Raw genomic sequence first — 223,385 nt, forward strand, 5'->3', positions numbered from 1 at the left:
GCCGTAGCAGGAGATGCCACCCGCGGTGTTGAGCGAACCCGACCACACCGAGAACTTCTCCGGCTTGGACTGGACGATCTTGCCCTTGCCCGCGTCCCAGGTGATGTAGTTGCCCATGCCGCCGTGGCTGCCCGGGGCCGGGAACATCGACAGGGTGGCGCCGACGTACGGCTGGCCAGCGACGTACTCAACCTTGAACGGCTCGTAGTCCATGCAGACGTGGTTGGTCGGCACGTAGAACAGCTTGGTGTTCGGGTCGAACGAAGCGGGCTGCTGGTCCTTCGAGCCAAGCGCCGCCGGGCAGATGCCCTTGGTATTGACGTCCGGGCCGTTCTGGGCGGTCGAGTACTTCGACACGACCTGCGGGCGGCCGGTCTTCATGTCGACGTGGGTGGCCCAGTTGACCTTCGGGTCATACTTCTCGGCGACGAGCAGGGCGCCGGTCACGCGGTCCAGCGTGTAGGCGAAGCCGTTGCGGTCGAAGTGCACCAGGGCCTTGGTGGGCTTGCCCTTGACATCGATGTCCGCAAGGATCATCTCGTTGATGCCGTCAAAGTCCCACTCGTCGAACGGGGTCATCTGGTAGACCCAGTTGACCTTGCCGGTGTCCACGTCACGCGACCAGATCGACATCGACCACTTGTTGTCGCCCGGGCGCTGCGCCGGGTTCCAAGTCGAGGGGTTGCCGGTGCCGTAGTAGACCGAGTTCGTGGCCTTGTCGTAGCTGTACCAGCCCCAGGTGGTGCCGCCGCCGATCTTCCACTGGTCGCCTTGCCAGGTCTTCAGCGAAGAGTCCTTGCCAACCGGCTGAACCTTGCCATCGATCCAGGTGGTGGTCTTGTTCGGGTCGATCAGCATCTCGGCGTCGGGGCCAACGCTGTAGCCCTTCCACACTTGCTTGCCGGTGTTGATGTCGTAGGCGGCGATGTAGCCGCGGACACCCCACTCGCCACCGGAGATGCCGGTGATGACCTTGTCCTTGAAGACGTGCGGGGCGTTGGAGTTCACCGCGCCCAGCTTCGGGTCACCATTCTTGGTGGACCACAGGACCTTGCCGGTCTTGGCGTCCATGGCGACCAGCATCGAGTCGGCTTGCTGCAGGAAGATCTTGCCTTCCGCGTAGGCCAGGCCACGGTTCACGGTGTCGCAGCACATTTGCGGGATCACGGCCGGGTCTTGCTTCGGCTCGTGCTTCCACACGATCTTCTGGGTGTCCAGATTGATCGCGAACACCTTGTTGGGGAAGGGCGAGTGCAGGTACATCATCCCGTCGACGACGAGCGGCGAGCCTTCATGGCCACGCAGCACGCCGGTCGAGAAGGTCCAGGCCACTTGCAGCTTGCCAACGTTGCTGGCGTTGATCTGGTTCAGCTTGCTGTAACGCTGGTTGAACATGTCACCAGCTTGGGCCGCCCAGTTCTTGGGGTTGGCCATCTTGCTTTCGAGGTCGGCGTTCGCGGACGCGACCATCGGCAGCGCGAGCACGGCAGCGCTAAGCGAGCGCAGCATGAACTTTTCGGTCTTCATCAATGTCTCCGTAGTTGATCGGAAGAACTGTTGCCAAGCACTCTCTCCGGCCCGCACGTTGCAGCACACGTTCCCTCATGACTCCACGTGCCGACCGGAACCGCTGAGTGCATCGCCCCGAGGGGTGTGCTTCAGCGCCTGGGATTTGTACCTCCGAGGGTGAGGGTGGCAAATCGGGTAAACGCCATGCCGCAAAACGCAAGGCGCGCTGTTTGTCAAGCCCCTGTCGGCGGTTTTTGCTTCGGTTCCGGCGCATCTTTCGAACACACTGACCCAAGCCTGTGTCACTTCGCCCGGAGAACGCCGGTTTGCGTGCGTCTGCACCGGGAATCCGGCCCGGATGAGCCCTCGGGAGGAGGATGGTGGCTCGACAACAGGTCCGCGGCTGTCGACAGCTTGTCGGCCTCGAGACCTCGCCCGGCCACCCCCGGATCTACCCGTAGTCGAGGGGGATCGTGCCCCCGAGCGGTCCGGCGGAGGCATCAAGCGACCGGACGCGCCGGGGTACAGCTCTTGCAAACCCCGGGGCACCTCTCCTGCGACCGCCCCGAAGCCGCCGTGTCCGAAGACCTGCCCGCACCGACCGACCCCAGCCGCCCCGCGGCGGCAGGCCTGCGCGTGCTCTTGGTCGATGACGGAGCACACCGCGTTGGCCTCATTCAGGCGGAGCTGGCCCGCCAGGGTTGCGAAGTGGTCGGCGTGCTCGATGCCGCAACGCTGGTGCACGACTGCGTGTCACGGCTCAAGCCCGATGTGGTGATCGTCGACAGCGAGTCCCCGACCCGCGACACGCTCGAGCACCTGGCCACGCTTTCGGCGCGCAACCCGCGCCCGGTGGTCGTGTTCTCCGAAGACGCGGCCACCGACACCATGCGTGCCGCGATCAAGGCCGGCGTCAGCGCCTACGTGGTGGCCGGCCTGCAAGCCGAGCGCCTTGCGCCCGTGCTGCACGTGGCCATCGCCCGCTACGAGCAGGATGCCGCGCTGCGCGCCCAGCTTGACGAGGCCCAAAGCCAGCTTGCCCACCGCAAGACCATCGAGCAGGCCAAGACCGTGCTGATGGACAGCCAGGGCCTGGACGAGGACGGCGCCCACAAGCGCCTGCGCCGCCTGGCCATGGACCGCGGCATGAAGCTGCACGAAGCGGCCGAACGCGTGATCGACGCGCAGAGCTGGCTGCGGCCGGCCTGAGCGCCGCCTGCCGGTGCGCGGGCACCAGGGCGAGGCCCTGCGTGCACCGTTGCCGCGCCGCGCCGCGGCTTGCCGGCCCGGTCCAGCGGCCTGGACCCCATCCGGAGGCTGGCACGGTCTTCGCAAGAGTCCTTGCGCAGCGCCCGCAACGGCGTGGGTGCTGCACCCCAAATGGTTCGGACAAAGGCGTCCGGTCGTCGTCGAAGCCCCAGAGGCTTCGGCACGCCCGCGACGCCTTTTTCGTTTTCTTGGTCTCTTACAGGTGCAGTGATGACGTCCACCCAGCGCGAGGGTCTCATGAGTGAACAACGACGCGACTTCATCAAGGGCTCGGCTGCCGTCGCGGCCCTGGGCGCTGCGGGCGTGAGCCCGGGGGCCTGGGCCGCCGGCTCGGACAAGCCCGAGAAGGAGGAGGTCCGCATCGGCTTCATCCCGCTGACCGATTGCGCCAGCGTGGTGATGGCCTCGGTGCTCGGCTTCGACAAGAAGTACGGCATCAAGATCGTCCCGAGCAAGGAAGCCTCCTGGGCCGGCGTGCGCGACAAGCTCGTCAACGGCGAGCTTGACATGGCCCATGTGCTCTACGGCCTGGTCTATGGCGTGCACCTGGGCATCGGCGGCCCCAAGAAGGACATGGCCGTGCTGATGACCCTCAACCACAACGGCCAGGCCCTTTCGCTGTCCAAGGCCCTGGCCGACAAGGGCGCGGTCGATGTCGCCTCGCTGGCCAAGGTGATGGCAACCGACAAGCGCGAGTACACCTTCGCGCAGACCTTCCCGACCGGCACCCACGCCATGTGGCTGTACTACTGGCTGGCCTCGGGCGGCATCGACCCGATGAAGGACGCCAAGGTCATCACCGTGCCGCCGCCGCAGATGGTGGCCAACATGCGCGTGGGCAACATGGACGGCTTCAGCGTCGGCGAGCCCTGGAACCACCGCGCCATCATCGACGGCATCGGCGTCACCGCCGCCACCTCGCAGGACGTGTGGAAGGACCATCCGGAGAAGGTGCTGGGCACCACCGGCGACTTCGTGGCGAAGTACCCGAACACCGCACGCGCCGTGATCATGGCCGTGCTGGAAGCCAGCCGCTGGATCGACGCCGGCCTGCAGAACAAGGTCAAGATGGCCGAGACCATTGCCGCCAAGTCCTATGTGAACACCAGCGTCGATGCGATCAACCAGCGCATCCTGGGGCGCTACCAGAACGGCCTGGGCAAGACCTGGGACGACCCCAACCACATGAAGTTCTTCAGCGACGGCTCGGTGAACTTCCCCTACCTGTCCGACGGCATGTGGTTCCTCACCCAGCACAAGCGCTGGGGCCTGCTCAAGGAGCATCCGGATTACCTGGGCGTGGCGCGCAAGATCAACCAGATCGAGCTCTACAAGCAGGCCGCAGCGCAGCTCAAGGTCAGCGTGCCCAAGGACGCGATGCGCAGCAGCAAGCTGATCGACGGCGTGAGCTGGGACGGCAAGGACCCGGCCAAGTACGCCGACAGCTTCAAGATCCGCGCGGCCTGATCCCGCCCCACCGCGCGCCGCGGCCCAGGCCGCGCGCGCCGCACCCCGACCTCTGTTCGACCCGCAGGAGACCGTCATGGTCAGTGCCGTCTTCCACGCCCCGCTGGAAGCGGCGGCCGCCTCGGCTGCCGCCGCTTCCGCCGCTCCCCCGGCCGCCCCCGCGGCGGCGGCTTCTCCACTTGCCGCCAGCGCGCCCGTGCCCGCCCGCAGCCGGGCCGGCATCGACTGGCGAGCGCGCCTGATCGCGATCGGCGCGCCGCTCGCCGGCATGGCGCTGCTGGTCGGCCTGTGGGGCCTGCTCACCCTCAAGCCGGGCAGCATCCCCAGCCCGGGCGCCACCTTCGACGCGGCGGTCGCGCTCTTCGCCGACCCCTTTTACGACAAGGGCCCCAACGACCAGGGCATCGGCTGGAACATCCTGTTCTCGCTGGAGCGCGTGGCGGTGGGCTTCGGCATGGCCGCGGCGGTGGGCATCCCGCTGGGCTTCCTGATCGGCCGCTTCAGCCTGCTCAACCAGATGGTCGCGCCGCTGGTCAGCCTGCTGCGCCCGGTCTCGCCGCTGGCCTGGCTGCCCATCGGCCTGCTGGTCTTCAAGAGCGCCGACCCGGCCGCGATCTGGACCATCTTCATCTGCTCCATCTGGCCCATGATCCTCAACACCGCCCAGGGCGTGCAGCGCGTGCCGCAGGACTACCTGAACGTGGCCCGCGTGCTGAACCTGAGCGAGTGGAAGATCGTCACCAAGATCCTCTTCCCCGCCGTGCTGCCCTACATGCTGACCGGCGTGCGGCTCTCGGTCGGCACCGCCTGGCTGGTGATCGTGGCGGCCGAGATGCTGACCGGCGGCGTCGGCATCGGCTTCTGGGTCTGGGACGAGTGGAACAACCTGAACGTGCAGCACATCCTGATCGCCATCTTCGTGATCGGCATCGTCGGCCTGCTTCTGGAACAGGCGCTGATGTTCGTCGCCAGGCGCTTCAGCTACGACGATTGATCCGGCCCCCGGCACGAAGGAGTACCCCATGCATCCCCACCTTCAGATCGAGAACGTCGAGATGGTCTTCTCGACCCGCAAGGGCCGCTTCCATGCCCTGCGCGACATCAATCTCACCGTGCAGCGCGGCGAGTTCATCACCCTGATCGGCCACTCCGGCTGCGGCAAGAGCACCCTGCTCAACCTCATCGCCGGCCTGCTGCGGCCCAGCGAGGGCGTGCTGCTCTGCGACAACCGCGAGATCACCGCCCCCGGCCCCGAGCGGGCGGTGGTGTTCCAGAACCACTCGCTGCTGCCCTGGCTGAGCTGCCTGGACAACGTGCTGCTGGCCGTGGACAGCGTCTTCGCCGCCAGCGAGCCTAAGGCCCGCCGCCGGGAGCGCGCCCGCGCCGCCCTGGCATTGGTCGGCCTGACGCAGGCCGAGGCCAAGCGGCCGCACGAGATCTCCGGCGGCATGAAGCAGCGCGTCGGCATCGCCCGCGCCCTGGCCATGGAGCCCAAGCTGCTGCTGATGGACGAGCCCTTCGGCGCGCTCGACGCCCTGACCCGCGCCCGGCTGCAGGACGAGCTGATGAAGATCGTTGCCGCCACCGGCGCGAGCGTGGTCATGGTCACCCACGATGTCGACGAGGCCGTGCTGCTTTCGGACCGCATCGTGATGATGACCAACGGCCCGGCCGCCACCATCGGCGAGGTGCTGAAGGTGCCGCTGCCGCCGCTGCGCGAGGCCCTGCGCCCGCGCCTGGCGATGGCCCACGACGCCGGCTACCTGGCCAGCCGCGAGCAGGTGCTGGAGTTCCTCTACCGCAAGCAGGCCCACGTCGAGAAAGACGCCGCCTAGGCCCGCCCGCGGCCGGCCCCGCCGGCCGCCGATCCCGACCGACCCCGCCCCGCCGCAGCCCATCCGGCCCGGCCCCGGCGGAGCCCTGCCCCGAACGCCGTCGCCAAACCTTCCGGAGGTAACCGCATGAAGAACGACCTTCCCCCGCAAGCGCGCCCCAGGCTGGTCCTGGTCGGCAATGGCATGGCCGGCGTGCGCGCGCTTGAAGAGCTGCTCAAGCTCGCGCCCGAGGCCTACGACATCACCGTCTTCGGCAGCGAGCCGCATCCCAACTACAACCGCATCTTGCTCAGCCCGGTGCTGGCCGGCGAGCAGACGGTCGACGAGATCATCCTGAATCCGCTGGGCTGGTATGCCGAGCACGGCATCACCCTGCACCTGGGCAGCACGGTGACTGCCATCGACCGCGTGCAGCGCGTGGTGCGCGCCACCGGCCCCGACGGCCAGGTGATCGAGGCCGGCTACGAGCGCCTGCTGCTGGCCACCGGCTCCCTGCCCTTCATCCTGCCGGTGCCGGGCAAGGAGCTGGCGGGCGTGATCGCCTACCGCGACATCGCCGACACCCAGGCCATGATCGACGCGGCCAGCCGCTACCGCCATGCGGTGGTCATCGGCGGCGGCCTGCTGGGCCTGGAAGCCGCCAACGGCCTGATGCTGCGCGGCATGCAGACCACGGTCGTGCACATCGCGCCCTGGCTGATGGAGCGCCAGCTCGACGAGACGGCCGGGCAGATGCTGCAAGCCTCGCTGGCGCAGCGTGGGCTGAAGTTCATGATCGGCGCGCAGACTGCGGCACTGATCGGCGACAAGACGGGCCGGGTGATGGCCGTGCAGTTCAAGGACGGCCGCGAGATCCCCGCCGACCTGGTCGTGATGGCCGCCGGCATCCGCCCCAGCACCGCGCTGGCCGAATCGGCCGGCCTGCTGTGCCAGCGCGGCATCGTGGTGAGCGACACGCTCCAGACCGTGACCGACCCGCGCATCTACGCCCTGGGCGAATGCGCCGCGCACCGTGGCGTGGCCTATGGCCTGGTCGCGCCGCTGTTCGAGCAGGCCAAGGTCTGCGCCAACCACCTGGCCGGCTTCGGCATCGGCCGCTACACCGGCAGCCAGGTCAGCACCAAGCTCAAGGTGACCGGCATCGACCTGTTCAGCGCCGGCGACTTCATCGGCGGCGAGGGCAGCGAAGCCATCGTGATGAGCGACCCCTACGGGGGCGTCTACAAGAAGCTGGTCGTGCGCGGCGACAAGCTGATCGGCGCCTGCCTCTACGGCGACACGGTGGACGGAAGCTGGTACTTCAAGCTGATCCGCGAAGGCAAGCCCGTCCACGAGATCCGCGACCGCCTGATGTTCGGCGAATCCAGCCTGGGCGACACCGGCCACCAGGGCCAGAGCAAGGCCGCCGCCATGGCCGACAGCGACGAGGTCTGCGGCTGCAACGGCGTCACCAAGGGCGCCATCTGCAAGGCCATCCAGGACAAGGGCCTGTTCACGCTGGAGGACGTGCGCAAGCACACCAAGGCCAGCGCGAGCTGCGGCTCCTGCACCGGCCTGGTCGAGCAGATCCTGATGAGCACGGCGGGCGGCGACTACTCTGCCACCCCCACCACCAAGGCCATGTGCGGCTGCACCGAGCACGGCCACCAGGCCGTGCGCGACGCGATCCGCGTGCAGCACCTCACCACGCACGACGCCGTCTTCGCGCAGATGAACTGGCGCACGCCCAATGGCTGCGCGAGCTGCCGGCCGGCGATCAACTACTACATGCTCTCCACCTGGCCCAAGGAGGCGGTGGACGATCCGCAGAGCCGCTTCATCAACGAGCGCAGCCACGCCAACATTCAGAAGGACGGGACCTACAGCGTCATCCCGCGCATGTGGGGCGGCGAGACCAGCGCGGCCGAGCTGCGCCGCATCGCCGACGTGGCCGACAAGTACCAGATCCCCACCGTCAAGGTGACCGGCGGCCAGCGCATCGACCTGCTCGGCGTGAAGAAGGAAGACCTGCCCGCCGTCTGGCAGGAGATCGGCATGCCCAGCGGCCATGCCTATGCCAAGGCCCTGCGCACGGTGAAGACCTGCGTGGGCAGCGAGTGGTGCCGCTTCGGCACCCAGGACAGCACGCAGATGGGCAAGGACCTGGAGCGCGCGCTCTGGCGCATGTACGCGCCGCACAAGGTCAAGCTGGCGGTGAGCGGCTGCCCGCGCAACTGCGCCGAGAGCGGCATCAAGGACGTCGGCGTGATCGGCGTCGATTCCGGCTGGGAGCTCTACATCGGCGGCAACGGCGGCATCAAGACCGAGGTCGCGGTCTTCTTCTGCAAGGTCCGGACGCCCGAGGAGGTGCTGGAGTACGCCGGCGCCTTCCTGCAGCTCTACCGCGAGGAGGGCTGGTACCTGGAGCGCACCTGCCACTACCTGGCGCGCGTCGGTCTGGACCACATCAAGGCTCGCGTGCTCGACGACGCCGCGAACCGCAAGGCCCTGTGGGAGCGCCTGCAGTTCGCGCTGGATGGCGAGCCCGACCCCTGGTTCGAGCACGCCAAGGCCCAGGTCGACGTGCGGCAGTTCGAGCCGCTGTCGCTGGAATGATCGCTGCATCGGCCCTCCGCTGCCCCCTTCTCTTTCCAGGATCACCCCATGAGCCCCCAAGACTGGAAGCCGCTCTGCCGCGTCGAGGACATTCCCAAGCTCGGCGCCCGCCGCGTGCGGCGTGCCGCGGGCGCGGAGCTGGCCGTGTTCCGCACCGCCGACGACCGCGTCTTTGCCCTGCTCGATCGCTGCCCGCACAAGGGCGGGCCGCTGTCGCAGGGCATCGTCTTCGGCGAGCGCGTCGCCTGCCCGCTGCACAACTGGACGATCGGCCTGGCCGACGGCTGCGCCCAGGCGCCCGACGAGGGCCGCACGCCGACCTTCGCGGTCAAGGTGGAGGCCGGTCAGGTCTTCCTCGATGCCGCCGAGCTGCGCAGCCTGGCGCTTGAGCCCGGCCTGGCCCCTTGCCGCGGAAGCTGCGGCCCGACCCCGGCCGGCGAGGCCGCCCCGGCGCCCGCCGACGCCCGCGCCTGAGCCGGCCCGCCCCCTGCCCGAGCCCGCCATGCGCGAAACGAAGTCCACCTGCCCCTACTGCGGCGTCGGCTGCGGCGTGATCATCACGAGCGAGGGCGAGGAGATCACCGGCGTGCGCGGCGATCCCGCCCACCCGGCCAACTTCGGCCGCCTGTGCAGCAAGGGCAGCACCCTGCACCTGACCGCCACCGCGCCCATCAAGCGGCATGAGCGCCTGCGCCAGCCGATGCAGCGCCTGCAACGCGGCGGCGCGCTGACGCCGCTGGCCTGGGACGCCGCCCTGGACCAGGTGGCCGAGCGCTTCGCCGCGATCGCCGCCGAGCACGGCCCCGATGCCCTGGGCTTCTACCTCTCCGGCCAGTTGCTGACCGAGGACTACTACGTCTTCAACAAGCTGGCCAAGGGCCTGCTGGGCACCAACAACGTCGACACCAATTCGCGGCTGTGCATGTCCAGCGCGGTGGCGGGCTACAAGCAGAGCCTGGGCGCCGATGCGCCGCCCTGCAACTACGAGGACTTCGACCACGCCGGCTGCCTCTTCATCGCCGGCGCCAACCCGGCCTGGGCCCATCCCATCCTGTTCCGCCGCATCGAGGACGCGCGCCGCGCGAATCCGGCGATGAAGATCATCGTGGTGGACCCGCGCCGCACCGACACGGCCGAGGACGCCGACCTCTTCCTGCAAATCCAGCCCGGCAGCGATGTGGCGCTCTTCCACGCCATGCTGCATGTGATGGTCTGGGAGGAATGGGTGGACGCCGCCTGGATCGCCCGCCACACCACCGGCTGGGACGCGATCAAGCGCCAGGTGCATGCCATGGGCCCGCGCGAGGCCGCGCGCATCTGCGGCGTGCCGGCCGAAGCCATCGTGCAGGCCGCACGCTGGTTTGCCTGGGGCGGGGCCGATGCGGCGCCGGCCGAGGCCCGCCAGCGCGCCGCCACCCTCTCGCTCTACTGCCAGGGCCTGAACCAGAGCAGCAGCGGCACGGCCAAGAACAGCGCGCTGATCAATCTGCACCTGGCCTGCGCGCAGATCGGCCGGCCCGGCGCCGGGCCCTTCTCGCTGACCGGTCAGCCCAATGCCATGGGCGGGCGCGAGGTGGGCGGCATGGCCACCCTGATGTCCGGCCACCGCGACCTGGCCAACCCGCAGCACCGTGCCGAGGTGGCCGCGCTCTGGGGCGTGGACGCCGTGCCAGACAAGCCCGGCCAGGCCGCGATGGCGATGTTCGAGGCCGCGGCCCGCGGCGAGATCAAGGCCCTGTGGATCGCCTGCACCAACCCCGCCCAGTCCCTGCCCGACCAGGCCCTGGTGCGCGTGGCCCTGGCCCGCTGCGAATTCGTCGTGCTGCAGGAAGCCTTCGGCGGCACCGAGACCGCCGCCCTGGCCGACCTGCTGCTGCCCGCCGCCACCTGGGGCGAGAAGGACGGCAGCGTCACCAACAGCGAGCGCCGCATCAGCCGCGTGCGCGCCGCCGTGCCGCCCCCCGGTGAGGCGCGTGCAGACTGGCAGATCGCGGTCGACGTGGCCCAGCGCCTGGAAGCGCGGCTGCGCCCCGGCCGGGCCACGCTCTTTCCCTACCCCACGCCCGAAGCGGTCTGGAACGAGCACCGCGAAAGCACCCGGGGCCGCGACCTCGACATCACCGGCCTGAGCTGGGCCCGGCTGGAGGCCGAAGGCCCGCAGCACTGGCCCTGCGCCGATGCCGATGCGCCGGCCACGGCCCGGCTCTACACCGACTTCCGCTTCGCGACCGCCGATGGCCGCGCCCGCTTCATCGACACGCCCTGGAAGCCAGTGGCCGAGCCCTGCGATGCGCGCCACCCCTTCGCCCTGAGCACCGGCCGCCTGCGCGACCAGTGGCATGGCCTGAGCCGCAGCGGCACGGTGGCCCGGCTGTGGGCGCATGCGCCGCAGCCGGTCGTGCAGATGCATCCGCAGGACCTGGCCCGCCGCGGCCTGCGCGAAGGCGAGCTGGCCGAGCTGAAGAGCCGCCGCGGCAGCCTGGTGCTGCCGGTGCAGGCCGATGCGCGGGTCGCGCCGCTGCAAGCCTTCGTCGCCATGCACTGGGGCGAAGCGGTGCTGGCCGGCCGCGATGCCCAGGGCCGGCTGCGGGCCGGCGTGAACCAGCTCATGCACCGCCGGGTCGATCCGCAGTCGCAGCAGCCGGAGCTGAAGCACGCCGCCATCGCCATCCGGCCGGCCACCCTGCCCTGGCGCCTGTTCGCCGCCTGCTGGCTGCCGGCCGAGGAGCTGCCGGCCCTGCGCGGCGCGCTGCGCGCCTGGGCCGATGCGCAAGCCGGCCTGCGCCACCGCAGCCTGGTGCCGGTGGCCGCCCCGCCGGTCGCGGCCGACGACCCGCTGGGCGACCGACCGGGCCTGCGCCTGCACCTGGCCGCCGAGACCGCACTGGCCCCCGAGGCCCTGGCCGCGCTGGAAGCTCTGCTCGGCTTGGACCGCGGCCTGCTGCTGCGCTATGCCGACCCGCGCGGCGGCCAGCGCCGCCTGCTGCGCCTGGCCGGCCCGGGCGCGGCGGCCCGGCTGGAGACCCTGCTGATCGCCGGCCCGCTGGTCGGTGCCGACGGCATGACCGAGGCCCTGCCCGCCGCCGCCCCGACTGCCACCGGCCCGGCCACCGAACCCGCCCGCCGCCGCGGCCCCAGCAGCGTCAGCGCGCCCGTGGCGGCCGGCTCACGCGGTGAGCCGGCCGCCGCCTGGCTGCAAGGCTGGTGGGCCGATCGCCTGCCGATCGGCGCGCACACCCGCAGCCTGCTCGCGCCCCATCCGGCCGCGCCGGCCGAGGATGCGGCCCGGCCCGCCCGCGGCCGCCAGGTCTGCAACTGCCTGGACGTATCCGAGCCGGCCATCCGCAGCACGCTGGCCGGCCTGCCCGGCAGCGCGGCCGAACGGCTGGGCGGCCTGCAAGCCGCGCTGGGCTGCGGCACGTCCTGCGGCTCCTGCCTGCCCGAGCTGCGCCGCATGGTGCAAGACGTGGCCTGCCCGCGCACCGCCGCCACGGCCTGAGCCGCGGTTCGGCCCCGCCCCCGCCTGCCCCCTTCCAAGGAGTCCGCCATGACCGTTACCGCCCCGGCCGCCCTGCCCACCGTCTGGCTGGTCGGCGCCGGCCCCGGCGACCCGGAGCTGCTGACCCTGCGCGCCGCCCGCCTGCTCGGCGCGGCCGATGTGGTGCTCTGCGACGACCTGGTCGACCGCCGCGTGCTCGCCCTGCTCAAGCCCGAGGCGCGGGTGCTCGCGGTCGGCAAGCGCGGCGGCTGCGTGTCGACCGAGCAGGCCTTCATCCATCAGCTCATGGTGCGCGAGGCGCGCGCCGGCCGGCGCGTGGTCCGGCTCAAGGGCGGCGACCCCTTCGTCTTCGGCCGGGGCGGCGAGGAAGTCGATGCCCTGCGCGAGGCGGGGCTGGACGTGCAGGTCGTCCCCGGCCTCAGCGCCGGCGTGGCCGGCCCAGCGGCCTTCGGCATCCCGGTGACCGACCGCCGCCATGCGCGCGGCCTGGTGCTGGTGACCGGCCATGCGCAGGACGGCGGCGCCGGCCCCGACTGGCCCAGCCTGGCCGCCGCCGCGCGGGCCAGCGCCCTGACCCTGGTCGTCTACATGGGCGTGGCGCGCAGCGCGGCCATCGCCCGGGCCCTGATCGACGGCGGCCTGCCAGCCGACACGCCCGCCGCCGTCGTGCAGGCCGCGCACACCGAGGCGCAACGCCTGGGCGTCAGCACCCTGGCCGGGCTGCCCGCGCTGATCGCCCGCGAGGGCTTTGCCAGCCCGGCCGTGCTGGTCATCGGCGAAGTGCTGCACGCCGCCGCGCTGGCGCGCGAGGCGCTGGCGGGCGCAGCGGCTGAGCCTGGGCTGCGCCGCCTGGGCTGAGGCCTTCCCGAGCGCCGCCGGCTTCGCCCCGAGCCGCTGGCCGCGATGCGGAAGGCCGCCCAGCGCGGTGGCATCATGCGCCCGCCATGAGCCTGCTTGCGATCGATGTCGGCAACACCCGCCTGAAATGGGCCCTGCATGCGGCTGCCGATCCCGGCAGCGGGCCGCTGGCGCAGGGCGTGGTCTTCCTGGAGCACATCGAGCAACTGGCCGAGCGCGACTGGGCGGCTCTGCCGCCACCCGAGGCCATGATCGGCTGCTGCGTGGCCGGCGACACGGTGCGCCGCCGCGTGCAGGAGCAACTGGAGCTGTGGGACAGCCTGCCGCCGCGCTGGGTGGTGCCGGCGCTGCGCGAGGCCGGGGTGAGCAATGGCTACGACCATCCGGCCCGGCTGGGCAGCGACCGCTGGGTGGCGCTGATCGGCGCGCACTGGCGGCAGCGCCAGGCCGGCGACCGGCGGCCGGTGCTGGTGGTGATGGTCGGCACGGCCGTCACGGTCGATGCTCTGGACAGCGAGGGCCGCTTCCTGGGCGGCCTGATCCTGCCGGGCCACGGCATCATGCTGCGGGCCCTGGAATCGGGCACCGCCGGCCTGCGCGTGCCGACCGGCGAAGTCGTGCCCTTCCCGACCAACACCAGCGATGCGCTGACCAGCGGCGGCACCTATGCGATTGCCGGCGCGATCGAGCGCATGCACCACCATCTGGCTGCCCGCTGCGGCCTGGCGCCGCGGGTGGTGATGAGCGGCGGCGCCGGCTGGAAGATGGCACCGCACCTGAGCGTGCCGCACGAGCTGGTCGACGGCCTGATCTTCGACGGCCTGCTGGCCGTGGCCGAGGCGCGCGAGCGCGACCGGGCCGCCGCGGGCTGAGGCCCCGCGCCGCGGGGCTCAGAGGATGAAGCGCGACAGGTCCTCGTTGCGCGCCAGCGAGGCCAGGCGCTGGTCCACATAGGCCGCATCGATCACCACGGTCTGGCCGGCGCGGGCCGGTGCATCGAAGCTGATCTCGTCGAGCAGCCGCTCCATCACCGTGGCCAGGCGGCGGGCGCCGATGTTCTCGGTGCGCTCATTGACCTCGCAGGCGATGGCGGCCAGGCGCTGCACGCCCTCGGGCATGAACTGCAGGCTGACGCCCTCGGTGGCCAGCAGGGCGATGACCTGGCGGGTCAGGCTGGCTTCGGTGCCGGTGAGGATGGCCTCGAACTCGGCAACGCCGAGGGCGCCCAGCTCGACACGGATCGGGAAGCGGCCCTGCAGCTCGGGGATCAGGTCGCTGGGCCGGCTGAGGTGAAAGGCGCCGGAGGCGATGAAGAGCATGTGGTCGGTGCGCACCATGCCGTACTTGGTGCTGACCGTCGTGCCCTCCACCAGGGGCAGCAGGTCGCGCTGCACGCCCTGGCGGCTGACCTCGGCCTGGCCACTGCTGCCGCCACGGCTGGCGACCTTGTCGATCTCGTCGATGAAGACGATGCCGTGCTGCTCGGCCCGCTGCAGGGCCAGGGCGCGGGTCTCGTCCTCGTTGACGCGCTTGGTGGCTTCCTCGTCGATGAGCAGCTTGCGCGCCTCGGCGATCGGCAGCTTGCGCATCGCGCGCTTGCCGGCCCCCAGGCCGGCGAACAGGCCCTTGAGCTGCTCGGCCATCTCGTCCATGCCCGGCATGCCGGGCATCGCGGCAATCTCCACGCCGGGCCGAGCCTCGGCCAGCTCGATCTCGATCACGGTGGCGTCCAGCCTGCCTTCGCGCAAGCGCTTGCGCATGACCTGGCGGGCGGTGTTCTCGGGCGCCGGCACCGGCGCGGCGGGCGCCTCGGCCGCGCCGCCGAAGCCGAAGGGATCGGGCCGCGCCGCGGCGCTGCGCGGCGGCGGCACCAGCACATCGAGCAGGCGCTCCTCGGCCGCGTCCTCGGCCTGGGCGCGCTGGGCCGCCACGGCGGCCTCGCGGGCCTGCTTGACGGCCACCTCGACCAGGTCGCGGATGATGGTGTCCACATCCTTGCCGACATAGCCGACCTCGGTGAACTTGGTGGCCTCGACCTTGATGAAGGGCGCATCGGCCAGCCGGGCCAGGCGGCGCGCGATCTCGGTCTTGCCCACCCCGGTCGGGCCGATCATCAGGATGTTCTTGGGCGTGATCTCGGCCCGCAGGCCGGGCTCGACGCGGGCCCGCCGCCAGCGGTTGCGCAGGGCGATGGCCACGGCGCGCTTGGCCTCGTGCTGGCCGACGATGTGGCGGTCCAGCTCGGCGACGATCTGGGCCGGGCTCAGGTCGCGCAGGCCTTCGGTGGATGTCGGGGCAAGCGGCTCGCTCATTCGAGCACCTCGATGGTGTGGTTCAGGTTGGTGTAGATGCAGAGCTCGCCCGCGATGGTGAGCGCCTGCTTCACCACCTGCTCGGCGCCCAGCGTGGTGTGGTCGACCAGGGCCTTGGCCGCCGCCTGGGCATAGGCGCCGCCGGAGCCGATGGCCACGATGCCGTGCTCGGGCTCCAGCACATCGCCGTTGCCGGTGATGATGAGGCTGTGCTCGCGGTCGGCCACGGCCAGCATGGCTTCGAGCTTGCGCAGCACGCGGTCGCTGCGCCAGTCCTGGGTCAGGGCCACGGCGGCGCGCATCAGGTGGCCCTGGTGCTTTTCGAGCTGGGCCTCGAAGCGGTCGAAGAGGGTGAAGGCATCGGCCGTCGCGCCGGCAAAGCCGGCCAGCACCTGGCCGCGGTGCAGCTTGCGCACCTTGCGGGCGGTCGACTTGGCGACGATCACGCCCAGCGTGACCTGGCCGTCGCCGCCCAGGGCAACCTGCCAGCCGGTTTCGGTGCGGCGACGCACGCCGAGGATGGTGGTGCCGTGGTAGCTGTCCATGAGGAAGGGTGCGGGAAGGGGGAACGGTTCCGCGCGACGCCCGGCGGGCGCGGCGGACGGGGCCGGCTCAATCCTCGCGCAGTTGCAGCGCGGCGTGGGCCGGCAGGCCGATGGCCTGCAGCAGGGGCACGATGAGCCGGTGCGGCTGCTCGATGCGCAACTGGCAGCCGGCCGCGCGGCGCTGCAAGACCCAGTGCAGCAGCTCGGCGGCGGCCGCGGGCTCGATGCGTTGCAGCTCGCGGCAATCGAGCAGCAGGGTGCCGCGGCGCAGGGCGAGCAGCTCGGGCTGGGCCAGCCGCTCGGCCAGCGGCGCCTGCTGCACGCCGTCCAGCCGCAGCCAGCCTTCAGCCGGGATCAAGGGCTGCGGCCGCTGCCAGCGCGGCGGCGGCCCGGCAAAGCGGGCCTGGAACTCCAGCACCAGCGCGTCGAAGGCCGGCCCGCGGCCCAGGGCGCGCAGCAGGTCGGCCAGGGCGCGCCAGGCCTCGGGCTCTTCGGCCTGGGCGGCGCCGGGGGCGATGCGGGCGCGCAGGGCCTGCTCGGCGGCCTCGACCGCACCGCGTGCGAAAGCGAAGGCGGCCGCTTCCAGGCCGGGCTCGCGGCCGGTCGCGCCTTCCGCGGCGGCCCGCTCGGGCAGGGCCGGCCAGGGATCGGGCACGAGGGTGGTGCTCTCGAAGCGGCGCCGGCCGGCCGGTCGGCCCGCAGGCCGGCGCGGGGGCAGGGGCGGGGGTTCGGTCTGACGGCCCTCCCAGTCCCCGGGCCGGGGCGCGCCGGGCAGGGCCTCGGCGCTCATCTGGCGCTCGATGGCGTCGATCTTGGCGCGCACTTCCTGCTCGGCGCGGCGCCGCGCCTCGGAAAGCCAGGGCAGCACGCTGTCGTCGAGCATGGAGCTGGGCTCCAGGGTGGCCGGGCCCACGGCGGTCGGGCCTTCGCGGCGCAGGCGGCGCAGCGCGTCGAATTCGCGCTTGCGCACGAAATCATTGCGGCGCTTGCGCTCGATCATGGCCTTCAACTCGCCCCGGGCGATCAGGGTGTCGGGCCCGGTCAGGCCGAAGCTGCTGACCTCGCCCGCCAGGGGCGCCTGGGCCGTGCCGCGCAGGCGGCGGGCCATGTTCAGCAGCAGACCGCCACCGCCCTTGCGCGGCCCGGCGGAGGGGTCGTCGCTCATGCGCGCAGGCCGGGTGCGGGGGGCAGCAGGCGCAGGCGCATCCGCTTCAGTCGCCGAACATCTTCTGCTTCATCTCGCGGCGCTGCTGCGCTTCCAGCGAGAGGGTGGCCGTCGGGCGGGCCAGCAGGCGGCCGAGGCCGATGGGCTCGCCGGTCTCGTCGCAGTAGCCGTATTCGCCGGTCTCGATGCGCGAGATCGACTGCGAGATCTTCTTCAGCAGCTTGCGCTCGCGGTCGCGGGTGCGCAGCTCCAGGGCATGCTCTTCCTCGATCGTGGCGCGGTCGGCCGGGTCGGGGACGATGGAGGTGTCCTCGCGCAGGTGCTCGGTGGTCTCGCCGGCGTTGTCGAGCAGGTCGTTCTTCTGCTGCATCAGCTTGGCGCGGAAGAAGTCGAGCTGCTGCTCGTTCATGTACGCGTCCTCCGGCATGGCGAGCAGTTCCGCCTCGCTCAGCTCGCGGCCCGGCTTGGTCTTCCAGGCATTGGCCAGCTTGGGATCGGGCTTCTTCTTGGCGGGGGAGGAGAGATCACTCACGGCAGGCATCGGAGGCGGTTGAACGGGATGGGGCACGGGGCCTGCCACAGGGACAGGGGCCGGCGCGGGGGCCGCCGCGGCCGCCTTGGAGGCGGTGCGTTTCGCGGGGGATGCCGGCTTCGGCGAGGCAGGGGACTGGCTCACGGACGCGGTCTCCTCGGGGCTGGACCCTCGACCCGGCCGCTCGTCGGATGACGGGGCCCGGGTTCAAAAGCGCGCGGATTGTAGCGATGGCTCCTTGGGCCAGGACGCCCCCCTCGCACGGGGGCTGTCGCGACTTGTGAACGGCTGCATGCAGGTCTCAGACCAGACAGCCTTCCAGCCCCTGTTCAAGCAGCTCGCGCGGCAGGTCGACGCCGATGAAGACCAGCCGGCTCTGCTTGGCCTCGCCCTCGGCCCACTTCGGCCCGACATCGCTGCCCATCAACTGGTGCACGCCCTGGAAGATGACCTTGCGGTCCATGCCCTTGACCCGCAGCACGCCCTTGTAGCGCAGCATCTTGGGGCCGTAGACATTGACGATGGCGCCGAGGAAGTCCTCGAGCTTCTCCGGGTCGAAGGGCTTGGTGCTGCGGAAGACGAAGCTCTTCACATCGTCGTCGTGATGGTGGTGATGCGGGTGGTCGCAGGCCTCGCCGGGGGCATGGTCGTGGCCGCAGTCTTCGCCGTGGGCATGACCGTGCCCGGGGTGGCCGTGGTCGTCGGCATTGAGGAAGTCCGGGTCGATGTCGAGCTTGGCATTCAGATTGAAGCCCTTGAGGTCGAAGACCTGGGCGATCGGCACCTCGCCGAAGTGCACCTTCTGGATCGGCGCACGCGGGTTCATGTGCTTGATCCGGTGCACCAGGGCCTCGACCTCGGCTGGCTCGACCAGGTCGGTCTTGCTGAGGAAGAGCCGGTCGGCGAAGCCGATCTGGCGGCGCACCTCCTGGCGGCTGTCGAGCTGCTGCTGCGCATGCTTGGCATCGACCAGGGTCAGGATGGCATCGAGCAGGAAGCTCTCGGCGATCTCGTCGTCGATGAAGAAGGTCTGCGCGACCGGGCCCGGATCGGCCAGGCCGGTGGTCTCGATGACGACGCGCTCGAAGTCCAGCTCGCCCTTGCGGCGCTTCTCGGCCAGGGTGGCCAGGGTCACGCGCAGGTCCTCGCGGATGGTGCAGCAGATGCAGCCATTGCTCATCTGGATGATCTGCTCGTTGGTGTCGGCCACGAGGATCTCGTTGTCGATGTTCTCCTCGCCGAACTCGTTCTCGATGACGGCGATCTTCTGGCCGTGGGCCTCGGTCAGCACGCGGCGCAGCAGGGTGGTCTTGCCGCTGCCCAGGAAGCCGGTGAGGATGGTGGCGGGGATGAGACCTTGGGACATGGCAGGACCTGTGGGAATGTCGAGGGAGGAGCGCAGATGCGGCCTGCGGCCCCCCGCTTCAAGGGGCGGGCCGGGGGCCTTCATGGGCCTCGGGTATTCTCGCGCCGTCCCGACTACCGACACCTGCCGTGTCAGACGCTCACCCGAGTCGGCCGCCGCGAGGCGCCGAAACCGGCGGCGACAAGCGCTCCCTGTTCGAGCGCGTCGTCGAATTCCTTTCGCCCGGTCCCGATTCGACCGACGAACTCATCGAGACCCTGGCCGAGGCCGAGCAGCGCGAGCTGATCGAGCCGGAATCGCGCCAGATGCTCGAAGGCGTGCTGCGCATGGCCGAGATGAGCGCGGGCGACGTGATGGTCGCCGCGCCGCGCATGGACCTGCTCGACTTCGATGCGCCCTACGACGAGCTGCTCGATGAGGTCATCAAGACGGCGCACTCGCGCTTCCCCGTCTACGAGGGCGAGCGCGACAACATCATCGGCATCCTGATGGCCAAGGACCTGCTGAAGCTGCAACGCTCGCCGGACCTCAGCTTGCGCACCCTGCTGCGGCCGGCCGTCTTCGTGCCCGAAAGCAAGGGCCTGAATGAACTGCTGCGCGACTTCCGCAGCAACCGCAACCACCTGGCCATCGTCATCGACGAATTCGGCAAGACCGCGGGCCTGATCACCATCGAGGATGTGCTCGAAGAGATCGTCGGCGAGATCGAGGACGAGTTCGACGACAAGGACGGCGAGTCCGGCGTCTTCACCCTGGCCGATGGCAGCTACCGCGTGGCCGGCGATGCGCCGATCGACGAAGTGAATGCCCGGCTCGGCAGCAGCCTGTCCGCCGAGGAACATGACACCGTGGCCGGCCTCGTCGCCACCGAGCACGGCCGCGTGCCGCGGCGCGGTGAGACGGTGCGGGTCGGCGGCCTGGTCTTCGCGGTGATGCTCGCGCGCGGCGGGTCCGTGCGCTGGTTCAAGGTGCAGCGCAGCGTCGAAGAGGCCCCGAGCGCCGAGCGCGAGGCCCCGTGAGCCCCGGCCGCGCCGCCGCCCTGGCGCTGGGCCTGGGGGCGCTGCAGGCTTTTGCCTTTGCGCCCTGGTCGCTGCCGGCCCTGCAGATTGCCTGCGTCGCGGGCCTGGCCCTGCTGCTGGGCCGCGCCGCCACGCCGCGCCAGGGCGCGGCCCTGGGCCTGGCCTTCGGTTTCGGCTGGCTGGCCCATGGCGTGTGGTGGCTCTACATCAGCATGCACACCCACGGCGGCATGCCGGGTGCGCTGGCCGCGGCGGCGGTGGCGGCGCTCAGCGCCGCGCTCTCGCTCTACCTGGCCGGCGCGATGGCGCTGGCGGTGCGGCTGCGCAGCGGCCGGGCGTGGCGCGACGTGCCGGTCTTCGCCGCGCTCTGGCTGCTGGCCGAGCTGGCGCGGGCGCTGATCTTCACCGGCTTCCCCTGGGCCGCGAGCGGCTACGCCCACCTGGAGGGGCCGGGCGCCGCGCTGGCGCCCTGGGTCGGCGTCTACGGCATCGGCGCCTGGGCGGCCGCGCTTGGCGCGCTGCTGGCCGCCGTGCTGCGCGGCGGCGCGCGCTTGCGCCATGGTGTGGCCGCCGCCCTGCTCGGCCTGGCCCCGCTGGCCCTGCCGCAGGATTTCACCCGCCCGGCCGGCACGCTGCGCGTGGCGCTGTTGCAGACCGCCGTGCCGCAGGGCGAGAAGTTCAGCCCCGCCCTGCAGCCCGCCGTGCTGGAGTGGCTGATGGCGCGGCTGGCCGACAGCCCGGTCGATCTGGTGGTGGCGCCGGAAACCGCGCTGCCCCTGCTGCCCGAGGACCTGCCGCCCGGCCTGTGGGCCGCGCTCAGCGGGGCCTTCGCGCCCGGCGGCCCGGCCGGCGACAAGGTCGCGCTCATCGGCCTGCCGCTGACCCGGCTGGAAGCCGACGGCCGCCTGGCCTACACCAACTCGGTGGCCGGCTTCTCGGCCGCCTTGCCGCCGGCCACCGGCCCGCTGCCGCCGGGCGCGGCCGAGCCGGCGGCGCCCTACCGCTACGACAAGCACCACTTGGTGCCCTTCGGCGAGTTCATCCCGCCGGGCTTCCGCTGGTTCGTCGACCTGATGCGCATGCCCCTGGGCGATTTCGGCCGCGGCCCGGTCGTCGCGCCCTCGCTGCCGGTGGCCGGCCAGCGCATCGGGCCGAACATCTGCTACGAGGACTTGTTCGGCGAGGAGCTGGCGGCCCGCTATGTCGGCACCGGCGACGCGCCGACCGTGCTGGTCAACCTCAGCAACCTGGCCTGGTTCGACGGCAGCCGCGCGCTGGACCAGCACCGCGAGATCTCCCGCATGCGCAGCCTGGAACTTCAGCGCCCCATGCTGCGCGCCACCAACACCGGCGCCACCGTGGCCCTGGACCACCGCGGCCGGCTGCTGGACGCGCTGCCACACGGCGAACGCGGCGTGCTGCAAGTGCAGGTGGAAGGCCGCGAGGGCCTGACGCCCTACACCCGCTGGGCCGGCCGCTGGGGCCTGGCCCCGCTGGCCGGCCTGGCCGGGCTGACCGTGCTGGCCCTCGGCGCCTGGCGCCGCCCGCGGCGGGGCTGATGCGGCGCTGAAGCGGGCCCGGCGCGGGTGGGGCGCGGGTGAGGCGCCGGCACGGTTCGCGCTAGCCTCTGGACACCTCGTCCCCGGAGCCCTCCGATGAAGCTGCTCGCCCCCGGCCTGCGTCGCCTTGCGACCGCCGCCCTGCTGATCGCCGCCAGCGCGCTGGCCCAGGCGCAGACCGCGGCGCTGCCGCGTATCGTCATCCTCGCCACCGGCGGCACCATCGCCGGGGCCGGGGCCAGTGCCGCGAACAGCGCCACCTATGCGGCGGCCAAGGTGCCGGTCGACAAGCTGATCGCCGGCCTGCCCGAGCTGGAGAAGGTCGCCCAGGTGCGTGGCGAACAGGTCTTCCAGATCGCCTCCGAGAGCTTCACCAACACCCACCTGCTGACCCTGGCGCGGCGGGTGGCCGCGCTGGCGCGCGACCCGGCGGTCGACGGCATCGTCGTCACCCACGGCACCGACACGCTGGAGGAAAGCGCCTACTTCCTGCACCTGACGGTGCGCAGCGCCAAGCCCATCGTCGTCGTCGGCTCGATGCGGCCGGGCACGGCGCTGTCGGCCGACGGCGCGCTCAACCTGCTGGGCGCGGTGCAGGTGGCCGCGCAGCGCGAGTCCGCCGGCCAGGGCGTGCTGGTGGTGATGAACGACGAGATCCACACCGCCCGCGACGTGAGCAAGGCCGTCAACATCAGCACCGCCGCCTTCAAAAGCCCCTGGGGTCCGCTGGGCCTGGTCGTCGAGGGCAAGAGCTACTGGTTCCGCGCGCCGGTCAAGCGCCACACCACGGCGTCGGAATTCGACCTCGACGCGATCCAGACCCTGCCGACCGTCGAGATCGTCTACGGCTACGGCAATGTGCCGGCCAGCGCCTACGAAACCGCCGGGCGCGGCGCGGTGGCCCTGATCCATGCCGGCACCGGCAACGGCTCGGTGGCCGACCGCATCGTGCCGGTGCTCAAGCGCCTGCGCGGCGAGGGCCTGCACATCATCCGCAGCAGCCGGGTGGACGGCGGCGGCTTCGTGCTGCGCAATGCCGAGCAGCCCGACGACGCGAACGACTGGGTCGTCGCCCACGACCTGAACCCGCAGAAGGCCCGCATCCTGGCCATGCTGGCCCTGAGCCGGCCGCGCGAGGCGCGCGAGCTGCAGCGCATCTTCTGGAGCTACTGAGGGCCGCCGGGGCCGGCTCCTAGAATCGTCGGCTCTGGCCGCCGGCACCCCGCATGGCGCGCCGACCCGACGCCATGCTGAGCTTCCAACAGATCATCCTCCGCCTCCAGCAGTACTGGAGCGACCGCGGCTGCGCCCTGCTGCAACCCTATGACATGGAAGTGGGCGCCGGCACCAGCCACACCGCCACCTTCCTGCGCGCGCTCGGCCCCGAGCCCTGGAATGCCGCCTATGTGCAGCCCAGCCGCCGTCCCAAGGACGGCCGCTACGGCGAGAACCCCAACCGCCTGCAGCACTACTACCAGTTCCAGGTCGTGCTCAAGCCGGCGCCGGCCGACATCCTGGAGCTGTACCTCGGCAGCCTCGAAGCCCTGGGCTTCGACCTGAAGCAGAACGACATCCGCTTCGTCGAGGACGATTGGGAGAACCCCACCCTGGGCGCCTGGGGCCTGGGCTGGGAGGTCTGGCTCAACGGCATGGAGGTGACGCAGTTCACCTACTTCCAGCAGGTCGGCGGGATCGACTGCAAGCCCATCACCGGCGAGATCACCTACGGCCTGGAGCGCCTGGCGATGTATCTGCAGGGCGTGGAGAAGGTCTACGACCTGGTCTGGACCACCGATGCCCAGGGTCGCAGCCTGAGCTATGGCGACGTCTACTTGCAGAACGAGCAGGAGCAGAGCGCCTACAACTTCGAGCACAGCAACGTCGACTTCCTCTTGCAGGCCTTCGGCGCGCACGAAGGCACGGCCGAGCAGCTCATGGGCCAGCAGCTCGCCCTGCCGGCCTACGAGCAGGTGCTCAAGGCCGCCCACACCTTCAACCTGCTGGACGCGCGCGGCGCGATCAGCGTGACCGAGCGGGCGGCCTACATCGGCCGCATCCGCAAGCTGGCGCGCAGCGTCGCGCAGAGCTACCTCGACAGCCGCGCCCGCCTGGGCTTCCCCATGGCCCCGCGCGCCTGGGCCGAGGACGTGCTGGCGCAACTTGCCGCCCGCCAAGAGAAGAACGACAAGAAGGCGGCCTGAGCATGAGCGACGTGAAGAACCTGCTGGTTGAGCTCTTCGTCGAAGAGCTGCCGCCCAAGGCGCTGAAGAAGCTGGGCGAGGCCTTCGCCGGCACGCTGCAAGCCGGCCTGCGCCAGCGCAGCCTGCTGGACGAGGCCAGCGCGCTGACCGTCTACGCCAGCCCGCGCCGCCTCGGCGCCCACCTGACGGCGGTGCGCGCCGTGGCGCCGGACCGGGCCGTCTCCGTCAAGCTGATGCCCGCCAGCGTGGCCCTGGACGCCACCGGCCAGCCCAGCCCCGCGCTGCTCAAGAAGCTGGCCGCGCTGGGCGCCGGGCCCGAGGCCGTGGCCGGCCTGCGCCGCGCGCCCGACGGCAAGGCCGAGGCCCTGTTCCTCGACCGCGTCGAGCCCGGCCTGGCCCTGGCCGCCGGCCTGCAGGCCGCGCTGGACGAGGCCCTGGCGGGCCTGCCCATCCCCAAGGTGATGACCTACCAGCTCGCCGACGGCTGGAGCGATGTGAAGTTCGTCCGCCCGGCCCATGGCCTGGTCGCGCTGCATGACGAGGCGGTGGTGCCGGTGCAGGCCCTGGGCCTGGTGGCCGGCCGCAGCACCCACGGCCACCGCTTCGAGGCCGCGGTCGATCCGGTGGTGATCCGTGACGCGGACGGCTACGCCACGCAGATCGAGGCCGAGGGCGCGGTGATCCCCGGCTTCGCCGCGCGCCGCGCCGAGATCGTCCGCCAGCTCGCCGCCGCCGCGCAGGCCGCCGGCCCGGCGCTCAAGCCCATCGAGGACGAGGCCCTGCTCGACGAGGTCACCGCCCTGGTCGAGCGGCCGAATGTGCTGACCGGCCGCTTCGATCCGGCCTTCCTAGACGTGCCGCAGGAATGCCTCATCCTCACGATGAAGGCCAACCAGAAGTACTTCCCGCTGCTCGACGCCGCCGGCAAGCTGACCCATCAGTTCCTGATCGTCAGCAACATCCGCCCGGCCGACCCGAGCGCGGTGGTGGGTGGCAACGAACGCGTGGTGCGCCCGCGCCTGGCCGATGCCAAGTTCTTCTACGACCAGGACCGCAAGAAGACCCTGGCCGAGCGGGCCGAAGGCCTGGGCAAGGTGGTCTACCACGGCAAGCTGGGCAGCCAGGCCGAGCGCAGCGAGCGCGTGCGGCGCATCGCCCACGCCGTGGTCGAGCAGCTTGGCGCGGCCGTGCAGCCCTGGACGGTGGATGCCAAGGACCACTTCGACCTGCTGGCCGTCAAGGCCGACCAGGCTGCCCGCCTGGCCAAGGCCGACCTGCTGACCGACATGGTCGGCGAGTTCCCCGAGCTGCAAGGCGTGATGGGCGGCTACTACGCCCGCCACGAAGGCCTGCGCGACGGCGTGGCCCTCGCCCTCGAGGACCACTACAAGCCGCGCTTCGCCGGCGACGCCCTGCCGCGCAACACCACCGGCACCGTGCTGGCCCTGGCCGACAAGCTGGAGACCCTGGTCGGCCTCTTCGGCATCGGCGAGCTGCCGACCGGCGACAAAGACCCCTACGCCCTGCGCCGCCATGCCCTGGGCGTCATCCGCCTCATCACCGAGAAGCAGCTCGCGCTGGACCTGGACGCCCTGCTGGCCGCCGCGCTGCCCGCCTTCGGCGGCCTGATCGCCGACCCGCGCGAGGCCCTGCGCAGCTTCTTCGACGACCGCTTCGCCGGTAGCCTGCGCGAGCAGGGCTACAGCGCCCAGGAAGTCGAGGCCGTGCTGGCCCTGCGCCCCGGCCGCCTGGCCGAAGTGCCCAAGCGCCTGGCCGCCGTGCGCGCCTTCGCCGCCCTGCCCGAGGCCGCGGCGCTGGCCGCCGCCAACAAGCGGGTGGGCAACATCCTGAAGAAGGTCGAGGGCGGCGTCGAAGCGCGCATCGACCCGGCCCTGTTGAAGGAGCCCGCCGAGGCCGCGCTCGCCCAGGCCCTGGCCCAGGTGCAGCCGGCGGCCGATGCAGCCTTCGAGGCCGGCGACCTGACCGCCTCGCTGCAGGCCCTGGCCGCGCTGCGTGCGCCGGTCGATGCCTTCTTCGACGGCGTGATGGTCAACGCCGAGGACCCGGCGCTGCGCGCCAACCGCCTCGGCCTGCTGGCCACCCTGCATGCCGCGATGAACCGCGTGGCCGACCTGGCCCGCCTGGCCGCCTGATCTTCCCTCCGGAGCCCGCCATGCCCAGCCCGCGCGACGCCGCGACCAAGCTTGTGATCCTCGACCGCGACGGCACCATCAATGCCGACCGCGACGACTATGTGAAGTCGCCCGAGGAATGGATCCCCCTGCCCGGTGCGCTCGAAGGCGTGGCGCGGCTGAACGAATCGGGCTTCCATGTCGCGGTCGTCACCAACCAGAGCGGCATCGGCCGCGGCCTCTTCGACATGGCCACCCTCAACGCCATGCACCTGAAGATGCACGGCCTGATGGCCGAGGTGGGCGCGCGGGTCGACGCGGTCTTCTTCTGCCCGCACGGCCCCAGCGAGGACTGCAACTGCCGCAAGCCCAAGCCCGGCCTGTTCGAGCAGGTCGGCCAGCGCTTCGGCGTGAACCTGAAGGGCGTGCCGGCCATCGGCGATTCCCTGCGCGACCTGCAGGCCGCCGCCGCCGTCGGCTGCGAAACCCACCTGGTGCGCACCGGCAAGGCCGAGGGGCTCAGCGACGAAGCCGTGGCCGAACTGGCCGCCCAGGTTCCGGGCACCGTGGTGCATGCCGACCTGCGTGCCGCAGCCGACTGGCTGATCCGGCGCGAGCGCAGCCGCAAGGCCGCCGCCCAGGCCGCCAAGGCCCAGGCCGCCGCCGGCGGCGCCAGCGCCGGATGAGCGCCGCCGCCACGACGCTGGCCGCGCTGCGCTCCACCGTCTTCCTGCTGTGGATGGCCGGCACGCTGATCGTCTACGCCAGCGTGGCGGTGCTGCTTTCGCTGGTGCTGCGCGGCAAGCCCTTCTACTGGTTCTGCAGCGGCTGGATGCGGCTGGCGGTTCATGGCGCGCGCTGGATCTGCGGCGTGCGCTGGCGCCTGCACGGCTACGAGCGGGTCGAGGCCCTGGACCGCGCCGGCACGCCGGTGATCCTGACGCCCAAGCACCAGTCGGCCTGGGAGACGCTGGCCTTCCCGGCGCTGATGCCGCGGCCGCTGGCCTTCGTGTTCAAGCGCGAGCTGCTCTTCATCCCCTTCTTCGGCTGGGCGATCGCGCGGCTGGACATGATCCACATCGACCGCAGCAAGCGCGCCCAGGCCTGGGCCAAGGTGGCGCGGCAGGGGGCGGAGTTCCTGCAGCGCGGGCTGTGGGTGATCATGTTCCCCGAGGGCACGCGCACGCCGCGCGGCGCCCAGGGCGACTACAAGACGGGCGGCGCGCGCCTGGCGCTGGCGACCGATGCGGTGCTGCTGCCGATCGCGCTGACCTCGGCGCGCTGCTGGCCCAAGGGCGGCTTCATCAAGCGGCCGGGCGTGATCGACGTGTCCTTCGGCCCGCCCATCCCCAGCGCAGGCCGCTCGCCCGAGGCCCTGATGGCCGAAGCCGAGGCCTGGATCGAGGCGGAGATGCGGCGGCTGGATCCCGCGGCTTATCGAGGCTAAGCCCAGGGGCTGGGCGCTTCATGAGTGCTTGATCCTGCGTGTCGAAGCGCGGTGGGCTGGCGTGGTGAGGCGCAGGGCCGTGGTGTGGTGAGGCGCGGGGCTCTGGCGTGGTTAGGCGCGGGGCTCTGGCGCGGTGAAAGCCGGCGAGCCCCCACCCCCGGCGGGGCTTCGGGGCTGGCCCCCGCCGAAGGCGGGGGTGCCCTGCGCTTCTCGCGTCGAGAACCCTCCGGCCCCAACTCGCGCTGCGCGCTCAGACAAGGGGCCTCCCGGGCCCTCGCCGCTGCGATGCTCGGCGGCGCCCAGGCGCCCCGCCGGGGGTGGGGGCTCGCCTTGCGGCATCGCGGGCGCACGCAAGAACAGATGCGGCGGTCGCGCCGCCAGACCGCAGCGAGCGCAGCGATGCGGCTCTTGTCGCCCGGTACGTGCGGCGCGATGTGCTGGCGCGCAGCAACCCATCAGCGAGCGCCAGCGATGCGGCCCCCCGCGGTGCGGGCGGGGGTTGCGGGGCGATCAGAAGCCTCGCCGAGCCGCGCAGTGGGGGCGGGTTGCCGGGGCAGGGCCCCGGCTCGGCCCCCCTTGTCTGAGCCCGCAGGGCGAGTTGGGGGGACGACCCGCCGCCGCGAGCAGCGAGGGAAGCCGGGGCCCCGAACGGGGCCCCGGCCGAGGCTTCGCCCCGCAGCCCCAGCCCGCACCGCGGGGGGCACGCGCCACCCGCCGCACCCCACCCTCACCTCGCCCCAACAAACCCGGCGCCAAGCGCGGGCCCCAAGCACAAGGCCCCGCGCCCGAAGCCCGAAGCGCTCAGGACACCTCCAGCGGATCCCGCTTCGCCGGTGACCCCACCCCCGCCACCTGCAGCGCCGGCCCGCCGCGCAATCGCCGCTCGATGGCCTCGGCCAGGTAGAGCGCATCACGCGCCACGCCGGAGAAACGGCCCGAGCCCCAGGTGTGGAGCCAGGGCAGGCCCAGGAAGTACAGGCCCGGCTGCGGGCTGATGCCGCGCTGATGCACCGGATGGCCCCGGCCGTTGAAGACCGGTGCATCGACCCAGGCGAAATCCGGCTCGAAGCCGATGCACCAGACGATGGCTGCCAGCCCCGCCTCCGCCAGCGGCAATGCGGTGCGCTCGGCGGGCGGCGCCCAGACCGGCGTGTAGACCGAGGCCGGCGGCGCCGCCAGCCCCTGCGCGGCGATGTGCTTGTCGATCGCCGCATTGATGCCGTTGTAGACCCGGTCGGCCTGGTCCAGCGCGGCGGCCAGGCCCGGCTCGAAGAGCAGGCGCTCGCCGTCGAAGCCGCGCAGCAGGCCGTAGAGCTGCATGCCCTCGGCGGCGAACTGGCGCAGGTCGATGTCGCGCCCGCCGTCGCGGCCGGTCACGTAGTGGTTGGTGTTGTCGCGCACGCCCTCGCGCAGCGGATGCTGCTCGACCGGCATGTCGTAGTAGCCCATGTCGGCCAGCCAGTCGACCACGTCGCGGCCGCGGTAGAAGCGCGCGCAGCGCGGCGCGTCACCCACCGCCAGCAGCACCTGGCGGCCGGCCAGATGCAGGTCCTCGGCGATCTGCGAACCGCTCTGGCCCGAGCCGACCACCAGCACCGCGCCGGGCGGGAACTGCGCCGGATTGCGGTACTGCTCGGAATGGACCTGCACGATGCCCGGCGGCAGGCGCTCGGCCAGCCGCGGCACGATGGGCCGGTGGTAGCCGCCGGAGGCCACCACCACTTCATCGGCCGTGCAGGTGCCGGCCGAGGTCTGCACGCGGAAGCCGCCCTCGGGCCGCGGCGACACGCGCTGCACGGCCACGCCCTCGACCAGCGGCGGATCGACCTTGGCGCGGAAGGCGGCCAGGTAGTCGAGGATCTGCGGCTTGGTCATGAAGCCATGCGGCTCGGGGCCGTCGTAGTCATGGCCCGGCAGCTTGCACTGCCAGTTGGGCGTGACCAGGCTGAAGGCATCCCAGCGCGCATCGGCCCAGGCATGCAGGGCCTGCTGCTTCTCCAGCACCAGGTGGACGAGACCGCGCTGCTGCAGGTAGTGCGAGACCGACAGGCCGGCCTGCCCGCCCCCGACGACCAGCACCGGATGGTGGGGCGGCGGGGCATCGGCAGCACCGAGGGCCTGGGCGGGGTCGAGGTTCGGCATGGCGATCTCCTGGGAAGGGGTGGCGGACGGGCCGCGGCTCAGGCGGGGTCGAAGGGCAGCAGCTCGATCCGCGCCTCGAGGCCGAAGCGGGTGGCGGTGGCCTCGATCTGCGCAAGCTGGTCGGCCGCAGCCGAGCAGGCGAAGCCGTACTTGGCCCGCACCCGCTCGGAGGCAATCTGCATGCAGTCGCGGATCTCGACCAGGAAGGCGTCCAGCCGCATCGGGCCGGGCCGCAGGCGCTCGCGCACGATCAGCGAGGGCGAGTAGCAGGCCATCACCGTCTGATCGGGCCAGCGCAGGTGGTAGGTCATCGCGGGCATGGTGGTCTCGGGCGGAGGGCTTCAGGCCGGCAGGTGCAGGGGCAGCGGCGCGGCATGCCGCGCCAGGTGGGCGCGGTAGACGGCCAGGTGGCGTTCGGCGCTGCGCGCCCAGGCGTAGCGGGCGCAGACGGCCGGTGGCGCCGGACGCGGCCGGTCCAGCGCCTGGACGAGGGCGGCCTGCAGCGTCTCGGGGGCCAGGGGGTCGCACCAGCTGACCGCAGCGGCCAGCTCGGGCTCGGCCCGCGGGTCGAGGTATTCGGTGAAGGGCGGGTTCTGCGGCACGACCACCGGGCAGCCGCTGGCCAGGGCCTCCAGCACGACCAGGCCGAAGCCCTCGTTCAGCGAAGGCAGGGCCATCACGTCGGCGCGACGGTAGAGCGAGGGCATCAGCTCGTCGGGCAGCGGGCCGGTGACGATGACCGGGCTGCCCGGCCCGCCCCAGGGGCCGCGGGCCTCGGCGGCGGCGCAGGCCTCCAGCCGGGCACGGAAGGCGGCCACCTCACGGCCGTGGTCGAGCAGGCTGGCGCCACCGGCGATCAGCAGCTGCGCGCCGGGCCGGGCCTGGCGCAGGCCCAGGAAGGCTTCGAGCAGGCGGGCGGTGTTCTTGCGCGCCTCGATGCCGCCGACCGCGAGCACCACCGGGCCGCCGCCCAGGCCCCAGCGGCGCGCGAGCAGCGCATCGAGCGGCCCCGCGGCCGGCTGGAAGCGCTGCAGGTCGACGCCGTTGGGCACGGCCTCGGCCGGCCGGCCCCAGTCGCGGGCGAGCTGTCCGGCCCAGTGCGCGCTGACGCACAGCAGGGTGTCGGCCTCGCGCACGCCGCGTTGCTGGAAGGCGTCGATCACCGGATCGCTGTAGCGGTCCAGGTGGTGCACGGTGCGCAGCCAGGGGCCAATGCGGCCTTGGGCACGCAGTTCGGCCAGGGCATTGGCGCCGATGCCGTCATGCGCATGCAGCAGGTCCCAGCGGGCCCCGGCGGCCAGGCGGGCGCGCAGATGGGCGATGTAGCCGGCGATGCGGGCCTCGACCATGGCGCGGGTCGCGCCCGGCGGGGTGGCGGGCACCGGCACCTCCTCGACGGTGCAGGCCGGCGTGCGGAACAGCTTCTCGCCCGGCGCGGCCGGCGCGAACAGGGTGACGGCATGGCCGGCCGCGGTCAGGGCCTCGGCCAGCTCCAGACTGTGCACCACGCCGCCGCGCGGAAGCACCGAATGGGTCAGCAGGCCGATGCGCAGCACCTCGCCCGGGGCGGCCGAGGGGGCGCCGGCCTCGATCACGGTGCCGCGGCTGGCCGGCCAGTGCCAGCGTTCGCCGGGGCTGCGGCTGATGCGGCGCGGACGGTTCGGCCCGGCGGGGCGTTCGGAGGCGGGCTCAGCCATGGACGGACTCGCGATCGGCCGCAGCCGCGACGGGAAGGATGAAGGACTGCATGCCGGCATCCCACAGCAGGATTGGCGCCAGCCCCGGCACGCTGCCGGCGGCCAGGCACAGCGCGCGGCCGGGCTCGACGCGGCCGACGGCTGCGCAGGCCAGGCCGGCGGCGGCGAAGTGGTCCTGCACAGCCTGCACCCGGTCCGGCGCCACGCTCAGCACGAAGCCGTAGCTCGGGAAGGCCTGCAACCAGCGCAGGCGCTCGGCCGGCGCCAGGCCGGGCGGGGCCGGCAGGGCGTCCAGGTCGACGGTGGCGCCCACCCCGGAAGCCTCCAGCAGCATCAGGGTGCTGCCGAGCACGCCGGCCATGCTGATGTCCTTGGCGGCGCGGCACAGGCCAGCCTCGGCCAGGGCGGGCAGCAGGGCCAGGTCGGCGCGCAAGCGCTCGGGCGGGGCCTGGGTGCTGGCATTCCAGTAGGGCGCCTCGCCGCGCCAGGCGCCGCGCAGGTCGACGACGACCATCAGCATGTCGCCCGGCCGCGCCTCGAAGCTGCTGAGCAGGGCGCGCGCGTGGCCGAGCACCGCCACCGCAAGCTGGCCATGCGCCGCACGCAGATTGCTGTGGCCGCCCAGCACCGGCACGCCGTAGCGGGCGGATGCGGCGGCCAGGCCGGCCAGCACGGGGGCGGCGGCTTCGGCATCGGTCGCCCAGATCGCATCGACCACACCGATGGCGCGGCCGCCCATGGCGGCGATGTCGCTGAGGTTGACCATCAGCGCGCTGTAGCCGGCGAACCAGGGGTCGCGGGCGACGAAGTCCTCGACCAGGCCCTCGATCGCGAAAAGCAGGTGGCCGCCCCCGCCCGCCGAGGCCGGCAGGGGAATGGCGGCGGTGTCGTCGCCATTGGGCACGGCCGCCGCCGGGCCGGTGGCGGCCCAGGCCGGGTCCAGCGCCAGGGCCCAGGCCGGCGGGCGGGCGGATGCGTCGGTGGCGGCCGGGTCGAGCGCGGCGCGCACCGGCGCGATGTCGGTCTTGTGCGCGAAGCCGCGGCTGGCGCGCAGCGCCTCGGCCAGGGCGGCCAGGGCCCGGGCAGGCTCGATTTCGGCCGCGATCGGCGGCAGGGTCGGCACCGGCACGGCAGGCATGCGCGGCCTCAGGCGCGGCGCGCGAAGGCCGCGCTGACGAAGCCGGCCTCGGCCCGCGGGCAGGGCGGATAGGCCTTCAGCTCGGCCTGCATGAAGCGGTGCGGCCGGCCGTGCAGCGTGCGCGGCCCCAGGCTCTTCCAGTGCAGCTTCTCGAACAGCGGCACATTGGCTTCCTGCACATGCGCGAAGAAGCCGTGCGCGCCCTGGGCATGCGCGCTGCACACGGCCAGGCGGATCAGGGTGGCGCCGATGCGGCCGACGCTGCGGAAGGCCGGATGCACGGCCAGGCGCGAGCCCCACCACACGCCGGGCTCCTGCTGCGGGTCTGCATCGGCCGCCTGGTGCAGGCGCACGGTGCCGACGACCTGCTCGGGCTGGCCGCCCCAGCAGGCCACGGCGACCAGGGTCTGGGCGATCGAGTCGAGGGCATCGCGGTCGTCGCCAACGAAGACGCCCTGCTCGGCACAGAAGACGGCGCGACGCAGGCGGGCGGCGCCGTCCAGCTCCCAGGGCAGCACCGCGCGCTTGATGCGGAACTCGGCCGGCACGAAGGCCTGCGGCAGCTCGCACCAGGGCGGCAGCGCGGCGGGCGCGGGCCGGGGCAGGAGGGCGGGGGACGCGTTCATGCCGGCACCCCGTCGAGCGCGCTTTCGTGCACGGCCAGGGTCGAGCAGGCACCGCACTTGCCGCAGCCGGCACGGATGTCGGCCGCGCGCAGGCCGCCGGCCTGGAGCATCGCGGCCAGCGGCTGAAGCAGGGCCTGCATGAAGTCGGCCGAGGGGGCGGGATGGTCTTCCAGCGGCGTGCCGCGGATGGGCACGAAGGGCACGACGAAGGGGTAGACGCCGATCGCGATCAGCTTCTCGCACATCGCCAGGATGGCTTCGGGCGGATCGCCCAGGCCGGCCAGCAGGTAGCTGCTGACCTGGCCACGGCCGAAGACGGCCACCGCCGCCTCGAAGGCGCTGAAGTAGCGCGACAGCGGCACGCTGGCCTTGCCGGGCATCAGCTTGTCGCGCAGCGCGGGGCTGACCAGCTCCAGGTGCATGCCGACGGTGGCCACGCCGGCGGCTTGCAGGCGCGCGAACCAGCGGTCGTCGTCGGGCGGTTCGAGCTGGGCCTGGAGGGGCAGGCTGCGGGCGGGGGTGAGCGCGGCGATGGCCGCAGTGATGGCTTCCGCGCTGTCGCACAGGACTTGCGCGCCCCGGTCCGGCGTGGGCGGCGTGCCGGTGGTCAGCACCATGTGCTTGACGTCGTCGAGCAGCACGGCGGCGCAGGCCACCTCGGCAAGCTGGGCCGGCGTCTTGTGCGCGAGGGTGCGGCCGGCCGCGAGCGACTGGCCGATCGCGCAGAACTGGCAGGCCTTGCGCCGGCTCTCGTAGCGGATGCAGGTCTGGAGCACGGTGGTGGCCAGCACGTCGCGGCCGTGCAGGGTGGCGATCTGGCGGTAGGGGATGCCGTCGGCGGTCTGCCGCGCATAGAAGCGCGGTTCGGCGGTGAAGCGGATCTCGGCAATCGGGATGCCGCCGCGCTTGAGCACGCTGCGGCCATCGGCCCCCGGCGCCTCGGCCGCATAGGCGGAAGCGAAGGCCTGGGCGGTGTGCACCGGCACCATCACGGTGTGGCCGTCGACGGTGACGGCCTGGTGGTCGCTGGGCCCGGCGCCGCCGCGGCGGCTGGCGGCCCCGGCCTGCGGGTCGAGCAGGCGCAGGCCCTGGGCCTGCAACTCGCTCATCAGCACGCGGGCAGCGGGGGTGGGGACGGAGGCGGTGGCCATGGCGGGGCGTCCTTCCAGGGGGCAGCGGGCAGGGGCGATCAGGGCCGGGCCGGCTGGGCAGCCGGCACCTGGGCGGGGCGGGCCGCGGCGGCGGGCGGGGGCGCGGTCGGGTCGAGGGGACGCACCGGCGCAAGCTCGGCGGGCACAGCCGGCGCGGCGGGGACTGGGCAGGGTGACAGCGTCGATGCCAGGGCCGCAGCCGGCGCCGCAGCCCCCGGCGGCCCGCCCGCCATGCCCACCACCGCCTGCGCCGGCCGGGTGTTGATCGCCAGGCTCAGCAGCTCGGGCCGGGCATAGTGGCCGACCGAATCCATCATCCGCTTGCGCTTGTCGATCAGCGCGAAGTCGAGGTCGGCGACGACCATGCCCTCGCCCTCCTTGAGCGGCGGCGCCAGGTGCACGCCCTCGGGCGAGACGATGGCGCTGCAGCAACCACCGCGCAGGGCCTTCTGCAGGGCGGGGTCGGGCGTGATGCTGGCGATCTGCACCTCATGCAGCCAGCCGGTGGCATTGACGACGAAGCAGCCCGATTCCAGCGCGTGATGGCGGATGGCGACTTCCATCTGGTCGGCAAAGATCGGCCCGACCATCGAGCCGGGGAATTGCGCGACGTGGATCTCCTCGCCCTGGGCCATCAGCGCATAGCGGGCCAGGGGGTTGTAGTGCTCCCAGCAGGCCAGGGCGCCGACGCGGCCGACCGCCGTGTCGACCACCCGCAGCCCGGCGGCATCGCCCTGGCCCCAGACCATGCGCTCGTGGTAGGTCGGCGTGATCTTGCGGCGGTGCAGCAGCAGCCGGCCATCGGCATCGAAGACGAGCTGGGCGTTGTAGAGGCTGCCGCCGTCGCGCTCGTTGATGCCGAGCACGACGACCAGGCCGTGGCGGCGCGCGGCGGCGGCCACGGCCTCCACCTCGGGGCCCGGCACGCGCGGGGCGTGGGCCATCAGGCGCAGGTGGTCGGCGCCCATCGCCACCGGCGGCTTGATGAAGCTGAAGTAGGGGTAGTAGGGGACGAAGGTCTCGGGAAAGACGACGAGCTGCGCCCCCCTGGCCGCGGCCTGGGCCAGGGCCTCGACCACGCGCTCGGTGGTGCCGGCGGGGCGGTCCAGGTCCGGCGCGAGCTGCACGGCGGCGGCGCGGACGATGCGGTGGGGCAGCATGGGCGGAGGCAGTTGGTGGGCAGCGCGTGGCGCGGCGGCCCCGCCACGACCCGTGGGCCGCGGCGGGGCGCGGCATCACAGGGTCCAGCTGTGCAGCATGAAGGCGTTGTCGCGGCGGTGGATCAGGGTCAGGTCCAGCACGTCCAGCGGGTTGATGGGGATCACGCCCTCGATCAGGTTCTTCTCGCTGTGGCCGTAGAGCGCTTGCAGCGCGAAGCGGCAGGCGTAGACCTTGCCGCCTTCGGCGATGAACTTCTCGATCTGCTTGTTGAAGTTCAGGTGGCCGGGGAAGGCCTCGTCGCCGATCGTCGGGAAGCCGCGCTGCACGCCCAGGGTGACGCCGGGGCCGTAGAGCAGCACCGAGGTCTCGAAGCCCTTGCGCAGCAGGCGCAGGGCCTGCAGCAGGTTGACCAGGCCGATCGAGCCTTCGAAGGCCACCGTGTGGAAGGTGACCAGGGCCTTCTCGCCCGGCTGGGCTTTCACGTCCTCGAAGACCTTCTCTTCGTAATCGACAAGGACATCGCCTTTCTGGCGCATCGGCAGGGTGACTTTGGGCATGGCGGCTCCAGGGGATGGGCGGTGCGGGACAGCAGGAAGGAAGGCCGGCCCCGCGGCTCGGCACCGTCCTGCATTGCATCGGCCGTGCCATGCCCGGGCCGCGGCGCAGGCCCGGGCCTGCAATCAAGTGCCGATCAAGCCGCCGCCATGGGCCTGGCCTGTCGACGAGGCCGGTGCCGCCGCGCCGCGGCCCGCACGTTGGCGGGCGGATGCACTACGGGATTACCCGTGACCGGCCGGTCACCGGCATGGAGGCTCGCGATCGGGCGCACCGGCAGGTGGCGCGCGGCCGCACCGGCGCAGGGGCGGATCTGCAATCAAGCCGCGCGATCAAGCCGTGCTGGTGCGGCCGGCCGGCGGGCCGGGGCCGGCACGTCTCATGCAATCAAGTCGGCATGCGCCTGCAATCAAGAGCCCGCCCCGCATGAGCCCCCTGCCGGCCCACTGGCGCCGCCGCCTTCAGCAGCCCGACCGGCCGGCCTACCTGCTGCTGGCCGAGCTGATCGCCGAGGACGTGCGCAGCGGCCGCCTGGTCGCGCGCGACCGCCTGCCGACGCTGCGCGAGCTGGCCCAGGCGACCGGGCTGAACTACACGACGGTCGCGCGGGGTTATGCCGAGGCGCAGCGCCGCGGCCTGATCGATGCACAGAGCGGCCGCGGCAGCTATGTGCGCGGCAGCGCGCCGGCCCTGCCGCTGCGCGGCGGCGCAGCGATGACGATGAACCTGCCGCCCGAGCCCGACGACCCGGCCCTGCTGGCGCGCATCCGCGAGGGCGCGCAAGCCGTGTTCGGCGAGGCCGACCTGCATGCGCTGCTGCGCTACCAGGCCTTCGGCGGCAGCGCCGAGGACCGCGCCGCCGGGGCCGACTGGCTGGCTGCGCAAGTGCCGGGCGTGACGGCCGAACGCACCCTGGTCGCGCCGGGCATCCACAGCGTGCTGGTGGCGCTGATCTCGCAGTTCGCGCGGCCGGGGCAGTTGATCTGCGTGGAATGCCTGGGCTACCCGGGGCTCAAGGCGATCGCCGCGCAACTGGGCGTGCAACTGCATGCCCTGCCCTGCGACGAGGAAGGTCCGAGCGCCCTGGCCTTCGAACATGCCTGCAAGCACTTGCAGCCCCGCGCGCTCTACCTGAACCCGACGCTGCAGAACCCCTCGACGCTGACCATCAGCCGCGCCCGCCGCGAGCTGCTGGCCGACCTGGCCCTGCATCACAGCGTGCCGATCATCGAGGACGAGGCCTACGCCATGCTGCCCGCGCGGCTGGATGCGCCGGCCCTGTCCACCCTGGCGCCGGGCCTGGGCTGGTATGTGAGCGGCCTGTCGAAGTGCTTCGGCGCCGGCCTGCGCACCGCCTATGTGGCCGCGCCGAGCGCGCGCGAGGCCGAGCGCCTGGCCGGCACGCTGCGCGGCCTGTCGGTGATGGCCTCGCCGCTCAGCAATGCGCTGGCGACCCGCTGGCTGCGCGACGGCACCGCCGCGCGCATGCTGGACGCCGTGCGCCAGATCGGCCGCGAGCGCCAGGCCCTGGCCCGCGAGCTGCTCGGCGCGGTGATGCCGGCCCGCACCCAGGGCGCGCCCGGCGGGCCGCCGGGCTTGATCGCGCCGGAGGATGGCTTCCATGCCTGGCTGCGCCTGGGCCCGCCCTGGCAGCCGGTCGAGCTGGCCGCCTGGCTGCGCGACCAGGGCGTGGGCGCGGTCGCGAGCGTCGCCTTCTCGACCGACGGCGACCCGCCCGATGCGCTGCGCCTGTGCCTGGGCGGGCCGCAGTCGCATGCCGACTGCCGGGCCATGCTCGGCCGCCTGGCCGAGGCGCTGGACCATCCGCGCGCCGCCCAGGGCGCGGCGATGTAGGCCGGGCCGGGCGCGCGCCGCAGGCGGCGTTCGGGGCCATGGAGGCCCCCACCTACAATCCCGCGCTTCATGCGCCCGGCGCGCCACGGTGAGCCGTGCGCCGCCCCGGTCGCCCGCGCGGGCCGGCCCGCGACCCAACCGACCCCTCCACGAAGGATCCGATCGTGTTCATTGCCCAAGCCTTTGCCCAGACCGCCCCCGCCGCCGCGCCTGCCGGCGGCCCGGAGTCCAGCCTGCTGTCAATGCTGCCGCTGCTGCTGATGTTCGTGGTGCTGTACTTCGTGATGATCCGGCCGCAGATGAAGAAGCAGAAGGAGCACAAGGCCATGATCGACGCCCTGGCCAAGGGCGACGAGGTCGTCACCGGCGGCGGCCTGCTGGGCCGGGTGAGCAAGCTGGGCGAGGCGATCCTGCATGTGGAACTGGCCGACGGTGTCGAGGTCCAGATCCAGCGCCAAGCCGTGGTGCAGGTGCTGCCCAAGGGCACGCTGAAGTGATCCGGGCGGCCCGCCGGCCGCCCCCGAGCCCCACCGCAAGGCCGCGGACGCCCGCCGGGCGCCGCGGCCTTGCCCCCAAGAAGAAGCCCCCTGCACGGGGCCTGCGAGGATGAGGCAATGAATCGTTATCCCTGGTGGAAGTACGCGATCCTGGTGGTCGCGCTGGTCGTCGGCCTGCTCTACGCGCTGCCCAACCTCTATGGCGAGGCGCCGGCGGTGCAGGTCTCCAGCGGCAAGGCCACCGTCAAGGTGACGGCCGAGCTGCTGCCGCGCGTGGAAGGCGCGCTGCGCGAAGCCGGGGTGAATGCCGACTTCGTGCAGCTCGAAGGCAGCTCGATCCGCGCCCGCTTCGAGAACACCGACACCCAGATCAAGGCCAAGGACGCGATCGCCAAGGCCCTGAACCCCGACCCGGCCGACCCCGGCTACATCGTCGCGCTCAACCTGGTCAGCCGCTCGCCGGCCTGGCTGGGCAGCCTGCATGCCCTGCCCATGTACCTGGGCCTGGACCTGCGCGGCGGCGTGCACTTCCTGATGCAGGTCGACATGCCCGCGGCCCTGGACCGCCGCATCGAGGCCCTGGGCGCCGACATGCGCACCGTGCTGCGTGACAAGGGCATCCGCCATGCCGGCGTGAACCGCGAAGGCCGCCGCATCGACCTGCGCTTCCGCGATGCCGAAACCCGCATCAAGGCACGCGAGGCCCTGCTGGAGGCCCTGCCCGACCTGAACTTCGCCGACGCCGCCGACGGCAGCGACCTGCTGCTGCGCGCCACGCTCAAGCCCGAGGCCGCGCTGCGCCTGCAAGACCAGGCGCTCAAGCAGAACATCAACACCCTGCACAACCGGATCAATGAACTCGGCGTGGCCGAGCCGGTGATCCAGCAGCAGGGCGCCGACCGCGTCGTGGTGCAACTGCCCGGCGTGCAGGACACCGCCAAGGCCAAGGACATCATCGGCCGCACCGCCACGCTGGAAGTGCGCATGGTCGACGACAGCCCCGAGGCCCTGGGCGGCCTGAACGGCGGCGTGCTGCCGCTGGGCACCGAGCGCTTCCAGGACCGCAACGGCCAGGCCATCGTCGTCAAGAAGGCCGTGGTGCTGACCGGCGAGAACCTGACCGACGCCCAGCCCGGCTTCGACGGCCAGACCCAGGAGCCGACCGTCAACCTGACGCTCGACGGCAAGGGCGCGCGCATCTTCCGCGACGTGACGCGCGAGAACGTCGGCAAGCGCATGGCCATCCTGCTGTTCGAGAAGGGCCGTGGCGAGGTGGTGACCGCGCCGGTGATCCGCAGCGAGATCGGCGGCGGCCGGGTGCAGATCAGCGGCCGCATGACGACGCAGGAAGCCAATGACACCGCGCTGCTGCTGCGCGCCGGCTCGCTGGCCGCACCGATGGAGATCATCGAGGAGCGCACCATCGGCCCGAGCCTGGGCGCCGAGAACATCGCCAAGGGCTTCAACAGCGTGATGTGGGGCTTCGCGGCCATCGCGGTCTTCATGTGCGCCTACTACATGCTGTTCGGCGTGTTCTCCTCGCTGGCGCTGGCGCTGAACCTGCTGCTGCTGACGGCCGTGCTGTCGATGCTGCAAGCCACGCTGACGCTGCCGGGCATCGCCGCCATCGCCCTGACCCTGGGCATGGCGATCGACGCGAACGTGCTGATCAACGAGCGGGTTCGTGAGGAACTGCGCAATGGCGCGGCGCCGCAGACGGCCATCCACCTCGGCTACGAGCGGGCTTTTGCGACCATCCTCGACTCGAACATCACCACGCTGATCGCGGGCGTGGCCCTGCTGGCCTTCGGTTCCGGCCCGGTGCGCGGCTTTGCCGTCGTGCACTGCCTGGGCATCCTGACCTCGATGTTCTCGGCGGTGCTGTTCTCGCGCGGCCTGGTCAACCTCTGGTACGGCCGCCAGAAGAAGCTGAAGACGGTGTCCATCGGCCAGGTCTGGAAGCCCCAGACGACGACTCCCGGCTCGACCCCGGCCCCGCGCGGCTGAGGCCGTCCCGAAGCGCGATTCCCCAAGGACCTCCCATGGAGCTTTTCCGCATCCGCAGCGACATCCCCTTCATGCGCCATGCCCTGGTGCTGAACGCGATCTCCCTGCTCACCTTCGTCGCCGCGGTCTTCTTCATCGCCACCCGCGGCCTGCACCTTTCGATCGAGTTCACCGGCGGCACCGTGCTGGAGGTGGCCTACACCCAGGCCGCCGACATCGACAAGGTGCGCAGCGCCGTCGAGGCCCAGAAGCTCGGCGAGGTGCAGGTGCAGAACTTCGGCAGCTCGCGCGACGTGCTGATCCGCCTGCCCCTGCGCGGCGAGAACAGCGCCGCCGCCCAGCAGACCCTGGTCGATTCGGTCTTCAGTACCCTGTGCACGGCCGAGTCGGGCACGGTCAGCCGCATCGAATCGGTCTCGGCCGAAGGCGAGCAGCTCAGCCGCCAGGCCTGCATGGCCGGCGAAGCCGAGCCGGTGACGCTCAAGCGCAGCGAGTTCGTCGGCCCCTCGGTGGGCGCCGAACTGGCCCGCGACGGCGCCATCGCCCTGGCCGTGACCATCGTCGGGATCATGATCTACCTGGCGATCCGCTTCGAATGGAAGTTCGCGGTGGCCGGCATCGTCGCCAACCTGCACGACGTGATCATCATCCTGGGCTTCTTCGCCTTCTTCCAGTGGGAGTTCTCGCTCTCGGTGCTGGCGGCGGTGCTGGCGGTGCTGGGCTACTCGGTCAACGAGTCGGTGGTGATCTTCGACCGCGTGCGCGAGGCCTTCCGCAAGTTCCGCAAGCTCGACACGCCGCAGGTCATCGACCACGCCATCACCAGCACGATCAGCCGCACCGTCATCACCCACGGCTCGACGCAGATCATGGTGCTGTCGATGCTGATCTTCGGCGGCGCGACCCTGCACTACTTCGCGCTGGCGCTGACCATCGGCATCCTGTTCGGCATCTATTCCTCGGTCTTCGTGGCCGCGGCGATCGCGATGTGGCTGGGCGTCAAGCGCGAGGACCTGATCAAGGCGCCGGTGCGCCGCGAGGGCGATCCGGACGATCCCAACGCGGGCGCGGTGGTCTGACCCCTGGCGTGGACGGGACGCGCCAGCCCCCTCCCCCGCCCGACCCGGCTGCCGCGCAGGCCCGGGCGGCCCTGGCCCGAGGCTGGGCGGAGGGGCTCGCGCCCGGCCTGAAGCTGCTGGCCGAAGCCGCCGCGCAACTGGCCGCCAGCGCCCAGCCGGCGCCCGAGCTGCGCCTGCGCCGCCAGCGCGCGGCCCGCGAACTGGCCAGCGCCCGCGAGACCCTGGGCTGCCTGCTGGCGCGGGTCTTCGCGCCGGATGCCGGCGATTCCGAGGCCCTGCCGCTGCTGCAGTTCGTCGAGGATGAAAGCGGCGACCGCGAGATCCTCGCCTCGCGCCTGGCCCTGGCCCTGGGCGAGGCCGCCGGCGCCGAGGGCCTGCGACTGCAACAGCACCTGCGGGCGCTGGCGGACCCGCTGCATGCCGAAGCGCCGGCCGCGCTGGCCCGGCAGATCGTCGAACGCTGGCAGCGTGCCGACCTGGCCCTGGCCCACTGGCGCACCCTGCAAGCCTTGCTGCACAACCACTTCGGCCGGCTGTATGCGCAGGCGGTGCGGGACGGGCTCGCGGTGTTGGACGGGCAGGCGGCGCCGGGCGGCAGCCCGGTCGCCGACCGGCCCGGCCCGCTGCTCGACGCCGCCACCGGCCTGCCTCCGGCGCCGCCCGATGCCGGGCCGCGCCTGCTCGATCGCCTGCATGCCCTGGCGGCCGGCGAGGCCGGGCCGCCCTCCCTGCTGCCGGCCAGCCCGGCCCTGGCCGCAGCCATTGCCGAGGCCCAGCGCGAGCCGCTGCTGCCCGTCGGCGAAGCCTGGACGGTGCCGGGCGAGGCCCTCTTCGACCGCCTGCACGACCGCACCCTGGCGCTGAAGGCCGTCACCGACCGGCCCAGCCAGCGCGCGACCATCGAGATCGTCGCGCTCATGTTCCAGAGCCTGCTCGGCGAGGAGCGCCTGCCCGCCGCGCTGCGCCTGGGCCTGGCCCGGCTGCAACTGCCGGTGCTGCGGGTGGCGCTGGACGAGCCCGAGGTCTTCGGCCAGGCCAGCCATCCCGCGCGCCGGCTGATCGACCGCCTGGGCGCCTGCGCCCTGGGCTTCGAGCCCGGCCCGCCGGCCGCCGATGCGGCCCTGGGCAACGAGCTGGAGCGCCTGGTGCATCTGGTCGAGGCCTATCCGGACAGCGGCCGGCGCGTCTTCGAAACCGCGCTGGCCGAGTTCGAGGCCTTCGTCGCCGGTCCGCTTCAGCAGGCGAGCGGCGGCCCGGGCCCGCAGGCCCTGCCGCTGGTCCAGCGCATGGAGGAACGCGAGGCGCGCGTCGTGCAGGCCACCGTGGTGCTGCGCGAGCTGCTGGCCGGCGAGCTGCCGCCGCCGCGGCTGCGCGACTTCCTCTTCCATGTCTGGGCCGAGGTGCTGGCCACCACCGCCTTGCAGACCGGCGACCTGGATAGCCCCGCCTGCCTGCGGCTGCGCGCCGCGGCGGGCGAGCTGCTGTGGCTGAGCCAGGCCAAGCACGACCGTGCCGAGCGCGCCGAAGCCCTGCGCCGCCTGCCGCCGCTGATGCTGGACCTGCGCGAGGGCATGCGCCAGGCCGGCCTGGCGCCACACCAGCAGGACGAGCATCTGCGCAGCTTGCAGGCCCTGCTGCACGAGGCCTTCTCGGCCCGCGGCACGGACGAAGACCTGGCCGCCCGCCTGGCCGGCCTGGGCCGGCGCCTGGACGCGCTGGAGGGCCTCAGCCCCGACGCCGGCCGGATGGCCGAGGACGCCGTGCTCGCCATCGAACAGGCCGAGGGCGCAGGCCCGCCCCTGCATCTGGTGCGCAGCGGCGGCCTGCCGCCCAGCACGCCGACGCTGGCGCGTGCGGCCGAGCTGGCCGTGGGATCGTGGTTCCGCTGGCAGCCCGGCGCGGGCCGCAGCGAGCTGCTGCAACTCGCCTGGATGGGGCGGCGCAAGCGCCTGGCCCTGCTGCTGGGCCGGGACGGCCGGGCCTGGCTGTTTCCGCTGACGCGGCTGGCCGCGCATCTGCAGGCCGGCAGCCTGGAGCCGGCGGAAACCGAGGCCTGGAGCGCCCGCGCGCTGCGCGAAACCCTGGCCCGCCTGGACGCCGAGCCGCAGCGCCTGCGCTGAGCGCTTCAGAGCCGGTCCCGGCCGGCCTTCAGTGGATAAGCCGGTCTTCGTCGGCGACGAAAAGCTCGTCGAGGATGAGCGCATCGGGCTCTTCGCCCAGGCTCCAGAAGACCATCAACACGATGATCTTCAAGTCTTCCAGCGGCAGCGGGCCGCCGGGGATGGCCATCGCGCGGTCGATCACCATCTCGCGCATCGGCGGGCGCAGCACGCCGGCCGAGGCGAGGAAGCTGATGAAGCCGATCGAGGCTTCGCCGAGGTGCTCGGATTCGGCGTCGGTGTAGACGCGCAGGCCCGAGCCGGGCGCGGCATGCTCGGCCGAGTCGGCAGCGCCGGCCAGGCCTTCCAGCCAATCCAGGGCCTCCTGGATCTCCTCGCGCTCGAAACCCACCGCGGAGAGCTTGCGCGAAAGCTGCCGGGGCTCGGGACAAGCGTCCGGCCGCCAGTAGTTTTCGTACAGGTAAACGAGCACATCGAACATGTTTTCCACCTTACCACAGGCGCTTTGATCGGCCGTGCGGCGTCGATGCCGGCCCTGCGACCGGCGTCTCAGGCCCGGCCGCGGCGCTGCACGCGGCCGCCGCCCAGGCGGGCCAGACGGCCGTCCAGCTCCAGCGCCAGCAACTGCACATTGAGGCTCGCGGCGTCCAGGCCGGTGCGGGCGACCAGGGTGTCGAGGTCGACCGGATCGTGGCCGAGGGCGCGCAGGAGCGGGTCGGTCTCGTCCCCTTCAGCGGTGGGTTGGGCGGTGGGCTCGGCGCCGGATGCGCCCGTGGCCTCGCCCGGTTCTGCGACCGGGCCTTCCACCGCCACCACCCGCGGCGCCGCATCGGCCAGCCGCCCGGCCAGCACGCCCCCCAGGGCATCGAGCACGTCGTCAACCGTCTCCACAAGCTGCGCGCCCTGCTTGATCAGGCTGTGGCAGCCGCGTGACTGCGGGCTGTCGATGGAGCCGGGGATGGCCAGCACCTCGCGGCCGGCCTCAGCGGCCAGCCGGGCGGTGATCAGCGAGCCCGAGGCCAGCGCCGCCTCGATCACCAGCGTGCCCTGGCCCAGGCCGGCGATCAGCCGGTTGCGGCGCGGGAAGTTTGCCGCCAGCGGCGGCGTGCCCAGCGGGTACTCGCTGAGCAACAGGCCGTCGGCGACGATGCGCCGCGCCAGGGCGGCATGCGAAGCCGGGTAGAGGCGGTCGATGCCGGTGCCGATCACGGCCAGCGTGCCGGCGCCGCCCGCCGCGGCCAGGGCGCCCTCATGCGCCGCCGCGTCGATGCCGCGCGCCAGGCCGGAGACGATCAGCAGGCCGCGCGCCGCCAGGTCCCGGGCGAAGGCGCGGGCATGGTCCGCCCCGGCCGGGGTGGGGTTGCGGCTGCCGACCACCGCCAGGGCGGGTGCCGCCAGCCGGTCCAGCAGGCCCTCGGCATAGAGCCAGAGCGGCGGATCGGGCAGGCTGAGCAAGGCCTCGGGGTAATCGGCATCGCCCAGGGCCAGCAGATGGCGCTGCGGCGCGCCGGCCTGCCAGGCCTCGACAGCGGCCAGGCGCCGGGCCCAGGCCTCGGGCGCCTCAGCCGGCCGGGCCGGGGCGCCGACGAAGGCATGGCGCTGCGCCTCGGGCAGGGCCTGCACCTGCTCGGGCCCGCCGAAGCGGCGCAGCAGGGCGCGTTGCGCGGCCGGGCGGTGGCCGCTGGATTCGACCAGCCAGAGCCAGGCCCGGCGCTCGGGCGGCAGCGGCTGCGGGGCGGGGGCCTGCATGGGGGCCGTCGCTCAGGGTGCGGTGAAGCGGTCGCCCGCGCCCAGCGGACCCTCGGCCTCCAGCACCAGGGCATAGGCGCTGCGCTCGAAGCTGCGCAGCACGAAGAGCAGGCCGCGGCGCTGGTCGGGCAGGCGCAGCGGCGCGGCCGGCTCGACGGTGACATCGCGGGCCAGCGCGCCCGCCCGCCAAACGGCCAGCACATGGCCGTGCGCCAGGCCATCGCGGCGCCCGCGGTTGAGGATGACGATCTGCTGCGCGCCGGCCATCAGCGCATCGCCATGCACGCGCACCAGGCGACCGCTGAGGGCCGGATCGGGCGCATGCGGCAGGTAGCTGGGCGATTCGGCGGGCGGCCGCGGCAGCAGGCGGTCGCCGACCTGGGCCTCCTCGCGGCTGGCGCCCAGGCGCAGCCGGGCCGGCATGGTCAGGCCGTCGGGCGCCAGGCCGGCGGGCTGTTCGAGCCGGGCATCGGCGACGAAACGGGCCTCGTGGCCCAGCAGCTCGCCGGTCTCCGGGTCGAACAGGGGCTGCGCGCGGCGGAAGATGCGCCAATCCGCCGTGCCCTCCAAGGGGCCCAGGGCATAGGCCGGGTCGCCACGGCCGAGCAGCATGCGGCCCTCGGGCGTGGCCACCAGGCGGGGGGCTTGCAGCAGGGCCTCGTCGTCGACGATCAGGGCCTCGTTCAGGAAGGCGGCGATCGAGCGCCAGGGCACGGCGCTCAGCGCCGGCTCGGCCGGGCCGGCATCGCGCACGCGGGCGAGCACGCGCTCGACCGGCAAGCCGTCTGCCGTCGGCTCGCCCGCGCCCAGCAGGCGCAGGCGGGCGCGGCCGTCGCGGCGCTCCAGCCGCAGGCGCTGGCCGGGATAGATCAGGTGCGGGTTGCGCACCGCCTCCAGGTTCATGCCCCACAGCTCGGGCCAGCGCCAGGGCGAGCGCAGGAAGAGCCGGGACAGGCCCCACAACGTGTCGCCCGGCACGACCAGGTGCTCGTCGGGCGCATCGGGCGCCAGCTCGGCCAGCGGCACGCCGGCGGCGGCCACCTGCTCGGCCGTGCCGCGCTGCGCGGGCGTCACCGGCCAGGGCGGTACGGCCCCGGCCGGCAGGCCAGCCGCGCCCAGGCCGAGCAGCAGAACCATGCCGCACAAGGCGGGCCGGAAGGGGGGGCGGCTCAAGGGCATCACGGGGCTCCGGCAGCGAGCCCGCCCGGCCGCCACGCAGGCGACAGGGCTTGGGCGAAAATGGGGATCTGGCCGACGATTCTGTCGGGCCCCGCCTCGCGCCAAACCCGAAAAAGGGGGGTGGCCGGGGCCCGGCCGAGCCGACCCCGAACCGCCCGTCCCGCCATGGCCCTGCTCCCCATCCTGCGCTATCCCGATCCTCGCCTGCACACCGTGGCCCGCCCGGTGGCAGCCGTCGATGCGCGCATCCGCCAACTGGCCGCCGACATGTTCGAGACCATGTTCGCCGCCAAGGGCATCGGCCTGGCCGCGACTCAGGTCAATGTGCATGAGCAATTGATCGTGATGGACGTGTCTGAAGCCCGGAACGAGCCGCTGGTGCTGATCAACCCCGAATTGGTCGCGACCAGTTCCGAGCGCGCCCTGGGCGACGAGGGCTGCCTCTCGGTGCCGCAGATCTTCGACAAGGTCGAGCGTTTCGAGCGCGTGACCGTGCGCTTCCTCGACCTCGACGGCCAGGCGCGCACCCTGGACGCCGAGGGCCTGCTGGCCGTCTGCATCCAGCACGAGATGGATCACCTCAAGGGCAAGGTCTTCGTCGAATACCTCTCCCCGCTCAAGCGCAACCGCATCAAGAGCAAGCTGGCCAAGCGCAGCCGCGACGAGGCCGAGGCCTGATGCGGATTGCCTTTGCCGGCACCCCGGTCTTTGCCGCCCGGGCGCTGGAGGCCCTGCATGCCGCGGGGCACACGGTCGCCCTGGTGCTGACCCAGCCCGACCGCCCGGCCGGCCGCGGCATGAAGTTGCAGCCCTCGCCGGTCAAGCAGTTCGCCCTGGCCCAGGGCCTGCCGCTGGCCCAGCCGCAGGGCTTGAAGCTCGACGGCCGCTTTGCCGCCGAAGCCCAGGCGGCCCAGGCCGCGCTGCAAGCCGCCGAAATCGAGCTGATGGTGGTGGCCGCCTACGGCCTGATCCTGCCGGACTGGACGCTGAAGCTGCCGCCGCGCGGCTGCCTGAACATCCATGCCTCGCTGCTGCCGCGCTGGCGCGGCGCGGCGCCCATCCACCGCGCCATCGAGGCCGGGGATGCCGAAACCGGCACGACGATCATGCAGATGGACGCCGGCCTGGACACCGGCGACATGCTGTCGGTCGAGCGCCTGCCCATCGCGCCCGACGAGAACACCGCCCACCTGCACGACCGCCTGGCCGCGCAGGGCGCACGGCTGATCGTCGACACCCTGGCCCGGCTGGACCGCGGCGAGCCGCTGCCCGCCACGCCCCAGCCGGCCGAGGGCGCCTGCTATGCCGCCAAGATCGACAAGGCCGAGGCGACGATCGACTGGTCGCTGCCCGCCAGCACGCTGGCGCGCCGCGTGCTGGCCTTCGACCCGGCCCCGGGCGCGCACTTCACGCGAACGGCTGCCGACGGCCGGGCCGAGACGATCAAGCTCTGGCGCGCCCGGCCCGTGCCCGGTCAAGGCCAGCCCGGCGAGGTGCTGGCGCTCGATGCCCGGGCCGGCGTGCTGCACGTGGCCTGCGGCGAAGGCGCCCTGCAAATCGACGAGCTGCAACGCCCCGGCGGCAAGCGCCTGCCGGCCCGCGAGCTGCTGCCTGCCCTGGCCCTTCAAGTTGGCGAGCGCCTGGGCGGCTGAAGGCCGCGCCGGTCGGCGCCGGCTCAGCCGCCTGCGCGCAGCGCCGGCAGCAGCAGGGCCAGCAGGCCGACCCCCAGCAGCAGGCCCAGCCCCAGCAGGCGGCGCCTCAGGGTCTCGACCCGGGCGATGAGCTGGGCGTTCTGCTCTGCCAGGGCCTGGATCAGTTCGGAAGAAGCCAGCATCTGCGCCTGAAGCGCGTCCACCGAGGCTTCGAGCGCGGCCAGGCGCTGGCCGGGCGGGTCGGCGGCATGGGCCACCGGCGCCGGCCCGGCCGGGGCCTCGCCCGCTGCCGGCTTGCGGGCCACGGCGCGCCACAGCTTGCGGGCGCCGTCGGCCACCTGGGGCGCGCGGGTGATCACCTCGCCCCAGGGCACGGCTTGCAGGACGGTGAGCCAGGGAATCGGCATGGCAGCAGGGCCGCAAGGGCGGCGTCAAGGATGGAAACAGGCGGCAGGACGACGATGCATGCCGGCGCCGGCTTGAACTCCCGGCGCCCACCCGCATCTACTGCCGCACGGGCACGCCCTTTGACGGGCCCGCCGAAAGGACGTTCACGATGTTCAACCTGATGAAGACCGCCATGCTGATGGCGGCCATCACCGCGCTGTTCATGGCCCTGGGCCAGATGATCGGCGGCAGCCAGGGCATGGTGCTCGCGCTGCTGGTCGCGATCGGGATGAATTTCTTCAGCTACTGGTTCTCCGACAAGATGGTCCTGCGCATGTACAACGCGCAGGAAGTCGACGAGGCCACGGCGCCACAGTTCTACCGCATGGTCGCCGAGCTGGCCCAGCGGGCCGAGCTGCCCATGCCCAAGGTCTACCTGATCCAGGAAGACGCGCCGAACGCCTTTGCCACCGGCCGCAACCCCGAGCATGCCGCCGTGGCCGCCACCACCGGACTGCTGCGTGTGCTGAGCGAGCGCGAGGTGCGCGGCGTGATGGCCCACGAGCTGGCGCACGTGAAGCACCGCGACATCCTGATCAGCACCATCAGCGCCACCATGGCCGGCGCGATCTCGATGCTGGCGAACTTCGCCATGCTCTTCGGCGGGCGCGACAGCGAAGGCCGGCCGGCCAACCCGATCGCCAGCATCGCGGTGATGATCCTCGCGCCGCTGGCCGCCAGTCTGATCCAGATGGCGATCAGCCGCGCCCGCGAGTTCGAGGCCGACCGCGGCGGCGCCGAAATCTCCGGCGACCCGCTGGCCCTGGCCAGCGCGCTCAACAAGATCGCCGGCCGCGCCGCGCAGATCCCGCTGGAGACGACCGAGCGCCACCCCGAAACCGCGCAGATGATGATCATGAACCCGCTGTCCGGCGGCGGGCTGCGCGGCCTGTTCTCCACCCACCCGGCCACCGAGGAGCGGGTCGCCCGGCTCGTCGCGCTGGCGCGCGGCTGAGGCCGAGCCCGGGGCGGGGGCGCGCTTAGCGATCCTCGCCCCAGCCGGGCTGACGGGCGCGCGCGTCAGCAGTACGCCTCGGCCGGCACCGCGCAATCCACGCAATCGTCATCAAGCAGCCCCTGCCATGCCGGCACCGCCGGCCAGCGCGCCAGCATGTCGCGCACCTGCGCGCCGTGGGCCGCCAGGGCGGATGCATCGAGCGCATGAGCATCGTGCAGGGCCAGCGGCGGCAGGTAGCGCAGGCCGCAAAGCCGGGCCGTCTGCTCCCAGGGGGTCAGGAACACCTCGATCCCATGGCGGTTGTGCCCGGCCGGCTGGTAACTGGCCGCGCTGCCGCCCGTCGTCGGCAGCAGCCACAGCGCCTTGCCGCGCAGCGCCTGCCCCCCGGGCCCATAAGCCCAGCCAAAAGCCAGCACCTCGTCGATCCACAGCTTCAGCAGCGCCGGCACGCTGTACCACTGCACGGGGAAGGCCCAGACGATCAGCTCCGCCTCGGCCAGCCGCGCCTGCTCGGCCGGCACGTCGATCAGGTAGTCGGGGCAGCGGGCATACAAGTCGAGCAGCTCGACCGGCCCGCCCGGGCCGGCCAGCGGCGCCAGCGCAGCCTGCACCGCGCGGTTGGCCCGCGAGGCCTGCAAGTCGGGATGGGCAAGGACGACGAGGATCCGGGCCATGGTGGGTGCGGGGTGGGTGCAGGCGGGGCGGAGCGGCTTGGGGCAAGTGGGCATGAGCATAGCGAGCCAAAAGCGACAAGTCGCAGCCCGCACACCCCGACCGCTCCGCCGGCCAGTTCCGCAGCGCCGTCGCCGCGCAAGCCCGGGTGCGCCGGCCAGCTCGAAGGCTGAAGGCAGGTCGGCGGGATTCGGTTGCGACGGGGATAGGCAACGCCCCGTCGAGAAGGGTTCGCGGTGAGTCGCTGAGAAGCAATACGCAAGGCAGGCTGGCTTGCGAAAGGTGCGCACCTGTTAGGCACAACTACAAACCGAACAATCGCGCAGGCGCTCGACTCAAGCCAGGATCAGCATCGGCACATCGCTGCATGCACTCGGCGCAAGGACAACACACGATGGGAGCCGACGCCATAAGGGTTAGGCCAGAAAAAGCCTGTGCGCCACCCACTCAAGGCGGTGTACGCGCTCTCTGGGCACAAGCGGACGGCTCCGCTATCCTGCGCATGTGCGTTATCCGAAGCGCGCGCTGGGCGCCAAGCGCGGTACGCTGAAGTGGCGCCCATCAAATATTAGGCTTTCACGCATAGTTCGCAAAGCATGATTCACGAATCCAGACACTGGAAAGAACCCTTGCTGCGCGCGGCCACTTGGTTGTCGAAGCTATGCGTTGAGGAAGGTGACGCGGGCGAAAGGTCGCTCGTCCGTGTGGAGCGCGAATTGTTCATCGGTTTCTACGCCATCCGCAAGCTGCTTGAGACCTTCAAAGTTTCGCCATCAACTAAAGAACTAAAGCTTGCACTTCAGGCTTATACGGCCCTGCCCGATCGTAAGGTTGATTACTTCAATAGAGCAGATATTGACAAGTTTTTTAATTTGAGCCACCCAATGAATGAGCACCGAAACATTGGGTTCATATGCAACCAAATTGTTCATAGCTACATATTCATCATAGACTTGCGTGAAGATGGTGCGCTTAACGGATTTTTTGTAACTCCGGACTCCATGCGATTCAAAAAGCTCTACTTCATCGAGTTAGGTCAAGTTGTACACGCATTAAGGCTCGTAGGAAAGGACTATCCACGCAACATGCAATACCAGCGCAACCCAAAAACAGGACAATGGGAAGTCCATGAACAGCTCGTCTAACCTGCGCCAGCTGCTATTTTAACTAGTTGCTCAGCTCGGACGCCCGTGCTTCGCTTGGCCGTTGGTTAATTTTATTATTGTGCCTGAAGGCAGCGTGTCGCATGAAGCTGATATTTTTTGATGAAGCCAAGAATGACGACGACTATGCTTACTACCACATTGGTGGTGTTGGCATCGATGATGAGCATCTAGGCATAGTCGAGAAACAAATAAATAAGGTAGTCGAGGAAGCTTTTGGTCACTCACGACTGGTGCGCGGCAATGAACTTCATGCTGCAGAAATTTATCACCGCAAAAAACACTTTAAAGGTTGGGCGGACTTCAGTGCACGCATCGCGCTAATGAAAAAGCTGATGCAAATCCTCTCGATGCCGCAACTAAGTTTGATTGACATACAGGTCAATGCAGCAAAGCTTCGGCAAAATCAAGCCCCAGATGAGGTGGCCTTTATGTTCCTCTGCGAAAGGGCAAATGATCTCTGCAAAGCGTGTGGGTGCTTGGGCATACTAATCGGAGATCGGGAAAGCGATCGTGTTGCGGAACGATACGCTGGCAGCCTATCATGCTACAGAGCCGGCGGCACTGACTTCGCTCTCGGGCGGGAAATAAACAACCTCGTGGATTCGGTCCATTTCACGCACTCTCACCTCAGCCGCTTTTGCAGTTAGCCGATATCTACACTTGGCTTCTTCAGTTCCGGAATAGGAACCGCAGTTCTGATAACATCCGCCACAAAGCCATTTTTGATATTTGGGCCGGTGATGAAATAACTATCCATCCGTCAAAGTATAAAGCATGGCCATTATGATGCTAAGGCGCAATCAATCGTCGTGGACGATTTTTTACACATCACCCATTTTGATGCCCCAACCTGCACCTTACTAATCGCATCTAAAATCAAGCATCAAAACGAGTCGCCAGCAAGATCTTACCGCGACAAACATACTGAACACACCGAGCCACCAAAATATGTTCAATCTGGGCAACCGTACCTCTATTACCCCACCTATAGATGCACCCCTCCTATTAGTTTGTCAGACCTCATGAATATGCAACAGCTTTACGATTACCGTCCAATTTATCGCAACCACTCATCAGCAGGCACAATTATCATGCTACGTCGAAAAGTGAGCAAAATAAACATTGCATCCTTCGTGTTAATGCTTCTATTGTCATGCGCCGCACACTCTCAACAAGCGTGGCTCGAAGTGGCGAAAAATGATGACGGCATTTGGGAGGTTCAGAATGGCAGCTTTGAGGAAACCAAGACTAAGGGAGGTGAAGCAATAGCGATTGTTGTTAGTCGTGTTACAAATAGGTCGACGAATAGAATTGACCTACGGAAATCTTATGTCACTCTATCCGCATGCGAGAGAAGAATGGGCAAGATCGTGACGCTAGATCTTGACGGAAAATTCAGATTCGAGAACGATTTTGTGGTTGGCGGCGAAACAATTGCAAGCGCTGTGGCTGAATTCATTTGCGAGGTTTATTCAATCCGAGCAAAAGAAGCTGAGAAAAAATGGGTATAGCAGGTTGGTGCAGCCTCACGCAGATACAGACCCATTCGGCCACTGCGATTAGTGAACGCACAGGGCAGCTCTCTCCAGCCAATGCGACATGCAGCGACAACGTTATCGAAGAACACCGTCAAATCTTCAGCTGGGCTTTTCAAGGTTTTTCAAGGTGCAGACACGAACTCCTCGGCAGCCTCCCGCTTACCCGTTTGGGTATGCAGTCTTGATGGTTACCGATTTTGGCCGGCGCTGACCAGCCTAGTCGGTACAGGGCTCCTTCAGCAGTTCCAGACGCTCCGCCCACAATCCCCGCCATGGACGACCTCCGCACCCTGATCTCCCGCCACCCCACCCCGGGCCGGCTTGAGCAGCTTCTGCTGCGGCCCGCCCGCGGGCAGCCGGGCCTGGCGGTGGATGCGGCGGAGGCGCTGGCGGGCCGGGGTTTGCGGGGGGACCGCAGTGCGGCCCGGGCGCCAAGCCGGCCGGAGGGGGGCAAGCGGCAGGTGACGCTGATCCAGGCGGAGCATCTGGCGCTGATTGCCGGTTGGACGGGCCGGCCGCTGGCCGAGCTGGGCAGCTTGCGGCGCAATCTGGTGGTGTCGGGCCTGAACCTGCTGGGCTCGCGCTCGCCGTTTGCCGACCGGCCTTTGCGGCTGCGGATCGGGGCGGAGGTGCTGCTGGAGATCACCGGCCCCTGCGACCCTTGCTCGAAGATGGAGGCGCTGCTGGGCCCGGGGGGCTACAACGCGGTGCGCGGACATGGCGGGGTGTGCGCGCGGGTGCTGCAGGGCGGCTGGCTGCGGGCGGGAGACGCGTTGCAGGTGGAAGCGGGCTGAGGCGCTTCAGGCCGCCACCCCGGCCACCGGGGGTGCCGGCCCGGCGGTGCAGCGGGTGGCCGGGCTTCAGCCGGCCGCAGCGGGCGGTGTGCTGGGCCGGAACTCGCCGCCCAGGGTGCACACGGCCTGGTGGTGGGTGAGGAAGACCTGGCCGCCCATTTGTTGCAGGAAGTCGCTGCGCTGCAAGCGGTCCATCACCGGGCCTTTGACCTCGGAGAGGTGCAGGGCGATGCCGGCCTCGTGCAGGCGGTGGGCGATGGCTTCCAGGCTTTCCAGCGCGCTGGCGTCGATGGCGTTGATGGCGGAGCACTGCAGCACGACGTGGCGCAGCTCGGGGTGCTGGGCGACGGCGGCGTTGATGTGGTCTTCCACGGCGCGGGCGTTGGCGAAGTAGAGGCTTTCGTCGATGCGCAGACCGAGCAGGCCTTCACGCGTCAGCACGGCATGGCGCTGCACGTTGCGATAGGACTCGGTGCCCGGCACCTGGCCGACTTCGGCGATGTGCGGCCGGCTGCTGCGGTAGAGGTGCAGGGCCAGGGAGATGCCGACGCCGACGATGAGCCCGGGCTCCACGCCCAGGCCCAGGGTGGCCAGCAGGGTGCCGGCCACGGCGAGGAAGTCGGCCTTGGCATAGCCCCAGGTGCGGCGCAGCACGCTGAAATCGACCAGCGAAAGCACGGCCACGATGATGGTGGCGGCCAGGGTGGCTTGCGGCAGGTGATAGAGCGCAGGCGTCAGCAGCAGGCCGGCCAGCAGGATGCCGCCGGCGGTGTAGACCCCGGCCGCGGGGGTGCGCGCGCCGGCATCGAAGTTGACGACCGAGCGGGCGAAGCCGCCCGTGACCGGGTAGCCGCCGCTGAAGGCGGCGCCGACGTTGCCGGCGCCGAGGGCGATCAGCTCGCGGTCGGGCAGGATGCGCTCGCGGCGCTTGGCGGCCAGGGTCTGGGCGACGGAGACCGATTCGACGAAGCCGACGATGCTGATGAGCAGGGCGGGCAGGGCAAGCTCGCGCCACAGGGTCGGGTCCAGGCTGGGCAGGCTCAGCGGCGGCAGGCCGGCGGGGATGCTGCCGACGACCTTGACGCCCTGGCCGGCCCAATCGAGGGCCTGGCTGAGGGCGGTGCTGGCGATCAGGGCCACCACGGGCGCGGCGCGGCTGAGGATGTCGGCCAGCCGCGGGCCCAGGCCCAGGCGCAGCAGCAGGGGCTTGAGGTGGCGGCGGCTGAGCACCAGCCATGCCAGCACGGCCAGGCCGATGGCCAGGGTGAGGCCGTGCGTCTGCGGCAGTTGCTGGATGAGGGCGGGCAGCAGGGTGGGCAGGTCCTGCCCCTCGGCGCGCACATTGAGCAGGGTCTTGAGCTGGCCGGTGGCGATCAGCAGGCCCGAGGCGGTGATGAAGCCGGCGATCACCGGATGGCTGAGGAAGCTGGCCAGGAAGCCCAGGCGCAGCAGGCCCATCAGCAGCAGCATGAGGCCGGAGATGAGGGCCAGGGCCATGGCGGCCTGCATGCGGGCGGCGTCGTCGAGCAGCAGGGCGGGGTCGAGGCCGCCGAGGGCTGCGGCCGTCATCAGCGAGATGACGGCCACCGGCCCCACGGCCAGCGCGCTGCTGCTGCCGAACATGGCATAGAGCAGCAGCGGCGCGATGCTGGCGTAAAGCCCCGCCTGCGGCGGCAGGCCGGCGAGCTGGGCATAGGCCAGGCTCTGCGGGATGAGCATCAGGGTGACGATGAGCGCGGCGATGCCGTCGCGGGCCCCGGTGTCGCGCGAGTAGGCGCGCAGCCAGCTCGGCAGCAGGCGCGAGCCGCGATCGTGGCTTGCCTTGGGTTTGGGGGTCAGGGGGCTCGGTTGCATGGGGGAAGGTTGTGGCGCAAGCGCTGCCACGACATCCTGCCACCGCTGCCAGGCGGCCCCCGGGGCAATGCGAGGCCGGATGGGCCGGCGAGAGGCGCAAACTTGGGGCGCCGGCCCGATGCGCCGCATCGGACGACGCAGGCACGAAACTTGGACTGATCCCTCCATGAGCCCCGCCGATCACCGTCTCCTGCGCCATCTGCTGATCGCCGTTGCGATCAAGATCGTGGTGCTGACGTTGCTGTGGTGGGTCTTCATCCGCGAAGCCCGCGTGCCAGTGGACAGTGAGCGCGCGGCCGCCCATCTCGGAGGCGCCGCCTCCGGACCTTCAGGAGCCTCGAAGTGATCTCCGAACAACTCGTCGACTTGTCGCGGCTGCAGTTCGCCGCGACGGCGATGTACCACTTCCTCTTCGTGCCGCTGACGCTGGGCATGGTCTGGCTACTGGTCATCATGGAATCGGTCTATGTGATGACCGGCAAGGTGATCTGGAAGGACATGACCCGCTTCTGGGGCAAGCTCTTCGGCATCAACTTCGCGCTGGGCGTGACCACCGGCATCACGCTGGAATTCCAGTTCGGCACCAACTGGGCCTATTACTCGCACTACGTGGGCGACATCTTCGGCGCGCCGCTGGCCATCGAAGGGCTGATGGCCTTCTTCCTCGAATCGACCTTCATCGGCCTGTTCTTCTTCGGCTGGGACCGGCTTAGCCGGCCGCAGCACCTGCTGGTGACCACGCTGATGGCGGTGGGCACCAACCTGTCGGCGCTGTGGATCCTGATCGCCAACGGCTGGATGCAGAACCCGGTGGGCGCGGAGTTCAACTGGCAGACCATGCGCATGGAAATGGTCGACTTCTGGGCCATCGTCTTCAACCCGGATGCGCAGGCCAAGTTCGTGCACACGGTGTCGGCCGGCTACGTGACCGGGGCGATGTTCGTGCTGTCGATCTCAAGCTGGTACCTGCTGAAGGGCCGCGATGTGGAGTTCGCCAAGCGCAGCTTCCGCGTGGCCTCGGCCTTCGGCCTGGCCTCGGTGCTGAGCGTGATCGTGCTGGGCGACGAGTCGGGCTACACGGTGGGCGAGGCCCAGCAGACCAAGATGGCCGCCATCGAGGCGATGTGGGAGACCGAGCCCGCGCCGGCCAGCTTCAATGTGATCGCGGGCATCAACGAGGCGGAGCAGAAGAACGACTGGTCCGTGCACATCCCCTATGTGATGGGCCTGATCGGCACGCGCTCGCTCACCAAGGAGATCCCGGGCATCCACGAGATCAAGGCCAAGAACCGCGAGCGCATCCTGCGCGGCATCGTCGCCGTGCAGGCGCTGGAAACACTGCGCGCCGCCCGCGCCCGCCAGACCAGCGCGCCCGAGGCCGAGGCCGTGCTCAAGGCCCATGTGGACGACCTGGGCTTCGGCCTGCTACTGAAGAAGTATGTGCAGGATGTCTCCCAGGCCACGCCCGAGATGATCCAGAAGGCGGTGGACGACACGGTGCCGCGCGTCACGCCGATGTTCTGGGCCTTCCGCGCGATGGTGGGCCTGGGCTTCCTGATGCTGGCCCTGTTCGCGATGAGTTTCTGGGTCACGCTCAAGGGCCAGTTCACCCAGCGGCCCTGGCTGCTGAAGGCGGCGCTGTGGATGCTGCCGGCGCCGTGGATTGCCTGCGAGCTGGGCTGGTTCGTTGCCGAATACGGCCGCCAGCCCTGGACGATCTACGGCGTGCTGCCGACGCACATGAGCGTGTCCACGCTCAGCGTGGAGAGCCTGTACGGCTCGCTGGCCGGCTTCCTGGTCTTCTACACGGTGCTGCTGGTCGTCGAGGTCTACCTGATGCTGAAGTTCGCGCGCCAGGGCCCCGGCAGCCTGGGCACCGGCCGCTACCAGGACGAGGCCATCCATCACGGCCCGGCCCACGCCTGAGCCCGGAGGACCCCCATGCTTGAATTCTTCGACTACCCGACGCTGAAGCTGATCTGGTGGGGCCTGGTCGGCGTGCTGCTGATCGGCTTTGCGGTGATGGACGGGCATGACATGGGCGTCGGCACCCTGCTGCCCTTCGTGGGCCGCAACGATGTCGAGCGCCGCGTCGTCATCAACACCGTCGGCCCGCACTGGGACGGCAACCAGGTCTGGTTCATCACCGGCGGCGGGGCCATCTTCGCGGCCTGGCCGCTGGTCTATGCCACCGCCTTCAGCGGCTTCTACTGGGCCATGCTGGCGGTGCTGTGGGCGCTGTTCTTCCGGCCGGTGGGCTTCGACTACCGCAGCAAGATCCAAGATCCGCGCTGGCGCAGCTTCTGGGACTGGGGCCTGTTCGTCGGCGGGGCCGTGCCGCCGCTGATCTTCGGCGTGGCCTTCGGCAACCTCTTCCAGGGCGTGCCCTTCCAGTTCGACGAGCTGCTGATCTCCACCTACACCGGCAGCTTCTGGGGCCTGCTGAACCCCTTCGCGCTGCTGGTGGGCCTGGTGTCGAGCGCGATGATCACCATGCACGGCGGCGCCTACCTGGCGCACCGCACCGAAGGGGCCCTCCAGGCCCGCGCGGTGCGCGGCGCCACGGGTGCGGCGGTGCTGACGGTGCTGGGCTTCGTCGCGGCCGGCCTGTGGCTGCGCTACGGCGGCATCGAGGGCTATGCGATCAGCTCGGTCGTCGACCCGGCCGCCCTGCCCGACCCGCTGGCCAAGACGGTGGTGCGCAGCGCCGACGCCTGGTGGGCCAACTACGCGGCCCTGCCGGCGCTGTGGGCCCTGCCGGCCCTGGGCCTGCTCGGCGCGCTGGGTTGCGTGCTGCTGCTGAAGCGGGGCCACACGCTGGCGGCCTTCGTCAGCTCGGCGCTGTCGATGGCCGGGATCATCGTCACGGCTGCTGCCGCGCTCTTCCCCTTCATCATGCCCTCGTCCAGCCAGCCGCAGGCCAGCCTGACCGTCTGGGACAGCACCTCCAGCCACCTGACCCTGGGCCTGATGCTGGGCGCGACGGTGATCTTCATGCCCCTGGTGGTCTTCTATACCGGCTGGGCCTACCGGGTGATGCGCGGCAAGGTGACGGTGGAGCACATCCAGCGCAACGAGCACAGCGCTTATTGAGACAGGAGCCAACCATGTGGTACTTCGCTTGGGTGCTGGGTGTCGGCTTTGCCGTGCTGCTGGCCGTGATGAATGCGATGTGGGGCGAGAACGAGGAAGCGCGCGCCGCCTCCAACGCGGCCGACCCCGGCCCGGACGGCGCATGAAGCCCGCCCCGCCGCCGACCGCTCCCGCGCCGGCCGAGGCGACGCGCGCGGCAACCGCCCCCCCACCGCCCCGCGCGTCGGACGCCGAGGCGGCCGCCGCGCCCTCCAGCCGACTGCACCTGCCCTGCCTGCTGCTGGGCCTGGGGCTGATGCTGGCCGGCACGCTCTACCCGCCGCTCTTCGCCGACGCACAGGGCAAGGCCGACCATGGCCTGGCCATGCTCTTCTTCTGGTCGATGAGCGCGGGCTTCATCCGCGGCGTCGGCTTTGTGCCGCGCGCCTGGCTGTGGCGGCTGCTGTTCTCGCCAGCCGCCTGCCTGGTCGCGCTGCTTGCAGCGCTGGGGCTGAAGCTCAGCGGCTGAGCTTCAGGTCGCGGCTTCCCGCAAGGCCCGCGGGGCGGAGCCTGCGACGAGGTGTCGACAGTCTTCAGTCGTCCGCCAGCCGCCAGCCGTCACGACCCCCTTGCTTGGCCGCATAGAGGGCAGCATCGGCCCGGGCCAGCGCGGCATCGAAGTCGGCCTCGGGCTGCCAGGCCGCCAGGCCGATCGAGACGGTGAGCTTCAGCGGCCTGACGCCCTCGGGCTGGACCGGCCGGTCGCGGAAGGCCTGGCACACCTTCTCGGCGATCCGCCGGGCGTCGTCCGGCCGGGCGCCACGCAGGAGCAGCAGAAACTCTTCACCGCCCCAGCGGGCCACCAGGTCGCTGCCCCGCACGCAGGCACGCAGCCGTGCGGCGGCCTCGCGCAGCACGGCGTCGCCGGCGGGATGTCCGTGCGTGTCGTTGATGCGCTTGAAGTGGTCCAGATCCGCCAGCAGCACGATGCCGAGCGGCGCAGATGCCGCGGCCGTGTCGGAACGGCGCACCGCCAGGTCCACGGCCCTGCGGTTGCCCAGGCCGGTCAGGGCGTCGACCAGGGCCTCGCGCTCCAGGCCCTCGATGCGCGCGGCCTTGGACAAGGTCATGCTGAAGAGCTGGGCCAGGGCCTCGAAAAGCCGGATGCCGGTCTGCGAGAAGTAGTTCTCGGTGTCGGCATAGAAGACGGCCAGCCCGCACTTGCCCGGCTCGGTCGAGCCCAGCGGCAGGGCCAGCACGCTGCGCGTTGCATGCTGGCGCGCCATCTCGCGCCAGGGGCCGAAGCTGGAGCGGGCCGAGACCTCGTACTCCTGCGGGCCGATGCCATTCAGGCTGCGGAAGGCCGGGCCGAGCCGGGTCAGGAAGCTGCGCTCGATGACCAGCGATTCGGCATAGGCGCGTGCTGCACCGGCCATGTACTGGGGTCGGATCGCCTGCGTGTCGCGATCGCCGAACCAGACCCAGGCCAGCTTGATGCGCGGCGCGAAGCGGGTCAGGCTCTCGCAGTAGGCGGTGACGATCGCGGCGGTGTCGGTGCTGTCCTGGGCCATCAGGCGCACCGCGGTCTGCAGCACCGATTCGGACAGGGCCAGTTGCTCGGCCGGCACGTCCAGGCACTGGGCCGCGGTCTCGTCGGACCCCCGGGCAAGGGGCGCGGACGACGGCCTTTGCAAAAGGTTGAGGAAGTTCTTCCAGGACATGGAGCGATCGGGCAAGGCGGGGCCGAAAGGACGTGCGCGGTACGAGTCCAGACGCAAGCCTTGCGCGGATCGCACGATGTCCGATGCAGTTCGCCTGCGTGCCTGACCGCAGGATACGACCGGCAAGCCTCGGGTCGTCCTTGTGTTGCCAGCGGATGCAAGGCCCGCGTGCACCAGTGCGCAAGAGCACCGATCCATGAGGAGCGCCGGTGAACCGGAGCCCCAAAACAAGAAGGGCCTGCACTGCTGCAGGCCCTTCTTGCAAGCAAGGCGCCCGGAGCGCCTCACGATTCCTTGGTTGCGGGGGCAGGATTTGAACCTGCGACCTTTGGGTTATGAGCCCAACGAGCTACCAGACTGCTCCACCCCGCGACTGAAGCTGGCACTATAGCACGCCCTGCGGCGGTCTTCGGGCCCCGGCCCGCCCGGCGGCAAGATGCGGGCTCGCGACCTGTGCGCGAACGCGGCTCGGGTCGTGCACGGCAGCCCGGGCTGCCGTGTCCGGGCCTGGCGGATACTCCATCGGAGCATGGGGCCTTGCGCTAAGGGCCTTGCTCGTTTCCACCCGCGGTCAACCGAGGCCATGCATGCGCGCGACCCTTCTTGATCCTGTCCTGCAGGCGGAGCTCGCCGTCGAGGGCACGGTGGCGTCCCCCGTCCTCGATGCCGCCGCAGTGGCCGCGCTGCTGGCCGAGCTGCAAGGCCTGCGTCCAGCCGACGGCTTCGCACCGACCGCCCGGGACGGGCTGCTCAATCATCACGTCACGCTGCTGGACCGCGATGTCGCCTACCGCCGCGCGACGCATGCGCTGCTGGTGCGGCACTTTCAGCCGGCGATCGATCGGCTGCTCGACCGGCACCGCGTCGTTGCGGCCAACTTTCACGTCAAGCAGCCCGGCGACGGGGCTTTCCCCTCGCATCAGAACTGGCCGGTGCTGCCGCTGGACCAGACCTCGGTGACGGTCTGGTGTGCGCTGGTCGACACGGAGGTCGAGAACGGCACGCTGCATGCGATCCCGCGCAGTCACAAGCTGCTGCCGCATGTCGAAGGCCCGGCGGTGCGCCCCTACTTCGACAGCTTCCGCCCGCAATTGACCCGCTACATGAAGGCCTATCCGGCGCGCGCCGGCCATGGTCACATCTTCGACGACAGCCTGATCCACGGCTCGCCGGTGAACCGCGGCCAGGGGCCGCGCATCGCGGTGCAGTTGATCTGTGTGCCGGAGGAGTCGCAGCCGGTCTTCTTCTATCCCTGTGGCGAGCGCTTCGAGGTCATTGCGGCGGAGAGCGACTTCTATGTCGAGCAGTCGGCTCGCGAGCTGGTCGAGCGTCAGCCCGGCTGGCGCAGCCTGGGCTTCGTCGAGAACCGCAACCGCCTGATCGACGAAGCCGAGTTCCGCCGGCTGCTGGGCCTGGCCCCGGATCCGGCTCCGGATCCGGCCCAGCAGCCAGCCGGAACACAGACCCGCCCGCCGCCGACGCTGGGCAGCCGCCTGCGGGCCAAGGCAGCCGGCTGGGCCCAGGCCCTGCGCGGCTGAAGGGGCGCGCGCAGCGCCCGGCGGCCGCTCAGTCGTCGTCGCGATCCTTGTCGCGGCGGCCGTCGCGGCCGCGGGACCCGGAACGCTTGCGGTCGTCGCGGCCTTCGTCGGCCTTCTCGGTGCTCTTGTTGCCGATGACACCGCCGATCACCGCACCGCCCAGCGTGCCCGTGGTGCTGCCGCCGGTCAGGACGGAGCCGGCGGCCGCCCCGACCGCCGCCCCGATGGCGGTGTTGCGGTCCCGGTCGGACATCGAGGCGCAGGCGCCGAGCCCGGCGAGCGCCATCAGGCTCGCCAGGGCCCGGCCCGCGAGGGCAAGGCGGGGGGAATGAATGGTCATGGAACTCTCCAGCTCGACGCCGGCGGCTGCGCCGGCAGGACGGGACGGCGCAGCCGTCAATCGTTGCGCTCGATGCGAACGGCCAGGAAGCGGCTTGCGCTCCCGCTGCCACTGTTGATCACGGCATCCACTTCGATGTTGGCATTCGCAAAGGTGGCAGCACTCAGGCCGTCGCGGAAGACCGTGCGGCTGTTGTAGGCGATGGACTGCCCGCGGACCGTGAAGGTTCCTTCACCCCCCTGGCCGGTGACGGCCGTGGCCACGCCCTTGAACTCGAAGGGCGCGTCGTCGCGGTCGTCGCCGTCGCGGTCGTCGCCTTCGTCACCGTCGTCGAAGCGGTCCAGCTCCACCTTGCGGGCTTGCAGCACGCCGTTGACGACCGAGCCCTCGACCTCGACCCGCGCGCCGAGCACCACGCCCGTCTGACCATCCTCGAAGTTGGTGCTGCTGCTGGTGCTGACCGGGTAGCCGTTCACCTCGAAACTTTCCCGCGAGGTGAAGGCAGTGATCAGGCCCTCGATCTCCGCGCGGTTGAAGGCATCGTCCCGGCCGAAGCCGCGCGCCTTGAGCTGCACCCGCGTGGCCGTGTAGACGCCCGCGACCGGCGTCTTGTTCAGGCGCACGCTGACACGCGCGTTGTCGCTGAGGCTGCCGTTGATGCGGGTGGCGCTGTCCGTGCTGACGCGCACGGCGCCGACGTTGAAGGACTGCGCCGGCACCGTGCCGCTCAGGCCCGTGACGCTGCCGCGGACGCGGTAGTCGCCACCGAAGGCCGAGACCGTGGCCGATTCCAGCTCGATGCGGGTGGCCACCAGGGTGCCGCTGGCATCGGGCAGGCCATGCACCTCCACCACATTGCCGTTGCCGCCGGCCACCAGCGCGCTGAAGCCCGCCACGCCCTCATAGACCGTGGTGGCCGTCACCCGCACCGGGGTGCCGAGCACGGTCAGGGTGTCGCTCAGGCTGTTCTTGGCTTCGACCGGGCCCTTGAGCTCGGTGCGGATCTCGAAGCGGCTGGCCGTGCCGTTCAGGCCGTCGTCATTGATGCGGCCGACCACATCGACCACGACGCCGAGCTTGAGCGGGTCGTCGCTGCTGCGGCTGACGGAGCTGCCGTCGTCGTCGATCACGGTGGCGCTGCCGTCCTCGTAGCGCACGCCGTTGACGATGATCGATCCGAGGCCGCTGATCGGCCCGCTGCTGAAGCCGCTGGCCGTGGACGAGGACCCGCCCCCGCCGCCGCCGCATGCGGCCAGCAAGGTGGCCAGGCTGAGGGCCGCCAGCGGCAGGGCCGGGCGCCGGGGCGCCGTGCGGCGGGAAGTCGTGTTCGAGAACGTCATGAGAGCTCCTCTCGTGGCCCCTCGGGGCCGGGTTGAACCGCCCCGAGCACAGCGGCTCCGAGGTCGATGGACTGATATTAATGTGCAAGTTGCACATTTACAAGCACGAGAAGGCAAGACCCCAGCCCGGAAAGCCCGCTGGACAAGACAGCCAAAGATGTGCACGAAGCCCATTTAGACTCCAGCCATGGACGCAGGCGACACCCCAGACGCGCCCGCCCGGCCCGACCTGGCGGCGCTGCTGGCCGCCGTCCAGGCCTTGCTGCAGCCGCTGGCGCAGCTCGCCGTGACGCGTGGCCTGCCTTGCGGCGTCGTCGAGGAAAGCCTGCGCGCCGCCTTCGTCGACGCCGCCCTGCGCGCGCATGCCGACAGCACGCCCGGCCGCGCGGTCAGCCGCGTCAGCGCGGCCACCGGCCTGAACCGCCGCGAGGTGGGCCGCCTGATCCAGGCCCGCAGCGCCCAGGGCGCAGGCCGGCCGGCGCGCTCGCCGGTGTCCGAGCTGGTGACGCGCTGGCTGGCCGACCCCGCGCTGCGCGATGCCGATGGCCTGCCCGTGCCGCTGCCGCGCCAGGGCCCGGCGCCCAGCTTCGAGGCGCTCGCGCAGACGGTCACCCGCGACGTCCATCCACGCAGCCTGCTGCAGGAGCTGCTGCGCCTGGGCGTCGCACGGCTCGATGCACACGACGCCGTCCACCTGGCCCAGCAGGCTTTCGTGCCGCGCGAGGACCAGGTGCGCATGCTCGGCTTCCTGGCGGAGAACGTGGGCGATCACCTGCATGCCGCCGTCGAGAACGTCGGCGGCCGGGACCCTGCCCATGTCGAGCAGGCGATCTACCAGGACGCGATGTCGGCAACCGCCGTCGAGGCCATGCGCCCGCTGATCCGCGAGCACTGGCGCCGCCTGCTCGCCGAAGCCATTCCCCGCCTCGAAGCCCTGGAAGCCGAGGACCGCGCCCAAGGGCGCCCCATGGACCAGCGCCTGCGCCTGGGCCTGTTCAGCTACAGCACGGCCGTGCCCCCCACCGAAACGGGCACGGCCGACGCGGACACCGATCCGCCCACCCACCGATCTTCCGGTGCACGACGAAAGCGCCCCCCGGCGCAGGAGTAAGCAGATGCCTTTCCACGACACGACCGCCTGGCATGCCTTCCGGCCGTCCACCTGGCGCCGCGGGCTGCTGGCTGCGGCCGCCAGCGCGCTGCTGATCGCAGCCTGCGGTGGCGGCGGGGGCTCGGCCGGCCTGCCGGGCAGCGGCGGCACCGGCTTTGCCAGCGGCCCGATCAGCGGCTTCGGCTCGGTCATCGTCAACGGCGTGCGCTACGACGACCGCGCCGCCGAACTGCGCGACGAGGACGGCCAGCGGCTCAGCCGCAGCGGCAGCATGGGCGACCCGCTGCAGCTCGGCGTGCTCGTCGATCTTGAAGGCCGCGTGGCCGCCGACGGCCTGAGCGGCACGGCCGACCGGGTGGTGCTGCGCCCCGAGGTCATCGGCCTCGTCGATGCGGTCGATGCCGCGGCGGCCAGCCTGCGGGTGCTGGGCCAGGCGGTGAAGGTCAAGCGCACCACCGTCTTCACCGGCCTGGGCGGTCTGGCCGACCTGGCCGCAGGCGAGGTGGTGGCGGTTCACGGGCTGCTGGACGACACCGGCGCGGTCGTGGCCACCCGGGTCGAGCGGCTCGCCCCCAGCGTGGCGGCCTACACCGGGGATTTCCGGATCCGCGGCCCGCTCGACAGCCTCAGTGGCAGCGCCCCGACGCAGAGCTTCCGCGTGTCCGGCCTGCGCCTGCGGACCGATGCCGGCACCGTGGTCAGCGGCAACCTGGCCAACGGCGCGCTGCTCAGCGTGCGACTGGCCAAGTCGCCGAGCGAGGGCGTCTACCGCGCCCTGCGCGTGACGGTGCGGTCGCCGGGCTTCGCCGCGGCTTCGCTGCCGCGGGCCGAGATCGAGGGCTTCATCACCCGCTTCGACAGCCTGATGGCCTTCGAGGTCAATGGCTTCCCGGTGCGCACCGATGGCAGCACGCTCTTCGAGGACGGCACGGACGGCGTGCGCCTGGGCGCGCGCATCGAAGTGGAAGGCCCGGTGGTGCAGGGCGTGTTGCAGGCGCGCCGGCTGGAAATCGAGAAGCTCGACGACAACGACGAGGGCAATGACGACCAGGAGGACGATGCCTCCTTCGAGTTCGTCGGCACCGCCAGCGAGGTGCAGGGCGATGCCGTGAGCGGGCGCTTCACCGTCCAGGGCCAGCGCCTGAGCTACGACAGCCGCACCCGCTTCGACGATGGCCTGGTCCCGTCGCAGCTCAACGGCCAGCGGGTCGAGGTGGATGCCGAGGCCGACGGCGTGGAGAACGGCGTGACGCGCTACCGCGCCACGCGGGTGGAGCGCGAGGACTGAAGCCCGGCCCGCGACCGCCTCAGCCGCCGCCCTGGCCGCGCAGGCCCAGCCGCTCCAGGCGGTAGCGCAGGGTGTCGCGGCTGATGCCGAGCAGCCGGGCGGCATGGGTGATGTTGTCGCCGCTGCGGGCCAGGGCCGTCTCGATGTGGCGGCGCTCCATGCGCTCAAGGTGCAGATCGGCCTCGGGCGGCAGCAGCGGGCCGCCTTCGGCTGCCGGCAGCGGCTGCGGGCCGGCGGCAGTCGGCTCGGGCGTGCGCATCGGGCCGAGGAAGCCGAGCCCATCCACATCGAGCTGCGTGCCGCCGGCCAGCAGCACGGCCTGCTCCATGCCATTGCGCAGCTCGCGCACATTGCCCGGCCAGCGGTGGCGGCGCAGTGCGGCCTCGGCCGCCACGCTCAGGCGCGGCGGCGGGCGGCGGTAGCGCTTGGCATGCAGGGCGATGAAGTGCTCGGCCAGGGCCAGGATGTCGTCGCCGCGCTCGCGCAGCGGCGGCACCACCAGCTCGACGATGCGCAGGCGGTAGTAGAGATCGGCCCGGAAGCGCTGCTGCTGCACCATCGTATCCAGCGGCTGGTGGGTGGCGCTGAGGATGCGCAGGTCGACACGCTGGTCGCGCAGGCCGCCAAGCCGGCGGAAGCGCCGGTCCTCCAGCAGCTTGAGCAGCTTGACCTGCACGCCGGGGTCGGCCTCGCCGATCTCGTCGAGGAAGAGGCTGCCGCCTTCGGCCGTCTCGACCAGGCCGACCTTGCGCTCGCGCGCATCGGTGAAGGCGCCGCGCTCGTGGCCGAACAGCTCGGATTCGACGAGCTGCGGCGGCAGCGCACCGCAGTTCAGCTCGACGAAGGGCTGGCCGGCGCGCGGGCCGCCGTAATGCAGGGCGCGGGCGACCAGCTCCTTGCCGGTGCCCGTCTCGCCCTGGATCAGCACGGCCGGCGCCTCGGCATCGCCAAGCTGGCGCTCGGAGGCCAGCAGGCGCTCGATGCGGTCGCGCAGAGCGCGCATCGGCGGGGATTCGCCGCGCAACTGGTCCAGGCCGCTGGATTGCGCCTCGCGCTGCGCGTAGTAGCCCACCGCCGTCTCCAGCCGCTGCTGGCTGGACAGGCGTTCCAGCAGCAGCTTGAGCTCGCCCAGCACCAGGGGCTTGCTGAGGTAATCGACCGCGCCGGCCTTCATGGCCTGCACGGCCAGTTCCAGGCTGCCGTGGCCGGTCATCAGCACGATGCGCGCGGCGGGCTCTTGCTCGCGCAGGCGCGGCAGCAGGCTCAGGCCGCTCTGGCCCGGCAGGTTGTGGTCGAGCAGCACGATGTCGGGCCGCAGCTCGGCCGCGCGGGCCAGGCCCTCCTCGGCCGAGCCGGCCGTCTCGGCCACGTAGCCGAGCCGATCGAGGTAGACGCAGAGGTTGCGGGCCAGCGCGACTTCGTCGTCGATGACGAGAACGGCCAGGCCGCTGGCCGCAAGGCGTGAAGTCGGTGCAATCGTCATGGCAGGCTTGCGGCGGGCGGCTCGGCAGGAAACGGCGCAAGCCTAGCCGGCGCTGCGCGGCAGGCGCAGCTCCATGCGCAAGCCGCGGCCGGCGCGCGGGCCGGCCCGCAGGGCGCCACCCAAGCGCTCGGCCGCCCGGCGCGCCAGCGCCAGCCCCATGCCCAGCCCGCGCGGCTTGGTGGTGAAGAAGGGCTCGAAGATCCGGTCGAGCTGATCGGGCGGCACGCCGGGGCCCTCGTCCTCGACCTCGACGACGAAGTCGCCCGCATCGGCATGCAGCCGCAAGCGGATGGCCTGGCCGGCGGTCGTGGCCTCCAGCGCATTGCTGAGCAGGCTGTCGAGCAACTGGGCGAGCAGCTCGGGATCGGCCTCGACCGGATGCGGCCCCGGCGCCAGGGTCAGCTCGAAGGGCTTGCCCTGGGCGCGGGCCGCGGCCTCGATGCGCGGCGTCACCTCGCGCAGCACGCGGCCCAGATCGGCCCCGGTCAGCCGCGCGCCGCGTTGCTGGGCATAGCCCAGCAGGGTGCGCACCAGCGTCTCGATGCGGTCGACATGCTGGATCAGCTCGCCGGTCAGCGCCTCTGGCGCATCGCCCAGCTCGCGGTGCAGCTCGGCGCTGCTGCGGATCGAGCCGAGCGGATTGCGGATGCTGTGCGCGACCGCGCCCGACAGCTCGCCGATGCGGACCAGGGTCTCGGCTTCGACCAGCTTGCGCTGCTGCAAGCGCAGCGCGGCATCGGCCCGCCGCATGAACCAGACCAGACACAGGAAGATGAAGAGCCCGCCCCCCAACGCCGAAAGCGCCACCAGGCGCCGGCCGCTGTCCAGCGCAGCCACCAGGGCCAGCGGACGCCGGTAGAGCTCGATCACGCCGATCACCGCCTGCCCCCCGGCCGCGCGCACCGGCAGGTAGTTCTCGATGAACTCGTCGGCCCGGGCATCCATCAGCATGTGCTCGCTCTTGAGCTGCGGATCGGGCCCGTCGGTGTCGCGATGCACCACCACCGCGCCGGCCAGGGCCGCATCCAGCTCCTCGTTCGGCCCGAAGCGGCGGCCGATCATCTCCGGCCGGCTCGACCACAGCACCTGCTTGTCGAGCCGGTAGACGTTGATGCGCAGCACCTCGGGCAAGGCGCTGAGGTGGGCAAGGAACTCGACCACCTCGGCCGCCGGCACCTGCCCCTCACCCTGGAACCAGGGCGCCACGCCCTGGGTATCGATCACGCTTTGCAGCAGGTCGGCACTGGTCAGGCCATCGCGCTGCAGCAACTGCCGCTCCAGGAAGCCCGACAGCAGCCAGGCCAGCGCCAGGGTCACCACCAGGGTGGCGGCGGCACCGGCGAGGATGAAGCTGTGAAGCAGGCCGAGGGTGGGCAGGCGGGGCAGGGGCATGGGGGCAGCGGGAAGGGGCACACCGCGCATCATCCCGAGATCGCGAGCCAGCCGAGCGCGCGCAGGGCCGGCGCCAGGGGCTTTCTCATTTCAACCCGGCCGAAGGCCTTGCGCGGCCGGCATGAGGCGGAAACGGCCCGGGCTCAGGGTGCAATGTCCACCTTGAAGCGCGCGGCGCCATAGCGCCCGCAAGCCGGCCCCTGGCAGCCGGGCTCGGGCCGGCCGAGCAGGGGGGACAGGCCGTCGCTGCGGGCTTGCAGCATGCGGTCGGCGGCCTCGCCGCTTGGCAGCTTCAGGAAGAAGTAGGCGCGGTCCTGGCCCAGTTCGGACAGGTCGCGCGGGGTCTCGGTGACCACGACGAGGAAATGCTCGGCGCCGGCCGGCTCGGAGGTCTCCAGCGCCCAACTGGTCTGGGGCAGCTTGAGCGTTTCGCCGGCCTGGATGCGGTTGTCGGGCGCCTGGCTGTTCGGGAAGAGCAGCAGCAGCTCGCCGTCCGGGCCCTGCACATAGACGTGGACATGGCCGGCACGGGCCGAGCGCACGGTGAAGCCGAGCAGGTCCTGCCCGATGCGCAGCACCGGCTTGACGGGACGGGCCTCGACCTGGAAATCGGGGCTCTGGCCCGCGACCACGCGGTCGAACTGCTCCAGCACATTGAAGCGGGCGGCGGTGGCCGGCCCGGCCGCGGGACCGGCCGACGGGACGGGCGAGGCGGAAGCTGGCGCCGGGGGGGCTTCGGCCGCCGTGGGCGCGGCGGGCTCGCCGCGCAGGAAGAGCGCTGCCGCGCCCGCGGCCAGCAGCACGGCGCCGCCCGCGGCCAGGGCCAGGCCGCGGCTGCGGCCGGGTGCGTCCGGAGCACGGGCGCCCGCCGGCGCCGCGGCCGGCACCCGCGCCGGCGCGGCTGCGCGGGCCGGCGCGGGTGCCGGGGCGGCCGTGACATCGCCCAGGCCCAGGTCGCCGCGGAAGGCGGCGATGCTGGGGGTGCGGTCCTCGGGCCGCACCCCCAGGGCGCGGTCGATGGCCTGGAGAAAGCGCTCGCTGTAGCGGCCGGCGGCAAGGTCCTGCAGCGGCTGGTAGCTGTCGCCGATCAGGCGGCCAACGGCCGGCGGCGGGGTGCGGCCGACGATGGCGAAATGCATGGTGGCGGCCAGGGCGTAGACATCGGTCCACGGCCCCTGCTTCATGCCGGGGGTTTCGGCGTACTGCTCGACCGGCGCATAGCCGGGCTTGAGGATGACAGTCAGGGCCTGCGTCATGTCGCCGATCACCCGGCGCGCTGCGCCGAAGTCCAGCAGCAGCGGCCGCTCGCTGCCTTGCAGCAGGATGACGTTGTCGGGCGCGATGTCGCGGTGGTAGCAGTTCTCGGCATGGACGACGGCCAGCGCTTCGGTCAGCGGCGCAAGCAGTTCCATCAGCCAGGCCTCGTCGGGCGGCTGACCCAGGCCCTTGAGATGGTCCTTGAGCGTGGTGCCCTCGTAGAAGGGCATGACCATGTAGGCCGTGCCATTGGCCTCCCAGAAACGGTAGACCTTGACCAGCGAGGGATGGTCGAACTGGGCCAGCAGCTTGGCCTCGTTCACGAAGCTGCGCAGGCCGACCTCGAAGGTCTCCTGGTGGCGGGCCGAGCGCACCTGCACCTGGGTGGCGCCGCTGCGCGCGGCGAGGGCCGAGGGCATGTATTCCTTGAGCGCCACCCGCCGCTCCAGCGAATGGTCCCAGGCCAGGTAGACGATGCCGAAACCGCCCTCGCCCAGCACGCTGGTCAGCTCGAACTCCCCGAGAAAGCTGCCGATGGGCAGGGCATTGCCGTGCTCGGCTGCGGCCTCCTTGCCGGAGCCCGGCGGCGCGGGCGGGGCCTCAGGGGCCGGCGCGGCGGGCGGCTGCACGGGCTCGGGCTGCGGCGCTGCATCCGCGGGCGCCGCTTGCGGCGGCAGGGACCGCGGACGGATCACCGTTCGGTCGTCATCGGGATCGGGTGTACTCATCGTGCGGCAAGTCGGTTGAAATCCCATCACGCCCGGGGCGCTGCATCGCACAGGATTGTGGCGTGCATCCCGGCCCGGCCGGAACGTGGTTTGCATGCGGCTCCCCCGGGTTGGCCGCCGCAACGCCCTTGTCCATGACCCTGCAGAGAGGATTTCATGCCCCGACGATTTGCATCCTGGGGGATTCGCCTGTTCCACATGGTTCTTCTGGCCCTGGCGGGGGCGCTGGCGGCTGGCCCGGCCCTCGCCGCGCCTTCGGAAGTCGTGATCGGCGCTTATGTCAACAAGATTCAGGACCTGAATTTCCGCGAGAACAAGTACGCGCTGGATTTCTATCTGTGGTTCCGCTGGAAGGCCGAAGGCCGGCTGGCGAACTACAAGCCGCTGGACAGCTTCGAGATCATCAACGGCAAGATCGAGAACAAGTCCAGCATCGTCGAGAAAACCATCGGCGACATGAACTACGCCTCCGTCCGGGTGAGCGCAACCATCTCCGAAAGCTGGGACCTCACTCACTTTCCCTTCGACCGACACACCCTAGGCGTCTTCATCGAGGACAGCGTGTTCACGCTCGAGGACATGGTCTTCGTGCACGACACCAAGAACTCGGCCCTGGGCGATGAACTGGACCTGCCCGGCTGGCGCGCCTCCAATTTCTCCAGCGATGTGCGCACCAAGATCTACCGCACCAACTACGGCGACGTCAGCCTGCCCAGCGATGCCAAGTCCGAGTACTCGCGCTTCGCCTTTCTCACCGACATCGACCGGCTCAGCCAGGGCTCGGCCATCAAGCTGCTGAGCACCGTGCTGCTGGCCACCGCGGTGGCCTTCGTGGCCTTCATGGTCAAGCCCTCGGACCTTGATGCGCGTTTCGGCATGGGCGTGGGCTCGCTGTTCGCGGTGGCCGCCAGCGCCTTCATCGCCGCCTCGGCGGTGCCCGATTCGGGCGAGATGACGATCGCCGACAAGCTGCACATGGTCGCGCTGGGCTTCATCTTCGTGACCTTGCTGATCTCCTCGCTCTGCCTCAAGTTCGAGGTGCGTGGCCGCGAGGAACTGGCCTTCGCCATCGACCGGGTCTGCCTGGTGCTGCTGCCGCTGGCCTTCTACGGCTGGGCCGGCTGGCTGATCCTGACGCGGCCCCAGTGAGGCCCTGCCCCGGCCGGGCCGCCCAGCGGCCGGCCGGGGCTTGAGGATCAGCCCAGCGAGGCGAGCAGCGCGGCCAGCTCCGGATCCATCTCGTCCTCGGCCGGCGCATCGGCCGCGGCTGCATCGGCCTCGCCAGATGCGGCAGCATCGTCGCCGCCCAGGCTGGCGAGCAGGGCATCAAGCTCGTCCATGCCGCCGTCGGCCGGTGCATCTTCTGGCGCGGCCTCGGCCGGGGCCTCGGCGGCTTCGTCCGTGCTCGCCGGGGGGGCGTCGGCGGACGTGTCGGTCTGGAAGCCCGCCTCCATCGCCACGCCCTGGCGCATGGCCGGCTGCCAATCGACGGCGACCGGTGCATCGGTCTCGGGCTTGCTGCCCAGGCCGACGCGACCGCCCGAGGCCGGTGGCTTGCGCAGCGCGCCCAGGGCCACCGCCAGGCCGTCGCCGTTGAGCGCCTCCAGCCCGGCGATGCGGACCAGGGCCTCGCCCTTGTGCGCCATCAGGCCGTTGATGCCAAAGCCGCGCAGCAGGGCGGCCGCCTGGGTGTTGATCAGGCGGTCGGTGCAGGGCAGGGCCACGCTGTCGCCATCGCCGTCCACATAGTGATGGAAGGGCAGGTCGTTGACCGCGAGCTGCCCGCCGCGCACCGCCAGCACGCACAGGGCCAGCAGGGCCGGATGGCCCCAGAGCATGCCGCGCAGGCCAGCCTCGGGGCTGAATTCCTCGAAGCTGAAGCTGCTGATCGGGTCGCTGCGCTTGCCATAGGGATGGCGCAGCAGGAAGCGCGGCCCGAACAGGCCCAGGAAGCTGGCCTCGGGCAGGGCCCGCAGCGCGGCAAAGGCCTCGGCCACCAGGCGGTGCGGCGGCTCCTTGCGGTTGGTGAAGGGATCGGTCGCGATGCCGGTCAGCAGCGCGGCGCCGGCATGGGACGCGACCTTGGCCGCGCGGCCCAGCAGCTCGGCCTGCGGCGGCGTGGCCTCGAAGTGATAGCAGGCGCAGACATAGGCATAGCCGCCGTCGGCATGCTCGGCCGGCTGGGCGACCAGCAGCTTGTAAAGGCCGGTCTCGGCCAGGTCGCTGGCCTGGCTCAGGTCGGCAGCGAACTCCTCGGCGCTGAGGTCGATCAGGTGGACCTGAAGCTGCGGCCCGGTCTCCAGCCGGCGCAGCAGGAAATCGACCCCGCGCCACAGCGATTCGAGATGCTGGAAGTCGCCCTGGTGCAGCACCGCGCGCATGGCATCGGTCAAGGCGGCATCGACGGCGCCGACCAGCACGTCCTTTTTCGGATCGGCCGCGGGCTGCACGAAGGGGCCGACGATCTGCCGCATCAGCGCATCAACCGAATCGTCGGCCGCAGCGGCAAGGCCGGGCCGGCCGGTCAGGCGGGCGAAGTCATCAAGCCGGGCCCCGGCCGACAGGGCGCCGCCCCGGGCGCTCTGCCGGCGCGCGACGCTGGAGGCGCGGCGCAGCTTGTCCTCGCCCCAGGCCTGCACCTCGGCAGCCGCCTTGGCGAAGCTGGCCGGCGTGTTCAGACGCTTGCGCAGGCTGGCCAGGGCGCCGAAGACCTCCAGCTCGCGGTAGAGCTCGTCGGGATGGAAGGATTCCAGCTCGCCCAGCGGCACGGCGACCGTGGCGCCCTCGGCACCCAGTGGGAGCTGCGGTTCGAGCTTGAGGCGGGCCAGCGCATCCTCCAGCGTGTCGAACTCCACCGGCAGCGGCTTGCGCCGCCCCAGCGCCGCGCCGATTTCGAGCCGGCCGGCCAGCGCGCCGCCGCCGAAATCGCCGAGCACGGCAATGCGCAGCGGCCGCTTGGCCGACCAGCTCGGCGGGGCCGCGCCCACCTGGCCGAAGTTGGGGGTCCAGTCACTGTCGTGCATCGTGGTCTCCGCAAACAAGAGGCGCTGCGGGCGCTCAAGCGTCCGCAGCCGGGGGCTGAAAGAGCCGGGGGAAATCGGGCGCCGGCGGCAGGCCGCGGCACAGGCGCAGCGGCGAGGGGCCTTCGGCCGTCTGGCACCACCAGGCGCTCATGCCGCGCAGGGTGGCCGGCAGCAGCGGCCGGGCCAGCTCGGCCAGGGCCTCGTCCAGCCGGCCCAGGGGGCCGCTTGCGGTCTGCCAGGGCAGGGCCGGGGCGGTCGGATCCTCGGGCCGGGGCAGGCCCTGGCGCGCCAGCGCCGCTTCGAGCTGCTCGACCGGCCAGTCCTCATGCAGCGCATCGACGGCCAGGTCGTCGAGCGCCAGCAGGCCGCGCTGCAGGGCCTGCCAGGCCTGCGCACCGCTCGGCCAGCCGGGCAGGGCCTGGGCCAGGGTCAGCGGGAAGTAGCGGCCGACCCGGTCGACCGAGGGCATCAGCACGCCGGCCCAGCCGGCCGCGCCGGGCTGCAAGGCGTCGGGAAAGAGCAGGAACATCCAGCTCGGGCTGGCCAGGTAGGCGGGCAGCCAGTCCTCGGGCTGGGCCTGGCGCCACTGGCCCAGGCCCTCGGACAGCCAGGCATCCCAGGGCTCGATGAAGTCCGGCGGCAGCCGGCGCGAGGCAAAGTCGCCCAGGCTCGGCAGCTTGCCGAACCAGCCGGGACAGGCGTCTGGGGCATCCATGCGCGCACCGGCCGGGCTCAGAGGCTGTCGGGGCAGCGGAAGGTTTGCAGCTCGCGCATGCGCAGCGGGTTGATGGCGCTGGCCGAGATCACCTCCAGCCGGGCCTTGCGGCCGTCGAGGTTGAGCACCACGACGAAGCGCTCGGGTTGGGTCGAGGGCTGGTTCTCGAACTTGGCGAAGAGCCGGAACAGCGCCCACGGCCCCTCGAAGACCTGCGCCGTGCCCCCCGCGGCCTGCAAGCGGATCTGCGAGGCCACGCGGCTGCTCGGCCAGCCCAGGGTCTGGGCCGTGGTGTTGCCGGCCGCGAAGCGCAGCACCTGGCCGTCGACATCGAGGCTGATCTCCTTGAGGCCCTCGTCCATCTCGATCACGCGCAGGTCGACCTTGAAGCCCGGCGCCTTGCCGCCGCTGCGGAAGAAAGCCTCCTTGATGCGCGCCGCCCGCTGGAACTCGGCCAGGCCGCTGCCGCCCGGCGGCTTGCGGCCGTCGGGCAGGGGCTTGTAGGCCCAGGGCGTGACGCCAACATCGACCAGGGTCGCCAGGCGGCGCTGGTAGAAGTCGTCGAGCGCGCCCCCGGCGCCGAACATCTGGCCGAAGTCGTCGGGCAGCACATCGATGGCCGAACCCTGGGCGAAGGGGAAGCGGCCGGCGATGGTCTTGCTGCACAGCTCGGTCAGCGGCTTCAGCTCGGCCGACAGGCCCTGGCGCTCGGCCGTGCGGCCCTGGCTGGCACCGGCGCTGGCCAGGCCTTCCAGCATGGACTTGATCGGCTCGGGCTGCAGGCCGGCGGCGGCCATCGCAGCCGCCCCGGCGGTGGCCGGCGGCGGCGCGGTGCGGCTCTTCTGGGCGGCATCGATGGCGGTGAGCTGGACCTGGATATCGTTGAAGAGCTTGAGCACCTCGTCGATCGGCGCCGGCTGGCCGCTGACCATGCGGTGGATGGCGGCGAAGTGGCGGTCGACCATGGCCTCCAGCGGCCCGCCCTCGGCCGAGGGCGGCGGCGTGCCCGCGCTGCCGGCCAGGGCGGCCAGCTCGGACTTGGCCTTGTCGGCCCGCTCGCCGATCCGGCTGGCCAGGGTGCCGGGGCTGGCCTGGGCGGCCTCGACGGCGGCGCCGAGCTGCGTCTCGCGGCTGACGGCGCGCAGGTAGGCGGCCAGCGGCGAATCCGGCGCGGCCAGGATGCGCGCCACCGACAGGCTGCGCTCCAGGCCGTCGAGCCGCAGCAGCTTGACGTCGGCCAGGTAGGCATCCCAGACCTTGATGTACTCCTGCAAGTAGAGCCGGCGCACGCGCAGCGACAGCTCGTCCTCGCCGGTAAGCGAGCGGGCGGCATCGGCCGCGCCGGCCGGCGTCTTCACGCCCAGCACCCAGCGCTGCTCGTTGGCAAGCTGGGCGCCGACCTTGAGCAACGCGCCCTTGAAGGCCTTGAAGTAGCCGTCGCGCGTGAACAGGCCCGGGATGCCCTGGGTCAGCGGCTTGCCGCTTTGGCGCTGGAAGACCTGCACGGCCTGCGGCCCGCCGGCTGCGGCGGCCGAGAACTCGGGCAGGTCGGCGCCGACCTGGGCCCGCTTCAGGCGGCTGAAGATGCGGTATTCGAGCGGGAAGGCCACCAGCATCTCGCGCACATTGGCCACGAGCTGCGCATCCATCGGCGCGATGGCCTGCGGCGCGCCGCGCGCCAGCGCGGCATCGAGATGGCCGGCCAGGGCCTGCCGCTGGGTCTCGCTCAGCACCCGGGCCAGGTTCTGGTCCCAGTCCAGCGTGACCCAGGCGCGCAGCGCCTCGGGGTCGAACTGGTCCGGCGTGTAGAGCATCAGGTAGGCCTTGAGCGCCTCGTAGGCCAGCTCCAGGTTGTCGCGGCTGACGGCGCGCAGGCGCTCCTCCAGGCGGCGGGTGACGCGCGGCAGCAGGGCGCGGTCGAGCAGGCGCGAATAGCCGATCTCGGTGCCGGCCGCGAGGTAGGGGCCCTGATAGAGGCCCAGGCTCCAGGCCAGGGGCGGCTCGGCAAGCGGGAAGCCCTCGGGCTGCGGCACGGCGCGAAGCTGGTCCAGCACGGGCAGGAGCGCAGCCAGGTCGCTGGATTCGGCCGGCGGCAGGGCCTCGACCGCCGTCTTCACCGGCGGCACGCGTTGGGCGACCTGGTCGATGTAGGCCTGGTTGCGCAGGAAGCTGATCGCCCAGCCGGCCAGCAGCAATGCGCTGCATGCGGCCAGGCCGCCCAGGGCGATCAGGCGCATGCGGCGGCGACGGCCCTCGGCAAGGCGGTTCTCGCCGACCAGGCCCTGCTCGGCAAAGATGACCTCGCGCAGCAGGCGGGCGAGGAAGAAGCTTTTGCCGCCGCGGCCGGCGGCGGTGGTCGCCGGGCCCTTGCCTTCGACACCGAAGGTGCGGGCCAGGGTGCCGAGCACGCGGTCGATCGGCGTGCCCTCCTGCGTGCCGCTGGTGAAGTAGACACCGCGCAGCAGGCTGCGCTCCTCCAGCGTGCCGTCGCCGTCGAAGACCTGTTCGAGGAAGCCGCCGAGCAGGCCCTTGAGGCCCGCGAACTGCTGCGGGAAGGAGAAGATGGCGGCCCGCTTCATCAGGTCGGTCTCGGCCTGCAGGCGGTCGATCAGGCGGGTGCGCAGCCGTGCCTCGAGCGCGGCGAACTCGTTGGGGAAGTCGCGCAGCGGCGACTCGCGGCCCGCGGGATCGTGCGGGAAGGTGAAGCCCCAGACCTGCTCGCGCTCCTCCTTGCCCAGCTCGCCGAAGGTCTCGTTGAAGCCGGCGATCAGGTCGGTCTTGGTCAGCAGCACATAGACCGGCGGCCGCACGCCGAGGTGGGTGTTCAGCTCGCGCAAGCGGGTGCGCAGGCGGGCGGCGTGGTCCTTGCGGTCGGCCGGGGTCTGTTGCAGCAGGTCCTGCACATTGACCGTCAGCAGCACGCCATTGAGCGGCCGGCGCGGCCGGGTGCGGCGCAGCAGGTCGAGGAAGCGGCCCCAGGCCGCGGCATCGGCCTGCTCGTCGGACTGCTGCAGGGTGTAGCGGCCGGCGGTGTCGATCAGCACCGCCTCCTCGGTGAACCACCAATCGCAATGCCGGGTGCCGCCGACGCCCTTGACCGGCGACTGGCCGAGCTTGCCGGCCAGCGGGAAATTCAGGCCGGCATTCAGCAGGGCCGTCGTCTTGCCCGAGCCGGGCGCGCCGATGAAGACATACCAGGGCAGGTCGTAGAGGTAGGCGCGGCGGCGCAGCAGCGAGCGGCGGCCGGTCTGGCGCGCGCTTTCGTCGAGCACCTTGAGCGCCTGGTCGAAGCGCTCGCCGAGCACCTGGGCCTCGCGGTCGCTGGCCGAGGGCCCGCCGCGCAGGCCGGCCACCATCTGCGCATTCGCGCGCTTGCGCCGCCAGGCGCGCAGGCCGGCGATCACGGCCCAGATCAGCAGCGGCAGGGCGATGAGCAGCAGGCGCTCGACCACGCCGTCGAGTGGCCGGCGATCACCGATCGCGATCAGCGGCCCGACCCACCAGATCAGCGCAGCCAGGGCCAGCAGGCCCAAGACCACCAGCAGCAGCGGATGGATGAGAAATCTCAGCAGCTTCTTCATGCGGAAACCCGGACAGGCAAGGGGCTGGGACGGGTGGGCGGCTCAGGCGCCGGCCGCCGGCGTGAACAGGGTGATCTCGACCCGGCGGTTGCGCGCCCGGCCCTGGGGCGTGCTGTTGTCGGCACGCGGCTCGGCATCGGCCCGGCCCTCGGCGCGCACGCGATCGGCCGTCACCGCGCGCAACAGCTCATTGCGCACGGCATCGGCCCGCTCCTGCGAGAGATGCCAGTTGGACGGGAAGCGCGCGCTGCGGATCGGCTGGCTGTCGGTGTGGCCGTGCACCAGCACCCGGCCCGGCGTCTCGTGCAGGGCCTGGCCGATGCGGCCGATCAGGGGCAGCAGATTGCGCGCGACCACGGCGCTGCCCGGCTCGAAGAAGCCGTCGCCCTTGATGGTGACGATGGACCGGTCGGCCAGGTCCTGCACCTCGACCAGGCCGGCTTTGATCTCGGCCTGGAGGAAGCCGGCCAGGCGCGGCGGCACGGGCTCGGCCGGCGGCGGCGCGGCGACGACCTTGACCGCCTTGGCATCGAGCGCGGCCAGGGCCGCGAAGCTGGCCTCGGCCCGCGCGCCCAGCGTCAGCTTGAGGGCGATGAACACGCCGCCGAGCAGCAGGGCCATCAGCGAGGCCAGCACCCACAGCGGCAAGCCTTCGTGCAGGCGGGTCTCGCGGGCGGTCTCGCCCTTCCAGCGCGGCGACAGCGTCTTGTCGCTGCCGGCGCGCTGCGCGCGCAGCATCTGGGAGAGGCGCTCGCGCACGCTGTCGAGCTGGCCGCGGCCGCCCTCGATCACCCGGTAGCGGCCTTCGAAGCCCAGGGCCAGCACCAGGTAGAGCAGCTCCAGCAGGTTGCGGTTGCCCTCGACGTTCTCGGCCAGCTTGGACATGAGCTGGTAGACCTTCTCGCCCCCCCAGGTCTCGTTGTGGAACTGCACGAGCAGGCTGTGCGCGGACCAGACCCCCGCGCCGCCCCAGGGCGTGCTGGCCGCGCACTCGTCGAGGAAGGTGCAGAGGATGTAGCGGCCGGCGATGACCTGCTCATTGGGCAGGCCCTTCTCGCGCGCCTGGGCCTCGAACTTGCGCACGCCCTCGGCCAGCGCATCGCGCAGGCCGGCGGGGTTGGCATGCTGCGGCGTGCTGCGCAGCCGCGGCCCGGTGGCCAGCAGGGCGGCGGCGGCGCCCACCAGCGGATTCAGGCTGCTGCCCATCAGCGCATCGAGGGCCAGCGGCGCGGTGCCGCCGGAGCCTGCGGCGGCTGCGCCGGCCGGGCGCCCGCCTGCCGCCGCCGGCCCGGCCGGCGCAGCGCCCGCGTCGGCGGGGGCCGCCGGCCGGCCGGCACGGCCGGCGCTGGGCTTGATGACGGTGCGGTCCGAGCCGAAGGCGGCAAAGGGATCGTTGGGATCGCTCATGGGACGGTTCGGTCAGGCGGGCGTTGCGGACTCAGGTCCGCACCGCCCAGAACTCGAGCTCAAGGCCCGGGAAGTCGCCGGCAATGTGCATGGCGAGGCCGCCGGAGCTTTCGAGCTGCTTCCACATCTCGTTGCCCCGGGTCTCCAGCTCGAAGTAGTTGAAGCCGGCGTGATAGGGAATCTGGCGCGGCGCCACCGGCAGCGGCCGCAGCGTGACGCCGGGCAGTTGCAGGTTGACGAGGTCGCGGATGCGCTCGACCGTGCCGATCTTGACCTGGGTCGGGAAGCGCGCACGCAGCGCATCGCCCGACATCTGCGCGCCGACGGCCAGCACGAACTGCGCGCTGCGTTGCAGCTCGACGTCGGGGATGAGCGCGACGCGGATGCCGTACTTGCGGTCCTGCAGCTCGATGGGGATGGCGGTCTGCTCCATCACCATCGACAGCGACTGGCGCAGGTCGTCCATCAGCGGCCGGAAGCAGCGCGCCGGGTCGTCGTGCACATAGGCCGGCAGGGCGGCGGGGCGGCGGCGGTCGCGGAAGGTGGCCAGGTCCCCGGCCAGCGCGACGCCGACGAAATAGAACTCGCGCGGATGCAGCAGCGTGGTCTGGCGCAGTTGGGCGAACAGGGGTTCGCTGCGGTTGACGGCTTCGAGCAGCAGGAAGTCGGCGATCTCGCCGATGCCCGCGCGGCCGGGCTGGGCCAGGCGGGCGGCCAGGGCCTCGCCACGCTGGTGCAGCAGGCCGTGCAGCTCGCGCAGGTAGCCGGCCAGCAGCTCGTTGCCGCCGGCATGGAGGGTGGGCGGGATGAACTGGGTGTCGAGCAGCACGCGGTTGTCGGCCCGGCGCTCGACCACCCGGCACAGGCCCAGGGTGGCGTAGCCCTCGCCGGCGTCGCGGGCCAGCATCACGCGCAAGTGGATGCGGCCGACCTGGATGGGCGCGCTGCGCTCGCCGACGGCATTGCTGTCGCCCACCTCGACCTCGGCAGCCAGGAAGCGCGGCGGCATCGAGCCGGTGCCGCCCTCGGCATCGGTCTCGGTCACGCCCGGGCGCTGCAGCACGGCGGCCAGCACAACCAGCTCGTCGCGGGCATCGGCCGGCACGTCGAAAGCGGCCGGCGCGATGTCCTGGCCCGGGATGTCGAAGAGCAGGCCGTCGGGCAGCACGCCGTGGGCCGATTGCACGGCGATCTTGCCCAGGGTCAGCGCCGCCGTGTCCAGGCTCAGGCTCATGAAGCCCCAGCCATGGCCCTCGGTGGCCCCGAAGCGCAGATGGGCCTGGCGCGCCAGGAAGCGGTCGTGCTGCTGGAAGTGCTGGGGCTGGAGGAACATGCCCTCCGTCCAGATCACCTTGTTGTGCCAGGTCATGGTCGGCGTTCAGGGAATCTCGTGGGTGACTTGCCCGGGGAAGGTGATCGAGATCACCCCGCCCCAGGCGCACATGAGCTTGCAGTTGTTGTCGAGAGCCGGCGTGTTGGCGATGAGCACCGTCGGCACGCCGGGTGTCCAGGGCGCGGGCAGCACCGGCACGCAGGGCATGGGCGTGAGCACGCCCAGGGCGGCCGCGGTGGCAGCCGCCACCGAGGGGTTGGACGGCGAGCTGCACATGCCGAAGGGCGGCACATTGGTGAGCGGGATGTTGTCGGTGATCACGCCGGCCATCATCTGGCTGGTGAGGACCGGCCGCGGTGTGGCGTTGAACACCGAGGGGGCGACCCCGAAGGTGCATTGCAGGGTGGCGGTGGTGCAGACCTGCTGGGGCATGGCGCGTCCTCTCAGGCCTGGGCGGGGGCCGTCACCCAGAGGGCGATGCCGCTGAAGTTGTCGTGCCGGGTCTTGCCGCCGGCCTCGGCTTCGGCCAGCACGCAGGCTTCGAGCGCGGCCAGCCAGGCGGCCGGATCGGGCGCCGCAGCCAGCTCGTGCAGCATCACCGCATCGTCGACGAACTCCCAGAGCCCGTCGGTGCAGAGCAGGAAGACATCACCGGGCCGCAGGGCCAGCGGCGCCTCGCAGGTGCCGATGCGCAGATCCTCGGGCGCGGTGCCCAGGGCCGAATGGAGCTGGCTGCGCTGCGGATGGTTGCGGGTGTCCTCGGGCCGCAGCAGGCCGGCCTCGACCATGGACTGCACGAGGCTGTGGTCGCGGGTGCGCCGGGCCACGGCGCCATCGCGGAAGAGGTAGAGCCGCGAATCGCCGGCGTGGCCCCAGAGCGCCTGGCCGCGCACGCGGTCGATGAAGAGCGCGACGACGGTGGTGTGCATCTCGCGCTGGCCGGGCGCATCGGCGCGGTGGCGGATGACCTTGGCATTGGTGTCGAGCAGCAGCTCGCGCAGGTCCTCGGGGGATTGCAGCGGCGCATCTGCGCACTGGTCGATCAGGTAGCTCACCGCGAGGCGCGAGGCCACATCCCCGCCGCCATGGCCGCCGGCGCCGTCGGCCACGACGCAGCAGAGCTGGGTGTCGGAATGCCAGTGGCCGCAGGCGTCCTCGTTGTAGTCGCGGCCCCCGGCGCGCGAGAGGATGGCCAGCTCCAGCTCTAGCGCCTGCCCGTCCTCGGGCAGCGGCTCGGCGACGAGCGGCTCGGGGGGAAGGCTGGCCGGCTGGCTCACGGTGCGGGCCGCTGCAGGCGGTCGATGTGCTCTTCGTAGGCCTGGAGGAAGGCCTTGCCGAAGAGGCTATGGAAGTCCTCGGCCGCGTCCTGGCTGATCTGGGTGTAGTGCTCGATGAACAGCTCCCAGAGCTGGGCCTTGCGGCTGCCCGGCAGCAGGCTGGCCAGGCGAGAGCGCTGTACCAGCCGGCCTTCGAGCTGGGCCGGGTCGAAGCGCTCCAGCACGCCCTCCAGCGCGGCGCGCATGCCGGCGATCACGCCGAACTGGTGGGCGCGCAGGTCGTCGTAGGCATCGCGCATCGCCGGCCCGGCGGCCATGAAGCCGCGCACCGGCGGGGCCAGCAGGTGCTGGAGCGCGGCCTCGGCGCTGGGCGAGAACTTCAGGGGATTGTTCTCGCGGGCGACGATCATCGTCGCTTCGGCCTTGACCTCGCGCTTGAGCGCAGCCCGCGCGACCAGCAAGTCGACGGTGCCGGCAGCCGCCTCGCGCAGCAGCTCGCCCAGCAGGCGCATCAGGGCCGGGCTCAGGGCCTCGATCGCCACCCCGGGCGTGGCCAGGCCCTCGCGGAAGGCCTGGAGCAGTTCGCCAGCCTCGGCCGGGCTCGCCGGGGCGGTGGCCGGGCTGAAGGGCTGCGCGGCGGCGGGCGGCTCGGCCCAGGCGGCAAGCGGGGCCTCGGGCCGCGCGGCGGGCGCGGGCCGCGCGGCGGGCGCGGCGCGCGGCGGCGCGGGCGGGATCGCCGCGGCGGCCGGGGCGGGGGCGGCCCGCGGCGAAGCCGGCCGGATCAGCGTGCGGCCGTCGCCGCCCTCCTCCCCCCAGGACAGCACGGCGCCGCCGGCACGGGGCGGCGGGGGCATGCGGGATGCGGCCGTGGGCGGGGCGAGGAAGGGCTGGTTCAGGGCCGACACGGTGTCGGGTGCGGCCGTGGCACTGGCCTGCGGCAGGGCCGAGAGCGCTTGCAGCGCATCGGCTGCCGCGCCGGTGTTGGGCTGCATCAGCGGCGCATCGAGCTTGCCCTGGGCCAGGGGATCGCCGCCCAGGCTGGGACCGAGGCCGAAGAGGCTGTCGAGCGAGGCGGCGCTGCCGCTGGACCCCAGGTCGGGGATGAGTGGCGCCGGCGCGGCCGCGCCCCCCTCGAGGCCGAACGCCCCGGGGGCCGGCCCGGCCAGGGGCGAGGCACCGGCCGGCGCGGGCTCGGCGAAGGGGTCCCAGTCGTCGGGGATGCCACCGACCGCGGCGGGCGCGGCGGCCGGCGCGCTGCTGCGGCGGGTTGGCGGTGCGGCCTCGCTGCCGAAGGCGACCAGGGGATCGACCCAGCCGCCGCCCGCCGCGGCCGGCGAGGCGGCGGGCCCGAGCAGGTCGGCAAAGGGATCGGCGGCAGCCGCCGAGGCGGCGGTCGCGGCCGAGACCTTGAGTTGGTAGCCGCCGATCTGCAGGGTGTCGCCGGCCTGGATGCGGGCCTCGCGCCCGCTGCCGACCTCGCGGCCGTTGACCAGCACCGGGTTGCTGCCCCGGTCGATCAGGGCGTACTGGCCGGCGCGGAAGACGATCTGCGCATGCACGCGGGAGACGGTGCGGTCCGGGTCGTCGAGCACGAGCTGGTTGCTGTCGGCCCGGCCGATGGCACCGCCGAGTTCGTCGAAGGACGCGCTCAGCATCCGGGCCGGGGGCTGGCCGTTGAAGTTCACGACAGTCAGCGTGATCGCGGTCAAGGCTGGCTTCCTCCGAGGGTCAGCAGGTAGGGGATGCGCGAAGCGGGCGCTCCGGCGGGCGGCGTTTCAAGGCCGGCCCGGCCCGGACGGGGCGCCGCAAGTCCGGGGGCAGCATAGCGGCGGCCTGTGCCGGCAGCGGGTCTGGTTTGCAGGGGGGATCCCGCGGGATCCGGGGGGTGACCCGCAAGGGCGCGCCGGCAGGCGCCGCTACCATGAAGCCTCACCGTCCGACGCACGATGGCCCGAGCATGTCCTGTCTTTGCCCGTCCAAGCTTCTCGACCTGCTGGAACGGCTGGCTGCCGTGCCGCCCCTGAGCCTGGGGCTGCCGGAAGGGCTGGGCGAGCAGGCGCGGTCCATCCAGGCCGGGCTGGGCCCGCCCCTGGCCCTGCAGGCGCAGGCCCAGGTCGGCGCCCAGGCGCAGGCCCAGGCCGCGCTGATGGCCCGGGTGTCGGCCATGGCCGCCCTGCATGCGGCCGTGCAGGCTGCTTTCGGCCTGAAGCTGGCGGCCGGGCTTTCGGCCCAGGCCCGGGCCGATCTGCAAGCCGGGCTGGCCGCGCAGATCGGTTCGCTCAATGCCGGCGGCCCGGCGCTCAACACGCACCTGCCGGCCCTGGCCCGCCTGATGAGCCCGCTGGCCGCGCTGATGGCACTGCTGGGCCTGCTGCAAAGCCTGCTGGCCAGCGGCCTGGACCTGCGCCAGCCCGGCGCCCTGGCGGTGCTGCAAGCGCGGCTGCAGGCCCGCGCCCAGGCGAGCGCGCAGGCTCAGGCCCAAGCCAGCGCCCAGGCCTCGGCCCTGGCCGCGCTGATGGCCTCGATGGGCCTGAAGGCCGACGCCCAGGGCGCTGCGCAACTGACGAGCGCGATGCAAGCCACCGCCTCGATGAGCCAGAGCCTGCCGGCGATCACCGCGCCGGCGCAGGGCCTGTCCCTGCTGGCGGCGCTGATGTCGGTGCTGGCCGCGCTGCGCTCGCTGCTTCAGGTGGATCTGCTCGAACCCGCCGGGCCGAGCCGCTTGCGCCTGGCCCTGTCCGGCCTGCCGCTGGCCGGTCTGGCCGACCTTCAAGTTCCTGTGCAGGCCAGCGCCCGGGCGACGGCTGCGGCCGAGGCCGCGGCGCAGGCCGCCGCCCGCGCCCAGGCCGGCCTGCCGCTGGAGGCGGCTGCACGCATCGACATGCGGGCGGCCGCCCAGCTCGCCACCGCGGTTCAGCTTCGCGCCCAGGCGCCGCGCCTGATGCGGGCGCCCGGAAGCTGCGGCCAGCCCTGCCCGGTGGCGCCCCTCCAGGGCCCGGGTGGGCTGGGCTTCCAGGCGAGCGCGGCTCACAGCATCCCCTGAGGCTGGCCGTCGACCACAGCCAGGCGCAGCGGCAGGCTGAAGACCTGGCCGTCGGCGTCGGGCTCGGTGCGCAGGGCAGGGCCGCCGCCGCTCAGCAGGCAATCGAGCAGGCGGCCGTCGGCCACCGGACGGAGCAGAAGCTCGGCCGGCGGAATGTCGGCCCAGGCCGGACCGCCCTGGGCATGTCGCGCGGCGAGCTGCTGGTGCAGGGCCTGGAGCAGGTCCCGGGGGTCGCGGCCGTAGGCAGTGCCGAGGTCCTGGGCCCGCGGGCGCAGGGCCTGCAGCAGGGCGTCGAAACGGCCGGCGCGCAGGTCCTCGACCCTTTCCTGCAGCCAGGCCTGGACCCGGGCCTGCAGCGCGGCATCAAGCCGCAGCACCGGCGCATCCAGCCAGCGCCAGCGCGGAAAGTTGACCGGCAGCACCACCGCCTCGGCCAGCCGGATCGGCGGGGCGAGCGAGACGCCGGCCTCCGGCGCCCACAGAAGCTGGGCCAGGCTGCGCGACTGGGCCGGATCGATGGCGTGGTCCATGCGGGGCAGCAGCACGTTCAGGCTGGCCGAGCGTTCGCCGTCGGACGGGAAGGCAGGCAGCGGGGCCGGCGCCTCGCCCACGAGCAGGGCAGGCGGCCAGATCAGCAGCTCAAGCCGGTTCTCGCCGCTGACGGTGCATTCATGCACGGGCACGGTGGCGCAGGGCTGGGCGGCGTCCACCCGGGCCAGCGGGATGCCGTTGAGCAGCGCCTCGGCCGTGCAGCCCTGCGCTTCAAGGCGGATGACGAGCAGGCGGTCCATCAGCCCAGGCTCCAGTCCAGCAGCTTCATGGCCGGCAGCAGGCCCAGGATGCGGCGGGTGTGCAGGCCGCCGGGCCCACCCTGCGCGACCGGAAGCCGCAGGGCCTCCAGTTCGAGCCGGGCAAACCATTGCAGGCCGGGGCCCTCCGTATGCGGCCGCAGGCCGCAGGCGCCGACGAGGCTGCCCTCGACCGGGCCGATCGCCTGAAGGCACTCGGCTTCGGGCCGGGCCACGGGGCTCAGCTCGGCCACCCAGGGCAGGCGGAAGCTGATCTGCGCCGCAGCCAGCGCGGCGGGCACCTGCTCGTCCGCGCGCTCGCGGGCCCAGGTGCAGCGCATCGGCACGCTGCCCGCGCAGTCGACGCGCAGCAAGCTGAGCGCCGAACCGCCCTGCAGCCGGGCGGACAGCCGTAACTTGAGCGCGCAGGCCACGCCCTCCATCTGGCCCACGATGCGGTGGACGGGCGGGTGCAAGGGGCCTTGCGGCGCAGCCATCCAGCCCCAGCTCAGGCCCGCATGCCCGCTGAGCAAGCTGGGTTCGGCCTCGACCCGGGCGTCCTCCAGGCCGGCAACGGTGGTCCAGGCCTCGGCGAGGCGGTCCAGGCCGGCGGCGAGCTGGGTATCCAGGGCTTGCAGGCCCTCCAGCCAGAGGCGGGCGGCCTGGGCCTTGCCGTCGCGCTCCAGGTGCAGGCGGGCCGGCGGCGGCGCGGGCAAGGCCTCGCGGCGCGGCCAGTGCAGGGGCGGGCTGGGCTCGCGCCGCCAGGCCATCATCCAATGCGCCGCCGGCAGCAGGCCCAGGTCGATCGCGAGGTCACCCAGCGGGGCTTCGGTGCCGCGCAGGCCGCAGCTTTCGACCGTGATGCGGGACCAGCTCGGGCTGTCTTCGGCGGCAAGGCCCTTGCCGGGAAGCAGGGCTTCGACGGAAGCCAGCGGCGGGAACTCCAGGCTCACAGCCTGAGCCGGACGGCCGCGCCAGTCGCGCACGCTGGACCCCAGCGCCGCCGTCAGGCAGGGATGCACAGCAGGATCGCAGCAGGCTGCCAGCTCGCTGCGCCACTGCATGCGCAGCGGCCCCTCGCCGACGGGCGCGAGGCTGTAGACCCGCAGCGGCTCGCGGGGCGTGGGGCCGGTGGCAGCCACTGCGGCATCCGGCGGCGGCAGGCGCAGCGGCGCGGGCTGCACGGCCTGCGGCTGGCGGCGCCACTGGCCGGCCTCATGGCGGTAGTGCTGCCAGGCCACCGGGGCCAGGGGCAGCAGATCGACATGCGCCAGGTCGCAGGGCTCGCCGAGCTGGAGCCCCTCGGGCGGCAGCAGGCGTCCGATGCGACCGAGCGGCATCAGGGCCCGGTCGAGCCGCGGCAGGGCCTGCTCGAAGCTGGTGACGACGGCGGCTGCGACGCGGCCCTCGGCGGCCATGCGCCGCAAGGCTTCGGTGGCGCGCCGACCGAGCTGGAAGATCCGCAGCGCCGGCGCCGACTCGACCGCAGCCAGCACGGCCTGGGACCAGGCCTGCTCGGGCCGGGTGTCGAAATCCACCCCGAAGGCACAGCAGCAGGCGAGGTAGCGGCCGACGCCGACCGCATGCTCCAGGCCGTGGGCACGGGCTCGCTGCACGCCATGCTCGATCAGGCGGGGGAATCGATCGCCCAGGCGGCCGGGGACTTCGGGAAAGACTTCGGCCAGCACCTCGCCCAGGCGCTGCTGGTCGCGCCGGAGCTTCAGGGCCTCCAGGGCCCCCACTTGCGCTGCGTTCAGGCTCAGCATGGCGGGATCCTGCTCAAGGCATGCGCGTCTGCCGCGTGACGCGCAGGCTGCCCAGGGGCGCCTCGTAGCGCCGCCACTCGCCGGGCGCCGGCACCACGAAAGCCTGGACCGGGCCGAAGACCGCCTGGCAGGCGCCCGGGTCGGCGGCGGTCAGCAGGCAGTCCAGCACCGCCGGGTCCATCCCGTCGAGGTCGACCCGCAGCCCCTGCGGCAGGACGACCTTGAGCAGCGAGCGCAGATGCTGGCGCACCGTCAGGCGCGGCTGCGCGCTCAGCACGAGCACGCCCCAGTCGCCCATGCCCTTCGCGGCCTCGAAGAGCAGCCAGTCGCTGAACGGGGAATCGGGCGCCAGCGTCAGGAGATGGGGCGCCTGGCGGCGAAGCGCGGGGTCCAGGGCGCCGGGCAGCAGGCATTCATGCAGCAGGCCTTCGGCCGCGGCCAGGCGGGCCGGAAGATCGGGCACCCGGCTGCCCATGACGACGGCATGGACGCGCAGGCGCTCGTCGGCCCACAAGGAGGCCTTGAGCTGGGCCGGACTGAGCGCGCCGGGCGCGTCCTGAAGGCTGGGCGTGACCATGATGGGGCTCAGGACTGCTGCTGCAGGGGATCGTCGTTGGACTTGTGCTCGCCAGGCTCCTGCGGCTGGGCGGGCTGGGCGGCCTGGGGCTGGTTGGCGTTGCCGGGCCCGCCGCCGCTGTTGATCTTGACCAGCGGGCCCTGGATGGTCACGCCCTCCGGGCCGATCTTGATGAAGGCGCCGCCGGCCTTGAGGGTGATCTCGGTGCCGCCGTCGATCACGATGCCCGAGTTGGCCTTGAGGTGCAGGGTGGCCGAGGCCCCGACGGTGAGTGCCTGGCCGACCTTGATGTCCATGGCCTGGCCGGAACTCAGGCTGATGGCATCCGCGCCCTTGAGCTGCACGGCCCCGGTGATCTCCCCATCGAACAGGCCACCGGTCTTGAGGATCTGGTCTCCGGTGATGCTGGTGTGGCTGTCGGTGCCGATCTTGAGCGTGCTGATCTTGCCGACGGTCACGGTCTGGTTCTCGCCCACCTGATGCTGGGCGTTCTTGACCACCTCGGTCCAGTGGTCGTTGCCGATCGTCAGGTGGGCATCGTTCTTGACGTTCTGGTGCAGGTCCTTCTGGGCCTGGAAGTAGACGTGCTCGGCATCCTTCTTGTCGTCGAAGCGCAGTTCGTTGAAGGTGTCCGCCGTGCCGCCCTTGCTGGAGCGGCTGCGGATGCCGGTGACGGTGGCATGGTCGGGCAGGGTGTAGGCCGGCAGGTTCTCGGGGCTGTAGACGCTGCCGGTGATCAGCGGCCGATCGGGATTGCCTTCGAGGAACTCGATCACCACCTCGTCGCCCACGCGCGGCAGCGCGAACATGCCGAAGCCCTTGCTGGCCCAGGGCTGGGCCACCCGCACCCAGCAGGAGCTCTTCTCGTCGCCCTTGCCCTTGCGGTCCCAGGGGAACTTGACCTTGACCCGGCCCGTCTTGTCGGTGTGGATCTCGTCCCCGCTGGCCCCCACCACGACGGCCGTCTGCACGCCGTGGATGCGCGGGTTGTGCGTCCTGCGGTCGGGCACATAGCGCTGGGCCTTGGGCATGGCTTCCAGCTTGGCCGAGAAGCCGGTGGCCGGCTCGTCGTCGGTCGATTCATACCGGCCGAAATCCATCTCCAGCTCGGCATAGGTGATCAGGTACTCGCCACGGTCGCGGTGGTCGACGAACTTGAAGCTGCGGCCGGCACCCACCGAGCGGCAAGGGGTCTCCAACACCGCCTTGACCTGGCCGGACTCGAAGCCCTGGACCCGCAGCTTGGACACCGCCGTCGCGCGGCTGGCCGCCTGGGACTTGTCCTCCAGCTCCGAATACTCGCTCGGCCACTCGTAGACCTCCTGCCGCCCCGGGTTCGCAAAGCTGGCGGTGCTCTGGGCGGTGTTGATCGGCTTGGGCGTGATCGAGTCCTGGTCGTGGTCGACGTGGCTGTACTTCAGGCTGTGCACGCTGCGGCTGAGCTGCCAGTGGTCGACGACGGCGTCCCCGCGCTCGTTGCTGGTCCGCGCGGCCGCATAGCCCAGCGTGTCGTCGGGCTGGATCAGCTCGTGGCAGGAGGGGTCATCGCAGAGCACCAGGGTGTGCTGGCCGTCCTGATGGGTGAAGAAGTAGTAGATGCCCTCGTCCTCCATCAGGCGGTGGACGAAGTCGAGGTCGGTCTCGCGGTACTGCACGCAATAGGGCCGCTTGCGGTAGCTGCCCTTGAGCTTCTTGCTGACCTGCTGCGAGCTGTAGTCCGCAAACACCTCGTCGAGGATCTCGACCGCAGTCTTGTCCTGGAAGATGCGGTTGTCGACGCTCAGCCCGAGATGCCAGGTCCAGGTGTGCAGGGTCAAGATGAAGGTGTCGAAGCGACCGACCACCTCGCCCTGAGCCACGGTGACGATCCAGGCATTGAAGTAGCGCTTGCTGCCATTGCGCAGCAGCAGCGTCACGGTGGCCTGGGTGCCCAGCAGCTTCTTCGGGTCGATCCAGACCTTGCTGCTGAGCCGCATCACCTCAAGTTGGAAGTCCGTCGGGGCGTTCAACGACTCCACCACGCTCATGCGACGGAAGAGCAGGGCTTCCTTGCCCAGCACGCAGTTGAAGCTGGCCTCGACGACGTCCTCGCTCATGGCGGCCTCGCTCAGTCGAAGTGGTAGCTGAAGTCGCCGTCCGCCGCACCGAGCCGGATGCCCTGAAGCTCATTGCCCTGGGCCAGACGGCTGAGGTACTCGATCGAGACCTTGGGCAGCACGGTGTTGGTGAGGATCGAGTCGATGATGCGCCCGCCCGCCTCGGCGTTGTTGCAGCGCTTGACGATCAGCTCGACCGCGTCCTCGCCGTAGACGAAGGGGATGCGATGGTTGGCCTCGACCCGCTTCTTGATGCGCGCGAGTTGCAGGCGCACGATCTGCGCGAGCATCTCGGGCGAGAGCGGGTAGTAAGGGATGGTGACGATGCGCCCCAGCAGGGCCGGCGGGAAGACCTTCATCAGCGGCGCCTGCAGCGACTCGGCCATCGAGTCGGGATCCGGCAACAGCTCCGGGTCCTTGCACATGTTCATGATCAGCTCGGAGCCGACGTTGCTGGTGAGCAGGATGATCGTGTTCTTGAAGTCGATCATGCGGCCTTCGCCGTCCTCCATGCGGCCCTTGTCGAAGACCTGGAAGAACAGCTCGTGCACGTCGGGGTGGGCCTTCTCGACCTCGTCGAGCAGCACCACGCTGTAGGGCCGGCGGCGCACCGCCTCGGTCAGGATGCCGCCCTCGCCGTAGCCGATGTAGCCGGGCGGCGAGCCCTTGAGCGTGGAGACGGTGTGGGCCTCCTGGAACTCGCTCATGTTGATCGTGATGACGTTCTGCTCGCCCCCGTAGAGCGCCTCGGCCAGGGCCAGGGCCGTCTCGGTCTTGCCGACGCCGGAGGTGCCGCAGAGCATGAACACGCCGATCGGCTTGTTCGGGTTGTCCAGCCGCGCGCGGGCGGTTTGGATGCGCTTGGCGATCATGTCCAGGCCGTGCTGCTGGCCGATCACGCGCTGGCCCAGCGCGGCGCCCAGGCGCAGCACGGTCTCCAGCTCGTTCTTCACCATGCGGCCGACGGGAATGCCGGTCCAGTCGGCGACCACGCTGGCCACGGCCTGCGCATCGACCGAGGGCATGATCAGCGGTGATTCGCCTTGCAGCGTGGCCAGCCGGTCCTGCAGGGCATGCAGTTGGGCCAGCAGGGCTTCGCGATCGGCCTCGCCGCCTGCGGGTGCATCGACCGGCTGCTGGTCGCCGCGCAGGGTGGTGCGCAGGGCCAGCAGTTCGTCGACCAGGGCCTTCTCGTCCTTCCAGCGGGCTTCGAGCTGCTGCTGGCGTACGCGCTCGGAGGCCAGCTTCTCGGCGACCTCGCTGCCGCGGCTGCCGACGCGCACGCCGACCGCAGACTCGCGCTCGATGATGCCGGCCTCGACCTCCAGCGCCTCGATGCGGCGCAGGCAGTCCTCCAACTCGGCCGGCGTCGCATGCTGGCTGACGGCCACGCGGGCGCAGGCGGTGTCGAGCAGGCTCACGGCCTTGTCGGGCAACTGGCGCGCCGGGATGTAGCGGTGGCTGAGCTTGACGGCGGCCTCGATGGCTTCATCGAGCAGTTGCACGCGGTGGTGCTTTTCCAGCACGCTGGCCACGCCACGCAGCATCAGGATGGCCTTGTGCTCGTCGGGCTCGGGCACTTGCACGACCTGGAAGCGGCGGGTCAGCGCCGGGTCCTTCTCGATGTACTTCTTGTACTCGGCCCAGGTGGTCGCGCCGATGGTGCGCAGGTTGCCGCGCGCCAGCGCGGGCTTCAGCAGATTGGCCGCATCGCCGGTGCCGGCCGCACCGCCCGCGCCCACCAGGGTGTGCACCTCGTCGATGAACAGGATGATGGGCTTGGGGCTGGCCTGCACTTCGTCGATGACCTGGCGCAGCCGCTGCTCGAACTCGCCCTTCATGCTGGCGCCGGCCTGCAGCAGGCCCAGGTCCAGGCTGAGCAGCGAGACCTCCTTGAGCTGCGGCGGCACATCGCCCTTGGCCAGGCGCTGGGCGAAGCCCTCGACCACCGCGGTCTTGCCGACGCCGGCCTCGCCGGTGAGGATGGGGTTGTTCTGGCGCCGCCGCATCAGGATGTCGACGATCTGGCGGATCTCTTCATCGCGGCCGGTGACCGGATCCATCTTGCCCTCGCGGGCGCGCTCGGTCAGGTCGACGCAGAACTTCTTCAGCGCCTCGCCCTTGCCCATCGCGGCCGGGGCCATGGCCTGGCTATCGCTGCCGGGCTCGCCGGCCGCGCCGAGGCTGGAGCCGTCCTGGGCGCCGAGCCGGGCCTCGGCGCTGGCGCCGCAGATGGCCTCGAACTTGGCAGCCAGGTCATCGGCCTTGATGCGGTCGAACTGGCGCGAGATGCCGAGCAGCACGGTGTAGAGGTTCTTGCTGCGGAGCATGCCGAGCAGCAGGTAGCCCGATCGCACCTGCGCCTGGTTGAACATCAGCGTGCCGTAGAGCCAGCCCTGCTGGATGGCGGCTTCGATGTGCTCGGAGAAGTCGCTGATCGCGGTGCTGCCGCGCGGCAGGCGGTCCAGGGCCTGCGTGACGTCACGGGCCACGGTGGCCATGTCGACCTGGTAGTGCCGGACGATGGCCTCCAGGTCGCTGCCCTGGGTTTGCAGCAGTTGGGCCAGCCAGTGCACGAACTCCACATAGGGATTGCCGCGCATCTTGCAGAACACCGTCGCGCTCTCGATGGCCGTGTAGGCCATCGGGTTGAGCTTGCCGAACAGGGCGGCGCGGCTGATCTCGCTCATGGTGGGGTCCTCGGGTCTAGGGGGTCACGGCCCGCTGGGGGCGTTCGGGCTTGAGATGCAGTTGATCGGCGTCGCGCGGGCTGCGGTAATGGCCGAGCCAGCTCGTCAGGCCCAGCCGCGCGCGACCCCGGCCGAGCTTGAGGGGCGGAACCTGCTCGCGGCGCAAGACGAGCTGCAGCTCCCAGGCGAACTCCAGCCCGTGCCACTGGCGCACCATGGCGTGGAGCTGGGCCAGCTCGCGGCCACCGGGCAGAAAGCTTTGGTAGCGCGCCAGGTCGAGCGGGCCGATGACGATGCGGAATTTGTGCTGCACGTCCCACACGCTCTGGCCGAGCACGGCATCGCGCCCGAGCGACTGACCGGCGCTGCGGCGCCGGCTGAGGCGGCTGCGCTCGGGTCGGGCCAGCGGCATCCAGTGGCCGACCCACTGCTCCACCCGGACCGGCACCCGGAATTCGCAGCGGCACCAGGACTGCAAGCCGTCCGCATCGCGAATCTGGCCGGCCAGGCGGCCGGCAAAGTAGAGCTTGGCCCGGTCGGGCAGGGCATCGCGCTCGCGCTGGCTGGGCAGGCCCAGGCCCAGCATCGAGGCGAGGCGGTCGAGCTTGGCCGGATCGGTGGGCCGGTCCAGGTCCAGCACGGGCTGGGCGGTGGCCCAGGCGCGGTAGAACTGCAGGGCGAAGCGATGCGTCAGCAGGTCGAGAAAGCGCTGCAAGGTGGCGTCGCCGTGGTTGCGGCTGCGCTCGCGCGCCATCTCGGTGAAGTGCAGGGGCAGCGGCCCCATCGGCCCGAGCAGGCCGAAGATGCGCTGCCGCAGCCGGGGCTGGCCGTCGATGGCGGTCTCGACCTGGTGCAGGGCGGCCGGGGCGAAGCTCAGCTCGGCCGACTGGGCCAGGCGCAAAGGCTCATCCACCGGTCGCAGGGCTTCGCCAAGCCGCGGCAGCTCGGGATGGGCTGCATCGATGCGGCGCAGGGTTTCGTAGAAATCGTGGCGATAGGGCCGGGCGCGAAGGGCATCGAGCCAGGCTTGGTGGGCCTGCTGCCGCTCGGCCTGGCGTTCACGATGGAGTTCGCGCTCGTCCATGGCAGCTCGATCAGCGCACCGCGCGGCGGCCCGGCATCGGCCGCCAGCGCATCAGCTCGCCCCGTGACAGGGAGATCAGCACGGTCTCGACGAAGCTGTTGGTCGAGGCATGCCGGGACAGGTGGTGGTGCAGGGCGGCACCGAAGAGCAAGGCGCTGTTGCCTTCAAAGCCCAGTTCGTCCACATGCAGCTCGATCTCGATGCCGCGCGAGAAGGCAATGGGGCCGGGGGCCGGATGACGGCGCACCACGCTGCGCGCGACCACGCGCTGGAGCGTCTCGATCTGCCGGCGCTGCGCCGGCTCGGTGCCAAGCGGGAAGCGGCTCAGCATGTCGCGCAGCACGGCAGCGGCCGAGCCGGGCTCGGTGTCGATCAGCGACAGGTAGTTGAGTGAGAGCAGGTTGAGGAAGCGCCAGGCGACGCCGCCTTCACGCAGTGCCGTGTGCGGCCGCGAGGGGCCGGCGATGCAGCGGGCGCCCTGCACCGGCAGGCCGGGCTCCAGGCTCAGCTCGGCGCCGGCGGCGGTGCTGCCGACGAAGATGCTGAGGTCGCGGTTGGTGCAGCGGGTGCGCACGGAGAGTTGCCGGACGCCGGTGTCGACCGGCGCGTCCTCGGGATCGACCAGGGTGACGAAGACCTCGGAACCGACATAGCCCGAGCGCGGGCCGTCGCGCCGGGCCTGCTCCGAGGGCAGGCGCGGTTCGCGCCAGGCGCTGAAGTAGGCGCTCTGCCGCATCGGGTTGTCGTGGGCGGGGGCGTAGAGCGGGAGGAAGTCGAGCTCGCGCCCGCTGTCGTCGATGCCGCTGAGGCCGAGGATGTCGTAGACCTCGTAGTCAAGCGGTGCGGTGCGGTCGGGGACGACGTGGTACTCGTGCTGCCCCTCGCTCAGCCCGATGCGGTCGGCACGCTTGGGGAAGAGGTTGATCGCGGGCGCGCAGTGCAGGCTGAAGTTGGCGGGTTCGACCACGCCATCCAGGCCTTCGCCCAGCCGGTCGAAGAGGAAGTTCAGCTCCAGCGTCTCGCCGCGCAGTGCGGAAAGCGGCGCTTGAAGGCCCCGCAGGTCCATGAAGAGGAAGCGCTCGGCGAAAGCGAAGTACTCCTGCAGCAGGCGTGTGCCCGAGAAGCCGTGGAGCTGGACGGGCAACATGGCGTCGGCATCGTCATAACCGACGGCCTGCACGGCCTCCGCGTCCAGCCACTGACGGGCGGTGGTGCTTCCGGGCGTGCCGACAAGCACGCCGATGCACGAGGACACCATCAAGGCATGCAGGCGCATGCCCACCTCGACCTGCCCGCCCATGAAGAAACGCAGGCGGTCGAGCCGCAGCTTGGCGAGATCTCCACCGGCGGGCAGGGCGACTCGCACACGCACCCCGCAGCGCGGCCGCGCCGTGAAGGCCTGCCCCGCCAGGCCCAGGTCGCCGACATTGCGGAAATAGTCGGCCGACACCGTGCTCAGCGGGGTGAGCTGCAAGGCTTGCGCGGTCCGGAACTCGCAGCGGTTCGGGGTGTGCGCCAGGGCGGCGCTGAACAGTGGCGTGTCGCGGGGCAGTTCGGGACAAGCCAGCAGGTTGGGATCGCTGGCCTTGGGTTGCATCTGCGCGACCAGCATGGCGGGCAGGGGCGCCAGGAAGTTGGGGTAGACGAGTTCGAGCAAGCGCTGCGAGAAGCGCGGGAACTCGGCGTCCTGCTTGAGCTGCACGCGGGCGGCCAGGAAGGCGCAGCCTTCGAGCAGGCGCTCGACATAGGGATCGCTGACCTCCAGCCCCTCCATGCCGAGGCGGGCCGCCACCTTCGGGAACTCGCGCGCGAACTCGCCTCCGAGCTCGCGCAGGTAGCGCAGCTCCTGGTTGTAGTAGCGCAGCAGCCGGGGGTCCATGGTGCGGCTCAGGCCCGCAGGTCCCGGACGCGGGTGAAGCCGGTCTCGACATCCACCTCGGCCGCCAGCATCAGCTCCAGCGGCACCGGCTGGGCCCAGAGCTGGCCGCGGATCTTGAGCTGCACGGTGTTGTGATGGGCATAGGGATTGATCGAGATCTCGACATCCAGCGTGTCGGCATCGATCCGGGGCTCGAAACAGCGGATGGACTCGATCACGGCCCGCTCCATCGCCAGCCGGTCAAGCGAGGACAGGGTGACGCCGGCAAAGGCCGGCATGCCGAAATTCAGCACCGAACGGCGGGCTTCGGCATGTCGCGCCCAGAGCGCGACCTCGTCCTTGCGCTCCGAGGCGGGCTCGGGCTCGGGACGGGTGGTGTTGAACAGCCAGGTCAGGTCCCGGAGCACCGCGGCGCGGAGTTGCGCCCGCGAAAGGATTCGGGCCTCGACGCTTTCGCGCGCCTCCTGCGGTGCGCTGTCGATGAGGCGGTCCAGCAGCGAGGGTTGCAGGCGGTCGCGCGAATTCAGCTCAGCCATGGCCGTCGAACTCGATCTCGCGCAGGCTCAGCAGGTCGTGCTCGCCCTGATCGCTCACCAGGATGCGCTGGCCCAGCCCGAACCAGCGTTCGGCTCCGGCCGAGCGCCACTCCGTCCGCCGGGCCATGAGCAGGGCATCGTCCTCGCTGGCCTCGGTGCCGGGGTAGCGGGTGGGCAGCATCGCGACGGCCTCGCCGCCGTTGGCAAAGACAAGCTGGGCGGGCAGCCAGACCATGTCACGCAGGTCGGCAGGCGGCTCCAGCGTGATCCGGCTCAGGCGGGCAAAGGGCAGCCAGTAGTAGCGCCCGTTGATCATGGCCTCGAGCACCGGGCCGAGGCGCGAATCGGCATCTGCGAGCCAGGCAAAGGGCTGACCGTCAAGACGACCCGGACTCGGCGGCGCCGCCTCGAAGGCGCGGTCGGCCAGGCTCTGCGCCTGTTCGTGCTGACCTTGGCCGGCCTGCAACATCGACTCGATCAGCAGGGCCAGCCACTCGTCGGGTTGGCCGAAGATCATCGGCGACCTTCGCCCCTGAAAGACGGCCGCCCGCATCAGTTCGCAGCGCAGGGCATGACCGACCATCTCGCGCATCGGATGGGTGCTCGGATCCATGTCCGCCGCCACATTGAGCTGGGTGTGGGCCCGGTCCCACTGACCCAGCACGCAAAGCAACTGGGCCAGGAAGACACGCAGACGCGGATCGGCCGGCGCCGCCCGGACCGCCTGGGTCAGGGACGGCAGGGCACGGCGGGGCGAACCCGCACGGATCGCGGCTTCGGCTTCTGACAAGGCAGGATGGGTCATGGGCGATTCAGAAGCTGTGGCCACAGTCGGTGCAGAAGCGGGATGCGCGCTGGCACAAGGCCCCGCATCCCGGACAGGACTTGTGGGTGGCCGCAAAGTCAAAGCCACATTCGGCGCAGAAGCGACCGCCGAGGCCGGGGGCCTGGCATTGCGGGCAGTTCGCGCCCTCCGCCCCCGTTGCCAAGGTTCCACGGGGCGCGTGATCAAGAGAAGACGCCATGCAGGGCACGCAGATCGACCCGTCCATGCAGTTTTCGCAGTAAGCGTGCAGGCACTTGGGACACTCGGTGTAACGCTGTCGGGCCAGCGCCAGGGCTTCATCCCTGGCCTGGGCGTGAGCTTTGTCCCCAGAGTAAGCAGACACATCAGCCCCAATCCGCCCCGCCCTGCTGAACATCCGAACGTACTCAGCGACATGCATGAGCACGCCGGTGATTTGTCCCGTCCGGAAAGGTCGGTAGGGTGAGCGCCAGACACTCTTGCAATGGCTGCAACTGAACTCGAACTGGAAGCCCGCCGAGAGGCTTTTGCTTCGATCGCTCAGGTCCCGGTAGTTGTCAAGAGCCATGGGGCTTCACACCTTTCCCCGAGGTCGAAGACTTGCCGCCGTCATCGTCCTGGATGTTCTTGATCAGATTGACCAGATTGTTGCGATCACTGGCTGAAAGCTTCTTGGCCTCGTTGACCAGTTCGTTCAACTTGCTGGCCGGGGCGAAGGCTTGGGCATTGGGTGGCTGTTTGAGCGTAACGCCACCCCCATAGTCAAAGTAGATGCTCTGGTAATAGAAAGAGCACTGCTCCTTGAGGGTGACTTCCTTGTCGCTGGTTCCACCCTGCACCTGGTAACCATGCACCGTCACCTGATTGAGCTTGATGACGAGATGGAAATTACCCTCCGTCAAGTCTAGCGAGCCTTGGAGTTCCTCGTAAATGGTGAAGATGGCCTGGGTGAACTGCTCGCCATCCCGGAGAGCCGCCATGATGCGGGTGCTTGACTTGTCCGGCGCCTTGCTGAACTTGAACAGCGACATCCCGATGGATCGCGCGCCCCGACCCGTCTTCCCATCCCGGGCTTGCATGCCGATGTCGATGGACCAATCCGCGCAAGCAATCTGCCCCTCATAGGCGGGCGTGACCGCTTCGCCGGGAACCTGGGCCCCGCCCTTGTCGAGAAGCTTCAGGTAGCAGTGGGTTGTCATTGGGTCGTCAATCCACCGCGGGCGCTATGGCGCTGAAGGTCATGCCTGCATGATGGCGAGTACGGTCCAAGTCCAAGGGCACGTAGGTGACCTCAAGCCTCCGGTAGGAGAATTTCACGGTCTCTTCAATCGTGGCTCCTTTGTCGCCGTCACTGAGACGGACATCAATGTTCTCGATTCGCCCATCAAAAAGTTCGATGAGCATGATCGGACTCTGCTCCTTCTTCTGCGATGACTCAATGTGATGCTGGTCAACGGTGAGTCGGAGATGATCGATCAGGGCATCCCGCTCAAGCGAGCGGGCAAGGTTGACCGACGCCTTGTCGTAGTACTTTGTGACGCTAAGATTGCCATAGCGCGCCTGCCGCTTGGACGAGGCGGTCTGCGACGACGTGCCCTCGACATCCATATTGAGATCAAAGCTGTTAACCTCGATCTCGCCTTCGTAACCCAAGGTGGTGGCTTCGCCGGTGATATTTCGACCCTGGACCTCAATGTGCAGAAAGATCTGTGTGGACATGAGAATTCGCAAAGTCGAAAAGGAACCACCGGAACCAAGCCCGAGGACTTACTGAACCTTCATGTTAGCAGCTGCCGGACCTTCAGTCTTCATTTTTGAGATATCCCACATGAAGTTGGTCTGCAGCCCGAGAGCACCGCCCGCACCATTCTGCGGCTTATAACCGATGGAAATTTCTTTGAAGACCATTTCTACATCTTGGTTGACCGCTCCGTCCTCGCCCCCTTTGGTCGAAACTTTCGTAATAAACACCGTTTTCATCGTCATGGCGAAATAGACCTCTCCCCTGCCATCCTTCGCGCCGGTCTGCTTGAGCATCACAATGTGCACGTCGGCAAAATGTGTCCCCTGGACGATGCGTTGCATGATGACCGGAGATGCCAGATCAAAGTAGTGCGAAAAGGACATCGTGCCCGGCGTAGGTTTGCCAACCGAGGCGCCCGCCCCTTTGAGGAAGCTTGTCTCGGCTTCGATGTCCCAGCTCCAATCTCCGATCTCAATCCATCCTTTATCTCCTGAATGGGTCTCTTGCAGTGACTCGCCTTTGGTGACATCACTGAACTTGATGAATGCGTTTCCAGGCATGGTAGTGCTCCTCGATTGAAGGTGCCGTACTTAAGTGGTGTCCGGCAGGTTTGCAGGTCAACGGACTCTCGACTCAGCCCTTCTCGCTGGGCAGCTTGGAAACCAAGCGCAGCGAAACGGTCAGGCCTTCGAGTTGGTAGTGCGGCCGCAGGAAAAAGCGGCTCTGGTAGTAGCCGGGCGCACCCTCCACCTCTTCAACCGACACCTCTGCGGCTGCGAGCGGCTTCTGCGCCTTGACAGATTCCGACGAGTTGGTTGGGTCACCGTCAACATAATCTAGGATCCAATTGTTCAGCCAGCGCTCCATCTCTTCACGCGACTTGAACGAGCCGACTTTGTCGCGGACCATGCACTTCAGGTAGTGCGCAAAGCGGTTGCACGCGAACAGATAGGGCAGGCGAGCCGCCAGCGCCGCATTGGCCGTTGCATCCGGATCGTCATACTCAGCGGGCTTCTGCAGCGACTGTGCCCCGATGAAAGCCGCGAAATCGGAGTTCTTGCGATGGATCATCGCGAGGAAGCCGTTCTTCGACAATTCGGCTTCGCGCCGGTCCGAGATCGCGATCTCGGTCGGGCACTTCATGTCAACCCCGCCATCGTCGGTGGGGAAGATGTGGGAAGGCAGGTTCTCGACGGCGCCCCCCGATTCCACGCCACGGATCCGCGAACACCAGCCATATTCCTTGAAGGACCGGTTGATGTTGGTCGCCATGGCGTATGCAGCATTGCACCATGCGTACTTGTCGTGGTCTGCGCCGACGGTGTCTTCCTCGAAATTGAATTCGTCGACGGGCGAGGTCTTGGCGCCATAGGGAAGTCGCCCGAGGAAGCGCGGCATGCACATCGCAAGGTATCGGGCGTCGTCACTTTCACGCAGCGAGCGCCAGGCCGCGTATTCGGGCGTGGTGAAGATCTTGGTCAAGTCGCGCGGGTTGGCCAGCTCACCCCAGGACTCCATCTGCATCACCGACGGTGCAGCACCGGTGATGAAGGGCGCATGCGCGGCCGCGGCAATCTTGCTCATCTCCGCCAGCAGCTCGACGTCGGGGGGCGAATGGTCGAAGTGGTAATCGCCGACGATGGCACCAAAGGGTTCGCCGCCGAACTGACCGTACTCTTCTTCGTAGAGCTTCTTGAACAGGGGCGACTGGTCCCAGGCCGTGCCCTTGTAGCGCTTGAGCGTCTTGCCGAGATCCTGCTTGGAAATCGGCATCACGCGGATCTTCAACTGCTCGTCGGTCTCGGTGTTGTTGACCATGTAGTGCAGGCCACGCCAAGCGGATTCGAGCTTCTGAAAGTCGGCGTGGTGCAGGATGAGGTTGACCTGCTCGCTGAGCTTGCGGTCGATCGCGGCCACCATGGCCTCGACCGAGGCCACCGTGTCCGAGCTGATCAACTGGACGTTTTGCAGCGCATGCTGCGCCAGGGTCTGGACGGCGGCTTCGACCGCGTTGCGTGCCTCGTCGCTCTTGGGCTTGAATTCCTTGGACAGCAGGGATGCGAAATCATTGCCTTCCAGGGTGACACCGGCAAAGGCAGTCGAGGGGGACTGGAGAGATTCGGCCATATGCGCTTGCTCCGGGGGAATGTCGTTGGCGGATCAGGTCGGGTCGCCCGCCTTGGGCGCAGCGCCCAGCGAGCCGAGCAGCGCAGGGTCCTTGAGGATGCGGGCAATCAGTTCCTCGGCTCCGCCCTTGCCGTCCATGTAGGTGACCAGATTGGACAGTTGCTGACGTGCTTCCAGCAGTTGCTTCAGGCCGTCGACCTTGGCCGCCACGGCGGCGGGGGAGAAGTCGTCCATGTTCTCGAAGGTGAGATCCACCGAGAGATTGCCTTCGCCGGTCAGAGTGTTCGGCACCTGGAAGGCGACCCGCGGCTTCATCGCCTTCATGCGGGTGTCGAAGTTGTCGACATCGATTTCCAGGAACTTGCGGTCCGCGACGGGCGGCAGCGGGTCTTCGGGCTTGCCGGCGAGGTCGGCCATGACTCCCATCACGAAGGGCAACTGGACCTTCTTCTCTGCGCCGTAAAGCTCGACGTCGTACTCGATCTGCACGCGCGGCGCCCGGTTGCGTGCGATGAACTTCTGACTGCTGCCCATGAATGTTCTCCGAGGATGAGCGGGGACACGGTCGTTGCGGCACACGGGGTGTCGCGGGACGGCCAACGCGTTTTACGCCGCGCGGCCTGCCTTGGAATCAAGAGGAACCATCATCCACCCCGATTCGGGGGATGCTGTCGGGGTCAACGCCCATGATCCGGGCGACTTCGGCCACGGCATCGGGCGCGAGGTCCTGCACCAGTTGCATGAAGTCCTTGTCGATGAGGCGCTGCGCCCGACGCAAAAGAAGCTGCGCGGGGTTGGTGGGTTCGTGCCGTTCGAGGTAGTCGCAGATGCGCTGCAGGGCCTGAATGACGTCCTGCCGCGACTCGATCCGACCGGCAGCGCCGGCACCCCCGCGACCCGTGGAAGCCCGCGGCGCGGCGAAACCACCGGAAGGGTCGCCGCGGTCAGCGTCTGGCCCTGCGTTCTCGGACGGGTCGCCCTCCCCCGGCACCTCGGCAGCGACGGGCTCGGGCAGGGCCTGAGCGACGGCATGGAGCAGACCGCGCATCTCGACCAGATCCACCGCCACATCCGTGCCGAACTGGCTGTTCATCAGTTTCTGGAGATCCCGCACGGCCTGCGCCGCGTCGGCCTGCTGCTCCCGCAGACGGGCCGCGAGCTCGGGGAGTTCGCCGAACATCCCCTGGATCTGACCCAGGGTGCGAACCGTCTCACCCGGCTTCGGGCTCAGGCGCTCCAGCGCGACCTCGACGTCGCGGACGCGCAGACCGCCGAGTCGGCGGTCCGAGGCCACCAGGGCATTGCGCACATCCCCGAGCAAGTCATTCCATTGGCTCAAGCCACCGAGCACGCTGACCCGGGAGAAGGGGTCCCCGTCGTCCGGATCGAGCTGCGGATGCACTTCGGCCCAAAAGCGCTCCATCCATCCGGCGAGCAGCTTCAGCACCGGGCTCAAACCCTCGATGCCGTCGAGGTTGACGCAGGCACGGCCCCAGGCCATCCCGACCCGCAGGTCACGCGTCCGGCCCATGAGCGCCTCGGCCTGATCGCGAACCGAGGCCCACTGCGGCGGTTCGGCCGCGGCAAACTGTGTCTCGGGCTTGCCTGCGAGCGCTTGGTTCAGCTCGAAAAACTCGACGTCATACTCAAGATTGACGCCGCATACCTCGCCTTCGAGGGGCTCCAACCACGCATCGATGGAGTATTCAGCCATGGTTGGTTTCGGTCGTCGAAAAACGAGCACTCAAACGCATGTGACTTGGCATGTTGACGGCCTAGTCGTCAGAATGTAGCACCGCGCCCTCGGGACACGTCAACGGCGAGCCCCCCTGGAAAACTGCTACAAGTTGTATTCCTAGGGTTTTCGATAGGCTCTTCGGACCGCTTGCGGTCGCGGGTTCTCACCTTGCCCCCACCCGCCCTCCGGTGTGGAATGTCTTGCGGGCTGTCGGCGCCCGGCATCGGAGATGGCCCGTGCGCACAGACCCCCGCGAAACAACGCGTCAATTGCTGAAGCCCCGGGCCGCCCGGTCGGATGCGCCGCGGCCGGCGCGCGGCAGCATCCGCCAAGCTGAGCGGCAGCCGAGTCGGCTCAGACGCCGCTCGCTCGCGCTGTCGGGCCTCGCCTGCGTCCTCGGGCTGGCGGGGTGGCACTGGATCAGTCGGCAGGACGCCCCCCCGGAGCTGGCAGCAGCCCCTCAAGCGCAGGTGAACACTCACATTGCATCGCAACCGCTGCCACGGGCACCGGCGAAGGCGGCCGCCGCGAGCGGCGCGCACCTGCGCTTCGAGGACTTGCTGCGTGCCGCGCCCGGCAGCGCATGGCGTGTGGCGCGTCTGGCCGAGCGGCCGCAGATCCTCGTGATCGAGTTTCCCGATCTCTTGTCGCAGGGAAGGGCCCTCAACCGGCTTGCCGCGCTGGTGGAAAAGCGCGGCGCGCCGCGTGACCGCGTCCTGAGCCTCGACGAGATGGCCGACTTCCTGCGACGCTCCGGGGACAGCACTGCGAGCTTTTATCAAGGCCACGACTACGCGTCCGAGAGCGTGCAGCGCTTCTTCGAGCTCATCGCCCGCCAGGGCCTTGCGCTGAATCCGGAGGAGGCCCAGCTCCAGCGCCTCCTGCGGGAGGCCGGATTCCTCTCGCCCCCCGCCCAGCCCGACGCGAGAAGCCCGGATTCAGACACCGTCCAGGCCCTCGTTGCGTTCACGGCCGTTCAGTCCGACGACCCGGCCACCCTGGTCGACGAAGAAGTCGATGCGCTGCGTCGGGAGACCGTGCTGCGCCATGAGCTCAGCCACGGGTTTTTCTTCACCCATGCGGCCTACCAGCAGCAGGTCCTGGCCTTCTGGCGCAACACCCTGAGCGAGGCACAGCGCGCGTCCTTCCGGACCTTCCTCGCCAGCCTGGACTACGACCCGCGTGACGAACTGCTCATGGCCAATGAAACCCAGGCTTTCCTGATGCATACGCCGGATCCTCGGGTCTTCACCGCCGAACTGCTGGGGTGGACAGAAACCCAGCTCGCCGCAGTACGCGCGGCGTTTCGCGCGGCCGTACCCGCGGGCATGCAGGTTTCGGCGCGCTGATCCGCAGCCCAGGGATATCCCACCCCCTCAAGCAGGGGGAGTATCTGAGCCGAGGCTCCCCGTTTGCACGCGGTACAAAAGGGAGTCGTGCCCTCACACTTCCCGACGACGCACAAGTCCAGACGCACAAGCGGCGGCGCCCCGGATTCGGACCGCAGTCGCATATCGCGCCCCAAGGAGATCACCGAGATGTCAGCCAAAGGCCCCCTGCTTTCCATCCTTCGCACGCTGAGCGCAGGCGCCATCCTGGCGATGGGCGCCAGCGTCCATGCCGCCGAAACTGCTCCCGCAATCGACCTGGGAACCAGCGTGCCCGAGGCGGCGGCGGTCAAGGAAGGCCTGTTTCCCGACGATGCCTGCAAGGAGCTTGAAGCCAACGGCTTTCGCTGCATGGGCCTGAAGCCGGCCGTTCGCTTCTCGCTGCCCGCGGCGAGCTTCAAGCTCGGCTCGGCAGAGCTTCCGGAGGGCTTGCGCAAGCAGCTCGACGTGTTCGCCGACGTGCTGCGCGGTCGACCCAAGGGCAGCCAGGGTGTTCGCATCATCGGCCACGCCGATGCCAGCGGCTCGGCGGCTGGCAACCTGGCGCTTTCGCTCAAGCGCGCCGAGTCGGTCAAGGCCTACCTCGTCAGCAAGGGCGCCGATCCGGCCTCGCTGCAGACGGTCGGCCTGGGGGCCAAGGAGCCCAAGAACGCGCAGAACCCGGCCGCCAGCGAGAACCGCCGGGTCGAGATCGGGCGGGCCGAGTGAAATCGCGCCGGCTCGGCCTGCGCCGGCACGCGCCGGCGCTTCGAGGTCTCGGACTGATCGCGCTGGTCTGCGCGGGGCTGGCGCAGGCCCAACCGCTGCCGGAGGCTGGCATCCTCCCCCGTCCGCAGGACCTGGCGCCCAGCCTGCCCGCCGGCCGGTCGGTCGATCTGCCGGACCGGCCGATCCCCCGGGAGCTTGGCAAACCCCAGGACGAGCTGCGCATCGACGTGCGGCGCTTCGTGGTCGACGAGCAAGCCCCCGCCGCCTTGCGCGAGACCCTTCCCGCTCTGACGGCTGCCTTCGTCGGGCCACAGCGCAGCTACGAAGACCTGGTCGAGGCGGCCGCCGCGGTCACGCGTTTCCTGCAGAGCGAGCTGGGTTACTACCTTGGTTACGCCTACCTGCCGGAGCAGCCGGCGAGCGATGGAGAGATCCGGATCGCCGTGCTGGAGGGCCGGCTGGACGAAGTCCAGCTCACGTGGCCCGAGGGCATGCCGGTCGATCGCAGCGTGGTGGAGCGCTACCTCGCCCGCCTGGTGCCCGGCTCCATCCTGACCGTGCGCGATGTCGAGCGAACGGTCTTCCTGATCAACGACCTGCGCGGCATGACGGCGCGCTTCGAAGTCAAGGCCGGTCGGACCCCGGGCACCGCGACCCTCGTGGTCACGCCGCAGCCCGAATCGCGCTGGAGCCAGCGCTACGACCTCGACAACCACGGCTCGCGCTTCTCGGGCGAATGGCGCCTCAGCGCGCTGGCCCAGTGGAACAGCCCCACCGGGGCCGGTGACGGACTGGTCTTCAACCTCCTCAGCTCCGAGACGACGGGCCTGCGCTTTGCACTGGCGAGCTACACCCGGCCGGTGGGCGACGACGGCCTCAAGCTAGGCCTGTCCCTGTCCTATGTCGACTACCAGATCGACAAGGACAAGCTGCCGATCGACCTGAACGGCGACATCGCGACCCTCACCGCCTTCGGCCTGCATCCCTTCATCCGCAGCCGCAACCTGAATCTCTTCGGCCTGGCGAGCCTGGACCTGAAGCGCTTCGAGGATCGACAGGGCCTGACCGATTTCGCGCGCGACAAGGCCATCGACGCCCTGCGCATCGGCGTCTTCGGCGACTGGCGCGACGCCTTGCTCAGCGGCGGCGTGAACACCTACGAGCTGGGTCTGGCCCTGGGGCAGATCGACCTGGATCCGCCCCAGGTCTTCGACGATGTCGACGATCGCTTCGTGGTGCTCAGCGGCCAGATCGCCCGGTTGCAGAACATCGTGGACGCCAAGCTGCTGCTCTACCTCAGCCTGCGCGGCCAGTGGACCCCCGACAACCTGGACAGCGCGGAGCAGTTCCAGCTCGGCGGCCCCGACCGCGTGCGCGCCTTCGCACCCGGCGAGGGCACCGGCGACCGGGGTGCGGTGGCCACCGCGGAACTGCGCTGGTTGCCCCCGGAAGCCTGGTTCGGCCGGCGGGCGCGCGAGCTGGTGTTCAGCGCCTTCCTCGATGTCGGCCATGTGCGCTACCGCAGCGACACCTCGGCCCAGTTGGTCGCCATGGACAACGAGGCCACGCTGGCCGGCGCAGGCCTTGGCCTGGTCTGGGACCGGCCGGGCGATTTCACCATCCGCGCCTCGCTGGCCTGGCCTTTGATCGGCGAGGGGCGCAGCGATCCGGTCGATCGCACGCCGCGGGTCCACCTGCTGCTCAGCAAGTCTTTCTAGCGCGCAGCCCCGAGGGATGACATGAAGCGGTCCTGCCCCACCTCGCCCCTCCGGCCCGCCGGCCTGCGCCGACTTGGCCACCCCCTGCTCACGCCCGTGGCGCTCGCCAGCGCACTGCTGATGCACGGCGGCGCAAGCCTGGCCCTGCCCACCGGGGCGGAGGTCGTGGCCGGACAGGCCACCGTCGAAAGCAACGGGCCCCGGCAAGGCTTGGTCCGCCAAGGCAGCAGCAAGGCCGTGATCGATTGGCAGGGCTTCTCGATCGGGGCCGACGAGACCTTGCGCATCCTCCAGCCCGACAGCCGCTCGGTGCTGCTCAACCGCGTGGTGGGTGCAGATCCCAGCCACCTGCTGGGCCAGATGCAGGCCAACGGCCGGGTCTTCCTGGTCAACCCGAACGGCATCGTCTTCGGCGAGGGTGCGCGTATCGATGTCGGCTCGCTGGTGGCCTCGACCCTGCCGATCTCGACGGTCGACTTCATGGCCGGCCTTTACCGCTTCGGCGAGGACAGCCTGGTCACCGCCGAGGCGGGCACCGTGCTGAATGCCGGCACGATCACCGCCCACGGCGGCACCGTGGCCCTGGTGGCGCCGCTGGTGATCAACCGCGGCCTCATCGAAGCCCGCGAAGGCCGGGTGGCGCTGGCTGCGGTCGACCGGGTGCGGGTCGACATCGAGGGCGACGGCCTCGTGCTCTTCGAAGCGCGGGGCGACCAGGTGAGCCAGCGTCTCGACCAGCTCGGTCGCATCCAGGCCGACGGCGGTCTCATCCAGCTCCGGGCCCAGGCCCGCAGCGCCCTGGCCGACACCGTGCTCAACATGGACGGCCTGCTTCAGGCTCGCAGCCTGAGCCAGCGAGACGGGCGCGTCATCATCGATGGCGGCAGCCAGGGCCAGGTCGTCCTGAGCGGCCGCGTCGAGGTGCAGGGCCTGGAGGCGGGCACGCGCGGCGGCTCGGTGCAGGTGGGTGGCCAAGCCCTGGCGGTGCAGAGCGGCGCACGGATCGATGCCTCCGGCGATGCAGGCGGCGGCACGGTTGCTCTGGGCGGCGGCTGGCAGGGTGCTGCACTGGACACAGTCGGCCGGGCCGAGTCTGTAGGCGTCGAGTCCGGAGCCGAGATCCGCGCCGATGCCACCGCAAACGGCAGGGGCGGCGAAGTCGTCGTCTGGTCCGACGGCATCAGCCGATTCCAGGGCCGGATCTCGGCCCGCGGCGGATCGCTGCAGGGCGACGGCGGCCGGGTCGAAGTCTCCGGCCTGCGGGGCCTGGGTTTCGCCGGCAGTGTCGACACCGGCGCGACGGCCGGGCAGTCCGGTCTCTTGCTGCTGGACCCCGACAGCCTCGTGATCAGGGCGGACGGCATGGATCCCTATGCCAACCCACTGCCCGCGGGCGGAGACCTCACCATTTCGCCTGCGGCCCTCGCGGCCGTGGTCGGTGACGTGCTGCTGACTGCCAGCGACACCATCACCTTCGAGGATTCGCTTAACCTGGGCGCGCGCGACCTGCAGGTCCAGGCTGGCAACAGCATCGTGCTTGAGGCCAACGTCGCGGTCCGCGCCCGCGATTTGAGCTTCGAGAGCACGCTGCTGGTCTTGAACGCAAACGCCAGCCTGGGCGGCAACAGCCTGACGGTGACGGGCGCGACCCAGTTCATGGGGGGCTCGGTCAACACCATGGCCGACCAGACGTACACCGGCGCGGTGACGCTGGGCGCGAACACCACCCTGTCTTCTGATTCGGGCACGGTGAGCTTCGGCAGCACGGTCAATGGCGCCCGCTCGCTGTCCGTCTCGGCGGGCAGCGTCGATCTCAACGGCGCCGTCGGTGGCGGCACGGCGCTGACCAGCCTGGCGCTGAACGCCATGTCCAGCTCGCTCGACGGCGGCGCGGTCAGCACCACCGGCGACCAGAGTTACATGGGTGCTGTGACGCTCGGGGCGAACACCAGTCTGTCGGCCGGTGCGGGCACGGTGCTCTTTGACAGCACGGTCGATGGCGCCCGCTCACTGTCCGTTTCGGCGGGCACGGTCGATCTCAAGGACGTCGTCGGCGGCAACACGGCCCTGACCAGCCTGGGCTTGACGGCTGCATCCATCCTGCTCGATGGCGGCGCGGTCACCACCACCGGCAACCAGACTTACAACGGCGCGGTGACGTTGGGGGCGAACACCACCCTATCCGCAACTGCACCAGCGGGCACGGTGAGCTTTGGCAGCACGGTCAATGGCGCCCGCTCGCTTGCGGTGTCGGCCGGCACGGTCGATCTCAACGGCGCCGTTGGTGGCAGCACAGCCCTGACCAGCCTGGAGCTGACGGCCTCGTCCATCCTGCTCGACGGCAGCGCGATCAATACCGCAGGCAACCAGACCTACACCGGCGCCGTGACGCTGGGTGCGGACGCGGCCCTGCGCGCCACGGCCGCAGGCAGCGACATCAGCTTCAGCAGCACGGTCGACGGCAGCCACAAGCTCTCCATCGATGCCAGGGACGGCATCACATTCGGCGGCGCAGTCGGCGCGACGATGCCGCTGGTTGATCTGAGCTTGTTCTTCGCCACGCTGGCTGTGGGGTCCACCGTCAACGGGACAGGCACGGCCACGCTGGCACCCAGTGCAGACGGCACCTCCATCGGTGTCGCGGGCGGGGCGGGCATGCTGTCCCTGTCGCAGGCAACGCTGGATCTCTTCGCCAGCTTCGGGATCTTGCAGATCGGTCGCGACGGTGGCACCGGGGTCATCACCGTCGGTGCGCTGAGCCTGCCGACCAACACGCACCTGCAGACCGAGGGAAGGATCGAGCTGAGCGCCACGGTCGACGGCGCCCGTAACCTGTCGCTGGACGGCGGTCCGGTGGAGATCAACGGCGCCCTCGGCAGCGGCGTGGCGCTGAACTCCCTGAGCGTGGATGGCTCCTCGATTTCGCTGGGCGGCGGGACTGTCAACACCACCGGCAACCAGAGCTACATGGGTGCGGTGACGCTGGGGGCGGACACCATCCTGTCTGCAACTACACCTGCGGGTACGGTGCGCTTTGACGGCACGGTCAATGGCGCCCGCTCGCTGTCCGTCTTGGCCGGCACGGTCGATCTCAACGGGATCGTCGGTGGCGGCATGGCGCTGACGGGCCTGGGTTTGACCGCTGCGTCCATCTCGCTCGACGGTGGCGCGGTCAGCACCACGGGCAACCAGACCTACACCGGCGCGGTGACTTTGGGAGCGAACACCACCCTGTCTTCTGATTCGGGCACGGTGAGCTTTGGCAGCACGATCAATGGCGCCCGCTCGCTGTCCGTTTCGGCGGGCACGGTCGATCTCAACGGGATAGTCGGTGGCGGCATGGCGCTGACCAGCCTGGGCTTGACGGCTGCATCGATCCTGCTCGATGGCGGCGCGGTCACCACCACCGGCAACCAGACTTACAACGGCGCGGTGACGTTGGGAGCGAACACCACCCTGTCCGCAACTGCACCTGCGGGCACGGTGAGCTTTGGCGGCACCGTCGACGGCGCACGCTCGCTGTCCGTCTCGGCGGGCACCGTCGATCTCAACGACGTCGTCGGCAGCAACACGGCCCTGACCAGCCTGGGACTGACGGCTGCATCCATCCTGCTCGATGGCGGCACGATCACCACCAGCGGCAACCAGACTTACAACGGCGCGGTGACGCTGGGCGCGGATACCACCCTGTCCGCAACTGCACCTGCGGGCACGGTGAGCTTTGGCAGCACGGTCAATGGCGCCCGCTCGCTTGCGGTGTCGGCGGGCACGGTCGATCTCAACGGTGCGGTCGGCGGCAGCACGGCGCTGACCAGCCTGGAGCTGACGGCTGCATCCATCCTGCTCGACGGCGGCGCGGTCAGCACCACGGGCAACCAGACCTACACCGGCGCCGTGACGCTGGGCGCGAACACCATCCTGACCTCAACGGCCGGCACGGTGAGCTTCAGCAACACCGTTGACGGCAGCCACAACCTCTCCATCGATGCCAGCGACGGCATCACATTCAGCGGCGCAGTCGGCGCGACGATGCCGCTGCTTGATCTGAGCTTGTTCTTCGCCACGCTGGCTGTGGGGTCCACCGTCAACGGGACAGGCACGGCCACGCTGGCACCCAGTGCAGACGGCAGCTCCATCGGTGTCGCGGGCGGGGCGGGCATGCTGTCGCTGTCGCAGGCAACGCTGGATCTCTTCGCCAGCTTCGGGATCTTGCAGATCGGTCGCGACGGTGGCACCGGGGTCATCACCGTCGGTGCGCTGAGCCTGCCGACCGACGTGCACCTGCAGACCGAGGGAAGGATCGAGCTGAGCGCCACGGTCGACGGCGCCCGTAACCTGTCGCTGGACGGCGGTCCGGTGGAGATCAACGGCGCCCTCGGCAGCGGCGTGGCGCTGAACTCCCTGAGCGTGGATGGCTCCTCGATTTCGCTGGGCGGCGGGACTGTCAACACCACCGGCAACCAGAGCTACATGGGTGCGGTGACGCTGGGGGCGAACACCAACCTGTCGGCCGGTGCGGGCACGGTGAGCTTCAGCAGCACGGTCAATGGCGCGCAGGCGCTGGCCATTTCGGGCGGCACGGTGGACTTCAATGGGGCCGTGGGTGGTGTCACGGCGCTGACGAGCCTGGGCTTGACCGCTGCGTCCATCTCGCTCGACGGTGGCGCGATCAGCACCACAGGCAACCAGAGCTACATGGGTGCTGTGACGCTCGGGGCGAACACCAGTCTGTCGGCCGACGCGGGCACGGTGAGCTTTGGCAGCACGATCAATGGCGCCCGCTCGCTGTCCGTTTCGGCGGGCACCGTCGACCTCAACGACGTCGTCGGCGGCAACACGGCCCTGACCAGCCTGGGCTTGACCGCTGCATCCATCCTGCTCGACGGCGGCGCGGTCACCACCAGCGGGAACCAGACCTACTCCGGCGCCGTGACCCTGGGCGCGGACACCACCCTTGCCGCAACTGCACCTGCGGGTACGGTGAGCTTTGGCGGCACCGTCGACGGCACACGCTCGCTGTCCGTCTCGGCGGGCACCGTCGATCTCAACGACGTCGTCGGCAGCAACACGGCCCTGACCAGCCTGGGACTGACGGCTGCATCCATCCTGCTCGATGGCGGCACGATCACCACCAGCGGCAACCAGACTTACAACGGCGCGGTGACGCTGGGCGCGGATACCACCCTGTCCGCAACTGCACCTGCGGGCACGGTGAGCTTTGGCAGCACGGTCAATGGCGCCCGCTCGCTTGCGGTGTCGGCAGGCGTGGTCGATCTCAACGGCGCCGTTGGTGGCAGCACGGCGCTGACCAGCCTGGAGCTGACGGCTGCATCCATCCTGCTCGACGGCGGCGCGATCAATACCGCAGGCAACCAGACCTACACCGGCGCCGTGACGCTGGGCGCGAACACCATCCTGACCTCAACGGCCGGCACGGTGAGTTTCAGCAGCACGGTCAACGGCGCCCGCTCGCTGTCTGTTTCGGCAGGCACGGCCGATCTCAATGGGGCCGTCGGTGGCGGCACGGCCTTGACGAGCCTGGGGCTGGACGCCATGTCCATCACGCTCGATGGCGCTGCGATCACCACCACAGGCAACCAGACCTACACCGGTGCGGTGACGCTGGGGGCGGACACCACCTTGGCCGTCACTGCAGGCACGGTGAGCTTCAGCAGCACGGTCAATGGCGCGCAGGCGTTGGCCGTCTCGGGCAGCACGGTGGACTTCAACGGGGCCGTCGGTGGCGTCACACCGCTGACGAGCCTGGCGCTGACCGCCATGTCCATCTCGCTCGACGGTGGCGCGGTCAGCACCACGGGCAACCAGACCTACTCCGGCGCGGTGACTTTGGGAGCGAACACCACCCTGTCTGCCGGCGCGGGCACAGTGAGCTTTGGCAGCACGGTCAATGGCGCCCGCTCGCTGTCCGTCTCGGCGGGCACGGTCGATCTCAACGGGATCGTCGGTGGCGGCATGGCGCTGACCAGCTTGGCGCTGAACGCCATGACCATCTCGCTCGACGGCAGCGCGATCACCACCAGCGGGAACCAGACCTACGCCGGCGCCGTGGCGCTGGGCGCGGACACCACCCTGGCCGCAACTGCACCTGCGAGTACGGTGAGCTTTGGCGGCACCGTCGACGGCGCACGCTCGCTGTCCGTGTCGGCGGGCACCGTTGACCTCAACGGCGCCGTCGGCGTCGGTACCGCCCTGACCAGCTTGGGGCTGAACGCCGCATCCATCCTGCTGGATGGCGGTGCGATCAACACCACCGGCAACCAGAGCTACTCCGGCGCCGTCGCGCTCGGGGCGGGCACCACCCTGACCGCCGATGTCGGCACGGTGAGCTTCGGCAGCACGGTCGACGGAGCCCATGCGCTGGCTGTGTCCGGTGGCACGGTCGATTTCAATGCTGCGGTCGGCAGCAGCACGGCGCTGAGCAGCTTGACGCTGAACGCTGCCGCCATCGCGCTGGATGGCGGCTCGATCCGAACCACCGACAACCAGACTTACAGCGGCGCCGTCGCCCTGGGGGCGAACACCGTCCTTTCCGCGGTTGCGGGCACGGTGCGCTTGGACAGCACGGTCGATGGCAACCACATGCTGTCGGTCTCGGCCGGTACGGTGGATCTCAACGGAGCGGTCGGCGTCGGTGTCGCGCTGAACGGGCTGGAGCTGAACGCCGCATCCATCCTGCTGGATGGCGGCAGGGTCACGACCGCGGGCGGCCAGCGTTACGCCGGCGCGGTCACCCTGGGCGCAGACACCACCTTGGCCGGGGGCTCCGTGGGTTTCAGCCGCACGGTCGACGGCGCCCAGGCGCTCACCGTTTCTGGCGGGTCGGTGAGCTTCCAGGACCTTGTCGGCAGCCACACGCCCTTGAGCAGCCTGGATCTGGGCGTCACGTCCATCCTGCTCCAGGGCGGCGCGATCACCAGCACGGGCCACCAGACCCACGCCGGCGCCGTCACGCTGGGGGCAGACACCGTGCTGAGCGCAGGCACGGGCACCCTGCGCTTCGGCAGCACGGTGGACGGCGCACAGACGCTTGCTGTCTCGGCGGGCACCATCAACCTCCAGGGTGCTGTCGGCAGCGGCACCCCGCTCAGCAGCCTGGATCTTTCTGCCGGCGCCATCCAGCTCAGCGGCGGCGCGATCACCAGCACCGGCAACCAGACCTACACCGGTGCCGTCACGCTGGGTGCGAACACCACCCTGGCCGCAGGGGCCGGCACCGTGAGCTTCGGCAGCACGGTCGACGGCACCCCCTCGCTCACCGTTTCGGCAGGCACCGTGGACTTCAACGGTGCGGTGGGTGGCAGCACGGCCCTCGGCATGCTTGAGCTGAGCGCCGGCAGCATCCTGCTGGAGGGCGGCATGGTCCAGACCAGCGCCGACCAGCGCTATCTTGGCGCGGTCACCTTGGGCGTGGACACCACGCTGACGGCGCCCGGCGGCGAGATACTGTTTGCCGCGGCGGTCGACGGCGCCCATCGCCTGAGTGCCGAGGCCGCTTCCATCGACGTGGCGCAGAGCATCGGCCTGGGCGCGGCCCCGCTGCGGCTCCGCCTGGTCGCCGGCAGTCTGGACTTCACTTCGTCGACCGTCCGGGCCCAGGAAGTCGAGCTGGCCACCACCTCGTCCGATCTGCACTTGGCCGACCTGCATCTGACGGGTACGGGCGCAAGCAGCATCGACAGCAGCGGCATGCTGAGCATCGACGGCCTGCTCGATCTCCAGGGCGGCAGCCTGGTGCTGACGGCCCGTGCGGCACCGAGCGCAAGCACCGCCCTCCTCAGCGGCCCGACGCCGCTGACCTTTGGCAGTCGGCCCCTGTTCGAGAACGAGGCCGTGATGGTGCAGGGCGCCACCGGCCGGCTTCTCACGGCGGCGGGCAGTCACCTTGCCCTGCGCGCGCCCGCACTGGGGTCGATACGCCTGGACCGCAACGATCTGGCGGGCCGGCCGGTCAACAGCTTCGGCGGCACCGTCTCGGCTGTCAGCGGCACGGCCGGCGAAAGCAGCACGCTGCGCTTTGGCAATCCGCCCAGCGGCATCGCGCCGCTCGAACTGGGTGTGGTGCGTCTCAGCGGCGATCAAATCGCCGTGGCGGGCCGCTTCGATCCGCTGGGGCCGCCCGATGCGCTGCGTGCGGGCATCGAGGCCGACGTGGTGCACCTGCGCGCGGATCGCATCACCACCAACACCGGCGACGACCTGGCCCTGCCGCCGGCTCCGGATGGTCAGATTCGCGCACGCCTGCCCTTCCTGGCGGCGCAGACGCCGCTGACCCAGCAGCCCTCGCTGAATTTCGAGTTGCTGCTGCCCGCGGGGGGGCTGCCGATCGGCAATCCCTACGGCGGGCCGGCCACCGAGGACTGGATCCAGACCATCGTCGGCGACGCCGTGGGCGGCCTGGTCGGCGTCCAGCCCCGCATCGTCGGAGACGCCAGCGCCTTCCGCTTTGTCTTCATCGGGGGTCCGGTCATGCCCGTGCCCTTCTACGATCCGACGGCCTCCAACGTCCGGGTCTTCTACAACGGCGAGACCGCCCTCACCCCGCAAGAGCAGGGTGCGCTGTCGAGCGTGATCGCAGTCATCGAGCGCGCCCGCCGCGATCGATTCGAAGAGGCCGTCCGGACGGAGAATGCCGCGTCCCGCCTGCGCCAGGGCGTGATCGCCGAGGTCGGCCCAGGCCGCCCGGCCACCGAAGGCACCGAGGGCCTGCGCCCCCCGCTCCTCTGCGACCTTGCCAGCACCGGCCTGCGCTGCGCACCGTGAACCGCATCTTGAGTCGAAAGTCACCCCCTTCAAAGGCCTGGCAGACCCATCGACGACAGCTCTGCCAACTGCCGATCGCGCTGGCCTGCGGGCTGGGTGCGGGCCTGGGTGCCGCCCCCATCCAGGCGACCGAGAGCGACGAGGTCCGGCTGGCCCTGCTCATCGGCAACCGTCACTATCCCTCGCCCTACGACCTGCCCCCGGTCCACAAGAACGTGCGGGATCTGCGGGCCGCGCTGGAGCGCTGGGGCTTCGTGGTCACCGAGGCCGTGGACCTCGCGCCAGCGGCCCTGCTCCAGGCCATCCAGTCCTTTGGGCAGCTCGCACGCCAAGCGCCTGAGGATGCGACCGTGCTGTTCTATTTCACGGGTCACGGGCTGCAAGTCGAAGCCGAGAACCTGATGGTGGGGGCCGGCATCAGCCCGGCGCATGCAGCCGATCACCTGCTTCGAAGCAGCCTGCAACTCACGCGCGACGTGATCGAGCAGTTGCCGCAGCGGGCCACCGGCCTGTCGATTGCGGTGATCGATGCCTGCCGCACCTCCCTCAAGGAGGCCCTGCAGGGCGGCGGCCTCAACCAGGTCGAGGCCCCCACCGGATGCCTCATCAGCTTCGCCACGGCCGCGGGCAAGCCGGCGATCGCGCCCGCCGTCGAGACGCAGAACACCTTCTACACCGGCTCCCTGGTCAAGGTGCTGCAGCAAGCGGACGGCGAGCTTTCTTTCCCGGACCTGTTCCGCCTCGTCAAGCGCGATGTGCAGCAGGTGATGGAGGCGCACCCGGTGGCCGCCATCCGCCAGCTTGCCCAGGTGCCCTTTATTGCCGAGAACGCACCCCGGCGGTCGCGGCTCGCTCCCCGCAGCCGCGCTGCGGCTGCGCCGCAGGCCGCCAGCGCACCCGCCGAGGCCCGCCCCGAAGACGAAGCCCGATTGCTGGAGGCCCTGGAGCAGGCCAGTTGGCCGGCCGATGTGCGCAAGCTGGCGGAGGACTACCTTCAGCGCTACCCGCAGGGCCGGCTGAGAGGACGTGCGGAAGTCATGCGCGACGGCGCCAGCCAGGCGGCCGAAGCGCTGCAACGTCGCGATGTTCGGCTTTACCGCAGCGCCTTCAACATGACGGAGGCCTCGCCAAGCGTCGTCGACGACCTGCGCAAAGCCGCCCGGGGCGACAAGGACGCCGCGGCACGGCTCGGCCGCCTGCACACCCAGCGGCAAACCGGGGCGGAACGCAGCCGCTACGAGGGTTGGATGGCCTATGCCGCCGCGCTCGGGAACGGCATCGCCAGCTACGAGCTGGCCCTGCACTACCGCAAGGTCGACCAGCCGCTGCTGGCGGCCCAGTTCGAAAGCCGGGCGCGCGAGCTGGGCTACACGCCGCCGCCCTCGCTGGACCACCTGCGCAAATAGCGCCCCGTGGCCGGGGCAGCCGCCGTGGCTTGTCTCTTCTGACCTTGCATCGTCTGTCAACGACGACAGCTCGGCGCACCAAGAAAAAAGGCCGGCACAAGCCGGCCCGATGGGCGTGAGCGGAGTCGTCAGCCGCGCCGGAGGGCAGCGGCCGACGGATCGCTCAGGCGGCGGCCACTTCGACCGGCGCCGCGTCGACGGCCGGGCGATCGACCAGCTCGACGAAGGCCATCGGCGCGTTGTCGCCGACGCGGAAGCCCATCTTCAGGATGCGGGTGTAGCCGCCCGGACGGGTCTGGTAGCGCGGGCCCAGCTCGGCGAAGAGCTTGATCACGTTGTCACGATTGCGCAGGCGGTCGAACGCCAGGCGCTTGTTGGCCAGGGTCGGCTGCTTGGCCAGGGTGATCAGCGGCTCGACGACGCGGCGCAGTTCCTTGGCCTTGGGGACCGTGGTCTTGATGGCCTCGTGCTCGATCAGCGAGTTGGCCATGTTGCGCAGCATCGCGAGGCGGTGGCTGCTGGTGCGGTTGAGCTTGCGAAGGCCGTGACCGTGACGCATGGTGAAAGTCCTTTTGAGGGTTTTGAATACGCGCCCGCCGGATCAGGTACGGGCGCGGGGACCGGGCCGCCGAAGCGGCCCCGGACAGGGGATCAGCCCAGGATCAGCGCTTGTCCAGACCTTGCGGCGGCCAGTTCTCGAGACGGGCGCCGAGGGTCAAGCCACGCGAGGCCAGCACTTCCTTGATTTCGTTGAGCGACTTGCGACCCAGGTTGGGGGTCTTCAGCAGCTCGGTCTCGGTGCGCTGGATCAGGTCGCCGATGTAGTAGATGTTCTCGGCCTTCAGGCAGTTGGCCGATCGCACGGTCAGTTCGAGCTCGTCGACCGGGCGCAGCAGGATCGGGTCAAAATTGCCCGGGCCCGAGCGGGCTTCGCTGAGCGCGACGCCGCCGGTCTCGAACATCTTGCCGACATCCACTTCCAGTTGGGCGAAGACAGCGAGCTGTTCGACCAGGATCTTGGCCGAGGCACGCACGGCTTCCTCGGGGGAGATGGCGCCGCTGGTCTCGATTTCCATGACCAGCTTGTCGAGGTCGGTGCGCTGCTCGACCCGGGCGTTCTCGACCGCATAGCTCACGCGACGAACCGGCGAGAAGGAGGCGTCCAGCACGATACGGCCGATCGACTTGCTGCTCTCGTCGCCATAGCGGCGCATGTTGCCGGGCACATAGCCCCGGCCCTTCTCGATCTTGATCTGCATGTCGAGCTTGCCGCCGGCCGACAGATGCGCGATCACGTGGCCCGGGTTGATGATCTCGACGTCATGCGGCGTCTGGATGTCGGCGGCGGTCACGACGCCCTCACCCTCCTTGCGCAGCACGAGCGTGACCTCGTCACGGCTTTGCAGCTTGAACACCACGCCCTTGAGGTTGAGCATGATGTGGACGACGTCTTCCTGCACGCCATCGATGGCCGAGTACTCGTGCAGCACGCCGGCGATCACGACCTCGGTCGGGGCGTAGCCCACCATCGAGGACAGCAGCACGCGGCGCAGGGCATTGCCCAGGGTGTGGCCGTAGCCGCGCTCGAAAGGCTCGAGCGTCACCTTGGCGCGTTCGACGCCAGGGCTGCTGGGCAGCTTCTCGACGTTGATGGCTTTCGGCTTGAGCAAGTTGGTTTGCATCAGGTCTTCCCGTCAATACCCTCGGCTCGTTACACCGATAAGGCTGATGAACCGCCCGCACCGAAACTCGAAGAGCTCCACCTGCGGGACCGGAATAGGCCAAGCGCTCCGCGACGTCGCCCGCAGGCGACGGTCGCGGAGCGCAGGGCGCGGATCAACGCGAGTAGAGCTCGACGATCAGCGACTCGTTGATGTCCGAACCGAACTCGTCGCGGTCGGGCGTCTTCTTGAACACACCTTCAAGCTTCGCCGCATCGACCTGGACCCAGCCGGGCATGCCGATCGACTCGGCCAGCTTGACCGCGTCGACGATGCGAAGCTGCTTCTTGGACTTTTCGCGCACGCCGATCACGTCGCCCACCTTGACCAGGTAGGACGGGATGTTCACGGTGGAGCCGTTGACGGTGATCGCCTTGTGCGACACGAGCTGGCGAGCTTCCGCGCGGGTCGAGCCGAAGCCCATGCGGTACACGACGTTGTCGAGACGCGACTCGAGCAGGGTCAGCAGGTTCGAGCCGGTGTTGCCCTTGCGGCGCTCGGCTTCGGCAAAGTAGCGGCGGAACTGGCGCTCCAGCACGCCGTACATGCGCTTGACCTTCTGCTTCTCGCGCAGTTGCAGACCGAAGTCCGAGGTGCGGGAACCCGAGGTGCGGCCGTGCTGGCCGGGCTTGGTCTCGAACTTCGACTTGTCGCTGATCGGGCGGCGGGCGCTCTTCAGGAACAGGTCGGTGCCTTCACGGCGGGAAAGCTTGGCCTTGGGGCCGAGGTAACGTGCCACGGTGCGTCCTTCTTGGAGGTCTGACGCGAAGGCCGGGCCGGCTCATCGCGCGAGTCCGGCGGCTCAAGAGCACTTCCGGACGGTGGGCTTCACGAAGTCCTGCGACTTCAAGCAAACCGCCGGCCGCGCACCGAAGTGCGCGCCGGCGTAGGGAACAGATCCCCCTGAGGGGACCCGACCCGCAGATCGATCAGATGCGGCGACGCTTCTGGGGGCGGCAGCCGTTGTGCGGCACGGGCGTCACGTCCGAGATCGACGCGATGCGAATGCCGAGCGAAGCCAGCGCGCGCACCGAAGACTCGCGACCCGGGCCGGGGCCCTTGATCTCGACGTCCAGGTTCTTGATGCCCTGCTCCTGGGCGGCACGACCGGCCACTTCAGCGGCAACCTGCGCAGCGAAAGGGGTCGACTTGCGCGAGCCCTTGAAGCCCTGGCCACCACTCGACGCCCAGGCCAGGGAATTGCCCTGACGGTCGGTGATCGTGATGATGGTGTTGTTGAACGAGGCGTGAACGTGCGCGATGCCGTCGGGAATGTTCTTGCGAACCTTCTTGCGGACACGGGCGGCAGCGTTGTTGACGGGTGCTTTGGCCATGCTGTTTCTCTCTTGAACTCGGGCGTGGACGCGGAATCAGCGACGGCAGGTCACTTCTTCAGCGCTTGCGGGCCCTTGCGCGGACCCTTGCGGGTGCGGGCATTGGTGCGGGTGCGCTGGCCACGCGTGGGCAGGCCACGGCGATGGCGGAAGCCCCGGTAGCAACCCAGATCCATCAGTCGCTTGATGTTGATCGTGGTCTCGCGGCGCAGGTCGCCCTCGATCGTCAGCTTGCCGACTTCTTCGCGGATCTTCTCGAGATCGCTGTCGGTCAAGTCCTTGATCTTCTTGCTGAAGGGGATGCCAGCACTGGCGCAGATCTTCTGCGCCGTGGTGCGGCCCACGCCGTAGATCGACGTGAGACCGATCTCGGTGTGCTTGTGCGGCGGGATGTTGATACCGGCGATACGTGCCATGGTGTCCTCTGAATCTCTTTAGCTTGTGCTCACGCGAGCCCGAGCTGGGAACCGACCGGGGTCGGAGGCCAGTCGGCGGCCGGCGTTCAGCCTTGCCGCTGCTTGTGGCGGGGGTCGGTGCAGATCACCCGCACGACGCCGTGGCGTCGGATGATCTTGCAATTGCGACACATCTTCTTGACCGATGCCGAAACCTTCATCGTCTTCTCCTTGACCTGGTGCCTACGCTTCCGGGGAACAGGCTTGTGTGAACAAGCGACTCACTTCGCCCGGAAGACGATGCGAGCGCGACTCAAATCGTAGGGCGTCAGCTCCACGGTGACTTTGTCGCCCGGCAGGATGCGGATGTAGTGCATGCGCATCCTGCCGGAAATGTGACCGAGGACGACGTGCCCGTTTTCCAGCTTCACTCGAAACGTTGCGTTCGGAAGGTTCTCAACCACCTCCCCTTGCATCTGGATGGCGTCGTCTTTCGACATGAAGCTTCCGAACGGCAACTCAGCCTGGCTTAAAGCTGGCCTTTTTCAACAGGGACTCGTACTGCTGGGACATCACATAGGACTGGACCTGGGCCCAGAAATCCATGGTGACGACCACGATGATCAAGAGGGAGGTCCCGCCGAAGTAGAACGGAACGTTGTACTTCAGGATCAGGAACTCGGGCAGCAGGCAGACCAGGGTGATGTAGATCGCACCGCCGAAGGTCAACCGCGAAAGGATCTTGTCGATGTAGCGCGCGGTCTGGTCACCCGGCCGGATGCCCGGGATGAAGGCACCGCTCTTCTTCAGGTTGTCTGCGGTCTCGCGGCTGTTGAATACCAGGGCCGTGTAGAAGAAGCAGAAGAAAATGATGGCCGCGGCATACAGCATCACGTAGATCGGCTGGCCCGGCGACAGGGCCGAGGCCAGGTCGCGCAGCCACTGGAAGCCATCGCCGGTGGCGAACCAACCCACCGCGGTCGCGGGCAGCAGGATGATCGAGGAGGCAAAGATCGGCGGGATCACGCCCGCCATGTTGACCTTGAGCGGCAGGTGCGAGGACTGGCCCCCGTAGACCTTGTTGCCGACCTGGCGCTTGGCGTAGTTCACCAGGATCTTGCGCTGACCCCGCTCGACGAAGACCACGGCGTAGGTGACCGCGCCCACCAGCAGGATGATCAGCAGCGCGATCACGATGCTCATCGCCCCGGTCCGGATCAGCTCGAACAGCCCACCCAGCGCGCTCGGCAAGCCCGCAGCAATGCCGGCGAAGATCAGGATCGAGATGCCGTTGCCCAGGCCCCGCTCAGTGATCTGCTCACCCAACCACATCAGGAACATGGTGCCCGCCACCAGGCTGACCATGGTGGTCATGCGGAAGCCAAAGCCCGGAGAGATCACCAAGCCCGCAGAACCTTCAAGCGCCACGGCAATGCCCAGAGCCTGGAAGATCGCAAGGCCCAGCGTGCCGTAACGGGTGTACTGGGTGATCTTGCGCTTGCCGGCCTCGCCCTCTTTCTTCAGCGCCTCCAGCGTCGGCACCACGTGCGTCATGAGCTGCACGATGATCGACGCCGAGATGTAGGGCATGATGCCCAGCGCGAAGACGGTGAAGCGCGACAGCGCCCCGCCCGAGAACATGTTGAACAGGTTCAGGATCCCGCCCTGCTGCTGGTTGAACAGCTGCTTGAGCTGGTCGGGGTCGATGCCCGGCACGGGGATGTGCGCCCCGATGCGGTAGACGACCAGCGCGAGCAGCAGGAAGACCAGCCGGCGACGCAGGTCGCCGAACTTGCCGGTCTTCGCGAGCTGGGGGGCGTTCGTGGCCACGCGGTGTTCCGTTAGGTTGTCAACGAGGGATCGTGACGCCTCAAGCGACCGAACCGCCGGCCGCCTCGATCGAGGCCTTGGCACCCGCGGTCGCGCCCACACCCTTGAGCGTGACCGCCATGCTCAGCTCGCCCGTCTTGATGACCTTGACCACGCGCGCCAGCTCGGGCACCAGGCCGGCGGCCTTGAGCGTGAGCATGTCGACTTGCGTCGCGCCAAGGCGCTGCAGATCGGTCAGGGAGATCTCGGCATTGAAGCGCAGTGTCGTCGACTTGAAGCCGCGCTTGGGCAGTCGGCGCTGCAGCGGCATCTGGCCGCCTTCGAAGCCAACCTTGTGGTAGCCACCCGCACGCGACTTCTGGCCCTTGTGGCCGCGGCCGCAGGTCTTGCCCAGGCCCGAGCCGATGCCACGACCGACACGGCGCTTGGCATGCTTGGCACCGGAAGCCGGCTTGATCGAATTGAGTTCCATGGAATGCTCCGGGCAGCTGCCTTACAGCACCTGCACGAGGTAGCTGATCTTGTTGATCATGCCGCGCACCGCGGGGGTGTCTTCCAGCACGCGGGTGCTGTTGACGCCACGCAGGCCGAGGCCGCGCACGGTGGCACGGTGATCAACACGGGTGCCGATCGGGCTCTTGACGAGCTTGACCGTCAGGGTCTTCTTGTCGGTGGTCATCGCGGACTCCGCTCGGGCGCTCAGTTGAAGATCTCTTCGATCGACTTGCCACGCTTGGAAGCGACCTCGTAGGGGGTCGTCGAGCGGGCAAGCGCGTCGAAGGTCGCGCGCACCATGTTGTACGGGTTGGTCGAGCCATGGCTCTTGGCGACCACGTCGGTCACGCCCAGCACCTCGAACACTGCGCGCATCGGACCGCCGGCAATCACGCCGGTACCGGGCGCAGCCGGGGCCAGCAGAACGCGGGCTGCGCCGTGCTCGCCGATCACGTTGTGGTGGATGGAACCGTTGCGCAGGCTGACCTTGATCATGTTGCGGCGGGCCTGGTCCATGGCCTTCTGGACAGCGACCGGCACTTCACGCGCCTTGCCCTTGCCCATGCCGACCTTGCCATCGCCGTCGCCGACCACGGTGAGGGCTGCGAAGCCCATGATCCGGCCGCCCTTGACCACCTTGGTCACGCGGTTGACCTGGATCATCTTCTCGCGCATGCCGTCATCACGGGCTTCGTCATTCACGCGCGCTTGGAACTTAGCCATCTTGCTTTCCTTCGCCTGTGGGCCGTCGGATCAGAACTGGAGGCCGGCTTCGCGGGCCGCCTCGGCCAGGGCCTTGACCCGGCCGTGGTAGGCGAAACCTGCGCGGTCGAAGGCGACACGCTCGATGCCGGCGGCCTTGGCCTTCTCGGCAATGCGGGCGCCGACGGCAGCGGCGGCGCTCACATTGCCACCCTTGCCGGCGCCACCGAGCTGCTCGCGCACTTCCTTCTCGGCGGTCGAGGCGCTGGCCAGCACGCGCTGACCGTCGCCGGAGATCACGCTCGCATAGATGTGCAGGTTGGAGCGGAAGACCGTCAGACGGGCCGAGCCCTGAAGGGCGATGCGGACTCGCGTCTGGCGGGCACGCCGCAGGCGTTGCGCTTTTTTGTTCAACATCGTGCGGCTCCTTACTTCTTCTTGGTCTCTTTCAAGACCACGCGCTCGTCGGCGTAGCGGATCCCCTTGCCCTTGTAGGGCTCGGGCGGACGGAAGGCGCGAACTTCGGCAGCGAGCTGGCCGACGACCTGGCGGTCGGCACCCTTGATCAGGATTTCCGTCTGCGACGGGGTCGTCACGGTGATGCCGGCGGGCATTTCCTTGACGACCGGGTGCGAGAAACCGATCTGCAGGTTGAGCTTCTGACCCTGAGCCTGGGCGCGGAAGCCCACGCCGACCAGGGTCAGCTTCTTCTCGAAGCCCTTGCTGACGCCGTTGACCATGTTGGCGGTCAGGGCGCGCAGCGTGCCGCTCATCGCATTCGCCTCGGCCGATTCATTCAGCGGGACAAACTTGATGGCCGCGCCGTCCTTGCTGACAGCGACGAGGCGGTGAACCGGCATCGCGAGGGTGCCCAGGGCGCCCTTGATGCTGATCTGTTCGGCCGTGATCGCGACATCCACACCTTGCGGGATGGCGACCGGCATCTTTCCAACGCGAGACATTGCTGCTTCCTCCGCGTCAGGCGACGTAGCAGAGCACTTCGCCGCCGATACCGGCAGCGCGCGCCTTGCGGTCGGTCATCACGCCCTTGGGCGTGGTGACGATGGCAACACCCAGGCCGTTCATCACCTGGGGGATCGAATGGCGGCCCTTGTAGACGCGCAGGCCGGGACGGCTCACGCGCTCCAGGCGCTCAATCACCGGCTGGCCGGCGTAGTACTTCAGCGCGATCTGCAGCTGCGGCTTGGCCGCCTCGCCGGAGACCACGAAGCTGTCGATGTAGCCCTCGTCCTTCAGGACTTGGGCGATCGCGACCTTCAGCTTCGACGAAGGCATCGACACGGAGGCCTTCTCGACCATCTGTGCGTTGCGGATGCGGGTCAGCATGTCCGCAATGGGATCACTCATGCTCATGGGATTGCTCCTCTTCCTGGGCCGAGCGCCGGCTTACCAGCTGGCCTTGACGACACCAGGGATGTCGCCTTTGAAGGCCAGTTCGCGGATCTTGTTGCGGCCGAGACCGAAGGTGCGGAAGGTACCGCGCGGACGACCGGTCAGCTCGCAGCGATTGCGCAGACGGGTCGGATTCGCATTGCGCGGCAGCTTCTGGAGCGCCAGGCGGGCGAGGTAACGCTCTTCGTCCGACTTGGAGGCGTCGTTGATGACGGCCTTCAATTCGGCGTACTTCTTGGCGTACTTGGCCACGAGCTGCTCGCGCTTGAGCTCACGCTGCTTGATCGAGAGTTTTGCCACGGGGCCTACCTCAGTTCTTGAACGGGAAGCGGAAGGCCGAGAGAAGCGCCTTGGCCTCATCGTCGGATCCAGCCGTCGTCGTGATGCTGATGTTCATCCCGCGGAGCGCGTCGATCTTGTCGTACTCGATTTCCGGGAAGATGATCTGCTCCTTCACGCCGATGTTGTAGTTGCCCCGACCGTCGAAGGACCGGCCCGAGATGCCGCGGAAGTCGCGCACCCGGGGCAGGGCGATCGTCACGAAACGATCCAGGAACTCGAACATCCGCGCGCCGCGCAGCGTGACCATGCAGCCGATCGGCACGTTCTCGCGGATCTTGAAACCCGCAATGGCCTTCTTCGACTTGGTGACCACCGGCTTCTGACCGGCGATCTTGGTCAGGTCGCCGACGGCATGGTCCATGACCTTCTTGTCGGACACCGCTTCGCTCACGCCCATGTTCAGCGTGATCTTCTCGAAGCGCGGCACCTGCATGACGGAGGAGTAGCCGAACTTGGCGATGAGGTCGGGAACGACCTTCTCGCGGTAGAACTGTTGCAGACGAGCCATCTTCGACCCCTTACGCCTTGATCTCTTCGCCGCTGGACTTGTAGACGCGCACTTTCTTGCCGTCTTCCAGAAGCTTGATGCCCACGCGGTCGGCCTTGGCCGTCGCGGGGTTGTAGATGGCCACGTTCGACTGGTGAATCGGCATGGTCTTGTCGACGATGCCACCGGTCGTGCCCTTGAGCGGGTTGGGCTTGACGTGCTTCTTGGCGATGTTCACGCCATCGACGACGATGTGATCGTCATCGACGCGGAGCGCCACCGTGCCACGCTTGCCCTTGTCGCGGCCGGCAATCACGACGACTTGGTCGCCCTTGCGAATCTTGTTCATGACCTGTCCTTAGCAGGGCCGACGCCTCAGAGCACTTCCGGGGCGAGCGAGACGATCTTCATGAAGCGCTCGGTACGCAGTTCACGCGTGACCGGGCCGAAGATGCGGGTGCCGATGGGCTCGAGCTTGCCGTTGAGCAGCACGGCGGCATTGCCGTCGAACTTCACCAGCGAGCCATCCTGGCGGCGCACACCCTTGGCGGTGCGCACGACCACGGCGTTGTAGACCTCGCCCTTCTTGACGCGGCCTCGCGGTGCAGCCTCCTTGATGGAGACCTTGATCACATCGCCAATGCCCGCATAGCGGCGCTTGGAGCCGCCGAGCACCTTGATGCACATGACGCTCTTCGCGCCCGTGTTGTCCGCGACGTCGAGCCGCGATTGCATTTGGATCATGTCATTCCCCAACTTGTCCCGCAGGCGCCGTCGTGGCGCATGCAGTCAGTCTTGGGCCCCGTCGGGCGTATGGCTTGCGGCCACCACCACTGGAGGGCGAGACCGAAAAGCCACCTGCGAGACCGGGCGGCGCTGCATGACGCACACACCACCCGGATCGTTCAGCCGCCGCGCGCACCATGAGGTTCTCGTGAACCACTTGGCAGGGGCCGCTTCAGGTAGATTTTCGGCGAAGTCGCGCAGTTTATGAGAGATCGACTGCGCTGTCAAACGTCGTGCGCCAAGTTTCTCAAAGGGCCCGGGCCTGGGCCAGCAAGGTCGCGGCGTCGCTCACCTCGAACTTGCCCGGGGCCTCGACATTCAGGCTCAGCACCACGCCATCGCGCACCAGCATCGAGTAGCGCTGCGAACGCAGGCCCAGCCCGCGGGCCGTCAGGTCCAGCGTCAGGCCCGTAGCCTGGGCGAACTCGGCCGAGCCATCGCCCAGCATGCGCAGCTTGCCGGCGGTGCCCTGCTCGCGCGCCCAGGCGCCCATGACGAAGGCATCGTTGACCGAGATGCAAAGGATCTCGTCAACGCCAGCCGCGCGAAAGCCCTCGGCCGCAGCCAGATAGCCCGGCACGTGTTGGGCCGAGCAAGTAGGCGTGAAGGCACCAGGGAGCGCAAAGACCGCCAGCGTCTTGCCGGCGCTGAGCGCCTCGGTCGTGAAGGCATTCGGGCCCAGGCTGCAACCGCCGCCCTCGATTTCGATGAACTCGTACAGCGTGGCCGCGGGGAGGCGGTCTCCGATCTTGAGCATGATGAATTCCTCGGGCAAGGCGCCTGGCGCGGCGCCGAAATGAAAACGACCGGCAGCCCTTGCGGACATGCCGGTCGCTGACTCAGGGCATGAGCCCGTCGATCAGACGCTACGCGCCTTCTCGACCAGGCGGGTCACGACCCAGTTCTTGGTCTTGGACAGCGGACGGCCTTCGGCAATCTCGACGAGATCACCGATGTGATAGACGTTGGCTTCGTCATGCGCGTGGTACTTGCGCGAACGGGCCACGATCTTGCCGTACAGCTCGTGCTTGGTGCGACGCTCGACCAGGACGGTGATCGTCTTGTCGCGCTGGTCGCTGACGACACGGCCGACCAGGGTGCGGGTGTTCTTCACCGGCGCGGTTTGGGCTTCCGTCATTGGGCAGCTCCCTTCTTCTTCTCGGCCAGGATGGTCTTGGCACGGGCGATGGCGCGACGGGTGTCGCCCAGGCTGGCGTTGTTGGCCAGTTGCTGGGTGCCCTTCTGCATGCGCAGCTTGAAGTGGGCCTGGAGCAGGGACTTGATTTCCTGCTCGAGGGCGGCCACGTCCTTGGCGCGGAGTTCGGTTGCGTTCATGGGGACCTCGTAGAACGTCAGGTGCCGACGTGGCGGGCCACGAAGGTGCAGCGCAGCGGCAGCTTGGCGGCCGCGAGCGTGAACGCTTCGCGGGCCAGGGCTTCGGGCACGCCATTGATCTCGTAGAGCACCTTGCCCGGAGTGATCTCCGCAACGTAGTACTCCGGGTTGCCCTTGCCGTTGCCCATGCGGACTTCGGCCGGCTTCTGCGAGATCGGCTTGTCGGGGAAGATGCGGATGAAAATCCGACCACCCCGCTTGACGTGACGCGAGATCGCGCGACGCGCGGCTTCGATCTGGCGGGCCGTGATGCGGCCGCGCTCGGTCGCCTTCAGACCGAAATCGCCGAAAGCCACGGAAGCTCCGCGGGTGGCGACCCCGGTGTTGCGGCCCTTCTGTTCCTTGCGGAACTTGCGGCGTGCAGGTTGCAGCATGGTTTACTCTCCTTTGGCCTCGCCGGCAGCGGCCGGCGTGGCGACCTTGCGCACACGCTTGACCGCGCCCTTGGCGTCGGCGGCACCGGCCTCGGCCGGCTTGTCGCTGCCCTCGACCGGCGCGCCTTCGGCACGCAGGCCACGGCCGCCCGGACCCCCACGACCCGACGGACGGCGGTCGCCGCCCGGACGGTCGTTGCGCGGGCCGCGACGGTTGCGGCGATCGTCCTCGCGTTCGTCACCACCCTTGAGGGTCGGCGCCTCGCCGTTCGCCAGGCGGTCACCGCGGTAGACCCAGACCTTGACACCGATGATGCCGTAGGTGGTCTTGGCTTCCGAAGTGCCGTAGTCGATGTCGGCGCGCAGGGTGTGCAGCGGCACGCGGCCTTCGCGATACCACTCGGTGCGGGCGATTTCGATGCCGTTCAGACGACCGGCGCTCATGATCTTGATGCCCTGGGCGCCCAGGCGCATCGCGTTCTGCATCGCGCGCTTCATGGCGCGGCGGAACATGATGCGCTTTTCGAGCTGCTGGGTGATCGAGTCGGCGATCAGTTGGGCATCGACTTCCGGCTTGCGGATTTCCTCGATGTTGACCGCGACCGGCACGCCGAGACGACGGGTCAGTTCGGCCTTGAGGTTCTCGATGTCCTCGCCCTTCTTGCCGATCACCACGCCCGGACGGGCGGAGTAGATCGTGATGCGGGCATTCTTCGCGGGGCGCTCGATCAGGATGCGCGAGACCGCGGCATTCTTCAGCTTCGCCTTGAGGTACTCGCGAACGCGCAGGTCCTCGGCCAGCATCGTGGCGAAGTTGCGGTTCGACGCGTACCAGCGCGACGACCAGTTGCGCGTGACGGCCAGGCGGAAGCCAACCGGATGAATCTTCTGTCCCATGGTCTTCCTTGCCTCAGTTGCCGACGGTCACGAAGATGTGGCAGGTCGGCTTGCTGATGCGGTTGCCACGACCCTTCGCGCGGGCTTCGAAACGCTTGAGCGTCGTGCCCTGTTCCACGTAGATCGAGGTGACCTTCAGTTCGTCGATGTCGGCGCCATCGTTGTGCTCGGCGTTCGCGATCGCGGACTCCAGAGCCTTCTTGATGATGCCGGCAGCCTTCTTCTGGGTGAAGTTCAGGATGTTGAGGGCCTGATCGACCTTCTTGCCGCGGATGAGATCGGCCACCAGTCGACCCTTGTCGACCGACAGTCGCACACCGCGAACGCTTGCTCGGGTTTCCATCGCGACTCCTTACTTCTTGGCCTTCTTGTCCGCCGGGTGACCCTTGAACGTGCGGGTCAGGGCGAACTCGCCGAGCTTGTGACCGACCATCTGTTCGGACACATAGACCGGCACGTGCTGCTTGCCGTTGTGCACGGCGATCGTCAGCCCGATGAACTCGGGCAGGATCGTCGAGCGACGCGACCAGGTCTTGATCGGCTTCTTGTCCTTGATCGCGACGGCCTTCTCGACCTTGGCAATCAGGTGGTGGTCCACGAAGGGACCCTTCTTCAGCGAGCGAGACATGTCGTGCGCTCCTTACTTCTTGCGACGCGAGACGATGAACGTCTGCGTACGCTTGTTGTTGCGGGTGCGATAGCCCTTCGCCGGGGTGTTCCAAGGCGACACCGGCACCTGGCCTTCGCCGGTACGGCCTTCGCCGCCACCGTGCGGGTGGTCCACCGGGTTCATGGCCACGCCACGAACGGTCGGGCGGATGCCCTTCCAGCGGATCGCACCGGCCTTGCCGTACTGGCGCAGGTTGTGCTCTTCGTTCGAGACCTCGCCGATGGTGGCGCGGCACTCGACGTGGATGCGGCGGACTTCACCCGAGCGCAGACGGATCTGAGCGTAAGTGCCTTCACGCGCCATCAGCGTGACCGAAGCGCCGGCCGAGCGGGCGATCTGGGCGCCCTTGCCCGGCAGCATCTCGACGCAGTGGATGATCGAACCCACCGGGATGTTGCGGATCGGCAGGGTGTTGCCCGGCTTGATCGGCGCTTCCGGGCCGCTCAGCAGGGTGGCACCGACCTCGACATTGCGCGGGGCGATGATGTAGCGACGCTCGCCGTCCGCGTAGCACACCAGCGCGATGTGCGCGGTGCGGTTCGGGTCGTACTCGATGCGCTCGACCTTCGCCGGGATGCCGTCCTTGACGCGACGGAAATCAACGACGCGGTAGTGGTGCTTGTGGCCACCACCCTTGTGCCGCATCGTGATGTGACCGTTGTTGTTGCGACCGGCATTCTGCTTCTGCGGCTCGAGCAGCGAAGCTTCCGGCTTGCCCTTGTGCAGGTGGGCGTGAACCACCTTCACCACGGCACGGCGGCCCGGCGAAGTCGGCTTGACCTTGACGACAGCCATTACGCGGCCTCCCCGGAGAAGTTGAGCTCCTGACCCGGCTTCAGGCACACATAGGCCTTGCGCACGTGGTCGCGGCGGCCAATGCGGCCCCCAAAACGCTTGGTCTTGCCCTTGACGTTGACGACCGAGACCTTGTCGACCTCGACCTTGAAAAGCAGCTCGACCGCAGCCTTGATCTCGGGCTTGGTCGCGTCACGCAGGACCTTGAACAGGACCTGGTTGTGCTTCTCGGCCACGGCGGTGGCCTTTTCGGAGACGATCGGCGCCAGCAGGATCTGCATCAGGCGGCCTTCATCGAACTTGACGGCGCTCATGCCAGCATCTCCTTGATCTGCTCGATCGCACCCTTGGTCACGATCACCTTCTTGTAGAAGACGAGCGAGAGCGGGTCGGCGTAGCGCGGCTCGACAACCAGCACATTGGGCAGGTTGCGCGAGGCGAGGTACAGGTTCTCGTCGATCTGGTCGGCGATCACCAGCACATGCTCGAGGTTCATCGCCTTGAGCTTGGCGGCCAGGAGCTTGGTCTTCGGGGCGTCGACGGCGATCGAATCGATCACGGCCAGACGGCCTTCGCGGGCCAGCTGCGAGAAGATGGACGCCATGCCGGCGCGGTACATCTTCTTGTTGATCTTCTGGGTGAAGTTCTCGTCCGGGCTGTTCGGGAAGATGCGACCGCCCCCACGCCACAGCGGGGACGAGGTCATGCCGGCGCGCGCGCGGCCGGTGCCCTTCTGGCGGAACGGCTTCTTCGTCGAGTGCTTGACCTGCTCGCGGTCCTTCTGGGCACGGGTGCCCTGACGCGCGTTGGCCTGGTAGGCGACGACGACCTGGTGGACCAGCGCTTCGTTGAAGTCGCGGCCGAACACGGTGTCCGGCGCGTCAACCTTGGCCGAGGCCTGGCCCTGTTCGTTCAGGAGCTCGAGTTGCATCAGTTGGCTCCCTTCGAGGGCTTGGCCTTGACGGCCGGACTCACGGTCACGAAGCCACCCTTGGCGCCCGGCACCGCACCCTTGACCAGCAGGAGCTGGCGAGCCTCGTCGACGCGCACGACATCGAGGTTCTGGGTGGTGACAGTCTCGTCACCCATGTGGCCGGTCATCTTCTTGCCCGGGAAGACGCGGCCCGGGTCCTGGGCCATCGAGATCGAGCCCGGGACATTGTGCGAACGCGAGTTGCCGTGCGAAGCGCGCTGCGAACCGAAGTTGTGGCGCTTGATCGTGCCGGCAAAGCCTTTGCCGATCGACGTGCCCTGCACGTCGACTTGCTGCCCTTCGGCAAACAAGCTGGCGGGCACCACGGCGCCGGGGGCATAGCCAGCGGCGACGTCGGCGGGGACGCGGAATTCCTTGAGGATCTCGCCGGCCTGCACGCCGGCCTTGGCCAGGTGACCTGCTTCGGGCTTGGTCACGCGGGACGCGCGGCGCTGACCGTAGGTCAGCTGCAGCGCGGAGTAGCCATCGACCTGTTCGGTCTTGACCTGGGTCACGCGGTTGTTCGACACATCGAGCACCGTCACGGGCACGGCATCGCCGTCGCTCGTGAAGATGCGCATCATGCCGACCTTGCGGCCCAGCAAACCGAGGCGATGGCCCGGATTGGCTGTCGTCATGAAGTTCTCCAGCCTCGTTGGGAGGCCTTGTTTCACCGACCCGGCATCGATTGGCCGGGCTTGAATGCCGCGCTTCCCGTCTTCAACCCACCCCCGGCCTGAACCTGGGGCGCGCAGCCTCTGGAAGAGCGCGAACGCCAGCCACCCGGGGGCAGCTGGCGCAAAAGCTTGCGAGTATAGCGACTCGCGGCACGCTCAGCAATCTGCGGCCGCGAGGCCGCGGCTTACTGCAGCTTGATCTCGACGTCGACGCCCGCGGGCAGGTCGAGCTTCATCAGCGCGTCGACCGTCTTGTCGGTCGGGTCGACGATGTCCATCAGGCGCTGGTGGGTGCGGATCTCGAACTGGTCGCGGCTGGTCTTGTTGACGTGCGGCGAGCGCAGGATGTCGAAGCGCTGCATGCGGGTTGGCAGGGGCACCGGGCCCTTGACGATGGCGCCGGTGCGCTTGGCGGTCTCGACGATCTCCTGGGCCGACTGGTCGATCAGCTTGTAGTCAAAGGCCTTCAGGCGGATGCGGATCTTCTGTTTTTGCATGACGTTTCTTCCTTGAAAAGAGCGATGAGGCCGCCCGGCCCGCACAGGGCGGCGGGCGGCAGGTCATGCATTACTCGATGATCTTGGCCACGACGCCCGCGCCGACGGTGCGGCCGCCTTCACGGATGGCGAAGCGCAGGCCTTCTTCCATCGCGATCGGGGCGATCAGCTTGACCGTGATGCTGACGTTGTCGCCGGGCATCACCATTTCCTTGTCCTTGGGCAGCTCCACCGCGCCGGTCACGTCCGTCGTGCGGAAGTAGAACTGCGGGCGGTAGTTGTTGAAGAAGGGGGTGTGGCGGCCGCCTTCGTCCTTGCTCAGCACGTAGACCTCGGCGGTGAAGTGCGTGTGCGGCTTGATCGAGCCCGGCTTGCACAGCACTTGGCCGCGCTCGACGTCTTCGCGCTTGGTGCCGCGCAGCAGGATGCCGACGTTGTCGCCCGCTTGACCTTGGTCGAGCAGCTTGCGGAACATTTCGACGCCGGTGCAGGTGGTCTTCTGCGTGGCCTTGATGCCGACGATTTCGATTTCCTCGCCGACCTTGACGATGCCGCGCTCGACGCGACCGGTCACGACGGTGCCGCGGCCGGAGATGGAGAACACGTCTTCAACGGGCATCAGGAAGGCGCCATCGACCGCGCGCTCGGGCGTGGGGATGTAGCTGTCCAGGGCGTCGGCCAGCTTGAGGATGGCTTGCTCGCCCAGCGGGCCCTTGTCGCCTTCGATGGCGAGCTTGGCGCTGCCGTGGACGATGGGGGTGTCGTCGCCCGGGAAGTCGTACTTGCTGAGCAGTTCGCGCACTTCCATCTCGACGAGCTCAAGCAGCTCGGCGTCGTCGACCATGTCGCACTTGTTCAGGAAGACGATGATGTAGGGCACGCCGACCTGGCGGGCCAGCAGGATGTGCTCGCGGGTCTGGGGCATCGGGCCGTCGGCGGCCGAGCACACCAGGATGGCGCCGTCCATCTGGGCGGCACCGGTGATCATGTTCTTCACGTAGTCGGCGTGCCCGGGGCAGTCGACGTGCGCGTAGTGGCGGTTGGCGGTCTCGTACTCGACGTGCGCGGTGTTGATGGTGATGCCGCGCGCCTTTTCTTCCGGCGCCGCGTCGATCTGGTCGTAGGCCTTGGCCTCGCCGCCGAACTTGCTCGCCAGGATGGTCGTGATCGCCGCCGTCAGCGTCGTCTTGCCATGGTCCACGTGACCAATGGTGCCCACGTTCACGTGCGGCTTGGTGCGCTCAAACTTGCCTTTTGCCATTTCAATCTCCGATAAAGAGCACTGCCAGTGCTCAGGGTTTTAGGTTTCCATCCCGCCGAACACCCTCTCGCCACTGGCTGCGGGAGGTCGGACGGGACGAAGACCGGGGAAGGGGATGGGACCGCCGCATCGCGCGGCAGCCCCAGGTCTCGCTTACTTGGCGCGCGCGGTGATGATCGCGTCGGCGACATTCTTCGGCGCCTCGCTGTAGTGCTTGAATTCCATCGTGTAGGTCGCGCGACCCTGCGACATCGAGCGCAGCGTGGTCGAGTAGCCGAACATTTCCGACAGCGGAACTTCGGCCTTGATGACCTTGCCACCGCCGGGCATGTCGTCCATGCCCTGGACCATGCCGCGACGGGACGACAGATCGCCCATCACGTTGCCGGCATAGTCTTCCGGGGTCTCGACTTCCACGGCCATCATCGGCTCCAGGATGACCGGGCTGGCCTTGCGGCAGGCGTCCTTGAAGCCCATCGAGGCAGCCATCTTGAACGCGTTTTCGTTCGAGTCCACGTCGTGGTACGAACCGAAGGTCAGCGTGACCTTGACGTCCACCACCGGGAAGCCGGCCAGCACGCCGTTCGGCAGGGTGTCGATCACGCCCTTCTCGACCGCGGGAATGAACTCGCGCGGCACGACGCCGCCCTTGATCGCGTCAACGAATGTGAAGCCCTTGCCCGGCTCCTGCGGCTCGACGGTGAAGACCACGTGACCGTACTGGCCCTTGCCGCCCGACTGGCGGACGAACTTGCCCTCGACGTCGGTCGCGGTCTTGCGGATGGTCTCGCGGTAGGCCACCTGCGGCTTGCCGACGTTGGCTTCCACGCCGAACTCGCGCTTCATGCGGTCGACGATGATTTCCAGGTGCAGCTCGCCCATGCCGGAGATGATGGTCTGGCCGGACTCTTCGTCGGTGCGCACGCGGAAGGACGGATCTTCCGCCGCCAGGCGCGACAGGGCGATGCCCATCTTTTCCTGGTCGGCCTTGGTCTTGGGCTCGACGGCCTGCGAGATCACCGGCTCGGGGAAGACCATCTTCTCCAGGGTGATGATGGCGTCCGGATCGCACAGGGTCTCGCCCGTGGTCACGTCCTTCAGGCCCACGCAGGCGGCGATGTCGCCGGCCAGAATTTCCTTGATCTCTTCACGCTGGTTGGCGTGCATCTGCAGGATCCGGCCGATGCGCTCCTTCTTGCCCTTGATGGGGTTGTAGACGGTGGCGCCCGAGAGCAGCACGCCCGAATACACCCGCACGAAGGTGAGCTGGCCGACGTAGGGGTCGGTCATCAGCTTGAAGGCCAGGGCCGCGAACTTCTCGCCGTCGTCGGCACGACGCACGACCGGCTGCTCGTCCTCGTCGGTGCCCGGCACCGGCGGGATGTCGATCGGCGAGGGCATGAAGTCGATCACGCCGTCGAGCATGCGCTGCACGCCCTTGTTCTTGAAGGCGGTGCCGCAGAACATGGGCTGGATCTCGGCTGCGATGGTGCGGGTGCGGATGGCCGACTTGATCTCGTCCTCGCTCAGCTCGCCCGTCTCCAGGTACTTGTTCATCAGCTCTTCGTTGGCCTCGGCTGCCGCCTCGACCATCTTCTCGCGCCATTCCTGGGCGACTTCGACCAGATCCGCCGGGATCTCCTCGTAGCTGAACTTCATGCCCTGCGAGGCTTCATCCCACAGGATGGCCTTCATCTTGAGCAGATCGACGACGCCCTTGAAGTTTTCCTCGGCACCGATCGGGATCACGATGGGCACGGGGTTGGCCTTCAGGCGGGCCTTCATCTGGTCGACGACCTTGAAGAAGTTGGCGCCGGTGCGGTCCATCTTGTTGACGAAGGCCAGACGCGGCACCTTGTACTTGTTGGCCTGGCGCCAGACGGTTTCCGACTGCGGCTGCACGCCACCCACGGCGCAATAGACCATGCAGGCGCCATCGAGCACGCGCATCGAGCGTTCGACTTCGATGGTGAAGTCCACGTGTCCGGGGGTGTCGATGATGTTGATCCGGTGCTCGGGCAGGGACAGGTCCATGCCCTTCCAGAAGCAGGTCGTCGCCGCCGAGGTGATGGTGATGCCCCGCTCCTGCTCCTGCTCCATCCAGTCCATCGTCGCAGCGCCATCGTGCACTTCGCCGATCTTGTGGTTCACGCCGGTGTAGAACAGGATGCGCTCGGTCGTGGTGGTCTTGCCGGCATCGATGTGCGCAGAGATACCGATGTTGCGGTAGCGCTCGATGGGGGTTTTGCGGGACATGGTGGGCTCCAAATACGAAAGCCGCCCCACCGATCCGCAGGATCGGCCAGGGCAGCCAGGGACATCAGGGGTCGGTCGGCTTAGAAGCGGAAGTGCGAGAAGGCCTTGTTGGCTTCGGCCATACGGTGCACTTCGTCGCGCTTCTTGCAGGCGCCGCCGCGGCCTTCCGAGGCCTCCAGCAGTTCGTTGGCCAGACGCTGGGCCATCGACTTCTCGCTGCGCTTGCGGGCCGAATCCTTGAGCCAGCGCATGGCCAGCGCGACACGGCGGACGGGGCGGACTTCCACGGGAACTTGGTAGTTCGCACCGCCGACGCGGCGGGACTTCACTTCGACCATCGGCTTCACGTTGTTCAGCGCGGTCAGGAACACTTCGAGCGGGTCACGCTGGGCCTTCTTCTCGACTTGCTCGAGGGCACCGTAGATGATCCGTTCGGCCACGGCCTTCTTGCCGGACTCCATGACCACGTTCATGAACTTCGAGAGATCCACATTGCCGAACTTCGGATCGGGCAGGATCTCGCGCTTGGGGACTTCGCGACGACGCGGCATGACTCTTCCTTTATTGCTTCAGTCGGCCCGGACTTCCGGACCACGGACACCCATCCGGGGCATCCACTTACTCGGCGGCGCGCAGCGTGCGCCCCAACCGACAACCCTGGGCGCGCAGCATGCGCACCCGCGATGACACCGCGTTGAAGGCGGCGCCTGGCCTGTGATCAGGCCTTCTTCGGGCGCTTCGCGCCGTACTTCGAGCGGGACTGCTTCCGGTCCTTGACGCCCTGCAGATCGAGGGAGCCACGGACGATGTGGTAGCGCACACCCGGCAGGTCCTTGACCCGGCCGCCACGAACCAGCACGACGCTGTGTTCCTGGAGGTTGTGGCCTTCGCCGCCGATGTAGGAGATCACCTCGAAGCCGTTGGTCAGGCGCACCTTGGCGACCTTCCGCAGCGCCGAGTTCGGCTTCTTCGGGGTGGTGGTGTAGACCCGGGTGCAGACACCGCGACGTTGCGGGCAGGCCTGCATGGCCGGCGACTTGGATTTCGTGACTTCGGTCTCGCGACCGTAGCGCACGAGCTGGTTGATGGTCGGCATGGGGTAACTTGTTCCCGTGTGAAGTTACATGAACCTTCCCGACGGTCCCTGCACGCGAATCGCATGGCGGGATCGAAGATCCCGGCCCCACACCGATCTCGCGGCTGCATGTGGCGCTTGCGGTCTTGAACGGGTCCGGTCCCGACCAACACGCAAGGCCTGTCAGCTAAGCGCCCAGCAAAGAGCGAAGCAGAAACTGCCGAAAAGCTTTCCATTGTAGGCTGCGCGACGCTTTGCTGCAAGAAGCGCCTGGCCCATGACCCCATTGCCCCACGATCCCCCGCCCGCAGAGGCAGGCGAAGCCAACCCCCCTCCCGACCCGGCACCGCTGCGGGCCGTGATCGACACCCAGTTGCTGCTGGACTGGCTGGTCTTTGACGAGCCCGCGGCCGCCCCCTGGGTCCAGGCCCTGATCGCAGGCCGCCTGCGCTGGCTCGCCAGCCCCTGGATGCAGCAGGAATGTGAGCGCACGCTGCGGCGCAGCGTGTTGCAGCGCTGGTCGCCCGACCCACAGCGCGTGGCGCAAGCCTGGTCGATCTGGGCCGAGCTGCACGCCGAGGCGCCGCCGCAGCCGCGCCTGCGCAGCCGCGATCCGGACGACCAGGCCTTCCTTGACCTGGCCCTGGCCTGCGGCGCCGACGCGCTGCTCACCCGCGACCGCGACCTGCTCGTGCTGCGCAAGCGCGCCGCAGCCCTCGGCTTGTGGATCGGCCCGCCGCAACAGCACCCTGCCCTGCGAGACGCCGCGCGACCATGAAAAAAGGCGGCCGAAGCCGCCTTGTCCTGCCAGGACCGACCCCTTGCGGGGCCGGGGTCCGGATCAGTTCGGCTCGCTGCCGCTGGGCAGCGGGGGCTGCTCTTCGGCGTTGTCGAACTCGGCGCCGGCCAGGGCGGCCTGCTCCTCGGCTTCCTGCATCGCGATCGCGCGGCGCTCGCTCTCGTCCATCTCCTCCTTGACCTTGCGGGCCTGGTGGAAGGCGAGACCGGTGCCGGCGGGGATCAGGCGACCGACGATCACGTTCTCCTTCAGGCCACGCAGCTCGTCGCGCTTGCCCATGATGGCCGCTTCGGTCAGCACCCGGGTGGTCTCCTGGAAGGAGGCCGCCGAGATGAAGGAGTCGGTCGACAGCGAGGCCTTGGTGATGCCCAGCAGCACGTCGGCGTGCGTGGCACCCAGCTTGCCCTCGGCCCGCAGGCGCTCGTTGGTGTTGAGCAGCTCCGAACGCTCGACCTGCTCGCCGGCGATGTAGGACGAATCGCCCGGGTTGACGATCTGCACGCGGCGCAGCATCTGGCGAACGATCACCTCGATGTGCTTGTCGTTGATCTTCACGCCCTGCAGGCGGTAGACGTCCTGCACCTCGTCGACGATGTAGGTGGCCAGGGCCTCGATGCCGAGCAGGCGCAGGATGTCCTGCGGATCCGCCGGGCCGTCGACGATGGACTCGCCCTTGTTCACCACCTGGCCTTCGTGGACCAGGATGTTCTTTTCCTTGGGCACCAGCTCCTCGAAGACACGGCCTTCCGGATCGGTGATCTGGAGGCGCACCTTGCCCTTGGTCTCCTTGCCGAAGGAGACCGTGCCGGTCATCTCGGCCAGCGTGCCCTTGTCCTTGGGCGTGCGGGCCTCGAACAGCTCGGCCACCCGCGGCAGACCGCCGGTGATGTCGCGGGTCTTCTGGCCTTCGACCGGGATGCGGGCGAGCACCTCGCCCGGGGCGAGCTGCTGGCCGTCGCGGATCTGGATCAGCGAGCCGACCTGGAAGCCGATGGTCACCGAGTGGTCGGTGCCGGGGATCTTGACTTCCTTGCCTTCGGCATCAAGCAGCTTGACCTGCGGACGCACGACCTTGGCTGCACCGCGGCGCTTCGGGTCGATCACGACCAGGGTCGACAGGCCGGTGACTTCGTCGACCTGCTTGGCGACGGTCACGCCCTCCTCGACGTTCTCGAACTTCGCCTGACCGGCGAATTCCGTGATGATCGGGCGGGTCAGCGGGTCCCAGGTCGCCAGCACGGTACCGGCCTTGATGGCCTGGTCGAGCTTGACATTGAGGGTCGCGCCATAGGGCACCTTGTGGCGCTCGCGCTCCCGGCCGTGGGGGTCGCTGATCACGATCTCGCCGGAACGCGAGATGACCACCAGCTCGCCCTTGCCATTGGCCACCGAACGCATGGTCGCGTTGAAGGTGATCAGGCCATCGCTCTTCGCGTCGACGCTGGACGCCACCGCCGCGCGCGAAGCCGCGCCGCCGATGTGGAAGGTCCGCATCGTCAGCTGGGTGCCGGGCTCGCCGATCGACTGCGCGGCAATCACGCCCACCGCTTCGCCAGTGTTGACCAGGCCACCGCGGCCCAGGTCGCGGCCATAGCACTTGGCGCACAGGCCGAAGCGCGTGTCGCAGGTCAGCGGCGTGCGGACCTTGACCTCGTCGATGCCTTCCTTCTCCAGCAGGTCGAGGGTGTCCTCGTCCAGCATGTGGCCGGAGGGCACCAGCACGGCCTGGGTCTCGGGGTGGATCACCTCGTTGGCGGTCACGCGGCCCAGGATGCGGTCGCGCAGCGACTCGATGACCTCGCCGCCTTCGACCAGCGCACGCATGTTGATGCCGTGCTCGGTGCCGCAGTCGTCCTCGGTCACGACCAGGTCCTGCGTCACGTCGACCAGGCGACGCGTCAGGTAGCCGGAGTTCGCGGTCTTCAGCGCCGTGTCCGCCAGGCCCTTGCGGGCGCCGTGGGTAGAGATGAAGTACTGGAGGACGTTCAGGCCTTCGCGGAAGTTCGCCGTGATCGGCGTCTCGATGATCGAGCCGTCCGGCTTGGCCATCAGGCCGCGCATGCCGGCAAGCTGGCGGATCTGGGCGGCGCTACCGCGCGCGCCCGAGTCGGCCATCATGTAGATGGAGTTGAAGGACTCCTGATCCACTTCCTTGCCGTGACGGTCGATGACCTTCTGCTTGGCGAGCTGGGCCATCATGACCTTGCCCACCTCGTCACCCGTCTTGCCCCAGATGTCGACGACCTTGTTGTAGCGCTCGCCGGCGGTCACGAGACCCGAGACGTACTGCTGCTCGATCTCCTTGACTTCCTTCTCGGCGCGCTCGATCAGGCCCTGCTTCTCCTTGGGCACCAGCATGTCATCGATGCCGATGGAGATGCCCGCACGGGTGGCCAGGCGGAAGCCGCTTTGCAGCAGCTTGTCGGCCAGCACCACGGTCTCCTTCAGGCCGCACTTGCGGAAGGAGGCATTGATCAGCTTGCTGATCTCCTTCTTCTTCAGCGCCTTGTTGATGTTGGCGAAGGGCAGGCCCTTGGGCAGGATCTCGCTCAGCAGCGCACGGCCGACCGTGGTCTCGACCAGCTTGGTCTCGGGCTGGAAGACGCCGTCGGCATCCTTGCTCCATTCCGTCAGACGCACATTGATCTTGGCCGTGATCTCCACCATGCCGTTGTCCAGCGCGCGCTGGACCTCGTTGGTGTCGGCGAAGATCATGCCCTCGCCCTTGCCGTTGATGCGCTCGCGAGTCGCGTAGTACAGGCCCAGCACCACGTCCTGCGAGGGGACGATCGACGGCTCACCGTTGGCCGGGAACAGCACGTTGTTGGAGGCCAGCATCAGCGTGCGGGCTTCCATCTGCGCCTCGATCGACAGCGGCACGTGCACGGCCATCTGGTCGCCGTCGAAGTCGGCGTTGAAGGCCGCGCAGACCAGCGGATGCAGCTGGATCGCCTTGCCTTCGATCAGCACCGGCTCGAAGGCCTGGATGCCCAGGCGGTGCAGGGTCGGCGCCCGATTCAGCATGACCGGATGCTCGCGGATCACCTCTTCAAGGATGTCCCAGACCACCGGCGTGCCGGATTCGACTTCCTTCTTCGCCGCCTTGATCGTGGTGGCGATGCCCATCGCCTCCAGGCGGCTGAAGATGAAGGGCTTGAACAGCTCCAGCGCCATCAGCTTGGGCAGGCCGCACTGGTGCAGCTTGAGCGTCGGGCCGACCACGATGACCGAACGGCCCGAGTAGTCGACGCGCTTGCCCAGCAGGTTCTGCCGGAATCGGCCGCTCTTGCCCTTGATCATGTCGGCCAGGGACTTGAGCGCGCGCTTGTTCGCGCCGGTCATGGCCTTGCCGCGTCGGCCGTTGTCGAGCAGCGAGTCGACGGCTTCCTGCAGCATGCGCTTCTCGTTGCGCACGATGATCTCCGGCGCCTTCAGCTCCAGCAGCCGCGCCAGGCGGTTGTTGCGGTTGATGACGCGGCGGTAGAGATCGTTCAGGTCCGAGGTCGCGAAGCGGCCGCCGTCCAGCGGCACCAGCGGACGCAGGTCCGGCGGCAGCACGGGCAGCACGTCCAGCACCATCCAGTTCGGCTTGATGCCGGACTTCTTGAAGGCCTCCATGACCTTCAGGCGCTTGCTGTTCTTCTTGACCTTCAGCTCGCTGCCGGTCATGTCGTTGCGGAGCTTGTCGATCTCGACGTCGAGATCCATCTCCTCCAGCAGCTTCTTGATGCCCTCGGCACCCATCTGCGCGATGAACTCGTCACCGAACTCGCGCTTCTTGGTGTCGTACTCGTCCTCCGACATGATCCCGAACTTCTTCAGCGGGGTCATGCCGGGGTCGGTCACGACATAGGCTTCGAAGTACAGCACGCGCTCGATGTCGCGCAGCGTCATGTCCAGCACCAGGCCGAGCCGCGAGGGCAGCGACTTCAGGAACCAGATGTGGGCGCAGGGCGCGGCCAGGTCGATGTGACCCATGCGATCGCGGCGGACCTTGGTCTGGGTGACTTCGACGCCGCATTTCTCGCAGATCACGCCGCGGTGCTTCAGGCGCTTGTACTTGCCGCACAGGCACTCGTAGTCCTTGATCGGGCCGAAGATCTTGGCGCAGAACAGGCCGTCCCGCTCCGGCTTGAAGGTGCGGTAGTTGATCGTCTCGGGCTTCTTCACTTCACCGAAGGACCACGAGCGGATCTTCTCGGGCGAGGCCAGCCCGATCTTGATCGCGTCGAAGTGCTCGTCGGGCGTGAACTGCTTGAAGAGGTCCAGCAAACCTTTCATGGGGTGCTCCTTGTCCGTTCTCAGTTGCGCTCGAGCTCGATGTCGATACCGAGCGAACGGATTTCCTTGACCAGCACGTTGAACGACTCCGGCATGCCGGCGTCGATGGCGTGCTCGCCCTTGACGATGTTTTCGTAGACCTTGGTGCGACCGTTCACGTCATCGGACTTCACGGTCAGCATTTCCTGCAGCACGTAGGACGCGCCGTAGGCTTCCAGGGCCCAGACTTCCATTTCACCGAAGCGCTGGCCGCCGAACTGCGCCTTGCCGCCCAGCGGCTGCTGGGTGACGAGCGAGTAAGGGCCGGTCGAGCGGGCGTGCATCTTGTCGTCGACCAGGTGGTGCAGCTTCAGCACATGCATGTAGCCGACGGTGACGGGGCGCTCGAACTGCTCGCCGGTGCGGCCATCGCACAGCCAGGCCTGGGTGCGGGTCGCGTTGAGGCCCTTCTTCTGCGCAATGTCCTCGGGGTAGGCGAGGTGCAGCATCGCGCGGATCTCCTCTTCCGCCGCGCCATCGAAGACCGGCGTCGCGAAAGGCACGCCGCTCTTCAGGTTGCCCGCCATCTCGACGACTTCGGCATCGCTGAGCTGGCCCAGGTCCTCCGTCTTGCCGCCGCTCTTGTTGTAGAGCTCGTCGAAGAACTTGCGCAGCTCGGCCGCCTTGGACTCGTGTTGCAGCATGTCGCCGATGCGCTGGCCCAGGCCCTTGGCGGCCCAGCCCAGATGCACTTCCAGCACCTGGCCGACGTTCATCCGCGAGGGCACGCCCAGCGGGTTCAGCACGATGTCGGCGGGGGTGCCGTCGGCCATGTAGGGCATGTCCTCGATCGGGGTGATCTTGGACACGACGCCCTTGTTGCCGTGGCGGCCGGCCATCTTGTCGCCGGGTTGCAGGCGGCGCTTGACGGCCAGGTAGACCTTGACCATCTTCAGCACGCCCGCGGGCAGCTCGTCGCCCTGCGTCAGCTTCTTGCGCTTCTCTTCAAACGCGAGGTCGAAGCTGTGGCGGGTCTGCTCCAGCGCGTTCTTGATGCTTTCGAGCTGGTTGGCCGCCTCGTCCTCGGCGGGACGGATGTCGAACCAGTGGTACTTCTCGACGCTCGACAGGTAGTCCTTGCCGAGGACCGTGCCCTTGGCCAGCTTCTGCGGGCCGCCATTGGCCACCTTGCCGATCAGCAGCTTCTCGATCCGGTCGAAGGCATCGGCCTCGACGATGCGCAGCTGGTCGTTCAGGTCCAGGCGGAAGCGCTTGAGCTCGTCGTCGATGATCTGCTGGGCGCGCTTGTCGCGCTGGATGCCTTCACGGGTGAAGACCTGCACGTCGATCACGGTGCCCGAGGTGCCCTGGTCGACACGCAGCGAGGTGTCCTTCACGTCGCTGGCCTTCTCGCCGAAGATCGCGCGCAGCAGCTTCTCTTCCGGCGTCAGCGTGGTCTCGCCCTTGGGCGTGACCTTGCCGACCAGCACATCGCCCGGGCCCACCTCGGCACCGATGAAGACGATGCCCGACTCATCCAGACGGCCGAGCTGGTTCTCCGACAAGTTGGGGATGTCGCGGGTGATTTCCTCGCTGCCCAGCTTGGTGTCGCGGGCCATCACCACCAACTCCTCGATGTGGATCGAGGTGTAGCGGTCTTCGGCGACGACGCGCTCGCTGATGAGGATCGAGTCTTCGAAGTTGTAGCCGTTCCAGGGCATGAAGGCGACCAGCATGTTCTGGCCCAGGGCGAGTTCGCCCAGGTCCGTCGACGCGCCGTCGGCCACCACATCCCCGGTAGCGACCTTGTCGCCGCGCTTGACGATCGGGCGCTGGTGGATGTTGGTGTTCTGGTTGGAACGCTGGTACTTGATCAGGTTGTAGATGTCGACGCCGACTTCGCCGGCCACCGTTTCCGCGTCGTTCACGCGGATCACGATGCGGTTGGTGTCGACATAGTCCACCACGCCACCGCGGCGGGCGGTGACCACGGTGCCCGAGTCGACCGCAGCGACGCGCTCGACCCCGGTGCCGACCACGGCCTTCTCGGGGCGCAGCGTCGGCACGGCCTGGCGCTGCATGTTGGCGCCCATCAGCGCGCGGTTCGCGTCGTCGTGCTCCAGGAAGGGCACCAGCGAGGCCGCGACCGAGACGATCTGCGTCGGGGCCACGTCCATGTACTGGATGCGGCCCGGCTGGGTCAGCACCGAGTCGCCCTTCTCGCGGGCCGAGACCAGCTCGTCGGTGAGCTTGCCGTCCTTGTCCAGCGTGGCATTGGCCTGGGCGATGACGTACTTGCCTTCCTCGATGGCCGACAGGTAATCGATCTGGTCGGTGACGATGCCGTCGGCCACCCGGCGGTAGGGCGTCTCCAGGAAGCCGTACTCGTTGAGCTGCGCGAACAACGCCAGCGAGTTGATCAGGCCGATGTTCGGGCCTTCCGGCGTCTCGATCGGGCAGACGCGGCCGTAGTGGGTCGGGTGCACGTCGCGCACCTCGAAGCCGGCGCGCTCGCGGGTCAGGCCGCCCGGGCCCAGGGCCGAGACGCGCCGCTTGTGCGTGATCTCGGACAGCGGGTTGGTCTGGTCCATGAACTGCGAGAGCTGGCTCGCCCCGAAGAACTCCTTGAGCGCCGCGCTGATCGGCTTGGAGTTGATCAGGTCATGCGGCATCAGGGCTTCGGTCTCGGCCTGGCCGAGGCGTTCCTTGACGGCCTTCTCGATGCGGGCGAGGCCCGAGCGGTACTGGTTCTCGGCCAGTTCGCCCACGCAGCGCACGCGGCGGTTGCCGAGGTGGTCGATGTCATCGACCTCGCCCTTGCCGTTGCGCAGGTCGACCAGGATCTTGACGACGGCCAGGATGTCCTCGTTGCTCAGCGTCATCGGGCCGACCGACTCGCTGCGGCCGACGCGGGCATTGAACTTCATGCGGCCCACGCGCGACAGGTCGTAGGTCGCCGCGTCGTAGAACAGGCGGTTGAACAGGGCCTGCACCGCGTCCTCGGTCGGCGGCTCGCCGGGGCGCATCATGCGGTAGATGGCCACGCGGGCGGCCAGCTCGTCGGCGGTCTCGTCCGACGCGAGGGTCTGCGAGATGTAGGCGCCCTGGTCCAGCTCATTGGTGAACAGGCACTGCAGGTCCTTGATGCCTGCGCTGCGCAGCTTCTTCAGCAGCGTCTCGGTCAGCTCGTCGTTGGCCTTGGCCAGGATCTCGCCGGTGTCCGGGTCGACCATGTTCTTGGCGACGACGCGGCCGACGAGGAAGTCCTCCGGCACCGAGATGAAGCTGGTGCCGGTGGTCTCCAGCTGCTTCACGTGACGCGCGGTGATGCGCTTGTCCTTCTCGACGATCACCGCACCCGACTTGTCGGTGATGTCGAAGCGCGCGATCTCGCCCTTCAGGCGCGCCGGCACGAACTCCATCTGCGCGCCCGCGTCCATCAGGCGGAAGTTGTCGAAGACGAAGAAGTTGGCCAGGATCTGCTCGGGGTTCAGGCCGATGGCCTTGAGCAGGATCGTGACCGGCATCTTGCGGCGACGGTCGACGCGGAAGTAGAGGATGTCCTTCGGATCGAACTCGAAGTCGAGCCAGGAGCCGCGGTAGGGAATGATCCGCGCGCTGAACAGCAGCTTGCCCGAGCTGTGGGTCTTGCCCTTGTCGTGCTCGAAGAAGACGCCCGGCGAGCGGTGCAGCTGCGAGACGATGACGCGCTCGGTGCCGTTGACGATGAAGGAGCCGTAGTCGGTCATCAGGGGCACTTCGCCCATGTAGACCTCCTGCTCCTTGATCTCCTTGACCACCTTCGACTGGTGGGTCGAGGCCTCCCGGTCGTAGATGATCATTTGCAGCTTCGCGCGCACGGCGGCGGCGTAGGTCAGGCCCCGCTGCTGGCATTCCCGCGTGTCGAAGGCGGGCTTGGCCATGTTGAATTCGATGAACTTCATCTCCACGAACCCGTTGTGCGACACGATCGGGAAGGCGGAAAGGAAGGCGGCTTGCAGGCCCTCGGGCTTGCGCTTCTGGGGCGGCACGTCCTTCTGAAGGAAGGCGACGTACGAGTCCTTCTGCATCGAGAGCAGGTAGGGCACGCCGAGCACGTTCTCGCGTTTGCCGAAGCTCTTGCGGATGCGCTTGCGCTCGGTGTAGCTGTAGGGGGATGCTTGCGCCATGAATCACTCCGTGTCGAAGAGACACCGCCCGGCCCAGGCGGCACCCGTTCGGCGACTGGCGGCGCAGACTTTGCGTCTGCTGCTTGGTGGCAGGCCACTACCTGCCGCTGGCGGACAACCGGGGCCTTGCACCCCAGTCCGACCAAACCGGTTCCCTGCAGTCGGTTCAGAGAACACTTGCAAGGCCCGCCCCGCATGCGATGCGGACCTTGCAGCTGCTCTCCGGGGCCGGTGAACGCCGGCTGGCGCCCACCGACCCTGGAAGCACAAAAGGCTGGGGGCCGAAACCGGCACCCAGCCCCCTGTGCGGGTCGAGATTACTTGATCTCGGCCTTGGCGCCGGCTTCCACCAGCTTCTTGACGGCGGCTTCGGCGTCGGCCTTGGCGATCGCTTCCTTGACGTTCTTGGGCGCGCCGTCGACCAGGTCCTTGGCCTCCTTGAGGCCCAGGCCGGTCAGCTCGCGCACGGCCTTGATGACCGAGACCTTGTTGGCGCCGGCTTCGAGCAGCACGACGTTGAACTCGGTCTTCTCTTCGGCGGCCGGGGCAGCGGCGCCACCGGCGGCACCGCCACCGGCGACGGCGACGGCTGCGGCGGACACGCCGAACTTCTCTTCAACGGCCTTGACCAGGTCGTTGAGTTCCAGGACGGTCATGGTGTCCAGGGCAGCCAGGAAGGCGTCTTTGTCGAAAGCCATTTGGGGTTCCTAAATCGGTTGTCGTACGGTCTTCGTACGGTTGAATCAGAAGAGACGATCTCAGGCAGCAGCCGCTTCGGCGACCGGCGCTTCGGCGCCGCCACCTTGCTTCTTGGCCACCTCGGCCAGCACGCGGGCCAGGCCAGAGACCGGGGTCTGCAGCAGACCGAGCAGCTGGGCCAGCAGGACTTCCTTGCTGGGCACATTGGCCAGGGCCTTGACGCCGTCGACGTCCAGCACCTTGCCGCCAAAGGCACCGCCCTTGATGACCAGCTTGTCGTTAGTCTTGGCAAAGTCGGCGATGACTTTGGCTGCGGCGACGGCGTCTTCGGAGAAGCCGTAGATCAGCGGGCCGACGAACTGGGCCTCGGCCACCTCAAAGGACGTGCCGGCAACAGCGCGACGGGCCAGGGTGTTCTTCAGCACGTGAAGATAGACACCCTTTTCCCGCGCGACCTTGCGCAGTGCGTCCAGATGAGCGACGGTGAGGCCACGGTACTCGGCCACGGCCAAGGTCTGTGCCTTGGCCGCCTGGGCCGACACTTCCTCGACAACGGCTGCTTTCTCGTTGCGATTGAGACTCAAGGTCCACTCCTTAAAACGTGGATGGATCCGGAACGACGCCCGCACGCCACCCACACCGGGTTGCAGCGACCTTGCCGTTCAGGAACCCCGGAGCATCTTGCGACACCCCGCGGCCAACCTTTGCGGCGGGACCGCCATCTGCGCTGGCCGCCCGGCCCGAGGGCCGGACGATTAAGCGGGACCGGGGTCCCGCGCCAGCGGTCTTGGATGGCCCGGCGGCTCGCGCCGCCGGCCCACCAATCCTTGAGGCGCCCCGCCAGACCCGCGCGGCGCCGGATGTTTCAGCCGATCAGGCGCCCGGCTGGGCGTTGATCGAGGCGACGTCGACGCGCACGCCCACGCCCATGGTCGAGGACACCGCCACCTTGCGCAGGTAGATGCCCTTGCTCGACGCGGGCTTGGCCTTGTTCAGCGCTTCCAGCAGGGCTTGCAGATTGCCCTTGAGCTTGGCGCCGTCGAAGGAACGGCGACCGATGGTGCCGTGGATGATGCCGCCCTTGTCGACGCGGAACTGGACCTGGCCGGCCTTGGCATTGCGCACGGCGGTGGCAACGTCCGGGGTCACGGTGCCGACCTTCGGGTTCGGCATCAGGCCGCGCGGGCCCAGGATCTGGCCCAGGGTACCGACGACGCGCATGGTGTCCGGCGAGGCGATGACCACGTCGAAGGGCATGTCGCCCGCCTTGACGCGCTCGGCCAGGTCTTCCATGCCGACGATGTCGGCGCCAGCGGCCTTGGCTTCCTCGGCCTTGGCGCCCTGGGCGAAGACGGCGACGCGCTTGGTCTTGCCGGTGCCGTTGGGCATCACGACCGCGCCGCGGACGACCTGGTCGGACTTCTTGGCGTCGACGCCGAGCTGCACCGACACGTCGATGGACTCGTCGAACTTGGCGGTCGCGCAGGCTTGCACCAGCGCCAGGGCCTCGTCGATCGGATAGAGCTTGGTGCTCTCAACCTTGCCCTGCAGGGCCTTGGCTTTCTTGGTCAGCTTGGCCATGTCAGACGCCCTCCACCATGATGCCCATCGAGCGGGCCGAGCCCGCGATCGTGCGAACGGCCGCATCCAGGTCGGCGGCGGTCAGGTCCGGCTGCTTGGTCTTGGCGATTTCCTCGACCTGCGCGCGCGTCAGCTTGGCGACCTTGTCCGTGTGCGGACGGGCCGAGCCACGCTCGATCTTCGCGGCCTTCTTCAGCAGCACGGTGGCCGGCGGCGTCTTGAGGACGAAGGTGAAGCTCTTGTCGGCGAAGGCGGTGATCACCACCGGCAACACCAGACCGGGCTCCATGCCCTGGGTCTTGGCGTTGAACGCCTTGCAGAACTCCATGATGTTCAGACCGCGCTGACCCAGCGCCGGACCGATCGGGGGCGAAGGATTCGCCTTCCCTGCGGGGATTTGCAGCTTGATGAAGCCGACAATCTTCTTGGCCATGCTTGCTCCGATGACCCCGTCCGCGGCCTGCGGCGGGGCTTGAGTGCAAACGCCCGGGGGGCTGCCCCAGGCTCCTCGTGCCGGCGTCTCGTGCCGGCTGAAACGGGTGGCGTTGCCTCATCTTGCGAAGGGCACCCCGCCACCGGGGTGGTTTGTTCGGGCGCGGGCCGCAGGGCCCGGCGCCTCAGATCTTCTCGATCTGGTGGAAGTCGAGTTCGACCGGCGTGGCGCGGCCGAAGATGGTGACCGAGACGCGGATCTTGGACTTGTCGTAGTTGACTTCCTCGATCGCGCCATTGAAGTCGGTGAAGGGACCTTCCTTGACACGGACGACCTCGCCGACTTCCCACTCGACCTTGGGCCGCGGCTTCTCGATGCCTTCCTGCATCTGGTTGACGATCTTCATGACCTCGTCTTCCGAGATCGGCGTCGGGCGGTTCTTGGCGCCGCCGACGAAGCCCGTCACCTTGGAGGTGTGCTTGACCAGGTGCCAGGAATCGTCGTCCATCAGCATCTCGACCAGCACATAGCCGGGGAAGAAGCGTCGCTCGGTCACGGCCTTCTTGCCGTTCTTCATCTCGACGACCTCTTCGGTCGGGACGAGGATGCGGCCGAACTTGTCCTGCATGCCGGCGCGGTCGATGCGCTCGCGCAGGTTGCGCTCCACGGCCTTCTCCATGCCGGAGTAGGCGTGCACGACGTACCAGCGCAAGGGGGCGGCTGCGGGGATCTGCGGGGTCTCGCTCATCGGGGGTCCTTCAGGATCGCGCGGGGTCGGGGGCGATCAGCCGCGCCAGCCGAGGATCAGGTCGTAGAAGACCCATTCCAGCGCCTTGTCGGTCAGCCACAGGAAGAGCGCCATCACCACGACGAAGGCGAAGACGTAGAGCGTCATCTGCGTCGCTTCCTTTCGGCTCGGCCAGACGACCTTGCGAAGTTCGCGCGTGGCATCCCGCCCGAAGCCGATCAGGCGCCTGCCCGGATCGGCGCGGAAGAACAGGGCGACGGCACCCGCCAGCAGCAGCAGCAGCGCGACCACGCGCTGCCACAGCGGCTGGCTGGCCAGCAAGTAGAAGGCGGCGACGGCCGCCACGACCAGCACGCCGACCGCGGCGAGCTTGGCCTTTTCGGCCGCCGGCGTCACGGTTTCGACGGAGGGAGATGCACTCATGGTGTTCGCTTCGGCTGCACCCGGCCGGAACCGATCCGGGTTCGAGGGCCAGGCCGCTCATTCAGCAGCAAAGCCCGCCGGGCCGTGAGGCCTGTTGCGGGCTGCTGCGCGGGGCGTCGGATCAGGCTTGCTTCGGGGCCGGGGCTCCGGAACAGACCACTTGGACGCTGCGGTGTTTCGATCGATTCGGCGTGGCAGGGGCAGAGGGTCTCGAACCCCCAACCTTCGGTTTTGGAGACCGACGCTCTGCCAATTGAGCTATGCCCCTACGCCTGAACCTTGCTTGTCTTACTCGATGATCTTGGCCACGACGCCCGCGCCGACGGTGCGGCCGCCTTCACGGATGGCGAAGCGCAGGCCTTCTTCCATCGCGATCGGGGCGATCAGCTTGACCGTGATGCTGACGTTGTCGCCGGGCATCACCATTTCCTTGTCCTTGGGCAGCTCCACCGCGCCGGTCACGTCCGTCGTGCGGAAGTAGAACTGCGGGCGGTAGTTGTTGAAGAAGGGGGTGTGGCGGCCGCCTTCGTCCTTGCTCAGCACGTAGACCTCGGCGGTGAAGTGCGTGTGCGGCTTGATCGAGCCCGGCTTGCACAGCACTTGGCCGCGCTCGACGTCTTCGCGCTTGGTGCCGCGCAGCAGGATGCCGACGTTGTCGCCCGCTTGACCTTGGTCGAGCAGCTTGCGGAACATTTCGACGCCGGTGCAGGTGGTCTTCTGCGTGGCCTTGATGCCGACGATTTCGATTTCCTCGCCGACCTTGACGATGCCGCGCTCGACGCGACCGGTCACGACGGTGCCGCGGCCGGAGATGGAGAACACGTCTTCAACGGGCATCAGGAAGGCGCCATCGACCGCGCGCTCGGGCGTGGGGATGTAGCTGTCCAGGGCGTCGGCCAGCTTGAGGATGGCTTGCTCGCCCAGCGGGCCCTTGTCGCCTTCGATGGCGAGCTTGGCGCTGCCGTGGACGATGGGGGTGTCGTCGCCCGGGAAGTCGTACTTGCTGAGCAGTTCGCGCACTTCCATCTCGACGAGCTCAAGCAGCTCGGCGTCGTCGACCATGTCGCACTTGTTCAGGAAGACGATGATGTAGGGCACGCCGACCTGGCGGGCCAGCAGGATGTGCTCGCGGGTCTGGGGCATCGGGCCGTCGGCGGCCGAGCACACCAGGATGGCGCCGTCCATCTGGGCGGCACCGGTGATCATGTTCTTCACGTAGTCGGCGTGCCCGGGGCAGTCGACGTGCGCGTAGTGGCGGTTGGCGGTCTCGTACTCGACGTGCGCGGTGTTGATGGTGATGCCGCGCGCCTTTTCTTCCGGCGCCGCGTCGATCTGGTCGTAGGCCTTGGCCTCGCCGCCGAACTTGCTCGCCAGGATGGTCGTGATCGCCGCCGTCAGCGTCGTCTTGCCATGGTCCACGTGACCAATGGTGCCCACGTTCACGTGCGGCTTGGTGCGCTCAAACTTGCCTTTTGCCATCGCGATCTCCTGACGAGCTGTGCTGACGCTGGGGGGATGAAGGTGGTGCCCATGGCGCGGATCGAACGCGCGACCTCTCCCTTACCAAGGGAGTGCTCTACCACTGAGCCACATGGGCATCGACACAGGTCTGCGCTGACTCGCAACGCACATCGGTATCGACCTTGCAGACCTCGAAGCCTGGAGCGGGAGACGGGAATCGAACCCGCGCCATCAGCTTGGAAGGCTGAGGTTCTGCCATTGAACTACTCCCGCATCGCCCGCCGGAAGCGGTCCGGCAAGACCTGCCTGAAGTTCGCTTGGTGGAGGAGGCTGGATTCGAACCAGCGTAGGCGTAAGCCAACAGATTTACAGTCTGCCCCCTTTAGCCACTCGGGCACCCCTCCACGGCGAGCCCGAGACTATAGCACGGCCCTCATTGGGCCCCGCAAGGCTTTTCTGGGGCGGCCTCGGGGGCGGCTGCCGCAGGGTCACCGGGCAAGGTCCATCCTCCTGCCAGCGGTCGACCCCGGGCCTGCAGCCAGGCTTGCGCCAGGCCGAAATGGCCGCAGCCCAGGAAGGGCCGCGGCGGCCGGCGGGCCGACAACGGCGAAGGATGGTTGGCCTCGAGCCGCAGATGTCCTGGACCGGCCCGGGCGATGCGCTCGCCCAGGCGCTGCGCATGGGCGCCCCAGAGCATGAAGACCTTGGGTGAAGGATCGGCCGCGACCTGGTCGAGCAGGGCCGCGCTCAGCGCCTCCCAGCCCCGGCCGGCATGGCTGGCGGGTTCGTTGTCGCGCACGGTCAGGGTGGTGTTCAGCAGCAGCACGCCCCGGCCGGCCCACGCGACCAGGCTGCCGCTGCGCGGTGGCGGCAGGCCGAGGTCGCGCGCGCGCTCGGCCAGCAGATTGCGCAGGCTGGGCGGGTGCGACCGGCCGGGCGCGACCGAGAAGGCCAGCCCCTCCGCCTGACCGGGGCCATGGTAGGGGTCCTGGCCGAGGATCACCACACGCACCGCCTCCGGCGCGGTCAGACGCAGCGCGCGCAAGGGATCGGGCGGGTAGACGCGCACGCCCGCCGCCTGCTCGGCGGCGAGGAAAGCGGCCAGCGCCCGCCCCTCCGGCCCGGCAAGAAAGGCCAGAACCGTGGGGCGCCAGCCCGGGGGCAGATCCGCCGCGAGGGCATGCAAGGCCGGCAGTCCGTCGCCCGCAGGCTGCGGCACGGCCGCTTCCGCAGCAGGATCCGCCCAGGGCAAGGCCCGCGTGACGTCATCCGCCCGGCACGGCGCGCCTGCGCTCACGGCCGGCCCGCTCAGGCCAGCAGCGCGGCCAGGGCGGCGCCCGGATCGGGCGCGCGCATGAAGGCTTCGCCGATCAGGAAGGCATGGATGTTCGCCTCGCGCATCCGGCGCACATCGGCCGGCGCGAGGATGCCGCTTTCGGTGACCAGCAGCCGGTCGTCCGGCACGCGCGGCAGCAGGCCCAGGGTGGTGTCGAGCGTGACCTCGAAGGTCCGCAGATTGCGGTTGTTGATGCCGACCAGCGGCGTCCTCAGGCGCAGCGCCCGGTCCAGCTCTTCGCCGTCGTGCACTTCGACCAGCACCGCCATGCCCAGTGCATGGGCGCAGGCCTCCAGCTCGGCCATCTGGCCGTCGCCCAGGCAGGCGGCGATCAGCAGGATGCAGTCGGCACCCATCACGCGGGCCTCATGCACCTGGTATTCATCGACCATGAAGTCCTTGCGCAGCACCGGCAGCGGGCAGGCGGCGCGGGCGGCGCGCAGGTAGGCCTCGCTGCCCTGAAAGTAGTGCGCATCGGTCAGCACGCTCAGGCAGGCGGCGCCGTGGCGGGCGTAGCTTGCGGCGATCTCGGCCGGGTGGAAGTGCTCGCGCAGCACGCCCTTGCTGGGGCTGGCCTTCTTGACCTCGGCGATCACGCCGGCGCGGCCGGCCGTGATCGGCGCCCGCAGCGCGGCGAGGAAATCGCGCAAGTCGGCGCGGCGCTCGGCGCCCTCGGCGGCCTCGCGCAACGAGGCCAGCGAACGGCGCTGGCGCCGCTCGGCCAGCTCCTCATGCTTGGTGGCCACGATCTTCTGCAGGATGTCGCTCATCGGATAGCCGTCGGGCAGGTGAAGGGGAAGCCGCGCTCAGAAGGTGTGGATGGACCGGCCGTGTCCGAGCAGGTCGCACGGAGTCGTCCCATCAAGGCGCAAAGCACAGCCGTAGCCCGAGCTACGGCGAGCATTTGCAAGGCCGAGGGGGCGGCTCCGGGCGGCATGAGCGGGCATGGCGGGTCCGTTCACACCTTCTCAGGCCGCCGGGGCCAGGCGCTGGGTGGTCGCGACGAAGTCGGCCAGCTTGCGACGCGCCGCGCCCGAGGCCACAGCCTCGCGGGCGCGGGCCACGCCCTCGGCCAGGTCGGCGGCCACGCCGGCGGCGTGCAGGGCCGCGCCGGCGTTGAGCAGCACGATGTCGCGCGGCGCGCCGGCCTCGTCGTCCAGCACGCGGCGGATCATGGCCACCGAGGCCTCGCGGTCCGGCACCTTGAGCCCCGCATCGTCGCAGGGCGTCAGGCCCAGCTCGGCAGGATGGACGGTGTACTCGCGGATCGCGCCGTCCTTCAGCTCGGCCACCAGGGTCTCGCCCGAAAGCGAGATCTCGTCCATGCCATTGCGGCCATGCACGACCAGCACATGCTCCGAGCCTAAGCGCTGCAGCACGCGCGCCAGGATGCCGACCAGGTCCGGATGGAAGACACCCAGCAACTGCCGGGTGGCGCCGGCGGGGTTGGTCAGCGGGCCGAGGATGTTGAAGAGCGTGCGCACGCCCAGCTCCTTGCGCACCGGGGCGGCATGCTTCATGGCCGCATGGTGGTGGGGCGCGAACATGAAGCCGATGCCGGTCTCGGCGATGCAGTCGGCCACGCGATCCGGCGGCAGCATGCGCGCGCCCAGGGCCTCCATCGCATCGGCGCTGCCGCTGGTCGAGGACACGCTGCGCCCGCCATGCTTGGCCACCCGCGCGCCAGCCGCCGCCGCCACGAAGACCGAGGCCGTCGAGATGTTGAAGGTGTGCGAACCATCGCCCCCGGTGCCAACGATGTCGACCAGGTGGCGGCGGTCGACCACCTCGACCTTCGTGGCGAACTCGCGCATCACCTGCGCGGCGGCGCTGATCTCGCCGACCGTCTCCTTCTTCACCCGCAGGCCGGCGATCAGCGCGGCCATCATCACCGGCGACATCTCGCCGCCCATGATGCGGCGCATCAGGTGCAGCATCTCGTCGTGGAAGATCTCGCGGTGCTCGATCACGCGCTGCAGCGCGGCGGTGTCGCTGATCGTCATGGCGGCAGCTCCTCGGTCGGCAGGGCCCGGGCTCAACGGCGGTCGAGCAGGAAGTTCTTCAGCATCGCGTGACCGTGCTCGGTCAGGATGGACTCGGGGTGGAACTGCACCCCCTCGATCGGCAGGGTACGGTGGCGCACGCCCATGATCTCGCCATCCTCGGTGGTCGCGCTGATCTCCAGCTCGGCCGGCAGCGTGGCCGGCGCGATGGCCAGGGAGTGGTAGCGGATCACGGTGAACTTCTCGGGCAGCTCGCTGAAGACGCCGCGCCGGTCGGTGTGGATGGTGCTGGTCTTGCCGTGCATCTGCACCCGGGCGCGGACGATGTCGCCGCCCAGCGCGGCGCCGATGCTCTGGTGCCCCAGGCACACGCCCAGGATGGGCAGCTTGCCGGCGAAGTGCCGGATCGCCGGCACGCAGATGCCCGCCTCGTTCGGCGAGCACGGCCCCGGCGAAAGCACCAGGCGGTCGGGCCGCAGGGCCTCGATCTCGTCGAGCGTGATCTCGTCGTTGCGGTGCACCCGCACCTCCTCGCCCAGCTCGGCGAAGTACTGCACGAGGTTGTAGGTGAAGGAGTCGTAGTTGTCGATCATCAGCAGCATGGCGCGCCCCTTCCCTCAGAAACCCTGTTCGACCAGCTCGGCCGCGCGCAGCAGGGCGCGGGCCTTGGCCTCGGTCTCGGCCCATTCCAGCGCGGGCTGGGAATCGGCCACCACGCCGGCTGCGGCCTGCACATAGAGCATGCCGTCCTTGACGATGCCGGTGCGGATGGCGATGGCCACGTCCATGTCGCCGGCGAAGCTGAGGTAGCCGCAGGCGCCGCCGTAGACCCCGCGCGGCACGGGCTCCAGGTCCTCAATGATCTCCATCGCGCGGATCTTGGGCGCGCCGCTGAGCGTGCCGGCCGGGAAGGTGGCGCGCAGCACGTCGAGGTTGCTCAGGCCGGGCTTGAGCAGGCCCTCGACGTTGCTGACGATGTGCATGACGTGCGAGTAGCGCTCGACCTCGAAGGCCTCGGTCACCTTGACGCTGCCGGTGCGGGCGATGCGGCCGATGTCGTTGCGCGCCAGGTCGATCAGCATCACATGCTCGGCGCGCTCCTTGGGGTCGGCGAGCAGCTCGGCCTCGGTGGCGGCGTCGGCCTCGGGCGTGGCGCCGCGCGGGCGGGTGCCGGCCAGCGGGCGGATGGTGACCTTCTCGGCGGCTTCGCCCTCGGGCGTGCGCACCTGCTCATGCCGCACCAGGATCTCCGGCGAGGCGCCGACGATCTGGAAATCGCCCAGGTCGTAGAAGTACATGTAGGGCGAGGGATTCAGCGAACGCAGCGCGCGGTACAGCGACAGCGGGCTGGCCGCGAAGGGCTTCTGCAGGCGCTGGCCGATGACGACCTGCATGCAGTCTCCGGCGGCGATGTAGTCCTTGCAGCGCTGCACGGCCGCCTCGTAGTCGGCGCGCTCGAAGTGGCGCTGCACAGGCTGCGGGTCCACCGGCACCACGGCCGGGGCGCGGGCCGGCTGGTCCAGGCGGGCGCGCAGTTCGGCCAGGCGGGCGCGGGCGCGGGCATGGGCGCCGGGCTGGCCCGGGTCGGCCCAGACGATGAGCGAGAGCCGGCCGCTGAGGTTGTCGATGACCGCCACCTCCTCGGTCTGCAGCAGCAGGATGTCGGGCGTGCCCAGGCCGCCGGGCTTGCGGCCGGCATGGGCCAGGCGCTGCTCCATGTGGCGCACCGCGTCGTAGCCGAAGTAGCCGGCCAGGCCGCCGGCAAAGCGCGGCAGCCCCGGCTGCGGCGCCAGCTTGAAGCGCTGCTGGTAGGCGGCGATGGCATCCAGCGGGTTGCCGGCCAGGGTCTCGACGACCTGGCCGTCGCTCACCACCTCCAGCCCGCCCTCGACCGAGCGCAGCAGGGTGCGGGCCGGCAGTCCGATGAAGGAATAGCGGCCGAAGCGCTCACCGCCCACCACCGACTCCAGCAGGAAGCTCAGCGGCTGGCCGGCGGCCAGTTTGAGATAGAGGGTGAGCGGGGTTTCGAGGTCGGCGAAAGCCTGCTCGACCAGGGCGACACGGTTGTGGCCTTCGGCGGCCAGTCGGTCGAAATCGGCGGGGGTCAGCGTGATCACGTCGGCGGGCCCTCCATGGCCCGGCCCGCGAGAAGTTCGGCGGGCGCGGCGCGCCGGGCGCGCCTGGGTTCGTTCACCACCCCGGCGACATGGCGGCGGGGCATGCAGGGCGTCATGCAGGACGCCCGGTGCGGCTCAGGCCCGCCAGGGCCAGGCTCCCCGGTCGTGCGACCCCTTGGTGAACTTGCGCGCGATGAACATGAAGTCAGTCTAGCAAAGCGCCTTGCAGACAAGCTGCCATGAAAAAAGCAGCCCGGGGGCTGCCTGCGCTTCGCTCGCCAGGGCCTTGAAAGCCCCGGCAGTCCTCGTGCGGACTTACTGGCTGGCCGATGAAGCTGCCACGGCCGGCGCCTCGACCGCCGAAGCGGCTGTGGGCGCCGATGCCGCATGGCTGTCGCCGTGGCTTTCAACGCCATGCTTTTCACCGCCCATGTCCACATCGGCACCGGACTGGACCAGCACGAACATTGAAAGCGCAGCGAAGGCCACGAAGGCCACCAGAATCTTCCACATGAGCACACCTTTCGAAGGTTGAGAGAGAAACATGTCCAGCACGACGGGCCGCATGCTGCGGCCCGCGGGGGATGAGGGGCCGGGTGGCCCCTCATGCTGGCGAGAGCGCCCGCTCAGTCGTCCGCGAAAATGTCCACGTCCTTGGTCTCCTTGACGAACAGGAGGCCGATGACGAAGGTCACCGCAGCGATGATGATCGGGTACCACAAGCCGTAGTAAATGTTGCCGTTCTGGGCCACCATCGCGAAGGCGATCGTGGGCATCAGGCCACCGAACCAGCCGTTGCCGATGTGGTACGGCAGGCTCATCGAGGTGTAGCGGATGCGGGTCGGGAACATCTCGACCAGGGCAGCGGCGATCGGGCCGTAGACCATGGTCACGTACAGCACCAGGATGAACAGGATGCCGACGATCATGGGCTTGTTGACCTTGGCCGGATCGGCCTTGGCCGGGTAGCCAGCTTCCTTCATCGTGGTGGCCAGATCGGCCTTGAAGGTCTTGATCGCGGCAGCGCTGGCTTCATCGAACTTGTGGCCACCGGCGGTCAGGGTCGCGGTCGGGGGCAGCAGTTCCTTCTCGCCAATCTTGACCGACGCTGCGGTGCCAGCCGGCGCCTCAACGATGTCGTAGCTGGCCGAGGCTTGGGCCAGGGCGCGCTTGGCGATGTCACAACTGGTCGTGAAGTCGACCTCACGGGCGATCGGGCTGCCCTGGAAGGAGCAGGTCTTCGAATCGACCGTAACCACGATCTTGGCGCTGGCTTGCGCGGCGGCCAGATCGGGGTTGGCGGCCTTGGTCAGCGCGCCGAACAGCGGGAAGTAAGTCAGCGCGGCCAGCAGCAGACCGGTCAGGATGACCGGCTTGCGGCCGATCTTGTCCGAAAGGATGCCGAAGACGACGAAGAAGGGCGTGCCCAGCAGCAGCGAGAGGGCAACCAAGATGTTGGCGGTCGCAGGCTCAACCTTCAGCACGGACTGCAGGAAGAACAGTGCGTAGAACTGGCCCGAGTACCAGACCACGGCCTGGCCGGCGACCATGCCCACCAGCGCCAGGATCACGATCTTCAGGTTCTTCCACTGGCCGAAGGATTCGGTCAGCGGGGCCTTGGAGGTCTTGCCCTCGTCCTTCATCTTCTGGAAGGCGGGCGACTCGTTCATGGCCAGACGGATCCAGACCGAGATGGCGAGCAGCAGGATCGAGACCAGGAAGGGAATGCGCCAGCCCCAGTCGGCGAAGGCTTCTTCGCCGATGGCCGAACGGGTGCCCAAGATGACCATCAGCGACAGGAAGAGACCCAGGGTCGCGGTGGTCTGGATCCAGGCGGTGTAGGCACCGCGCTTGCCGTGGGGGGCATGCTCAGCCACGTAGGTCGCAGCACCGCCGTACTCGCCGCCAAGGGCCAGGCCCTGAAGCATGCGCAACACGATGAGGATGACCGGGGCGGCCACACCGATCGAGGCGTAGTTAGGCAACAAGCCGACGATGAAGGTCGACAGGCCCATGATCAGGATGGTGACCAGGAAGGTGTACTTCCGGCCGATCATGTCGCCCAGGCGGCCGAAGACCAGCGCGCCGAAGGGACGGACGATGAAGCCTGCGGCAAAGGCCAGCAGGGCAAAGATGAAGGCGGCGGACGGATCCAAGCCCGAGAAGAACTGCTTGGCAATGATGGCTGCCAGCGAGCCGTAGAGGTAGAAGTCGTACCACTCAAACACCGTGCCGAGCGAGGAGGCGAAGATGACCTTCTTTTCCTCGGCACTCATGGGACGCGGCGCCGCGCCCTTCGTTGCTGCCACCATGGCATGTCTCCTGTGTAAACCACTGACCTGCGCGGATTGCGAGGCGTGTCGACAGGATGGACGCGGGCTCTGACCGTCCTCTGACGCCAATCCAACAGAGGCTGACAAAGACGCATCAAGGCGGCAAATCGTCCTGGGTTAACCCTCGGTTTCGGAATCCATCAAGGGAAAACACGGACCCTTCCGCGGGACACGATCCAGCGTGTCAGCCTTTGGGCCAGAGCTGATCCAAGTGGTCATAAACCACATCGGCGCCCGCCCCCGCGACAGGCTGGCCGTGGTTGTAACCATGGCTGAGCAAGACCACGGGACAGCCCGCCGCCCGCGCCGCGCGGACATCGTTGCTCGAATCGCCGACCATCAACGCTTCGGCCGGGGCCACGTCGAGCGCGGCGCAGCTCGCCAGCAGCGGCAGTGGATCAGGCTTCTTGCGGGGATGACTGTCCCCACCGCAAACCAGGGCAAAGGGTTCGCGCAGGCCCACGTTGCGCAGCAGCGCTTCGGCGAACTCAACCGGCTTGTTGGTGACGCACGCGAGGCGCAGTCCCTCGGCCCGGGCGCGCTGCAGAACCTCGGCGGCGCCAGGATAGACCCGGGCCTTACGCCCGTTCAGCCGGCGGTAGTGACTTTGGTAGGCATGCCAGGCCGGCGCCTCCAGTGCCCCCACGATGTCGGCTGGGCCGGTCGCAGCCAGCACGCCGCGGATCAGGTGCTCGGATCCCTGTCCGATCAGGGTTTCGACGAGGGCTTCCGGGACCGGAGCGCGGTCCAGGTCGGCGAGCATGGCATCCAGGGCGGCCACGAAATCCCCGAGGGTGTCGACCAGGGTGCCATCGAGATCAAAAAGGGCGGCGCGTAGCGGACGATTCATGAACACGGAGAAAGTCCTCAGAGCGTGGCGGCATGGGGAAGGCCGGTTGCCTCGCGCGCCAGCAGGGCCTGCTTGCGCGCCAGACCCCAGCGGTAGCCGGCGAGGCGGCCGTCCTGCCGCAGCACGCGATGGCAGGGGACGGCCACGGCCACCGGGTTCGCGGCACAGGCCGCGGCCACCGCCCGCACGGCCCGCGGCCGGCCCAGCCGGCTGGCCAGCGCGGTGTAGCTCAGGGTCTGGCCGGGCGGGATGGCGCGCAACTGCGTCCAGACAGCCTGCTGGAAGGGCGTGCCGCAGAGGTCCAGCGGCAGCTCATCCGGCCAGGGCTGGGCAGGGGCTTCGATGCAGGCCTGCACGCGATCGAGAAAGCGGGCGACCTCGGGCGATGGCGCCAGCGGCCGGGCCTGCGGCCTGTGCCGGAGCAGCGCCTCGCGCAGCGCTTCGGGCTGGTCGCCCAGGGCCAGGGCGCACAGGCCGAGCGGGCTGCGTGCGACCAGCAGGGCGCCCAGGCTGCAGCGGGCCAGGGCGTAGTGCAGGGGCGGGGCGGGCTCGACCGGCTGGGTGTTCACGGCAATCTGCGGCAGGAGGGCGATGGCGCATCCTGCCCGATCGGCGGGTGCCGTGGCCGGCGCCGCAGCGCCGCCCCCCTCAGCCCAGGGCCTGGCGCATCGCGTCGATGACGGCGCGGTAGTCGGGCTGGCCGAAGATCGCGCTGCCGGCGACGAAGGTGTCGGCGCCAGCATCGGCGGCGGCGCGGATGTTGTCGACCTTGATGCCGCCGTCGACTTCCAGGCGGATCTCGCGGCCGCCCTGGCGAACGTGGTCGTCGATCAGGCGGCGGATCTTCTCCAGCTTGCGCAGGCTGCTGGGGATGAAGCTCTGGCCACCGAAACCGGGGTTCACGCTCATCAGCAGGATCAGGTCGAGCTTGTCGCTGCCCTCGCCCAGCGTCCACTCCAGGATGTCGAGCGAAGCCGCCGGGTTGAAGACCAGGCCGGCCTGGCAGCCCGCGGCCTTGATCAGTTGCAGGGTGCGGTCGACATGGGTGCTGGCGTCGGGGTGGAAGCTGATCAGGTCGGCGCCGGCCGCGGCAAAGGCCTGGGCCAGGGCATCGACGGGCTGCACCATCAGGTGCACGTCGATGGGCACGCGCGCGCCGTCCTTCGTCACCGCATGCTTGCGCAAGGCCTGGCAGACCATGGGGCCGAAGGTCAGGTTCGGCACGTAGTGGTTGTCCATCACGTCGAAGTGGATCCAGTCGGATCCCGCGTCGATGACGGCACGGGTTTCCTCGCCGAGCCGCGCGAAATCGGCGGACAAGAGGCTGGGGGCGATGCGAAAGCGAGCTTGGCTCATTGCGTGTCGCCCGGAGGCGCTCCATATCAGTCTGCGCTTATTCTAAAGACGCTCCCTAGAATCAGGCGCATGACGTCTGCCCGCCTGGTCTGCTCGGTTCAGACCCGATTCCTGCCCGAGCAATCGGACCCCGCGCAGTCGCGCTATGCCTATGCCTACACGGTGACCTTGCAGAACCGCGGCCCGCTGGCCGCGCAACTGGTGGCGCGAACCTGGCTGATCGAGGAAGGTGGCGAGACGACGCAGGAGGTGCGCGGCCTGGGCGTCGTCGGCCAGCAGCCGCTGCTGGGCCCTGGCGAATCGCACGAATACACGAGCTGGGTGCAGCTCGGCCATCCCCAGGGCCGCATGCGTGGCCACTACCTGTTCGTTTCGGTCGAGGCCGAGGCCTTCGAGGTCGAGGTGCCGGCCTTCGAGCTGGCCTTTGCCAACATGCTGCATTGAGCGGCATGCGCATGCCTTGGACGGCCTGGGCCGCGCGCCGGGCGCGTCGCGCCACCTGGGACTTGAGCGCGCTGCTGAATGCAGCCGATCCGCGGGCCGGTCAGGCCGAGCGGCATGTCTGGCTGATCCGCCTGCTGGAATGGCTGCGCCAACCCCATGCGGTGGCGGCCGATGCCGGCCCGGGCGACGAGGCGCCGCGCCCCGCAACCACGCCGCCCGCCTTGCTGCGGCTGCGCCATCTCCTGAACGTGCTGGACCGCCACCCCGAGCACCATGCGCGGGTGCTCGGCCTGCTGCAGGCCTGCCGGGCGGAGATCGACGGCCTGGCCCTGCTGGCCGATTTCGGCTTCGCGCGCCAGCGCAGCGTCGGGGGCGAACTGGGCGAACGCATGCAGATGCGCCTGCTGCCCGGCACGCCGGACACGGCCGACCTGGCCGCGCTCTTCCCCCTGCTCTTCAGCGACCCCGCCGACGCGCGTTGGGTGGAGGCGCTGGACGACAGCCTGCTGGAGCGCGTCGGGGCGCTGCTAGGCACCCAGCCCTTGGACACGCCCGCGCTCGGGCCCCCGGCCGGAAGCTGGCAGGCCATGGCGCTGGACGCCATCGTCATCCTGGCCTTGCAGGTGGCGGCCGCCGGCCTGCTGGGCCCGGTGCGGCAGCGCATGGACCCGCAGGCCCTGGCCGAGCGTCCCTTCGACGCGCTGCCGCGCAGCAGCGAGCGACTGCGCGAAGCCATGCGATCCGGCGACGAGGCCGCCGCCCTGCAGGAGGCGCAGTACCTGCGCGGCCTGCTCGACGCCGCACGCCGCGCCGCGGGCAGCGTGCGCCAGGGCATCGACGATCGCGGCATCTCGGTGGACCTGCTGCTGGAAATGGACCAGCTCACCGCGCGGGTTCGGCGCATCGACGCGCTGCTCGCCACCGTGCTGGAGCCCGCGGGCTCGGCCGACCGGCGCCGGGCCTGGGGCCTGTTGCTGCAGAGCCTGGTCGAGGCGGCCAGCGAGCGGCGCAGCATCCGTGCCTTGTTCTCGCGCCAGTACTCGATGCTGGCGCGGCGCATCGCCGAGCGCAGCGCCGAGACCGGCGAGCACTACATCACCCGCGACCGCGCCGAGTGGAAGGCCATGCTGCGCAAGGCCTTGGGCGGCGGTGCGGTGATCGCCGGCACCACCTTCGTCAAGTTCTGGATCGTCGCCCTCGGCCTTTCGGCTTTCTGGGGCGGCTTCTGGGCCGGCATGAACTACGCGGTCAGCTTCGTCATCGTGCATCTCGCGCACTGGACGGTGGCCACCAAGCAGCCCGCGATGACGGCCCCCGCTCTGGCCGCGCGCATGGGCGAGCTCGGCAAGCCCGAGGGCGCGGAGCGCGTGGTCGACGAGGTCGTGCACCTGATCCGCTCGCAGACGGCCGGCATCGTAGGCAATCTGATGATGGTCGCGCCCCTGGTGCTGGCCGTGCAGCTCCTGGGGAGCTGGCTGGGCGGGCATGCCCTGGTGCCGGCGCATGAGGCCGAATACGTGCTGAAGAGCCTGACCCTGCTGGGGCCGACCCTGGCGTATGCGGCCCTCACCGGCGTGCTGCTGTTCTCGTCCAGCCTGATCGCCGGCTGGGCCGAGAACTGGTTCGTGCTGCATCGGCTGGACAGTGCGATCCGCTGGCATCCACGCGCCCTGCGCTGGCTGGGCGCAGGCCGCGCGGGCCGGTGGGCGAGCTGGTGGCGGGCCAACATCTCGGGTCTGGCGGCCAATGTCTCGCTGGGCCTGATGCTGGGCCTGGTGCCGGCGCTGGCGCTGTTCTTCGGCCTGCCCATCGAGGTGCGGCATGTCACCTTGTCCGCAGGTCAGCTTGCCGCGGCGCTTGGCAGCCTGGGCAGCGCCGCGCTGCAGCAGCCCGCGTTCTGGTGGTGCCTGGCGGCCCTGCCGCTGACCGGCCTGCTGAATGTGGGCGTCAGTTTCGCGCTGGCCTTCCGCGTCGCGCTGCGCTCGCGCGGCCTGCGGGTGCGCGAGCGCGCCACCCTGTGGGCGGCGCTGCGCGCGCGTCTGCGCCGCGAGCCGATGAGCTTCCTGTGGCCGCCGCGCGAAAAGCCGCCGGACCGCCCGGCCGGGGGCTGAGGCCGCCCCCTTGCCAGCCTCAGGCGCCAGGCGGCGGCGGCGGCGGCGGCGGGGAATCCTCGTCCTGGCGCGCGCGCTCGCCCCCCCGACGCCCGGAGAACATCGTCCACCAGACGATCAGCACCAGCACCAGCAGCGCACCCAGCGCTTCGAGCAGCAGCAGCCCCATGAGCCCAACACCTCCTGTCATCGACATTCCGCAGCCGGTCCGGGCCGCGCCGCCGCGCAGTGTCGCCGGGGCCCGCCGGGCGCGCCGGCTGAGCGGCTTGTCCGCCCTGCTGCTGGCAGCCTGCGCGGCCGTGCCGCTTGAGGGCGATCTGCCGCCAGCCGCGCCGCCCGCTGTCCTTGTGCCGGCACCGGCACCCGCCGAGCCCCCGGCTCCGCCTGCGCCGCCGCCCGTGCACGGCGGCCCCGAGCAGATCGACCGCGAACGCTCGACCTGGCGGGCCGCCCCCTGGGAGGCCCTGCCCGGCTGGACGCAGGACAAGCTGCACGAAGCCTGGCCGGCCCTGCTGGCGAGCTGCGAGCGCCCGGCCCGCGGCTGGGCCCTGGCCTGCCGCAGCGCCCTGGCCGAGGCGCGGGTGCAAGGCCCGGCCGACGAAGCACGGGTACGCGCCTGGCTGCAGGGCTGGTTGCAGCCCTACCGGGTCGAAGCCCGTGGCACCGGGCCCGGCGGCGATCCCGGCCTGGGCCTGATCACCGGCTATTTCGAGCCGCTGCTGGTGGGCCAGCGCAAGCCGGACGCCCGCCACAACGTCGCCCTGCACCGGCCACCGGCCGGCCTGGGCCAGCGCAAGCCCTGGTACAGCCGCAGCGAGATGGCGCGCGTGCCGGCGGCCCGCACGGCCCTGGCGGGCCGCGAGATCGCCTGGCTGGCCGACCCGATGGATTTGCTGATGGTCCAGATCCAGGGCTCGGGCCGCATCCAGTTGCTGGACGAGCTCGACGCCGGAGGCCGGCCGCTGACCGTGCGCCTCGCCTATGCAGGACACAACGACCATCCCTACGGCTCGGTCGGGAAATGGCTGGTCGAGCGCGGCGCCTTCACGATGGACCAGGCCTCCTGGCCGGCCATCCGCGCCTGGGCCCGGGCGAATCCGCAGCGCGTGCCCGAGCTGCTGGCGGCCAATCCGCGGGTGATCTTCTTTCGCGAGGAGCCGCTGCCCGACCCGCAGCGCGGTCCGCTGGGCGCGCACGGCGTGCCGCTCACGCCCGGGCGGTCGATCGCGGTGGACAAGGCTTCGGTGCCCTACGGCACGCCGGTCTGGATCTCGACGACCGAGCCGCAGGCCTGGCAGCCGATGCCGCTGCCGGCCCGGCCGATGGAACGCCTGGTGATCGCGCAGGACACCGGCAGCGCCATCGTCGGCGCCGTGCGCGCCGACTACTTCTGGGGCTGGGGCCCCGGGGTGGAGGAACAGGCCGGCCGCATGAAGCAGCCGCTGCGGATGTGGGTGCTGTGGCCGCGGGATCTGCCCTCACCGCCCTGAGGGGGTGGAGACGGCGCCCGGGCGCTTGCGCCTCAGCGTCGCGATTGGCCGCTGCGCCGGGCCAGGTGCAGGCCCATGACCGCCAGGCTCAGCACCAGCAGGGTGCCGGCGTTGAGATCCAGGGGCGTCTCGGACGCCGTCAAGGCCTTGCTGTCGCCCGGCGTGTGCAGGGCGGGATGGACTGACGACGACTCCGTGCGGGGCGCACGAACCGCAGACTGACTGCTGCTCTCGGCGGCGGCACCCGGCAGGGCATGGGCCAGCAAGAGGGAGAGCACGAGCGCGGGAACGACAAAACGGGGCATGGTCGGGGTCTCAGGTCTTGCGTGAGTGCCTCCAAGCAAGGATCGCGCCGAGGATGTTGACACGATGCTTGCTCTAGGGCTTACCCGCGATTGTGGGCCCTTAAGCTCACAAGTCTGTTCGGAACAGCACCCTCGTTCGAGGGAAAACCACAGCCCGTTCCGGTGCAGGCGAGGCCGCGGCCTGCCCGCGCAGGCCTCAGACCGGCAGCTCGGTGAAGTAGCGCCCGCCGTGGAAGATGAGCGGCTGGGCCCCCGCCTGCACGGCGCAGCGCTCGACTTCGCCGACGAAGATGACGTGGTCGCCCTCGCGGTACTGGCTGCGATTGAAGCACTCGAAGGTGGCCAGGGCCCCGTCGATCAGGGGCACGCCCGCCGGGCTGTCGCGATGCGGCACGCCCGCAAAGCGCTCGTGCAGGCGCTGGGTCGCGAAACGCTGGGCCAGGTCGCGCTGCCCGGCCGCAAGGATGTGGATGGCGTAGTGCGAGCCGGTGGCAAAGGCCGCCATCGAGCTGGCCTTGAGCGACAGGCTCCACAGGACAAGCGGCGGATCGAGCGACACCGAGTTGAAGGAATTGGCGGTGAGGCCGATGGCCCCGCCGTCGGCGGCCCGGGCGGTGACGATGGTCACCCCGGTGGCGAAGCGGCCCAGCGCGTGCCGGAACTCTTGGGAATCGAAGCTGGGCGCCTGCGCGCGGCGGGGAAGGGTCATGCCCCATTGTCGACGGGCCCGCCGACCCCCCGCCGCGTGGGCCGATGCCGGGCGCGGCGCTGCGGGCGCCGCAGCAGGCCGGGACGGATGGGCGACATCTCCCCGGCCTTGCAGGGCTTGATCGCGGGATGGCCCCGGGTCGCCCCGCCGCAGACTGGCCGGCACGGCCTTCGGGCCTGCAGGCCCGGCGCGCGAGCGGCGCCGCCGGGTGCCATGCAGCCCCCCGGCCCCGCGAGACGCCGATGAACCCGAGCTTCGAATCCATCCACAACATCCATGAGGCTGCGGTCATCGAGACCGTGCTGGCCCTGCAGGGCGACTACCCGGCCGTGGCGCCGGACCTGCTGCCCGACGTGGCCTGCGTGGCCCTGAACCGCCTGCCGCCGCGCTACATCCGGCACAGCGTGGATCTGGCCTTCTATCAGGACGAGAAGGAGCGCGAGGAGCTTGCGCGCCTGCAGCAGAGCACGGTGCGGCTGGCCTTCGAGTTCGTCCAGGCGCGCCGGGCGATGCGCGCCCGGGTCTGATACGAACCGAAACATCATTCCCCTCAAACAAGGGGGGTGACACACCGAAGAGCAGTCATCGCGACAAGTCCCGTCGCTTCGGTGAGGTAGCCATGTTCCCGACCCCAGACCTGAAGGCGAACCCTGCCCTGTCCCGCAGCCGACGCGGTTTCCTGCGCCAGAGTGCCGCGGCCTGCGCCAGCACCGCGGCCCTGGTCGCCGGCTTCCCCCAGACGGCCCTGGCCCAGGCCCTGGCCGGCGCCACCGCGCTGCCGGTCGACAGCGCGGCCCGCTGGCTGCGTTTCACCACCTTCGCGCCGCTGGACAGCGAGATCCTCGACGTCGCCACCCGGGGCTACGGCGCCTGGCTGGAAACCCAGATGCTGCTGCCGCAGAGTCGTTCGGTGGCCGACTGGGTCCGGCTCAAGGGCCCGCCGGGCTTCGAGGATCCGAACCAGTCGCCGCACCACGACACCCGCATCCAGGCCATCGACTGGAAGTGCGTGTATGCGGCCGACCCGCTGCGCCAGCGCGTCACCTATGCCCTGTCCAACCTGTTCGTTATCTCGGAAGCGGGAACCGACCGGGCCGTGGTCCCGGAGGCCTACAGCGCCTTCTGGGATCTGCTGAACCGCAACGCTTTCGGCAACTTCCGCACGCTGATCGAAGACGTCACGTACAGCCTCGACATGGGCTTCTACCTGACCTATCTGAACAGCCGCAAGGCCGACGCCGCCACCGGTCGCCAGCCCGACGAGAACTACGCCCGCGAGCTGATGCAGCTCTTCACCATCGGCCTGTGGGAACTGAACGAGGACGGCAGCCGCAAGCTCGACGGCAGCGGCCAGCCCATCCCCACCTACCAGCAGACCGACATCGTGCAACTGGCCCGGGTCTTCACCGGCCTGTATCCGAACGGCAATCTGCGCAACGGCGGCCGCGCCACCCGCTTCGGCGATGCCAGCCCCGGCGCCTTCACCGCCGAGACCTGGGGCCGGCGCATGGCCATCGATGCCAGTCAGCACGCGCCCGAAGCCGTGCGCGCCCTGGGCGGCCGGGTCAACATCGCCGCCGGCACCTCGGGCGCCAATGCGATCCGCGCCACGCTGGATGCGCTCTTCCAGCATCCCACCTGCCCGCCCTTCGTCGCGCTCAACCTGATCCGGCGCCTCACCTGTTCCAACCCCTCGCCGGGCTATGTCAGCCGCGTGAGCCGTGCCTTCGTCAACAACGGCAGCGGGGTGCGCGGCGACATGAAGGCCGTGCTGCGCGCGATCTTCCTCGACCCCGACCTGCTCACGCCCGGCACGCCCAACTTCGGCATGCTGGTGCCGCGCTATGTCTACACCATGGGCGCGGTGCGCCGGCTGGGCAGCTTCGACAGCCTGGGCACCCAGCGGCCGATCAACCCGTGGTTGCACAAGACCCTGGGCTCGCAGCGGCCCTTCACCGCGCCGACAGTCTTCAACTTCAACAAGCCCGACTACGCGACACCCGAGCTGAAAGCCTTGGGCCTCGTCGGCGCGGAGCTTGAGAACTACGACGAGGACGGTGCCACCACCGTCTTCAACGGCCTCGGCCAGCTCACCCGCAATGCCACGCTCACGCCCTACCTGAGCGCCAAGCTGGCCTCCTCGGCCAACGATGCGGAGCTGCTTGACGAGCTGAGCCGCCGCCTGAGCGGCCGCGTGCTGCCCAGTGGCGAGCGCAACGCCCTGCTCGGCGCGATCCGCGGCTACCCGCGAACCCAGACCGGCTGGCAGCGCAATGTGCTGAGCGCCATGCTCTGGACCATCCTCATCCACCCGCAAAACATGGTGCTGTCATGAGCCGCAAACTGCTGATCGTCTACCTCGGGGGCGGCCTGGACGCGCATGCCCTGATCGCCCCGCGCCGGGGCAGCAACCGCACCGCCTATGTCGCCGCCCGCGGCAGCCTGGCCGCACCCGATGCGCCGTCCATGGCGCTCGATGCCGACTGGCAGTGGCATCCCGCCATGACCCGGCTGGCCGCGCTGCATCGTCAGGGCCGGGTCGCCGCGGTGATGAACACCGGCCCCCTGGCCGGACCGACCACGCGGGCTCAGTACGAGAGCCGCTCGGTCCGGCTGCCGCTGGCCCTGAGCAGCCACAGCGACCAGAGCCGCGGCTGGCAGATCGGCGATGCCACCGACACCGCCGGCAACTCCGGCTGGATCGGTCGCATGGTCGCCGCCCTGCCGGGCCATCTGCGCGGTGGCGCCTTCTCGCAGATCACGAGCATGGCCGGCCCGCAGCCGGGCTTCGTGGCCGCCGGCATCCGCGCCCTGGGCCTGGGGCCCAACGGGGTGGTCGCCCGGCATGCCAACTACGTCATCCCCGATGTGGTCCGCATGATGGAAAGCGTGATGGGCCAAGCCAGCAGCTTCAGCCATCCCCTGGCGGCCGAGTTCGCGGGCGCCCAGGCCCGGTCCCAGGCCAACTCCGGGGTGGTGCAGGCCGCGCTGGACAGCGTGACCGACAGCACCGCCTACACCGGCCTGCCCGAGCTGAAGACCGTGGCCCGGCTGTTCAAGTCCGATGCCAGCAATGGCCGGCCGCGCTCGGTGCACTTTTCGGTGCAGGGCGGCTACGACACCCATGCCGACCAGGCCGCCACGCTCAACAAGAACCTGGCCGCGCTGGACCAGGGCATCGGCGCCTTCTGGACTTCGGCCCAGGCCCTGGGCATCCAGGATGAGGTTTCGATGCTGGTCTATTCCGAGTTCGGCCGCAGCCTGGTGCCCAATGGCAGCGGCACCGACCATGGCTGGGGCGGTCACGCCCTGCTGATCGGCCCGGTGCGGGGCGGCCTGCATGGCAAGCTGCCCGACCTGCGGCTCAACGGGCCGGACATGGTCGAGTCGCGCGGCATCATGCTGCCCAGCACGCCGACCGAGCACCTGCTGGCCGAGATCGCCCGCTGGATGGGCGTGCCGGCCGCCTCGATGGGCGCCGTCTTCCCCAACCTCGGCGCCTTCCCGGCCTCCACCCTCAAGCTCTACCACTGAGCCTCAGGGCTCGGCAAGCAGCCAGCCGCCCAGGTTGCCGACCTGGGCGGCCAGGCGCAGCCGGGCGTCGTGCCAGGCCAGCACCGCCTCGACCTGCTCGCGCCGGGCGCGTGCCGCGTCCTGCTGGGCCGAGAGCCACTCGAACAGGCCCCCGGCGCCAGCGTTGAAGCGGGCGGCCAGGCCGTCGGAGGCGTCGCGGGTGTCGCGCACCAGGCGGTCGACGGCTTCGATGCGCTGGTTCTGGGCGCGGGCCTCCTGCCAGCTCCGCCACAGGCTGCTTTCGACCTCGTTGCGCAGCTCGTCGGCCGAGGCCTCGGCCCGCTGCACTTCGGCGGCGGCGCCGCGGCGGCGGGCCGGGCCGGCGCCGCCCTCGAAGATCGGCACCTGCAACTGCACATTGGCCGAGCGCAGGCGGTCGACGATGAAGAGGCTGCCGTTGGGCGGCTGCTGGGTGCTCTGCTGGGCACTGAGGCTGAGCACGGGCCAATCCTCGGCCCGGGTGGCGGCCTGGCGGCCGCGGGCGGCCTCGGCCTCGGCGCGGGCCGCGAGCATGCGGGGATGCTGCTGCAAGGCTTCGTCGATCAAGGCCTGCGCATCGGCCGGCAGGGCCTGCGCGCTGGGCAGAAGGCGCAGGGCCGGCACGGTCAGCGCCGTGGTGGCCGACAGGCCCATGCGTCGCGCGAGCTCGCCACGCGCAGCCTCGGCGGCGGCCTCGGCATCGAGCCGGCCGAGGGTGGCGCGGCTCAGCGCGGCCTGGGCCTGCATCAGCTCGGCCCGAGCGGACACGCCGCCGGCCTGGCGGCCCTTCACCCGCTCGGCGGTGCGCCGGGCGACTTGCTCGACCTCGACACTGGCCAGGCGCAGGGCTTCGGCGGCCTGGGCCAGGTGGTAGGCGCGCAGGGCGTCGAGCAGCTCGCTGCGCACGACGACATCCTGCGTGGCATTGGCCGAAGCCAGCAGGGCGCGGGCCTGCTGCTTGCGGCCGCTGCGCCGGCCGCCATCGAACAGCACCCAGTTCAGCCGCAGGCTCATGCCCTCGGTCTTGCTCGAAATGCTGACGGCCGGCTCGCGGTAGCGCTGGCGGGTCTCGTCGTAAATGGCGCCGGCTTGCAGCGTGGGCCAGTAGCTGGCTTCGACCACGCCGAGCTCGGCCGCACGCTGGCGGGCCAGGGCCCAGGCCCCGCGCGCCTTGGGTGACTGGCAGAGGCTGCGGGCGACCGCCTCATGCAGGCCCAGTGGCTGCGTGACCGGCCCCTCCGGACAGCCGGCCTGCTCGGGCGGCAGCGCAGCGGGCAGGGCCTGGGCTGCGCGGCGAAGCGCCTCCGGGCCATCCCCGGCCGGGGGCGGGGCCGAGACCGCGGGGAAAGCCAACAGCAGCCCGGCAAGCAGGCCGAGCACCGGCACGCCGCACCGGGCAAGGCGGCTCATGCGGTCTCGCCGGGCGAGGTGCCGGCTTCGAGGCGGGCGAGCAGCGCGGGCAGCTCGGCCGGGCCGGCGACGCTGACGATGCGCCCGCCCTGCATCAGCGCGATGCGGTCGGCGCTGGCAATGGTCTGCGGCCGGTGCGCGATCAGGATGCGGCTGAGCTTGAGCCGCGCCACGGCCTGGCTGACGCGCTGCTCACTGGCCAAATCGAGGTGGCTGGTGGCTTCGTCGAGCACCAGCAGCCGCGGCCGCTTGTACAGCGCACGCGCCAGCAGCACCCGCTGCTGCTGGCCACCGGAGAGCACGGTGCCCATGTCGCCCACCAGAGTGTGGTAGCCCATGGGCAGCGCGACGATGTCGGCATGGATGTCGGCGGCGCGCGCACATTCCTCCATCCAGGCCCGGTCGGGGGTGGCGTCGAAGAAGGTGATGTTGTCGGCGATGGAGCCGGCGAAGAGCGTGTCGGACTGGGTGACCGCGCCGGTCATGGCCCGCATCGCGTGGCGGCCCAGGCGCTCGCTGGGCACGCCGTCGACGAGGATCTGGCCGGCCGCCGGCTCGCGCAGGCCCAGCAGCAGGGCGGCCAGCGTGCTCTTGCCCGAGCCGGAGGCGCCGACGATGGCCAGCGAGCTGCCGGCCGGCAGGTCAAGGTCGAGGCCGTCGAGCACCCAGGGCAGGCCGTCGCCGTAGCGAAAGCGCAGGCCCTCTAGCCGCAGCGCCGGGGCCTGGCTGGGCGGGGGGGCATCGGCCGGCGTGGCGGGGCCCGGGTCCTGCGGCTTGGCCAGCGCGATGTCGGCCAGGCGCTCGCCGTGCAGGCGCAGCATGCGCAGCTCGAAGAGGCGGTCGATCAGCACGCTGACGCGGTGCGCGAACTGGTCCTTGTACGCAATGAAGGCCAGCAGCGCACCGGCGGTGAAGACGCCGTCCAGCACCAGGCTCGCGCCGAAGGCGATCACGCCGACACGCTCCAGGCCGAACAGCAGGCCGTTGGCGAGGCGGTAGCCCAGCTCCAGCTTCTGGGTGCGCAGCTCGGCATTCATCTGCTCGACGACGCGGGCCAGCCAGGTGTCGCGGCGCTGCGGCTCGCGGCCGAAGAGCTGGATCGCACGGATGCCGCGCACGGTTTCGAGGAAGTGCGACTGCTGGCGCGCGGCGTGGACGATCTGCTCCTCGGTCGCCTCGCGCAGCGGGCGGTACCAGAGCATGCGCATCACGCCGTAGATCGTCATGGTGCCCAGCGCGACCGCAGCCAGCACCGGGCTGTAGAAGAACATCATCACCAGCACCAGCACCGACATCAGGCCGTCGAGCAGGGCCTCGACGAAGGACGAGGTGAGCGTGCGCTGGATGGTGTCGGCCGCGCCGAAGCGCGAGACCACATCGCCAAGATGCCGCACCTCGAAGAAGCCGGCCGGCAGCTTGAGCAAGTGGCTGAAGAGATTGGCCCGCCATTGCAGCGCCATGGTGGTCGACAGCACCAGCAGCAGCCAGCTTCGCAACAGCGAGATGAGCTGCTGCATCACGACCAGCGCGGCGAAGCCGATGGCGAGGAGGACCAGCAGGTCGAGATCGGCGCTGACCAGCACATGGTCCATCGTCCACTGCAGCATCAGCGGCGAAAGCAGGCCGAAAAGCTCCAGCACCAGGGCCAGGCCGATGATCTGCAGGCCGGCCGGCAGCCAGCCGCTGATGCGGCCGAGCAACTCGGTCACTTTGATACGACGCTCGACCTTGGCGGGCTTGAAACCGGGGTTGGGCCAGGCCTCCAGCGCCACCCCGGTGAAGGACTTGCCAACCTGGGCCCAGGGCACATGGCGCTGGCCGAGGCTGGGGTCGTGGATGGTGATGCCGCGGCGGTCGACCGCCGTCAGCACGACGAAGTGATTGAAGTCCCAGTGCAGCACGGCAGGCATGCGCAGGTCCTTCATGTCCTCGACCTGCAGCTTGACCGCGCGGGTTGCGAGGTGCAGCGCGCCAGCCTGGGCCATCAGGCCAGCCAGGGTGGCACCGGCCAGCGAGACCTGGAAGTGTTGGCGCAGCGTGGCCAGGTCGATGCGCAGGCCGTGGTAGCCGGCCACCATGGCGAGGCAGGCGATGCCGCACTCCGCCGCCTCGGCCTGCAGCAGCACCGGGGTGCGGCGGCGCCCGCCGAAGTGCAGGCGGTTCAGCCAGGAGGCATGGGCTGCGGCGTCGGGCTTGGGCTTCGGGGAAGAGGGCGTCATGTCGGGGAAATCCGGATCACCGGCACCGGGCCGCGGGCACTGAAGGGGAGGAAGGGGCGGCTTACCAGCGGCTGGCCACGCCCAGCAGGGGCTCGAAAACCCATTCGATCAGGCGCCGCTTCTCGGCACGCAGGTCGGCCTCCAGCAACATGCCCGGCCGAAGCACGGCCGGGCCGCGCGGGCCATCCAGGGCCTGGGCCGGCAGGTCGACGGTCACCCGGAAGTAGGGCTCGGCCCCCTTCTGAAGTTGCGGGTGGAGGCCCAGGCCGATGTTGAGCAGTTCCTCGCCAAAGACCGGGGCCGGCGCGATCTCGCGCACCGTGCCCTGGTGATGGCCGAATTTCTGGAAGGGGAAAGCCTGGTAGCGCAGGAGCACCGTGTCCCCGGGCTTGAGGGGGCCGGCGGCGCGGCTGGGCGCATAGAGAACGGCCTGCAGGGGATCCTCGGGCGGCACGAGACGAAACAGGGTGCGACCGGCGTCCACCGACTGGCCGGCCTCGACGAGGACGGCAGCGACCACGGCATCGGCCGGCGCCACGAGTTGCAGGACGTGGCGGCCCTCGGCCTCCTCGCGCTCCTGGCCGGCCCGCGCGAGATCGCGCTCCAGCGCGGCGCGCTGCTTGCGCTGTCGCTCGGCCAACAGGGCGAGCTCGTCGCGGCGGCTCGCCAGCTCGCGTTGCAGAGCGGCGCGCTCGCGGGCCATGGCGCCGGCCCGGGCGCGCTGGTCCAGGGCGTCGGCGCGGCGCTGCTGCCACTCCTCGCGCGAAACATGGCCCGGTTCGACCAAGGCCTCATACCGGGCGCTCGACTCTTCGGAGAGCTCGACCCGGCGGTTCTGGAGCGCCAGGGCCTCGTCGAGGCGGGCCAGCTCGCTGCGCAGGCCGGCCACGCTGCGGGCCAGCGCGGCGCGCTCATCGGATTCGGCGGTGTCGGCGCGTTCCAGTTCCTGCTTGAGGGAATCTTCGCGGCGCTGCAAGAGCTCGGTGACGCCGGTCTCGACACTGCGGCCCTCAGCGCGACGCTCGAAACTCAGCGTACCGAGCAGCTCGCCCCGACGCACGGCCTGGCCTTCGCGCACGGCCAGCGTCTGCAACAGGCCGGGCGCGGGTGCGGCCACCCGCATCACGCCCCCGCTGGGTAGAAGTTGCCCGGCCACCGCGACCCGGCGGGTGTATTGCCCGCCCAGCAGCAGCGCCAGCACCAGCAGGCCGCAGACCAATCCCAAGGCGACCCACCACCGGGTTGCGGGCGGCTGGGCCAGGACAATCTCGCCCAGACCTTGCCCGACGCGTGCGCGCAAGGCTTCTTCGCGGTACATCGGGGCGTCAGCGCTCATGGCGTGAGGACATCGCGGGCTGCGGTGGAGTTGCGGGCGAAGTTGAACAAACTCTTGGATCCACGGGAAGCACAAGCGCAGAAAAGCGAAACGCCCGCAGTGGGGCGTTTCGCGCAGTCGGCCGGCCGTTCAGATGAACGGGCCGGTGACCCAAGCCGGATCAGCCCAGCTTGATGCCGCCCAGCAGGCCGCCCAGCAGACCGGTCACGGTCGACAGCAGGCCGCCCAGCAGGCCGGTCACGGTGCCCAGCAGGCCGCTGACCAGCGAGGTCACGGGGGACAGCAGGCCGCCGAGGTCCAGCAGGCCGCCGGAAACTTGCTCGACTTCTTGACGGTTCAGTTCTTGGATCGCCATGTCAATTCCTTAGATCGTGGTTTGTACTCGAAGGGGGGGTGCCGGCAGAGGCCCTGCAGAACCTCTGCCTGCCTTCGGGACCGGCCGGGTCTTGTGGATCCCGGCCAGCACCTGAGGCAGCCGCACTTTAGAGGTGCAACACCGCGTGACTTGTGCGAAGTTGCTAGCAATCATGAGCAGCGGTTGCACTTCTCACAGAGCAAGCTCTGGCCCGCCGAGCGTTTCCTTGCGTCGATGCACGACGCGCCACGATCCAGGCCGGGTTGCACAGCGATCTGTGCCTTGGGCCACCGGGCCCCGGGCCAGGCTCAGCCCAGGCGGAGACCGCCAAGCAAGCCGCCCACGACCTTGACGACCAGCGACAGCGTGGGGCCAAGCAGTTGGCCCAGCGTGTTGATCAAGCCCCCGATGATGGTGTTGGTGGGGCCCAGCAAGGTGCCGAGGCTGATGCCGCCGGCGACTTGCTTGATTTCCTGACAGTTCAATTCCTGGATGGCCATGGTGATTCCTTGGGTTGCGGTTCGCTGCTGAGAAACTGCCCAAACCCATGCCGGGCTTTGAGCGCCACCTGCCAGACAGTCAAGGAGAAACCCTTGAGCCCAGGTGTGGTAATTCAACTCTAGGGGATCAGCCCAGCCCTTGCGTAAGCATGTGCTACGAAGTGCACAGAATGTTTCGGATGTGAGCTGATGCTACCGAGAAACCGGGTGCGGCGCCCCGGCAGGGGCGCTTGCCGGGAGCGGGCACGAGAATCTGGCCCCGCGGAGACGCCGAACCCTCTGGCGAGGGGCTCGCGCGCCGCTTGAATCAGCCGCCGATCGTGCCCAGCAGGCCGCCAATCACGGGCAGCCCCTTCAGCAAGCCGGTCAGGCCGCCGAGCAGGCTGCTGATCAGGGTGAAGATGCCGTTCGGCGTCAGGTCGAGCGAGCCGTTGAGAATCGGGTTGCTGCCAATCGACAGCAGCAGACCGCCGGAGACTTGCTCGATTTCCGGCTGCGACAGGTTTTGAATGGACATAGGTTCTCCTCAGTGGAAGGGAATGGCCCGCTGACTCGGGTCTGCCGGCGGGGCCGAGTGGCAACAACAGTAAATCAGCCATTACTTTTGAAGCACACGGCGTCGACTCTAGGGAGCTGACATATTGGCGTCAAGAGCCGCTGGGCCGAGGGATTGCATGGCTTCCCGTTACTGGGGCGTGCCCTGTGCGGCTGACGCCCAGGGCCTCGCCCACGCCCGGGACCGCAGGGCCGTGCTGCGAAGCGCGCGATCAGGACCTCGACTGGAAGTGAGCGAGCCAAGCCGCTGACAAGCTGACAACCGGCGGCCCGCCCGGGCTGGCGCGCAGTGCGGCGAGCAGGCGCTCCAGCGGCTCAGGCTGCGGCAGCAGCGGTCCGAAGAAGCGCGGGCACCGGCCTTCCATCACGAGCAGGCAGGGGAAGGTCTCGACATCCAGGTCGCCGAGGACGTCGGCCTCGTCCTCGATGTCCAGCCAGTGGAAGCCGACCTCGGGGTGCCGCCGGGCCAGCGCCTCGAAGATCGGCTGATAGGCCTCGCAGACACGGCACCAGGCCGCGCAAAGGCAGACGACGCGCCAGCCTGGCGCGTCGGGCGCGACCGGGGTCACGGTCGGCGCCTGACTCAGAAGGGGATGTCGTCTTCCAGATCGTCGAAGCTGCTGGCGGCCGGCTTGGGCGCCGGGGCCGGGCGCGGCGCGGGCGCGCGGGCGGCCGGGGCGCGGGCCGGGCGGTCCTCGTCACCGCCGCCGTAGCCCCCGCCGCTGCTGCGGCTGTAGCCGCCACCGCCCTCGTCACCGCCGCCGTCGCGGCCGCCGAGCAACTGCATGGTCTCGCCGACGATCTCGGTCGTGTAGCGGTCGTTGCCGTCCTTGTCCTGCCACTTGCGGGTCTTCAGGCGGCCCTCGATGTAGACCGGGCGGCCTTTCTTCAGGTACTCGCCCGCGATCTCGCCGAGCCGGTCGTACAGGACCACGCTGTGCCACTCGGTTTCCTCGACCTTCTCGCCGCTGGACTTGTCCTTCCAGTTGCGGGTCGTGGCGATGCGCAGGTTGGCCACGGCCGAGCCGCTGGGCGTGTAGCGAACCTCCGGGTCTTTGCCGAGGTTGCCGAGGACGATGACTTTGTTGACGGAGGCCATGGCGCAGATCCAGCGAGCTTGAAAACGAAGCACCCGCGCGGTCGATGGGACGGGGCGCGGGCGGGCCATCGATGATAAGGCGCGCGGCCCGGCCACCGCCCCCCGCAAGGGCGACTCCGGAGGGGGGCGGGCGGCCGGGCCGGGCCGCAGGGGACACTCGGGCCTTTGCCGCGTCCGCCGCCTGCCGTGCCTTCTCGCCCCGCCTCCGACACCCCCCTGGCTGCGCCCGCCCTGGCCGCCATCCTGCACGAGGTCTTCGGCTATCCGGCCTTCCGCGGGCCGCAGGCCGAGATCGTGGCCCATGCTGCGGCCGGCGGCGACGGCCTGGTGCTCATGCCCACCGGCGGTGGCAAGAGCCTGTGCTACCAGGTCCCGGCCATCGCCCGCCACCGCGCGGGCCGGGGCGTGACGATCGTGGTCAGCCCGTTGATCGCGCTGATGCACGACCAGGTCGGCGCGCTGGACGAAGCCGGCGTGCCAGCCGCCTTCCTCAACTCCACCCTGGACAGCACCGAGGCCGCGCGGATCGAGCGGGCCATGCTGGCCGGTGAGCTGGTGCTGGTCTATGTGGCGCCGGAGCGGCTCTCGACGCCGCGCATGCAGGCCCAGCTCGACGCGATGGCCGCGGCCGGGCGCCTGTCGATGTTCGCCATCGACGAGGCGCACTGCGTGAGCCAGTGGGGCCACGACTTCCGCGAGGACTACCTGGCCCTGTCCATGCTGGCCGAGCGCCATCCCGGCGTGCCGCGGCTGGCGCTCACCGCCACGGCCGACGCCCACACCCGGGCCGACATCCTGGAACGCCTGGCGCTGCAAGACGCCCGCGTCTTCCTGAGCAGCTTCGACCGGCCGAACATCGCCTACCGCGTCGTCGAGAAGGACGAGCCGCGCAAGCAGCTCCTCGCCTGGCTGCGCGCCGAGCATGAAGGCGAGGCCGGCATCGTCTACTGCCAGAGCCGCAAGAAGGTGGAAGACACCGCCACCTGGCTCAGCGCCGAAGGCATTCCCGCCCTGCCCTACCACGCCGGCCTGGACGCCGGCATGCGCCAGCGCCACCAGGACCGCTTCCTGCGCGAGGAAGGCCTGGTCATGGTGGCCACCATCGCCTTCGGCATGGGCATCGACAAGCCGGACGTGCGCTTCGTCGCCCACCTGGACCTGCCCAAGAACATCGAGGCCTACTACCAGGAGACCGGCCGCAGCGGCCGCGACGGCGAGCCGGCCGAGGCCTGGATGGCCTACGGCCTGGCCGACGTGGTGCAGCAGCGCCGCATGATCGACGAGAGCCCGGCCGACGAAACCTTCAAGCGCCTGCAGCGCGACAAGCTGGACGCGCTGCTCGCCCTGGCCGAGGCGACCGACTGCCGCCGCGTGCGCCTGCTGCGCTACTTCGACGAAGGCAGCACGCCCTGCCAGCCCGGCCTGCAGCAGCTCTGCGACAACTGCCGCCAGCCGCCCGCCACCTGGGACGGCACCGAGGCCGCGCGCAAGCTGCTCAGCACCCTGCTGCGCATCCAGCAGCATGCGCGCGACACCGGCCGCGGCGCCCGTGCCTACGGGGCCGGGCATGTGATCGACATCCTGCGCGGCAAGCGCAGCGACAAGGTCGCGCAGACCGGCCACGACCAGCTCAGCACCTGGGCCATCGGCGCCGAGCTGGCCGAGACGCAGTGGCGCAGCGTGCTGCGCCAGCTCATCGCCCTGGGCCATGTGCTGGTCGAGGGCGAGTACCAGACCCTGGCCCCCAGCGAGAGCGCCCGCGCCGTGCTGCGCGGCGAAGTCGCCCTGCACCTGCGCCAGGCCGCCGAGGCCGTGCGCGGCCGGCCCAAAGCCGGTGGCGGCAGCAGCAGCCGCCGGGCCGCCCTGCCCCCGTCCGACCTGGACGCCGCCGGCCTTGACCGCCTGGCCGCGCTCAAGGCCTGGCGCGGCGAGGTCGCCCGCGAGCACAACCTGCCCGCCTACATCGTCTTCAACGACGCCACCCTGCTCGACATGGCCCGCCGCGCGCCCGCCACGCTGGCCGAGCTGGCCGAGGTACACGGCGTCGGCGCGAAGAAGCTGGAGGCCTACGGCCGCGAGCTGATTCGCGTGCTGGATGCGGCCACTGGCGGCTGAGGGCCGCTGCCGGGCGTGCCGGCGGCGAGACGCTGGACCGGGCGGACGGCTCAGCTCCCGGCGGCGCCCTCGGCCTTCAACTCGGCCAGCAAGCGGCCCATGTCGACCCGCGCATGGCGGGCATCGACCGGCTCGATCAGGCCCTCGCGGCGGAAGGCAGAGACCAGGCGGCTGGCGGTCTCGACCGTCATGTCCAGCATGGTGCCCATCTCCTGCCGGGTCGGCATCCAGACGCGGGCCCCCGCATCGCCGAACTCGCTGAGCTTGAGCAGCAGCCGCAGCATGCGGTGACGGGCCGGGCCGCTGCCCAGCTCGGTCAGCCATTCGTCGGCGTCGTCGAGCGCGCGCTGCCAGCGCTTCATCAGGTCGCGGGTCAGGTTGGCGTGGCGCTGTTGCAGCTCGTCGATCAGGACCTTCGGGATGCCGCAGAGCTCGACTTCGGTGCAGGCCACCGCATCGGCCGCATAGCGCTGGCCGAGCAGCACCTCCAGGCCGATCAGGTCGCTGGGGCCGGCCAGGCGCACGATGCGGCGCTCGCCGCGGTCGTTGTGGCGCTCGAAGCGCATCACGCCGCGGCGCAGGGTGTAGAGCACCTGGCCCGGTTCATGCGCGCCGTAGAGGCGCTCGCCCGCTTGCAGGCGGCGGTCGCTGATGCGGTGGTGGATGCGGACCAGGTCCCCTTCGCCGAGCACGCCGAACAGCGCCGTCTGCCGCACGCCACAGTTCAGGCAGGCCTGGGCCTGCGGGCTGTAGGGCGCGATCTCCGGACGAAGGGGGATGACGTTGGTGGCGGGCGGCATGGGAGGACGGGACGGCGTCGGAAAACCGCCGCGAGGCGTCAAGTGTCCGGCAAAGCCCGTCGGGATGCGCGGCACGGCCCGGGGCGCGGGGCGGGACGGGTCAATCGGCCCGGCGCTCGCGCAGCTGGCGCAGCGCAAAGGCGCTGGGCGGCGGCAGCCCAGGGGGGCCCCAGCGTGTGCGCAGGTGGGTGATCAGGGCCAGCAGCTCGGCATCGCTGAGGACCGGATCGAAGGGCGGCATGCCGAAGGGCTGCGGATGGCCGACCGTCGCCGGGCCGAAGCCGCCCTCCAGCACGACCCGCAGCAGATTGGCCGGCGAGGCCTGGCCGATCAGCCGGCTGCCCGCCAGCGGCGGCACGGCCGGCACGCCGTCCGGGCCGAGCACGCCCTCGCCCTGCGCGCCATGGCAGGCCGCGCAATGCTGAACATAGAGGCGCGGCCCGGCAGCCAGCGCAGCCAGGGCCTCCTCGGACGGCCGCGGGGCGGCCTGGCCGGTCGCCGCGGGATCGGCCGCCGCCACCAGCCGCCCGGGCGGGGGGACCGCCGGGCCCGCCGCGGGGGCAGCGGGCGGCGCCAGGCGCTGCAGGTAGAGCGCCATCGCGCGCAGGTCCGGGGCACTCAGGTGCTGGGTGCTGCCGAGCACGACCTGCGCCATCGGCCCCTGGGCCAGACCGCGCGGCGCATGGCCGTCGCGCAGCAGTGCGACGATCTCGTCGAGCGGCCAGTCGCCGACACCGGCCTCGGCGTTGTCGTGCAGCGAGGGGGCGAACCAGTCGAGGGCCGGCATCGGGCCGCCGCCACGCCGGTCGGTCGGGCCGCCCAGGGCATTGCGCTCGACATGACAGGCCTGGCAGTGGGCCGGGCCTCGCACCAGGTAGGCGCCGCGCGCCCATTCGGCGGCCAGGGCCTCGGTCCACGGCGGATCGCCGGGGCGCGGCGCGGGCGGGGCACCCGGGGCCTCGGGCGGGCGGCGGTAGAGCGCGCGCCAGGCCGCCAGCGCCAGCGGCTGGCGCAGCAGGGGCGACAGGCTGCCGCCGGCCCGCGACTGAACCACCGGCGCCTGGGCCTGCAGGTGGGCGTGGAGCGCCCGCACATCGGCCGGATCGAGCAAGGCGTAGGCATCCGTCGGGCAGACCGGGTGGATCAGGCCGCCGTCGGGCCGGCGACCATGGCGCAGCGCGCGGCCGAGGTCATCCACCGTCCAGCCCCCGAGACCCGTGGCCGGATCGGGCGTGAGGTTGGCTGCAAGGAGGCTGCCGAAGGGCGTGGCCACGGCCTTGCCGCCGGCCAGCGGCGGCCCGCCCGGCGCGGTGTGGCAGCCGGCGCAGTGGCCGACCCGGGCCAGGTAGGCCCCGCGGGCCTGCGGCTCCGCCGACAGGCCGGCCACGGCGGCAGCGGGCTGGGGCGGGGCGGCATCCAGCCAGGCCAGCGGACGCAACTCCCAGCCGATGCGGGCCAGGGCGAGCAGGGCCAGGAAGGCCAGCGCGACGGCCAGGCCGCGACGTAGCCGACGGCCGGCCCAGCCGGCGCGCAGGCGGGCGAGGGCGGACGCGCTCATCGCGTGCCCCCAGCCGCGGCAACACGGGCCGTGCCGCACTCGCGCAGCGGCTGCGGCAGGGTCTGCGCGGCGGGCTTGGGATCGGCCGGCAGGGGCTGGGCGGCCAGCCAGGCGGCGACCGCTTCGACCTCGTCGGGCGCCAGCGCACGGACCAGCTCGGCCATGCAATCGGGCGCGCGGGCCTGGCGCTGGCCGGTGCGCCAGGCGCCGAGCTGGGCGTTCAGGTAGTCGCGCGACAGGCCGAGCAGGCCGGGCATGGCGGGCTGGGCGCCGGTCAGGCCTTCGCCGTGACAGGCCACGCAGGCCGGCAGGCGGCGGGCCGGATCGCCGTGGCGGACCAGGGCCTCGCCGCGGGCCCGCTGGGCGGCGGAGGCGGTCGGCCGCTCGGGTGGCGGATAGGGCAGATCGAGCGCGGCGAAATGACCGGCCAGGGTGGCCAGGTAGTCGTCGGACAGCGGGGCCAGCAGGCGCGCCATCCCGGCATGCGGCCGGCGGCCGTCGCGGAAGTGCAGCAACTGCTGCTGCAGGTAGCCGGCCGGCTTGCCGGCGAGGCGCGGAAAGTAGCCGCCCGGGGTGGCCCGCCCGGCTGCGCCATGGCAGGCGGTGCAGGCCAGCGCACGCTGGGCCAGGGTGTCGGGCAGGGTCGAGGGGGAAGGAGGTGGCGGGACGGCGGCGGCAGGCGCAGCCGCGAGCGTCAGCATGAACAGGAGGGCAGGCAGCATGGAGGGGCCCGGCGGACGGGCAGGCAACAGGGGCATCGAGGTCGGCCGGGTCGGGCGCCAGCCGACCCGGCGGAGGCAAGCCTAGGCCCTGTGCTGCGGCCTGAACAGCAGCAGTGCCGGCGCGAAAGACCGGATCAGCGGGCCGCGGCGGCCGCCATCTCGGCGATCCAGCCGCCCAGCGTGGCGAGGGCCGGCCCCTCGCGGGCCGCATCGCCGTGACCGGCGTTCAGCCGGATGCAGTTCCGGAAGCCGCGCCGGGCCGAGAAGATCGGCCCGGGCGCCAGGCTGATGCCGGCCGCCAGCGCGCGGCGGTGCAGGGCCAGCGCGTCCACGCCTTCGGGCATCTCGATCCACAGGAAGTAGCCGCCTGCCGGCCGGGTGGCGCGGCAGCCCGGGGGGAAGTGGCGCGCCACCGCCTCGGCCAAGGCGGCCTGCTGTGCGGCCAGACGGCGACGCAGCAGGCGCAGGTGCCTGTCGTAGCCGCCGCCCTCGAGGTAGGCCGCGATCGCGAGCTGGGCCGGCATCGAGGCGCCCAGCGTGCTGCCGAGCCTGAGCCGTGAGACCGCCTGCCGCCAGCGTCCGGCCAGCGCCCAGCCGATGCGGTAGCCGGGTGCCAGGCATTTGGAGAAGGAGCCGCAGTGCAGCACCAGGCCGTCGGTGTCGAAGGCCTTGGCGGGCCGCGGCCGGCTCGGGCCGAAGTGCAGCTCGGCGTAGACATCGTCCTCGATCAAGGGCAGCTGGTGGCCGCGCAGGGCCTCGACCAGCGCCTGCTTCTTCGCCTCGGGCATCAGAAAGCCCAGTGGGTTCTGGAAGCTGGTCATCAGCCAGCAGGCTGCGGGGCGGTGGCGCTGGATGGCCAGCTCCAGCGCGTCAAGCTCGATGCCCTCGCGCGGATGGGTCGGCACCTCGACGGCCTCCAGGCCGAGGCGCTCCAGCGCATGCAGGGCGGCGTAGAAGGTCGGCGACTCGATCAGCACCTTGTCGCCCGGCCGGGTGACGGCGGCCAGGCAGAGGTTCAGCGCCTCCAGCGCGCCGTGGGTGATCAGCACGTCCTCGGGCGCGACGGCCAGGCCCTCGGCGCAGTAGCGGCGGGCGATCTGGCGGCGCAGCTCAGGGTCGCCAGGGCCGAGGTCGTCGATCGTCGTCCACGGGTCGAGGCGCTGCAGCGCGCCGGCGGCCAGGCGGCCCAGGCGCGGCAGCGGGAAGAGCAGCGGACTGGGAAAGGCCGAGCCGAGCGGCACCACCTCGCGGGCCAGGGTGGCCTCCAGGATCTCGAAGACCTGGGCGCTGACATCCAGCGGCCCGGCATGGGCCTGCGGCTGGGAGGGCCGCTCGGGCTCGGGCAGTGGGGCCGGAGCGGCCTCGGTGACGTAGTAGCCCGAGCGCTCGCGGGCCCGGACCAGACCCTCGGCCTCCAGCCGGTAATAGGCCTGGAAGACGGTGGCCGGGCTGCAGCGCTGGCTGGCACAAGCCGCGCGCACGGAGGGCAGACGGTCGCCCGGACGAAGGGCACCGCGGCGGATGGCCCCGGCGATCTCGGCGGCCAAGGCCACGTAGCGGGGGATGCGGGCAGCCGGCCGCGCAGGGTCGGCAGAGGGTGAGGACGGCGGAGGGGGCGGGGCGCGGCGGGCAGGCATCGGGGACGGCGTCACCCCGACTTCGGCCGGGATGCGCCCGGTGACTATGATCGCCGGTTGCCTGCGACTTTCCCGCGGGCCCTGCCCGACACCCCCACCGCATGTCCGCCCGCCCCGACCCGCTGTCCCCGATCGACCCTGACCGAGCGCAGCGCGCCGAGCCGGCCGGCCCCATGCTGCGCGTGCGCGGGGCCCGCACGCACAACCTGAAGAACCTGGATGTCGACATCCCCAAGCAGGCCCTGGTGGTGATCACCGGCCTGTCGGGCAGCGGCAAGTCCAGCCTGGCCTTCGACACGCTCTACGCGGAAGGCCAGCGGCGCTATGTGGAGAGCCTGTCGGCCTATGCGCGTCAATTCCTGGCGCGCATGGACAAGCCGGAAGTCGACGTGATCGAAGGCCTGTCGCCCGCGATCGCGATCGAGCAGAAGGCGACCAGCCACAACCCGCGCTCGACCGTCGGCACCGTCACCGAGATCCACGACTACCTGCGCCTGCTCTATGCCCGCGCCGGCACGCCGCACTGCCCCGACCACGGCCTGCCGCTTCAGGCTCAGAGCGTGAGCCAGATGGTCGATGCCGTGCTGGCCCTGCCGGAGGACACCAAGCTGATGATCCTGGCCCCGGTCGCGCGCGACCGCAAGGGCGAGCATGCCGAGCTGCTGGCCGACATGCAGGCGCGCGGCTACGTGCGCTTCCGCGTCGGCAGCGGCGGCCAGCCCGGCGAGGTGCTGGAAGTCGCCGACCTGCCCAAGCTCAAGAAGGCCGAGAAGCATGATCTGGACGTGGTGGTCGACCGCCTGAAGGTGCGGGACGACGCCGGCCAGCGCCTGGCCGAGAGCTTCGAGGCTGCGCTGCGGCTGGCCGAGGGCCGCGCGATCGCGCTGGAGATGGACAACGGCCGCGAGCACCTCTTCTCCAGCCGATTCGCCTGCCCGGTTTGCAGCTTCAGCCTGTCGGAGCTGGAGCCGCGGCTGTTCAGCTTCAACTCGCCAGTCGGTGCCTGTCCGAGCTGCGACGGCCTCGGCGAGGTCATCGTCTTCGACCCGGCCCGGGTGGTGGCCTTCCCCAGCCTCAGCCTGGCCAGCGGCGCGGTCAAGGGCTGGGACCGGCGCAATCCCTACACCTTCTCGATGCTTGAGGCGGTGGCGCGCCATGCCGGCTTCGACCTCGACACGCCCTGGGAGGCGCTGAGCCCGGCCCACCAGCACCTGCTGCTGCGCGGCTCGGGCGAGGAGGCGATCAGCTTCACCTACAGCGCCGAAGGCTCGAACGGCAAGACCCGCAGCGTCAAGCGCAGCCATCCCTTCGAAGGCATCCTGCCCAGCCTGGAGCGGCGCTTCAAGGAGACCGATTCCGCCGCGGTGCGCGAGGACCTGGCGCGCTACCAGACCCACCAGGCCTGCCCGGACTGCGGCGGCACCCGCCTGCGCCGTGAGGCCCGTCACGTGAAGCTGGTCGATGCCGCCAGCGGCGAGGGCTGGCCGATCTACACCATCGGCCGTGCGACGCTGCGCGAGGCCCTGGCCTTGTTCGAGGGCCTGCGGCTGGCCGGCGCCAAGGCGGAGATCGCCGACAAGGTGGTGCGCGAGATCGCCTCGCGCCTGCGCTTCCTGAACGACGTGGGCCTGAACTACCTGAGCCTGGACCGCAGCGCCGACACGCTGAGCGGCGGCGAGGCCCAGCGCATCCGCCTGGCCAGCCAGATCGGCAGCGGCCTGTCGGGCGTGATGTATGTGCTGGACGAGCCCAGCATCGGCCTGCACCAGCGCGACAACGACCGCCTGATCGCCACCCTCAAGCACCTGCGCGACCTGGGCAACAGCGTGCTGGTGGTCGAGCACGACGAGGACATGATCCGCAGCGCCGACCATGTGCTGGACCTGGGCCCCGGCGCCGGCGTGCACGGCGGCCGGCTGATGGCGCAGGGCACGCCCGACGAGGTCGCCGCCAACCCCAATTCGCCGACCGGCGCCTACCTGTCGCGGCGCCTGCGCATCGCGGTGCCCAAGCGCCGCCGTGCCGCCGCCGCCGATGGGGCGGTGATCCGCATCGTCGAGGCACGCGGCCACAACCTGAAGGGCGCGACGGTCGACATCCCGGTCGGCCTCTTCACCTGCGTGACCGGCGTGTCGGGCTCGGGCAAGAGCACCCTGGTCAACGACACCCTGCATGCGGCGGTGGCGCAGAAGCTCTACGGCAGCCACACCCAGCCCGAGGCGCACACGGCCATCGAGGGCCTGGAGCACTTCGACAAGGTCATCGCGGTCGACCAGTCGCCCATCGGCCGCACGCCACGCAGCAACCCGGCCACCTACACCGGGCTGTTCACGCCGATCCGCGAGCTTTTCGCCGAGGTGCCGACCGCCCGCGAGCGCGGCTATGGCGCCGGCCGCTTCAGCTTCAACGTGCCCGGCGGCCGCTGCGAGGCCTGCCAGGGCGACGGCGTGATCAAGGTGGAGATGCACTTCCTGCCGGATGTCTACGTGCCCTGCGACGTCTGCCACGGCCAGCGCTACAACCGCGAGACGCTGGAGGTGCTCTACAAGGGCAAGCACATCGCCGAGGTGCTGGGCCTGACCATCGAGGCCGCACATGCCTTCTTCAGCGCGGTGCCCACGCTGCAGCGCAAGTTGCAGACCCTGCTTGATGTGGGCCTGGGCTACATCCGCCTGGGCCAGGCCGCGACCACCCTGTCCGGCGGCGAGGCGCAGCGCGTGAAGCTGGCCCAGGAACTGAGCAAGCGCGACACCGGCCGCACGCTCTACATCCTCGACGAGCCGACCACCGGCCTGCACTTCGCGGACATCCAGTTGCTGCTGAAGGTGCTGCATCAGTTGCGCGAGGCCGGCAACACCATCGTCGTGATCGAGCACAACCTCGACGTGATCAAGACCGCCGACTGGCTGATCGACATGGGCCCCGAGGGCGGGGCCGGCGGCGGCAGCGTGGTGGCCGTCGGCACGCCGGAAGCCATCGCTGCCTGTCCGGCCAGCCACACCGGGCGCTACCTGAAGCCGCTGCTCGACGAGGCCTGATCGTCGCGGGCCCCGGGGTCGGCTGCGCCGCCCCGGTACGGCGGCCCGGGTGAGGCGGCACGGCGCCGTGCACGATCGCACGCCGGCACGGCCCGGCGGACGAAGGCGCATGCCCCCGGCCTCAAGCGCCCGGGGCATGCGCCGAAGGCTGGGGCATGTCCCCCCTGCCCTTCCGCTCTCCCCCGCGCGCTGCGGCTCGATGCTCCGCCCCCTGGGCGCTGGCAGCCCTGCTGGCACTGGCCGGCATGCTGGCTGCGCCGGCCCAGGCCGGCAGCACGCTCAAGCCCTGTGCCGACGAGGCCGTGGCCCAGGCCCAGTGGCTGGCCGCGCTGAATGCGCTGCGCGCCCAAGGCGTGCAATGCGGCGGCGAAGCGGACCAGCCAGTGCACGCCCCGGCGCTGCATTGGGCGGGCGAGCTGGCCGAGGGCGCCCGCCACCTGGCCGAGGACCTGGCCGCCCACGACCGCGTGGCCCACACCGACAGCGAAGACCGGGACTTCGCCGAGCGGATGCGGGCCAGCGGCTATCCCCTGCGCGCTGCGGGCGAGAACATCGCCGCGGGCCAGTCGGACTTCCTGCGCGCCCTGCGCGCCTGGGTGGCCAGCCCCTCGCACTGCCGCACCATGATGCGGCCCCGATACACCGAGGTCGGCCTGGCCTGCTTCGAGCGGGCGGATTCCAGCTACGGCCGCTACTGGGTGGCCCACTTCGGCCAGCGCCTGGAGCTGCACGCCGGTTCACGCTGAAAGACAAACGGCGCCCGAAGGCGCCGTTTTCTCAGTCGCGGGGCTTGCGCCGTCGCGTGAAGACCGCGAGGCCGGCCAGGCCCAAGCCGATCAGGGCCCAACTGCCCGGCTCGGGAATGGGCGTCGTCGGCGTCGTCGGGTTGAGGATGGGCGTGAAGGGCAGGCCCGAGGAGCCGCCCCCCGGCGAGGGGAAGGACAGGGAGGGCGTGCCGAGCGCGCCGGAAGGCGCAGGGCCGAAGCTGGGGCTGTCGCCTCCCCCGGTGGAGGGCGGCGCGGCCGAGATGGCCACCGGCGGCAGGGCCGCAGGCAACTGCGCCGGCAAGACCTCGACCTCCTGGGAAAGCACCTTCTCCGGCCGGCGCGTGATGCGCCCGACATTGCGCAGCTCGGTGGAGACCACGATGCAGTCCTGACCCTCGCAGTAAACCAGGCCACGGGCCATCATGGATTCGGGCCAGTGCGCACGGCTCGGCTTGCGGCAGACCTGCGGCCTGTCTCCGAACATCAGGTCGCGGATTTCGGGTTCGTAGCTGTAGGTTCCGACGATGCTGTCCCGGCGGATCTCGACGAAGTCATCGTAGTCGATGCGGTCCATCCGAGCCTCGAACTTGGCACGAAGCTCGGGAGGCATGGTCCCAGCGTACCGCTGCAAGGTCTTGGGGACCAAGCCATTGAAAGGCTTATCACCAGGCCGCTCCCAGCGGCATTCGTCCACGACCGCGGCCGGCGCAGCTTTCCTCACCTTTTTGGACTTGCTGGTCTGCGCCAGAGCCGTCGTGGAGACCAGTGACAGCGCCAGGAGCGCGGCAACGCCGACACCAAGACGCGCGGCGCTGGGAGGGTGCATTGAGGGCGCAGCAGGAGGCTTCATATGGGATCAACCTGTGTCCAAAACTTACAAAAACATGATACGGCCGGAAAGGCTGCGGGAAATCCCTCGGCCGAGGGTCTCAGGGGCACAAGGTGCAACATCCCCACACACTGACCCGAAATCCCCCCTTCAGAGGGACGCAAATGAAAACGCCCAGCAGCGCTGGGCGCATCGCTCGGCACGGCACCCCCCGGGGTGCCGGCGCCGGATCACTTGAGGTGGCCGCTGATCAGCTTGGTCATCTCGAACATCGACACCTGGGCCTGCTTGAAGATTTCCTTCAGCTTGGCATCGGCATTGATCATGCGCTTGTTGGTCGCGTCCTGAAGCTTGTGCTTCTTGATGTACTCCCAGACTTTCTTGGTGACCTCGGTCCGCGGCATGGGCTTGGCACCGACGATGGCGGCCAGCGCCTCGCTCGGCGTCAGGGCCTTCATGAAGGCGGCATTGGGCGTGCGCTTGACGGCCGCCGTCTTGGCCGGGGCCTTCTTGGCGGCAGGCGCCTTCGCGACCGGAGCGGCCGCCTTCTTCGCCGGTGCCTTGGAGGCCGGCGCGGCCTTCTTGGCCGGGGCGCGCTTGATCACAGTCTTCTTCGCAGTTGCCATGGTTCGGTACTCCATCCAGTCGTGGCTCGATGTTCCGGCCCGGCCGGCCTGCCTTGCAGCGGTCGTTTTCTCGGGGCGCGGTGCGGGCCGCATGGTACTGCGCGCACCCCCAAAAAAGAAGCCGTTTCCCTAGGAGAAATCCGAGGTTCCGGCATCCGTCAGGCCCTCCCGCGCCATGACCCTGATAGCCTCACTGGCAATTGAATTGCACACAATAAATTAGTCTGCAATCAACCTTCAGCTTTCACTGATGCCCTCTGCCCGCCTGCCCCGCCCACGCAGCCGCATGGGCAGCAGCCGCGGTCCGGCCCCGGCCGAGCCGGCTGCCGCCGAGCCCGATCCGTTGGCCCTGGCCTCGCAGCTCTGTTTCGCGCTCTATGCAAGCTCGCTGGCCATCCAGCGCCGCTACCGCGAGCCGCTGGCTGTCCTGGGCCTGACCTATCCGCAGTACCTGGTGATGCTGGTGCTGTGGGCCGAGGACGGCCTGAGCGTGTCAGCCCTGGGCACGCGGCTGATGCTCGATTCGGGCACGCTGACCCCGCTGCTCAAGCGCCTGGCCGCCCAGGGCCTGCTGGAGCGCCGCCGCGGCACCGAGGACGAGCGCCGGGTCGAGCTGCACCTGAGCCCTGCCGGCCGCGCCCTGCGCCGCCGCGCGCTGCACCTGCCCGAGCAAATGGCCGCGGCCATCGGCTGCACGCCCGAGGTGCTGCGCCCCATGGTCGAGGAACTGCACGAGCTGCGCCGCGCGCTGCACGACGAACTCGCCCCCCCGAACCCCCAAGACTGAAGCGCCTTCCCCCCGGGCGCCTGCGCGCCCATCCTCCCCCGCCCCTGAAAGGATCGCACCATGGCCCTCGAACAAGTCCTCTACACCGCCCACGCCCGCGCCACCGGAGGCCGTGACGGCCGCGCCGTGTCCTCGGACAGCGTGCTCGACGTCCAGCTCTCGACGCCCAAGCAGCTCGGCGGCGCCGGCGGCCCGGGCACCAACCCCGAGCAGCTCTTTGCCGCGGGCTATTCGGCCTGCTTCCTTGGCGCAATGAAGTTCGTCGCCGGCCAGCAGAAGATCGCGCTGCCGGCCGATGTGGCGGTCAGCGGGGCGGTCGGCATCGGCCCCATCCCCAACGGCTTCGGCATCCAGGTCGAGCTCGCCATCGAGCTGCCGGGCATGGACCGCGCCGCCGCGCAGGCCCTGGTCGACGCCGCGCACATCGTCTGCCCCTACTCGAACGCGACCCGCGGCAATGTCGACGTGACGCTCAAGCTGGTCTGAGGCGCAGCCGCGGCGGCCTCCCGGCGCCGCGGCTTCAGAAGGCGCTGTTGCGCTCGTCGGCCAGTTCGAGCTGGCGGCGGGCCTGAAGCTCGCGCAGCCGGGCGTCGATGACCGAGGCTTCGATGAAGTCGCCGCGCACGCCGCGCTGCTGCGCGGCCTTCAGGCGGTCGATCGCGCCCTGCAGATCGGCCTGGGCCGCCCGCGCCTCGGCCGCGGCGCGCAGGCTGCGCATCCCCTCGCCGAGCCGTTCCCAGACGCGACCGAGCAGGGCCCAGGCCGGGCCGTCCTCGGGCCGCTCGGCCACCCAGGTCTGCAAGCGATCGGCCAGCGGCCGCAGGCTCTGCGGCGCGGCGCCCGGCAGCAGGGCCTGCTCGACCTCGGCGAAGAGCCAGACGCGGCCGCCCGCCGCTGCGAACTGCGTGTCGACGCCGGTGCCGGCCGGTGCGCGCGGTGTGGCCAGCGCGGCTTCGAGCCGGCCGGCGGCCGCCGCAGCGTCGCCGCGGGCGGTCTGCAATTCGATGTCGAGCAGCTCGACAGCGCGCAGCGCGGCGGCGTCGCCGGCTGCCAGCGCACGGGCTTCGCGCAGCGGGCGCTCGGCGCGCGGCCAGTCGCGCAGCCGCAGCGAGGCCAGCGCGCTGGCATAGGCCTGGCCCAGGCGCTCGGGCAGGGGCGCGGCGGTCTCGCGGCTCAGCGTCGCATCCAGGGCCTGCCAGCGTTGCAGCGAGAGCGCGCGCGGATCCATCAGCACCCGGGCGCGGGCTTGCATCAGTGCATGCAGCAGGCTGCGGGGCGGCGTGCTGCGGCCGGACAGGTCCAGCCCGAGGCGCGAGCGCGCCTCGCCGATGCGCTCGGTGCTGAGCGGGTGGGTGCGCAGATAGGGGAAGTTCTGGCTGTCGTTGAGCCGCGCGGCCTGCAGCAGCTTCTCGAACATCGAGGCCATGCCGGCCGGGTCGAAGCCGGCGCCGGTCAGCACGCCATGGCCGATGCGGTCGGCCTCGCGCTCCATGTCGCGCGAATAGTTGAGCTGGCCCTGCACCGCCACCGCCTGGCCCCCGGCGATCAGGGCATTGGCGGCATCCGCACTGCGGCTGGCCGCCAGGACGCCGAGGATCAGCGTGGCCACGGCCAGGATGGAGCGGCTCTGGTTGGACGCGACGCTGCGCGCGATGTGGCGCTGGGTCACGTGGCTCATCTCGTGCGCGAGCACCGAGGCGAGTTCATCGGCCGAGGCCGTCACCGCGATCAGGCCGAGGTGGATACCGACATAGCCGCCGGGCAGCGCGAAGGCGTTGACCGAGGGGTCCTGCACGAGGAAGGTCCGCCAGGCGAAGCGCTCGCCGGCCTCGCCCGCCACCTCGCCGCGGCGGCGGGCACTGTCGAACAGCGGCTGCCACAGGGCGCGCAGGTAGTCGTTGAGGACGGGGTCGTCCAGGTAGGCCGGGTCGCGCCAGATGTCGCGCATGATCCGGTCGCCCAGGCGGCGCTCGGTGCCGATCGGAATCGATTCGGCACCGCCATCCCCCAGGGAGGGCAACTGCGGCCGTTCGCCCGGCAGCGGCGCCGAAAGGGCCGCGAGCAGGGCCAGCGTGCCGCCCGTCGACACGCCGTGGACATGGCCGGCATGCGCATCGGCCAGGCCCTGCAATGGGGCGGGCCAGGGCACGGGCTCGGCGAAGGCGGGCAGGCCCTGGGCGGGCGCGGGGCCGGCCGCCAGGCCCAGGCTCAACAGCGCGATCAGCGCGGGGCGCAGGTCCACGCGGCGCCGGATCTGGGCCGTGAGGGGCCGGGCCAGGGCGGCGGGCGGGCGGGCGGGGGGGGCGGGCGCGGTCACAACCTATGATGCCAGCGCCCAGGTTTCCCGCTTGTTTCCCGCGCCCTTGACCCGTGAGCTCCTCCGAATCCCCCACCCCCGCCTCGCCGCTGACCCATTTCGACGCCCAGGGCCAGGCCCACATGGTCGATGTGTCGGCCAAGCCCGCCACCCATCGCAGCGCGACGGCCGAAGGCTGGATCCGCATGCTGCCGGCCACGCTCGCGCTGATCGCCGGCGGCCAGGCCAAGAAAGGCGATGTGCTGGGCATCGCGCGCATCGCCGCCATCCAGGGCGCCAAGCGCACGGCCGAGCTCATCCCGCTCTGCCACCCGCTGCCGCTGACTCGGGTGGCCGCCGACTTTTCGCTGGATGCCGAGGGCTCCCGCGTGCGCTGCCAGGTCACGGCCGAGACCGTCGGCCCGACCGGCGTCGAGATGGAAGCCCTGACCGCCGTGCAGGTCGCCCTGCTGACCATCTACGACATGTGCAAGGCCGCCGACCGCGGCATAGTGATCGAGCAGGTGCGGCTGCTGGAAAAGCACGGCGGCAAGTCGGGCAGCTACCGCGCCGACTGAGGCCCGGGCCCCGGGCGCCGCGGGATGCGGGCGCGGGGATGAAGACCCGCAGCGGGCTCAGCGCGCGAGCGCGCGCAGCCGCATCCAGTCCAGGTCCTCGGCGATGTCGGCTGCACAGGCCCAGGCGCCCAGGCGCTGCGGATCCGGGCTAGCGCCCGCGCTGCGGGGGCCGCGGCAGTCGGGCAGCGCCCGCATCGATTCGACCCGGCGGAACTCCTTGAGCCGTCGCACCACGGCCAGGGCTTCGGGCCCGTGGCCGCGGGCGTGCAGGGCGCGGGCATAGGCCACCATCAGGCGCACGTCGATCAGGTGATCGAGCGGACGGCCGAAGACGGCCAGCGGCACCTGCTCGGGCGCCAGGGTTGCGGCCGCGTAATCGGCATGGTGACCGAAGAGCGGGCTGAGCTGGCCGCGGGCGATGCGCTCGTCCAGCGGCTGGCGGCCATCGGCCGGCGCGAAGACACGCTCGACACGGCGATGGTCCATGGCGGCCATCACCGCCCCCAGCATCAGCAGCACGCCGGCCAGGCGCTGCAGGCCTTGCAGCCACGGCGCCTGCGGCGGGGCCGTGCCCCCGACAACCGGCCGGGCCGCCGCCGCCGCACCCGCCCCCAGCCACAAGCCGGTGGCCCAGGCCGCGGGCAACAAGAAATAGGCATACCAGAGCGGGTACTCAAGCTGGCTGTGGACGATCAGCACGGCGAGCATCACCAGCACGGCACGGCCGGGATGGTCGGGGTCAGGCACGGCACGGCCGGGAGGGTCGAGGTCAGCCACGGCGCGGCCGGGCTGGTCGGGGTCGGCCACGGCACGGCCGGGCTGGTCGGGGTCCAGCCCCGCCCGGTCGACCGGGCCCGGCACCACCGGGCTGCCCCGCCAGGCCGCGCGGCGCTGCCACATCAGCGCCAGCCAGGCCAGCAGCAGCAACAGGGTGGCGGGCAGGCCGATCTCCACCGCAAGCTGCAGCGGCAGGTTGTGGCTGTGGTCGAAGAAGGCGGTCGGCCGGTCGGGGAAGGGGCTGAAGGTCCAGGCCAGGTTGAATCGGCCCCAGCCCACGCCCGTCCAGGGATGGGCGGCCAGCAGCTCGAGCGCATTGCGCCAGATCGCGAAGCGCGAGCTGCTGATGTCGCCGTCGAACTGGAAGCGGTCGGCCGCGACGAAGCCCGACTGCCGCGCCCGCGCCCAGGCCGAGAGCGCCAGGGCCAGGCCGCCGTAGAGCAGCGGCCCCAGGCCCAGCAGCAAGCGCATCGGGCCGGGCAGGCGGCGGTCGATCAGGGCCCAGGCCAGCAGCAGGGCCAGGCTGATCGCGCCGGTGCGCGAGCCGCTGCCCGCCAGCGCCGCGAGCAGGGCCGCCAGGCTGATCGCAAACAGCAGCAGCACCTGCGCGCGCTGGCGCGGGGCCCGGGGCCCGTGGGCGGCCCGCCAGACTTCGGCCATCCACCAGACCGTCCAGACCATGGCGCAGATCAGGGCGGTGGCCAGGTGATTGGGCTGGCGCATGTTGCCGACGGCGCGGCCCGGCGTGGTGCCGGGGCTGACCAGGCCGCCCAGCCCGCCTTCGGGCGAGAGCATCTGCACCCCGGCCACCAGCACGCAGCCCAGGCCGGCGGCCGTCCAGGCCCGGGCCATGGGCCGGGCCAGCTCGCGGGCGGCCCCCGGCGCCGCGGCCGCCTGCCGCGCCGTGGCCCACAGCACCAGCGCGGCAGCCACCAGCACGCCGGCCTGCGCCGCCTGCTGCGCCTGCCAGGCGATGGCGGCCAGCAGGCCGGTGAGGAAGGTCAGCGTCAGGCCCGGGCTGCTGCCGATCGGCGACGGCCCGGCCGCACTCAGCAGCAGCCACAAGCCCCAGGCCGCGACCGCCGCGAGCTGATGCACCAGCACTGCATCGGGCACGGTGGAAAAGGGCAGCAGCAGGGGCAGGGCCAAGCTCAGCAGGGCCGCGGCCTGCATCAGCGCCGGCGCGGCGGAAGGGGTCAGGGGCTGGGGCTCGGGCGCGTTCACGGGCGCGATCTTGCCTTGTCCGCGCCGGGCGGTCGGCGGCGCTCAGGGCCGGACGGCGACGGCGGTGGCGGGCAGGAAGTGGCGCCAGTCGAGCGCGGTGCGGGGCGGATCGCAGAGGCCGGCGCGGCGCGGGTCGCGGCCCGGCAGGGCGGGCTCGGCGTCTTGCGCAGAACTTGGGGGGAGCGCGCGGGCGGGGGCCGCAGCGAGCTTGCTTGCACTCGCGTTCGCGCTTGCGCTTGCGCTTGCGGCTGCCGGCCCGGCGTCTCGGCCCGGAGCCCGGTCGCCCAAGGCAGCTTCACCCCCGGCTTCGGGCGCGCGCTCTGTAGCCGGCCGGGCGGCGCAGCGCCGGGCCAGCGACTCGGCGGGCGCGCCGCCCAGGCGATGCAGGCGGGCGACCACGTTGCGGGCGCGTTCCAGCTCGCCGCGCTCGGCCTCTGCCCAGGCCCAGGCCAGCAGCAGGCGCGCGTCAAGCTGCCGGCGGGCGGCGCCGGCCTCGAAGGGCTCGGGCCCGCCCTGGCCGGGCGCCGCCAGCGTGGCGCGCAGGCGCTCGCCCCATTCGGGCGAAAGCCAGCCCTGGCGGGCGGACTCGATGCGGGCCTCCAGCGGGCCGGCGGCCGGATCGAAGAGCCGCTGCGTCGGCTGCTGCGCCCAGCCGCCGAGGGCGGCGAGCACGAGCAGCGCAAGCCCGGCCAGGCGCAGGCTGGACCGGCCTGCCGGCGCCGGCACCCGATCGACCGGCTGGCTTGGCACGGGCCAGGCCAGGCCGGCCCAGGCCGCGGCCAGCAGCAGCAGGTGGCCGTGCCAGAGCGGGAACTCGCTCAGACTGTGCAGGGCGGTGCTGGCCAGCAGCAGCAGGGCGGCCGTCCGGACCGTGGCCTGGGCCGGCTCGGCCGGCGCACGACGCGCCGCACACAGGCCGCGCCAGGCCGCGAACAGGGCCGGTAGCGGCAAGACCAGCAGCAGCAGGGTCAAGGGCAGGCCCAGCTCGACGGCGAGTTGCAGCGGCAGGTTGTGCGCATGGGTGTAGGCATGGCCGTGGGCGGGCAGGCCGGGGCTCAGCGTCCAGGCGAAATTGAAGTTGTTCCAGCCGACGCCGAGCAGGGGCTGGGCGCGGATCAGGGCCCAGGCGTCCTGCCACAGGGCCCAGCGCGGGCTGCCCAGGTCGGTTCGCACGCCGCTTGCGCCGCCGGCCTCGGTCAGGTGCAGGCGCAGCATCCAGAAGCCCAGCAGGGCCAGCGGCAGCAGCGTCAGGCCGAGGCGGCTGCGGCCCGCCAGCCGCCGGTCGGCCAGGCCCCAGAGCAGCAGCATGCCGCTGGCCAGCAAGCCGGTGCGCGAGCCGCTGGCCGCCAGGCCGGCCATCAGCAAGAGGCCCAGCGGCAGCACGGCCGCATGCCGCAGGCCGCCGCGCAGCGCTTGCACGGCCCACAGGGCGACGGCGCCCTGCACCATCAGCAAGGCCAGCACATTCGATTGGCGCACCCAGCCGCCGGCCCGCCCGCCGGGCGCCGCCCCGGCCGGAGCCAGGGGACTGATCTGCAGCAGCGCGACGCAGGCATTCAGCAGGGCCGCGCCGGCCAGGGCCGCGAACAGCAGCGTGGCCGCCTGCACGCCGCCGCGACGCAGGGCCAGGAAGACAGCCACCGCGGCCAGCAGCATCACGGTGTCGGCCGCCGCCCGGCCGGGCAGGCCAGCGCTGAGCAGCACGGCGCCCCAAGCGGCGCCGACCAGCAGCAGCGGGACGGCGAGCAGGCCGCGCAAGGCGATGGCGTCCGCCGCGCCCGACGGCACCGGGCTGCGGCCGGCGCCACCCAGCCCGGTCGCCAGGGCCAGGCCCCAGGCCAGCAGGGCCAGCAGGTCCTTGTAGAAGCCGGTCTGCGGCAGCGGGGTGTGGGCCAGCAGCAGCGGGCCGGCAACGGCCAGCACGAGCGCGGCCGCCCTGGGCGGAAAGCCCCGGCGGGCCAGGGCATCGCCCATCGACGGGCCAAGCAAAAGGGACCGCCGCAGCGGTCCCTCGGGGGCAGATCGGTCGGCCACGGCAGGCAGCCGCCGGGGCCGGGCTCAGCCTCAGTTCTTGACGTAGCCCAGGGTCAGGCACTGGCCGCTGTAGGCCCAGGTCAGGCGCTCGCCGGCAACCGTCGGCGTCAGGGTGCAGGTCTCGGTGGCCTGGATGCCCTTGGCGTCATTCGGCGTGGCGACCAAGGCGGCGGTGTTCTCGGTGATGGCCACGCTGTTGACGATGCCCGAGGCCGAGGTGAAGCCCGAGGGGATGCCGGCCTCGCCGAGCACGTCGCAGTCGGCGAGCGCGCCTTCGGTCTGGAAGCACTCGGTCACGCCGAGCTTGTAGGGCTCCATGGCGGCGATGACTTCGCTGTAGGCGGCGCGCTTGATGTAGTTCTGGTAAGCCGGCAAGGCAACGGCGGCCAGGATGCCGATGATCGCGACGACGATCATCAGCTCGATGAGGGTGAAGCCCTTCTGGGCACGGCGGGCAAGGCGGCGGCGGGTGTTCATGGCAGGACTCCGGTCGGGCGGGTTGGGCAGGGTGGGCGGAAAGGACGCTCCGGGGGGCGGAGCGTCCACCGGTGTCCTCTTCTCCGCAGACGCCGTGCCTGACAGGAAATGTCAGACCCGGCCGGCCCGCGCGTGGCGGATGCCACGCTGGCCCGGACCAGCCCGGCCGCGGGTGCCGACCGCCGCCGGGCCGGGCTGACACAAAACGTCAGCCCGCCGACGCGCCCGGTCAGTAATCGGTCTCGGCCAGGGGGTCGTGGGCCTCCAGCTCGTAGCTGGCGGCCAGCATGGCCAGGCGGCCGATCACGCCGTACATGTAGAAGCGGTTGGGCGCGCTGGCGCCCGGCTTCTCGCCGGGGCGCGGCAGGTGGTGGCTTTCGGCGAAGGCCAAGGGCACGAACTGCGCACCGGGGGCGTTCAGGTTCTCGTCGATGCCGCGGTCGGCATGCACGCGGTAGAAGCCACCCACCACATAGCGGTCCATCATGTAGACGACCGGCTCGGCGACCGCATCGTTCATGCGCTCGTAGGTCGGCACGCCTTCCTGGATGATGACCTCGTTGACCTCCTGGCCGTCCTTGATGACGCTCATCTTGTTCTTGGTGCGGCGGTTCAGCTCGGCCAGCTCCTTGGCATCGCGCACGATCATGATGCCCATGCCATAGGTGCCGTTGTCGGCCTTGACGACGACGAAGGGCTTCTCCTGGATGCCGTATTCCTTGTACTTGCGGCGCACCTTGCCGATCAGGGTGTCGACATGGGTCTGCAGGCAGTCCTGGCCCTCGCCGGACTGGAAGTCCAGCTTGCCGCAGCGGCCGAACATCGGGTTGATCAGCCAGGGGTCCATGCCCAGCAGCTTGGCGAACTTCTTGGCGACCTCTTCATAGGCGTCGAAGTGCTGGCTCTTGCGCCGCACCGCCCAGCCCGCATGCAGCGGCGGCAGCAGGTACTGCTCATGCAGGTTTTCCAGCACGGCGGGAATGCCGGCGGTGAGGTCGTTGTTCAGCAGGATGGTGCAGGGGTCGAAGTCCTTGAGCCCCAGGCGGCGCTTGCCGCGGATCAGCGGCTCGACACACAGCTCGCCGCCGTCGGGCAGGGCCAGGGTGGTCGGCGCGATGACGGTCGGGTCCAGCGAGCCCAGCCGCACATTCAGCCCGGCCTGCGTGAAGATCTGCACCAGACGCTGGACATTGGTCAGGTAGAAGCTGTTGCGGGTGTGGTTCTCGGGGATCAGCAGCAGGTTCTTGGCCTCGGGGCAGATCTTCTCGATCGCGGCCATCGCGGCCTGCACGGCCAGGGGCAGCATCTGCGGCGTCAGGTTGTTCCAGCCGCCGGGGAAGAGGTTGGTGTCGACCGGGGCCAGCTTGAAGCCGGCATTACGCACATCGACCGAGGTGTAGAAGGGCGGCGTGTGCTCCATCCATTCGAGGCGGAACCAGCGCTCGATCGCCGGCATGGATTCCAGGATGCGCTGCTCCAGCTCGTTGATCGGGCCGTTGAGCGCGGTGATGAGGTGCGGAACCATGGTGGGCGGGCCCGGGAGGGCGTCAGGAGAAGCTGAAATTCTAGGCAGCCGCCGCAACGGCCCTGCCAGGGGCAAGGGCAGGCGGGGCGAACGAAGCAACAGCCCATGTCAGCACATGCGGGTGCAAGGCCCAAAAGACAAGGGGCTGCCCGAAGGCAGCCCCTTGTCGGGAGCTGACGCCGACGGTTCCGGCCCGCGGGGCCGGAATCGCCTAGTCGATCACTTGTTGTAGGCCGTCTCGCCGTGCGAGCTGATGTCGAGGCCTTCGCGCTCTTCCTCTTCGCTCACCCGCAGGCCGACGATCAGGTCAACCAGCTTGAAGGCGATGAAGGAGACGACACCCGAGATCACGATGGTGTAGAGCACACCCTCGGCCTGGATCATCAACTGCGCGCCGATGCCCGGGAAGCCACCGCAGGTGTTGGCCACGTAGTCGCAGATGCCGGTGCCGCCGAGGTCCGGCGAGGCGAACACGCCGGTCAGCAGCGCGCCGACGATGCCGCCGACACCGTGGACGCCGAAGACATCCAGCGAATCGTCCGCACCCAGCAGCTTCTTCAGGCCGCTCACGCCCCACAGGCAGACCACGCCGGCGATCAGGCCGATGATCAGCGCACCGCCAACCCCAACGAAACCGCAGGCCGGGGTGATGGCGACCAGGCCGGCCACCGCACCCGAGGCACCGCCGAGCATCGAGGCCTTGCCCTTCATCAGCGCTTCACCGGCGATCCAGCTCAGCGTCGCCGCGGCCGTCGCGACCACGGTGTTGATGAAGGCCAGCGCCGAGATGCCGTTGGCTTCCAGGTTGGAACCGGCGTTGAAGCCGAACCAGCCCACCCACAGCAGCGAGGCACCGACCATGGTCAGCGTCAGACTGTGCGGCGCCATCGATTCCTTGCCGTAGCCGATGCGCTTGCCCACCACATAGGCGCCGACGAGGCCCGCCACCGCCGCATTGATGTGCACGACGGTACCACCCGCGAAGTCCAGCGCGCCCTTGGCCCACAGCGCACCCGCGTTGGCGGTCACGGTCGCCAGCGTGTCGGCGTCGGTGATCGCGTCTGGGCCGTCCCAGTACCAGACCATGTGCGCCACCGGCAGGTAGCTGAAGGTGAACCACAGCACCGAGAACAGCAGCACGGCCGAGAACTTGATGCGCTCGGCGAAGGCGCCAATGATCAGCGCGGTCGTGATCGCGGCGAAGGTGCCCTGGAAGGCGACGAAGGTCAGCTCGGGGATGTAGACGCCCTTGCTGAAGGTCGCACCCAGCGATTCAGGCGTCACACCGGCCAGCAGCACCTTCGACAGGCTGCCGAAGTAGGGCGTGCCCGCAGTGAAGGCCACCGAGTAGCCGTAGACCACCCACAGCACCGAGATGAGGGCAAAGATCACCATCACCTGCATCAGCACCGACAGCATGTTCTTGCTGCGCACCAAGCCGCCGTAGAACAGGGCCAGGCCGGGCAGGGTCATCAGGATGACGAGGACCGTGGCCATCGTCATGAAGGCGGTGTCGCCCTTGTTCGGCACGGGGGCCGGGGCCGCCGCGGGTTCGGCCGCAGCGGCTTCGGCCACCGCTTCCACGACGGCCGAGGCCGCCTCGACGACCGCCGGGGCGGACGCCGCGTCCTGGGCATGGCCCACCCCGGCAAAGCCGAGGAGCGCCATTCCCAAGGCACACAGAGCAATCAGTTTGCGCATGGTTGTCTTCTTCCTGGGTTCTTGGGCAGGGCGCGCTTACAGCGCATCCTTGCCGGTTTCGCCGGTGCGGATGCGCACGACCTGTTCAAGGGACGACACGAAGATCTTCCCGTCGCCGATCTTGCCGGTCCGGGCCGATGTCTCGATCGCCTCGATCACGCGGTCGACGATCGCATCGTCCACGGCCGCTTCGATCTTGACCTTGGGCAGGAAGTCCACGACGTATTCCGCACCGCGGTAGAGCTCGGTGTGGCCCTTCTGGCGGCCGAAGCCCTTGACTTCGGTCACCGTGATGCCCTGCACGCCGATGGCGCTGAGGGCTTCACGCACTTCATCAAGCTTGAAGGGCTTGACGACGGCGGTCACCATCTTCATGTCGGTCTCCTCAAGAAAGACAAGACTCAGAAAGTCTTGGACAGCGAAAGGACCGCGGTGCTGCCGCTGATCTTGGTGCCGCCCACGCCCGCGTAGTCACGGTTGGTGTCGATGTAGGCCAGGCCGGCGACGAAGCCGTTGGGCAGCGCGTAGGTCACGCCCAGCTTCCAGTCGACGTAGCTCGAGGTGACGGTGCCGTCGATCTCGGCCAGCTTGGCTGCGCCCTTGAGCTTCTGGTAGCCGATGTGGCCGCTCAGGCCCCAGCCGCCGCCCAGGTCGTAGGCGGTCGAGAGGTCGAGGTAGTAGGAACCACCGGCATTGCCGCCACCGACGTTGTCTTCGGCGCTGAAGAAGTCGCCCAGCGGGTAGTACAACTTGGCGCTGACGATGCTGTAGCTGGCGCCGAAGTAGACCTCGGTGTTCTTGACCTTCTCGGCGAGGCTGCGGTCGCTGTTCGGGTACATGTAGTGCAGCAGGCCGATGTCATACGAGATGTCGCCGACCGCGCCCTTGTAGCCGCCGTAGAAGTCCAGCTCGAGGTTGGCGCCACCGAAGAACTCGCTGTCGATGTTCGAGTTCCAGTTGCCCAGGTAGAAGCCCGAGCTGTGGCCCACGTCGAAACCGCCCTGGAAGGCCGGCTTCTTGTCGGTCTGCGAAATGCCGCGGAACCGGTAGTCGGTGAACAGACCCGCGTTGCCGGTGACCGTCCAGTCAGACTTGGCCTCAGCTTGGGCACCGAAGGAGGTGGCGGCCAGGACAGCAGCCAGGGCGATGGCATTCAGTTTCATGCGAGTGGGCTCCGTTGATTGGTTCGTAGGTTCAGCAGCGAACTGCCTTGTGCCTGTCTGCACGAGCCGTGCCAGCGCCCAGCTCCCGCGTGGCAAGGCGCACGGGGGGCTGCAGGGCGTCCGGGGCGCCCCAAGGGCGGGCCGAGTCGCGCGGGCGTCCGGCTTACGCACCAGCACAGTGCACGCAGCCCACCCGCGAGCGGGATCGCAGACCCCGCGTCGGGCCGCGCACCATGGCGACCATGCAGCTCGCCACCATCCACAGCCGCGCCCTGGACGGACTCCAGGCGCCGGACGTCACCGTGGAAGTGCATCTGGCCAACGGCCTGCCGGCCTTCACCCTGGTCGGCCTGGCCGACACCGAAGTCAAGGAGGCCCGCGAGCGGGTTCGCGCCGCGCTGCTGACCAGCGGCCTTAGCTTCCCGTCCAACCAGCGCGTCACGGTCAACCTGGCGCCGGCCGACCTGCCCAAGGAAGGCGGCCGCTTCGACCTGCCGATCGCCCTGGGCGTGCTGGCGGCCAGCGGCCAGATCGATCCGGCCGCGCTGCAGGGCTGGGCCTGCGCGGGCGAGCTTTCGCTGGCCGGCGAGCTGCGGCCGGTGCGCGGCGCACTCGCCCTGGCCCTGGCGCTGCGCCGCGAGGGCAGCGCCCAGGGCCTGATCCTGCCGCGCCGCAGCGCCGAGGAGGCGGCACGCGTGCCGGGGCTGCGCGTCTGCGCGGCCGATCATCTGCTGGATGTCGTCCGCGCCTGCCTGCCCGGCGACGCCGCGCAGGCCCTGCCACGCGCCCTGGCCCCCGAGCGGGCCGCCGCCGGCCCCGGCCCCGAGTTGCGCGATGTGAAGGGCCAGACCGCCGCCAAGCGCGCGCTGGAAATCGCCGCGGCCGGCGGCCACAGCCTGCTGCTGGTCGGCCCGCCGGGCAGCGGCAAGTCCATGCTGGCCCAGCGCCTGCCGGGCCTGCTGCCGCCGCTGGACGAGTCCGCCGCGCTCGAATCGGCTGCCGTGCTGAGCCTGGCCGGCCTCTTCGTGCCCGAACGCTTCGGCGAGCGCGTGCTGCGTGCGCCCCACCACGGCGCCAGCGCGGCGGCCCTGGTCGGCGGCGGCGCGCCGCCGCGGCCGGGCGAGATCTCGCTGGCCCATGAGGGCCTGCTCTTCCTCGACGAGCTGCCGGAATTTCCCCGCCCCGCGCTGGAGGCGCTGCGCGAGCCGCTGGAGACCGGCCAGATCGCGATCGCCCGCGCGCTGCGGCGCGTGCAGTTTCCGGCGCGGTTTCAGTTGATCGCGGCCATGAACCCCTGCCCCTGCGGCCTGGCCGGCGACCGCCGCGGCCTGTGCCACTGCACGCCCGAGGCGGTGGCCCGCTACCAGGGCCGGCTCAGCGGCCCGCTGTTGGACCGGCTGGATCTTCAGGTGGAGGTGCCGGCCCTGCCGCCCGAAACCCTGCTGGCCGCTCCGGCCGGCGAATCCAGCGCGCAAGTGGCCGAACGGGTGGCCGCTGCCCAGGCCCGGCAAAAGGCGCGGCAGGGCCTGCTGAACAGCCGGCTGGAGGCCGCGGCGCTGGAATCGGCCTGCGCGAGCCGGCCGGCCGCCGTGGATGCCCTGTTGAAGCAGGCCGGCAGCCGGCTGGGCTGGTCCGCCCGCAGCCACCACCGCGTGCTGCGGGTGGCGCTGACGATTGCCGACCTGGCCGGCCGCGAGGCCCTGCAGCCCGGCGACGTGGCCGAGGCCATCCAGTTGCGCCGCGTGCTGGGGCCGGGCGGCTGAGCGCGCTTGGCGCGGCGGGCACTCAGCGCCCGCTCAAATGCCCGGTCGGTGCCAGGTCGGTCCCCGTTCAGCGCCGGACCAGCCGGCCGTCGCGGATCTCCAGCACATCGCCGATCGTCCAGTCCGGCTCGGTGGCCTGCTCGAAGCTGCGGCTGCCGCCCTCGGGCAGGCGCACCTCGGTGATCCAGACGACTTTCTTCTTCAGGTGCTTCTCCAGCTCGCGGCCGGCATAGCCGCCCGCCACGGCGCCGCCGACCGTCGCCACCGAACGGCCGCTGCCCCCGCCGACCTGATTGCCGAGCAAGCCGCCGACCACCGCGCCGCCGATCGCGCCCAGGGCGCTGGCCTCGCCCTTGCGCTGCTCGCTGCGGACCTCGATCACCCGCGCGCAGTCGCTGCACAGCGCAGGCGCAGCAGGCGGCGTGGCGGCGGCCGGCACGGCAGCTTCAGGCGCCGGACGGGCCGTCGCAGGCGGGGGCGCTTCCGCCCGGGCCACCTTGGCCGGCGCGGGGCGCGGCGCGGCGGCCTTCTCGACCGGCGCGGGCTTGCGCTCGGTGGCCGCAGGCGCCGGGCTTGCGGGGGCCGGCTCGAAGACCTCCACCGTCGGCCGCGCGGCCGGCGCGGCTTCGGCCAGGACAGCCGGTGCGGCGGCCACGGCCGGCGGATCGTCCGCCGCAATCACGGCACGCAAGCCAAGGGCCGCTGCGACGATCAGGCCGCCGCTGACCAGGCCGATGACAAGGCTGCTGCGGTGCATGCGCGGCACCACCGCGCCAGGGGTTTCGGTCAGGGGGGAAGACATGCGTGCTCCAGATCGGACAGGCCAAGGTTTGCCCGAGAACGACGGGCAGTCGTCGGACCGCTCCGGACACCATCCGGTTCCAGCCCAGGGTCTGCACCCCGGTCCTTCAACGCCTCAGACCGCCTGCCGGTGGACAGGCGGCATCGCTCAGAAGCGCTGATACAGCCCGAGGTAGAGCACGTGGTTGACCGAATTCTCACGCGGAGCGAGGTTGTCAATCCACTGGTTCAAGTATCCGAACTCGACGCGACGCGTGCTGACCGGCGACCACATCGCACCAACCAGCAAGCGGTTCTGCGCGAGATGCTGCGGCCCGGCCCAAGCAGGATCGTTGAGGTTGACGAAGACTTCATTGCTGAAGAGCGCATGCCAGCCCGGCTGCTGCGGCAGCGCCTGGGTTAGGCGCGCTTGTAAGCGAATGCGATGCGAAATTTCAGATTGCGTGGACAAGTCCCGCTGCTCCAGCCGCGCCCGCAAAGTCCAGTTCAACCCGCCTGCCGACCTGCCGACGTAGCTCAGTTGCTGCCACGGCCGACGTTCGATCACGTCCCCTGCCGCGGTGCGAATGTCGGCGTGAAGGTAGCCGGCTGCAACGCTCCACCGATCACTCAGCGCGTAGCTGACATACGGACGATAGAGCGTTTGATCGAACCGCTCACCGCCATCGAGCACGCGGGGTTGTACCTCCAGCCCCAGCCGGGTGCGCTCACCCACGGACACCTCGACGATGCCTTGCAACCACATCCGCGTGTCTTCGGAAGTGGCTTGCGCCGGCAAGGCAAAGCCCAGAGGAAGAAGCAGCGCGGCGCGCTGGAAGACTGAACGGAGGTGCATGGCGGTGATGGAAACGGGGTCAAGGCAAGTAGGGTCAGCCATCGAGCGAGGATCAGCTCGCCCCCCCGCGCTGGGGCGGCGAGCTCAAGCCCTGAGCCTCCCCCTTGGCTGCGGGCCGGGTGGGCTTGTTGGTCTCATGCTCGAGCTGCGGATCACGCGTGGCCTTCGGCGCGGCCGCCGCTGGCGAATCAGCACGGGATGCCGGCTTGCTGGGGCACTGCCCGACGTAGATGGAACTGCTGTCACCGCCCAGGTAAGCCCATCCTGAAGCGGTGCAACGCGGCAACTGACCCGCGTAACTTGGCAGAACCGTCACGCCCAGCAAGGCGATCACAGCAAGTGCGGCAACCGAGGCGGGGCGCCGCAGGCTGACGGAAACGAATCGGCTCATGAGGACTCCTTCTGTGCGCTGGAAACTCAGCACGGTGACTTTGCACAGCCGCTGTGAAGCGGCCGCGCGGAGCACATGAAGCGCAAATGAACGCCGGGTGAAATGCAGGGCGGTCCCTTCACCCGCCATTCACGCCGGGTTCACACGATGCAGTGCCTGAGGTTCACCCCCGGACTCGACAGTCTCCTCACCGCAGCACGTCGCTGCGGACCCACCGAAGGAATGTCATGTCCACCCCGTCGATCCGCCGCTTCGCCCTCTCCGCCGCCTGCATCCTGGCCCTGGCGGGCCAAGCCGCGGTCGCCGCACCGCCCGCCGTCTCCGGTAAGCCCGGCCCCCAGCCCGGCGGTGGTTACCTGCACGCCGATGGCTTCCTGAGCAAGGGCGACATGCTCATCTACGTCGGTACGCCCCGCGCCGCCGAAGCCCCGGCCCAAGCCGCCGCCACCCCGGCCCCGCAGCCCGCGTCGGCCCAGGCGGACCGCATCGCGGTGAGTGAGCGCAGCAAGGCCCCGGCTTCCAACAGCAAGGGCCTCAAGCTCGGCCCGCAGCCGGGTGGCGGCTACCTGCATGCCGACGGCTTCCTGAGCAAGGGCGACATGCTGATCTACGTCGGCGTGCCCAGCGAAGCCCGCCAAGCCCCGGCGCAGTTCGCCGGTGAGGGTGCGCAAGGCCAGGAGCCCTCGGCCACGCAGACCCGCTGAATGCTCCGGGCCGGGGGAGTCGCTCCACCCCGGCCCGATCTCCTCGTCCCCTGTGTCCCTCTCGGGAACTTCGCCCAGCCCTTGTGCTGGGCTTTTTTCTTGAGGCGGTAGCGATCCATACTCGGTCGACGCACTTTGCCAGGCTCAGGGCGCGCAGCCGAGTCAATCCATCGCGAGCAGTCAGCGCCTTGAGCAAGCTTCTGATTCCAAAAGGATGGAGCCAGGGCGAGTGCAGCAAGTGTTCCCCTTCGGTTCAGGATCAAGCCGTGCAAAGGGTCGCATCAGTTCGCGGCCGTCGCGACTCACTCCAGCGCCAGTCCCAGGCTCATCGACCGAGCCCACTTTGGAGCCGAGATTTCGTCAAGAGCTTGAGCTCGCCGACCTGGCGGTATGGCGTGCAGGTTGCCGGCCGGACCGAGCGCAAGATAAGTCGGGCCATCTCTGTTACCGAGACAGCCCATGCATCTCGATTCGCTACAGCGACCGGCTGCCCAAGGACGGTATCCATCCGCCCTTGGGCAGCCTCGGCGACAGGGTCTACAACGCACTGGCTGAGATGACTAAGACCCTTGACGAAGCCAAATCGATCCGCCGGCGACCGCCCACGAGGATCAAGGAATCGCTCAAATTGGCCACCCGGTCATCGACGTCCAGTTGAAATCCAACGCTCGCGGTTGAACCCCACCGGACGTGTGCAGCCCGCAGCATTCGGGGATGCACACCATCGTCAGCTCGCCGAGGCGATCACTACAGCTTGGTGCACACCAAGCGATTGAAAAGAGTTTCGCTGCGGCTCGATTTATGAGTGTAAAAATCTCCTCGGGACCATCAATCATCCAAGGAATGATCTCAATCTTCTTTTGCCCCCCGAGGTCTGAACGACCCGGAGGGCAGTGCAGATTTACTTGGCCGGTTGGAAGGGCAGCGAGGAATGGTGCAGCACGATGCGAAGCTGGCCCTTGTCGTCCTTCTTGAAGGCCCAAGTCTTGTCGACGGTGGTGACCTTGCCGGACTTATCGGTGAGCATCACATGACCCTGGGTCAGCGCAATATCACCGTTGATGAACACGCCTGCATTCTTGTACTCGTACTTCTTCCAGCCCTTGAGCGCAAAACCGCTGTCGCCAGGGTAGGTCTTATCGTCGCCCACGAAATAGGCCAGCGCGCCAGCACGGGTCGTGCGGAAGGTTTGTTCACCGTGGGTCAGGGTGGGCTTGAAGAGCACCACGCCCATGTTGTACCCGTAAGCCGCATCAAGGACTGCACCGGCGGTTGCCTTCGCTTTGGACAAACCACCCGAGGCAAAGTCGTCACTGATCTGGATCAAGGCCTTGCCCCAGGCGTCCTGGGCAGCACGGACTTCGGCTTCGGTGATGTTGGTATTGACGACAGTGGCCTGGAAAGCCAGTGCGGCGCCCGACAGGCCCAGCAGGGCCGAGCCGAGCAAACCGCGACGAAACGTGAACATCAGGGGCTTTGCGTGTTTCATGAGATTCTCGTGTCAGGAGGTTGCTTGAGCGCTCCACACGGCCTGAATCGTCAGGACGCGTCGAACACGTGTGCGAGTCTCTCGGTTGCACCAGCGCCCGGGCAGGCACAGCCCATGAACGTTCGCCGCGCCTTGAATGAACACGAGATGACAAGCCCGACCCGAGCTGCCGTCGCGCTGGCCTCCCTCTCGTTCCCAGACGATGGACGGTATCGCCCGAAGCTGTGACGCAGGCTTCTTGATGAAACAACGATGAAAAATCACGGCTGCTGGCGCACTTAACAGCCTGGAAAGCTGCTGTTCATGTGCGCGTGACGGCAGGTTCAGCAGCGAGCAGCACGATGGTGAGGGGTACTTTTGCCCTCCCAACCTTCACCGTCATGAAGAAGCTTCTCGTGTGCGCCGCATTGAGCGGAATGGGGTCCGCAGGCCTTGCTACGGCGCTCGAACTCTATGTCGATCCCAAGACCCAGCAGGTCTATGCCGAGCCCGGCGAAGGCCGGGTTCGGCTCGGTCGCTTCACCGCCGTCGATGAAGCAGCCCCCGCGCCCGCAGCGGTCGCGCCCACAGCCGAGGCCGTTCGCTCGGTGGTCGCGGCTGAGGTGCGCGACCAAATGGCCCAGCAGAAGCTGGCTGAGCAAAAAGAGGCCGCTTCCAAGCCAGCGCCCTTCAGCGTGCGGGGCTATGCCCAGTTGCGCTACGCCGACGTCATCAGCGGCGACGAAGGTGTGGATCTGTGGACCGACCGATCGGTCGGTGACCGCGACTCAATCAACGGCAGCGGCAGCTTCCTGATTCGGCGGGGCCGACTGGTGTTCTCGGGCGACCTGGGCCAGTACTTCAGCTACTACATCCAACCCGACTTTGCCTCAGCCGCGGGCACCACGGACAACGTTCTCCAGTTACGAGACGCCTACTTTGACGTGGCCTTGGACCGGGCCAAGGTCCATCGCTTCCGTCTGGGCCAGTCCAAGGTGCCTTTCGGCTTCGAAAACCTGCAAAGCAGCCAGAACCGCATTCCGCTGGATCGCGCCGACGCACTCAACAGTGGCGTGCGTGACGAGCGTGATTTGGGTGTCTTCTATTACTACACCCCGAGCACGGTTCAGGCCTTGTTCAAGGAAATTGCGGGCGCGGGCCTGAAGCACTCGGGCAACTACGGCATGTTCGGTCTGGGTGTCTACAACGGTCAGGGCTCCAATCGCCGGGATGCCAACGACAGTTACCACACGGTTGCCCGCTTCACCTACCCGATGAAACTTGACTCCGGTCAGTTCCTGGAATTCGGCGTGCAGGGTTACCGCGGCCGCTTCGTGCCCAACCGCGGCAGCTTCCGCAACAGCGCCACGGGCGGCGCCGTGACGGTGGCCAACCCGGCCGACGACCTTCGTCTGCTCCAGGGTTTCCGCGATGAGCGGGTGGCTCTGAGTGCGGTGATGTATCCCCAGCCCTTCGGCCTGCAGGCGGAATGGACTTGGGGACGCACGCCCGGCCTGGATGCCAGCACCCGTTTGCTCGACGAAGAAGATCTCGATGGGGGCTATGTGCAAGCCATGATGAAGGTGGATGCGGGCCGCTACGGCACGATCTTTCCCTTCCTTCGCTGGCAAACATTTGACGGCTTCAACAAGGCCGAACTGAACGCGCCGCGCAACCGGGTGGATGACTGGGAGCTGGGGGTTGAGTGGCAAATCAACAAGCAAGTTGAGTTGACTGCCGTGTATCACTTGATGGACCGCAACAACCTGGTGACGGGCAACCGCGCAGGTCGCGTGGATTACACCCGCTTCAACAGCGATGTGCTGCGGGTGCAGGTTCAGGCGAGCTTCTGAATCGACTCACGCCGGCGGATGATGGAAAGGGCCGCCCGCTCATGCAGCGGGCGGCTCCAATCGATATCCCAGTCCACGCTGAGTCTGGATCAGCGGCACCTCGCGGCCTTCATCAATCTTCGCCCGCAGGCGTCGGATGTAGACGTCGACGACATTGGTCAGCGGATCTTGGTGACTGCCCCAGACATTGGCGAGGATACGCTCACGGCTGAACAGGCGCCCTGGCGCGGACATGAGCAGTTCCAGCAAAGCCAGCTCCTTGGCGGTCAATGCGACCACCTGACCCGCGCGGGTCACTTTCATCGACGTGCGGTCCAATACCAGATCAGCCACTTCCAACCGGGTCGCAAGCTGCGACTGAAGTTGGATGGGGCGTCGCAACAAAGCCTCCAGCCGCGCCAGCAGTTCCTCAAAGGCAAAGGGTTTGCCGAGGTAATCGTCGGCCCCGAGACGCAGGCCGGTCACCCGATCCTCCAGTGCGGACATTGCCGTCAACATCAGGATGGGAAAGGGAAAGCCACTGGCACGAAGTGTCTGGCAAACCTCAAGGCCGCTCATGCCGGGAAGCATGACATCAAGGATCAGGACAAAAGGCTCAGGCGACTGGCGTAAGTCCCGCGCGGCATCCTGGGCCAGGGCCAGGCCTTCATTGCCCTGGCGGGCGACCTGTACGGCGTAACCCTCGGCGCGCAAGCCACGGTCGAGAAAGTCAGCCACTCGAGGATCATCTTCAACAATCAGGACGCGCATGGTCAGAAACTCAGGAGTAGTTGGGCAAGGCAGGTGTAGCGTCTTCGAGAGCATGAAGCGGCAAAGTCACGCTGACCACGGTGCCTCGACCCAACTCGCTCTGCAAGACGATCTTTCCGCCGTGTGCACGGCAAAGCACATCGGCCAAGGGCAGGCCCAGGCCGTTGCCCTGCGCTTGATGGGCGCGGGCGTGCGCGCCGCGGAAGTTGCGCTGGAACACCAGCGGCACATCCTCAGGGGCAATGCCGATGCCCTGGTCGCGCACCTCAAACAGCCAGGTCGGGTTGTCTCCCCCCTCGGGCTGCCGGCGCACGAGCACGCGCACTGTTTGTTGGTCACGTGAGTAACGCACAGCGTTGTCGAGGATGAGCATCAGCAGTTGCCGTAGCCGCCGACTGTCCGCAAGCATGGGCAAAGGCTCTGAAGTCACTTCAAGCGCCCAATGGATACCACGCTCCTGGCCCAGGGTCTGCGCTTCGTTCAGGGCCTCGCGCAACACGTCCTGCGCATCAATCGGGGTGCGCGCCAGGGCAAGGTTCTCGACGTCGGTGCGCGCCAGAATCAGCAGGTCGTCGATCACGACACCAAGCTGGCGGGCTGAATCTGCAATGTTGCGCAGCGAGGTCTTGTACTCATCGACCTGCTTGTCGCGCCCCCGCAGGGTGATCTCGGCCTCGCCGCGGATGGCTGTCGTCGGCGTACGAAGCTCGTGGCTGATGTCGGCAAAGAGTTGGCGCCGCCGTGCATCGATCTGCTGAAGCGCAGCCAGCGCCTGTTGCAGCTCGGCCGTGCGACCTTGCACCAGTTCCTCAAGCTGCCGGCGAGCGTCGCGCTCATCCTGCCGTCTCTGTTGCAGCTCGGCGGCCATGGCGTTGACGCGGCGGGCAAACTGACCGAACTCATCGTTGCGGTCGTCAGGAATGCGGTGACTCAGCTCACCTTGCTTGAGCGCATCCGCGCCCGTGATCAGCGCTTCCAGCGGGCGGCGCAGGGCGCGCGAAAAGTGCAGAGCCAGCGCAAAGGCGAGACCGCTGAGCGTGAGCGTGGCGCCCACCACCAGATTGCGTACCGTGCGCAGAGACGCATCAGCCTGTTCTCGCTGGCGGGCCAGGGCGGTTTCCTCGCGACTGATGACGGCCGCGAGGAGGGAGCGCAGGTCGCGCCCATCGAGTCGGTCGAAGACGGCATCCAGGTCCATCAACAGGCGGGCTGGATCGGGGCGCGCGCCGGAGGCTGGCAGGGCGTCGAGGCGCTGCGAGAGCTCATCGATGCTGCGCGTGAGCAACGTGACGGCCTCTTCCCGGAGCTGATGCTCCCGAAGCGCCAGTGAATCGGAGCCGTCCATGATTTGCGTCTCCACGGACAGCCGGGCCACCCGCTGGAGATTCGCCTTCATCGCATTGACGAGACGAGCCCGCTCAACCCCGTCGGCTTGGACGTCAAGAAGCAGCGAGCGTGAGAGCCATGCACGCAGGCGCTGCTTGTCGGCCGCCAGATTGATGAAGGCATTGTGGATGTCGCTCGCGACGCGACCGCGGATGACCTTGTCGCTGGCGACGTCAAGCGCCCACAGGCCAAGCGCCCCTTGCAGCAGCGATGCGACGGCAAGAATCGCCAATGCCTGCTGGAGGCGGGTACGAAACATCAAGACCAACTCCTCGGGACAGGTCACCAAAAAAAGAAAAGGTCCGCCGGACAGGGTCCGGCGGACAGGGCCTCAGCGGGTGACGATGTCCCGATGCATGGGTGCGAGCAAGGCCATCAGCCGATTTTGCAAGGCATAGGGCACGCCCTCTCGGTCCATTGCGGTGTAGAGCGCCTCGGCCAGGGCATTGAATTGGGCTTCCGTGATGCCCATGCCAGCGTGCGAGCTCTTCATGTCGCGGCCGGTGTACTTGCAGGGTCCCCCCGTGGCCTCGCAGACCTGCTCGACGAGCAGGGTGCGGAGGCGCGGCAGGTTGGCGCCGGCAAAGCTGGGGGCGATGCGCGGGTCGCCTCCAACCACCGTCAAAAAGGTGTCGATCACCTTGGCAATGGCGGCCTCGCCGCCGAGCTGGCTGTAAAGCGTGGGCGCAGCCGGCGCGGCGGCTTGGACAGCCGGCAGGCCCGTGCCGATCAGGCCCATCGCGAGCACCCAGGGAGCCGCGCAGCGGCACAACAGCATCATCTTGGTTTGGCGCATGTCAGTACCCAAGTTGGAAGGAGAGGTAAACGCCGCGCTGATCCCGCTGATTGAGCGGGCTGGCCGCGGTGCCGGAAAGGATCGGTCCGACGTCGGCATAGGCCAAGGTGACCGAGGTGTGCTTGTTGGGCGCCCAAGCTGCGAAGAGGCTGTAGGCGGAATCCTCGCGGTCCACGCCCAGGTTGCGGGGCTTGGTGCGGTACTCAGCGCCCACCGCCAAGTCGCGGCGAAGCAGCCAGGCAACCGCTCCCTCGAACTCGGGCTTGTGGGAATCGCCCAGATCGCCCCCGAAACCAGCCAGGCCGTACTGGTTGGCGCGGGTGAAGCGCACGGTGCCATTCAGCAGCAGGCTCTTGTCGAGCAGCAGCTTGCTGGCCGCAACGTAGAGGTCGGTGTCCGAGTTGCGGCGGGCGCCAATATCGCGCGCGTCGTCGAGCGCACCCAGGCCCTGGATGCCGCGATTGCGCTTGTGCTGCAAGCCCACCGAGATCTGGGGCCATGGCTTGTCTTGGTCGAGGATCGCGTCGCCGAAGACGCGCAGCTTCACGCCGACACTGTCAAGCTCGATGCGCGCGCCTTCCAGGGCGCCACCGTTCTCGTCCAGGCGAAGCCGCGCGTAGCTCAGCTCAACCCGGTTGCCAAAGGACACGCTGAGGCCCGGGCTGCTCAGGCGGTAGTCCTGGGTGAAGAGGCTCGTGTGTCGAGCCTGGACGCTGTAGCTGTCCCGGGTGCCGTAGCCGCCAATCAGCGCCCAGGTGCTCAAGCCGCCGCCCGCTGCGCCATCGAGAGCGCTGACGCCGCCGGTCAACAAGAGCCGCCCCTGGTCCGGTGGCGTGAAGGCCGCAGCCGGAAGGGCTGCACCGAGGGCCAGGCAGCCCCCGATCGCAAGGGAAAGAATCGAATGGTTCATGGCTTGGACTTTGAGGAGGAGGCCAAGCGCCGCCAGAGGTCGGACCTGCACCCCGGGCAAGCGCGGGGGGGGGGTCAGGACGACCGGTACCTCCGGCCACAGGGGGCCGACCGACCGCTCAGGCTCAGGGGCATAGGGAAGTTCATCGAAGATCCCGAGGTGGAGGACAAACCGACGCAGCCGCTGCCGCGCCGGGGCCGAGCCAAACGCTTGCATGCGTATGACCCGTGTCCTCTACTCTCCCGCGGTGGCCTGAACCCACCGGGTCAGGAAAATGAAAGCGGCAACCCTGAGGGATGAATCAGGGATGAAAGCCCGAGCGCGTCTCGGGGCGCCTCCCGGCGCCGCTTGACACGCCTGGCCTCAGAGCACCGGCGACAGCGCGCGGCGCGCTGCGTCCTCGTCCAGGGCATTGCGGCGCGACCAGTCGGCAAGCTGGTCCTCGCCGACCTTGCCGACATTGAAGTAGGCCGCCTCGGGATGGGCGATGTAGAAGCCGCTGACCGCCGAGGCCGGCGTCATGGCCAGGTGCTCGGTCAGGCCCATGCCGATGTCCTGCGCGGCCAGCAGCTCGAACATCGCCCGCTTGACGGTGTGGTCCGGGCAGGCCGGGTAGCCGGGTGCGGGGCGGATGCCCTGGTATTGCTCGGCGATCAGGGCCTCGTTGCTGAGCTGCTCGCCCGCGGCATAGCCCCAGAACTCGGTGCGCACGCGCTGGTGCAGGCGCTCTGCGAAAGCTTCTGCCAGGCGGTCGGCGAGGGCCTTGATCATGATCGCGCTGTAGTCGTCATGGTCGGCCTCGAAGGCGCGGGCCTTGGCGTCGGCCCCGAAGATGCCGACGGCGAACATGCCCGCGTAGTCCTTGGCCGCGCCGGCCGGCGCGACGAAGTCCGACAGGCAGCGGTTGGGCCGCGCGACGCCGTCGACCACCGGCCGCTCGCTCTGCATGCGCAGGCCGTGCCAGACCAGCACCGGCTCGGCGCGCGCCTCGTCGGCATAGAAAGCGATGTCATCGTCCTCGACCTGCTGGGCCGCATACAGACCGACCACGCCGTGGGCTTGCAGCCAGCGACCATCGATGGCGCGCTTGAGCATGCGCTTGCCGTCGCTGAAGACGCGCTGCGCCTCGGCGCCGACGATCTCGTCCTTGAGGATGGCCGGGAAGGGCCCGGCCAGGTCCCAGGTCTGGAAGAAGGGGCCCCAGTCGATGCAGGCGGCCAGCTCGTTCAGGTCGACATTGCGGAAGACGCGGCGGCCTAGGAAGCTCGGCACCGTCGGCTGCCAGGCCGACCAGTCGATCGGCGTCTTGTTGGCCCGCGCCTGGGCCAGTGTCACCATCGGCGTGGCCTTCTTGTTGGCATGCTGCTCGCGCACCTTGTCGTAGTCGCGGTGCAGCTCGGCGATGTAGGCCTTGGCGCGCTCATCGCTCAGCAGCTCGGCGCAGACGCCCACGCTGCGCGAGGCATCGGGCACGTAGACCACCGGGCCGGTGTACTTGGGCGCGATCTTCACCGCGGTGTGCACGCGGCTGCAGGTCGCGCCGCCGATCAGCAGCGGCGTGCCGCGCGTGCGGAACCAGTCGTCGCGCTCCATCTCGGCGGCCACATGCTGCATTTCCTCCAGGCTGGGCGTGATCAGGCCGGACAGGCCGATGATGTCCGCGCCCTCTTCCTTGGCCTTCTTGAGGATGTCCTGGCAGGGGACCATGACCCCCATGTTCACGACCTCGAAGTTGTTGCACTGCAAGACCACCGTGACGATGTTCTTGCCGATGTCGTGCACATCGCCCTTGACGGTGGCGATGACGATCTTGCCCTTGGGCTTGGCCTCGCCACCGGCATCGATCAGGGCCTTCTTCTCGGCCTCGATGTAGGGCAGCAAATGGGCCACCGCCTGCTTCATCACCCGCGCGCTCTTGACCACCTGCGGCAGGAACATCTTGCCCTGGCCGAAGAGGTCGCCGACCACATTCATGCCGGCCATCAGCGGGCCTTCGATCACGTGCAGCGGCCGGCCGCCGCCGGCGGCGATCTGCTGCCACATCGTCTCGGTGTCCTCGACGATGAACTCGTTGATGCCGTGCACCAGGGCGTGGGAGAGGCGCTCCTCGATCGGCAGCGCACGCCAGGCATTGCGGGCGCTGTCGTCCTTGCCGGCGCTCTTGGCGCGGTCGGCGATCTCGATCAGGCGCTCGCCCGCATCCTTGCGCCGGTTGAGCACCACGTCCTCCACCCGCTCGCGCAGCTCGGCATCGAGGTCGTCGTAGACGCCGACCATGCCGGCATTGACGATGCCCATGTCCATGCCGGCCTGGATCGCGTGGTACAGGAAGACGGTGTGGATGGCCTCGCGCACCGGGTCGTTGCCGCGGAAGCTGAAACTCACATTCGACACGCCGCCGCTCACCTTCGCACCCGGCAGGTTCTGCTTGATCCAGCGGGTGGCGTTGATGAAGTCGACCGCGTAGTTGTCGTGCTCCTCGATGCCGGTGGCGATGGCGAAGATGTTGGGGTCGAAGACGATGTCCTCGGGCGGGAAGCCGACCTCGTCGACCAGGATGCGGTAGGCCCGGGCGCAGATCTCGGTCTTGCGCGCGAAGGTGTCGGCCTGGCCCTGCTCGTCGAAGGCCATCACCACGGTGGCCGCGCCGTAGCGCTTGACCAGGGTGGCCTGGCGCTTGAACTCGGCCTCGCCCTCCTTCAGGCTGATCGAGTTGACGATGCCCTTGCCCTGGATGCAGCGCAGGCCGGCCTCGATCACGCTCCACTTGGAGCTGTCGATCATGATCGGCACCTTGGCGATCTCGGGCTCGCCGGCGATCAGGTTCAGGAAGCGCACCATGGCGGCCTGGCTGTCCAGCATGGCCTCGTCCATGTTGATGTCGATGACCTGGGCGCCGTTCTCCACCTGCTGGCGGGCGACAGCCAGGGCATCTTCGTAGCGACCCTCCAGGATCATCCGGGCAAAGGCCTTGGAGCCGGTCACATTGGTGCGCTCGCCGATGTTGACGAAGAGCGCGCCGCGGTCGAGGGCCACCGGCTCCAGGCCGGACAGGCGCATCGGGGGGACGGAAGGGGTCTGCACGGCGTCGGACATGGCGGGCTGCGGCGGGTCACGATCGAAAGCTGCAGCGGGGGCCGGCTCACCCGGCGCGCCCGTGCAGGCGGGGGTGAGCGCCGTTGTCTTCTGGGAGCCGCCGCCCCGGGCGGGAACGGCCGATCACCACGGCCCCGAGCCTGGCCACACCCCCGGTAGATGCCGGGCGGGGCGCGGTCGCAGCGCTCCTCGGGACGGGCCGGATTCTATCGATCCGCGTGCCGTGCTAGCTGACTGCCGACAAGGGCGCTTGCCCGCATCGCGCGCCCGGGGTGCAATCGGGCCATGCCGAAGCTGCCCCACCCTCCCGCCCGATCCGTCCGATCCACCCGAGCGCCGGCCCGCGAAGCCAGGCGCCGCCTCGCGCTGGCCGCCCTGGGCCTGCTGCTGGCGTCCTGTGCGATCCCGCCGGAGCGCCCGGCACCGCGTGGCTCGACCAGCGAGCGCGAGCGCGAACGGCGCGGCGGCCTCTCGCCCGCCCTCGCCGCCCAGCGGCGGCGCCTGGTCGACGTGCTGGCCGCCACGCCGGTGACGGTGGAAACGGTGGGGCGCGAGCTGCGCCTGCGCGTGCCCGAGCGCTTTGCCCATGCAAGCGGCCAGGCGGCCGCGCTGCGGCCCCTGGAGGCGGTGCTGGAGCAGGTCGCCATCGGCTTCAAGCCGTATGCGGCGCACTGCGAGATCGGCCTGCGGCCCCTGGTCGACCCGGGCCTGCAAGGGATGGCCGCCGCCGCCCAGGCCGCCCAGCGCGGCGCCACCCTGCGCGAGCCGCTGTTGCGGCGCGGCGTCGAGGCCAGTCGCCTCCGCATGCTGCCCCCCACCGACGGGACGTCGGTGGAAATCATCCTGCGCGACAGGCCCTGAGCGCGCCCGGCGCGGGCCGGGGCGCTTCCGCCCCGGCCGCCAGACTCAGGCCTCTTCGCGCAGGCTGCTGAGCCAGCCGCTGCGCAAGGCGCGCGGCCGGTAGGCGCTCACGCGCTTGGCAATCTCGGCGATGTGCTCGGGCGTGGTGCCGCAGCAGCCGCCGGCGATGTTGAGGAAGCCCGCCTGCGCGAAGCCCTCGACCATGCGGCCCGTGACTTCCGGCGTCTCGTCGAAGCCGGTGTCGCTCATCGGGTTGGGCAGGCCGGCGTTCGGGTAGCAGGACAAGTAGACATCGGGCGCCGCCTTGTGCAGCTCCTCGATGTAGGGCCGCATCAGCGCGGCGCCCAGGGCGCAGTTCAGGCCGATGGCGATGGGGTGGGCATGACGCACCGAATGCCAGAAGGCCGTCACCGTCTGGCCGCTGAGGATGCGGCCCGAGGCATCGGTCACCGTGCCGCTGATGATGATGGGCAGGCGCTCGCCGGTGGCCTCGAACAATTCGTCGATCGCGAAGATCGCGGCCTTGGCATTCAGCGTGTCGAAGATGGTCTCGACCAGGAAGACATCGGCCCCGCCTTCCAGCAGGGCCTCGCCCTGCTCGTAATAAGCCGCGCGCAGGGTCTCGAAGTCGACATTGCGCGCGCCCGGATCGTTCACGTCCGGGCTGATGCTGGCGGTCTTGGGCGTCGGGCCGAAGGCGCCGGCCACGAAGCGCGGCTTGTCCGGCGTGCTGAACTTGTCGCAGGCGGCGCGGGCCAGGCGGGCACCGGCCACGTTCATCTCGCGGGCGACCGAGGCCAGGTCGTAGTCCTCCTGGGCGACGGTGGTCGCGCCGAAGGTGTTGGTCTCGATCAGGTCCGCCCCGGCGGCCAGGTAGCCCTCATGGATGGCCGAGATCACATCGGGCCGGGTGAAGACCAGCAGCTCGTTGTTGCCCTTCAGGTCCCGGGGATGGTCCTTGAAGCGCTCGCCGCGGTAGTCGGCCTCGCCCAGCTTGTAGCGCTGGATCATGGTGCCCATCGCACCATCGAGGATGACGATGCGCTTGGCCATCTGCTCGGCCAGCGCGGCCCCGCGGGTGTAGGGGCGGCGTTCGATGGGGAGGGGGGTGGGCATGTCCATGCGACGATTGTAGAAAGCCCGCCCGGGTCAACCCTGAGTCTTTCCCCCCTCGTGGAAAGGTCAGTGCTGGACCAGGGGCTGGCTGGGCAGGTGGCTGTAGCCGGCCAGGTAGGCCTCGATGGCCTCTTCGTCAGGTTCGGAGGCGGCCAGGGCCAGCGCGCCTTCGCGGAAGCTTTCGGCCAGGGCGCCCTCCAGAAAGAGGTCGCGGCCGGCCGTCTTGTCGAGGATCTCGAAGCTGCCGCGCTGCAAGCCGGCCGGCAGCGGCCGGCCCTGCGCGTCGCGCTGCGGCGTGCCGGCGGGCAGGTCGAGCGAGAGCACCACGTAGCGGTCGGACTGGTAGAGCACCTGCATGGAATCTCCTGCGGCACCGGGAGGGCGCCTTGTGAACACCGGCTTCAGATGCGACCGGCCTTGCAGGATTCAAGCCCGAGCCCGAGCCCGGCCCGATCCAGGGCCGCCGGGCCGCCGGATCAGGGGGTGGGCGCGGCCGGCGCCTCGCCGGTCTTGCGCAGCAGGTCCAGCGGCTCGCCGCGGCCGTCGCTCAGGCGGATGCGGATCGGCAGGTGGCCGTGGGCCGGGTCCAGCCAGAGCTCGGCCCGGGTGTCGTGCTCGCCGTCCGGCTCGCGCAGCAGCTTGAGGGCGCGCACGGTCTCGCCGCCGACCAGGCGCAGCTTCTCCTCGCCGATCACGCGCAGATGCCATTCAGCCAGGTCGCCGCGCGCGCCGACCACATGGAGCACGAAGGGTGACTCGGGCGGCTGCGTCCACGCGGCGGCCAGGGCGGCGATCTGCACCATCACGCTGAGTCGGTCCTGGCTGCCAGGCGGCAGGCTGTGCACCGTCGGGGGGCCGGAGAAGCTGACCTGCAGCGGCTGGCCGGCCTCGCGCCGGAAGTTGGCGGCCTGCTCGGGGCGGCGCAGCCGGCGGTCGGTGAAGCGCAGCGGCGCCAGGCCGGCGGCGTCGAAGCCGCCGCGGCTGACCTGGGTCAGCACGGTGCCGATCAGCGGCAGCTCGCCGCGCAGCGCCAGGGTGTAGCCCTGGGGGCCGGGCGCCCAGTCCAGGCTGCCCTCGCCGACCAGGCCGCCGCGGCTGAGCCGGTAGCTCCAGCGGGTGGGCGGCGGGATGCGGGTGGGCGGCAGCGGCGCGAGGGCATCGCGAACCGGCGCCGCCGCGGCCGGCCGCTCGCCGGCTTCGGCGGCCGGTGCCGCGGGCGCAAGCGGCGTCGCTGCCGGCACGGGCTGCGCCGCGGGTGGCGGCGGGTCCGCCGGTCGCGGCGGTCGCGGGCGGGTCGGCGGCTTGGCGACCGGTATCGATGCGGGCGGGGCGGCCGGCCGCGGGGCGCTTGCGGCAGCCGGCGCGGCGTCCTGCCCCGGCGCCGCAGGGGCTGGCGGCTCGGGGTCCACGGGGGCCGGCGGCTCGGGCGCCGCAGCGGGCGGCGGCGCAGGCGCTTGCGGCGGGGCCGTCTGCACGCTCAGCACGGCGGGCGGCGGCGCTGCGGGGGGCGGCGGCCCGTCCGGCGTCGCGCAATGACGAAGCAGCAGCAGGTGCAGGCCCAGCACGGCCAGGGCCAGCAGCAGCAGGCGGGGGCGGAGAAAGCGCGAACGCATGCGCCCAGTATCCGCGCGGCCCCCTGCCTACACTGGGGCGACCCGCCTGCCTGCCCCGTACCGCCCGCCTCCGGCCATGCCCTCGACCCTGAAGATCGCCACCGTCTGGTTGCTGCTGGGCCTGGCCGTCTTCCTCGGCTTCCAGGCCCTGGAGCGCGAGCGCAGCCGGCCCGCGCTGCGCATCGAGACCGACGGCGCGATCACCCTGCACCGTGCCGCCGACGGCCACTACCACTGGCCCGGCAGCGTCAATGGCCAGCCGGTGGACTTCCTGGTCGACACCGGCGCCAGCCGCAGCGCGCTGCCCCAGGCCCTGGCCCAGGCGGCCGGCCTGAAGGCCCTGGGCATCGTGCATTCCGACACCGCCGGCGGTCGCGCCCAGGGCTGGCAGGCGCGCGCCCAGCTCGCGCTGGAAGGCGGGCTGCGCGCCGAGGACTGGCCGGTCACCGTGCTGCCGGCCCTGCAGACGCCGCTGCTCGGCATGGACCTGCTCGGCCGCATGGACTGGCAGCAAAGCGGCGACACCCTGACGCTGCGCCCGCGCTGAAGCACCGGCGCCGCGCCGCCGCCCGCTGGGCACAATGCCCCGCAACCCTTCCCCGACCCAGGAGCGCCCGATGGCCAGCCCCGCCCCCGACTTCAGCACCATGGTCCCCGGCTTCGACTTCCTGCAGACCCTGATGAAGGGCGCCAGCTCGGCCCTGCCCGGCGTCGGCCAATGGGTCGCGCCGACGCTTGATCCGCAGGAGCTGGAAAAGCGCATCGACGAACTGCGCACCGTGCAGTTCTGGCTGGAACAGAACGCGCGCCTGATCGGCACGACCATCCAGGCGCTGGAGGTGCAGCGCATGACGCTGACCACCCTCAAGACCATGAATGTGCAGGTGGCCGACCTGCGCGAGGCGCTGCGGATCAAGCCCCTCACGCCGCCCGCCCCGGCGCCTGCTGCGGCGGCCGAAGCCGCGCCCCCCGCCGAGGAGGCTCCGGCCCCGCCGCGCCTCATCGACCCGACCCAGTGGTGGTCGGCCCTGACCCAGCAGTTCACCGAGATCGCCACCCAGGCCGTGAAGGATGCGGCGGTCGATCCGGCCAAGCTGATGCAGCAGGGCCTGGACGCCGCGCAGAGCCTGCAAGCCGGCCTGGCCCCGGTGCGCGAAGCGGCCGAAGCCGCCGTGCGCAGCGCCAGCGCGCGGCCGGCCGCCGACCGCGCCGAGGGCGGCAGCGACGATGCCGCGCCGCCCGCCAAGCCGGCCCGCAAGGCCGCGGCCAAGCGCAGCCCCGCCGCCAGCGCCAGCCCGACCCGCCGCCGGTGAAAGCCGCCCGTCTGCCACCCGCCGCGCCGGTCTTCGCCGAAGCGCATGCCAGCCACCCCGACGCCTCGATGGCCCTGGGCCTGGCCCTGGCCCAGCTCGAAGCGCATGCGCCGGCCGCCCCCACCCTGGGCTGGTGCTACCTGAGCGAGGCCCATGCCGGCCAGGCCGAGGCGCTGCTGGCCGCCCTGGGCCGGCAGTGGCCGGGCGTGGCCTGGGTCGGCGCGACCGGCCTGGGCGTCTGCGCCGGCGGCGTCGAGTATTTCGAGGAGCCGGCCGTGGTGCTGATGCTCTGCGACCTGCCGCGCGCGCACTTCCGCGTCTTTTCCGGCCGCCAGCCGCTGCCGCCGGCCGAGCTCTTCCCGGCCCATGTCGCCCAGGTCCATGCCGACCCGGCCACGCCGGACCTGGACGAGCTGATCGAGGAACTGAGCCAGCGCATGGCCAGCGGCTATGTCTTCGGCGGCCTGGCCTCGGCGCGCAGCCGGGCACTGAGCTTTGCCGACGGCGTCTGCGTCGGCGGCCTGTCGGGCGTGGCCTTCGACGCCGAGATCGCCCTGGTCTCGCGCGTCAGCCAGGGTTGCCAGCCGATCGGGCCGGCCCACCGCATCGACGCGGCCGAGAAGCAGATCGTCCAGCGCCTGGACGGCGAACCCGCCTTCGACGTGCTGCTGCGCGAGCTGGGCCTGAGCGAGGACCGCCCGCGCGAGATGCTGGTCGAGCTGCGCCAGACCCTGGTGGCCCTGGGTGAGGCCGAAGGCGGCCCGCGCCGCGGCGGCAGCTTCGGGCCCGAGGAGCGGGTGCGCCACCTGATCGGCCTGGACCCGGGGCGGCGCGCGATCGCGGTGGCCGAGGCCGTCGAGCACGGCCAGACGCTGAGCTTCTGCCGCCGCAACACCGAGGCGGCGCGGCGCGACCTGCTGCGCATCGGCGCCGAGATCCGCAGCACGCTGGAGCCCGAGGAGCTGCCGCTCGACGGCTCGGCCCCGGTGGGCGGGCGGCGCATGCTGGCCGCGCTCTATGCAAGCTGCACCGGCCGCGGCGGCCCGCACTTCGGCGCGCCCTCGGCCGAGCTGGAGCTGCTGCGCCACGCCCTGGGCGGCCAGGCCCTGCCGCTGGCCGGCTTCTTCGCGGCCGGCGAGATCGGCCACCACCGCCTCTACGGCTACACCGGCGTGCTGACGGTGTTCACGGCGCCCGCCTGAGGCCGGCGCACGGCCAAGG

At 69.9% G+C, this 223,385-nt stretch carries 201 protein-coding genes, 5 tRNA genes, 1 pseudogene and 1 riboswitch (1 of these 208 cut by a window edge); of the genes and pseudogenes, 63 read left to right on the forward strand and 144 right to left on the reverse strand.

Annotated elements, in window-relative coordinates; genetic code table 11:
- On the reverse strand, positions 1-1,470 hold the 5' portion of the coding sequence (locus JI742_RS00265; protein WP_434057641.1) for a methanol/ethanol family PQQ-dependent dehydrogenase. It extends 282 nt beyond the left edge of the window; 1,470 of the gene's 1,752 nt are visible here — the first part of the coding sequence; its start codon is at positions 1,468-1,470; its stop codon lies off the left edge, out of view.
- Between the two features lie 615 nt (positions 1,471-2,085).
- On the opposite strand from JI742_RS00265, the gene JI742_RS13755 reads away from it, so the two are divergent.
- The 9 genes from JI742_RS13755 (at position 2,086) to JI742_RS00310 (ending at position 13,904) form a co-directional block, all read left to right on the forward strand.
- Positions 2,086-2,718 carry an ANTAR domain-containing response regulator gene (locus JI742_RS13755; protein ID WP_350309609.1) on the forward strand — a complete coding sequence of 211 codons (633 nt, stop codon included), beginning with the start codon at positions 2,086-2,088 and terminating at the stop codon, positions 2,716-2,718.
- Between the two features lie 297 nt (positions 2,719-3,015).
- Positions 3,016-4,245, forward strand: a complete 1,230-nt coding sequence (locus JI742_RS00275) for a CmpA/NrtA family ABC transporter substrate-binding protein (protein ID WP_236676716.1) — start codon at positions 3,016-3,018, stop codon at positions 4,243-4,245.
- A 76-nt stretch (positions 4,246-4,321) separates the two neighbouring features.
- Positions 4,322-5,239, forward strand: a complete 918-nt coding sequence (gene ntrB, locus JI742_RS00280; RefSeq protein WP_201822849.1) for a nitrate ABC transporter permease — start codon at positions 4,322-4,324, stop codon at positions 5,237-5,239.
- A 28-nt stretch (positions 5,240-5,267) separates the two neighbouring features.
- Positions 5,268-6,080 (forward strand): ABC transporter ATP-binding protein, encoded by an 813-nt coding sequence (locus JI742_RS00285; protein ID WP_201822852.1) that lies wholly within the window; start codon positions 5,268-5,270, stop codon positions 6,078-6,080.
- A gap of 126 nt (positions 6,081-6,206) precedes the next feature.
- Positions 6,207-8,675 carry a nitrite reductase large subunit NirB gene (gene nirB, locus JI742_RS00290; protein ID WP_201822854.1) on the forward strand — a complete coding sequence of 823 codons (2,469 nt, stop codon included), beginning with the start codon at positions 6,207-6,209 and terminating at the stop codon, positions 8,673-8,675.
- A gap of 48 nt (positions 8,676-8,723) precedes the next feature.
- Positions 8,724-9,149: a nitrite reductase small subunit NirD gene (gene nirD / locus JI742_RS00295; protein WP_201822855.1), complete on the forward strand. Its 426-nt coding sequence runs from the start codon at positions 8,724-8,726 to the stop codon at positions 9,147-9,149.
- A gap of 28 nt (positions 9,150-9,177) precedes the next feature.
- The gene (locus JI742_RS00300) at positions 9,178-12,174 is read left to right on the forward strand and encodes a nitrate reductase (RefSeq protein ID WP_201822856.1); all 2,997 of its coding nucleotides are present in this window, start codon (positions 9,178-9,180) and stop codon (positions 12,172-12,174) included.
- Positions 12,175-12,222: 48 nt separating this feature from the next.
- Complete coding sequence (gene cobA / locus JI742_RS00305; RefSeq protein WP_201822857.1) at positions 12,223-13,032, forward strand: uroporphyrinogen-III C-methyltransferase; 810 nt, start codon at positions 12,223-12,225, stop codon at positions 13,030-13,032.
- 86 nt (positions 13,033-13,118) lie between these two features.
- On the forward strand, positions 13,119-13,904 hold the full coding sequence (locus tag JI742_RS00310; protein WP_201822858.1) for a type III pantothenate kinase: 786 nt from the start codon (positions 13,119-13,121) through the stop codon (positions 13,902-13,904).
- 18 nt (positions 13,905-13,922) lie between these two features.
- Here JI742_RS00310 and hslU read toward each other — a convergent pair whose 3' ends face one another.
- The 5 genes from hslU to JI742_RS00335 form a co-directional block, all read right to left on the reverse strand.
- Positions 13,923-15,344, reverse strand: coding sequence for an ATP-dependent protease ATPase subunit HslU (gene hslU, locus JI742_RS00315; protein WP_236676717.1), 1,422 nt, complete (start codon positions 15,342-15,344; stop codon positions 13,923-13,925).
- On the reverse strand, positions 15,341-15,889 hold the full coding sequence (gene hslV / locus JI742_RS00320) for an ATP-dependent protease subunit HslV (RefSeq protein ID WP_182665658.1): 549 nt from the start codon (positions 15,887-15,889) through the stop codon (positions 15,341-15,343). The genes hslU and hslV overlap by 4 nt, the downstream gene beginning before the upstream one ends.
- A 67-nt stretch (positions 15,890-15,956) precedes the next feature.
- Positions 15,957-17,054 (reverse strand): STAS domain-containing protein, encoded by a 1,098-nt coding sequence (locus JI742_RS00325; RefSeq protein WP_201822860.1) that lies wholly within the window; start codon positions 17,052-17,054, stop codon positions 15,957-15,959.
- A gap of 46 nt (positions 17,055-17,100) precedes the next feature.
- Positions 17,101-17,730 (reverse strand): RNA polymerase-binding protein DksA, encoded by a 630-nt coding sequence (gene dksA, locus JI742_RS00330; RefSeq protein WP_434057622.1) that lies wholly within the window; start codon positions 17,728-17,730, stop codon positions 17,101-17,103.
- 157 nt (positions 17,731-17,887) lie between these two features.
- Entirely contained in the window at positions 17,888-18,952 is a 1,065-nt protein-coding gene (locus JI742_RS00335; RefSeq protein WP_201822867.1) for a CobW family GTP-binding protein, read from the reverse strand.
- Positions 18,953-19,080: 128 nt separating this feature from the next.
- On the opposite strand from JI742_RS00335, the gene JI742_RS00340 reads away from it, so the two are divergent.
- From JI742_RS00340 to JI742_RS00370, 7 genes are all read left to right on the forward strand, one after another.
- The gene (locus JI742_RS00340; protein WP_201822869.1) at positions 19,081-19,971 is read left to right on the forward strand and encodes a CorC family transporter; all 891 of its coding nucleotides are present in this window, start codon (positions 19,081-19,083) and stop codon (positions 19,969-19,971) included.
- Entirely contained in the window at positions 19,968-21,530 is a 1,563-nt protein-coding gene (lnt, locus tag JI742_RS00345) for an apolipoprotein N-acyltransferase (RefSeq protein ID WP_201822871.1), read from the forward strand. Before JI742_RS00340 ends, lnt begins: the two co-directional genes overlap by 4 nt.
- Before the next feature lie 96 nt (positions 21,531-21,626).
- Positions 21,627-22,703, forward strand: a complete 1,077-nt coding sequence (locus JI742_RS00350) for a type II asparaginase (protein ID WP_201822873.1) — start codon at positions 21,627-21,629, stop codon at positions 22,701-22,703.
- 74 nt (positions 22,704-22,777) lie between these two features.
- Positions 22,778-23,731: a glycine--tRNA ligase subunit alpha gene (gene glyQ / locus JI742_RS00355; RefSeq protein ID WP_201822875.1), complete on the forward strand. Its 954-nt coding sequence runs from the start codon at positions 22,778-22,780 to the stop codon at positions 23,729-23,731.
- A gap of 2 nt (positions 23,732-23,733) precedes the next feature.
- Entirely contained in the window at positions 23,734-25,884 is a 2,151-nt protein-coding gene (gene glyS, locus JI742_RS00360; protein WP_201822878.1) for a glycine--tRNA ligase subunit beta, read from the forward strand.
- Positions 25,885-25,904: 20 nt separating this feature from the next.
- Positions 25,905-26,549, forward strand: a complete 645-nt coding sequence (gene gmhB, locus JI742_RS00365; RefSeq protein WP_201822881.1) for a D-glycero-beta-D-manno-heptose 1,7-bisphosphate 7-phosphatase — start codon at positions 25,905-25,907, stop codon at positions 26,547-26,549.
- Positions 26,546-27,310, forward strand: a complete 765-nt coding sequence (locus JI742_RS00370; protein WP_236676718.1) for a lysophospholipid acyltransferase family protein — start codon at positions 26,546-26,548, stop codon at positions 27,308-27,310. The genes gmhB and JI742_RS00370 overlap by 4 nt, the downstream gene beginning before the upstream one ends.
- Positions 27,311-28,111: 801 nt before the next feature.
- Here JI742_RS00370 and JI742_RS00375 read toward each other — a convergent pair.
- The 8 genes from JI742_RS00375 to JI742_RS00410 form a co-directional block, all read right to left on the reverse strand.
- Complete coding sequence (locus JI742_RS00375) at positions 28,112-29,452, reverse strand: MSMEG_0569 family flavin-dependent oxidoreductase (protein WP_201822884.1); 1,341 nt, start codon at positions 29,450-29,452, stop codon at positions 28,112-28,114.
- A gap of 38 nt (positions 29,453-29,490) precedes the next feature.
- Positions 29,491-29,772 (reverse strand): MSMEG_0570 family nitrogen starvation response protein, encoded by a 282-nt coding sequence (locus tag JI742_RS00380; RefSeq protein WP_201822887.1) that lies wholly within the window; start codon positions 29,770-29,772, stop codon positions 29,491-29,493.
- Between the two features lie 21 nt (positions 29,773-29,793).
- Entirely contained in the window at positions 29,794-31,149 is a 1,356-nt protein-coding gene (locus JI742_RS00385; protein ID WP_201822891.1) for an MSMEG_0565 family glycosyltransferase, read from the reverse strand.
- Entirely contained in the window at positions 31,142-32,287 is a 1,146-nt protein-coding gene (locus tag JI742_RS00390) for a sll0787 family AIR synthase-like protein (RefSeq protein ID WP_201822893.1), read from the reverse strand. Before JI742_RS00390 ends, JI742_RS00385 begins: the two co-directional genes overlap by 8 nt.
- 8 nt (positions 32,288-32,295) lie before the next feature.
- Positions 32,296-32,913: an MSMEG_0567/Sll0786 family nitrogen starvation N-acetyltransferase gene (locus tag JI742_RS00395; RefSeq protein ID WP_201822897.1), complete on the reverse strand. Its 618-nt coding sequence runs from the start codon at positions 32,911-32,913 to the stop codon at positions 32,296-32,298.
- Positions 32,910-34,022 (reverse strand): MSMEG_0568 family radical SAM protein, encoded by a 1,113-nt coding sequence (locus JI742_RS00400; protein ID WP_201826235.1) that lies wholly within the window; start codon positions 34,020-34,022, stop codon positions 32,910-32,912. The genes JI742_RS00395 and JI742_RS00400 overlap by 4 nt, the downstream gene beginning before the upstream one ends.
- Positions 34,023-34,102: 80 nt before the next feature.
- Positions 34,103-35,224, reverse strand: a complete 1,122-nt coding sequence (locus JI742_RS00405; RefSeq protein WP_236676719.1) for a Nit6803 family nitrilase — start codon at positions 35,222-35,224, stop codon at positions 34,103-34,105.
- Positions 35,225-35,299: 75 nt separating this feature from the next.
- Complete coding sequence (locus JI742_RS00410; RefSeq protein ID WP_182665688.1) at positions 35,300-35,782, reverse strand: MSMEG_0572/Sll0783 family nitrogen starvation response protein; 483 nt, start codon at positions 35,780-35,782, stop codon at positions 35,300-35,302.
- A 424-nt stretch (positions 35,783-36,206) separates the two neighbouring features.
- On the opposite strand from JI742_RS00410, the gene JI742_RS00415 reads away from it, so the two are divergent.
- From JI742_RS00415 to JI742_RS00435, 5 genes are all read left to right on the forward strand, one after another.
- A complete protein-coding gene (locus JI742_RS00415) occupies positions 36,207-37,634 on the forward strand; it encodes an aminotransferase-like domain-containing protein (RefSeq protein ID WP_201822900.1) in 1,428 nt (475 codons plus the stop codon).
- Positions 37,635-37,798: 164 nt separating this feature from the next.
- Complete coding sequence (gene yajC, locus JI742_RS00420) at positions 37,799-38,131, forward strand: preprotein translocase subunit YajC (RefSeq protein WP_201822902.1); 333 nt, start codon at positions 37,799-37,801, stop codon at positions 38,129-38,131.
- 117 nt (positions 38,132-38,248) lie between these two features.
- Complete coding sequence (secD, locus tag JI742_RS00425) at positions 38,249-40,138, forward strand: protein translocase subunit SecD (protein ID WP_201822904.1); 1,890 nt, start codon at positions 38,249-38,251, stop codon at positions 40,136-40,138.
- A gap of 35 nt (positions 40,139-40,173) precedes the next feature.
- Positions 40,174-41,217 (forward strand): protein translocase subunit SecF, encoded by a 1,044-nt coding sequence (secF, locus tag JI742_RS00430; RefSeq protein ID WP_201822907.1) that lies wholly within the window; start codon positions 40,174-40,176, stop codon positions 41,215-41,217.
- Positions 41,218-41,225: 8 nt separating this feature from the next.
- Positions 41,226-43,337: a DUF1631 family protein gene (locus JI742_RS00435; RefSeq protein WP_201822910.1), complete on the forward strand. Its 2,112-nt coding sequence runs from the start codon at positions 41,226-41,228 to the stop codon at positions 43,335-43,337.
- 28 nt (positions 43,338-43,365) lie between these two features.
- On the opposite strand, the gene JI742_RS00440 is transcribed toward JI742_RS00435, so the two are convergent.
- The 3 genes from JI742_RS00440 to JI742_RS00450 all read right to left on the reverse strand — a co-directional run bounded on the left by JI742_RS00440 (position 43,366) and on the right by JI742_RS00450 (position 46,265).
- On the reverse strand, positions 43,366-43,818 hold the full coding sequence (locus JI742_RS00440; protein ID WP_182665700.1) for a Smg family protein: 453 nt from the start codon (positions 43,816-43,818) through the stop codon (positions 43,366-43,368).
- Positions 43,819-43,886: 68 nt separating this feature from the next.
- Positions 43,887-45,086, reverse strand: coding sequence for a DNA-processing protein DprA (dprA, locus tag JI742_RS00445; RefSeq protein WP_201822913.1), 1,200 nt, complete (start codon positions 45,084-45,086; stop codon positions 43,887-43,889).
- Positions 45,087-45,098: 12 nt separating this feature from the next.
- The gene (locus JI742_RS00450) at positions 45,099-46,265 is read right to left on the reverse strand and encodes a LysM peptidoglycan-binding domain-containing protein (RefSeq protein WP_201822915.1); all 1,167 of its coding nucleotides are present in this window, start codon (positions 46,263-46,265) and stop codon (positions 45,099-45,101) included.
- A 165-nt stretch (positions 46,266-46,430) separates the two neighbouring features.
- On the opposite strand from JI742_RS00450, the gene def reads away from it, so the two are divergent.
- Both def and fmt read left to right on the forward strand, forming a co-directional pair.
- Positions 46,431-46,943 carry a peptide deformylase gene (def, locus tag JI742_RS00455; protein WP_201822917.1) on the forward strand — a complete coding sequence of 171 codons (513 nt, stop codon included), beginning with the start codon at positions 46,431-46,433 and terminating at the stop codon, positions 46,941-46,943.
- Complete coding sequence (gene fmt / locus JI742_RS00460; protein ID WP_201822919.1) at positions 46,943-47,917, forward strand: methionyl-tRNA formyltransferase; 975 nt, start codon at positions 46,943-46,945, stop codon at positions 47,915-47,917. Before def ends, fmt begins: the two co-directional genes overlap by 1 nt.
- Positions 47,918-47,940: 23 nt before the next feature.
- Here the strand turns inward: fmt and JI742_RS00465 are convergent, their stop codons facing one another.
- On the reverse strand, positions 47,941-48,324 hold the full coding sequence (locus JI742_RS00465) for a hypothetical protein (RefSeq protein ID WP_236676721.1): 384 nt from the start codon (positions 48,322-48,324) through the stop codon (positions 47,941-47,943).
- Between the two features lie 149 nt (positions 48,325-48,473).
- Between JI742_RS00465 and htpX the strand changes: the two genes are divergently transcribed.
- Entirely contained in the window at positions 48,474-49,319 is an 846-nt protein-coding gene (gene htpX / locus JI742_RS00470) for a zinc metalloprotease HtpX (protein ID WP_201822921.1), read from the forward strand.
- A 65-nt stretch (positions 49,320-49,384) separates the two neighbouring features.
- On the opposite strand, the gene kefF is transcribed toward htpX, so the two are convergent.
- Positions 49,385-49,996 (reverse strand): glutathione-regulated potassium-efflux system oxidoreductase KefF, encoded by a 612-nt coding sequence (gene kefF, locus JI742_RS00475; RefSeq protein WP_236676722.1) that lies wholly within the window; start codon positions 49,994-49,996, stop codon positions 49,385-49,387.
- Positions 49,997-50,590: 594 nt separating this feature from the next.
- Between kefF and JI742_RS00480 the strand changes: the two genes are divergently transcribed.
- The 4 genes from JI742_RS00480 (at position 50,591) to JI742_RS14000 (ending at position 53,492) form a co-directional block, all read left to right on the forward strand.
- On the forward strand, positions 50,591-51,139 hold the full coding sequence (locus tag JI742_RS00480; protein WP_201822925.1) for a hypothetical protein: 549 nt from the start codon (positions 50,591-50,593) through the stop codon (positions 51,137-51,139).
- A gap of 101 nt (positions 51,140-51,240) precedes the next feature.
- Positions 51,241-51,807: a DUF3800 domain-containing protein gene (locus JI742_RS00485; RefSeq protein ID WP_201822928.1), complete on the forward strand. Its 567-nt coding sequence runs from the start codon at positions 51,241-51,243 to the stop codon at positions 51,805-51,807.
- Between the two features lie 162 nt (positions 51,808-51,969).
- Positions 51,970-52,671, forward strand: coding sequence for a hypothetical protein (locus tag JI742_RS00490; RefSeq protein WP_201822931.1), 702 nt, complete (start codon positions 51,970-51,972; stop codon positions 52,669-52,671).
- Positions 52,672-52,970: 299 nt separating this feature from the next.
- On the forward strand, positions 52,971-53,492 hold the full coding sequence (locus JI742_RS14000; RefSeq protein ID WP_201822934.1) for an MOSC domain-containing protein: 522 nt from the start codon (positions 52,971-52,973) through the stop codon (positions 53,490-53,492).
- A 66-nt stretch (positions 53,493-53,558) separates the two neighbouring features.
- Here the strand turns inward: JI742_RS14000 and JI742_RS00500 are convergent, their stop codons facing one another.
- Complete coding sequence (locus tag JI742_RS00500) at positions 53,559-55,346, reverse strand: SulP family inorganic anion transporter (protein WP_201822937.1); 1,788 nt, start codon at positions 55,344-55,346, stop codon at positions 53,559-53,561.
- 166 nt (positions 55,347-55,512) lie between these two features.
- Between JI742_RS00500 and cydP the strand changes: the two genes are divergently transcribed.
- The 5 genes from cydP to JI742_RS00525 are packed head-to-tail and all read left to right on the forward strand — an operon-like array spanning position 55,513 to position 58,947.
- Positions 55,513-55,692 carry a cytochrome oxidase putative small subunit CydP gene (cydP, locus tag JI742_RS00505; protein WP_201822940.1) on the forward strand — a complete coding sequence of 60 codons (180 nt, stop codon included), beginning with the start codon at positions 55,513-55,515 and terminating at the stop codon, positions 55,690-55,692.
- Positions 55,689-57,272 carry a cytochrome ubiquinol oxidase subunit I gene (locus JI742_RS00510; RefSeq protein WP_201822943.1) on the forward strand — a complete coding sequence of 528 codons (1,584 nt, stop codon included), beginning with the start codon at positions 55,689-55,691 and terminating at the stop codon, positions 57,270-57,272. Before cydP ends, JI742_RS00510 begins: the two co-directional genes overlap by 4 nt.
- Before the next feature lie 15 nt (positions 57,273-57,287).
- On the forward strand, positions 57,288-58,439 hold the full coding sequence (gene cydB, locus JI742_RS00515) for a cytochrome d ubiquinol oxidase subunit II (protein WP_201822945.1): 1,152 nt from the start codon (positions 57,288-57,290) through the stop codon (positions 58,437-58,439).
- Positions 58,440-58,453: 14 nt separating this feature from the next.
- Positions 58,454-58,585 (forward strand): cytochrome bd-I oxidase subunit CydX, encoded by a 132-nt coding sequence (gene cydX / locus JI742_RS00520; protein ID WP_201822947.1) that lies wholly within the window; start codon positions 58,454-58,456, stop codon positions 58,583-58,585.
- The gene (locus JI742_RS00525; protein ID WP_201822949.1) at positions 58,582-58,947 is read left to right on the forward strand and encodes a cyd operon YbgE family protein; all 366 of its coding nucleotides are present in this window, start codon (positions 58,582-58,584) and stop codon (positions 58,945-58,947) included. The genes cydX and JI742_RS00525 overlap by 4 nt, the downstream gene beginning before the upstream one ends.
- Positions 58,948-59,011: 64 nt before the next feature.
- On the opposite strand, the gene JI742_RS00530 is transcribed toward JI742_RS00525, so the two are convergent.
- Entirely contained in the window at positions 59,012-60,139 is a 1,128-nt protein-coding gene (locus JI742_RS00530; RefSeq protein WP_201822951.1) for a sensor domain-containing diguanylate cyclase, read from the reverse strand.
- Between the two features lie 295 nt (positions 60,140-60,434).
- A tRNA-Met gene (locus tag JI742_RS00535) sits at positions 60,435-60,511 on the reverse strand.
- Between the two features lie 215 nt (positions 60,512-60,726).
- Here JI742_RS00535 and JI742_RS00540 point away from each other — a divergent pair.
- A complete protein-coding gene (locus JI742_RS00540) occupies positions 60,727-61,677 on the forward strand; it encodes a phytanoyl-CoA dioxygenase family protein (RefSeq protein WP_201822953.1) in 951 nt (316 codons plus the stop codon).
- A gap of 28 nt (positions 61,678-61,705) precedes the next feature.
- On the opposite strand, the gene JI742_RS14100 is transcribed toward JI742_RS00540, so the two are convergent.
- Both JI742_RS14100 and JI742_RS00550 read right to left on the reverse strand, forming a co-directional pair.
- Entirely contained in the window at positions 61,706-62,017 is a 312-nt protein-coding gene (locus JI742_RS14100; RefSeq protein ID WP_201822956.1) for a YMGG-like glycine zipper-containing protein, read from the reverse strand.
- 56 nt (positions 62,018-62,073) lie between these two features.
- Positions 62,074-63,357, reverse strand: coding sequence for a DUF5666 domain-containing protein (locus JI742_RS00550; RefSeq protein ID WP_201822959.1), 1,284 nt, complete (start codon positions 63,355-63,357; stop codon positions 62,074-62,076).
- A 187-nt stretch (positions 63,358-63,544) separates the two neighbouring features.
- Here JI742_RS00550 and JI742_RS00555 point away from each other — a divergent pair, with 187 nt between their 5' ends.
- Positions 63,545-64,468 (forward strand): DUF6502 family protein, encoded by a 924-nt coding sequence (locus JI742_RS00555; RefSeq protein WP_201822962.1) that lies wholly within the window; start codon positions 63,545-63,547, stop codon positions 64,466-64,468.
- A gap of 4 nt (positions 64,469-64,472) precedes the next feature.
- Positions 64,473-65,756: a DUF5666 domain-containing protein gene (locus JI742_RS00560; RefSeq protein ID WP_201822965.1), complete on the forward strand. Its 1,284-nt coding sequence runs from the start codon at positions 64,473-64,475 to the stop codon at positions 65,754-65,756.
- A gap of 19 nt (positions 65,757-65,775) precedes the next feature.
- On the opposite strand, the gene JI742_RS00565 is transcribed toward JI742_RS00560, so the two are convergent.
- From JI742_RS00565 to JI742_RS00575, 3 genes are all read right to left on the reverse strand, one after another.
- The gene (locus JI742_RS00565) at positions 65,776-67,239 is read right to left on the reverse strand and encodes a sigma-54-dependent transcriptional regulator (RefSeq protein WP_201822968.1); all 1,464 of its coding nucleotides are present in this window, start codon (positions 67,237-67,239) and stop codon (positions 65,776-65,778) included.
- 42 nt (positions 67,240-67,281) lie between these two features.
- On the reverse strand, positions 67,282-68,631 hold the full coding sequence (locus JI742_RS00570) for a sensor histidine kinase (protein ID WP_201822971.1): 1,350 nt from the start codon (positions 68,629-68,631) through the stop codon (positions 67,282-67,284).
- Positions 68,632-68,774: 143 nt separating this feature from the next.
- Positions 68,775-70,616 (reverse strand): serine/threonine protein kinase, encoded by a 1,842-nt coding sequence (locus tag JI742_RS00575; protein ID WP_201822974.1) that lies wholly within the window; start codon positions 70,614-70,616, stop codon positions 68,775-68,777.
- A gap of 198 nt (positions 70,617-70,814) precedes the next feature.
- Here JI742_RS00575 and JI742_RS00580 point away from each other — a divergent pair, with 198 nt between their 5' ends.
- A complete protein-coding gene (locus JI742_RS00580) occupies positions 70,815-71,765 on the forward strand; it encodes a ligand-gated ion channel (protein ID WP_201822977.1) in 951 nt (316 codons plus the stop codon).
- Between the two features lie 47 nt (positions 71,766-71,812).
- Here the strand turns inward: JI742_RS00580 and JI742_RS00585 are convergent, their stop codons facing one another.
- Genes JI742_RS00585 through tagH form a run of 8 tightly spaced genes read right to left on the reverse strand, consistent with a single transcriptional unit; the run spans position 71,813 to position 83,661 of the window.
- Entirely contained in the window at positions 71,813-73,639 is a 1,827-nt protein-coding gene (locus JI742_RS00585) for a type VI secretion system contractile sheath domain-containing protein (RefSeq protein WP_201822979.1), read from the reverse strand.
- Between the two features lie 34 nt (positions 73,640-73,673).
- Positions 73,674-74,354, reverse strand: a complete 681-nt coding sequence (tagF, locus tag JI742_RS00590) for a type VI secretion system-associated protein TagF (RefSeq protein WP_201822982.1) — start codon at positions 74,352-74,354, stop codon at positions 73,674-73,676.
- A 17-nt stretch (positions 74,355-74,371) separates the two neighbouring features.
- Positions 74,372-77,935: a type VI secretion system membrane subunit TssM gene (gene tssM / locus JI742_RS00595; RefSeq protein WP_201822985.1), complete on the reverse strand. Its 3,564-nt coding sequence runs from the start codon at positions 77,933-77,935 to the stop codon at positions 74,372-74,374.
- A gap of 42 nt (positions 77,936-77,977) precedes the next feature.
- A complete protein-coding gene (locus tag JI742_RS00600) occupies positions 77,978-79,342 on the reverse strand; it encodes a DotU family type VI secretion system protein (protein ID WP_201822988.1) in 1,365 nt (454 codons plus the stop codon).
- Between the two features lie 31 nt (positions 79,343-79,373).
- A complete protein-coding gene (gene tssK, locus JI742_RS00605) occupies positions 79,374-80,711 on the reverse strand; it encodes a type VI secretion system baseplate subunit TssK (RefSeq protein WP_201822991.1) in 1,338 nt (445 codons plus the stop codon).
- Between the two features lie 9 nt (positions 80,712-80,720).
- Positions 80,721-81,107, reverse strand: a complete 387-nt coding sequence (locus JI742_RS00610; protein ID WP_201822994.1) for a DUF4280 domain-containing protein — start codon at positions 81,105-81,107, stop codon at positions 80,721-80,723.
- An 11-nt stretch (positions 81,108-81,118) separates the two neighbouring features.
- The gene (locus JI742_RS00615; RefSeq protein WP_201822998.1) at positions 81,119-81,952 is read right to left on the reverse strand and encodes a PP2C family protein-serine/threonine phosphatase; all 834 of its coding nucleotides are present in this window, start codon (positions 81,950-81,952) and stop codon (positions 81,119-81,121) included.
- Complete coding sequence (gene tagH / locus JI742_RS00620; protein WP_201823000.1) at positions 81,949-83,661, reverse strand: type VI secretion system-associated FHA domain protein TagH; 1,713 nt, start codon at positions 83,659-83,661, stop codon at positions 81,949-81,951. The genes JI742_RS00615 and tagH overlap by 4 nt, the downstream gene beginning before the upstream one ends.
- A 248-nt stretch (positions 83,662-83,909) precedes the next feature.
- On the opposite strand from tagH, the gene JI742_RS00625 reads away from it, so the two are divergent.
- Positions 83,910-84,995 carry a hypothetical protein gene (locus tag JI742_RS00625; protein ID WP_201823003.1) on the forward strand — a complete coding sequence of 362 codons (1,086 nt, stop codon included), beginning with the start codon at positions 83,910-83,912 and terminating at the stop codon, positions 84,993-84,995.
- Here the strand turns inward: JI742_RS00625 and JI742_RS00630 are convergent.
- The 15 genes from JI742_RS00630 to tssA all read right to left on the reverse strand — a co-directional run bounded on the left by JI742_RS00630 (position 84,980) and on the right by tssA (position 102,801).
- Positions 84,980-85,786 carry a hypothetical protein gene (locus JI742_RS00630; protein ID WP_201823005.1) on the reverse strand — a complete coding sequence of 269 codons (807 nt, stop codon included), beginning with the start codon at positions 85,784-85,786 and terminating at the stop codon, positions 84,980-84,982. The two genes, JI742_RS00625 and JI742_RS00630, sit on opposite strands and share 16 nt — an antisense overlap.
- Positions 85,786-87,549, reverse strand: a complete 1,764-nt coding sequence (locus tag JI742_RS00635) for a hypothetical protein (RefSeq protein WP_201823008.1) — start codon at positions 87,547-87,549, stop codon at positions 85,786-85,788. Before JI742_RS00635 ends, JI742_RS00630 begins: the two co-directional genes overlap by 1 nt.
- A 13-nt stretch (positions 87,550-87,562) precedes the next feature.
- Entirely contained in the window at positions 87,563-88,126 is a 564-nt protein-coding gene (locus tag JI742_RS00640) for a DUF4123 domain-containing protein (RefSeq protein ID WP_201823011.1), read from the reverse strand.
- Between the two features lie 8 nt (positions 88,127-88,134).
- On the reverse strand, positions 88,135-90,222 hold the full coding sequence (locus JI742_RS00645; RefSeq protein WP_201823014.1) for a type VI secretion system Vgr family protein: 2,088 nt from the start codon (positions 90,220-90,222) through the stop codon (positions 88,135-88,137).
- Between the two features lie 11 nt (positions 90,223-90,233).
- A complete protein-coding gene (gene tssH / locus JI742_RS00650) occupies positions 90,234-92,912 on the reverse strand; it encodes a type VI secretion system ATPase TssH (protein ID WP_201823018.1) in 2,679 nt (892 codons plus the stop codon).
- 16 nt (positions 92,913-92,928) lie between these two features.
- The gene (gene tssG, locus JI742_RS00655) at positions 92,929-93,996 is read right to left on the reverse strand and encodes a type VI secretion system baseplate subunit TssG (RefSeq protein ID WP_201823022.1); all 1,068 of its coding nucleotides are present in this window, start codon (positions 93,994-93,996) and stop codon (positions 92,929-92,931) included.
- A 10-nt stretch (positions 93,997-94,006) separates the two neighbouring features.
- On the reverse strand, positions 94,007-95,875 hold the full coding sequence (gene tssF / locus JI742_RS00660) for a type VI secretion system baseplate subunit TssF (protein ID WP_201823025.1): 1,869 nt from the start codon (positions 95,873-95,875) through the stop codon (positions 94,007-94,009).
- An 8-nt stretch (positions 95,876-95,883) separates the two neighbouring features.
- On the reverse strand, positions 95,884-96,411 hold the full coding sequence (gene tssE, locus JI742_RS00665) for a type VI secretion system baseplate subunit TssE (protein ID WP_201823027.1): 528 nt from the start codon (positions 96,409-96,411) through the stop codon (positions 95,884-95,886).
- Positions 96,404-97,216, reverse strand: a complete 813-nt coding sequence (locus tag JI742_RS00670; protein ID WP_201823029.1) for a type VI secretion system accessory protein TagJ — start codon at positions 97,214-97,216, stop codon at positions 96,404-96,406. The genes tssE and JI742_RS00670 overlap by 8 nt, the downstream gene beginning before the upstream one ends.
- A 557-nt stretch (positions 97,217-97,773) precedes the next feature.
- Positions 97,774-98,415, reverse strand: coding sequence for a type VI secretion system tube protein Hcp (locus JI742_RS00675; protein ID WP_201823031.1), 642 nt, complete (start codon positions 98,413-98,415; stop codon positions 97,774-97,776).
- 7 nt (positions 98,416-98,422) lie between these two features.
- The gene (locus JI742_RS00680) at positions 98,423-98,935 is read right to left on the reverse strand and encodes a type VI secretion system tube protein Hcp (RefSeq protein WP_201823033.1); all 513 of its coding nucleotides are present in this window, start codon (positions 98,933-98,935) and stop codon (positions 98,423-98,425) included.
- Between the two features lie 48 nt (positions 98,936-98,983).
- Positions 98,984-99,520, reverse strand: a complete 537-nt coding sequence (locus JI742_RS00685) for an Hcp family type VI secretion system effector (RefSeq protein WP_201823036.1) — start codon at positions 99,518-99,520, stop codon at positions 98,984-98,986.
- Between the two features lie 73 nt (positions 99,521-99,593).
- Positions 99,594-101,087 (reverse strand): type VI secretion system contractile sheath large subunit, encoded by a 1,494-nt coding sequence (gene tssC / locus JI742_RS00690; protein WP_201823039.1) that lies wholly within the window; start codon positions 101,085-101,087, stop codon positions 99,594-99,596.
- A 33-nt stretch (positions 101,088-101,120) separates the two neighbouring features.
- A complete protein-coding gene (gene tssB / locus JI742_RS00695) occupies positions 101,121-101,621 on the reverse strand; it encodes a type VI secretion system contractile sheath small subunit (protein WP_201823041.1) in 501 nt (166 codons plus the stop codon).
- A 97-nt stretch (positions 101,622-101,718) separates the two neighbouring features.
- A complete protein-coding gene (gene tssA, locus JI742_RS00700) occupies positions 101,719-102,801 on the reverse strand; it encodes a type VI secretion system protein TssA (protein ID WP_201823042.1) in 1,083 nt (360 codons plus the stop codon).
- Between the two features lie 293 nt (positions 102,802-103,094).
- Here tssA and JI742_RS00705 point away from each other — a divergent pair, with 293 nt between their 5' ends.
- The 5 genes from JI742_RS00705 (at position 103,095) to JI742_RS00725 (ending at position 116,826) form a co-directional block, all read left to right on the forward strand.
- Positions 103,095-104,174: a hypothetical protein gene (locus JI742_RS00705; protein WP_201823043.1), complete on the forward strand. Its 1,080-nt coding sequence runs from the start codon at positions 103,095-103,097 to the stop codon at positions 104,172-104,174.
- 189 nt (positions 104,175-104,363) lie between these two features.
- The gene (locus JI742_RS00710) at positions 104,364-104,921 is read left to right on the forward strand and encodes an OmpA family protein (protein WP_201823044.1); all 558 of its coding nucleotides are present in this window, start codon (positions 104,364-104,366) and stop codon (positions 104,919-104,921) included.
- Positions 104,918-106,639 carry a ShlB/FhaC/HecB family hemolysin secretion/activation protein gene (locus JI742_RS00715; RefSeq protein WP_201823046.1) on the forward strand — a complete coding sequence of 574 codons (1,722 nt, stop codon included), beginning with the start codon at positions 104,918-104,920 and terminating at the stop codon, positions 106,637-106,639. The genes JI742_RS00710 and JI742_RS00715 overlap by 4 nt, the downstream gene beginning before the upstream one ends.
- A 21-nt stretch (positions 106,640-106,660) precedes the next feature.
- Complete coding sequence (locus JI742_RS00720) at positions 106,661-115,420, forward strand: two-partner secretion domain-containing protein (RefSeq protein ID WP_201823047.1); 8,760 nt, start codon at positions 106,661-106,663, stop codon at positions 115,418-115,420.
- Complete coding sequence (locus JI742_RS00725) at positions 115,417-116,826, forward strand: caspase family protein (protein ID WP_201823050.1); 1,410 nt, start codon at positions 115,417-115,419, stop codon at positions 116,824-116,826. Before JI742_RS00720 ends, JI742_RS00725 begins: the two co-directional genes overlap by 4 nt.
- A 163-nt stretch (positions 116,827-116,989) precedes the next feature.
- Here JI742_RS00725 and rplQ read toward each other — a convergent pair whose 3' ends face one another.
- The 34 genes from rplQ to rpsL form a co-directional block, all read right to left on the reverse strand.
- A complete protein-coding gene (gene rplQ, locus JI742_RS00730; RefSeq protein ID WP_201823052.1) occupies positions 116,990-117,385 on the reverse strand; it encodes a 50S ribosomal protein L17 in 396 nt (131 codons plus the stop codon).
- Between the two features lie 103 nt (positions 117,386-117,488).
- Positions 117,489-118,508 (reverse strand): DNA-directed RNA polymerase subunit alpha, encoded by a 1,020-nt coding sequence (locus JI742_RS00735; RefSeq protein WP_201823054.1) that lies wholly within the window; start codon positions 118,506-118,508, stop codon positions 117,489-117,491.
- A 154-nt stretch (positions 118,509-118,662) separates the two neighbouring features.
- A complete protein-coding gene (rpsD, locus tag JI742_RS00740) occupies positions 118,663-119,286 on the reverse strand; it encodes a 30S ribosomal protein S4 (protein ID WP_201823055.1) in 624 nt (207 codons plus the stop codon).
- 190 nt (positions 119,287-119,476) lie between these two features.
- Complete coding sequence (gene rpsK, locus JI742_RS00745) at positions 119,477-119,881, reverse strand: 30S ribosomal protein S11 (RefSeq protein WP_201823057.1); 405 nt, start codon at positions 119,879-119,881, stop codon at positions 119,477-119,479.
- Positions 119,882-119,931: 50 nt separating this feature from the next.
- Positions 119,932-120,297, reverse strand: a complete 366-nt coding sequence (rpsM, locus tag JI742_RS00750; protein ID WP_201823060.1) for a 30S ribosomal protein S13 — start codon at positions 120,295-120,297, stop codon at positions 119,932-119,934.
- Between the two features lie 86 nt (positions 120,298-120,383).
- Complete coding sequence (rpmJ, locus tag JI742_RS00755; RefSeq protein ID WP_182665043.1) at positions 120,384-120,497, reverse strand: 50S ribosomal protein L36; 114 nt, start codon at positions 120,495-120,497, stop codon at positions 120,384-120,386.
- 60 nt (positions 120,498-120,557) lie between these two features.
- Positions 120,558-120,776: a translation initiation factor IF-1 gene (infA, locus tag JI742_RS00760; RefSeq protein ID WP_201823061.1), complete on the reverse strand. Its 219-nt coding sequence runs from the start codon at positions 120,774-120,776 to the stop codon at positions 120,558-120,560.
- 19 nt (positions 120,777-120,795) lie between these two features.
- Positions 120,796-122,106 (reverse strand): preprotein translocase subunit SecY, encoded by a 1,311-nt coding sequence (gene secY, locus JI742_RS00765; protein WP_201823064.1) that lies wholly within the window; start codon positions 122,104-122,106, stop codon positions 120,796-120,798.
- 40 nt (positions 122,107-122,146) lie between these two features.
- The gene (gene rplO / locus JI742_RS00770) at positions 122,147-122,578 is read right to left on the reverse strand and encodes a 50S ribosomal protein L15 (RefSeq protein ID WP_201823066.1); all 432 of its coding nucleotides are present in this window, start codon (positions 122,576-122,578) and stop codon (positions 122,147-122,149) included.
- 21 nt (positions 122,579-122,599) lie between these two features.
- Positions 122,600-122,785, reverse strand: coding sequence for a 50S ribosomal protein L30 (gene rpmD, locus JI742_RS00775; RefSeq protein WP_182665050.1), 186 nt, complete (start codon positions 122,783-122,785; stop codon positions 122,600-122,602).
- Positions 122,786-122,805: 20 nt separating this feature from the next.
- Positions 122,806-123,324: a 30S ribosomal protein S5 gene (gene rpsE / locus JI742_RS00780; protein ID WP_201823069.1), complete on the reverse strand. Its 519-nt coding sequence runs from the start codon at positions 123,322-123,324 to the stop codon at positions 122,806-122,808.
- A 30-nt stretch (positions 123,325-123,354) separates the two neighbouring features.
- Positions 123,355-123,720, reverse strand: a complete 366-nt coding sequence (rplR, locus tag JI742_RS00785; RefSeq protein WP_201823071.1) for a 50S ribosomal protein L18 — start codon at positions 123,718-123,720, stop codon at positions 123,355-123,357.
- A gap of 11 nt (positions 123,721-123,731) precedes the next feature.
- On the reverse strand, positions 123,732-124,265 hold the full coding sequence (gene rplF / locus JI742_RS00790) for a 50S ribosomal protein L6 (protein WP_201823072.1): 534 nt from the start codon (positions 124,263-124,265) through the stop codon (positions 123,732-123,734).
- Positions 124,266-124,281: 16 nt separating this feature from the next.
- Positions 124,282-124,677 carry a 30S ribosomal protein S8 gene (gene rpsH, locus JI742_RS00795; RefSeq protein ID WP_182665056.1) on the reverse strand — a complete coding sequence of 132 codons (396 nt, stop codon included), beginning with the start codon at positions 124,675-124,677 and terminating at the stop codon, positions 124,282-124,284.
- A gap of 33 nt (positions 124,678-124,710) precedes the next feature.
- Positions 124,711-125,016: a 30S ribosomal protein S14 gene (rpsN, locus tag JI742_RS00800; RefSeq protein WP_201823073.1), complete on the reverse strand. Its 306-nt coding sequence runs from the start codon at positions 125,014-125,016 to the stop codon at positions 124,711-124,713.
- 10 nt (positions 125,017-125,026) lie between these two features.
- Positions 125,027-125,566, reverse strand: coding sequence for a 50S ribosomal protein L5 (gene rplE, locus JI742_RS00805; protein ID WP_201823074.1), 540 nt, complete (start codon positions 125,564-125,566; stop codon positions 125,027-125,029).
- A 10-nt stretch (positions 125,567-125,576) separates the two neighbouring features.
- A complete protein-coding gene (gene rplX, locus JI742_RS00810) occupies positions 125,577-125,894 on the reverse strand; it encodes a 50S ribosomal protein L24 (protein WP_201823075.1) in 318 nt (105 codons plus the stop codon).
- A 26-nt stretch (positions 125,895-125,920) separates the two neighbouring features.
- The gene (gene rplN / locus JI742_RS00815; protein WP_182665064.1) at positions 125,921-126,289 is read right to left on the reverse strand and encodes a 50S ribosomal protein L14; all 369 of its coding nucleotides are present in this window, start codon (positions 126,287-126,289) and stop codon (positions 125,921-125,923) included.
- A 289-nt stretch (positions 126,290-126,578) separates the two neighbouring features.
- Positions 126,579-127,088, reverse strand: coding sequence for a peroxiredoxin (locus tag JI742_RS00820; RefSeq protein WP_201823077.1), 510 nt, complete (start codon positions 127,086-127,088; stop codon positions 126,579-126,581).
- Positions 127,089-127,190: 102 nt separating this feature from the next.
- Positions 127,191-127,469 carry a 30S ribosomal protein S17 gene (rpsQ, locus tag JI742_RS00825; RefSeq protein WP_201823079.1) on the reverse strand — a complete coding sequence of 93 codons (279 nt, stop codon included), beginning with the start codon at positions 127,467-127,469 and terminating at the stop codon, positions 127,191-127,193.
- Positions 127,466-127,666, reverse strand: coding sequence for a 50S ribosomal protein L29 (gene rpmC, locus JI742_RS00830; RefSeq protein ID WP_201823081.1), 201 nt, complete (start codon positions 127,664-127,666; stop codon positions 127,466-127,468). Before rpmC ends, rpsQ begins: the two co-directional genes overlap by 4 nt.
- Before the next feature lie 17 nt (positions 127,667-127,683).
- The gene (gene rplP / locus JI742_RS00835; protein ID WP_182665073.1) at positions 127,684-128,100 is read right to left on the reverse strand and encodes a 50S ribosomal protein L16; all 417 of its coding nucleotides are present in this window, start codon (positions 128,098-128,100) and stop codon (positions 127,684-127,686) included.
- Positions 128,101-128,103: 3 nt separating this feature from the next.
- A complete protein-coding gene (gene rpsC, locus JI742_RS00840) occupies positions 128,104-128,997 on the reverse strand; it encodes a 30S ribosomal protein S3 (RefSeq protein WP_201823082.1) in 894 nt (297 codons plus the stop codon).
- 13 nt (positions 128,998-129,010) lie between these two features.
- Entirely contained in the window at positions 129,011-129,340 is a 330-nt protein-coding gene (gene rplV, locus JI742_RS00845; protein ID WP_182665078.1) for a 50S ribosomal protein L22, read from the reverse strand.
- A 9-nt stretch (positions 129,341-129,349) separates the two neighbouring features.
- On the reverse strand, positions 129,350-129,625 hold the full coding sequence (rpsS, locus tag JI742_RS00850) for a 30S ribosomal protein S19 (RefSeq protein WP_182665080.1): 276 nt from the start codon (positions 129,623-129,625) through the stop codon (positions 129,350-129,352).
- Positions 129,626-129,637: 12 nt separating this feature from the next.
- Positions 129,638-130,462 (reverse strand): 50S ribosomal protein L2, encoded by an 825-nt coding sequence (rplB, locus tag JI742_RS00855; protein WP_201823083.1) that lies wholly within the window; start codon positions 130,460-130,462, stop codon positions 129,638-129,640.
- Positions 130,462-130,776, reverse strand: a complete 315-nt coding sequence (rplW, locus tag JI742_RS00860; RefSeq protein ID WP_201823084.1) for a 50S ribosomal protein L23 — start codon at positions 130,774-130,776, stop codon at positions 130,462-130,464. The genes rplB and rplW overlap by 1 nt, the downstream gene beginning before the upstream one ends.
- Positions 130,773-131,393, reverse strand: coding sequence for a 50S ribosomal protein L4 (gene rplD, locus JI742_RS00865; RefSeq protein WP_201823085.1), 621 nt, complete (start codon positions 131,391-131,393; stop codon positions 130,773-130,775). The genes rplW and rplD overlap by 4 nt, the downstream gene beginning before the upstream one ends.
- Positions 131,393-132,073, reverse strand: a complete 681-nt coding sequence (gene rplC, locus JI742_RS00870) for a 50S ribosomal protein L3 (protein WP_201823086.1) — start codon at positions 132,071-132,073, stop codon at positions 131,393-131,395. The genes rplD and rplC overlap by 1 nt, the downstream gene beginning before the upstream one ends.
- Before the next feature lie 224 nt (positions 132,074-132,297).
- The gene (gene rpsJ / locus JI742_RS00875; RefSeq protein ID WP_110401797.1) at positions 132,298-132,609 is read right to left on the reverse strand and encodes a 30S ribosomal protein S10; all 312 of its coding nucleotides are present in this window, start codon (positions 132,607-132,609) and stop codon (positions 132,298-132,300) included.
- 70 nt (positions 132,610-132,679) lie between these two features.
- On the reverse strand, positions 132,680-133,870 hold the full coding sequence (tuf, locus tag JI742_RS00880; protein ID WP_201823089.1) for an elongation factor Tu: 1,191 nt from the start codon (positions 133,868-133,870) through the stop codon (positions 132,680-132,682).
- Between the two features lie 153 nt (positions 133,871-134,023).
- Positions 134,024-136,126 carry an elongation factor G gene (gene fusA, locus JI742_RS00885; RefSeq protein WP_201823092.1) on the reverse strand — a complete coding sequence of 701 codons (2,103 nt, stop codon included), beginning with the start codon at positions 136,124-136,126 and terminating at the stop codon, positions 134,024-134,026.
- An 80-nt stretch (positions 136,127-136,206) separates the two neighbouring features.
- Positions 136,207-136,677, reverse strand: coding sequence for a 30S ribosomal protein S7 (gene rpsG / locus JI742_RS00890; protein WP_201823093.1), 471 nt, complete (start codon positions 136,675-136,677; stop codon positions 136,207-136,209).
- Between the two features lie 167 nt (positions 136,678-136,844).
- A complete protein-coding gene (gene rpsL, locus JI742_RS00895) occupies positions 136,845-137,222 on the reverse strand; it encodes a 30S ribosomal protein S12 (RefSeq protein ID WP_201823094.1) in 378 nt (125 codons plus the stop codon).
- A 256-nt stretch (positions 137,223-137,478) separates the two neighbouring features.
- Here rpsL and JI742_RS00900 point away from each other — a divergent pair, with 256 nt between their 5' ends.
- On the forward strand, positions 137,479-137,979 hold the full coding sequence (locus tag JI742_RS00900; protein ID WP_201823095.1) for a putative toxin-antitoxin system toxin component, PIN family: 501 nt from the start codon (positions 137,479-137,481) through the stop codon (positions 137,977-137,979).
- A gap of 63 nt (positions 137,980-138,042) precedes the next feature.
- Here the strand turns inward: JI742_RS00900 and rpoC are convergent, their stop codons facing one another.
- From rpoC to rpe, 23 genes and pseudogenes are all read right to left on the reverse strand, one after another.
- Positions 138,043-142,281, reverse strand: a complete 4,239-nt coding sequence (gene rpoC / locus JI742_RS00905) for a DNA-directed RNA polymerase subunit beta' (RefSeq protein WP_201823096.1) — start codon at positions 142,279-142,281, stop codon at positions 138,043-138,045.
- 20 nt (positions 142,282-142,301) lie between these two features.
- Positions 142,302-146,429 (reverse strand): DNA-directed RNA polymerase subunit beta, encoded by a 4,128-nt coding sequence (gene rpoB, locus JI742_RS00910; RefSeq protein ID WP_201823098.1) that lies wholly within the window; start codon positions 146,427-146,429, stop codon positions 142,302-142,304.
- 317 nt (positions 146,430-146,746) lie between these two features.
- Entirely contained in the window at positions 146,747-147,127 is a 381-nt protein-coding gene (gene rplL, locus JI742_RS00915; protein ID WP_182665104.1) for a 50S ribosomal protein L7/L12, read from the reverse strand.
- 60 nt (positions 147,128-147,187) lie between these two features.
- On the reverse strand, positions 147,188-147,712 hold the full coding sequence (gene rplJ, locus JI742_RS00920) for a 50S ribosomal protein L10 (protein WP_201823100.1): 525 nt from the start codon (positions 147,710-147,712) through the stop codon (positions 147,188-147,190).
- A 289-nt stretch (positions 147,713-148,001) separates the two neighbouring features.
- Entirely contained in the window at positions 148,002-148,709 is a 708-nt protein-coding gene (gene rplA / locus JI742_RS00925) for a 50S ribosomal protein L1 (RefSeq protein WP_201823103.1), read from the reverse strand.
- Between the two features lies 1 nt (position 148,710).
- A complete protein-coding gene (gene rplK / locus JI742_RS00930; protein WP_182665110.1) occupies positions 148,711-149,142 on the reverse strand; it encodes a 50S ribosomal protein L11 in 432 nt (143 codons plus the stop codon).
- Positions 149,143-149,326: 184 nt separating this feature from the next.
- Positions 149,327-149,890, reverse strand: coding sequence for a transcription termination/antitermination protein NusG (gene nusG / locus JI742_RS00935; protein ID WP_182665112.1), 564 nt, complete (start codon positions 149,888-149,890; stop codon positions 149,327-149,329).
- Positions 149,891-149,926: 36 nt separating this feature from the next.
- Entirely contained in the window at positions 149,927-150,313 is a 387-nt protein-coding gene (gene secE, locus JI742_RS00940; RefSeq protein WP_201823105.1) for a preprotein translocase subunit SecE, read from the reverse strand.
- Between the two features lie 192 nt (positions 150,314-150,505).
- Positions 150,506-150,581 (reverse strand) — tRNA-Trp (locus tag JI742_RS00945).
- Positions 150,582-150,601: 20 nt separating this feature from the next.
- On the reverse strand, positions 150,602-151,792 hold the full coding sequence (tuf, locus tag JI742_RS00950; protein WP_201823089.1) for an elongation factor Tu: 1,191 nt from the start codon (positions 151,790-151,792) through the stop codon (positions 150,602-150,604).
- A 43-nt stretch (positions 151,793-151,835) separates the two neighbouring features.
- Positions 151,836-151,910 (reverse strand) — tRNA-Thr (locus JI742_RS00955).
- Positions 151,911-151,973: 63 nt separating this feature from the next.
- Positions 151,974-152,047: transfer RNA gene (locus tag JI742_RS00960), tRNA-Gly, on the reverse strand.
- A gap of 45 nt (positions 152,048-152,092) precedes the next feature.
- Positions 152,093-152,178 (reverse strand) — tRNA-Tyr (locus tag JI742_RS00965).
- A 29-nt stretch (positions 152,179-152,207) separates the two neighbouring features.
- Complete coding sequence (locus JI742_RS00970; protein ID WP_236676723.1) at positions 152,208-152,960, reverse strand: uracil-DNA glycosylase; 753 nt, start codon at positions 152,958-152,960, stop codon at positions 152,208-152,210.
- A gap of 122 nt (positions 152,961-153,082) precedes the next feature.
- A complete protein-coding gene (gene trpC / locus JI742_RS00975) occupies positions 153,083-153,880 on the reverse strand; it encodes an indole-3-glycerol phosphate synthase TrpC (protein WP_201823110.1) in 798 nt (265 codons plus the stop codon).
- Between the two features lie 198 nt (positions 153,881-154,078).
- Entirely contained in the window at positions 154,079-155,113 is a 1,035-nt protein-coding gene (gene trpD / locus JI742_RS00980; RefSeq protein ID WP_201823112.1) for an anthranilate phosphoribosyltransferase, read from the reverse strand.
- Positions 155,114-155,145: 32 nt separating this feature from the next.
- The gene (locus JI742_RS00985) at positions 155,146-155,715 is read right to left on the reverse strand and encodes an anthranilate synthase component II (RefSeq protein ID WP_182665122.1); all 570 of its coding nucleotides are present in this window, start codon (positions 155,713-155,715) and stop codon (positions 155,146-155,148) included.
- Between the two features lie 15 nt (positions 155,716-155,730).
- On the reverse strand, positions 155,731-157,230 hold the full coding sequence (trpE, locus tag JI742_RS00990; protein WP_434057623.1) for an anthranilate synthase component I: 1,500 nt from the start codon (positions 157,228-157,230) through the stop codon (positions 155,731-155,733).
- A gap of 315 nt (positions 157,231-157,545) precedes the next feature.
- On the reverse strand, positions 157,546-157,797 hold the full coding sequence (locus JI742_RS00995; protein ID WP_236676724.1) for a hypothetical protein: 252 nt from the start codon (positions 157,795-157,797) through the stop codon (positions 157,546-157,548).
- A 59-nt stretch (positions 157,798-157,856) separates the two neighbouring features.
- Complete coding sequence (locus JI742_RS01000; protein WP_236676725.1) at positions 157,857-159,542, reverse strand: MFS transporter; 1,686 nt, start codon at positions 159,540-159,542, stop codon at positions 157,857-157,859.
- Between the two features lie 205 nt (positions 159,543-159,747).
- On the reverse strand, positions 159,748-160,413 hold the full coding sequence (gene gph, locus JI742_RS01005; RefSeq protein WP_201826246.1) for a phosphoglycolate phosphatase: 666 nt from the start codon (positions 160,411-160,413) through the stop codon (positions 159,748-159,750).
- A gap of 17 nt (positions 160,414-160,430) precedes the next feature.
- Positions 160,431-160,763 (reverse strand): annotated as a pseudogene (locus tag JI742_RS14160) (methylated-DNA--[protein]-cysteine S-methyltransferase); the annotation flags it as partial.
- 298 nt (positions 160,764-161,061) lie between these two features.
- Positions 161,062-161,769: a ribulose-phosphate 3-epimerase gene (gene rpe, locus JI742_RS01015; protein WP_201823119.1), complete on the reverse strand. Its 708-nt coding sequence runs from the start codon at positions 161,767-161,769 to the stop codon at positions 161,062-161,064.
- Positions 161,770-161,838: 69 nt separating this feature from the next.
- On the opposite strand from rpe, the gene apaG reads away from it, so the two are divergent.
- Complete coding sequence (apaG, locus tag JI742_RS01020; RefSeq protein ID WP_201823122.1) at positions 161,839-162,213, forward strand: Co2+/Mg2+ efflux protein ApaG; 375 nt, start codon at positions 161,839-161,841, stop codon at positions 162,211-162,213.
- A 5-nt stretch (positions 162,214-162,218) separates the two neighbouring features.
- Complete coding sequence (locus JI742_RS01025) at positions 162,219-164,324, forward strand: site-specific recombinase (RefSeq protein WP_236676727.1); 2,106 nt, start codon at positions 162,219-162,221, stop codon at positions 164,322-164,324.
- A 19-nt stretch (positions 164,325-164,343) separates the two neighbouring features.
- Here JI742_RS01025 and JI742_RS01030 read toward each other — a convergent pair whose 3' ends face one another.
- Positions 164,344-164,493 (reverse strand): hypothetical protein, encoded by a 150-nt coding sequence (locus JI742_RS01030; protein WP_201823124.1) that lies wholly within the window; start codon positions 164,491-164,493, stop codon positions 164,344-164,346.
- Positions 164,494-164,590: 97 nt separating this feature from the next.
- Here JI742_RS01030 and mltA point away from each other — a divergent pair, with 97 nt between their 5' ends.
- Positions 164,591-165,814 carry a murein transglycosylase A gene (mltA, locus tag JI742_RS01035; protein WP_236676728.1) on the forward strand — a complete coding sequence of 408 codons (1,224 nt, stop codon included), beginning with the start codon at positions 164,591-164,593 and terminating at the stop codon, positions 165,812-165,814.
- Between the two features lie 32 nt (positions 165,815-165,846).
- Here mltA and JI742_RS01040 read toward each other — a convergent pair whose 3' ends face one another.
- Positions 165,847-166,119: a hypothetical protein gene (locus JI742_RS01040; RefSeq protein WP_201823129.1), complete on the reverse strand. Its 273-nt coding sequence runs from the start codon at positions 166,117-166,119 to the stop codon at positions 165,847-165,849.
- Between the two features lie 196 nt (positions 166,120-166,315).
- Positions 166,316-166,828, reverse strand: coding sequence for a flavin reductase family protein (locus tag JI742_RS01045; protein WP_201823131.1), 513 nt, complete (start codon positions 166,826-166,828; stop codon positions 166,316-166,318).
- A gap of 242 nt (positions 166,829-167,070) precedes the next feature.
- Between JI742_RS01045 and JI742_RS01050 the strand changes: the two genes are divergently transcribed.
- From JI742_RS01050 to JI742_RS01060, 3 genes are all read left to right on the forward strand, one after another.
- On the forward strand, positions 167,071-167,355 hold the full coding sequence (locus JI742_RS01050) for a late competence development ComFB family protein (RefSeq protein ID WP_201823133.1): 285 nt from the start codon (positions 167,071-167,073) through the stop codon (positions 167,353-167,355).
- Between the two features lie 92 nt (positions 167,356-167,447).
- Positions 167,448-169,163, forward strand: coding sequence for a DUF1800 family protein (locus JI742_RS01055; RefSeq protein ID WP_201823135.1), 1,716 nt, complete (start codon positions 167,448-167,450; stop codon positions 169,161-169,163).
- A complete protein-coding gene (locus JI742_RS01060) occupies positions 169,160-170,362 on the forward strand; it encodes a DUF1501 domain-containing protein (protein ID WP_201823137.1) in 1,203 nt (400 codons plus the stop codon). Before JI742_RS01055 ends, JI742_RS01060 begins: the two co-directional genes overlap by 4 nt.
- Before the next feature lie 3 nt (positions 170,363-170,365).
- On the opposite strand, the gene JI742_RS01065 is transcribed toward JI742_RS01060, so the two are convergent.
- The 8 genes from JI742_RS01065 to ssb form a co-directional block, all read right to left on the reverse strand.
- Positions 170,366-171,790: a TolC family protein gene (locus JI742_RS01065; RefSeq protein ID WP_201823139.1), complete on the reverse strand. Its 1,425-nt coding sequence runs from the start codon at positions 171,788-171,790 to the stop codon at positions 170,366-170,368.
- Complete coding sequence (locus JI742_RS01070) at positions 171,787-174,009, reverse strand: peptidase domain-containing ABC transporter (RefSeq protein WP_201823141.1); 2,223 nt, start codon at positions 174,007-174,009, stop codon at positions 171,787-171,789. Before JI742_RS01070 ends, JI742_RS01065 begins: the two co-directional genes overlap by 4 nt.
- A gap of 61 nt (positions 174,010-174,070) precedes the next feature.
- Entirely contained in the window at positions 174,071-175,345 is a 1,275-nt protein-coding gene (locus JI742_RS01075; protein WP_201823144.1) for an HlyD family secretion protein, read from the reverse strand.
- 160 nt (positions 175,346-175,505) lie between these two features.
- Positions 175,506-175,700 (reverse strand): hypothetical protein, encoded by a 195-nt coding sequence (locus tag JI742_RS01080; RefSeq protein ID WP_201823148.1) that lies wholly within the window; start codon positions 175,698-175,700, stop codon positions 175,506-175,508.
- A gap of 308 nt (positions 175,701-176,008) precedes the next feature.
- The gene (locus JI742_RS01085; RefSeq protein WP_201823150.1) at positions 176,009-176,200 is read right to left on the reverse strand and encodes a hypothetical protein; all 192 of its coding nucleotides are present in this window, start codon (positions 176,198-176,200) and stop codon (positions 176,009-176,011) included.
- Positions 176,201-176,507: 307 nt separating this feature from the next.
- A complete protein-coding gene (locus JI742_RS01090) occupies positions 176,508-176,717 on the reverse strand; it encodes a hypothetical protein (RefSeq protein WP_201823152.1) in 210 nt (69 codons plus the stop codon).
- A gap of 250 nt (positions 176,718-176,967) precedes the next feature.
- Complete coding sequence (locus JI742_RS01095; protein WP_350309611.1) at positions 176,968-177,324, reverse strand: thioredoxin family protein; 357 nt, start codon at positions 177,322-177,324, stop codon at positions 176,968-176,970.
- 14 nt (positions 177,325-177,338) lie between these two features.
- Positions 177,339-177,854 carry a single-stranded DNA-binding protein gene (gene ssb, locus JI742_RS01100; protein ID WP_201823155.1) on the reverse strand — a complete coding sequence of 172 codons (516 nt, stop codon included), beginning with the start codon at positions 177,852-177,854 and terminating at the stop codon, positions 177,339-177,341.
- Positions 177,855-178,040: 186 nt separating this feature from the next.
- Between ssb and recQ the strand changes: the two genes are divergently transcribed.
- Positions 178,041-179,969: a DNA helicase RecQ gene (gene recQ, locus JI742_RS01105; RefSeq protein ID WP_201823157.1), complete on the forward strand. Its 1,929-nt coding sequence runs from the start codon at positions 178,041-178,043 to the stop codon at positions 179,967-179,969.
- A 50-nt stretch (positions 179,970-180,019) separates the two neighbouring features.
- On the opposite strand, the gene JI742_RS01110 is transcribed toward recQ, so the two are convergent.
- The 4 genes from JI742_RS01110 to JI742_RS01125 all read right to left on the reverse strand — a co-directional run bounded on the left by JI742_RS01110 (position 180,020) and on the right by JI742_RS01125 (position 184,614).
- Entirely contained in the window at positions 180,020-180,769 is a 750-nt protein-coding gene (locus tag JI742_RS01110; RefSeq protein ID WP_201823160.1) for a Crp/Fnr family transcriptional regulator, read from the reverse strand.
- A 100-nt stretch (positions 180,770-180,869) separates the two neighbouring features.
- Positions 180,870-182,327 carry a c-type cytochrome gene (locus JI742_RS01115; protein WP_201823163.1) on the reverse strand — a complete coding sequence of 486 codons (1,458 nt, stop codon included), beginning with the start codon at positions 182,325-182,327 and terminating at the stop codon, positions 180,870-180,872.
- Positions 182,324-183,049 carry a c-type cytochrome gene (locus JI742_RS01120; protein WP_201823165.1) on the reverse strand — a complete coding sequence of 242 codons (726 nt, stop codon included), beginning with the start codon at positions 183,047-183,049 and terminating at the stop codon, positions 182,324-182,326. Before JI742_RS01120 ends, JI742_RS01115 begins: the two co-directional genes overlap by 4 nt.
- Positions 183,050-183,183: 134 nt before the next feature.
- Positions 183,184-184,614 carry an aminotransferase-like domain-containing protein gene (locus JI742_RS01125; protein ID WP_201826252.1) on the reverse strand — a complete coding sequence of 477 codons (1,431 nt, stop codon included), beginning with the start codon at positions 184,612-184,614 and terminating at the stop codon, positions 183,184-183,186.
- A gap of 173 nt (positions 184,615-184,787) precedes the next feature.
- Between JI742_RS01125 and uvrA the strand changes: the two genes are divergently transcribed.
- The gene (gene uvrA, locus JI742_RS01130; RefSeq protein ID WP_201823167.1) at positions 184,788-187,724 is read left to right on the forward strand and encodes an excinuclease ABC subunit UvrA; all 2,937 of its coding nucleotides are present in this window, start codon (positions 184,788-184,790) and stop codon (positions 187,722-187,724) included.
- A gap of 155 nt (positions 187,725-187,879) precedes the next feature.
- Complete coding sequence (locus JI742_RS01135) at positions 187,880-188,470, forward strand: CAP domain-containing protein (RefSeq protein ID WP_201823170.1); 591 nt, start codon at positions 187,880-187,882, stop codon at positions 188,468-188,470.
- Positions 188,471-188,501: 31 nt separating this feature from the next.
- Here the strand turns inward: JI742_RS01135 and JI742_RS01140 are convergent, their stop codons facing one another.
- Together JI742_RS01140 and JI742_RS01145 are read right to left on the reverse strand one after the other, a co-directional pair.
- On the reverse strand, positions 188,502-189,341 hold the full coding sequence (locus tag JI742_RS01140; RefSeq protein WP_350309612.1) for an MHFG family PEP-CTERM protein: 840 nt from the start codon (positions 189,339-189,341) through the stop codon (positions 188,502-188,504).
- A 209-nt stretch (positions 189,342-189,550) separates the two neighbouring features.
- Positions 189,551-189,946, reverse strand: coding sequence for an SWIB/MDM2 domain-containing protein (locus JI742_RS01145; RefSeq protein ID WP_201823177.1), 396 nt, complete (start codon positions 189,944-189,946; stop codon positions 189,551-189,553).
- Positions 189,947-190,196: 250 nt separating this feature from the next.
- Between JI742_RS01145 and JI742_RS01150 the strand changes: the two genes are divergently transcribed.
- A complete protein-coding gene (locus tag JI742_RS01150) occupies positions 190,197-190,733 on the forward strand; it encodes a MarR family winged helix-turn-helix transcriptional regulator (protein ID WP_236676729.1) in 537 nt (178 codons plus the stop codon).
- 60 nt (positions 190,734-190,793) lie between these two features.
- Positions 190,794-191,219 (forward strand): organic hydroperoxide resistance protein, encoded by a 426-nt coding sequence (locus tag JI742_RS01155; RefSeq protein ID WP_201823179.1) that lies wholly within the window; start codon positions 190,794-190,796, stop codon positions 191,217-191,219.
- Between the two features lie 34 nt (positions 191,220-191,253).
- On the opposite strand, the gene JI742_RS01160 is transcribed toward JI742_RS01155, so the two are convergent.
- Positions 191,254-192,975 carry a M48 family metalloprotease gene (locus JI742_RS01160; RefSeq protein ID WP_201823181.1) on the reverse strand — a complete coding sequence of 574 codons (1,722 nt, stop codon included), beginning with the start codon at positions 192,973-192,975 and terminating at the stop codon, positions 191,254-191,256.
- 128 nt (positions 192,976-193,103) lie between these two features.
- On the opposite strand from JI742_RS01160, the gene moaC reads away from it, so the two are divergent.
- A complete protein-coding gene (gene moaC, locus JI742_RS01165) occupies positions 193,104-193,607 on the forward strand; it encodes a cyclic pyranopterin monophosphate synthase MoaC (RefSeq protein WP_350309613.1) in 504 nt (167 codons plus the stop codon).
- Positions 193,608-193,664: 57 nt separating this feature from the next.
- On the opposite strand, the gene JI742_RS01170 is transcribed toward moaC, so the two are convergent.
- From JI742_RS01170 to JI742_RS01200, 7 genes are all read right to left on the reverse strand, one after another.
- Positions 193,665-195,608: a Wzy polymerase domain-containing protein gene (locus tag JI742_RS01170; RefSeq protein WP_201823184.1), complete on the reverse strand. Its 1,944-nt coding sequence runs from the start codon at positions 195,606-195,608 to the stop codon at positions 193,665-193,667.
- 42 nt (positions 195,609-195,650) lie between these two features.
- Positions 195,651-197,582, reverse strand: a complete 1,932-nt coding sequence (locus JI742_RS01175; protein ID WP_201823187.1) for an O-antigen ligase family protein — start codon at positions 197,580-197,582, stop codon at positions 195,651-195,653.
- Positions 197,583-197,672: 90 nt separating this feature from the next.
- Complete coding sequence (locus JI742_RS14005; protein ID WP_201823192.1) at positions 197,673-198,119, reverse strand: pilin; 447 nt, start codon at positions 198,117-198,119, stop codon at positions 197,673-197,675.
- A gap of 229 nt (positions 198,120-198,348) precedes the next feature.
- Positions 198,349-199,644: a glutamate--cysteine ligase gene (gene gshA, locus JI742_RS01185; protein ID WP_201823195.1), complete on the reverse strand. Its 1,296-nt coding sequence runs from the start codon at positions 199,642-199,644 to the stop codon at positions 198,349-198,351.
- 219 nt (positions 199,645-199,863) lie between these two features.
- On the reverse strand, positions 199,864-201,345 hold the full coding sequence (locus JI742_RS01190) for an ammonium transporter (RefSeq protein WP_201823198.1): 1,482 nt from the start codon (positions 201,343-201,345) through the stop codon (positions 199,864-199,866).
- Positions 201,346-201,381: 36 nt separating this feature from the next.
- Positions 201,382-201,720 (reverse strand): P-II family nitrogen regulator, encoded by a 339-nt coding sequence (locus JI742_RS01195; RefSeq protein ID WP_182665280.1) that lies wholly within the window; start codon positions 201,718-201,720, stop codon positions 201,382-201,384.
- A gap of 26 nt (positions 201,721-201,746) precedes the next feature.
- Complete coding sequence (locus JI742_RS01200) at positions 201,747-202,508, reverse strand: TorF family putative porin (RefSeq protein ID WP_201823200.1); 762 nt, start codon at positions 202,506-202,508, stop codon at positions 201,747-201,749.
- Positions 202,509-202,750: 242 nt separating this feature from the next.
- On the opposite strand from JI742_RS01200, the gene JI742_RS01205 reads away from it, so the two are divergent.
- Entirely contained in the window at positions 202,751-204,271 is a 1,521-nt protein-coding gene (locus tag JI742_RS01205) for a YifB family Mg chelatase-like AAA ATPase (protein WP_201823202.1), read from the forward strand.
- Between the two features lie 67 nt (positions 204,272-204,338).
- On the opposite strand, the gene JI742_RS01210 is transcribed toward JI742_RS01205, so the two are convergent.
- From JI742_RS01210 to JI742_RS01220, 3 genes are all read right to left on the reverse strand, one after another.
- Positions 204,339-205,073, reverse strand: a complete 735-nt coding sequence (locus JI742_RS01210; RefSeq protein ID WP_201823205.1) for a glycine zipper 2TM domain-containing protein — start codon at positions 205,071-205,073, stop codon at positions 204,339-204,341.
- Positions 205,074-205,220: 147 nt separating this feature from the next.
- Positions 205,221-205,949 carry a DUF2490 domain-containing protein gene (locus tag JI742_RS01215; RefSeq protein ID WP_201823207.1) on the reverse strand — a complete coding sequence of 243 codons (729 nt, stop codon included), beginning with the start codon at positions 205,947-205,949 and terminating at the stop codon, positions 205,221-205,223.
- Between the two features lie 10 nt (positions 205,950-205,959).
- The gene (locus tag JI742_RS01220) at positions 205,960-206,298 is read right to left on the reverse strand and encodes a hypothetical protein (protein ID WP_201823209.1); all 339 of its coding nucleotides are present in this window, start codon (positions 206,296-206,298) and stop codon (positions 205,960-205,962) included.
- Between the two features lie 227 nt (positions 206,299-206,525).
- On the opposite strand from JI742_RS01220, the gene JI742_RS01225 reads away from it, so the two are divergent.
- On the forward strand, positions 206,526-207,002 hold the full coding sequence (locus JI742_RS01225; RefSeq protein WP_201823211.1) for a hypothetical protein: 477 nt from the start codon (positions 206,526-206,528) through the stop codon (positions 207,000-207,002).
- 901 nt (positions 207,003-207,903) lie between these two features.
- Here JI742_RS01225 and JI742_RS01230 read toward each other — a convergent pair.
- Positions 207,904-208,491 carry a metal-independent carbonic anhydrase family protein gene (locus JI742_RS01230; RefSeq protein ID WP_236676730.1) on the reverse strand — a complete coding sequence of 196 codons (588 nt, stop codon included), beginning with the start codon at positions 208,489-208,491 and terminating at the stop codon, positions 207,904-207,906.
- Between the two features lie 380 nt (positions 208,492-208,871).
- Between JI742_RS01230 and JI742_RS01235 the strand changes: the two genes are divergently transcribed.
- Positions 208,872-210,323, forward strand: coding sequence for a porin (locus tag JI742_RS01235; RefSeq protein WP_201823215.1), 1,452 nt, complete (start codon positions 208,872-208,874; stop codon positions 210,321-210,323).
- Positions 210,324-210,362: 39 nt separating this feature from the next.
- Here the strand turns inward: JI742_RS01235 and JI742_RS01240 are convergent, their stop codons facing one another.
- The 5 genes from JI742_RS01240 to metH all read right to left on the reverse strand — a co-directional run bounded on the left by JI742_RS01240 (position 210,363) and on the right by metH (position 217,225).
- A complete protein-coding gene (locus JI742_RS01240) occupies positions 210,363-211,073 on the reverse strand; it encodes a response regulator transcription factor (protein ID WP_201823218.1) in 711 nt (236 codons plus the stop codon).
- A 10-nt stretch (positions 211,074-211,083) separates the two neighbouring features.
- A complete protein-coding gene (locus JI742_RS01245) occupies positions 211,084-212,718 on the reverse strand; it encodes a sensor histidine kinase (protein WP_201823220.1) in 1,635 nt (544 codons plus the stop codon).
- A gap of 72 nt (positions 212,719-212,790) precedes the next feature.
- Positions 212,791-213,255 (reverse strand): group I truncated hemoglobin, encoded by a 465-nt coding sequence (locus JI742_RS01250; RefSeq protein ID WP_236676731.1) that lies wholly within the window; start codon positions 213,253-213,255, stop codon positions 212,791-212,793.
- Position 213,256: 1 nt separating this feature from the next.
- Complete coding sequence (locus JI742_RS01255; protein ID WP_201823223.1) at positions 213,257-214,165, reverse strand: DUF3034 family protein; 909 nt, start codon at positions 214,163-214,165, stop codon at positions 213,257-213,259.
- Positions 214,166-214,528: 363 nt separating this feature from the next.
- Positions 214,529-217,225 carry a methionine synthase gene (metH, locus tag JI742_RS01260; RefSeq protein WP_236676732.1) on the reverse strand — a complete coding sequence of 899 codons (2,697 nt, stop codon included), beginning with the start codon at positions 217,223-217,225 and terminating at the stop codon, positions 214,529-214,531.
- A gap of 104 nt (positions 217,226-217,329) precedes the next feature.
- Positions 217,330-217,458: riboswitch (S-adenosyl-L-homocysteine riboswitch) on the reverse strand.
- An 88-nt stretch (positions 217,459-217,546) separates the two neighbouring features.
- Here metH and JI742_RS01265 point away from each other — a divergent pair.
- Entirely contained in the window at positions 217,547-218,122 is a 576-nt protein-coding gene (locus JI742_RS01265; RefSeq protein WP_201823230.1) for a hypothetical protein, read from the forward strand.
- A gap of 45 nt (positions 218,123-218,167) precedes the next feature.
- Here the strand turns inward: JI742_RS01265 and JI742_RS01270 are convergent, their stop codons facing one another.
- From JI742_RS01270 to JI742_RS01280, 3 genes are all read right to left on the reverse strand, one after another.
- Positions 218,168-219,238 (reverse strand): homocysteine S-methyltransferase family protein, encoded by a 1,071-nt coding sequence (locus JI742_RS01270; protein ID WP_201826262.1) that lies wholly within the window; start codon positions 219,236-219,238, stop codon positions 218,168-218,170.
- Between the two features lie 66 nt (positions 219,239-219,304).
- A complete protein-coding gene (locus JI742_RS01275) occupies positions 219,305-219,595 on the reverse strand; it encodes a BTH_I0359 family protein (RefSeq protein WP_201823233.1) in 291 nt (96 codons plus the stop codon).
- 119 nt (positions 219,596-219,714) lie between these two features.
- Positions 219,715-220,851, reverse strand: a complete 1,137-nt coding sequence (locus tag JI742_RS01280) for a DUF3108 domain-containing protein (protein ID WP_201823236.1) — start codon at positions 220,849-220,851, stop codon at positions 219,715-219,717.
- 76 nt (positions 220,852-220,927) lie between these two features.
- On the opposite strand from JI742_RS01280, the gene JI742_RS01285 reads away from it, so the two are divergent.
- From JI742_RS01285 to JI742_RS01295, 3 genes are all read left to right on the forward strand, one after another.
- Positions 220,928-221,398: a retropepsin-like aspartic protease family protein gene (locus JI742_RS01285; protein ID WP_201823238.1), complete on the forward strand. Its 471-nt coding sequence runs from the start codon at positions 220,928-220,930 to the stop codon at positions 221,396-221,398.
- A 70-nt stretch (positions 221,399-221,468) separates the two neighbouring features.
- Positions 221,469-222,164 carry a PhaM family polyhydroxyalkanoate granule multifunctional regulatory protein gene (locus JI742_RS01290; protein ID WP_201823240.1) on the forward strand — a complete coding sequence of 232 codons (696 nt, stop codon included), beginning with the start codon at positions 221,469-221,471 and terminating at the stop codon, positions 222,162-222,164.
- Complete coding sequence (locus tag JI742_RS01295; RefSeq protein ID WP_350309614.1) at positions 222,161-223,366, forward strand: FIST signal transduction protein; 1,206 nt, start codon at positions 222,161-222,163, stop codon at positions 223,364-223,366. Before JI742_RS01290 ends, JI742_RS01295 begins: the two co-directional genes overlap by 4 nt.
- Positions 223,367-223,385: the final 19 nt, after the last annotated feature.

Origin of the sequence: Piscinibacter lacus, assembly GCF_016735685.1 — a bacterium.
Classification (GTDB): Bacteria; Pseudomonadota; Gammaproteobacteria; order Burkholderiales; family Burkholderiaceae_C; genus Aquariibacter; species Aquariibacter lacus.

What these genes read in the sequence shown, in the direction of transcription:
- rplR (WP_201823071.1), bottom strand. Translation starts at nt 123,720, where the DNA reads ATGTTGAACAAAAAAGCGCAACGCCTGCGGCGTGCCCGCCAGACGCGA.
- JI742_RS01245 (WP_201823220.1), bottom strand. Translation starts at nt 212,718, where the DNA reads ATGTTTCGTACCCGCCTCCAGCAGGCATTGGCGATTCTTGCCGTCGCA.
- rpsL (WP_201823094.1), bottom strand. Translation starts at nt 137,222, where the DNA reads ATGCCGACCATCAACCAGCTCGTGCGCTACGGTCGCGAGACCGAAGTC.
- JI742_RS01135 (WP_201823170.1), top strand. Translation starts at nt 187,880, where the DNA reads ATGTCCCCCCTGCCCTTCCGCTCTCCCCCGCGCGCTGCGGCTCGATGC.
- nusG (WP_182665112.1), bottom strand. Translation starts at nt 149,890, where the DNA reads ATGAGCGAGACCCCGCAGATCCCCGCAGCCGCCCCCTTGCGCTGGTAC.
- JI742_RS00395 (WP_201822897.1), bottom strand. Translation starts at nt 32,913, where the DNA reads ATGAACGCGTCCCCCGCCCTCCTGCCCCGGCCCGCGCCCGCCGCGCTG.
- JI742_RS01215 (WP_201823207.1), bottom strand. Translation starts at nt 205,949, where the DNA reads ATGGCTGACCCTACTTGCCTTGACCCCGTTTCCATCACCGCCATGCAC.
- JI742_RS01220 (WP_201823209.1), bottom strand. Translation starts at nt 206,298, where the DNA reads ATGAGCCGATTCGTTTCCGTCAGCCTGCGGCGCCCCGCCTCGGTTGCC.
- tuf (WP_201823089.1), bottom strand. Translation starts at nt 151,792, where the DNA reads ATGGCAAAAGGCAAGTTTGAGCGCACCAAGCCGCACGTGAACGTGGGC.
- JI742_RS00735 (WP_201823054.1), bottom strand. Translation starts at nt 118,508, where the DNA reads ATGCAAACCAACTTGCTCAAGCCGAAAGCCATCAACGTCGAGAAGCTG.
- JI742_RS00385 (WP_201822891.1), bottom strand. Translation starts at nt 31,149, where the DNA reads ATGGCTGAGCCCGCCTCCGAACGCCCCGCCGGGCCGAACCGTCCGCGC.
- apaG (WP_201823122.1), top strand. Translation starts at nt 161,839, where the DNA reads ATGACGTCTGCCCGCCTGGTCTGCTCGGTTCAGACCCGATTCCTGCCC.
- JI742_RS00335 (WP_201822867.1), bottom strand. Translation starts at nt 18,952, where the DNA reads ATGTCCCAAGGTCTCATCCCCGCCACCATCCTCACCGGCTTCCTGGGC.
- JI742_RS00390 (WP_201822893.1), bottom strand. Translation starts at nt 32,287, where the DNA reads ATGCCTGCCGTGCCGGTGCCGACCCTGCCGCCGATCGCGGCCGAAATC.
- JI742_RS01040 (WP_201823129.1), bottom strand. Translation starts at nt 166,119, where the DNA reads ATGCCCCGTTTTGTCGTTCCCGCGCTCGTGCTCTCCCTCTTGCTGGCC.
- JI742_RS00400 (WP_201826235.1), bottom strand. Translation starts at nt 34,022, where the DNA reads ATGAGCGAGTTGCAGGCCCAGGGCCTGCGCCTGCTCGACCCGCAGGCC.
- JI742_RS00550 (WP_201822959.1), bottom strand. Translation starts at nt 63,357, where the DNA reads ATGACGTTCTCGAACACGACTTCCCGCCGCACGGCGCCCCGGCGCCCG.
- JI742_RS01285 (WP_201823238.1), top strand. Translation starts at nt 220,928, where the DNA reads ATGCCCTCGACCCTGAAGATCGCCACCGTCTGGTTGCTGCTGGGCCTG.
- JI742_RS01255 (WP_201823223.1), bottom strand. Translation starts at nt 214,165, where the DNA reads ATGAACCATTCGATTCTTTCCCTTGCGATCGGGGGCTGCCTGGCCCTC.
- infA (WP_201823061.1), bottom strand. Translation starts at nt 120,776, where the DNA reads ATGTCGAAAGACGACGCCATCCAGATGCAAGGGGAGGTGGTTGAGAAC.
- hslV (WP_182665658.1), bottom strand. Translation starts at nt 15,889, where the DNA reads ATGGACAGCTACCACGGCACCACCATCCTCGGCGTGCGTCGCCGCACC.
- JI742_RS00375 (WP_201822884.1), bottom strand. Translation starts at nt 29,452, where the DNA reads ATGCCGAACCTCGACCCCGCCCAGGCCCTCGGTGCTGCCGATGCCCCG.
- rpoB (WP_201823098.1), bottom strand. Translation starts at nt 146,429, where the DNA reads ATGGCGCAAGCATCCCCCTACAGCTACACCGAGCGCAAGCGCATCCGC.
- JI742_RS01070 (WP_201823141.1), bottom strand. Translation starts at nt 174,009, where the DNA reads ATGACGCCCTCTTCCCCGAAGCCCAAGCCCGACGCCGCAGCCCATGCC.
- rplE (WP_201823074.1), bottom strand. Translation starts at nt 125,566, where the DNA reads ATGGCTCGTCTGCAACAGTTCTACCGCGAGAAGGTCGTTCCCGACCTC.
- JI742_RS01145 (WP_201823177.1), bottom strand. Translation starts at nt 189,946, where the DNA reads ATGGCAACTGCGAAGAAGACTGTGATCAAGCGCGCCCCGGCCAAGAAG.
- rpmC (WP_201823081.1), bottom strand. Translation starts at nt 127,666, where the DNA reads ATGAACGCAACCGAACTCCGCGCCAAGGACGTGGCCGCCCTCGAGCAG.
- JI742_RS00720 (WP_201823047.1), top strand. Translation starts at nt 106,661, where the DNA reads ATGAAGCGGTCCTGCCCCACCTCGCCCCTCCGGCCCGCCGGCCTGCGC.
- JI742_RS14005 (WP_201823192.1), bottom strand. Translation starts at nt 198,119, where the DNA reads ATGAACACCCGCCGCCGCCTTGCCCGCCGTGCCCAGAAGGGCTTCACC.
- rplW (WP_201823084.1), bottom strand. Translation starts at nt 130,776, where the DNA reads ATGAGCGCCGTCAAGTTCGATGAAGGCCGCCTGATGCAGATCCTGCTG.
- JI742_RS00585 (WP_201822979.1), bottom strand. Translation starts at nt 73,639, where the DNA reads ATGCACGACAGTGACTGGACCCCCAACTTCGGCCAGGTGGGCGCGGCC.
- JI742_RS01250 (WP_236676731.1), bottom strand. Translation starts at nt 213,255, where the DNA reads ATGCGCCAAACCAAGATGATGCTGTTGTGCCGCTGCGCGGCTCCCTGG.
- JI742_RS01080 (WP_201823148.1), bottom strand. Translation starts at nt 175,700, where the DNA reads ATGGCGATCCAAGAACTGAACCGTCAAGAAGTCGAGCAAGTTTCCGGC.
- rpsC (WP_201823082.1), bottom strand. Translation starts at nt 128,997, where the DNA reads ATGGGACAGAAGATTCATCCGGTTGGCTTCCGCCTGGCCGTCACGCGC.
- rpe (WP_201823119.1), bottom strand. Translation starts at nt 161,769, where the DNA reads ATGAGCCAAGCTCGCTTTCGCATCGCCCCCAGCCTCTTGTCCGCCGAT.
- glyQ (WP_201822875.1), top strand. Translation starts at nt 22,778, where the DNA reads ATGCTGAGCTTCCAACAGATCATCCTCCGCCTCCAGCAGTACTGGAGC.
- JI742_RS00670 (WP_201823029.1), bottom strand. Translation starts at nt 97,216, where the DNA reads ATGACCCATCCTGCCTTGTCAGAAGCCGAAGCCGCGATCCGTGCGGGT.
- JI742_RS00540 (WP_201822953.1), top strand. Translation starts at nt 60,727, where the DNA reads ATGCGCGCGACCCTTCTTGATCCTGTCCTGCAGGCGGAGCTCGCCGTC.
- JI742_RS01190 (WP_201823198.1), bottom strand. Translation starts at nt 201,345, where the DNA reads ATGCGCAAACTGATTGCTCTGTGTGCCTTGGGAATGGCGCTCCTCGGC.
- rplV (WP_182665078.1), bottom strand. Translation starts at nt 129,340, where the DNA reads ATGGAAACCCGAGCAAGCGTTCGCGGTGTGCGACTGTCGGTCGACAAG.
- JI742_RS00405 (WP_236676719.1), bottom strand. Translation starts at nt 35,224, where the DNA reads ATGCTGCCCCACCGCATCGTCCGCGCCGCCGCCGTGCAGCTCGCGCCG.
- JI742_RS01225 (WP_201823211.1), top strand. Translation starts at nt 206,526, where the DNA reads ATGTCCACCCCGTCGATCCGCCGCTTCGCCCTCTCCGCCGCCTGCATC.
- tssF (WP_201823025.1), bottom strand. Translation starts at nt 95,875, where the DNA reads ATGGACCCCCGGCTGCTGCGCTACTACAACCAGGAGCTGCGCTACCTG.
- tagF (WP_201822982.1), bottom strand. Translation starts at nt 74,354, where the DNA reads ATGGATGCCCCAGACGCCTGTCCCGGCTGGTTCGGCAAGCTGCCGAGC.
- JI742_RS00310 (WP_201822858.1), top strand. Translation starts at nt 13,119, where the DNA reads ATGAGCCTGCTTGCGATCGATGTCGGCAACACCCGCCTGAAATGGGCC.
- rplO (WP_201823066.1), bottom strand. Translation starts at nt 122,578, where the DNA reads ATGGAACTCAATTCGATCAAGCCGGCTTCCGGTGCCAAGCATGCCAAG.
- tssG (WP_201823022.1), bottom strand. Translation starts at nt 93,996, where the DNA reads ATGGACGAGCGCGAACTCCATCGTGAACGCCAGGCCGAGCGGCAGCAG.
- rpmD (WP_182665050.1), bottom strand. Translation starts at nt 122,785, where the DNA reads ATGACCACCGACAAGAAGACCCTGACGGTCAAGCTCGTCAAGAGCCCG.
- JI742_RS00610 (WP_201822994.1), bottom strand. Translation starts at nt 81,107, where the DNA reads ATGCCCCAGCAGGTCTGCACCACCGCCACCCTGCAATGCACCTTCGGG.
- rpoC (WP_201823096.1), bottom strand. Translation starts at nt 142,281, where the DNA reads ATGAAAGGTTTGCTGGACCTCTTCAAGCAGTTCACGCCCGACGAGCAC.
- JI742_RS01060 (WP_201823137.1), top strand. Translation starts at nt 169,160, where the DNA reads ATGAGCCGCAAACTGCTGATCGTCTACCTCGGGGGCGGCCTGGACGCG.
- JI742_RS14000 (WP_201822934.1), top strand. Translation starts at nt 52,971, where the DNA reads ATGGACGACCTCCGCACCCTGATCTCCCGCCACCCCACCCCGGGCCGG.
- tssK (WP_201822991.1), bottom strand. Translation starts at nt 80,711, where the DNA reads ATGACCTGGCACAACAAGGTGATCTGGACGGAGGGCATGTTCCTCCAG.
- cydP (WP_201822940.1), top strand. Translation starts at nt 55,513, where the DNA reads ATGAGCCCCGCCGATCACCGTCTCCTGCGCCATCTGCTGATCGCCGTT.
- rplB (WP_201823083.1), bottom strand. Translation starts at nt 130,462, where the DNA reads ATGGCTGTCGTCAAGGTCAAGCCGACTTCGCCGGGCCGCCGTGCCGTG.
- ntrB (WP_201822849.1), top strand. Translation starts at nt 4,322, where the DNA reads ATGGTCAGTGCCGTCTTCCACGCCCCGCTGGAAGCGGCGGCCGCCTCG.
- JI742_RS00570 (WP_201822971.1), bottom strand. Translation starts at nt 68,631, where the DNA reads ATGCCCCTGCCCCGCCTGCCCACCCTCGGCCTGCTTCACAGCTTCATC.
- rplL (WP_182665104.1), bottom strand. Translation starts at nt 147,127, where the DNA reads ATGGCTTTCGACAAAGACGCCTTCCTGGCTGCCCTGGACACCATGACC.
- tssC (WP_201823039.1), bottom strand. Translation starts at nt 101,087, where the DNA reads ATGGCCGAATCTCTCCAGTCCCCCTCGACTGCCTTTGCCGGTGTCACC.
- JI742_RS00635 (WP_201823008.1), bottom strand. Translation starts at nt 87,549, where the DNA reads ATGCTGAGCCTGAACGCAGCGCAAGTGGGGGCCCTGGAGGCCCTGAAG.
- rplC (WP_201823086.1), bottom strand. Translation starts at nt 132,073, where the DNA reads ATGACGACAGCCAATCCGGGCCATCGCCTCGGTTTGCTGGGCCGCAAG.
- JI742_RS00565 (WP_201822968.1), bottom strand. Translation starts at nt 67,239, where the DNA reads ATGACGATTGCACCGACTTCACGCCTTGCGGCCAGCGGCCTGGCCGTT.
- tssA (WP_201823042.1), bottom strand. Translation starts at nt 102,801, where the DNA reads ATGGCTGAATACTCCATCGATGCGTGGTTGGAGCCCCTCGAAGGCGAG.
- JI742_RS01240 (WP_201823218.1), bottom strand. Translation starts at nt 211,073, where the DNA reads ATGCGCGTCCTGATTGTTGAAGATGATCCTCGAGTGGCTGACTTTCTC.
- JI742_RS01085 (WP_201823150.1), bottom strand. Translation starts at nt 176,200, where the DNA reads ATGGCCATCCAGGAATTGAACTGTCAGGAAATCAAGCAAGTCGCCGGC.
- JI742_RS00575 (WP_201822974.1), bottom strand. Translation starts at nt 70,616, where the DNA reads ATGAGTACACCCGATCCCGATGACGACCGAACGGTGATCCGTCCGCGG.
- rpsQ (WP_201823079.1), bottom strand. Translation starts at nt 127,469, where the DNA reads ATGACGGAAGCCCAAACCGCGCCGGTGAAGAACACCCGCACCCTGGTC.
- JI742_RS01065 (WP_201823139.1), bottom strand. Translation starts at nt 171,790, where the DNA reads ATGAGCCGCCTTGCCCGGTGCGGCGTGCCGGTGCTCGGCCTGCTTGCC.
- JI742_RS00300 (WP_201822856.1), top strand. Translation starts at nt 9,178, where the DNA reads ATGCGCGAAACGAAGTCCACCTGCCCCTACTGCGGCGTCGGCTGCGGC.
- JI742_RS00985 (WP_182665122.1), bottom strand. Translation starts at nt 155,715, where the DNA reads ATGCTGCTGATGATCGACAACTACGACTCCTTCACCTACAACCTCGTG.
- JI742_RS00675 (WP_201823031.1), bottom strand. Translation starts at nt 98,415, where the DNA reads ATGACAACCCACTGCTACCTGAAGCTTCTCGACAAGGGCGGGGCCCAG.
- JI742_RS01290 (WP_201823240.1), top strand. Translation starts at nt 221,469, where the DNA reads ATGGCCAGCCCCGCCCCCGACTTCAGCACCATGGTCCCCGGCTTCGAC.
- secD (WP_201822904.1), top strand. Translation starts at nt 38,249, where the DNA reads ATGAATCGTTATCCCTGGTGGAAGTACGCGATCCTGGTGGTCGCGCTG.
- cydX (WP_201822947.1), top strand. Translation starts at nt 58,454, where the DNA reads ATGTGGTACTTCGCTTGGGTGCTGGGTGTCGGCTTTGCCGTGCTGCTG.
- JI742_RS01280 (WP_201823236.1), bottom strand. Translation starts at nt 220,851, where the DNA reads ATGCGTTCGCGCTTTCTCCGCCCCCGCCTGCTGCTGCTGGCCCTGGCC.
- trpC (WP_201823110.1), bottom strand. Translation starts at nt 153,880, where the DNA reads ATGAGCGACATCCTGCAGAAGATCGTGGCCACCAAGCATGAGGAGCTG.
- secF (WP_201822907.1), top strand. Translation starts at nt 40,174, where the DNA reads ATGGAGCTTTTCCGCATCCGCAGCGACATCCCCTTCATGCGCCATGCC.
- JI742_RS00710 (WP_201823044.1), top strand. Translation starts at nt 104,364, where the DNA reads ATGTCAGCCAAAGGCCCCCTGCTTTCCATCCTTCGCACGCTGAGCGCA.
- JI742_RS00440 (WP_182665700.1), bottom strand. Translation starts at nt 43,818, where the DNA reads ATGTTCGATGTGCTCGTTTACCTGTACGAAAACTACTGGCGGCCGGAC.
- JI742_RS01110 (WP_201823160.1), bottom strand. Translation starts at nt 180,769, where the DNA reads ATGCCGCCCGCCACCAACGTCATCCCCCTTCGTCCGGAGATCGCGCCC.
- gshA (WP_201823195.1), bottom strand. Translation starts at nt 199,644, where the DNA reads ATGGTTCCGCACCTCATCACCGCGCTCAACGGCCCGATCAACGAGCTG.
- cydB (WP_201822945.1), top strand. Translation starts at nt 57,288, where the DNA reads ATGCTTGAATTCTTCGACTACCCGACGCTGAAGCTGATCTGGTGGGGC.
- JI742_RS00630 (WP_201823005.1), bottom strand. Translation starts at nt 85,786, where the DNA reads ATGGACCGCCTGCTCGTCATCCGCCTTGAAGCGCAGGGCTGCACGGCC.
- ssb (WP_201823155.1), bottom strand. Translation starts at nt 177,854, where the DNA reads ATGGCCTCCGTCAACAAAGTCATCGTCCTCGGCAACCTCGGCAAAGAC.
- JI742_RS01115 (WP_201823163.1), bottom strand. Translation starts at nt 182,327, where the DNA reads ATGAGCGCGTCCGCCCTCGCCCGCCTGCGCGCCGGCTGGGCCGGCCGT.
- rplD (WP_201823085.1), bottom strand. Translation starts at nt 131,393, where the DNA reads ATGCAACTCGAGCTCCTGAACGAACAGGGCCAGGCCTCGGCCAAGGTT.
- JI742_RS00410 (WP_182665688.1), bottom strand. Translation starts at nt 35,782, where the DNA reads ATGCCCAAAGTCACCCTGCCGATGCGCCAGAAAGGCGATGTCCTTGTC.
- fmt (WP_201822919.1), top strand. Translation starts at nt 46,943, where the DNA reads ATGCGGATTGCCTTTGCCGGCACCCCGGTCTTTGCCGCCCGGGCGCTG.
- JI742_RS00900 (WP_201823095.1), top strand. Translation starts at nt 137,479, where the DNA reads ATGACCCCATTGCCCCACGATCCCCCGCCCGCAGAGGCAGGCGAAGCC.
- JI742_RS00285 (WP_201822852.1), top strand. Translation starts at nt 5,268, where the DNA reads ATGCATCCCCACCTTCAGATCGAGAACGTCGAGATGGTCTTCTCGACC.
- rpsE (WP_201823069.1), bottom strand. Translation starts at nt 123,324, where the DNA reads ATGGCTAAGTTCCAAGCGCGCGTGAATGACGAAGCCCGTGATGACGGC.
- JI742_RS00485 (WP_201822928.1), top strand. Translation starts at nt 51,241, where the DNA reads ATGAAGCTGATATTTTTTGATGAAGCCAAGAATGACGACGACTATGCT.
- tssM (WP_201822985.1), bottom strand. Translation starts at nt 77,935, where the DNA reads ATGAAGAAGCTGCTGAGATTTCTCATCCATCCGCTGCTGCTGGTGGTC.
- fusA (WP_201823092.1), bottom strand. Translation starts at nt 136,126, where the DNA reads ATGTCCCGCAAAACCCCCATCGAGCGCTACCGCAACATCGGTATCTCT.
- htpX (WP_201822921.1), top strand. Translation starts at nt 48,474, where the DNA reads ATGTTCAACCTGATGAAGACCGCCATGCTGATGGCGGCCATCACCGCG.
- JI742_RS00680 (WP_201823033.1), bottom strand. Translation starts at nt 98,935, where the DNA reads ATGTCCACACAGATCTTTCTGCACATTGAGGTCCAGGGTCGAAATATC.
- rpsK (WP_201823057.1), bottom strand. Translation starts at nt 119,881, where the DNA reads ATGGCCAAAGCACCCGTCAACAACGCTGCCGCCCGTGTCCGCAAGAAG.
- rplX (WP_201823075.1), bottom strand. Translation starts at nt 125,894, where the DNA reads ATGAACAAGATTCGCAAGGGCGACCAAGTCGTCGTGATTGCCGGCCGC.
- JI742_RS01175 (WP_201823187.1), bottom strand. Translation starts at nt 197,582, where the DNA reads ATGGGCGATGCCCTGGCCCGCCGGGGCTTTCCGCCCAGGGCGGCCGCG.
- JI742_RS00560 (WP_201822965.1), top strand. Translation starts at nt 64,473, where the DNA reads ATGCCTTTCCACGACACGACCGCCTGGCATGCCTTCCGGCCGTCCACC.
- rplP (WP_182665073.1), bottom strand. Translation starts at nt 128,100, where the DNA reads ATGCTGCAACCTGCACGCCGCAAGTTCCGCAAGGAACAGAAGGGCCGC.
- uvrA (WP_201823167.1), top strand. Translation starts at nt 184,788, where the DNA reads ATGTCCGCCCGCCCCGACCCGCTGTCCCCGATCGACCCTGACCGAGCG.
- JI742_RS01050 (WP_201823133.1), top strand. Translation starts at nt 167,071, where the DNA reads ATGAACCCGAGCTTCGAATCCATCCACAACATCCATGAGGCTGCGGTC.
- JI742_RS01150 (WP_236676729.1), top strand. Translation starts at nt 190,197, where the DNA reads ATGCCCTCTGCCCGCCTGCCCCGCCCACGCAGCCGCATGGGCAGCAGC.
- hslU (WP_236676717.1), bottom strand. Translation starts at nt 15,344, where the DNA reads ATGAGCGAGCCGCTTGCCCCGACATCCACCGAAGGCCTGCGCGACCTG.
- rplQ (WP_201823052.1), bottom strand. Translation starts at nt 117,385, where the DNA reads ATGCGTCACGGTCACGGCCTTCGCAAGCTCAACCGCACCAGCAGCCAC.
- JI742_RS01090 (WP_201823152.1), bottom strand. Translation starts at nt 176,717, where the DNA reads ATGTCCATTCAAAACCTGTCGCAGCCGGAAATCGAGCAAGTCTCCGGC.
- JI742_RS01030 (WP_201823124.1), bottom strand. Translation starts at nt 164,493, where the DNA reads ATGGGGCTGCTGCTGCTCGAAGCGCTGGGTGCGCTGCTGGTGCTGGTG.
- trpD (WP_201823112.1), bottom strand. Translation starts at nt 155,113, where the DNA reads ATGACGATCAGCGACACCGCCGCGCTGCAGCGCGTGATCGAGCACCGC.
- JI742_RS00350 (WP_201822873.1), top strand. Translation starts at nt 21,627, where the DNA reads ATGAAGCTGCTCGCCCCCGGCCTGCGTCGCCTTGCGACCGCCGCCCTG.
- JI742_RS01210 (WP_201823205.1), bottom strand. Translation starts at nt 205,073, where the DNA reads ATGTCTTCCCCCCTGACCGAAACCCCTGGCGCGGTGGTGCCGCGCATG.
- JI742_RS00555 (WP_201822962.1), top strand. Translation starts at nt 63,545, where the DNA reads ATGGACGCAGGCGACACCCCAGACGCGCCCGCCCGGCCCGACCTGGCG.
- rpmJ (WP_182665043.1), bottom strand. Translation starts at nt 120,497, where the DNA reads ATGAAGGTTTCGGCATCGGTCAAGAAGATGTGTCGCAATTGCAAGATC.
- JI742_RS14100 (WP_201822956.1), bottom strand. Translation starts at nt 62,017, where the DNA reads ATGACCATTCATTCCCCCCGCCTTGCCCTCGCGGGCCGGGCCCTGGCG.
- kefF (WP_236676722.1), bottom strand. Translation starts at nt 49,996, where the DNA reads ATGGCCCGGATCCTCGTCGTCCTTGCCCATCCCGACTTGCAGGCCTCG.
- JI742_RS01120 (WP_201823165.1), bottom strand. Translation starts at nt 183,049, where the DNA reads ATGCTGCCTGCCCTCCTGTTCATGCTGACGCTCGCGGCTGCGCCTGCC.
- JI742_RS01265 (WP_201823230.1), top strand. Translation starts at nt 217,547, where the DNA reads ATGCCGAAGCTGCCCCACCCTCCCGCCCGATCCGTCCGATCCACCCGA.
- rpsS (WP_182665080.1), bottom strand. Translation starts at nt 129,625, where the DNA reads ATGTCTCGCTCGCTGAAGAAGGGTCCCTTCGTGGACCACCACCTGATT.
- gmhB (WP_201822881.1), top strand. Translation starts at nt 25,905, where the DNA reads ATGCCCAGCCCGCGCGACGCCGCGACCAAGCTTGTGATCCTCGACCGC.
- JI742_RS00530 (WP_201822951.1), bottom strand. Translation starts at nt 60,139, where the DNA reads ATGTCCTGGAAGAACTTCCTCAACCTTTTGCAAAGGCCGTCGTCCGCG.
- JI742_RS01200 (WP_201823200.1), bottom strand. Translation starts at nt 202,508, where the DNA reads ATGAAACTGAATGCCATCGCCCTGGCTGCTGTCCTGGCCGCCACCTCC.
- JI742_RS00600 (WP_201822988.1), bottom strand. Translation starts at nt 79,342, where the DNA reads ATGAGCGATCCCAACGATCCCTTTGCCGCCTTCGGCTCGGACCGCACC.
- rpsG (WP_201823093.1), bottom strand. Translation starts at nt 136,677, where the DNA reads ATGCCGCGTCGTCGCGAAGTCCCCAAGCGCGAGATCCTGCCCGATCCG.
- nirD (WP_201822855.1), top strand. Translation starts at nt 8,724, where the DNA reads ATGAGCCCCCAAGACTGGAAGCCGCTCTGCCGCGTCGAGGACATTCCC.
- JI742_RS00415 (WP_201822900.1), top strand. Translation starts at nt 36,207, where the DNA reads ATGAGCCCCCTGCCGGCCCACTGGCGCCGCCGCCTTCAGCAGCCCGAC.
- glyS (WP_201822878.1), top strand. Translation starts at nt 23,734, where the DNA reads ATGAGCGACGTGAAGAACCTGCTGGTTGAGCTCTTCGTCGAAGAGCTG.
- JI742_RS00525 (WP_201822949.1), top strand. Translation starts at nt 58,582, where the DNA reads ATGAAGCCCGCCCCGCCGCCGACCGCTCCCGCGCCGGCCGAGGCGACG.
- JI742_RS00640 (WP_201823011.1), bottom strand. Translation starts at nt 88,126, where the DNA reads ATGGTCACGCCCAGCCTTCAGGACGCGCCCGGCGCGCTCAGTCCGGCC.
- JI742_RS01155 (WP_201823179.1), top strand. Translation starts at nt 190,794, where the DNA reads ATGGCCCTCGAACAAGTCCTCTACACCGCCCACGCCCGCGCCACCGGA.
- JI742_RS00625 (WP_201823003.1), top strand. Translation starts at nt 83,910, where the DNA reads ATGTCCTGTCTTTGCCCGTCCAAGCTTCTCGACCTGCTGGAACGGCTG.
- cobA (WP_201822857.1), top strand. Translation starts at nt 12,223, where the DNA reads ATGACCGTTACCGCCCCGGCCGCCCTGCCCACCGTCTGGCTGGTCGGC.
- rplA (WP_201823103.1), bottom strand. Translation starts at nt 148,709, where the DNA reads ATGGCCAAGCTGACCAAGAAAGCCAAGGCCCTGCAGGGCAAGGTTGAG.
- JI742_RS00370 (WP_236676718.1), top strand. Translation starts at nt 26,546, where the DNA reads ATGAGCGCCGCCGCCACGACGCTGGCCGCGCTGCGCTCCACCGTCTTC.
- JI742_RS00820 (WP_201823077.1), bottom strand. Translation starts at nt 127,088, where the DNA reads ATGCTCAAGATCGGAGACCGCCTCCCCGCGGCCACGCTGTACGAGTTC.
- JI742_RS00500 (WP_201822937.1), bottom strand. Translation starts at nt 55,346, where the DNA reads ATGCAACCGAGCCCCCTGACCCCCAAACCCAAGGCAAGCCACGATCGC.
- JI742_RS01230 (WP_236676730.1), bottom strand. Translation starts at nt 208,491, where the DNA reads ATGAAACACGCAAAGCCCCTGATGTTCACGTTTCGTCGCGGTTTGCTC.
- JI742_RS00450 (WP_201822915.1), bottom strand. Translation starts at nt 46,265, where the DNA reads ATGCCCTTGAGCCGCCCCCCCTTCCGGCCCGCCTTGTGCGGCATGGTT.
- JI742_RS01205 (WP_201823202.1), top strand. Translation starts at nt 202,751, where the DNA reads ATGCAGCTCGCCACCATCCACAGCCGCGCCCTGGACGGACTCCAGGCG.
- JI742_RS00480 (WP_201822925.1), top strand. Translation starts at nt 50,591, where the DNA reads ATGATTCACGAATCCAGACACTGGAAAGAACCCTTGCTGCGCGCGGCC.
- JI742_RS00580 (WP_201822977.1), top strand. Translation starts at nt 70,815, where the DNA reads ATGGTTCTTCTGGCCCTGGCGGGGGCGCTGGCGGCTGGCCCGGCCCTC.
- JI742_RS01045 (WP_201823131.1), bottom strand. Translation starts at nt 166,828, where the DNA reads ATGACCCTTCCCCGCCGCGCGCAGGCGCCCAGCTTCGATTCCCAAGAG.
- tssH (WP_201823018.1), bottom strand. Translation starts at nt 92,912, where the DNA reads ATGAGCGAGATCAGCCGCGCCGCCCTGTTCGGCAAGCTCAACCCGATG.
- JI742_RS01270 (WP_201826262.1), bottom strand. Translation starts at nt 219,238, where the DNA reads ATGCCCACCCCCCTCCCCATCGAACGCCGCCCCTACACCCGCGGGGCC.
- JI742_RS00685 (WP_201823036.1), bottom strand. Translation starts at nt 99,520, where the DNA reads ATGCCTGGAAACGCATTCATCAAGTTCAGTGATGTCACCAAAGGCGAG.
- JI742_RS01235 (WP_201823215.1), top strand. Translation starts at nt 208,872, where the DNA reads ATGAAGAAGCTTCTCGTGTGCGCCGCATTGAGCGGAATGGGGTCCGCA.
- JI742_RS01195 (WP_182665280.1), bottom strand. Translation starts at nt 201,720, where the DNA reads ATGAAGATGGTGACCGCCGTCGTCAAGCCCTTCAAGCTTGATGAAGTG.
- JI742_RS01275 (WP_201823233.1), bottom strand. Translation starts at nt 219,595, where the DNA reads ATGCAGGTGCTCTACCAGTCCGACCGCTACGTGGTGCTCTCGCTCGAC.
- rplK (WP_182665110.1), bottom strand. Translation starts at nt 149,142, where the DNA reads ATGGCCAAGAAGATTGTCGGCTTCATCAAGCTGCAAATCCCCGCAGGG.
- rpsM (WP_201823060.1), bottom strand. Translation starts at nt 120,297, where the DNA reads ATGGCACGTATCGCCGGTATCAACATCCCGCCGCACAAGCACACCGAG.
- JI742_RS01140 (WP_350309612.1), bottom strand. Translation starts at nt 189,341, where the DNA reads ATGAAGCCTCCTGCTGCGCCCTCAATGCACCCTCCCAGCGCCGCGCGT.
- JI742_RS00380 (WP_201822887.1), bottom strand. Translation starts at nt 29,772, where the DNA reads ATGCCCGCGATGACCTACCACCTGCGCTGGCCCGATCAGACGGTGATG.
- rpsJ (WP_110401797.1), bottom strand. Translation starts at nt 132,609, where the DNA reads ATGCAAAAACAGAAGATCCGCATCCGCCTGAAGGCCTTTGACTACAAG.
- secE (WP_201823105.1), bottom strand. Translation starts at nt 150,313, where the DNA reads ATGAGTGCATCTCCCTCCGTCGAAACCGTGACGCCGGCGGCCGAAAAG.
- JI742_RS00645 (WP_201823014.1), bottom strand. Translation starts at nt 90,222, where the DNA reads ATGAGCGAGGACGTCGTCGAGGCCAGCTTCAACTGCGTGCTGGGCAAG.
- gph (WP_201826246.1), bottom strand. Translation starts at nt 160,413, where the DNA reads ATGAATCGTCCGCTACGCGCCGCCCTTTTTGATCTCGATGGCACCCTG.
- metH (WP_236676732.1), bottom strand. Translation starts at nt 217,225, where the DNA reads ATGCGCCTGTCCGGCCTGGAGCCGGTGGCCCTCGACCGCGGCGCGCTC.
- JI742_RS01025 (WP_236676727.1), top strand. Translation starts at nt 162,219, where the DNA reads ATGCGCATGCCTTGGACGGCCTGGGCCGCGCGCCGGGCGCGTCGCGCC.
- dprA (WP_201822913.1), bottom strand. Translation starts at nt 45,086, where the DNA reads ATGCAGGCCCCCGCCCCGCAGCCGCTGCCGCCCGAGCGCCGGGCCTGG.
- def (WP_201822917.1), top strand. Translation starts at nt 46,431, where the DNA reads ATGGCCCTGCTCCCCATCCTGCGCTATCCCGATCCTCGCCTGCACACC.
- JI742_RS01075 (WP_201823144.1), bottom strand. Translation starts at nt 175,345, where the DNA reads ATGAGCGCTGACGCCCCGATGTACCGCGAAGAAGCCTTGCGCGCACGC.
- rpsH (WP_182665056.1), bottom strand. Translation starts at nt 124,677, where the DNA reads ATGAGCATGAGTGATCCCATTGCGGACATGCTGACCCGCATCCGCAAC.
- tssB (WP_201823041.1), bottom strand. Translation starts at nt 101,621, where the DNA reads ATGGGCAGCAGTCAGAAGTTCATCGCACGCAACCGGGCGCCGCGCGTG.
- JI742_RS00275 (WP_236676716.1), top strand. Translation starts at nt 3,016, where the DNA reads ATGAGTGAACAACGACGCGACTTCATCAAGGGCTCGGCTGCCGTCGCG.
- JI742_RS00995 (WP_236676724.1), bottom strand. Translation starts at nt 157,797, where the DNA reads ATGCGGCCCGTCGTGCTGGACATGTTTCTCTCTCAACCTTCGAAAGGT.
- JI742_RS01000 (WP_236676725.1), bottom strand. Translation starts at nt 159,542, where the DNA reads ATGGTGGCAGCAACGAAGGGCGCGGCGCCGCGTCCCATGAGTGCCGAG.
- JI742_RS00465 (WP_236676721.1), bottom strand. Translation starts at nt 48,324, where the DNA reads ATGCCGATTCCCTGGCTCACCGTCCTGCAAGCCGTGCCCTGGGGCGAG.
- JI742_RS00325 (WP_201822860.1), bottom strand. Translation starts at nt 17,054, where the DNA reads ATGAGCGACGACCCCTCCGCCGGGCCGCGCAAGGGCGGTGGCGGTCTG.
- JI742_RS01055 (WP_201823135.1), top strand. Translation starts at nt 167,448, where the DNA reads ATGTTCCCGACCCCAGACCTGAAGGCGAACCCTGCCCTGTCCCGCAGC.
- rplF (WP_201823072.1), bottom strand. Translation starts at nt 124,265, where the DNA reads ATGTCTCGCGTTGGAAAGATGCCGGTCGCCATCCCGCAAGGTGTGGAT.
- rplN (WP_182665064.1), bottom strand. Translation starts at nt 126,289, where the DNA reads ATGATCCAAATGCAATCGCGGCTCGACGTCGCGGACAACACGGGCGCG.
- nirB (WP_201822854.1), top strand. Translation starts at nt 6,207, where the DNA reads ATGAAGAACGACCTTCCCCCGCAAGCGCGCCCCAGGCTGGTCCTGGTC.
- tssE (WP_201823027.1), bottom strand. Translation starts at nt 96,411, where the DNA reads ATGGCTGAGCTGAATTCGCGCGACCGCCTGCAACCCTCGCTGCTGGAC.
- tuf (WP_201823089.1), bottom strand. Translation starts at nt 133,870, where the DNA reads ATGGCAAAAGGCAAGTTTGAGCGCACCAAGCCGCACGTGAACGTGGGC.